155 protein-coding genes, 2 pseudogenes and 1 riboswitch are annotated in these 163712 nt (G+C 58.9%); of the genes and pseudogenes, 94 read left to right on the forward strand and 63 right to left on the reverse strand.

Translation table 11 applies throughout. The annotated features are described in order from the left end of the window. Positions 1-142 precede the first annotated feature (142 nt). Positions 143-1534, reverse strand: a complete 1392-nt coding sequence (locus ACN0WV_RS10500) for a FliI/YscN family ATPase (protein WP_417605600.1) — start codon at positions 1532-1534, stop codon at positions 143-145. An 85-nt stretch (positions 1535-1619) separates the two neighbouring features. Between ACN0WV_RS10500 and ACN0WV_RS10505 the strand changes: the two genes are divergently transcribed. The 10 genes from ACN0WV_RS10505 (at position 1620) to ACN0WV_RS10550 (ending at position 6475) form a co-directional block, all read left to right on the forward strand. Further along, positions 1620-2003, forward strand: coding sequence for a FlgB family protein (locus ACN0WV_RS10505; RefSeq protein ID WP_417605602.1), 384 nt, complete (start codon positions 1620-1622; stop codon positions 2001-2003). 17 nt (positions 2004-2020) lie between these two features. Beyond that, the gene (gene flgC / locus ACN0WV_RS10510; RefSeq protein ID WP_084351077.1) at positions 2021-2413 is read left to right on the forward strand and encodes a flagellar basal body rod protein FlgC; all 393 of its coding nucleotides are present in this window, start codon (positions 2021-2023) and stop codon (positions 2411-2413) included. Positions 2414-2431: 18 nt separating this feature from the next. Then, entirely contained in the window at positions 2432-2725 is a 294-nt protein-coding gene (gene fliE, locus ACN0WV_RS10515; RefSeq protein ID WP_417605604.1) for a flagellar hook-basal body complex protein FliE, read from the forward strand. A 9-nt stretch (positions 2726-2734) separates the two neighbouring features. After that, the gene (locus ACN0WV_RS10520) at positions 2735-3004 is read left to right on the forward strand and encodes a flagellar biosynthetic protein FliQ (RefSeq protein WP_417605606.1); all 270 of its coding nucleotides are present in this window, start codon (positions 2735-2737) and stop codon (positions 3002-3004) included. 1 nt (position 3005) lies between these two features. After that, positions 3006-3719, forward strand: a complete 714-nt coding sequence (locus ACN0WV_RS10525; protein WP_417605608.1) for a flagellar hook-basal body complex protein — start codon at positions 3006-3008, stop codon at positions 3717-3719. Positions 3720-3738: 19 nt separating this feature from the next. Then, entirely contained in the window at positions 3739-4524 is a 786-nt protein-coding gene (gene flgG, locus ACN0WV_RS10530; RefSeq protein WP_116597648.1) for a flagellar basal-body rod protein FlgG, read from the forward strand. Next, on the forward strand, positions 4524-4943 hold the full coding sequence (gene flgA / locus ACN0WV_RS10535) for a flagellar basal body P-ring formation chaperone FlgA (protein WP_417605610.1): 420 nt from the start codon (positions 4524-4526) through the stop codon (positions 4941-4943). Before flgG ends, flgA begins: the two co-directional genes overlap by 1 nt. Then, entirely contained in the window at positions 4940-5671 is a 732-nt protein-coding gene (gene flgH, locus ACN0WV_RS10540; RefSeq protein WP_417605612.1) for a flagellar basal body L-ring protein FlgH, read from the forward strand. The genes flgA and flgH overlap by 4 nt, the downstream gene beginning before the upstream one ends. Positions 5672-5679: 8 nt before the next feature. After that, the gene (locus tag ACN0WV_RS10545) at positions 5680-6183 is read left to right on the forward strand and encodes a flagellar basal body-associated protein FliL (RefSeq protein WP_417605614.1); all 504 of its coding nucleotides are present in this window, start codon (positions 5680-5682) and stop codon (positions 6181-6183) included. Between the two features lie 88 nt (positions 6184-6271). Continuing rightward, positions 6272-6475, forward strand: a complete 204-nt coding sequence (locus ACN0WV_RS10550; RefSeq protein ID WP_084351062.1) for a hypothetical protein — start codon at positions 6272-6274, stop codon at positions 6473-6475. 52 nt (positions 6476-6527) lie between these two features. On the opposite strand, the pseudogene ACN0WV_RS10555 reads toward ACN0WV_RS10550, so the two are convergent. The 11 genes and pseudogenes from ACN0WV_RS10555 to ACN0WV_RS10605 form a co-directional block, all read right to left on the reverse strand. Then, positions 6528-6767, reverse strand: a pseudogene (locus tag ACN0WV_RS10555) (integrase core domain-containing protein); the annotation flags it as partial. A 17-nt stretch (positions 6768-6784) separates the two neighbouring features. Then, a pseudogene (locus ACN0WV_RS19525) lies at positions 6785-6874 on the reverse strand (transposase); the annotation flags it as partial. Positions 6875-7064: 190 nt separating this feature from the next. Then, positions 7065-7478 (reverse strand): hypothetical protein, encoded by a 414-nt coding sequence (locus tag ACN0WV_RS10565; protein ID WP_417605615.1) that lies wholly within the window; start codon positions 7476-7478, stop codon positions 7065-7067. Further along, positions 7475-8563: an EscU/YscU/HrcU family type III secretion system export apparatus switch protein gene (locus tag ACN0WV_RS10570; RefSeq protein ID WP_417605617.1), complete on the reverse strand. Its 1089-nt coding sequence runs from the start codon at positions 8561-8563 to the stop codon at positions 7475-7477. Before ACN0WV_RS10570 ends, ACN0WV_RS10565 begins: the two co-directional genes overlap by 4 nt. 3 nt (positions 8564-8566) lie before the next feature. After that, on the reverse strand, positions 8567-9328 hold the full coding sequence (locus ACN0WV_RS10575) for a flagellar biosynthetic protein FliR (protein ID WP_417605619.1): 762 nt from the start codon (positions 9326-9328) through the stop codon (positions 8567-8569). Positions 9329-9333: 5 nt separating this feature from the next. Then, positions 9334-11361: a flagellar biosynthesis protein FlhA gene (gene flhA, locus ACN0WV_RS10580; RefSeq protein WP_417605813.1), complete on the reverse strand. Its 2028-nt coding sequence runs from the start codon at positions 11359-11361 to the stop codon at positions 9334-9336. Between the two features lie 200 nt (positions 11362-11561). Then, positions 11562-12659, reverse strand: a complete 1098-nt coding sequence (locus ACN0WV_RS10585; RefSeq protein WP_417605815.1) for a flagellar basal body P-ring protein FlgI — start codon at positions 12657-12659, stop codon at positions 11562-11564. Positions 12660-12667: 8 nt separating this feature from the next. Beyond that, a complete protein-coding gene (locus tag ACN0WV_RS10590) occupies positions 12668-13669 on the reverse strand; it encodes a flagellin (RefSeq protein ID WP_084351046.1) in 1002 nt (333 codons plus the stop codon). Positions 13670-13677: 8 nt separating this feature from the next. Further along, positions 13678-15129 carry a flagellar hook-associated protein FlgK gene (gene flgK, locus ACN0WV_RS10595; protein ID WP_417605620.1) on the reverse strand — a complete coding sequence of 484 codons (1452 nt, stop codon included), beginning with the start codon at positions 15127-15129 and terminating at the stop codon, positions 13678-13680. Positions 15130-15156: 27 nt separating this feature from the next. Next, positions 15157-16479, reverse strand: a complete 1323-nt coding sequence (locus ACN0WV_RS10600; protein ID WP_417605817.1) for a flagellar hook protein FlgE — start codon at positions 16477-16479, stop codon at positions 15157-15159. 88 nt (positions 16480-16567) lie between these two features. Further along, complete coding sequence (locus tag ACN0WV_RS10605) at positions 16568-17545, reverse strand: flagellar motor protein MotB (protein WP_417605622.1); 978 nt, start codon at positions 17543-17545, stop codon at positions 16568-16570. 169 nt (positions 17546-17714) lie between these two features. Here ACN0WV_RS10605 and ACN0WV_RS10610 point away from each other — a divergent pair, with 169 nt between their 5' ends. Further along, complete coding sequence (locus ACN0WV_RS10610; RefSeq protein WP_417605624.1) at positions 17715-19766, forward strand: YjbH domain-containing protein; 2052 nt, start codon at positions 17715-17717, stop codon at positions 19764-19766. 2 nt (positions 19767-19768) lie between these two features. Continuing rightward, positions 19769-20446 carry a YjbF family lipoprotein gene (locus tag ACN0WV_RS10615; RefSeq protein WP_417605626.1) on the forward strand — a complete coding sequence of 226 codons (678 nt, stop codon included), beginning with the start codon at positions 19769-19771 and terminating at the stop codon, positions 20444-20446. A 14-nt stretch (positions 20447-20460) separates the two neighbouring features. Here ACN0WV_RS10615 and ACN0WV_RS10620 read toward each other — a convergent pair whose 3' ends face one another. The 3 genes from ACN0WV_RS10620 to ACN0WV_RS10630 all read right to left on the reverse strand — a co-directional run bounded on the left by ACN0WV_RS10620 (position 20461) and on the right by ACN0WV_RS10630 (position 23429). Next, positions 20461-21072 (reverse strand): sugar transferase, encoded by a 612-nt coding sequence (locus ACN0WV_RS10620; RefSeq protein ID WP_417605628.1) that lies wholly within the window; start codon positions 21070-21072, stop codon positions 20461-20463. After that, positions 21072-21926, reverse strand: a complete 855-nt coding sequence (locus tag ACN0WV_RS10625) for an NAD-dependent epimerase/dehydratase family protein (RefSeq protein WP_417605630.1) — start codon at positions 21924-21926, stop codon at positions 21072-21074. The genes ACN0WV_RS10620 and ACN0WV_RS10625 overlap by 1 nt, the downstream gene beginning before the upstream one ends. 183 nt (positions 21927-22109) lie before the next feature. After that, entirely contained in the window at positions 22110-23429 is a 1320-nt protein-coding gene (locus ACN0WV_RS10630) for a UDP-glucose dehydrogenase family protein (RefSeq protein WP_084351032.1), read from the reverse strand. 268 nt (positions 23430-23697) lie between these two features. On the opposite strand from ACN0WV_RS10630, the gene ACN0WV_RS10635 reads away from it, so the two are divergent. Beyond that, on the forward strand, positions 23698-24921 hold the full coding sequence (locus tag ACN0WV_RS10635) for an MFS transporter (protein WP_417605631.1): 1224 nt from the start codon (positions 23698-23700) through the stop codon (positions 24919-24921). Here the strand turns inward: ACN0WV_RS10635 and ACN0WV_RS10640 are convergent. Genes ACN0WV_RS10640 through ACN0WV_RS10650 form a run of 3 tightly spaced genes read right to left on the reverse strand, consistent with a single transcriptional unit; the run spans position 24918 to position 27210 of the window. After that, positions 24918-25514, reverse strand: a complete 597-nt coding sequence (locus ACN0WV_RS10640; protein WP_417605633.1) for a Smr/MutS family protein — start codon at positions 25512-25514, stop codon at positions 24918-24920. The two genes, ACN0WV_RS10635 and ACN0WV_RS10640, sit on opposite strands and share 4 nt — an antisense overlap. Further along, entirely contained in the window at positions 25511-26554 is a 1044-nt protein-coding gene (mltA, locus tag ACN0WV_RS10645; protein ID WP_417605635.1) for a murein transglycosylase A, read from the reverse strand. The genes ACN0WV_RS10640 and mltA overlap by 4 nt, the downstream gene beginning before the upstream one ends. Continuing rightward, on the reverse strand, positions 26551-27210 hold the full coding sequence (locus ACN0WV_RS10650; RefSeq protein WP_417605819.1) for a Tim44/TimA family putative adaptor protein: 660 nt from the start codon (positions 27208-27210) through the stop codon (positions 26551-26553). Before ACN0WV_RS10650 ends, mltA begins: the two co-directional genes overlap by 4 nt. 104 nt (positions 27211-27314) lie before the next feature. Here ACN0WV_RS10650 and ACN0WV_RS10655 point away from each other — a divergent pair, with 104 nt between their 5' ends. Continuing rightward, positions 27315-27815, forward strand: coding sequence for an FxsA family protein (locus tag ACN0WV_RS10655; RefSeq protein ID WP_084351022.1), 501 nt, complete (start codon positions 27315-27317; stop codon positions 27813-27815). 75 nt (positions 27816-27890) lie between these two features. Next, complete coding sequence (secB, locus tag ACN0WV_RS10660) at positions 27891-28394, forward strand: protein-export chaperone SecB (RefSeq protein ID WP_084351021.1); 504 nt, start codon at positions 27891-27893, stop codon at positions 28392-28394. A 23-nt stretch (positions 28395-28417) separates the two neighbouring features. Here the strand turns inward: secB and dnaQ are convergent, their stop codons facing one another. The 3 genes from dnaQ to ACN0WV_RS10675 are packed head-to-tail and all read right to left on the reverse strand — an operon-like array spanning position 28418 to position 30309. Next, positions 28418-29104: a DNA polymerase III subunit epsilon gene (gene dnaQ / locus ACN0WV_RS10665; protein ID WP_417605637.1), complete on the reverse strand. Its 687-nt coding sequence runs from the start codon at positions 29102-29104 to the stop codon at positions 28418-28420. Then, positions 29097-29684 carry a dephospho-CoA kinase gene (gene coaE, locus ACN0WV_RS10670; RefSeq protein ID WP_084351017.1) on the reverse strand — a complete coding sequence of 196 codons (588 nt, stop codon included), beginning with the start codon at positions 29682-29684 and terminating at the stop codon, positions 29097-29099. The genes dnaQ and coaE overlap by 8 nt, the downstream gene beginning before the upstream one ends. Positions 29685-29709: 25 nt before the next feature. Then, entirely contained in the window at positions 29710-30309 is a 600-nt protein-coding gene (locus tag ACN0WV_RS10675; protein ID WP_417605639.1) for a Maf family protein, read from the reverse strand. Between the two features lie 420 nt (positions 30310-30729). On the opposite strand from ACN0WV_RS10675, the gene hemJ reads away from it, so the two are divergent. From hemJ to ACN0WV_RS10710, 7 genes are all read left to right on the forward strand, one after another. Continuing rightward, positions 30730-31179: a protoporphyrinogen oxidase HemJ gene (gene hemJ, locus ACN0WV_RS10680; RefSeq protein WP_417605641.1), complete on the forward strand. Its 450-nt coding sequence runs from the start codon at positions 30730-30732 to the stop codon at positions 31177-31179. Between the two features lie 120 nt (positions 31180-31299). Continuing rightward, positions 31300-32571 (forward strand): transcription termination factor Rho, encoded by a 1272-nt coding sequence (gene rho, locus ACN0WV_RS10685; RefSeq protein ID WP_084351011.1) that lies wholly within the window; start codon positions 31300-31302, stop codon positions 32569-32571. Between the two features lie 23 nt (positions 32572-32594). After that, positions 32595-33872 (forward strand): tRNA uridine-5-carboxymethylaminomethyl(34) synthesis GTPase MnmE, encoded by a 1278-nt coding sequence (mnmE, locus tag ACN0WV_RS10690; protein WP_417605643.1) that lies wholly within the window; start codon positions 32595-32597, stop codon positions 33870-33872. A 4-nt stretch (positions 33873-33876) separates the two neighbouring features. Further along, complete coding sequence (gene mnmG / locus ACN0WV_RS10695; protein ID WP_417605645.1) at positions 33877-35751, forward strand: tRNA uridine-5-carboxymethylaminomethyl(34) synthesis enzyme MnmG; 1875 nt, start codon at positions 33877-33879, stop codon at positions 35749-35751. Between the two features lie 5 nt (positions 35752-35756). Further along, positions 35757-36359 carry a 16S rRNA (guanine(527)-N(7))-methyltransferase RsmG gene (rsmG, locus tag ACN0WV_RS10700; protein WP_417605821.1) on the forward strand — a complete coding sequence of 201 codons (603 nt, stop codon included), beginning with the start codon at positions 35757-35759 and terminating at the stop codon, positions 36357-36359. Next, entirely contained in the window at positions 36352-37161 is an 810-nt protein-coding gene (locus tag ACN0WV_RS10705) for a ParA family protein (protein WP_417605647.1), read from the forward strand. The genes rsmG and ACN0WV_RS10705 overlap by 8 nt, the downstream gene beginning before the upstream one ends. A gap of 17 nt (positions 37162-37178) precedes the next feature. Further along, positions 37179-38084, forward strand: a complete 906-nt coding sequence (locus tag ACN0WV_RS10710; RefSeq protein ID WP_417605648.1) for a ParB/RepB/Spo0J family partition protein — start codon at positions 37179-37181, stop codon at positions 38082-38084. On the opposite strand, the gene hemW is transcribed toward ACN0WV_RS10710, so the two are convergent. Genes hemW through rph form a run of 3 tightly spaced genes read right to left on the reverse strand, consistent with a single transcriptional unit; the run spans position 38085 to position 40559 of the window. After that, the gene (hemW, locus tag ACN0WV_RS10715; protein ID WP_417605650.1) at positions 38085-39245 is read right to left on the reverse strand and encodes a radical SAM family heme chaperone HemW; all 1161 of its coding nucleotides are present in this window, start codon (positions 39243-39245) and stop codon (positions 38085-38087) included. After that, a complete protein-coding gene (gene rdgB, locus ACN0WV_RS10720; protein ID WP_417605652.1) occupies positions 39238-39849 on the reverse strand; it encodes an RdgB/HAM1 family non-canonical purine NTP pyrophosphatase in 612 nt (203 codons plus the stop codon). Before rdgB ends, hemW begins: the two co-directional genes overlap by 8 nt. Next, complete coding sequence (gene rph, locus ACN0WV_RS10725) at positions 39846-40559, reverse strand: ribonuclease PH (protein WP_084350995.1); 714 nt, start codon at positions 40557-40559, stop codon at positions 39846-39848. Before rph ends, rdgB begins: the two co-directional genes overlap by 4 nt. Before the next feature lie 116 nt (positions 40560-40675). Here rph and hrcA point away from each other — a divergent pair, with 116 nt between their 5' ends. Both hrcA and ACN0WV_RS10735 read left to right on the forward strand, forming a co-directional pair. Beyond that, positions 40676-41740, forward strand: a complete 1065-nt coding sequence (hrcA, locus tag ACN0WV_RS10730; RefSeq protein ID WP_084350993.1) for a heat-inducible transcriptional repressor HrcA — start codon at positions 40676-40678, stop codon at positions 41738-41740. A gap of 9 nt (positions 41741-41749) precedes the next feature. Then, entirely contained in the window at positions 41750-42307 is a 558-nt protein-coding gene (locus tag ACN0WV_RS10735) for a nucleotide exchange factor GrpE (protein WP_084350991.1), read from the forward strand. A 73-nt stretch (positions 42308-42380) separates the two neighbouring features. On the opposite strand, the gene mutS is transcribed toward ACN0WV_RS10735, so the two are convergent. After that, a complete protein-coding gene (mutS, locus tag ACN0WV_RS10740; RefSeq protein ID WP_417605655.1) occupies positions 42381-45017 on the reverse strand; it encodes a DNA mismatch repair protein MutS in 2637 nt (878 codons plus the stop codon). A 132-nt stretch (positions 45018-45149) separates the two neighbouring features. Here mutS and ACN0WV_RS10745 point away from each other — a divergent pair, with 132 nt between their 5' ends. Next, a complete protein-coding gene (locus ACN0WV_RS10745; RefSeq protein ID WP_417605657.1) occupies positions 45150-47405 on the forward strand; it encodes an NADP-dependent malic enzyme in 2256 nt (751 codons plus the stop codon). 40 nt (positions 47406-47445) lie between these two features. Beyond that, a complete protein-coding gene (locus ACN0WV_RS10750) occupies positions 47446-48321 on the forward strand; it encodes a ribokinase (protein ID WP_417605659.1) in 876 nt (291 codons plus the stop codon). Between the two features lie 3 nt (positions 48322-48324). Here the strand turns inward: ACN0WV_RS10750 and msrA are convergent, their stop codons facing one another. Continuing rightward, positions 48325-48984: a peptide-methionine (S)-S-oxide reductase MsrA gene (gene msrA / locus ACN0WV_RS10755; protein ID WP_417605661.1), complete on the reverse strand. Its 660-nt coding sequence runs from the start codon at positions 48982-48984 to the stop codon at positions 48325-48327. 155 nt (positions 48985-49139) lie between these two features. On the opposite strand from msrA, the gene ACN0WV_RS10760 reads away from it, so the two are divergent. Both ACN0WV_RS10760 and ACN0WV_RS10765 read left to right on the forward strand, forming a co-directional pair. Beyond that, positions 49140-49853: a sulfotransferase-like domain-containing protein gene (locus ACN0WV_RS10760; protein WP_417605663.1), complete on the forward strand. Its 714-nt coding sequence runs from the start codon at positions 49140-49142 to the stop codon at positions 49851-49853. 99 nt (positions 49854-49952) lie between these two features. Beyond that, a complete protein-coding gene (locus tag ACN0WV_RS10765; RefSeq protein WP_417605665.1) occupies positions 49953-50369 on the forward strand; it encodes a DUF7282 domain-containing protein in 417 nt (138 codons plus the stop codon). 100 nt (positions 50370-50469) lie between these two features. On the opposite strand, the gene ACN0WV_RS10770 is transcribed toward ACN0WV_RS10765, so the two are convergent. Further along, the gene (locus tag ACN0WV_RS10770) at positions 50470-51696 is read right to left on the reverse strand and encodes an argininosuccinate synthase (RefSeq protein WP_084350979.1); all 1227 of its coding nucleotides are present in this window, start codon (positions 51694-51696) and stop codon (positions 50470-50472) included. A 125-nt stretch (positions 51697-51821) separates the two neighbouring features. Here ACN0WV_RS10770 and ACN0WV_RS10775 point away from each other — a divergent pair, with 125 nt between their 5' ends. Together ACN0WV_RS10775 and ilvA are read left to right on the forward strand one after the other, a co-directional pair. Further along, positions 51822-52574, forward strand: coding sequence for a hypothetical protein (locus tag ACN0WV_RS10775; protein ID WP_417605666.1), 753 nt, complete (start codon positions 51822-51824; stop codon positions 52572-52574). A 37-nt stretch (positions 52575-52611) separates the two neighbouring features. Then, positions 52612-53838 carry a threonine ammonia-lyase IlvA gene (ilvA, locus tag ACN0WV_RS10780; protein WP_417605668.1) on the forward strand — a complete coding sequence of 409 codons (1227 nt, stop codon included), beginning with the start codon at positions 52612-52614 and terminating at the stop codon, positions 53836-53838. A gap of 62 nt (positions 53839-53900) precedes the next feature. On the opposite strand, the gene ACN0WV_RS10785 is transcribed toward ilvA, so the two are convergent. Continuing rightward, positions 53901-54218 carry an Hpt domain-containing protein gene (locus tag ACN0WV_RS10785; RefSeq protein WP_084350973.1) on the reverse strand — a complete coding sequence of 106 codons (318 nt, stop codon included), beginning with the start codon at positions 54216-54218 and terminating at the stop codon, positions 53901-53903. A 173-nt stretch (positions 54219-54391) separates the two neighbouring features. Here ACN0WV_RS10785 and ACN0WV_RS10790 point away from each other — a divergent pair, with 173 nt between their 5' ends. Then, on the forward strand, positions 54392-55657 hold the full coding sequence (locus tag ACN0WV_RS10790) for a PP2C family protein-serine/threonine phosphatase (protein ID WP_417605823.1): 1266 nt from the start codon (positions 54392-54394) through the stop codon (positions 55655-55657). Here ACN0WV_RS10790 and ACN0WV_RS10795 read toward each other — a convergent pair. Further along, a complete protein-coding gene (locus ACN0WV_RS10795; protein WP_417605670.1) occupies positions 55643-56086 on the reverse strand; it encodes an NUDIX hydrolase in 444 nt (147 codons plus the stop codon). The genes ACN0WV_RS10790 and ACN0WV_RS10795 overlap by 15 nt on opposite strands. A gap of 78 nt (positions 56087-56164) precedes the next feature. On the opposite strand from ACN0WV_RS10795, the gene hslO reads away from it, so the two are divergent. The 7 genes from hslO (at position 56165) to ACN0WV_RS10830 (ending at position 64526) form a co-directional block, all read left to right on the forward strand. Then, positions 56165-57160 carry an Hsp33 family molecular chaperone HslO gene (hslO, locus tag ACN0WV_RS10800; RefSeq protein ID WP_417605672.1) on the forward strand — a complete coding sequence of 332 codons (996 nt, stop codon included), beginning with the start codon at positions 56165-56167 and terminating at the stop codon, positions 57158-57160. Then, positions 57150-57749 (forward strand): CoA pyrophosphatase, encoded by a 600-nt coding sequence (locus ACN0WV_RS10805; protein WP_417605674.1) that lies wholly within the window; start codon positions 57150-57152, stop codon positions 57747-57749. The genes hslO and ACN0WV_RS10805 overlap by 11 nt, the downstream gene beginning before the upstream one ends. Beyond that, positions 57746-58900 (forward strand): CCA tRNA nucleotidyltransferase, encoded by a 1155-nt coding sequence (locus ACN0WV_RS10810; protein WP_417605676.1) that lies wholly within the window; start codon positions 57746-57748, stop codon positions 58898-58900. The genes ACN0WV_RS10805 and ACN0WV_RS10810 overlap by 4 nt, the downstream gene beginning before the upstream one ends. 80 nt (positions 58901-58980) lie before the next feature. After that, complete coding sequence (locus ACN0WV_RS10815) at positions 58981-60837, forward strand: ABC transporter ATP-binding protein (RefSeq protein WP_417605678.1); 1857 nt, start codon at positions 58981-58983, stop codon at positions 60835-60837. Continuing rightward, positions 60834-62666, forward strand: a complete 1833-nt coding sequence (locus ACN0WV_RS10820; RefSeq protein ID WP_417605680.1) for an ABC transporter ATP-binding protein — start codon at positions 60834-60836, stop codon at positions 62664-62666. The genes ACN0WV_RS10815 and ACN0WV_RS10820 overlap by 4 nt, the downstream gene beginning before the upstream one ends. 37 nt (positions 62667-62703) lie before the next feature. Next, the gene (locus ACN0WV_RS10825; protein ID WP_417605682.1) at positions 62704-63924 is read left to right on the forward strand and encodes a class I SAM-dependent RNA methyltransferase; all 1221 of its coding nucleotides are present in this window, start codon (positions 62704-62706) and stop codon (positions 63922-63924) included. Between the two features lie 107 nt (positions 63925-64031). Beyond that, a complete protein-coding gene (locus ACN0WV_RS10830) occupies positions 64032-64526 on the forward strand; it encodes a L,D-transpeptidase family protein (protein WP_084350959.1) in 495 nt (164 codons plus the stop codon). 55 nt (positions 64527-64581) lie between these two features. Here the strand turns inward: ACN0WV_RS10830 and dalA are convergent, their stop codons facing one another. Continuing rightward, entirely contained in the window at positions 64582-65100 is a 519-nt protein-coding gene (gene dalA / locus ACN0WV_RS10835; RefSeq protein WP_417605684.1) for a divisome-associated lipoprotein DalA, read from the reverse strand. A gap of 168 nt (positions 65101-65268) precedes the next feature. Here dalA and ACN0WV_RS10840 point away from each other — a divergent pair, with 168 nt between their 5' ends. Together ACN0WV_RS10840 and ACN0WV_RS10845 are read left to right on the forward strand one after the other, a co-directional pair. Then, positions 65269-65871, forward strand: a complete 603-nt coding sequence (locus ACN0WV_RS10840) for a L,D-transpeptidase (RefSeq protein ID WP_084350955.1) — start codon at positions 65269-65271, stop codon at positions 65869-65871. Positions 65872-66019: 148 nt separating this feature from the next. Further along, positions 66020-66211, forward strand: coding sequence for a ferrochelatase (locus ACN0WV_RS10845; RefSeq protein ID WP_084350953.1), 192 nt, complete (start codon positions 66020-66022; stop codon positions 66209-66211). Between the two features lie 80 nt (positions 66212-66291). On the opposite strand, the gene hemH is transcribed toward ACN0WV_RS10845, so the two are convergent. Both hemH and ACN0WV_RS10855 read right to left on the reverse strand, forming a co-directional pair. Further along, positions 66292-67353: a ferrochelatase gene (gene hemH, locus ACN0WV_RS10850; protein WP_417605685.1), complete on the reverse strand. Its 1062-nt coding sequence runs from the start codon at positions 67351-67353 to the stop codon at positions 66292-66294. Positions 67354-67408: 55 nt separating this feature from the next. Continuing rightward, on the reverse strand, positions 67409-68227 hold the full coding sequence (locus tag ACN0WV_RS10855) for a methyltransferase domain-containing protein (protein ID WP_417605687.1): 819 nt from the start codon (positions 68225-68227) through the stop codon (positions 67409-67411). On the opposite strand from ACN0WV_RS10855, the gene ACN0WV_RS10860 reads away from it, so the two are divergent. From ACN0WV_RS10860 to ACN0WV_RS10875, 4 genes are read left to right on the forward strand one after another with little or no spacing between them, the layout of a single operon-like run. Continuing rightward, positions 68226-68975, forward strand: coding sequence for a double zinc ribbon domain-containing protein (locus tag ACN0WV_RS10860; protein WP_417605689.1), 750 nt, complete (start codon positions 68226-68228; stop codon positions 68973-68975). The two genes, ACN0WV_RS10855 and ACN0WV_RS10860, sit on opposite strands and share 2 nt — an antisense overlap. Positions 68976-69011: 36 nt before the next feature. Beyond that, complete coding sequence (gene grxC / locus ACN0WV_RS10865; RefSeq protein ID WP_084350947.1) at positions 69012-69269, forward strand: glutaredoxin 3; 258 nt, start codon at positions 69012-69014, stop codon at positions 69267-69269. After that, on the forward strand, positions 69269-70099 hold the full coding sequence (locus tag ACN0WV_RS10870; protein WP_417605691.1) for a carbon-nitrogen hydrolase family protein: 831 nt from the start codon (positions 69269-69271) through the stop codon (positions 70097-70099). Before grxC ends, ACN0WV_RS10870 begins: the two co-directional genes overlap by 1 nt. After that, positions 70099-70542 (forward strand): MarR family winged helix-turn-helix transcriptional regulator, encoded by a 444-nt coding sequence (locus ACN0WV_RS10875; protein ID WP_084350943.1) that lies wholly within the window; start codon positions 70099-70101, stop codon positions 70540-70542. The genes ACN0WV_RS10870 and ACN0WV_RS10875 overlap by 1 nt, the downstream gene beginning before the upstream one ends. Before the next feature lie 111 nt (positions 70543-70653). Here ACN0WV_RS10875 and ACN0WV_RS10880 read toward each other — a convergent pair whose 3' ends face one another. Then, entirely contained in the window at positions 70654-72144 is a 1491-nt protein-coding gene (locus tag ACN0WV_RS10880) for an inorganic phosphate transporter (protein WP_417605693.1), read from the reverse strand. 272 nt (positions 72145-72416) lie between these two features. Between ACN0WV_RS10880 and ACN0WV_RS10885 the strand changes: the two genes are divergently transcribed. Then, positions 72417-73388 (forward strand): alpha/beta hydrolase family protein, encoded by a 972-nt coding sequence (locus tag ACN0WV_RS10885; RefSeq protein ID WP_417605695.1) that lies wholly within the window; start codon positions 72417-72419, stop codon positions 73386-73388. A 125-nt stretch (positions 73389-73513) separates the two neighbouring features. Here ACN0WV_RS10885 and ubiG read toward each other — a convergent pair whose 3' ends face one another. Then, positions 73514-74269 (reverse strand): bifunctional 2-polyprenyl-6-hydroxyphenol methylase/3-demethylubiquinol 3-O-methyltransferase UbiG, encoded by a 756-nt coding sequence (gene ubiG, locus ACN0WV_RS10890; RefSeq protein ID WP_417605697.1) that lies wholly within the window; start codon positions 74267-74269, stop codon positions 73514-73516. Positions 74270-74317: 48 nt separating this feature from the next. On the opposite strand from ubiG, the gene pip reads away from it, so the two are divergent. The 5 genes from pip (at position 74318) to ACN0WV_RS10915 (ending at position 80831) form a co-directional block, all read left to right on the forward strand. Continuing rightward, the gene (gene pip, locus ACN0WV_RS10895) at positions 74318-75289 is read left to right on the forward strand and encodes a prolyl aminopeptidase (RefSeq protein WP_417605699.1); all 972 of its coding nucleotides are present in this window, start codon (positions 74318-74320) and stop codon (positions 75287-75289) included. A gap of 93 nt (positions 75290-75382) precedes the next feature. After that, complete coding sequence (locus ACN0WV_RS10900) at positions 75383-76381, forward strand: ABC transporter permease (RefSeq protein ID WP_417605700.1); 999 nt, start codon at positions 75383-75385, stop codon at positions 76379-76381. Continuing rightward, positions 76378-77550 carry an ABC transporter permease gene (locus tag ACN0WV_RS10905; protein ID WP_417605701.1) on the forward strand — a complete coding sequence of 391 codons (1173 nt, stop codon included), beginning with the start codon at positions 76378-76380 and terminating at the stop codon, positions 77548-77550. Before ACN0WV_RS10900 ends, ACN0WV_RS10905 begins: the two co-directional genes overlap by 4 nt. 4 nt (positions 77551-77554) lie before the next feature. Further along, positions 77555-79204, forward strand: coding sequence for an ABC transporter ATP-binding protein (locus tag ACN0WV_RS10910; protein ID WP_417605702.1), 1650 nt, complete (start codon positions 77555-77557; stop codon positions 79202-79204). Positions 79205-79286: 82 nt separating this feature from the next. Then, a complete protein-coding gene (locus ACN0WV_RS10915) occupies positions 79287-80831 on the forward strand; it encodes an ABC transporter substrate-binding protein (protein WP_417605704.1) in 1545 nt (514 codons plus the stop codon). A 105-nt stretch (positions 80832-80936) separates the two neighbouring features. Here the strand turns inward: ACN0WV_RS10915 and hslU are convergent, their stop codons facing one another. From hslU to regB, 10 genes are all read right to left on the reverse strand, one after another. Further along, positions 80937-82244 carry an ATP-dependent protease ATPase subunit HslU gene (hslU, locus tag ACN0WV_RS10920; protein ID WP_417605706.1) on the reverse strand — a complete coding sequence of 436 codons (1308 nt, stop codon included), beginning with the start codon at positions 82242-82244 and terminating at the stop codon, positions 80937-80939. A 62-nt stretch (positions 82245-82306) separates the two neighbouring features. Beyond that, positions 82307-82876, reverse strand: coding sequence for an ATP-dependent protease subunit HslV (hslV, locus tag ACN0WV_RS10925; RefSeq protein WP_084350925.1), 570 nt, complete (start codon positions 82874-82876; stop codon positions 82307-82309). A 143-nt stretch (positions 82877-83019) separates the two neighbouring features. Continuing rightward, positions 83020-83340, reverse strand: coding sequence for a thioredoxin (gene trxA, locus ACN0WV_RS10930; RefSeq protein WP_084350923.1), 321 nt, complete (start codon positions 83338-83340; stop codon positions 83020-83022). 71 nt (positions 83341-83411) lie between these two features. Beyond that, on the reverse strand, positions 83412-86801 hold the full coding sequence (addA, locus tag ACN0WV_RS10935; protein WP_417605709.1) for a double-strand break repair helicase AddA: 3390 nt from the start codon (positions 86799-86801) through the stop codon (positions 83412-83414). Then, the gene (addB, locus tag ACN0WV_RS10940) at positions 86798-89728 is read right to left on the reverse strand and encodes a double-strand break repair protein AddB (protein ID WP_417605711.1); all 2931 of its coding nucleotides are present in this window, start codon (positions 89726-89728) and stop codon (positions 86798-86800) included. Before addB ends, addA begins: the two co-directional genes overlap by 4 nt. Beyond that, entirely contained in the window at positions 89721-90380 is a 660-nt protein-coding gene (locus tag ACN0WV_RS10945; RefSeq protein ID WP_417605824.1) for a nucleotidyltransferase family protein, read from the reverse strand. The genes addB and ACN0WV_RS10945 overlap by 8 nt, the downstream gene beginning before the upstream one ends. Next, positions 90380-91378, reverse strand: a complete 999-nt coding sequence (locus tag ACN0WV_RS10950) for an aminoglycoside phosphotransferase family protein (RefSeq protein ID WP_417605712.1) — start codon at positions 91376-91378, stop codon at positions 90380-90382. Before ACN0WV_RS10950 ends, ACN0WV_RS10945 begins: the two co-directional genes overlap by 1 nt. Then, positions 91375-91848 (reverse strand): tRNA (adenosine(37)-N6)-threonylcarbamoyltransferase complex ATPase subunit type 1 TsaE, encoded by a 474-nt coding sequence (tsaE, locus tag ACN0WV_RS10955; RefSeq protein WP_417605714.1) that lies wholly within the window; start codon positions 91846-91848, stop codon positions 91375-91377. The genes ACN0WV_RS10950 and tsaE overlap by 4 nt, the downstream gene beginning before the upstream one ends. A 41-nt stretch (positions 91849-91889) precedes the next feature. Then, positions 91890-93404, reverse strand: a complete 1515-nt coding sequence (locus ACN0WV_RS10960) for a PAS-domain containing protein (RefSeq protein WP_417605716.1) — start codon at positions 93402-93404, stop codon at positions 91890-91892. A gap of 81 nt (positions 93405-93485) precedes the next feature. Beyond that, entirely contained in the window at positions 93486-94883 is a 1398-nt protein-coding gene (gene regB, locus ACN0WV_RS10965) for a sensor histidine kinase RegB (protein ID WP_417605718.1), read from the reverse strand. A 107-nt stretch (positions 94884-94990) separates the two neighbouring features. On the opposite strand from regB, the gene ACN0WV_RS10970 reads away from it, so the two are divergent. Continuing rightward, positions 94991-95611 (forward strand): SCO family protein, encoded by a 621-nt coding sequence (locus ACN0WV_RS10970; RefSeq protein WP_417605719.1) that lies wholly within the window; start codon positions 94991-94993, stop codon positions 95609-95611. Between the two features lie 77 nt (positions 95612-95688). Further along, entirely contained in the window at positions 95689-96243 is a 555-nt protein-coding gene (locus ACN0WV_RS10975; protein WP_116597729.1) for an ActR/PrrA/RegA family redox response regulator transcription factor, read from the forward strand. Between the two features lie 39 nt (positions 96244-96282). Here ACN0WV_RS10975 and ACN0WV_RS10980 read toward each other — a convergent pair whose 3' ends face one another. The 3 genes from ACN0WV_RS10980 to ACN0WV_RS10990 all read right to left on the reverse strand — a co-directional run bounded on the left by ACN0WV_RS10980 (position 96283) and on the right by ACN0WV_RS10990 (position 98152). Then, entirely contained in the window at positions 96283-96750 is a 468-nt protein-coding gene (locus tag ACN0WV_RS10980) for a GNAT family N-acetyltransferase (RefSeq protein ID WP_417605720.1), read from the reverse strand. Continuing rightward, positions 96747-97343: an HD domain-containing protein gene (locus tag ACN0WV_RS10985; protein ID WP_417605722.1), complete on the reverse strand. Its 597-nt coding sequence runs from the start codon at positions 97341-97343 to the stop codon at positions 96747-96749. The genes ACN0WV_RS10980 and ACN0WV_RS10985 overlap by 4 nt, the downstream gene beginning before the upstream one ends. Before the next feature lie 101 nt (positions 97344-97444). After that, a complete protein-coding gene (locus ACN0WV_RS10990; protein ID WP_417605724.1) occupies positions 97445-98152 on the reverse strand; it encodes an FkbM family methyltransferase in 708 nt (235 codons plus the stop codon). A gap of 130 nt (positions 98153-98282) precedes the next feature. On the opposite strand from ACN0WV_RS10990, the gene ahcY reads away from it, so the two are divergent. The 6 genes from ahcY to ACN0WV_RS11020 all read left to right on the forward strand — a co-directional run bounded on the left by ahcY (position 98283) and on the right by ACN0WV_RS11020 (position 106025). Beyond that, positions 98283-99677, forward strand: coding sequence for an adenosylhomocysteinase (gene ahcY / locus ACN0WV_RS10995; protein ID WP_417605725.1), 1395 nt, complete (start codon positions 98283-98285; stop codon positions 99675-99677). 472 nt (positions 99678-100149) lie between these two features. Then, the gene (locus ACN0WV_RS11000) at positions 100150-100491 is read left to right on the forward strand and encodes a DUF2853 family protein (RefSeq protein WP_084350899.1); all 342 of its coding nucleotides are present in this window, start codon (positions 100150-100152) and stop codon (positions 100489-100491) included. A gap of 512 nt (positions 100492-101003) precedes the next feature. Next, the gene (locus tag ACN0WV_RS11005) at positions 101004-102344 is read left to right on the forward strand and encodes an aspartate aminotransferase family protein (protein WP_417605727.1); all 1341 of its coding nucleotides are present in this window, start codon (positions 101004-101006) and stop codon (positions 102342-102344) included. A gap of 461 nt (positions 102345-102805) precedes the next feature. Continuing rightward, complete coding sequence (locus tag ACN0WV_RS11010) at positions 102806-103810, forward strand: DctP family TRAP transporter solute-binding subunit (RefSeq protein WP_417605729.1); 1005 nt, start codon at positions 102806-102808, stop codon at positions 103808-103810. A gap of 143 nt (positions 103811-103953) precedes the next feature. Further along, entirely contained in the window at positions 103954-104643 is a 690-nt protein-coding gene (locus tag ACN0WV_RS11015) for a TRAP transporter small permease (RefSeq protein ID WP_417605731.1), read from the forward strand. Between the two features lie 5 nt (positions 104644-104648). Next, positions 104649-106025, forward strand: coding sequence for a TRAP transporter large permease (locus tag ACN0WV_RS11020; RefSeq protein ID WP_417605733.1), 1377 nt, complete (start codon positions 104649-104651; stop codon positions 106023-106025). Between the two features lie 211 nt (positions 106026-106236). Here the strand turns inward: ACN0WV_RS11020 and ACN0WV_RS11025 are convergent, their stop codons facing one another. Genes ACN0WV_RS11025 through ACN0WV_RS11050 form a run of 6 tightly spaced genes read right to left on the reverse strand, consistent with a single transcriptional unit; the run spans position 106237 to position 115765 of the window. Next, entirely contained in the window at positions 106237-110022 is a 3786-nt protein-coding gene (locus ACN0WV_RS11025; RefSeq protein ID WP_417605735.1) for an nSTAND1 domain-containing NTPase, read from the reverse strand. 51 nt (positions 110023-110073) lie between these two features. Further along, positions 110074-111138 carry an ABC transporter substrate-binding protein gene (locus tag ACN0WV_RS11030; protein WP_417605737.1) on the reverse strand — a complete coding sequence of 355 codons (1065 nt, stop codon included), beginning with the start codon at positions 111136-111138 and terminating at the stop codon, positions 110074-110076. After that, entirely contained in the window at positions 111138-112988 is a 1851-nt protein-coding gene (locus tag ACN0WV_RS11035; RefSeq protein ID WP_417605739.1) for an SLC13 family permease, read from the reverse strand. The genes ACN0WV_RS11030 and ACN0WV_RS11035 overlap by 1 nt, the downstream gene beginning before the upstream one ends. Before the next feature lie 3 nt (positions 112989-112991). After that, positions 112992-113678: a class I SAM-dependent methyltransferase gene (locus ACN0WV_RS11040; protein WP_417605741.1), complete on the reverse strand. Its 687-nt coding sequence runs from the start codon at positions 113676-113678 to the stop codon at positions 112992-112994. Beyond that, positions 113675-114646, reverse strand: coding sequence for a nucleoside/nucleotide kinase family protein (locus ACN0WV_RS11045; protein WP_417605743.1), 972 nt, complete (start codon positions 114644-114646; stop codon positions 113675-113677). Before ACN0WV_RS11045 ends, ACN0WV_RS11040 begins: the two co-directional genes overlap by 4 nt. Beyond that, positions 114647-115765: a type 2 periplasmic-binding domain-containing protein gene (locus ACN0WV_RS11050; RefSeq protein WP_417605745.1), complete on the reverse strand. Its 1119-nt coding sequence runs from the start codon at positions 115763-115765 to the stop codon at positions 114647-114649. 662 nt (positions 115766-116427) lie between these two features. On the opposite strand from ACN0WV_RS11050, the gene ACN0WV_RS11055 reads away from it, so the two are divergent. Further along, positions 116428-117735: an OmpP1/FadL family transporter gene (locus tag ACN0WV_RS11055; RefSeq protein WP_417605747.1), complete on the forward strand. Its 1308-nt coding sequence runs from the start codon at positions 116428-116430 to the stop codon at positions 117733-117735. An 18-nt stretch (positions 117736-117753) separates the two neighbouring features. Then, on the forward strand, positions 117754-118233 hold the full coding sequence (locus ACN0WV_RS11060; RefSeq protein WP_417605749.1) for a DUF4231 domain-containing protein: 480 nt from the start codon (positions 117754-117756) through the stop codon (positions 118231-118233). A 7-nt stretch (positions 118234-118240) separates the two neighbouring features. Here ACN0WV_RS11060 and ACN0WV_RS11065 read toward each other — a convergent pair whose 3' ends face one another. Continuing rightward, positions 118241-118816 (reverse strand): hypothetical protein, encoded by a 576-nt coding sequence (locus tag ACN0WV_RS11065; protein WP_417605751.1) that lies wholly within the window; start codon positions 118814-118816, stop codon positions 118241-118243. Positions 118817-119186: 370 nt separating this feature from the next. Between ACN0WV_RS11065 and ACN0WV_RS11070 the strand changes: the two genes are divergently transcribed. Together ACN0WV_RS11070 and ACN0WV_RS11075 are read left to right on the forward strand one after the other, a co-directional pair. Then, entirely contained in the window at positions 119187-120332 is a 1146-nt protein-coding gene (locus ACN0WV_RS11070; protein ID WP_084350870.1) for a patatin-like phospholipase family protein, read from the forward strand. Positions 120333-120359: 27 nt separating this feature from the next. Next, a complete protein-coding gene (locus ACN0WV_RS11075; RefSeq protein WP_417605753.1) occupies positions 120360-121931 on the forward strand; it encodes a tetratricopeptide repeat-containing protein in 1572 nt (523 codons plus the stop codon). 12 nt (positions 121932-121943) lie between these two features. Here the strand turns inward: ACN0WV_RS11075 and ACN0WV_RS11080 are convergent, their stop codons facing one another. The 7 genes from ACN0WV_RS11080 to ACN0WV_RS11110 all read right to left on the reverse strand — a co-directional run bounded on the left by ACN0WV_RS11080 (position 121944) and on the right by ACN0WV_RS11110 (position 131347). After that, positions 121944-123302: a cytochrome P450 gene (locus ACN0WV_RS11080; RefSeq protein WP_417605755.1), complete on the reverse strand. Its 1359-nt coding sequence runs from the start codon at positions 123300-123302 to the stop codon at positions 121944-121946. A 25-nt stretch (positions 123303-123327) separates the two neighbouring features. After that, on the reverse strand, positions 123328-125001 hold the full coding sequence (locus ACN0WV_RS11085) for a Dyp-type peroxidase (RefSeq protein WP_417605757.1): 1674 nt from the start codon (positions 124999-125001) through the stop codon (positions 123328-123330). A 15-nt stretch (positions 125002-125016) separates the two neighbouring features. Continuing rightward, positions 125017-126033, reverse strand: coding sequence for a hypothetical protein (locus tag ACN0WV_RS11090; protein WP_417605759.1), 1017 nt, complete (start codon positions 126031-126033; stop codon positions 125017-125019). 19 nt (positions 126034-126052) lie between these two features. Next, positions 126053-126811, reverse strand: coding sequence for a hypothetical protein (locus ACN0WV_RS11095; RefSeq protein ID WP_235866541.1), 759 nt, complete (start codon positions 126809-126811; stop codon positions 126053-126055). A gap of 109 nt (positions 126812-126920) precedes the next feature. Beyond that, a complete protein-coding gene (locus ACN0WV_RS11100) occupies positions 126921-127820 on the reverse strand; it encodes a DMT family transporter (RefSeq protein ID WP_417605761.1) in 900 nt (299 codons plus the stop codon). Continuing rightward, entirely contained in the window at positions 127817-130165 is a 2349-nt protein-coding gene (locus ACN0WV_RS11105; protein WP_417605763.1) for a PIG-L family deacetylase, read from the reverse strand. The genes ACN0WV_RS11100 and ACN0WV_RS11105 overlap by 4 nt, the downstream gene beginning before the upstream one ends. Positions 130166-130171: 6 nt before the next feature. After that, positions 130172-131347: an ROK family transcriptional regulator gene (locus ACN0WV_RS11110; protein ID WP_417605765.1), complete on the reverse strand. Its 1176-nt coding sequence runs from the start codon at positions 131345-131347 to the stop codon at positions 130172-130174. A 114-nt stretch (positions 131348-131461) separates the two neighbouring features. Between ACN0WV_RS11110 and ACN0WV_RS11115 the strand changes: the two genes are divergently transcribed. The 20 genes from ACN0WV_RS11115 (at position 131462) to ACN0WV_RS11210 (ending at position 151155) form a co-directional block, all read left to right on the forward strand. Next, positions 131462-132724, forward strand: coding sequence for an extracellular solute-binding protein (locus ACN0WV_RS11115; protein ID WP_417605766.1), 1263 nt, complete (start codon positions 131462-131464; stop codon positions 132722-132724). An 87-nt stretch (positions 132725-132811) separates the two neighbouring features. After that, the gene (locus ACN0WV_RS11120) at positions 132812-133699 is read left to right on the forward strand and encodes a carbohydrate ABC transporter permease (RefSeq protein WP_084350850.1); all 888 of its coding nucleotides are present in this window, start codon (positions 132812-132814) and stop codon (positions 133697-133699) included. Between the two features lie 71 nt (positions 133700-133770). Continuing rightward, entirely contained in the window at positions 133771-134649 is an 879-nt protein-coding gene (locus tag ACN0WV_RS11125) for a carbohydrate ABC transporter permease (RefSeq protein ID WP_417605768.1), read from the forward strand. Further along, the gene (gene argH, locus ACN0WV_RS11130; protein ID WP_417605770.1) at positions 134646-136130 is read left to right on the forward strand and encodes an argininosuccinate lyase; all 1485 of its coding nucleotides are present in this window, start codon (positions 134646-134648) and stop codon (positions 136128-136130) included. Before ACN0WV_RS11125 ends, argH begins: the two co-directional genes overlap by 4 nt. A 3-nt stretch (positions 136131-136133) precedes the next feature. Continuing rightward, positions 136134-137192 (forward strand): ABC transporter ATP-binding protein, encoded by a 1059-nt coding sequence (locus ACN0WV_RS11135; protein WP_417605772.1) that lies wholly within the window; start codon positions 136134-136136, stop codon positions 137190-137192. After that, positions 137189-138055, forward strand: coding sequence for a carbohydrate kinase family protein (locus tag ACN0WV_RS11140; protein WP_417605774.1), 867 nt, complete (start codon positions 137189-137191; stop codon positions 138053-138055). The genes ACN0WV_RS11135 and ACN0WV_RS11140 overlap by 4 nt, the downstream gene beginning before the upstream one ends. A gap of 187 nt (positions 138056-138242) precedes the next feature. Next, the gene (locus ACN0WV_RS11145) at positions 138243-139139 is read left to right on the forward strand and encodes a hypothetical protein (RefSeq protein WP_417605776.1); all 897 of its coding nucleotides are present in this window, start codon (positions 138243-138245) and stop codon (positions 139137-139139) included. 85 nt (positions 139140-139224) lie between these two features. After that, positions 139225-140181, forward strand: a complete 957-nt coding sequence (locus ACN0WV_RS11150) for an AAA family ATPase (RefSeq protein WP_417605777.1) — start codon at positions 139225-139227, stop codon at positions 140179-140181. After that, entirely contained in the window at positions 140178-141080 is a 903-nt protein-coding gene (locus ACN0WV_RS11155) for a DUF58 domain-containing protein (RefSeq protein ID WP_417605779.1), read from the forward strand. Before ACN0WV_RS11150 ends, ACN0WV_RS11155 begins: the two co-directional genes overlap by 4 nt. After that, a complete protein-coding gene (locus ACN0WV_RS11160; RefSeq protein WP_417605781.1) occupies positions 141077-141448 on the forward strand; it encodes a hypothetical protein in 372 nt (123 codons plus the stop codon). The genes ACN0WV_RS11155 and ACN0WV_RS11160 overlap by 4 nt, the downstream gene beginning before the upstream one ends. Next, positions 141441-142406 carry a VWA domain-containing protein gene (locus ACN0WV_RS11165; RefSeq protein WP_417605783.1) on the forward strand — a complete coding sequence of 322 codons (966 nt, stop codon included), beginning with the start codon at positions 141441-141443 and terminating at the stop codon, positions 142404-142406. The genes ACN0WV_RS11160 and ACN0WV_RS11165 overlap by 8 nt, the downstream gene beginning before the upstream one ends. Then, the gene (locus ACN0WV_RS11170) at positions 142385-143299 is read left to right on the forward strand and encodes a vWA domain-containing protein (protein ID WP_417605785.1); all 915 of its coding nucleotides are present in this window, start codon (positions 142385-142387) and stop codon (positions 143297-143299) included. Before ACN0WV_RS11165 ends, ACN0WV_RS11170 begins: the two co-directional genes overlap by 22 nt. Continuing rightward, complete coding sequence (locus ACN0WV_RS11175) at positions 143296-143970, forward strand: tetratricopeptide repeat protein (RefSeq protein WP_417605787.1); 675 nt, start codon at positions 143296-143298, stop codon at positions 143968-143970. The genes ACN0WV_RS11170 and ACN0WV_RS11175 overlap by 4 nt, the downstream gene beginning before the upstream one ends. Beyond that, the gene (locus ACN0WV_RS11180; protein WP_417605788.1) at positions 143967-145169 is read left to right on the forward strand and encodes a hypothetical protein; all 1203 of its coding nucleotides are present in this window, start codon (positions 143967-143969) and stop codon (positions 145167-145169) included. The genes ACN0WV_RS11175 and ACN0WV_RS11180 overlap by 4 nt, the downstream gene beginning before the upstream one ends. Before the next feature lie 79 nt (positions 145170-145248). Beyond that, positions 145249-145875: an S-(hydroxymethyl)glutathione synthase gene (gene gfa, locus ACN0WV_RS11185; protein WP_084350821.1), complete on the forward strand. Its 627-nt coding sequence runs from the start codon at positions 145249-145251 to the stop codon at positions 145873-145875. Positions 145876-145971: 96 nt separating this feature from the next. Further along, positions 145972-146697 carry a LuxR C-terminal-related transcriptional regulator gene (locus tag ACN0WV_RS11190; RefSeq protein WP_084350819.1) on the forward strand — a complete coding sequence of 242 codons (726 nt, stop codon included), beginning with the start codon at positions 145972-145974 and terminating at the stop codon, positions 146695-146697. Between the two features lie 10 nt (positions 146698-146707). Then, complete coding sequence (locus ACN0WV_RS11195; protein WP_417605790.1) at positions 146708-147877, forward strand: FIST N-terminal domain-containing protein; 1170 nt, start codon at positions 146708-146710, stop codon at positions 147875-147877. Further along, positions 147868-150129 (forward strand): ATP-binding response regulator, encoded by a 2262-nt coding sequence (locus ACN0WV_RS11200; RefSeq protein WP_417605791.1) that lies wholly within the window; start codon positions 147868-147870, stop codon positions 150127-150129. The genes ACN0WV_RS11195 and ACN0WV_RS11200 overlap by 10 nt, the downstream gene beginning before the upstream one ends. Before the next feature lie 13 nt (positions 150130-150142). Further along, the gene (locus tag ACN0WV_RS11205; protein ID WP_417605792.1) at positions 150143-150808 is read left to right on the forward strand and encodes a hypothetical protein; all 666 of its coding nucleotides are present in this window, start codon (positions 150143-150145) and stop codon (positions 150806-150808) included. Further along, positions 150805-151155 (forward strand): hypothetical protein, encoded by a 351-nt coding sequence (locus ACN0WV_RS11210; protein WP_084350813.1) that lies wholly within the window; start codon positions 150805-150807, stop codon positions 151153-151155. Before ACN0WV_RS11205 ends, ACN0WV_RS11210 begins: the two co-directional genes overlap by 4 nt. A 14-nt stretch (positions 151156-151169) precedes the next feature. Here the strand turns inward: ACN0WV_RS11210 and ACN0WV_RS11215 are convergent, their stop codons facing one another. After that, on the reverse strand, positions 151170-151979 hold the full coding sequence (locus tag ACN0WV_RS11215) for a quinoprotein dehydrogenase-associated SoxYZ-like carrier (RefSeq protein WP_084350811.1): 810 nt from the start codon (positions 151977-151979) through the stop codon (positions 151170-151172). Between the two features lie 125 nt (positions 151980-152104). Here ACN0WV_RS11215 and ACN0WV_RS11220 point away from each other — a divergent pair, with 125 nt between their 5' ends. After that, entirely contained in the window at positions 152105-153130 is a 1026-nt protein-coding gene (locus ACN0WV_RS11220) for a quinoprotein relay system zinc metallohydrolase 2 (protein WP_417605794.1), read from the forward strand. 3 nt (positions 153131-153133) lie between these two features. On the opposite strand, the gene ACN0WV_RS11225 is transcribed toward ACN0WV_RS11220, so the two are convergent. Next, positions 153134-153739, reverse strand: coding sequence for a hypothetical protein (locus tag ACN0WV_RS11225; protein WP_417605795.1), 606 nt, complete (start codon positions 153737-153739; stop codon positions 153134-153136). 165 nt (positions 153740-153904) lie between these two features. Here ACN0WV_RS11225 and ACN0WV_RS11230 point away from each other — a divergent pair, with 165 nt between their 5' ends. From ACN0WV_RS11230 to tenA, 11 genes are all read left to right on the forward strand, one after another. After that, positions 153905-155017 carry an S-(hydroxymethyl)glutathione dehydrogenase/class III alcohol dehydrogenase gene (locus tag ACN0WV_RS11230; protein ID WP_084350805.1) on the forward strand — a complete coding sequence of 371 codons (1113 nt, stop codon included), beginning with the start codon at positions 153905-153907 and terminating at the stop codon, positions 155015-155017. 6 nt (positions 155018-155023) lie between these two features. Continuing rightward, positions 155024-155857 (forward strand): S-formylglutathione hydrolase, encoded by an 834-nt coding sequence (gene fghA / locus ACN0WV_RS11235; RefSeq protein ID WP_417605797.1) that lies wholly within the window; start codon positions 155024-155026, stop codon positions 155855-155857. A gap of 14 nt (positions 155858-155871) precedes the next feature. After that, a complete protein-coding gene (locus tag ACN0WV_RS11240) occupies positions 155872-156294 on the forward strand; it encodes a c-type cytochrome (protein WP_417605799.1) in 423 nt (140 codons plus the stop codon). Positions 156295-156413: 119 nt separating this feature from the next. After that, on the forward strand, positions 156414-158216 hold the full coding sequence (locus ACN0WV_RS11245) for a methanol/ethanol family PQQ-dependent dehydrogenase (RefSeq protein ID WP_417605801.1): 1803 nt from the start codon (positions 156414-156416) through the stop codon (positions 158214-158216). An 85-nt stretch (positions 158217-158301) separates the two neighbouring features. Further along, positions 158302-158838, forward strand: coding sequence for a c-type cytochrome, methanol metabolism-related (locus tag ACN0WV_RS11250; protein WP_417605826.1), 537 nt, complete (start codon positions 158302-158304; stop codon positions 158836-158838). Further along, positions 158822-159667 carry a substrate-binding domain-containing protein gene (locus ACN0WV_RS11255; protein ID WP_417605803.1) on the forward strand — a complete coding sequence of 282 codons (846 nt, stop codon included), beginning with the start codon at positions 158822-158824 and terminating at the stop codon, positions 159665-159667. The genes ACN0WV_RS11250 and ACN0WV_RS11255 overlap by 17 nt, the downstream gene beginning before the upstream one ends. Next, complete coding sequence (locus tag ACN0WV_RS11260) at positions 159664-160212, forward strand: PQQ-dependent catabolism-associated CXXCW motif protein (protein WP_417605805.1); 549 nt, start codon at positions 159664-159666, stop codon at positions 160210-160212. The genes ACN0WV_RS11255 and ACN0WV_RS11260 overlap by 4 nt, the downstream gene beginning before the upstream one ends. Positions 160213-160315: 103 nt before the next feature. Continuing rightward, positions 160316-160404, forward strand: a riboswitch (TPP riboswitch). Between the two features lie 48 nt (positions 160405-160452). Beyond that, positions 160453-161229: a hydroxyethylthiazole kinase gene (thiM, locus tag ACN0WV_RS11265; protein WP_417605807.1), complete on the forward strand. Its 777-nt coding sequence runs from the start codon at positions 160453-160455 to the stop codon at positions 161227-161229. Continuing rightward, positions 161226-161861 (forward strand): thiamine phosphate synthase, encoded by a 636-nt coding sequence (thiE, locus tag ACN0WV_RS11270; RefSeq protein ID WP_417605809.1) that lies wholly within the window; start codon positions 161226-161228, stop codon positions 161859-161861. The genes thiM and thiE overlap by 4 nt, the downstream gene beginning before the upstream one ends. Then, positions 161858-162664, forward strand: a complete 807-nt coding sequence (thiD, locus tag ACN0WV_RS11275) for a bifunctional hydroxymethylpyrimidine kinase/phosphomethylpyrimidine kinase (protein WP_417605810.1) — start codon at positions 161858-161860, stop codon at positions 162662-162664. The genes thiE and thiD overlap by 4 nt, the downstream gene beginning before the upstream one ends. A gap of 37 nt (positions 162665-162701) precedes the next feature. Beyond that, a complete protein-coding gene (tenA, locus tag ACN0WV_RS11280) occupies positions 162702-163388 on the forward strand; it encodes a thiaminase II (RefSeq protein WP_417605812.1) in 687 nt (228 codons plus the stop codon). Positions 163389-163712: the final 324 nt, after the last annotated feature.

The raw sequence follows: 163712 nt of genomic DNA on the forward strand, positions 1-163712 counted from the left end.
GCGCCGAACCTGACCTTCGAGAAAACGCCGCTCGTCTTCGCTCAATTCAACCACATCCGCAACTCGGCCCACCATCGCATCATCTCCCGATATCCCGTTCAGTCTATGATACGAATTACAGTTCCGGGTGACTAGGCTCACGTCATCCCGAAACCTGACCCGGGACATGCGACGCCGCTGTGACCGAATTTGTTGCCACAGGAACAATCTGCACACCGGTTTTCCGCAGAATTAGACGCAGCCGCGAAAAGCTGTCTCGGGAACTGCCCGGCTCGGAAAGTGAAAGAAAGCCGTCCAGTTCCGGCCAAGCGCGAATAGCCTGGTCCAGTGCGGGATCTGTGCCGTCTTTATACAACCCCGCGCGAACCATCATTTCAGATTCTGAATATGTTCCCATTAACTTGCGTGCGGCAAGGAGCAATTGGTTCTCGTCTGCTCTGGCGCATCCGGGCAGGCTTCGTGAGACTGACCTCAGCAAATCTATTGCCGGATATCGTCCGCGTTCGGCAATTTTTCGGTCCATCACAACATGGCCATCAAGAACGCCACGCAAAATATCCGCGACCGGTTCTTCCATGTCTGATCCAGCGACAAGAACCGAGAAGATGGCCGTAATGTCACCTGCCGCGGCAGATCCCGGCCCCGCACGTTCGCAAAGCGACATAATCTGATGCGCTGTGGAGGGCGGATACCCGCGCAACGCTGGAAGCTCGCCAGCCGCGATTGCAACCTCCCGATGCGCTTCGGCAAATCGCGAGATTGAATCCACGAGTAATAAGACATGCGCGCCCTGATCCCGAAAATGTTCGGCAACTGCCATCGCAGCCAATGGACAGCGCCGTCGGACAAGTGGTGATCTATCAGACGTTGCGGCGACGACGACTGACCGCTTCATACCATCCTCACCAAGTGTGGTATCGACAAACTCCCGAAGCTCGCGGCCGCGTTCGCCAACAAGAGAAACAACAACAACACCGGCGTCGATCTGGCGTGCAAGGCTGGCCAGCAAGCTCGATTTGCCAACGCCCGATCCCGCAAAAAGCCCAAGCCGTTGACCGCGCGCAATCGGGAGGAACGTATTGAAAACAGCGTGCCCGGTTTCCAGGCGCGCGCCCAGGGGCCTCCGGCTTGCTGGATCCGGGGGATCACATCGCAATTCCCGTCTTCCGCTTCCGGCCGACAGCGGCAAACCATCCAGCGCCTTTCCGAACGGATCAATCACGCGCCCGATCCATTCATCTGAAGGTGCCAGAGTATTGCGGCCCAAGACTGCGACCCGGTCTTCCAAAGTCACGCCTTCTACGTTGCCCTCTGGCAACATCGCGACCATAGCGTTGCGGATCATCAAAGCCTCACCGCCAAGCGGCGCGTTATCCCGACGGAACAGGCTTAATCTGTCGCCGATCCGCGCGTCACCGGCGATGCCACGCACCCAGATCAGCGCACCCTCGACCTCAGCCACACGACCCACCGCCCGAACAGGTTCAAGACTGGTGATTTTTTCCCTCAGATCGGTAATCCCTCGATTTTGCATCGAACGCTCCTGAAATGTTCCACAAACCTTTTCTAAAGGAATCAGGGTTAAGCCTTGGTTGAAGCCAATCGAGGGAGAAACCCCGGTGTATCAAAACCTAGAAATTTTCCGTACCGCCATTTCGCTGGCGCAGCACGCAGGAACACGCCAAGCCGTGATTTCACAGAACATCGCGAATGCCGATACCCCGGACTATCTTGCGAGACAGGTCGGTGGTTTTGCCAGCTTCGCCAACCAAACCGGTGGAGTCCAAAAAGCAACCCGTGCCGGACACTTGAACGGGAACATCTCACCAGCCACGCCTGAGATCAGCGTCAAGGAAGGCGTGTCGGACAGCCTGAACGGCAACGGTGTTTCTGTCGAGATGGAAATGGTCAAGGCTGTCGAGGCGAAACGCAATCACGATCAGGCGCTCGCGGTCTACAAATCCAGCCTCAATATCTTGCGCGCCAGCCTTGGCCGGGGCTGACCCAGAAAGGACACCATATGAGTGCGTTTTCCGACTCGCTATTTGTCTCTGCCAGTGGACTACAAGCACAGGCCAAACGACTTCGGCTGGTTTCAGAGAATATAGCCAACGCAGATACGCCCGGCTATCGCCGCAAACTTGTCCCGTTCGAAACAGAAATGAACCGTGCGACCGGCGTCGGCAGTGTGGCGACGGGCCGGGTGACGCTCGACAGGACGGAACTCGATAAAATTCACGACCCTTCGCATCCGATGGCAGACCAAACCGGTCATTACGAAGCCTCCAATGTGGATTTGATTATCGAGATGGCAGACGCCCGTGAAGCCCAGCGCAGCTACGAGGCCAACCTGAAAATGTTCGATCAGGCCCGGCAAATGTCGAGCGGATTGCTTGAGCTACTAAGACGCTAATTTCAAACGGAGACCAGAATGGACATCCAATCGCTTTTCGCTGCCCAAAGCTACACCAGCAGCAAACCCGCCTTTCAGCCCGTACCGGAAACCACCCAAGGCGCGAAGGAAGCCTTCGTCAATGTGGCAGAAGACTTCGCCCAAACCGTTCAGGCCGGCGAGGAAACTGCAAAGGCCGCGATGGTCGGACAGGCCGATCCACACGCACTGGTTCAGGCACTGGCACAATCGGAACTGGCTGTCGAAACCGCCGTGACGGTCCGCAACAAGGTGGTCGAGGCATATCAGGAAATCCTTCGGATGCCGGTCTAGGGCGCGATCATGCTGAGTGACGCGGTTTTCTACGACACGTTGCGACAAGGGCTGTGGGTGGCAGTGATCACATCGGTCCCGATCCTGACGGTCGCCCTGATCGCTGGCGTCGGCGTTGGGTTGTTTCAGGCTCTGACCTCAGTTCAGGAAATGACCCTGACTTTCGTGCCAAAGATGATCGCGATCGTGGTCGTTTTCTGGCTCTCGATGAGCTTCATGACACAAACCTTGGTGGCCTTTTTTCATGACCACCTCATGCCTTTGATTATCGGAGGATAGAATGGAAAACGCAGGGTATACGACACTCACCCGCCAATCCGGCCTGAAGCGCGAAATGCAGGTCGTCGCCAACAATATCGCCAACGCGGCGACCACCGGCTTCAAGCAGGAAGGGCTGCTTTTCTCAGAGTACATCATACGTTCGAAAGGCGGAGACAGCCTGTCCATGGCGTCGGCCCGCGTTGCCGAAACCTCGCTCTCGCAAGGGGAGTTGACCAAGACCGGCAACGCATTTGACCTGGCGATCGAAGGCGATGGTTTCTTCATGGTTCAGACGCCGGATGGCAATCGGCTGACCCGCGCGGGCATGTTCACACCCGACGCGCAAGGCAATCTGGTCACCGCGGACGGGCATCCGGTACTGGATCTGGGCGAGGCGCCGGTATTCGTGCCCGCCGGTGACGGGCCTGTCAGCATCGCACCGGATGGCACGATCAGTGCCAATGGTCAGCCGCTGGGACAAATCGGTATCTTCGCACCCACGATCCCGCGCGAAATGATCCGCGAAGGCAGCGTGCTTTTCCGCAGCGAGGCCGGGGCAGAACCGGTTGAGGATGCGCGTGTCATCCAGGGGTTTCTTGAGGCGTCGAATGTCGATCCGATCAGTCAGCTTGCCCGCATGATCGAGGTACAGCGCGCCTACGAGATGGGCCAAAGCTTCATGGATGCCGAAGACGAACGCATCCGCACCGCGATGAAAACACTAATCAAATAGATCATTACAGGAGAGCAGAATGCGCGCCCTGAAAATTGCCGCCACCGGGATGAGCGCTCAGCAGATGCGGGTCGAGGTTATCTCGAACAACCTGTCGAACATGAGCACAACAGGCTATAATGCGCGTCGCGCGGAGTTTGCCGACCTGCACTACCAGCAGGTCAGCCGCGCCGGATCTATAAATGCCTCTGACGGCACCGTTTTGCCAACCGGCGTTCAGCTTGGACTGGGTGTCAGGCCCGCCGCCGTGTCGGTACAATTGCAACAAGGGGCGCTCTCGGCGACCGGTGGCGATCTGGATATCGCCATTGATGGTCAGGGCTATCTGGAGGTCACTCTGCCGTCAGGCCGGGCCGCCTATACCCGCGACGGCGGGCTGAAGCGCAGCGCCGACGGCTTGATCGTCACATCTGAAGGGTTTCCCGTCGCGCCGGATATCGTGATCCCATCCGATGCCCGCTCGATCTCGATAAACGGTGATGGAGAGGTCTACGCCTATTTCAACGACACCACGGAGGCACAGGTTCTGGGCCAGTTCAACCTTGCTGGCTTCACCAACCCAAAGGGATTGGAGGCGATGGGCAGCAATCTTTTTGTGGAGACCGAAGCCTCCGGTCCGGCGCTGACCGCGTCACCCGGCGAAGACGGGTTAGGCACCTTGCGGCAAGGATATCTTGAAGACAGTTCTGTCGATGCGGTTCGCGAAGTCACTGAATTGATCGAGGCACAACGAGGTTATGAGCTGAACGCCAAGGTCATTTCCGCCGCGGACCAGATGCTGGGCGCAACAACGCAGGTGAGGTGATGAGAACGCTCCTCGCCTCACTTTTCTGCCTGCTCGCGGTGCCCGCAGTTGCCGAGACGTTGATCGCCGCGCGCACGATCCGTGCACAATCTCTGTTATCCGCACAGGATCTGTTGGTCTCTGACGCGACAATCCCCGGCACTTTGACTGTCCTCGAAGACGCAATCGGGCAGGAAACACGGGAGACAATCTATTCCGGCAGGCCCATTCGGGCCGGCGATGTCGGGCCGCCGGCGATTGTCGATCGAAACGACATCGTCACGCTGATTTTCGAACAGGGCGGCCTGCGCATAACATCGGATGGCAGGTCATTGGGCCGGGGCGGCGAAGGCGATCGCATCCGTGTCATGAATCTCAACTCCCGAACCAGCGTGTTCGGGCAGATCGATCCTCAAGGGCAGGTGGTTGTATCACAATGAAAAAAACAACGCTTATCATCGCTGGCCTATGCGCCGGTCTCTCAGGTTGCGGCCGGATGGATCACATCGGAAAGGCACCGGATTTCACGCCGGCCAACCGGGGCCCGGAACATCAAGCCATGGTATTTGCCGGCTTGCCGGAAACCACCACGCGACTTGCGCCGCATGACGAAGCATCTTTGTGGAGCGGAAGTCGGCGTTCGTTGCTGGGCGACCGACGCGCCGAGAAGCGCGGTGATATCATGACCGTTGTAATCGAAATTGACGAAAAAGCCGAAATTTCAAACGCCACATCCAGATCACGAAGCGGGTCGGAAAGTCTTGGCCTGCCGCAACTGTTCGGCTTGCCGCAAAGGGTGAACGAGAAGATGCCCGAAGGCAGCAGCCTTGACGACGCCGTTTCGATCAGCAGTGCCAGTGATTCCAGTGGCGATGGTTCAGTGCGCCGAAATGAAAAGCTGACTTTGCGCGTTGCGGCGACAGTGACGGATGTCCTGCCCAATGGCGTCCTTTCCATCGAGGGCCTGCAAGAAGTTCGCGTAAACTACGAGATCCGCGAGTTGGTTGTTTCCGGCTATGTCCGCCCGGAGGACATCTCGCGGATGAATGAAATTACTTATGACAAAATTGCGTCGGCGCGCATCTCTTACGGTGGCCGCGGGCAGATCTCCGACATGCAACAACCCAGAGTCGGTCAACAAGTCCTGGATGCAGCTCTTCCTTTCTGAGGTACCACATGATCAAGCTCATAATTCCTCTCACTTTGGCAGCGATCGGAACCGGATCTGGTATCGCCGCGGCGATTTTTCTGGCACCACCAGCTGAAGAGACGAACACAGCGAACGTCGCCCCCTGTGGTCCTGATGCCGTGCAACACACAGCAAAGAGAAAAGAGCATGAGCGAAACACCGGCTCCGACTACGAATTCGTCAAGCTTAACAATCAGTTTGTGGTTCCGATCGTTCATGGCGAACGCGTAAAATCCCTGGTGGTGGTTTCGCTTGCGCTCGAAATTGCGCCCGAAAGTAAGGACTTGGTGTTCGCCAAAGAACCGAAGCTACGAGGCGTCTTTCTTCAATCCATGTTCGACCATGCGAATCTTGGTGGTTTTGACGGCAATTTCACGGGGTCAAATCAACTAAATATCCTGCGACAAGATCTTTATCAGGATGGTCGTGCAGTGCTGGGCCCCGCGCTGAAAAGTGTGCTTATTGTTGAAATTGCCAGACAGGACGCCTGAACAAACCAGTATCTCGATCTCAACTTTTTCAGATATCGTTGTTGGCGCATGCAGGCTTCAACAAATCACTGAGCCGGCTACATCATAGATGGTCGAAACCTATTTTGACGCGGTGGTCAGCTTTCTGAACGCTGTGCGGCAGCGCCAGTTTGGGGCAGGTTTCGCCGCCCTTGGGCTGTTCGGGCAATTGATGGCAACCTTGCTGGCACTCCCACTGTTCATGAACGCCGCCACGCAGATCGAGCCTGTCCTCTGTTCGACGCTATCCGGATGTGTGTCAAGCTGCTGCTGATCGCTCTGATCTTCCAAAACGTGCCACTATCGTTTGACCCGCCACTAGTTTTTCATCCAGCCGCGACCGGAGTACGCCGAGAGTTTACGCCAATCGGCGCAAGTTGAGCAATCGCCCGACGCGCGGGGCTTTCATCTTGCGCAGCGGGGCGGGCGATTGCGGTGGTCAGGGTCCGTGCGTAGTCGACCGGAGTTTGATAAGCTGCGGCCGGATGCGGGCGTTTGGTGTTATAGTCGTCTGCCCAACCGGCGATCGCCACGCGGGCATGGGCCAGGTTGTGGAATATGGCCTTCCTGTTGTAAAAGGCACCTTCCGACACAAATCCGCGCATTTCGCGCCGGCGTCATGCTCTGACAGGATGCCGATGATCTGCTCGTCTGTGAAGCGTCTTCGCCTCATCGTCCGTCCTCAAGTTGCTACGCACTCTAATCGACGCTGGCGGAAAAATCCCGTGGCAGGTCAGATCCATCGAAACTATGATCGATGGGAAAGAAATCTGGAAGGAAAAGTTCGTGAGCTGACAGACGTTTCCAAAAAAGCGACCGACTGTCAGATCACAGCTGAATCGCCACACCTTGCGTGACCATTGCTACCCCGATTTCATGATCACCAACTCCAACAACCTGTCTGCCTCGCGATCGACCCGCTCTCTGCCGTGTTGTTGCGTCGCGTTTGTCACCAGCCCCTCGGCAGCCTGATTTCGCGCAAAAGCCCGACGGACGTCTTCCAACTGTGTCAGCTTCCGCGCTGCCAACAAAGCCAATTGTCCATTAAGCTGGGTTTGCCGTTGTGTGGCCCAGCTTCGCCAAGCAGAATCCGCGCCCGCGATGGCCCGCGCCTGTAGCTCCGATGCGCCACTAAATCGGGACTTCCCAAGCGTTGTCAATTCCGACAATTCATTCCGGATCTGTTTCTGTTGCAGTTCAATTTTCTGGAGTTGAGACATCTGCTGTTTGAGTTGCATGTCCATAATCTCTGCAAGAGCCTTCAGCTTGCCGATCATCTTCTAAATCCTTTCGCGCGCTGCCGCATGTCTTCAGCAAATCTGATGGCAGCGGCAACAGGTTTGTAATGTTCCGGCGAGATCATCTGCCCGACCTCAGTGGATGCGAACAAAGCCCGTGTTGCCGGCGGGTCAGAATGCATGGGCACACCATTTTCTTGTGCAACTTCGCGAATGCGCCGAGCGATTTCATCCACGCCTTTTGCCACGCAAACCGGTGCTTCTCCGGCTGCGCGACTCCATTTCAAAGCCACCGCGTAATGCGTCGGGTTCACAAGAACAACATCGGCCTGAGCGACGTCAGAAACCATCTGTTTTCCGACGATTTCCTGCGCTTTGGCACGACGAGCCTGACGCATATATGGGTCGCCTTCTGACTCCTTGTGCTCGTCACGCATCTCTTTATGTGACATCCGGTTCTTGCGCATCAACTCTGCGTGTTGCCAGAAAAAATCCAGCGCCCCAATGACGGCCGAGATTATCACGACGATTATCAGGAACTGCATCGACAGCTTGGCGAGCAGCATAATCGCAGTTGCTGGATCCGACCGTACCGACCCCAAAATTTCGTCCATTCGGGCACGGATTAAAACCGCCAGGCAAATTGAATATATGAGAAGTTTCACAAAACTCTTGCCAAACTCAAAAAGCCCGTTGCGACCGAATTTGTTCTTGGCGTTTGCGATAAGGCAAATTCGGGAGAGTTTCGGTTGCAGTTTGGTTGGCGCAAAAACAAGGGCGCGTTGGGCAATCAGGCTTAGCACAACCAATACCGCCGGAAACACGAACAAAGGCATGATATTCGTCAAAATTCCACTGCTTAAGCCGACAACTGGCGTGGTGGCACCGGGCCTGAAAAAAATCTGCGCCAAATCGTCAGGTCGATCGAGAAATCCAACCAGCAACGACCCAAATCTAAACGCCGCCGTGGCTCCAACAGCATAGAATGCCAAAAGTAGCCCCAAATAGGACGCCCAAGTCGAGATGTCGGTCGATTTTGCAACCTCCCCCTTCTTGCGGGCCTGATCCAGTTTTCGCTGGGATGGTTCGTGACTTTTGTCACTGTCATCGTCACCCTGCGACATGCGTCAGGGGGCCAACGGCGCGGACAGAAACGCATCAAAGCCTTGAACCCAAACGGCGAGCAGCGTGGGTGCCAGAACGAACATCATCGCCAAGGCCCCCAGTGTTATGACCGGTGCCCCGACAAACGCGACCATGAGCTGCGGCATGGCTCGGTTAATGACGCCAAGAGTCAGGTTGTAAAGTACTGACAGAATTATAAAAGGTGCCGCAAGCGTAAAGGCCATGGCAAAAGCCTTAGCCGTACGGGCAATGCCCAACGAAGCCAGAGAACTTGGGTCGGGAAACGCACCAAACGGCAAAATCAGGTAGGAATTCGCCAAGAACAATACAATCTTGACCTGATATCCGGTGGCGAAAAGCAATGCGAGGCCACCGACCGTCAGCAGGTTTCCGATCGCAGGCATTGGCTCTGCTCCGGTATTGCCGGCGATCTGCGAAAGGGATGTCGACTGCGCCGCGATAGATCCCGCGATCTGAAGTCCCAGAATCAAAAGCCGCAAAAACAAGCCGATCGCCAGGCCGTTCGTGCTCTCGCTTGCTGCAAGCGGCGCAAAACCCGCCAGACCACCTTTCATTTCCGGCAGGTTCGGCCAGATGGCCGGCGCAACGGCAAGACTGAGCGCAACGGAGATTGCCAGCTTGATGCGAACGGGAATGCTCCGCTCGCCAACGCCCGGCAGAACAAGGATTGCGGTGCCGATCCTTAGAAACACCACGAAAAGCGCCCAGAGCCAGATCGAGCTTTGTGAAAGAAGGTTGTCCATTGCAGTCATGCTGCCACCACACCGACAAGCGCCGGCCGAGCTTCGATACCAATTTCTTCGAAAGACAGGACCGGCGTATTAATCCCCTTGGCCGCCAAAACGGTTCGGATGAACCTGCGGCGCCGGCCAGATGTAACGACGGCGGGGCTGACACCGCGCTCTCCGGCCTTGGAGATCTGCTCTGCCACGCGCGACGTCAATCGTTCAAAATCGTCCGGCGGCAGAGCGACATCCAGCCCGCCTTTGTCACTGTCGATCTGAAACCGGCTGAACGTGTTTTCCCATTCGGGTGCCAGCTGGATTAGCGGAATGGAACCGTCATCGCGCGAAACAGTTGAAACCAACTGGAACCCAAGCCTCTGCCGGACGTGCTCACAAATGCCGTCCGGGTTCGCGTGAAGGCGGCGCGCCTCAGCAATCGCTTCGAGGATCAACGGCATGTTTCGGATCGACACCTGTTCTTCCAGCAGCAGCCGCAGCACCGAATGTAGAAGGTCGACGGGCACACGATCAGGAATAAGTTCATCCAGCAATTTGCGGTTTGCATCTGCACGCGTTTCATTTGAAAGGGCGGTCATCTCATCAAGCAGACGCCTTAGGGCCTTCAACGTCAGCAGGCGCGAGAAGTTTCGCTTGATGGTTTCCAGAAGATGCGTGGCAAGGATCTCTGCCGGGGTTACAATAGTCGCTCCGGTCAGTGCAGCCTTTTCCTGATCCGCAGGTTTGATCCACCGCGCGGGCGCACCGTAAACAGGTTCGGTTACAGTCGCACCCGGCGGCAGATTGTCGGACGCGTCCCGGACCAGCGCAAGAACCATGTCGGGATTGAGTTCGGCTTTCGCGGTCTCGACTCCCTGGATCCTGATGACATAGGTGCCACTCGACAGGCTTGCATCGTCGGTCAACCGAATTTCCGGCATGATCAGACCATAAGCGCTCGCAATGTGGCTCCGCATGTTGGTGATCCGCACATCAAGCCCGGATCCGGGGTCGAGCACCATATTTACCAGATCCGGCGCGAATTGCACATGAATGTCGTCGAGATCAAGAACATCGCCGATCAAAGGCGCTTTGGGCATGATCTCTGTCTCAGCGTCGTCATTCGAATTTTTTTCTTCCTCGGACTGATTGCGAGAGACCATAAAGGCGGCACTGCCCAACCCAAGCGCGCCCAAAATGAACGGAATGAAAGGCAGTCCGGGAACAAGAGCGAACATCGCCATGAACACAGCTACCGTCCCCAAAGCCGTTGGGTGTTTTCCAATCTGCGTTATAAGGGCAACGTCTGTCGCGCCGATGGCACCACCGCGCGCCAACAGAAGTGCTGCTGCGACCGAGATGATGACGGCAGGGATCTGCGTCACCAACCCATCGCCAACTGTGAGAATTGCGTAGGTCTCAAACGCACTGCCCAAAGGCATCCCCTGCACGGCAACACCCATAATCAGGCCCATAACAAGGTTAAGCAGCGTTATCAGAAGACCTGCGACAGCATCACCCTTCACAAATTTTGACGCGCCATCCAATGATCCGAAAAAAGTTGTTTCCTGCTGTTCTTTTTCTCGACGCGCCCGCGCCTCTTCGTGGGTGATTGCGCCTGCGCTGAGATCGCTGTCAATTGCAAGTTGTTTGCCGGGCATTCCGTCCAGCGCAAATCGCGCACCAACTTCAGCCATCCGCGCGGCACCTTTGGTGATCACCATGAAGTTCACGATTAGAAGCACGCCAAAGACCACAAGCCCAAGAAAAACGCTGCCGCTCATCACGAAACTGGCAAAACTCTCAATAACATTGCCGGCTGCATGCGTCCCTTCATGCCCTTGACCAATAATCAGTTTGGTCGACGACACGTTAAGGGACAATCGCAGCATCAACGAGGCCAAAAGCACGGTCGGGAAGGCTGCAAAATCCAACGGTTTTTCGATAAAAAGCGTAAGCGTGAAGATTAACACGGCCAAGGCAAACGACGCCGCCAGGCCGACATCCAGCAGAAAGGCTGGCACCGGCAAGATCATCATCACAATCGTCGCCATCAGCGCGATCGTTAGAATGATCTTCGATTGCGAGAGCCCGCTGAACTGAAATGCCACGTCTCGACTCCAATAGGAAGCTACAGCGCCGGTTTGCTGGGCTGCGCTGAAACAGCCCTTCATGTGTTAAGCCCGATAGATTTCCGCAAAGTTAATCAAATTTGCCGGATCAGGGATTAAGGCAGACACAAAAGGCTGGACTGTCAGCGCACAACAAACTCGGCATGAAGCGCGCCGGCGGCTTTTATGCTCTTGAGAATATCAATCATGTCGCGTGGATTGACGCCAAGGGCGTTCAGGCCGGCAATGACTTCTGATAGGGATGTGCCGCCGGGAACTTCGGCAAGGCTGGGTCCAGGTTCCTCGGTAATTTCGGCCTGACTGCGCGGTACGACAACCGTTTCACCATCACTGAACGGGCTGGGTTGAACGGCAATCGGCTGTTCGGCAATCCGGAGTGTCAGATTGCCCTGAGACACCGCGACGCGAGAAATTCGCACATCCGAACCCATAACTATGGTGCCAGAACGCTGATCGACAACGACGCGGGCGCGGCGTTCGGGTTCGATCACCAAATTTTCCACTCGAACGAGCGCGTGGGCCGGCGACGACGCGCCGGTCCGTTCAATATTCAGTTCAACGGTGCCGGAATCCAGCATGCGCGCGACCGATCCGCGAAAATTGTTGTTCAGCGCCGTTTCTATCCGCGCCGCGGTTGTAAAGTCAGGCTCGCGCAATGCGAGTCGCAGCGTTGACAGCGAAGAAAAATCGAAGTCGACTTCGCGCTCGACACGAGCCCCGGACGGAATAACACCCGAAGTGGGCACGCCTTGAATCACAGATGCGGCCTCGCCTTCTGCGGACGCGCCGCCGGCAATCACCGTACCTTGGGCCACAGCGTAGATTTCGCCATCAGCAGCATTGAGTGGCGTCATCACCAATGTACCACCAAGCAGGCTTTTTGCGTCACCGATGGCCGACACTGTTACATCAACCTGCCCCCCCGCACGGGCGAAGGGCGGCAAGACGGACGTCACAAAGACCGCAGCCACATTTTTCGGCCTGAACTGTTCTCCCGAGACATTGACGCCAAGTCTTTCGAGGATATTGCTCATGATCTCTTCGGTGAAGGGCGCGTTTCGAAGGCCGTCTCCTGTTCCGTTCAAACCGACAACCAAGCCGTAGCCGACCAGATCATTGCCGCGCACACCGTCGAACTCGACCAGGTCTTTGATCCGAATGGATTGCGCCTGCGCGGGTAGCGAGATCAACAAGGAAATTCCCAATGCGACCCATTTCATCACAGTTTTCACCGGAGATACTCCAACAAGGACAGGCGAGCGGAACGCGCCGTCAGGGCATAAACCGTTTCCAACTGATACTGCACTTCTTCAAGTCGGCTGGCTGTTTCGTAGGGATCTGCCTCCAACAGTGAATTGCGGGCCTGTGAGAGACTGGAAACCTCGGCCGCATTGCGTATCGACGTCTCTTCAATCCGCGCCTCAAGGGTGCCGATCTTGGCGCGCAGATCGGTTATGTCGTCATTGACCGTCAGCAAGGCTGCGCCGGCATGGTTTTGCAAATCGACCTGAATACCCATTGGCAAACCGACGGATGCATCGGTCGCCAGCGCGGCAAGTGCAGTGTTCTTGAGGATATTTCGCAAGGTTTCATCGTCAGCGCGAAGCGCAATATCGGCAGTTTCCGTTTCGCCCAATCGAAGCGATGCAAGATCCTGGGTTCCGCCCTGATACATTACAGCGTCAAAACCGGCCGGCGCGGTGAACCAATTGTCAAGCGCGGTAATCACCCCTAAGGTTGTGGTCTGCCCTGAAATCGCGCCCCGAAGGGCCGTCATCAGGGTCGAAACATCTGCCAGCGGAGATTGGTCCGTTGAAGTCCCGGAAAGATAACTGCGACCGCCAGATTGCGTATTGAGCGCGCCGATCATCGCACCCAAACGATCGAGCGCTTCTGTCCCCAGCGCTTCACGCGTGGCCGGCAGAGTGTTCATTCCGACACCTGTCAACGGGGCTGCCAACGCCTGAGCCTCATCCTGAACCTTGCCAAGGATGGTTTGTAACGTACCGGCAATCTGGCTCGCTTCAGCTGTTGCGATGCTGTAACCTTCCAGCCTGGTCAGATTATGCTGAATACCCGCCAGCTGACGGAAATCACCGCCGACGCGCTCTGCCTTGTCGCGGACTTGCCCTGTCGCGATTTCAGAATTTAACTGGCCCATTTCGGATTTTATCCGGCTTTGGTGGAACCGCAGGGTCATACCCTGGGCAAGATCGCCAAGTGTCTGCATGGTCGCTCCTAAATGTTGAGAATGGCCTGTAGCATTTCATCCACGGTCTGAATGACACGAGCGTTCGCGGCATAACTGTTTTCGAACTCCATGAGCTTCTGAAGCTCGTAATCGGTGTCGACGCCCTGACCGCGCTCCAATTGTTTCAACGTGTTCTGGGCGCTGGAGGCATAGGCAAGCGTATCATCTGCCCCCAATCGCAAGGATGATGCCTGCGACAAGAGACCGGCTGCCAGGGTATCCGGGGTGGACAGGGCGCTTGGCAGCGCGGATGAAGACGGCAAAGTGTTGGTTGAAAGCGCTTGTTTCAGCCCGTTGAGCAGCCCTGAGTCCCCGACAACGCCTGGGGTCGTGGCACCGATACCTGCGCGCCATTTCCATAAACTGCCGCCGTCCTGCGCAAGAGATGAGTTTAGCTCCATCCGGCTGGCGAAGCCGGTTTCAAAGCTCGGGTCGAACGGTGATCCCCAATCGGTGAACATACTTGCGCTACCAGCCGTGATCGTACTATCGGCACTACCGGGCCCAAACCGTTCCGCAAGGTCGCGCGCCAACCCGTCGAGAGTCGCCTGCATGGCGGGTGCCGTTTCATCGCGGATCTGTAACTGGGCCCCCAACCTTCCGCCACGCAACGCGCCGCTGTCGGCAGATGTATCAACCGCACGTCCGTTCAATGTAAGGCCTGACAAATGACCGCCAGCCAACGTCATTTGTGGTTCGATCTTACCAGTCGTTGCAAAGCCGACTTCAATTGCCGTACCTTCCAGCAGGATTGCCCCGCCCGTCGAATAAATTGCAATCGCTCCGCGCTCTCGTGCGACCGTGTGAACCGGAATCATTTCGCTGATTTCATCAACAGCTTTTTGGCGAGCGTCGAGAAAACCTGACGTATCCTGCCCCTTGTGGATTGCGCTGGAAATTTTCTTGTTCAGATCAACCACTCTGTTCAATGACGTGTTGAGTTGATCAACCATTTCTCCGATTTTTGAATCGGCGTCTTCGCGAGCCCCGCTGATACCGTCAGATATTGTGTTGATCGTGTTGACCAGCGCCTCTGCGCTGCGCGCGACGGCTCCCAACCGTTCCTCTGAATCCGGCCGAGAGGCTGCGGTGACAAGCGCACTGTCAAAATCCGCAATTACCTGTGACAGGGACCCTGCTTCGCCGGGCAGGCCGATACCCGTCTCCATCCGCGCGGCAAAGCTCGCCAGATCACTTGCGTTGCCAAGCTCTGCGTCGGCCAATCGACGGTCCGCCAGAATCACCGGATCGACATGACGTAGGGTTCCGGTGATCGCGACGCCGCCATGACTGCCCGCTATCCGACTTTCGACGGTTAATTCGCGGCGTCCATATCCATCGGTCAGGGCGTTCGCGATATTGGATGACACGTTGATCGTGGCGCGGGCAGAGGCGTTCAGCCCGCTCAGCGCATTGGAGAGTGCTCCATTCAGGGTCATCGTCTTCTCCTTGGATCAACCTGCATTTCAGCGTTTGATGTTCGTGGTTTCCTGAAGCATTTCGTCGACGGTTTGGATAACCTTGGCGTTGGACGAATAGGCCCTTTGGGTTTGGATCATGTCCGTCAGTTCATTTGCCACGTCAGTCGTCGACTCCTCGCGTGCAAATGTGGCGATTTCGCCCGTAGGCCCGTCACCGGAGTTCCACAGAAAATACGCACCGCTTTCAGGCGAATGGCTGTAAGTTTGCTTGTCCATGGCCTTGAGCCCGTTCGGGTTGGGCACATCAACAAGCGGCACCTGATATATTGTGCGCGTGATACCAGTATCAAAATAGGCGTGAACCATGCCCGTTTCATCGACCTCCACCGACGTCATGTTGCCGACCGGCGAACCGTCCTTGGAAACATCCAGCGGCGCGAACGTGTCGCCTAGCTGGGTCAGCCCGTCATTCTGGTTGAGCCTTCCGATACTGATTTCCATGGGGCCGCCATCCACATTGACAATCGCGGTGCCGGTTGTGCCATCATAAATGCCGCCGGAGATCGTCGTCACGCTTGCGAGGTTGCCGCCAGAGCCGCGACTGTCGTCGAATGTCAGCGCATATTCGCCAATCACAGCGCCGCCCGACGCACTGTCACGCAGCACCATGGTCCACTCATTCGAAGTTCCCGAAGCCGGCACCGTAGGTGTAAAGCTTGCCTCTATATTCTCCGAACGGCCCATATTGTCGAAATACTCAACCGAGAGAGGCTGCGCGGTTCCTGGCGATCCCGCATCCGTCATGGTCGCTGGCAGATTGACACCCAATGACATCCGCGTTGTGGGTTCAGCGGAAAACTGATTCAGGTTGACGCGCACAGGTTCAAGCCCGTCGCTGGAATCGCGGGAAAAAGTTCCAATGCTGCCGTCCGAATTTGCCGGCCAGCCGAGCAGCATCAGATCATTCGTACTGCGCAGATACCCTTCTGAATCTGTCCGAAAAGACCCTGTCGTGGTCAGCAACATCTTTGGATTGCCGTTTCCTGCCTCCACATCCGTGGCCCGTGCCACCGGCAGAAACCCGCGATTTCGGACAGCCAAATCGTTGGCGTTGGAGGTCGAAATAAGCGGGCCGTCCTGGCCAATCAGTCGCTGTGTCGTCGCCCTGACTCCGCCCGCGGAATATGTACCACCGCCTGACGCGAGCACCATCGACTGGAAATCCGTTTCCACCCGCTTGTATCCGTAGGTGGAAGAGTTTGAGATGTTGTCGGAAATTGTACCAAGCCGTGTGGCATTGCTTGCAAGCCCGGCAACACCTGCATTTAGCGAACTGGAAATGGTCATTAGCGAGCCCTTCTGCTGCATCGAGTCGATCTCTGAGCAACAGATACGCTCGCTCGCTAAACAGCCCGCTAATGACCTTGAATTTCCTTCATCAAGTTTATTTTCATGTTCAGATATTGGTACGAAGAAAGATGACCTCGACACGGTTATTGCGTACGGACATCGGATTGAAGTTTGCCAGATCCCTATCAGCATGTCCCGTCAGTCTTTCAAAGCGTTCTGGCATAAGTCCTTCTGATTCAAGAAGCTTTCTGACAATATCAGCGCGCGCGGAGGACTGGTCCCACACTGGCCGGGATGTCATCACAACCGGGACGGACCGGACATGGCCCTCGATCGCTACCGGGTTGGTGACAATTTTAGACGCCTCGGCAAGAGCCGCAACAATCGACTCCAACATTGCTGTCGGCTCCATGTCATCCGTAAACAGAGGTGTTTCTTCAAGATCGTGCATCTCGATCACAAGCCCTTCATCCGTCACTTTGGTCACGATGTGCCGAAGCATCTCATCCGCCAGCATACTTTCGCCACTTCGACCCAAAAGCGCTTCTTCCACAGCGGCGAGCTGTTCATCCTGGGCGTCGTCCTTATCCTCGTCCGAGCCAGCATCCGACCATCCACGCGCTTGGTTGGATTCTGTCGGTCGCAGGCTGCTTGACCCGGTCCCGGTCTGCGGCAACGCATCTTCCGTGAAGATGCTGTTTCCACCGAAATTTCCATCCCCGCCACCGGCAATCCGACTGATCGCGATGGTCGGACTGAAATAATCCGCGATGCCCTGACGTTGTTTTTCCGTTGTCGCGTTCAGAAGCCACATCAACATGAAAAAGGCCATCATTGCGGTCACAAAGTCCGCATATGCAACCTTCCAGGCACCACCATGGTGTCCGTCGGCCGCAACAACCTTTTTCCGTTTGATGATGACAACCGGCGACGCATTTGTTTGCGCAACCATATCTACCACCTTTTTCTCACCCGACTTCAGACCTATCAAGGCAACCGTTACGCCCCCCTTAACAATTAAAAATGAGCAGTTAATTGCCGTCGCGGCCGTCAGATACGGCCAGACGTGCCGTTTATCCCACAAACATTTTGCTGTGAGCCTTCAGGCAATAGACTTGCGTGCGCCATTGGCTTAGCAAAAGAAAGATGCGCCTACACGACGAACGGATCCAGACATGACGCAAACCGGCCTGACAAGATACACTGGCTCTTGGCGTGGCCGAGCATTGTGCGCCGCGAGCATTCTTGCACTGATGACAGCGCTGCCGAGTACACTGGCGCTTGCGCAAGGCTTACCGGGGTACAACCTATATGGCAGCCCTGGTCTGATCGACATGCCAACCGCAGGCCCAGCCCCGGATGCAACGCTGGCAACCACCGTTTCGCGGTTTGGCGACACCACGCGCGCTACTTTGAATTTCCAGATCACGCCCCGCCTGTCCGGCAGCTTCCGCTACTCGGCAATCGAGAACTTTCCGGCACCGGGCAACGTCGATGGGCGATATTTCGACCGTAGTTTCGACCTGCGTTACGAACTTCTGACCGAAACGCAGACCCTTCCGGCGATCACCGTGGGGCTTCAGGATTTCATCGGGACCGGGCTTTACGGCGGCGAATACCTTGTCGCTACAAAAGAGCTGGTGCCGGGACTACGCGTCACCGGCGGTTTGGGCTGGGGTCGGTTGGGCAGCTATGGTGCCATCGGCGACACGGGTGACCGCCCGGCAGAGCTTTTGGGTCAGGGTGGCGTGCCGACCTACGATCGCTGGTTCCGGGGTGATGTTGCGCCTTTCGGCGGGGTCAGCTATTCGCCGAACAAGAACCTGACATTCAAGCTGGAATACTCTTCGGACGACTACGTTCAGGAAAGCACCACCGGACAGTTTGATCGGGAATCTCCGTGGAACTACGGGATTGACTATCGCTTTAACAATGGCAACCAGTTGTCCTTGTATCATGTATACGGGACCGAAGTCGGCGCACAGTTCACGCTCTTTACCAACCCCAAGCGCGCTCAGGTCCCCGGCGGCACCGAAACTGCACCGCTTCCGGTTGCAGTTCGAAGCCCGGCCGCGGTGCAGGACCTGGGGTGGACAACGGACTCTGCCGCGACATCGGCCAATGCAAAATCTGCCTTGAAATCATCCTTGGAACGCGAGGGCCTCGTTTTAGAAGCGCTGAAGCTTGAACCACGCCGCGCCACGATCCGGCTTCGCAATCCACGGTACGGTGCCGCGCCGCAAGCAATTGGTCGTACGGCACGGGCCATGAGCCGCGTCCTGCCGGCTTCGGTGGAAGAATTCGTCATCGTCCCCGTTGTCAACGGAATGGCCATGTCTGCCGTATCAATCCAGCGAAGCGATCTTGAGGCGCTTGAAAATGATGCCGCGACAGAAATGCTGGCGAAGACGCGCATTCTGGATGGCTATAACATGGCCCCTGCCCCCGAAGCCGGACTTTATCCGCGATTCACCTGGGCGTTCAATCCGTATATCGCGCTCAGCGCATTTGATCCGGACAACCCCGTGCGCGCCGACGCGGGCGTCCGCCTGAAAGCTGATTACCGGGTTTTGCCGAATCTCGTGCTGTCCGGCGCCGTGACCAAGAAAATCGGCGGCAATCTGGATGATGTAACGCGTAATGACCCATCAGGACTGCCCCGGGTGCGAACCGACTATGCGAAATATTCCAAAGAGGGCGATCCGGCGATCGAGCATCTGACGCTTGCCGCCTATGGACGTCCGGGCAAGAACCTCTACAGCCGCGTCACGTTGGGCTACCTTGAAGAGATGTATGCGGGTGCCTCGGGCGAGTTGCTGTGGAAGCAGGTCGGCAGTCCGCTGGCCTTGGGCGTCGAGCTGAACTTCGTCAAGCAGCGCGATTATGATCAGATGCTGGGCCTTCGGGACTATGAGGTTCTGACTGGCCACGCCTCGGCCTATTACGATTTCGGTAACGGTTTTCACGGACAGCTGGATGTGGGCCGCTATCTTGCAGGCGATTATGGTGCCACTGTCGCGCTGGACCGTGAATTTGCAAACGGCTGGCGTGTCGGGGCTTTTGCGACCTTTACTGATGTTTCTTATGACGATTTTGGCGAAGGCTCTTTCGACAAGGGCATTCGGCTGTCGATCCCGCTGGGCTGGGTGCTGGGACAGCCCTCTCGTCAGGCCAACAACGCCGAGATCAAGTCTCTGACCCGGGATGGCGGCGCACGGCTGAATGTTGATGGACGGTTGTACGAACAGGTCCGAGATTACCACCGGCCGGAATTGGCCAAGACCTGGGGAAAGTTCTGGAGATGATCATGCCACGCATTTCACGCGTCCTCCTCGCCCTTGCTGCACTGATCGGGCTGGCATCCTGTGGCAACGACACGGCCCAAGAGCAGCGCACGGAAGTGTTTAAACAGTTGGTGAACGGCACGGTGGCGAGATCGCGCAAGACGGAACCACCGCAGGTCACTGTCGCCCAGATCAATCAGGCTCTCGCGACAAAGGCCGGACCACTGGCGCTGGTAACGGTTGAATCCCGCAAGGCAAGTGCGCTGGTCATTCAGATCGCTCAAAACGGACACTACCGGACTTACGCAACCGAACAACGGCAAACGCTGACCTTCCGCGGCGGCATGATTACCTCGACACGCGGGCTTGGTGGCGATCTGATGTCATCCGAAGAAAACGCGTTGCTGTCCCTGGTCTCGCGCAAATCCGGCGGTTCAGCGCCCTACACGATGCGCTTTTTGACCGGCGAGGATGTCACGGCAACGTCACAATATACCTGCGCAGTCTCGCGTGACGGTACGGCACCGGTGAAACTGGGTGCGATCAACACCGTAGCCCAGAAAATGACAGCGCAATGCATCGGGCCGGACGGTTCGTTCAGCAATACCTACCTCGTGGATGGCGCCGGCGACATTGTCAGCACAAGGCAATGGCTTGGAACGTTCACAGGGTATGTTGCGGCGCAGCAGCTTCGGAAATAGCCGTGCCCGTGACCTTAATGGAGTGAGATACGCCGGAACACCGTCGCCAGCATCAGCTTTAGGTCGCCACACACCGTCCTGCGCTGCGCGTATATCAGATCCAAACGCGCCTTTCTGGGTACACAGCGTTTTGTATAGACGGCCTCGGTTTCCTCTGCCGTCTGGCAAGGTGCCAACAACTGCTCTTCAGTACGATGATAAGCCAAAGTCGCCATCCCGGTGATCCCGGGGCGCGACTTCAGAACTTCGCGGTAAATTTCCGGAAACTGCTCGACATAGCGCCGCAAAGGCGGGCGCGGTCCGACGAAACTGATATCACCACGCAGCACATTCCAAAGCTGCGGAATTTCGTCGAGCCTGTGCCGACGCAGGAATTGTCCCGCTGGCGTAATCCGCGACGACTTGTCCCCGCCCGACACGCCGCTATCGGCGGGGTCAACGCTCATGGTCCGAAACTTCCAAAGTTGAAACCCTTCATCCACAGATTTCATCCGCTCCGAAATGTAGAAGATCGGACGACCCTCCTTGATCAGCAAAACCGCAGCAATCAGTAGCCCAACGGGCAGCAGAACGACTGCCAGCAAGGCAGCGCAGATCAGATCGGTCAGGCGTTTTGCCGAAGTCATTACGTCTCCACCCTACTGCGCCAGGTCTCTAACAGCCTGTCGGGTTCCGCTGAAGACATGGGTAAAGGGGCAATCTTCTGCAAGCGCGTCGTGTCCAGTTCCACCAGGGCATTGGCATTCTCAGACGCTTCCTTCCAGGCAATATCGCAGCCGGCGGCTTCTGCAATCGCCTGCATCGACGTCGCTTTCGGTGCCGACATGTTGACCAGGAAAGGCGCGTCATCCAAGGGACACCGAAGCAGCCCGACAAGGGCATGCAGCAGATCTTGCGGAGCGATGTAGCTTCTGCGAGGCCCCTGCCCGTCTGCAAATCTATCCAGAGTGACATGTGGGCTGGCGCGCATCGTGGCAAACAGACTGTCCGCACCAGCAACATTGCCGATCCGCATCAGGCAAGGCTTCGGCCCGTGTGGATGCGCCGCATACCAGTCCGCAACCGCGTGCTCCATCTCCAGTTTGGCGCGCCCGTAATCATTCTGCGGATCGGCTGGCATGTCCTCTGACAGCGGACGTGGTGACGGCTTGTAGATTGCGGCGGACGAGCAATGCAGCACACGTTCTGCGTTTAGTTGATGAGCAAGGGTTTGAGCCTCGATCGCCAATATTCCATTGTCACTCAGATCGGCTCCCTGCCCCGGCGTTACGCCCCAAAGTGCAATCACCGCATGTACCGGACCGACTTGCAGAGGCCCGTCGCCCGGCTGCCACCGCACGCCACCTTCCGGAATGACAGGGTCGCGAAAAATTGAGACAAGCTCAAAGCCCAGCGGTGGCGCGTTTTCCCAGGCAGCCCGGAACATCGTCCCCAGCTTGCCACCTGCACCAAGAAGCAGCACCCGCTTTATTTGCGTCATTCCGGTCACACCTTCCAGAACCGACCCTCTCCATCTCGCCGACAAGCTGACAAGAAAGCATGCGCATCGCAGCTGCGCAGGTCTGACCATTTCAACCGAGCCGACCAAGACCGTTTGTCATGCGCGCCGCGTCCCAAAGCCCGTCGGGAAATATGTCCGATGTTGCACCGGACATATGATTGTTCAGCGCGTATAACCCTCGCGACCAATGCTTTCATACGCCACAAAGCCTGCGCGTTCTGCGTCCGTCGGTGAGTAGACGTTGCGCAGATCCGCCAAACGAGCTGTCGTCATGCTCTCCGCGATCCGCTTCAAATCCAGCGCGCGAAATTCGTTCCATTCGGTCAGAACCACAACCAGATCGGCCTTGTCAGCGGACTCATAGGGATCCTCGACCCAGGTCACGCCGGGCAAAAGCGCCTCTCCTTCGTGGCGTCCTTGCGGGTCACAAGCCTTAACCTTCGCCCCACCGCCAACAAGCGCGGGCACGATGGTCAGGGAAGGCGCGTCGCGCATATCATCGGTGTTGGGCTTGAATGTCACGCCCAGCACGGCGACCGTCTTGCCATTGAACGAACCGCCGCAGAGATCAAGCAGCTTGTCGATCATCCGGCGCTTGATCTCTTCATTGACCTTGATGACCGTTTCGGTGATCTGCATCGGGACCGCATGTTCTTGGCCTATCCGTGCCAACGCCTTGGTATCTTTAGGGAAACATGATCCACCATAGCCCGGACCTGCGTGCAGAAACTTGTTGCCGATCCGGTTGTCCATGCCGACGCCCTTTGACACCTGCTTTACATCCGCGCCGACTTTTTCGCACAAAGCGGCGATCTCGTTGATAAAGGTGATCTTGGTGGCGAGAAAGGCGTTCGCGGCATATTTGATCATCTCGGCGGATTCCAGATCGGTGGTCACGATCGGGAAGTCGCGCAGATACAGGGGCCGATAAATATCGGCCATCACTTCTGCCGCACGATCAGTCTGAACACCAACAACCACGCGGTCCGGCTTCATGAAATCGTCAATCGCCGCGCCTTCGCGCAGAAATTCGGGGTTCGAGGCAACATCGAAATCCAGTGACGGGTTGGCCTTTTTGACGACCTCGCCGACCTGACGGTTTGTCCCGACCGGGACGGTCGATTTGGTGACGATCACCACATATTCCTTGGCAACGCGCGCGATCTCTTCCGCGGCGGCCATCACATAGGTCAAATCCGCGTGACCATCACCGCGACGCGTGGGTGTCCCGACCGCGATGAAAACCGCATCGGCACCGGTCACTGCCTTCTCCAGGTCCATGGTAAAGGTCAGACGGCCGGCTTCGACGTTCTTGTTCATAAGTAGGTCAAGACCCGGCTCAAAAATCGGAACTTCACCGTTTTCCAGCCGCTCGATCTTGCGGGGATCCTTGTCCACACAAACTACTTCGTGACCGAAATCAGAGAAACAGACCCCTGAAACCAGCCCAACATAACCCGTCCCGATCATTGCGATCTTCATGGGAGCTTCCTTTCACATTCAATTGGCGGAGTTTTTGCGGTCTTTGCGGCCTTTCGTCAACAACCACGGTCGGCAGAGGGTAAATCTTGCAGAAATTCGTGTATTTGTGACGCAAGATACGACGCGCCCCAACTGAACGACCCTACTATACCGACCGTGAAAGATACCCACTCCTTCTGACCAAGGCTGAAGAGATGGGCTTCGCAAATGTTTGTCTTTATGCTGTTAACCTATAGCGGCGACACAAGAAACGTCACATAGTCACACCATGAATATTCCCCGTTTTGTCACACAAAATGCGCCCTGGTTGCTGGCTGGTGGGTTTCTGGCTTTCTTGTCGGGCTTTGGGCAAACTTACTTCATTTCGATCTTTGCCGGAGAAATCCGGACAGAGTTCAATCTGTCACATGGTCAATGGGGCGGGATCTATACACTCGGCACGTCGATCTCTGCGCTGGTCATGGTCTGGGCCGGCGGGTTGACCGATATTTTCCGGGCACGGTCACTGGGTTCGGTTGTTCTGATCATTCTGGCGCTGGCCTGTGTGAGCATGTCATTGGCACAGCACAGCTGGGTACTGGTTGGCGTCATTTTCTTTCTGCGTCTGCTTGGGCAGGGCATGCTAAGCCATATCGCCGTAGTGTCCGTGTCCCGTTGGTTCGTTGCGACGCGCGGTAAAGCCCTGATGTGCGTAGGCCTCGGGTTTTCAATCGGCGAAGCCACTCTACCCGTGACTTTTGTCGCGGCCATGAAGGTTCTGGGATGGCGAGAGCTTTGGCTGGTGGCCGCGGGCATCTCGATTCTGGCAATTCCCTTGCTTTGGACTTTGCTGAGAACCGAAAGAACACCGCAATCCATGGCCGATACGGGTGTGTCCTTGGGCATGGCGGGCCGCCATTGGAGCAGACCACAAGCGTTCAAACATTGGTTGTTCTGGTTCATGGTGCCCGCCCTTTTGGGTCCAGCCGCATTTTCCACCGCATTTTTCTTCAACCAGGTCTATTTCGCCAGCGTGAAAGGCATTGAACATATTCAATTGGTCGCGTTCTTTCCGCTGTTCACTGCGGTATCCGTGATTTCGATGATCATATCCGGCTGGTTGCTGGACAAATTGGGCACAGCACGGCTGATCCCATGGTTTCAACTGCCGATGGTGATCGCGTTTGGCTTGTTCGGAACCGGCCAATCGCCGCTCATGATTGCCTTGGGGCTGGTATTTATGGGGATGACAGCCGGCGCCAACACCACGTTGCCCAACGCGTTCTGGGCAGAGTTTTATGGCACCCGCAGCCTTGGGTCGATCAAGGCGATGGCCGCGGCTGTTATGGTGTTGGGATCGGCCTTGGGGCCGGGCCTGACGGGCGTCTTGATTGACCTCGATGTCGGAATTCAGACCCAATATCTTGGCGCGGCAGGATACTTTCTGTTTACCAGTGCGCTAATGGCGATTGGTGTCGGTCGCGCCCGTCCACTTCTTGCCATGAACATTTAACGGTTCTTTCGGAGGTAGACATAGTAAGCGCCAGTGCCGCCGTGACGGATATGTGCTTCAGAAATTTGCATCACCGCCTGACCCAGAGGTGCCATCCGCAACCACATGGGCACCTGTTGCTTCAGCACCCCACGCCTACGCGGCGCGGGATCGTGTGGATCATGCCGCGCGCCCTTGCCGGTGATGATCAGAACCAACCTATGCCCCCTGGATTGCGCCCGCAAGATAAAGCCTGTCAGCGCACCATGCGCCTGATCCAGAGTCATTCCATGCAGGTCCAGACGCGCATCAGGCAGAAGTTTGCCGCGCTTGAGTCGGGTAAAGGCCTTTTTGTCCATCTGGACCGGATCGGTGCTTAACCGATCCTTGATACTTGGGGGCAGGGTGGCCTGACTGTCTCGTTTACGGCTGCGTTCGCCGACCTCAAACCGGGTCAGTGGCTGCGGTGGGTTTGGTTCCGGCTGGACATCGGTTTTTTGTGCAGGTTTCGTCGGTTTCGGCTGGAAGACCTTGCGCACATCAAGCCGTTCCGTATTTTTTGTTACTTGCCGCCAGAGATCAAGCTCGTCAGGGCGCACGCGCCGCTTGCTCATTGGACAGCCTCGGGCAAGGTTTCGGAGACGTGCTGTATCGGCATCAACACGGCCATCCGCCCGGTATCTTTCAGCTTGCCGGCTGCCCGTCCTGCCTTATCGCCCGTTCCAAAAAAGATATCGGCCCGTTGCGCCCCTTTAATGGCGGATCCGGTATCCTGCGCGACCATAAGTCGGCGGATCGGATCTCTGCCATCTTTTTCAACCCAAACAGGCGCGCCCAGAGGTGTAAAAACCGGGTCCACAGCGATGGATCGTCCGGTTGTGACGGACCGGTTCATTGCGCCCAGAGGACCAAGATGCGCGGGAACCTCGCTAACCTCGCGGAAAAAAACGTAAGATGGGTTGTGATAAAGCAGATCTTCCCCTTCTCGCGGATTGCGCCGGATCCAGTTCTTGATGACCTGGGCGGACACTTGATGCGCATCATACACGCCGCGGCGCACCAGCTCTTTGCCAATGCTGCGATACGGGTGGCCATTGGCGCCGCCATACCCAACACGCAGGAACCCTCCGTCCGGTAGGCGAACCCTGCCAGAGCCTTGGACTTGCAGGAAAAAAAGCTCTACGGGATCATCCACCCACGCGATTTCCAATCCGCGATCCTGCAAATAGCCGCCACTTAGAATATCGCGTCGCGTCAACCAAGGCGACTCCTCGCGCGCCTCAGGCGGCAACGTGTAAATGGGAAAGCGATAGGTTTCGGTCTGAACCCGAGAACCATCCAACTCCGGCTCGAAATAGCCAGTGAACAGCGCGTCAGTGCCATCCTCGATCAACACAGGCCGAAAAAACAACTCGAAAAACGCCTTGGCATCAGTCTGGCCCGCAGCGAGCGTACCCAGCGTGCGCCAGGCGGGGTCTTTCATATCGCTGCATGTGGTAATAAACACATCAAGCGCAGCCTGATGATCATCAGTTTCCCATCCGTCAAGATGTTGAAAATCCAGTAACTTCTGGACCGGCTTGCTCTGCGCTGCGGTTTCGTTTCCGGACATCACCACCCCCGCAAACACTGTTGACCGCAGCGTTTCGATCATTCGCCGGTTGCGACCAGTTGCCAATTGGGGTCGTCTGCACCCATCGCGCGGGCAAAGGTCCACACATCTTTCTGACGTTTGATCTGGGTCGCGCTGCCCTCGATAATCTCGCCGGCCCGATCACGTACCACAGAGGTAAGTTCGCCCACGAACCTCACCGTGATTTCAGCCAGCCGGGTCTCGTCATGGAACTCAGCATCGCTAAGTGAAAGTTCGCGTACGCCGACAAAATCCGCTTCGATGGTCAAGCCCTGAGCCTCGCGCGATTCAACAACTTCGGCGAAAGACTGATAAACGTCATCGGCAAGGAATGGTTTGATCTCGGCCAAATCGCCACGCTCGAACCCCATAAGGATCATCTCATAGGCACCACGCGCACCTTGCAAGAAATCTGCGACACCAAATTCCGGTTCCGCAGCTTTCATTTTTGTCAATGCCTTGGCTGCCGACGAGCCATCGGGCACATGATCGATGATGTCACGATCCGGTCCACCTTCGATCACCGAAAGATCGGGCTTGCGCCGAGCCGAACTGGCCTTCGGAGTTTTTTGCGTCGGCTCAAAGCCATCACGGGTTCCAAGAACGCTCCTCAAGCGCAGAATCAGAAAAATCACGATGCCTGCAAGCACCAGAAGTTGTAAAATAGGAGAGCTCATTCGGTCCTCTTTTCTGGCACGCATGGAAACAGCCGATTAGGTTTCTTATGTAGGGGCTGAGGTGGAGCAAGTCCACCATGCCCGCCCTGAAAGGAGCATTGCAGATGTGGCTGTTTTTAGCATTCCTGTCGATCCCGTTGATCGAAATCGCATTATTCATCCAAGTCGGTGGACTGATCGGGCTTTGGCCGACACTCGCGATTGTGATCTTGACGGCGATCCTGGGCACATGGCTCGTACGGTCGCAAGGGGCATTGGCAATTGCCAACCTACGGGAATCATTCTCGGATTTGAGGGATCCAACTGAACATCTGGCACATGGGGCCATGATATTGTTCTCTGGTGCGCTGCTGTTGACGCCCGGTTTTTTCACGGACGCTGCGGGGTTTGCCCTGCTGGCACCACCGGTGCGACGCGCGGTCTACCGTTGGGCGCGCAAACGTGTAAAGGTTCAAAAGTTCGAAATGGGAGCGCAACCGGGGCGCCGTGCTCCTCCCAATTCCGGACGGGCAGGTCCAAATGACGTGATAGACGGCGAATTTACAGAGGTTGATCCGACCAAACGTCCGACGCATGAGCCACCGTCAGGCTGGACAAAGCACTGATCTGAGGATTGAGACCGCTGCCTGTACCTGCTAATCCGGTGAAGACAGCATTTATGCCATTGGGAGAGACGACGTATGGCCGAAGAGAATGGGGCCCAGGCCCCCGAAGCTGCCGCAGCAGCAGCGCAAAACATGAAAATGAACATCCTTGCGCAGTTTGTGCGCGATATGTCGTTTGAAAACATCCTTTCGCAGAAAGGTGCCACCGGCGAAGTGCAGCCTGACGTCACCGTGCAGGTTAACCTTGATGCGAAGAAGCGCAGCGCGGACAACCAGTACGAAGTCGTTCTGAAACTCAAGGTCGACAGCAAGGCCAAGGAAAGCGGCGAGCATCTGTTCCTGTTGGAGCTGGATTACGCCGGCGTTTTCCAGATCGAAGGTGTACCAGAAGAGCAGCTGCATCCTTTTCTGCTGATCGAATGCCCGCGGATGCTGTTTCCCTTCGTGCGCCGCATCGTATCAGATGTGACCCGCGACGGTGGATTCCCGCCGCTAAACCTCGAGAACATTGATTTCCTTCAGCTTTACCGTGCGGAAATTCAACGTCGTCAGGCCGAAAAGCCAAAGGCTGACGCCTGACATTCTGATGCGAGCCACGCGCGCTAGCCCTTAAGCCAAAGCGCGCCATCCCCCAGCTTTTCGACAAAGGCGGCATGTGCCGCCTTTTCTTTTTCTGTAAGATGCGAGGGCAGGGGCGTCTGCCTACGCGATGCGCGCCAATCGTCATTCTCGCCTCCGGACTTCGCATCGCGGATCGCCGCGAGCGCAAAATCCGGCTGCTTACCCCCGATGAGTTCCAGATAGACCTCTGCCAGGATCTCGCTATCCAGCAACGCGCCGTGAAGCGTACGGCTGGCATTGTCGATGCCAAACCGCCGACAAAGGGCATCCAGCGATGCCGGCGAGCCTGGAAACTTCTTTCGGGCAATCGCCAGCGTGTCTATCGCTTGCTCCCAAGGAAGCTGTGGCTTCTTGAGCCAGCGAAGCTCTGCGTTGAGAAACTTCATGTCAAAGCTGGCATTGTGGATCACCAGTTTGGAATCTCCGACAAATTCCAGAAATTCGTCTGCAATCTTCGCGAAAACCGGTTTGTCCCGCAAAAATTCGTCGCCAAGCCCATGCACTTCGAACGCGTCTTGCGGCATGCCCCGTTCGGGATTGATATACTGGTGATAGGTCCGTCCCGTTGGAACATGGTTCAACAACTCCACGCCGCCAATCTCGACAATGCGGTCGCCAGCTTCGGGATCGAAACCAGTGGTTTCGGTGTCCATCACGATTTCACGCATCACGCATCCGCCTTTTGATGTCAGTCACCACATGCTGCACGTCCGCGCGAGCCTGGTCCATGGTCGTCGTATCAATGACATAGTCTGCACGGGCAAGCTTGTCAGCGATCGGCAGCTGTTGCGCCAAGATCATCTCAAATTGGGTAACGCTCATTGTTTCTCTATCCAGCACACGTTGCCGCTGGATCTCTGGCGAAACAGACACACAAGCCACGGCGTCAAATTCCGCCTGGCTGTTCGTTTCAAAAAGTAGCGGTATATCGAACACGCAAATCGTTGCTTTCGTGTCGGTTACAAATTGTAATCGGTCCTCGCGTACAAGCGGATGGATGATGGATTCGATGCGTTTCAGCGCGGTGTTGTCGTCCGAGATAATCCGTTTCAACGCCTCTCGGCAAACTTCGCCGTTGATGATCGCATCAGGGAACTCTGCTTGCATCAAGGGGACGGCCGCACCGGAATAGAGACGATGTACGGCAGCGTCGGCATCCCATATATCACAGCCTTCCTCCGCGAACAGTCGCGCGGTGGTGGATTTACCCATCCCGATTGAGCCTGTCAGGCCGAGCCGAAAGGTCATGACCTGCCCGAAGTTTCACATGCCGTCATGCTTCCACAACCCCGCTGATCGTCAGATACCCCAACAGCTCCAGCAGCGGCAGCCCGAGGATCGTGAAATAGTCGCCCTCAACCCGCGCAAACAGACGTACCCCTTCTTCTTCCAACTTATATCCCCCTACGGAATGCTGAATGCTCTGCCAATTTCGGTCGATGTAACCATCAATATAGCTTTCGGAAAATGCGCGCATCGTCAGCCGGGCGGTCGATACATGACGCCATGTCGGCTTTCCGTCCTTATATATTACCGCCGCAGACAAAAGCTGATGCTTGCGATCCCGCAACAACATCAACTGGTCGTGCGCCTCCTGGGGCGTCGCAGGCTTGGCGATGATCTTCCGATCAACCGCCAGTACTTGATCACATCCCAGAACGAGGTGGTCAGGCGCTTTGCTACTGGCCTTCTTTGCCTTCATTTCTGCCAAGGTATCCGCAACATCGCGTGGTGGCGCGCCTTCCGCCTCCAAGGCGCGTCGTACGGAAATTTCATCAATTTTAGCTGGCGCCACACGTATCTGTACACCCGCGTTGCGTAAAAGCTGTGCCCGGATCGCAGAGCGTGACGCAAGAACCAGCTCGTTAGTCATGTGGATAAATCCGTGGGTTTGTTACGGGGTTTGTTAGGGAACAGTACTGGGGAAAATTGATCGGCATTGCAACCTGGGGAGATCTAGCAAGGTCTGGGAACCACCCAGCGCGGTTGCACACAGTGGAAAAGCATAATCTGTGCCTTGTGGACGTTCATGTCTGATAGAGCATACGCCACAACACTACCGGATTTATCCACTCCTTATACATTATTTAAGCCATTGAATAACAATGATTAATTACTAATAATTCGCGTTTTACCAACACTTGTTTGCTCTTATGACGACGGCAGTTATCCGCATGGGATAACTGCCGGCAAAGATCAATGATCCACAGCAAAACGTCACCCTACTTCTTAATCATCTTTTCTATATCTCTTTATTTAATTAAGAACTCTGCACCGTCCGAAGGAGATTGGGATGTCTGATATGCTCAGCTTCGCCTACCCATGGATCAAGGCCATTCATATCATGGCCGTGATCTCCTGGATGGCTGGTCTGTTCTACCTGCCCAGGTTGTTCGTCTATCACGCCGAGCGGACCAAGACAGGTGACGCGACAGATGCTACCTTTCAGATCATGGAAGTGAAGCTACTTCGCGCGATCATGTTGCCGTCAATGATCACGACATGGCTTTTTGGACTTGCATTGGCTCTGACGCCTGGAATCGTCGACTGGACACAGGTTTGGCCGTGGAGCAAAGCGGCTGCTGTGCTTGGGATGACGTGGTTTCATCATTGGCTGGGCGTGCGTCGCAAAAACTTTGTGCGCGGCGAGAATGTTGTATCCGGTCGACAATTTCGATTGATGAACGAGGTTCCGACGCTTTTGATGGTCGTGATTGTGTTCTCCGTCGTAGTGAAATTCTGACGGGAATTGACTTCGATGTCTAGTCTGCCTATGTAGCGTCAAACCGCCCCGTCCGGGGTGCGTATTCTCTGACACATTGCAGGATCGGTCGCTCGTTCGGGCGCGATCAAGGATATTCCCATGACCCAAGAATCACTGAACCTCGCGGATCTTAAAGCCAAGAGCCCCAAGGATCTTCTGGCGATGGCCGAGGAACTGGAGATCGAAAACGCCTCGACCATGCGGAAAGGTGAAATGATGTTCCAGATCCTGCGCGAGCGCGCGGATGAAGGGTGGGAAATCAGCGGTGATGGCGTCCTCGAAGTACTCCAGGACGGTTTTGGTTTCTTGCGCTCGCCGGAGGCGAACTATCTGCCCGGTCCGGACGACATCTATGTATCGCCAGATATGACCCGCAAGTTTTCTTTGCGTACGGGGGATACGATCGAAGGCACGATCAAGGCGCCCGAGGATTCCGAGCGTTACTTTGCGTTGATGGACGTCTTAAAAATAAACTTTCAAGATCCGGAGAAGGCGCGACATAAAATTGCGTTCGATAACCTCACACCGTTGTATCCTGATGAACGGATGAAGATGGAAGTTGAAGATCCGACCATCAAGGATAAATCTGCACGGATCATCGACCTTGTGGCGCCGATCGGAAAAGGACAGAGATCTCTCATTGTCGCGCCGCCGCGGACGGGTAAAACGGTTCTGTTGCAGAATATTGCCCGCTCGATCGAAGTGAATCATCCCGACGCTTACTTGATTGTTCTGCTGATCGACGAACGGCCCGAGGAAGTCACCGACATGCAGCGCTCGGTGAAAGGCGAGGTTATTTCGTCGACCTTTGATGAGCCTGCAACCCGGCACGTGGCTGTATCCGAAATGGTGATTGAAAAAGCCAAGCGTCTGGTCGAACATAAACGAGATGTTGTTATTCTTCTTGATTCGATCACAAGACTTGGTAGGGCGTTCAACACCGTGGTGCCGTCGTCTGGTAAAGTCCTGACAGGTGGTGTGGATGCAAACGCCTTGCAACGGCCTAAGCGTTTCTTTGGCGCCGCGCGTAATATTGAAGAGGGCGGCTCCTTGACGATTATCGCCACGGCCCTGATCGACACAGGAAGTCGAATGGACGAAGTGATTTTTGAGGAATTCAAAGGAACAGGGAATTCCGAGATTGTTCTTGATCGGAAAGTTGCTGACAAACGTGTTTTCCCATCTATGGATATCCTCAAGTCCGGAACCCGGAAAGAAGAGCTTCTGGTGGACAAGATTGATCTGCAAAAGACGTTTGTTCTTCGCCGCATCTTGAACCCGATGGGGACGACAGACGCCATTGAATTCCTGATTTCGAAGTTGAAGCAAACCAAGAGTAATTCAGAGTTCTTCGACTCCATGAACACCTGACGTGCCAGCTGAGAGGGTGTTTCATGGATACGATTTACGCTCTGGCCTCGGCTCAGGGAAAAGCGGGCGTCGCAGTTGTAAGAATTTCTGGTCCAGACGCATTTGATGCTGCCACAATCCTTTGCGGTAGTTTGCCAGCCCCACGACAGCACGCTGTTCGACGCATAAAGACCGCGTCCGGTGAATATCTCGACGAGGCGCTGGTTCTGGTGTTTCCTGAAGGCGCTAGCTTTACTGCTGAAGCTGTTGTTGAGCTTCATCTACATGGTAGTATTGCCGTGGTATCAGCGGTGTTGCGGGAACTGTCCGAACTTGGTGGGCTGCGTTTGGCCGAACCAGGTGAGTTCACGCGCCGAGCGTTGGAAAACGGTCGCTTGGATCTTGCTCAGGTCGAAGGACTTGCAGATCTGATCGAAGCGGAAACCGAGGCGCAACGCGTACAGGCGTTGAGGTCACTCTCGGGGGATCTCGGGCAAGTAGTTGGGAGTTGGAGAACAAAGCTTATCCGAGCTTCAGCACTACTCGAAGCTGTTATTGATTTTTCTGATGAAGACGTGCCCGAAGATGTTGGACCTGAAGTTCTAAGTTTAATAGCCGATATTACTCATTCACTTCAGATACAATTGGATGGCTTCAAATCAGCAGAACGCATTAGATCCGGTTTTGAGGTTGCGATTATTGGGGCGCCAAACGTCGGAAAATCGACGCTTCTGAATGCCCTTGCCGGTCGTGACGCTGCGATTACATCGGAAGTCGCAGGTACAACGCGTGATGTTATTGAAGTTAGCATGGAGCTCGACGGGCTGCCTGTGACGCTATTGGACACCGCTGGCTTGCGCGAAACTGATGACATTGTTGAAAGCTTGGGAATTGAGCGAGCAATTCAGAGGGCGAGCGCCGCAGATCTGCGCGTTCTTCTGTTCGAGGACAGTGAGCCTTCGGATATTGCCCTAAAAGACGATGATATTTCCGTGGCTTCTAAAGCTGACCACGATGGAGTTGGCGTTTCTGGTCTCACCGGACGTGGCGTTGACGCTCTTATCAAACGAATAACATCTGTTTTGACTTTGCGCTCTAAGAGTGCTGGACTTGCGACGCGGGAACGACATCGCGTGGCAATGCGAGAAACGCTTTCGGCTTTGAATTATGCCGAAACTCTGGTTAGCCAAAATAGTGAGCAATATGATATTGCAGCAGAAGAACTTCGTGTAGCGATTCGACATCTCGAAAAACTTATAGGTCGCGTTGATGTCGAAATGTTGTTAGACGAAATTTTCTCAAGTTTCTGCCTTGGTAAGTAGCGGAGTGTTTCACGTGAAACATCGAACCTTTGATGTTGTTGTCATCGGCGGCGGGCATGCCGGTACAGAAGCCGCGCATGCGTCAGCCCGGATGGGCGCGAAAACAGCACTCGTCACGTTGAAACGTGAGGGAATCGGGGTGATGTCCTGTAATCCTGCGATTGGAGGGCTTGGAAAAGGCCATCTTGTTCGTGAGATTGATGCCCTTGACGGCGTCATGGGGCGTGTTGCCGATAAAGCGGGGATCCAATTTAGGCTATTGAACAAACGTAAGGGACCCGCAGTTCAAGGCCCACGTGCACAAGCTGATCGTAAAGTCTACCGCCTTGCGATGCTTCAAGAAATGGAATTAGCCGAGAATCTTCAAATTATTGAAGGAGAGGCAACGGACTTTATCATGCGTTCCGGGGCAGTTCGTGGTGTCATTCTCGAGGACGGATCGGAACTTTCCGCGGCGGCTGTTGTTCTTACCACCGGCACGTTTTTGCGCGGCGTCATCCATATAGGAGATATTTCGCATCCCGGCGGCAGGATGGGTGATAAGCCTTCTGTACGACTTGCTGAACGCATTGATGAGTTTAATTTGCCGCTGGGGAGGTTGAAGACCGGAACCCCGCCACGGCTGGATGCGCGGAGCATAAATTGGGATATTTTGGACGCGCAGCCGGGGGATGAAGACCCGACGCTCTTTTCGTTTATGTCTAAATCCGCTTCGTTGCGGCAAGTGACATGTGGCATTACGCATACGAACGCTGAAACTCATGAGATTATCCGAAATAACCTTGATAAATCTGCAATGTACGGTGGGCGGATTGATGGCGTTGGTCCTCGCTATTGCCCTTCAATCGAAGACAAGATTGTACGATTCGCGGATAAAGAGTCTCATCAAATATTCCTTGAGCCAGAAGGCCTTGATTCTAATACCATATATCCAAACGGTATATCGACATCTATGCCGCAGAAGGTACAGACGAGATATGTGAACTCCATTGTCGGGCTTGAGGCTGCGGAAATCGTACAACCAGGTTACGCCATAGAATATGATTATGTAGATCCTAGATCTCTAAGCTCTACATTGCGGGTGAAAGTTGTATCTGGCTTGTATTTGGCAGGTCAGATCAATGGGACAACGGGGTATGAGGAAGCTGCTGCCCAAGGATTGGTAGCCGGACTTAACGCCGCTGCCGCTTGTCTGGGTCAAGATCCGGTACACTTCAGCCGGTCTGATAGTTATATTGGGGTAATGATTGATGATTTGACGTCGAAGGGCGTTCAAGAGCCTTATCGCATGTTCACATCACGCGCAGAGTTCCGGCTTTCTCTGCGGGCTGACAATGCGGACCAAAGATTAACACCGAAGGCGATCGATCTTGGGTGTGTTTCCGAAAAGCGAAAGCAGTTGTTTGGAGCCAAGTTAGATCGGCTAACAACCGCCCGGACATCGCTGTCGTCAAAAGCGTTTACAACGCGTGATGTTGAAGCAGTTGGCGTCACCATCAACCATGATGGTGCGCGGAGATCGGGTTATGATCTGCTCGCATTTGCGAATATAGATTTCGGAACGCTGATTAAACTTGCACCTGAATTTGCGGCAATTGACAGCGATTCCCGTGAACAGTTGGCGCGCGAGGCTCTATATGTGCACTACATTGAACGACAAAAGCGAGATGTGGAGATGGTTCGGCGTGATGAAGCTCAAGTTATTCCCGATGATTTTGTGTATGTAGGCGTAGATGGGCTTTCAAATGAACTGAAATCGAAACTGTCTGCGGCGCGGCCCAAAAATCTTTCTGAAGCTGCAAAGATCGAAAGCATGACGCCCGCCGCACTTGTTCTGCTTTTGGCGAAAATCCGGCAGTTGAAGCGGAGATCAGCTTGACTATGATGCGAAGCTTGAATGTTTCACGTGAAACATATGAAAAGCTGCAACGATATGTCGATCTCTTGTTAGCATGGACAGCAAAGATTAACCTGATTTCGAAAAAATCAGCATCGGATGTATGGCGTCGTCACATCATTGATTCCATTCAGGTTTTCCAATCAATTGAACACCCTAGCAAAACCTGGCTTGATCTGGGTAGCGGAGGCGGCCTTCCTGGTCTTGTCGTGGCTATTCTTGCTACTGAAGCGTCGCCTGAAATGAAGACAGTGCTTGTCGAATCTGATCTAAGAAAGGCCGCATTTCTCAGAAATGCCATCCGAGAGCTAGATCTGCATGCGATTGTGATGTCGGAGCGAATTGAAAATCTCGATCCTTTGAAGGCAAATATCGTCAGCGCGAGGGCTCTTGCCGACTTGGAGACGTTGCTGTCTTTCGCAAATTTGCATCTTGCATACGACGGAACGGCCATCTTTTCCAAAGGCGAAAAATGGCAAAAAGAGGTGGATAAGGCGCGCGAGTCATGGCGATTTGATTTGGATGTGATACAAAGCAAAACAGACCCTATGGCCGCTATACTAAAAATCGGAGGCATCTCTCGTGTCTGATCTTGCCAGACCCGCTGGTCCAAAAATCATAGCCGTCGCCAATCAGAAGGGCGGGGTAGGGAAGACCACCACCACGATCAATCTGGGTGCGGCTTTGGCAGAGCTTGGCTGTCGTGTGCTTGTAGTCGATCTCGACCCTCAGGGGAATGCGTCTACGGGGCTGGGAATAGAGCCCGAAGACCGTGATCTCACCACCTACGAATTGCTGCTGGACGATACAGAGCTTCATGCCGTCGTTCAGAAAACCAGTGTCGAGCGCTTGATGATCATACCTGCGACTGTAGATCTAAGTTCTGCTGATATCGAACTTATCGCTAACGAAAAGCGTAGCTATTTGCTGCATGACGCTCTTCGGCAAGCAGCGATGGACGATTTCGCGTTGGACTTTATCCTGATTGATTGCCCCCCCTCGTTGAATCTTCTTACCGTAAACGCGATGGTCGCATCGCATTCAGTCCTGGTGCCACTCCAAAGTGAATTTTTTGCGCTCGAAGGCCTAAGCCAATTAATGCTCACAATTCGTGAGGTTCGCCAGACGGCGAACCCACATCTGCGGATCGAAGGTGTGGTCATGACAATGTATGACGCGCGAAATAACCTCTCACAGCAGGTGGAAAGTGACGCACGGGACAATCTTGGTGAACTGGTGTTCAACGCGGTTATTCCGCGGAATGTTAGGGTCAGCGAAGCACCATCCTATGCTCTGCCGGTCCTGCAATATGATGGAAGCTCAAAAGGTGCTGTGGCCTATCGAGAGCTTGCGCGGGAACTATTACAAAAAAACGCAAAGATGGCTGCTTAAGCTATCGGAGGAATGAGATGACAGAGAGTAAAGAGCGTCGTCGCGGATTGGGCCGTGGCCTGACCGCGTTGATGGCAGATGTGGATCCAACAGGAGAGCAGGGCGCGGATACATCGCCTAGGGCGGACCGCTCTATCCCGATAGAGCGGATTGTCCCAAATCCTGACCAGCCACGGCGACATTTTACGCCGGAGCAATTGGACGAGTTGGCGGCGTCCATACGAACGCGCGGCGTTATCCAGCCTTTGATCGTTCGTCCAAAGCCCGGAGAGAGTAATCTATACGAGATCGTTGCGGGGGAGCGGCGTTGGCGGGCTGCACAAATGGCCCAACTGCACGAATTGCCGGTATTGGTGCGTGAGTTTTCCGACATCGAGGTGTTGGAAGTCGCGATTATCGAGAACATTCAACGCGCGGATCTCAATGCGATCGAAGAAGCTGCGGGATATAGGCAGCTGATGGACCGTTTTGGCCATACTCAGGAAAAGATGGCGGAGGCCCTTGGTAAAAGCCGCAGTCATATCGCCAACCTTCTCAGACTGCTGAATTTGCCCGACGATGTGCAGAAGATGGTTGTGGGTGGCGATCTTTCCGCGGGACATGCAAGAGCGCTTATTACCTCCGATAAATCACTGGAGTTGGCCAAGCAGGCTGTTTCGGCTGGATGGTCGGTTCGAGATATTGAAAAAGCCGTCAAGAAAGCTGCACAGACTGATCCTGCGGCCACTTCGGGTGCAAAGCCGAAGGGAGGTCGGGCGGAAAAGGACGCGGATACAAAAGCCCTTGAAGGTGATATTTCTGCTGCTCTGGGAATGTCGGTGAGTGTGGATCACAAGGCCGGCGGGGAATCCGGACAATTGGTTATCCGCTACACGAATCTGGAGCAGTTGGACGATTTGTGCCGGATTTTAAGCGGCAATTGATCAGCCCAGGGGCATCAGCTCTTCAATAACGGCATTCAGGACGAGGCACCCCCGCGCGGTGGCCCGCAACTTATGACCCCGGCGTTCAACCATGCCGAGGTCAACTAGCCCGTCGATTTTAGCGTGATCAACAAACGATCCACCAAATCTAGCCAACCGATCAATATCTATGCCTTCGGATATTCGTAGACCCAACAGAAGGTATTCTTGTGCCTGTTCGAGCGCAGGCAAAACTTCCTGCTCTTTTGTTCCGTTGTCTTGTTCCGCCGCCGAGAGCCACTTGTCTGGCATTGACCACGCAACTGTTGCGCGTCGGCGACCATCCAGCGTCACGCGGCCATGGGCTCCAGGGCCGATTCCAATATAGTCCCCGTATCTCCAGTAGATCAAATTGTGCCGTGATTCAGAACCTGGTCGTGCGTGGTTTGATACTTCGTAGGCGGACATGCCGTACTCGCCACAAACATCTTGAGTAATCTGGTACATATCCGCCGACAGGTCGTCATTGGGCAGCCCGCGCAGACCCCCTGCATTGAAGCGGTCGCCAAAAGCAGTCCCATTCTCGATGGTGAGTTGATAGAGCGACAAGTGGTCCACGCTCATATCCAGCGCTTCGCGTAATTCAGTCTTCCAAGCATTCAGCCCCTGATCTTGTCTTGCGTAGATCAGGTCAAAGCTAACGCGATCAAATTGATTTCGGGCGATATCGAAGGCCGCGCGGGCCTCTTTGACAGTGTGAATTCGGCCGAGCCGGCGCAGGTCCGTATCGTTCAGCGCCTGAATGCCCATCGAGACGCGGTTCACACCAGCCTGTGCATAGGCGCGAAAGTTCCCGGCATCGACAGAGCCGGGGTTCGCCTCCAGAGTAATTTCCGGATCATTCACCATCGGCCAGGTGGCGCGTACCCGGTCAAGGATTGCTGCGACGGTGTCCGGCGCCATCAGTGACGGTGTGCCGCCACCGAAGAACACCGTATTCAGGATGCGGCCTTGCGTCTGCGCACCGGCGCGGTCAATCTCTGACAGATAGGCGCGCGTCCAGCGCGCATGGTCGATCTGGCGCGAGACATGGCTGTTGAAGTCGCAATAGGGGCATTTGGCAGTGCAGAACGGCCAATGGATATAAAGGCCGAAGCCGCCGTTCTGCCAGTCTTCAGTCAAAGCAGGCCGTGACAAACTTCCGGAAGGCATCTGCACGATGGCTTATCCTGTTCTTTTCCCAGCGATCCATCTCGCCAAATGTTATGTCATAACCATCGGGCTGAAAAATCGGGTCATACCCATGGCCCTGATTCCCGCGCATCGGCCAGACGACCTGACCTAGCATTTCGCCGGGGAATACCTCGTCATGTCCGTCGGGCCAGGCAAGGACCAATGTGCAACAAAACCGAGCGGTGCGCGGGTAGGGCGCATTACGCGCCTCAAGCGCGTCGCGGGCCTTGGTCATGGCCATAACAAAGTCCCGCCCAGTCTCTGTTTCTGCCCAATCCGCAGTATAGACGCCGGGCGCGCCATCCAGTGCGTCAATCTCAATACCGCTGTCATCTGACAGGGCAGGCAGTCCGGTCGCCTTCGCGGCTGCGTGGGCTTTGATGCGGGCATTGCCTGCGAATGTCGTCTCAGTCTCTTCGGGTTCGGGCAGATCCATTTCGGCACCACCGACAACCTTGACGCCATAAGGCTCAAGAAGATTTTTGATCTCCTCAAGCTTGCCTGAGTTGTGGGTGGCGACCAGCAAAGTGTCGCCAGAGAATTTCCGTATCATGTGGTTGCGGCTTTTTGCGCTGCCATCAACTCTGCCGTGCCCTTTTCGGCAAGATCCATAAGTTGGTTCATCTGATCGCGCGAGAACGTGGCGCCTTCGGCTGACATCTGCACCTCGATGAGCCGACCATCGCCATGGATGATAAAGTTACCGTCCACGCCGGCCTCGCTATCCTCGGGGTAGTCCAGGTCAAGAACGGCCTGACCCGCATAGACGCCACATGAAACCGCCGCCACAGGATCAACCAGCGGGTCAGAGATGACGTCACCCGCTTTCATCAGCTTGTTGACAGCCAGACGCAGCGCAACCCAACCGCCAGTGATGGATGCGCAGCGGGTGCCGCCATCGGCCTGAATGACGTCGCAATCCACGGTGATCTGTCTTTCGCCCAGTGCGACGCGGTCCACGCCGGCGCGAAGGCTGCGTCCGATCAAACGCTGAATCTCGACCGTGCGGCCACCTTGCTTACCGGCAGTTGCTTCACGACGCATCCGCGTGTTGGTGGCGCGCGGCAGCATACCGTATTCGGCAGTGACCCAGCCCAACCCCGATCCTTTGATGAACGGCGGCACGCGGTCCTCGATGGTTGCGGTACACAACACATGGGTGTTGCCCATACGGATCAGGCAAGAACCCTCCGCGTGCATTGTGACGCCGGTTTCGATTGAAACTGCGCGCATTTCGCTTAGATCTCGTCCTGACGGTCGCATTCTGTATCCTTCCCAGATTTGCAGTCGGGATACAGGGCCAAAAGGGGCATGCGCAAGTCCGATTGACCTTTCCGCCCCAGCGTCTTTAATGGCCGTCCGCAGAATGGGTTCCGATCATGAATGACGGTCAGAAAATTCTAGGTGAGATGAACGACCGCTCGCGGGAGGTGTTCCGGCGGGTTGTCGAAGGCTATCTGGACAGCGGAGAGCCTGTCGGGTCGCGCACATTGACGCGCACGCTCAGCGAAAAGGTCAGCGCCGCCACAATCCGGAATGTCATGCAGGACCTCGAATTCCTTGGTCTTCTGGACAGTCCGCATGTCAGCGCCGGAAGAATCCCGACGCAGACGGGTCTCAGGATGTTCGTCGATGGTCTTTTGGAAGTCGGCGACCTTGGAGACGATGATCGTCAAAAACTAGACGCCACGCTCACCAGTAACACCGATGATGTATCGAACGCACTGGACCGCGTCAGCGCGGCCCTGTCTGGCGTAACGCGCGGCGCGTCGCTTGTTTTGACACCAAAACATGAAGCTCCGATCAAGCATATCGAGTTTGTCAGCCTTGGGCATGACCGCGCTTTGGTCGTTCTGGTGTTCGGCGATGGCCATGTTGAGAACCGTCTGTTCAGCCCGCCGCCGGGTCAGACACCAAGTTCGATGCGTGAGGCGGCGAATTTTCTTAACGCGCTGATCGAAGGCAGAACGCTGTCTGATTTGCAGCGTGAAATGAAAACCGAAATTGATGCCCGCAGGCAAGAGATTGATTCCCTTGCACGCGAAATGGTCGACAGTGGTATCGCCGTCTGGACCGGTGAAGGCCATCACCATGAACGCTTGATCGTCCGCGGACGATCAAACCTGTTGGGTGCCGAGGCTGACGAGGCTGAACTTGATCGCATCCGATCGCTTTTCGATGACCTGGAACGCAAGCGTGACATCGCAGAATTTCTGGAATTGACCGAAGCAGGCGACGGGGTGCGTATTTTTATTGGCTCAGAGAACAAACTTTTCTCACTTTCGGGTTCCTCTCTGGTGGTCTCTCCATATATGAACTCGGATCGAAAGATAATTGGTGCGGTTGGCGTCATTGGACCCACGCGCCTGAACTATGGACGGATTGTCCCGATTGTGGACTACACGGCACAACTGGTCGGGAAGTTGATCTCGGACCGGAGCTAGAGGTGAAGAATGGCAGACCCGAAGGAAGAAGACTTCCTGGATGACATCGATTCGACTGAAGAAGAAGAATATGCAGATGTGATGGCGGAAGATGATGACGAGGCAATAGAGCTGGACGCGTTGCGGGCCGAGCGCGATGAATTGCGCGATCGTTTCATGCGTGCGTTGGCCGATGCCGAAAATTCGCGGAAACGGTCTGAAAAGGACCGGCGCGAGGCAGAGCGATATGGCGGTTCGAAACTGGCCCGCGATTTGTTGCCGGTTTACGATAACCTTCAGCGGGCCCTGGGAACATCCGAAGATGCGGCCGAGAAAAACACCGCACTGATCGAAGGTGTTGAATTGACGCTCCGAGAACTTCGGAACGTGTTCAAGAAGCACGGAATAGAGGTTGTCTCGCCAGAGGTTGGCGAGAAATTCGATCCCAAACTGCATGAGGCGATGTTTGAGGCACCTCTGCCGGGCACAAAGTCCGGCGAGATCATTCAAGTCTCCGCAGAAGGGTTCCTTCTATACGATCGGCTCTTGCGGCCGGCCCAGGTCGGCGTGTCGTCCTTCGCTGGATAAAAAGAGCCATGTGATAAAAAATGCCCCCGGCAATCCGGGGGCATTTTTCGTTCGGTTGCACGACCGATATGATCTAGTCCCCCTCCAGAAGATCTCGAAGCTCGTAGAGAGCTTGCAGCGCATCTCGTGGGCTTAACTCGTCTGGCATGATCTCCGTCAAACGTGCCTCGACCGCAGAGGTTTTGGTAACTTGTCTGGGGGCGGGCGACGCGGCGGCAAATAGCGGAAGATCGTCGATCAACGCTTTGGGGGAACTGCGTTCCCGCTCGCCTTTTTCCAACGCATCAAGAACTGTCCGCGCCCGGTCGATCACTGCGCTCGGCAAGCCCGCAAGCTGTGCAACCTGCACGCCGTAAGATCTGTCAGCGGCGCCTTTGCGCACCTCGTGCAGGAAGATCACGTCGCCCTTCCATTCCCTAACGGCAACGGTCGTGTTTCCCACGCCGGGAAGTTTTCCCGCCAACGCCGTAAGCTCGTGGTAATGCGTTGCGAACAGGGCACGCACCCGGTTCACGTCATGCAGGTATTCCAGCGTCGCCCAGGCAATGGACAGCCCGTCATAGGTTGCGGTTCCGCGCCCGATCTCGTCGAGGATCACCAGCGCCCGGTCGTCAGCCTGATTAAGGATCGCGGCCGTTTCGACCATCTCGACCATAAAGGTTGACCGTCCGCGGGCCAGATCATCCGACGCGCCCACGCGGCTGAAGATCTGGCTGACGATGCCGATATGCGCCCGTTCCGCCGGAACATAGCTGCCCATCTGAGCGATAAGCGCGATCAGTGCATTTTGTCGTAGATAGGTGGATTTGCCCGCCATGTTGGGGCCGGTCAGCAATTGGATCGACGGCGCCTCTGCCTCTGCCAGAAGCGCGCAATCATTGGCGACGAATGTAGCGCCCTGCCGCGCAAGGGCTGCCTCTACCACCGGATGTCGGCCGCCTTCGATTTCAAACAGTCGCGAGTTGTCCACAGTTGGACGCGCCCAGTTCTGCGCGGATGCCAGATCAGCAAGTCCACAGGCAAGATCGAACTCTGCCAACGCCCGCGCGGTTGCGCTGATCTGTGTGGCTTGTTCAAGAATTGCCTGTTTCAGCGTTTCATAGAGCCGCTTTTCAATCTCGATCGCCTGCCCGCCAGCGTTCAGAATGCGTGTTTCCAACTCATTCAATTCGACTGTGGTGAAACGCACCTGATTTGCCGTGGTCTGACGATGGATGAACTTATCCGACAGCGGGGCGGATAGCATTTTTTCCGCATGCGTCGCGGGTGTTTCAATGAAATAGCCAAGCACGTTGTTATGCTTGATCTTCAGCGCAGCAATGCCGGTCTGGGCCGCGTATTCCTGTTGCATGGCGGCAATCACGCTGCGCCCTTCGTCGCGCAGGGTGCGCGCCTCGTCCAACTCTGGCGCATAACCTTCTGCGATGAATCCGCCGTCGCGAGACAGCAGCGGCGGCTCTGCGATCAATGCCTCATTAAGCAGTAGCAAAAGATCCTGATGGCCACCCAGATCACGCGCAGCATCGCTTAGAAGGTCAGGTAAACCGGTGGCCAAACTGCCTGCAATTGTGTCCGCTTGCGTAAGGCCGTTCCGAATTGCGGCCAGATCTCTTGGGCCACCACGATCCAGCGCAAGTCTTGATAGTGCACGGTCCAGATCCGGAACACTGCGAAGCGTATCCCGCAGGAACAGTCTCTGTTCGTCTGCATCGACTGCCCAATCAACAGCATCCAGCCGATTGTGGATCGACGTCAGATCGCGTGAGGGGCTGGAGATCCGCCGTTCCAGCAACCGCGCCCCCGCTGCGGTCACCGTGTGGTCCATCACCGACAGCAACGACCCGGCGCGTCCGCCAGACAGGGCATGTGTCAGTTCCAGATTGCGGCGCGTGGCGGCATCAATCTGCATGAGTCCCGACAAAGTCTCGCGTTGCGGTGGCCGGAGCAGCGGCAGCCGGCCCTTCTGGGTAATATCCAGATAATCGACCAGCGCCCCCATGGCAGACAGTTCCGCACGGTCGAAATTGCCATAGGATTCAAGTGTTTTCACACCGAACAGCGCGCAAAGACGGCTCTCGGCCCCGCCGCTGTCAAAACTGGCGCGCGAAAGCTCTGTCGCGGCAATCCCAAGATCTTCGTAGACCGACAGATCAGCGCCGTCGGCCACCAATACCTCCGACGGCAACAGGCGTGCCATTTCGGGACCGATGCGGCTCTGTTCCAGCGGCATCACGTTAAACGCACCGGTGGAAATGTCGGCCCAGGCCAACGCCGCGCTGTCGCGGATGATCGCCACGGATGCGAGGTAATTGTGCCGCCGTGCTTCCAACAGGCTTTCTTCGGTCAGCGTTCCGGGCGTCACCAATCGCACGACATCGCGTTTGACCACCGATTTATAGCCGCGCTTCTTTGCCTCTGCCGGGCTTTCCATCTGCTCGCAGACCGCAACGCGAAACCCCTTGCGGATCAGCGTCAGCAAATAGCCTTCGGCCGCATGGACCGGAACGCCGCACATGGGAATGTCGTCACCCGCGTGCTTGCCGCGTTTGGTCAACGCAATGTCCAACGCTTCGGCCGCCTGCTTGGCGTCCTCGAAAAACATCTCGTAAAAGTCGCCCATCCTGTAGAACAGCAGCGCATCGGGATATTGCGCCTTGATCTCCAGAAACTGTGCCATCATTGGCGTGACGGTGGCTTCGGCCGCATCCATGCGAACCCCCTTGATTTGAGACCGCGACCTTACAAAGCACGCCTTGCGGGTAAAAGCCGAAAACGAGGACAGTTGAGGCATGCTGCATGCTGCGTTAAGCACGAATAATCGTCCAGCAGGAGAGACAGGCGCATGGTCAAACAGAAATACACCCGCGAAGAGGCACTTGCGTTCCATCTGGAACCCACGCCCGGCAAGTTTGAGATCACCGCGACCGTGCCGATGACCACGCAACGCGACCTCAGCCTTGCCTATTCGCCGGGCGTCGCCGTTCCCTGTCTGGAAATCGCCGCGAACCCCGAAACCGCTTATGATTATACCAACAAAGGCAATCTGGTTGCCGTGATCTCCAATGGTACGGCGGTTCTGGGACTGGGCAATCTTGGCGCGCTTGGCTCCAAGCCGGTGATGGAAGGCAAGGCGGTCTTGTTTAAACGTTTCGCCGACGTGAATTCCATCGACATTGAACTGGATACAGAAGATCCCGATGCGTTCTGCAACGCTGTGCGGCTGATGGGGCCGACATTTGGCGGTATCAACCTTGAGGATATCAAGGCGCCAGAGTGTTTCATCATCGAGCAGCGCCTCAAGGAAGAAATGGACATCCCGGTCTTTCACGACGACCAACACGGGACGGCTGTGATCTGTGCGGCAGGCTTGATCAATGCGCTGCATATTTCCGGCAAGAAGATCGAAAACTGCAAGATCGTGCTGAACGGCGCCGGTGCGGCGGGGATCGCCTGCCTTGAGTTGGTCAAGTCGATGGGTGCCAAGCACGAAAACTGCATCATGTGCGACACCAAGGGCGTGATCTATCAGGGCCGCACCGAAGGCATGAACCAGTGGAAATCTGCCCACGCGGTCAAGACTGAGGCGCGGTCGCTGGAAGAGGCGATGAAGGGTGCGGATGTGTTTCTTGGTGTGTCCGCCAAAGGCGCGGTGACGCAGGATATGGTCGCCTCGATGGCTGATGATCCGGTGATCTTTGCGATGGCCAACCCAGATCCCGAGATTACCCCGGAAGAGGCGCATGAGGTGCGCGCCGATGCCATCGTGGCAACCGGCCGGTCGGACTATCCCAATCAGGTGAACAATGTTCTGGGCTTTCCGTATCTGTTTCGCGGTGCGCTCGACATCCATGCCCGCGCGATCAATGACGAGATGAAAATCGCCTGCGCCGAAGCTTTGGCAGAGCTTGCCCGCGAAGATGTGCCCGACGAGGTCGCGATGGCCTATGGGCGCAACCTGTCTTTCGGGCGGGACTATATCATTCCGACGCCCTTTGATCCCCGGTTGATTCACCGGATTCCGCCCGCGGTGGCGCGTGCCGGAATGGACACCGGTGCCGCGCGGCGCCCCATCATCGACATGGATGCCTACGAGGCGTCGTTGAAGGCGCGGATGGATCCGACCTCGAATATTCTGCGGGGCATCAACGCCCGCGCCCGTGCCGCTCAGGCCCGTATGATCTTTGCCGAAGGGGATGATCCACGGGTGCTGCGTGCTGCGGTCATGTATCAACGCAATGGGCTGGGCAAGGCGCTGGTCGTCGGTCGGCAAGATGACGTCAGGACCAAGCTGGAAGCCGCCGGAATGGGCGACGCGGTCCGCGAGTTGGAAATCGTCAACGCGGCGAACACGCGCCACCTGCCAGCCTACAAAGAGTTTCTTTACGACAGGCTGCAACGTAAAGGCCATGATCGGCAGGACATACACCGCCTTGCCACGCGCGACCGGCATGTCTTTGCCGCGCTGATGCTGGCGCATGGCCACGGTGACGGGCTGATCACCGGCGCGACCCGCAAGTCCGCGCATGTGATGGAATTGATCAACCACGTTTTTGACGCGGACGCACAGCACGGTGCGGTTGGCGTGACCGCGCTGCTTCACAAGGGTCGGATCGTGATGATCTCTGACACGTTGGTGCATGAATGGCCGGATGAAGAGGATCTTGCCACGATTGCAGAGCGCAGTGCCGATGTTGCACGGCATCTGGGGCTGGAACCACGCGTGGCTTTTGTCAGCTTCTCGACCTTTGGCTATCCGGTGTCCGAGCGTGCCGAAAAGATGCATAAGGCGCCCAAAGTGCTCGACCGGCGCGGCGTCAGCTTTGAATACGAAGGCGAGATGACCGTGGATGTGGCGCTTAATACCCGGTCGCAAGAGAATTACCCGTTCTCGCGGCTGACCGGCCCTGCCAATATTCTGGTTGTTCCGGCGCGGCACTCGGCGTCGATCTCGACAAAACTGATGCAGGAAATGGCGGGTGCCACTGTCATCGGGCCAATTCTGGCAGGGATCGGTGAGTCGATTCAGATCTGCTCGTCCGTTTCAACGGCCAACGATATTCTGAACATGGCCGTGCTGGCCGCTTGCAAGGTCGGGTGATCGGCGGCACTCTACATAGCAAGCGACAAGGAGCGGACCTGTGACGATCTTCAACTTGGGTTCTATCAACGCCGATATCGTCTACCGCGTACCGCATCTGCCCAGCCCCGGAGAGACGCTTTCCTGCGGCTCGATGAGCCGGGGTTTGGGTGGAAAAGGCACGAATATGTCGGTGGCTGCGGCCCGCGCGGCGGCCCATGTCGTGCATATCGGCGCTGTCGGTCAGGATGGTGTCTGGGCGCGGGACCGTTTGTTGGAATACGGCGTCGATACGCGCGGCATTTCTGTTCTGGATCGGGACGCCTCGGGCCACGCGATCATCTATGTCGATGATGATGGCGAGAACACGATCATTCTCTATGCGGGCACAAACCGACTGATTTCGACTCAGATGCTGGAAGACTCGCTGGCCAAGGCAGGCCCCGACGACACGCTGTTGATGCAGAATGAGACCAACGCCCAGGTAGAGGCCGCAAAACTTGCTGCGGCCAAGGGCATGAAGGTCGCCTATGCCGCAGCACCTTTTCAGGCGGACGCGGTCGAAGCAGTGCTGGGCTTCTGTGATTTCCTCATTCTCAACGAGGTGGAGGCCGCCCAATTGCAGGATGCCACCGGCCTTGCACCAGCAAGCCTACCCGTGCGCGATGTCATCGTCACCTTGGGGGCAAAGGGCAGCCGTTGGCACCAGACGGAAACAGGCGACTGCCGGGACTTTCCAGCGCTGCCCGTCGAGGTTGTCGATACAACAGGCGCTGGCGATACGTTTACCGGCTATGTTTTGGCGGGGCTTGATCGCGGCTTGCCGATGGCGCAGGCAATTTCACAAGCGACCCGCGCCGCCGCGCTTCAAGTCACAAGGCTTGGCGCGGCGGATGTTATTCCCGACCTGAAAGATATTCAGGACGACATATCTTAGCGGTTATCCTGCAAATGGTGCAGCATCGCCCCAAAGCTGTTTGACACGCTCATCGCGCCCGCACGCATCACGATAGCGCTTATATGCCTTGGCTTGGCTCAACGGACCAAAGCGGGTCAGAACCAGACTGGTCCCTTCGTAATAGCCCTGATGATAATCCTCGGCCTTGTAGAACGGCTTTGCATTCAGGATCGGCGTCACCACCTCCTTGCCAAGGGCTGCCTGTGCGTCTGTTTTCGCCTTCGTTGCAGCAGCGTTTTCGGCCTTGTCAGAGACGAAAATCGCGGTGCGATAGCTTTCGCCCCGGTCGCAGAACTGCCCGCCTGCATCGGTGGGATCGATGCTACGGAAAAACGCTGAAAGCAGACTATCCAGACTTACGCGACCCGCATCATAGGTGATCTGCACGGCCTCGTAATGGCCGGTGCCACCGCGTGTGACCTGCTTGTAGGTCGGGTTTTTGACAGTGCCGCCGGTATAGCCGGACACGGCAGAAATCACGCCGGGCACTTTTTCGAAATCGGCCTCGACACACCAGAAGCAACCGCCGGCGAGGGTTATGGTCTTGTTCGGGCCGGCCTGCGCTTCATGGGTTTGCAGTGTCAGTCCCGCAATGATCAGCACGGACAACAGCAAGGGCTTGAATTTTAAAAATAGGTTCATGGTAACGTACCTCCGTTGCGCATAACCGTGCCAGCAGGGCGCCCCCCACGTCCAGTCATTGTCATGGCTTGTCACGCATTGGTGACGCGACTTTACTGCCTTGGCTTTGCGTCCGCCCGGATCTAGCGTGGCCGTAAACAGCTGTTGGAGGTGCTATGAAAATCGCGATGTGGTCGGGGCCGCGCAATCTTTCGACGGCAATGATGTATGCGTTCGGGAACCGTTCGGACTTTGCGGCGGTGGACGAGCCATTTTATGCGGCCTATCTGGCGCAGACCGGTCTGGCCCATCCGATGCGCAGGGATATCATTGCGTCGCAATCTACAGATCCGGCGAAGGTCGTGCATGGCTTGCTTGGGCCGAACCCGGACAATGCCCCTCACGTCTATCATAAGCATATGGCCCAGCACATGATTGAAGGGGTGCCGCGTGACTGGCTGGGCAAGGTCGCCAACGTCTTTCTGATCCGCCATCCGGCACGCGTTGTTGCCAGTTTTGCCGCGAAATACGAAAATCCAACTCTGGATGACATCGGTTTTGTTCAGCAGGCAGACCTGTTCGACGAAATCACTGCCATTGGACATAAGCCGCTGGTCTTGGACAGTGCCGATATTCGGGACAATCCCGAGGGCATGTTGCGCAAGCTTTGCGCCGAACTGGGGCTGAGCTTTGACCCCGCGATGCTGGAATGGCCAGCCGGGGCAAAACCCTTTGACGGCGTCTGGGCGCCCGTTTGGTACGGCGCGGTACATGAATCAGTCGGTTTCGCGGGGCCCGAAGGGCCACTTCCAGAGGTCACAGACAGCTTGGCTGCTTTGGTGGAAGCCGCCTTGCCTGCCTATGAAAAGATGCGCCGATACGCTTTGTAGGGATTTTTCTTCAGCGGCGTGAAACTAATTAGGTGTTCTGTCCGTGACTAGGTCATACGCCGCAGCGCATTGCGGCGAAAACCAGACACGGAGTTAAAAATGAACAAGTTTCTGATCCTCGCCCCTGCCGCTATGCTTGCCGCCAGCACAGCCTTTGCCGCGTCGCATTCCATGGCACCAATGGTTGAAGCGTCTGACCAAAGCGTTGCCAACGGCATCGTAAGCGCCGATATGGTTCAGGCCGCCGAAAATGGATGGCTGGTTGTTCACCGCACAGATGCAGAAATGAAGCCCGGTCCGGTTGTGGGCTATGCGCCCCTGCGTGGCGGCGAGAATGTCGATGTGGCCGCGATCCTGACAGAGGAAGTCAAGTCGGGCGAGATGTTGATGCTTATGGTCCACTCCGAAGCGGGCGGCATGTCGACCGGCGTTTTTGAATACACCTTGGGCGCGACGGAAGACGGACCGATCAAGCCGGACGGAAACTTGGTAATGACGGTCGTCACGGCCGAATAAGCTAAATCGCGTTGATAACGAGTACACTTGGTAACCAGTACAAACGAAGATGGCCGGCCCCGAAAGGGCCGGCCATGCTCGTTTCAACATGCGGGATTTGTTAGCCCTTAAGTCGCTTGTTCCGCGCCGCGAGCAGTTTCAGGCGCAGCGCATTCAGTTGAATGAACCCGGCCGCGTCCTTCTGGTCGTAGGCACCTGCGTCATCCTCGAACGTCACATGTGCCTCGGAATACAGCGAGTGATCGGACCAGCGGCCAACTGTGCGCGCAAGACCTTTGTACAGCTTCAGCCGCACGGTGCCGGTGACATGTTCCTGGCTCTTGTCGATCAGCGCTTGCAGCATTTCGCGTTCGGGCGAGAACCAGAAGCCGTTATAGATGATCTCTGCATAGCGCGGCATCAGCTCGTCTTTCAGATGCGCTGCACCCCGGTCCAGCGTGATCTGCTCGATGCCGCGATGGGCCTCCAGCAGAATGGTGCCGCCGGGAGTTTCATAGATCCCGCGCGATTTCATGCCGACGAAACGACCCTCGACCAGATCAAGCCGACCGATCCCATGCTTGCCGCCATATTCGTTCAGCTTGGTCAGGATGGTGGCAGGCGACATCGCTTCGCCATTGATCGCAACGGGATCGCCCTTTTCGAAGGTGATCTCGATAAATTCGGGCGTGTTGGGCGCATCCTCTGGATTGACGGTGCGTTGGTAGACGTAATCGGGCGCGTCCTGCGCGGGATCTTCCAGCACCTTGCCCTCGGACGAGGTGTGCAGCAGGTTCGCATCGACAGAGAAGGGCGCCTCGCCGCGCTTGTCCTTGGCGATCGGGATCTGGTTTTCCTCTGCAAAGGCCAGCAGCTTGGTGCGCGAGCTGAGATCCCATTCCCGCCAGGGTGCGATCACCTTGATGTCGGGGTTCAGCGCATAGGCGCAAAGTTCAAACCGGACCTGATCGTTGCCCTTGCCCGTCGCACCATGGGCCACGGCATCGGCGCCGGTGGCTTCTGCAATCTCGACCAGACGCTTGGAAATCAGCGGCCGCGCAATCGACGTGCCCAGCAGGTACAGACCCTCATATACAGCGTTGGCGCGGAACATCGGGAAGACGAAATCGCGCACGAATTCCTCGCGCACATCTTCAATAAAGATGTTCTCGGGCTTGATGCCCATCATCTCGGCCTTCTTGCGGGCGGGTTCCAGCTCTTCGCCCTGACCCAGATCGGCGGTGAAGGTAACAACCTCGCAGCCATATTCGGTCTGCAACCATTTCAGGATGATCGAGGTATCGAGGCCACCGGAATAGGCCAGAACAACTTTCTTGGGCGCGGACATGGGCAGCACTTCCTTGTTCAGTATCGCGGGGCGGATAGCGGGTTTTGTTGCGCAGCACAAGATGGTGGCATTGGCGGCGGCGGGCTCGCGTGCTAGCACAAGCGCACATGGTGCAGGAGTTTTCGATGTTGGGTTGGCAGATTTTCGTCCATTCGGTTCGCTTGGTGTTCAACAACCTTGGCGCAGCGTTCCGAATTTCCATGGTTCTTTACCTCGTTTCGATCGCGGCCCAGGTGTATGGCTATCTCAATGCCGATATGGCCAGCGCGATCAACGACGGCACTTTCCCGACCGGGACGGGGCAATATGCCGTGATGACGATGGTCCTCAACATGCTCGGCCTCGTGGCAAGTCTTTGGATCGCTGTCGCCTGGCATCGTTTTGTTCTGGCAGAGGACTATCCCGAGGGGTATCTGCCCCGTATGCATGGCGGCAAGATGCTTGGCTATTTCGGGCGTTCGATATTGATCGGGATCATCGTCGCCGTCGGGGTTCTCATTGCCTCGATGCCACTTGCCATGATCGGTGCCATCGCGCCGCCATTGACGGTGCTGATCGTTCCGGTGGCCATTGGTCTTGCTTCGGTCCTGTTTTTCCGTTTCGGGTCGATCCTGCCGGCCTGCGCAATCGGCAAAAACCTGACCCTGGGCGAGGCATGGGCGGCGACACGGGATCAGGCCTCGACCTTCGTGGTTCTGGGAGTTGTCGTCAGCGTCGCAACGCTGATCGTGGTGCTGCCAAGCCTGCTGAACAGTGATCCGGGGTCGACCATCAATTTGATCTATATTCTGGTGGTGAACTGGTTTGTGACAATCATCGGTATCTCGCTGCTGACCACAGTCTACGGTCATTTCATCGAAGGCCGCAGCATCGACTAGGCTTGCCTCGTTTGCCATCATGGGACACTGATCGAAGATGACTGATTTCATCAAAAAGGCGCGTGACGCCACCAGCGCAATGCGCGACGTTTTTCCGCCAACCCCGTTGCTGCTGAACGCGCATCTGTCGGAAACCTACGGATGCGAAGTCTGGTTGAAACGCGAGGATCTGTCGCCTGTGCGCAGCTACAAGCTGCGCGGGGCGTTCAACGCGATGCGCAAGCAACCCGATGCGCCGGTTTTTGTCTGCGCCAGTGCCGGCAATCACGCGCAGGGTGTCGCGTTCATGTGTCGCCACTTTGGCAAGCGCGGTGTGATCTACATGCCGGTGACGACGCCGCAACAGAAGATCCAGAAGACACGGATGTTTGGTGGCAATAACATCGAGATCCAGCTGACCGGCGACTATTTCGACGACACGCTTCGTGCTGCGCAGACCTATTGCACGGAGACCAACGGACATTTCCTGTCGCCATTTGACGATGAGGACGTTATCGAAGGTCAGGCCTCTGTCGCGGTAGAGATTGAGGAGCAGTTAGGCGGCAAGCCCGATCATCTGATGCTGCCGGTTGGCGGCGGTGGTCTATCCTCCGGCGTGCTCAGCTATTTCGGGACGGATGTGCAATATACTTTTGTGGAGCCCGCAGGCGGGGCCTGTCTTCACGCGGCCTTGCAGATGGGTCAGCCGGTCAAGCTCGACTCCGTTAACACCTTTGCCGACGGGGCTGCTGTCGGGCAGATTGGCGAACGGACATTTGCCCGCCTCAAAGGTGTCGGTCTGGCCAACTCACTGACCATTCCGGAGGACCGGCTTTGCGTCACCATGTTGGAAATGCTGAACGTCGAGGGGATCGTTCTGGAACCCGCGGGCGCTTTGGCCGTCGATGCGCTGCGTGATCTGGGCCATGCAATCCGCGGGCGGCGCGTGGTGTGCGTCACTTCCGGCGGAAATTTCGATTTCGAGCGTCTGCCCGAGGTCAAAGAGCGGGCGCAGCGTTATCAGGGGCTGAAGAAATACTTCATCCTGCGAATGCCGCAGCGGCCCGGCGCGTTGAAAGAGTTTCTGAACTTCCTTGGTCCCGAAGATGACATTGCGCGGTTCGAGTATCTCAAGAAGTCTGCGCGGAACTTCGGCTCTGTTCTGATCGGCATCGAAACCCGCGACGCGTCGAGCTTTGGGGCTTTTCTTGCGAAGCTGGACGCCGCAGGCTTCACCTATACTGACATCACCAACGACGAGACATTGGCGCAATTCGTCATTTGACCCTGCGTTGAGCGGGCCGGATGGGAGGGCGAAGGCAGCAAGCGGGCAGAGGTCACAGCAGGTCAGGCCGTGATCTGTTGCAGAAAGGCGCTGCGCGAGGCGTCATATAGCTGTCTGATCGCATCGCGGTCTATCTCTTCCGGCCTGTCGGCGCGTGCTGCGGCTTCGCCTTCAAGACACCGGTTTGCAAAGGCCTGAAATCCAAGATTCAGCGCACTGCCCTTGAGCAGATGCAACATCGGCTCAAGCTGTGAGTTTTCGGCATTTGGCAAGGCTTCAAGCGTCTCCTCCACCTCTGCCAGAAACAGGTCAACCACCTCATCGAAATCGTCCGCGCCGATTTCGTCGCGAAGCTCTGATATGCGCTGCCAATCTATCATCGTGGCCTCCTGCCAGAACGGTATCGGACAAATACTAAGAAATTGTTGCGGGTTTTTAGGGGTGGGATTCACCAAAGTTTAATCAGCACTGCCCTAAACCCGAACGCATGAAATCGAACACGCAGATGAAGGGCGCTCCTGTGACCACGGCGGTGGATAATTCACTCAAGGCAATGGCGGGCAGCGCAACGCTGCGCATGGCTTTGGTGGTCGATGACAGCAGGCTTCAACGCAAAATTATCACCAGCATGTTGCGAAAATGGGGGCTGGAGGTGATCGAGGCCGCATCAGGGGATGAGGCAATCGTCCTGTGCGAGAGCCACCAGCCAGACCTTGTATTGTCCGACTGGATGATGCCCGGCATGGATGGGTTGGAATTTTGTCGTCGATTCAGACAGATGGCGCGCGACAGCTATGGATATTTCATCCTTCTGACATCCAAGGGCGAAAAGGATGAAATCGCGCGGGGGCTGGATGCCGGTGCCGACGACTTTCTGACCAAACCCGTGAATGCGGCAGAGCTGCGCGCCCGCATCACCGCCGGCGCGCGGATCATGCAGATGGAACGCGAGCTAAACCAGAAGAACCGCGTGATTTCGGAAACACTGGGGACGTTGCAGACCCTGTATGACGCCATCGACAAGGATCTGAAACAGGCTCGCAAGATCCAGGACTCATTGATGCCCGAAACGGTCCGCGATTTCGGGGCGTCCCGTGTCTCCCTTCTGCTCAAACCCTGTGGACATGTGGGCGGCGATCTTGTCGGCATGTTCAGCCCCGATGACATGCAATTGGGCTTCTACAGCATCGATGTGTCCGGTCACGGCATTACGTCTGCGATGATGACGGCGCGGGTGGCGGGCTATCTCAACAGTTCCTTTCCGGACCAGAACATCGCGATGGAGCGCGATACGGACGGCCGTCTCAAGCTGCGTCCGCCCGACGTTGTCGCCCGCATGCTGAACGACCGATTGAATGCCGATGCCGGGGTCGAGGAATATCTGACGCTTCTCTACGCCGTGGTCGATCTTCGCACAGGTGTCGCGAAACTTGTTCAGGCCGGACATCCGCACCCGTTGGTCATGCGGGCTGACGGCAGTGCCGAATTCATCGGATGCGGTGGTGTGCCCGTGGGGCTCGTAAACGACGTGATATATGACCAATCCGAGATCCGACTCGCCCCCGGTGATCGGCTATTGCTCTATTCTGATGGATTTCCGGAATGCGTGATGAAAAACGGGCGGATGCTGGAGGATGACGGGCTGCACCGGCTGGCAACTTCGACGCCCCACACCGGCAGGGGTGCCGACTATTTGCAGGATATGTTCTCGCGGCTTGCCGAAGATATGGCAGCGCCGGGTCAGTTGACTGACGACGTGTCAGCCGCATTGCTTGAATTCGGATGTCCGGAGGTCAATCAGATCTCAGCACAATCCTAGCATCCGGCGAACAAAATGCCGATCTCCGGCATTAGCCAGCTCGACCATTGCATCGCGTGGTTTCATCCAACAGGCCGTGTGATCCGGCTCTACAGGGTCCCCGCAACTGCGAACCGGGGTCGCGAGATAGACGGGACAAATCTTCTCTGCCCAAATATCGTAGTCAGGCATGAAGGTGAAACGCCGGAATACTCCCAGCCTGCGGGGCCGTGCAATCGTCCATCCGGTCTCTTCCCAAACCTCGCGATGCAGCGCGCGCAATGGCGATTCGCCCGGATCAATGCCGCCACCGGGCAGCTGAAACTCTGGTTCCGGTTGTGATTGATGGGTCAATAACAAGCCGCGCTTGCCGGGCAGGATGGCGTAGACTCCGGGCCGGGCTACATAGTTCTTGCCGGGCAGGGGGCTGTTGCCAAACCGTCTTGTCATTTGCCGCCCCCTTGGCCGATTGCTTGCCGTCCCTATATTGTCGCTGTATGCCAACACGCCACGGCCAAGGAAACCCCCATGACACTCGGTTCTAAACTCGCCTGGGACGATACCGTCCTGCCCTTTCAACTCGACCGTTCGGATATTCGCGGCCGGGTCACGCGGCTGGACGGCGTTCTGGACGGAATCCTGAAACAGCATGACTACCCGCCACAGGTCGAGGCGCTGGTGGCCGAGATGGCGTTGCTGACCGCTTTGATCGGCCAGACGATCAAGCTGCGATGGAAACTGTCGTTACAGGTTCAGTCCAAGGGCCCGGTGCGCATGATCGCGACCGACTTCTACGGCCCCACAAAAGAAGGCGAACCCGCCAAGATCCGCGCCTATGCCAGCTATGATGCCGACCGTCTGACCGACGGGCCGCCGCGCGACAACGTGGGCGAAGGCTATTTCGCGATCATGATCGATCAGGGCAAGGGCATGACGCCGTATCAGGGCATCACGCCGCTGACGGGTGCCACGCTTTCCAACTGCGCAGAGACGTATTTCGCTCAGTCAGAGCAGTTGCCGACCCGGTTCGCGCTCAGCTTCGGGCGGTCGACTGAACCTGGCGTGCCGGAACATTGGCGCGCTGGCGGGATCATGTTGCAGACGATGCCCAAGGCGTCCCCCGCAGCGGGTGGCGAAGGCGGGTCCGGCGAGGGTGGCCTGTTGGCGGCCGACGATATTCTGGATGACGACGCCAGCGAAAACTGGAACCGGGCCAATCTTCTGCTGGACACGGTCGAGGACATTGAACTGATCGGCCCCAGCCTGCCTGCGACCGATCTGCTGGTGCGGCTGTTCCACGAAGAAAATCCGCGCGTGTTCGATACACAGCCGGTCCGGTTCGGATGCACCTGCTCGGAGGATCGCGTGCGCCAAAGCCTGTCGATCTATTCCGCCAGGGATATCGAGAAAATGACCACCGATGAGGGGACGGTCACGGCGGACTGCCAGTTCTGTGGCGCGCATTATGTGCTCGACCCGTCGACGGTTGGTTTCGAAGCAAAGGGTGACGAGGGTGACAACTGACACCCTCAAACTGCTGCGTCGCGCGGTTGAACCGTCGGGATCCGCATCATCGGATTTTGACCTCAATCCCGGCGTCGTTCTGCCTGAGGGTCGAAGGCTGCGGCCTGCCGGCGTGCTTGTTCCGGTGCTTGAGGGGCCGGACGGGCCGGAAATCATCCTCACAAAGCGGTCCTCGGCGCTGAAGCATCATCCGGGTCAGATTTCCTTTCCCGGTGGCAAGCAGGATGACACCGATGCCGATGTTGTCGCCGCCGCCCTGCGCGAAGCGCACGAAGAGATCGGGCTGCCAACCGAATTGGTTGATGTGGTCGGGACATTGCCCACGCATGAGACGGTCACGTCCTTCACCATCACACCGGTCATCGGGATCATTTCCCAACCCTTCGATCTGATCCCGGAACCCGGCGAGGTCGCCGAAGTCTTTCGCGTGCCGTTGCACCACCTTTTGGTGCCGGAAAACTACACTATTCAGGGACGCCGCTGGCGCGGCCAGACGCGTCATTATTATATCGTGCCATTCGGACCCTATTACATCTGGGGGGCCACCGCGCGCATTCTTCGCGGTCTGGCAGAGCGGTTGTCGCGATGACCCGCGTGACCGGCACGTGGTTTCTTGCGCCCGAAACGCAGGCAGTCATGCAGATGCTGGAGGCCGGTGGCTATCTGGCCTATTTCGTAGGCGGCTGCGTACGCAATGACCTGCTGGGCGTGGCGGTCAGTGATATGGATATTTCCACCAATGCCCTGCCACAGCAGGTCATGGCCCTGGCCGAAGGCGCTGGGCTGAAGACCGTTGCCACCGGCATCGAGCATGGCACGGTTACGGTCATCTCGAACGGCGTCCCGCATGAGATCACCACGTTTCGGGCCGATGTAGAGACGGATGGCCGCCGCGCCGTGGTCGCCTTTTCGGGCGATATTGCCGAAGACGCCGTGCGCCGCGACCTGACGATGAACGCGCTGTATGCGGACCGGACCGGAGAAGTCATTGATCCGCTGGGCGGCCTGCCGGATCTACGCGCGCGCCGGGTACGGTTCATCCTGAATGCGACCGATCGGATCCGCGAGGATTATCTGCGGTCGCTGCGCTTCTTCCGCTTTGCAGCATGGTATGGCGACCCCGATCAGGGCTTTGATGCCGAGGCACTTTCGGCAATCGCGTCAAATCTCGACGGTCTGCAAACACTGTCTAAAGAGCGTGTCGGGTCGGAAATGCTCAAGTTGCTGGCGGCCCCGGACCCGGCCCCGGCGATTGCGGCCATGGAACACACCGGCGTTTTGCGGGTGATCATGCCCGGCGCGGTGTCAACGGCGCTGGCACCGCTTGTGCATCACGAAGGCAGTCTGAACATTCCAACCGATCCGCTGCGCCGCCTTGCCGCTTTGGGGTTTCGCGACGGCGAGTCCCTGCGCCTGTCAAAGGCACAACACAAGCAACTTGCGTTGCTGGGGGATCTGATCGGCAACATGGATAGCCCCGAGGCGCTGGGCTACCTTTATGGCACCGACACTGCCCTTTCGGTTCTGATCCTGCGGGCGGCGCTGTTCGACTCTGCCATTGACCCGCAATGGTTGCGCACCGTCCCCGATGCAGCCTCCCAAAAATTTCCCATCAAGGCCAAGGACTTGATGCCCGAATTGACCGGCCCTGCGCTGGGCGAAAAGCTGAAATCGCTTGAAATGAAATGGATCGCATCGGGCTTCACCCTTGACCGTGATGCGCTGCTTGGCGACACCTGACCCGCCACAGAACCCAAGGCATGGCCTTCGGGCGGAAAATCGGTGAAAGTGCGCCAACCCGATCAGATCAGAGCCCGCCCGTGTTTCGTTTTTTTGAACGCCTTGTAGATCCCTATTGCGACTATCCGCGTCAGGACAGGCCGCCCACGAAGCTGTGGCCGTTCCTGCGCGGCTATTCCGTGCCGTTCAAACGCGTCTTTGCACTGACCGCGCTGGCTTCGGTCGTCGTGGCCACGGTCGAAATCGCATTGATCTGGGCGATGGGCTGGATTGTCGATGTGCTGAACGGCGACCCCGCGCAGGTCTGGGCCGACCATGGCACAAAGTTCATCCTGCTCGCGCTGTTCATCCTGTTCCTGCGGCCCGTGTTGCAGATGCTGGATGTGTTGTTGCTGAACAATGCGATCATGCCGAATTTCGGGACGTTGATCCGCTGGCGCGCGCATGGGCATGTGCTGCGCCAGTCGGTCGGCTGGTTCGAAAATGACTTTGCCGGTCGCATCGCCAACAGGATCATGCAGACACCCCCGGCGGCGGGCGAGGCGGTGTTTCAGGTCTTTGACGCGATCACCTTTGCACTTGCCTATGTGGTCGGGGCGCTGGTCATGTTGGGGCAGGGCGATCTGCGCCTGATGATCCCGCTGGTGCTGTGGCTTGCGCTATATGCCGCGTTGATGCGGTGGACGATCAAGCGCGTCGGTCCGGCGTCAAAGGCAGCATCGGATGCGCGCAGCCTTGTCACAGGGCGCGTCGTGGACAGTTATTCGAACATCCATTCGGTCAAGATGTTTGCGCATCACGACCGCGAGCTGGAGTTTGCGCGCGAAGCAATTGAAAAAGCCCGCGAGACCTTTGCCGCCGAGATGCGGATCTTCACGATCATGGATGTGACGCTTGTGGCGCTGAATGGTCTGCTGATCGTCGGGGTCGTTGGCTGGGGTCTGCTGCTCTGGACGCAGGGGCAGGCCTCGGTTGGCGTCGTGGCGGCGGCGACCGCGCTGACCTTGCGGCTGAACGCGATGACCGGCTGGATCATGTGGGCGCTGACCAGCCTGTTCCGGGAACTTGGCGTCGTGGCCGAAGGGATGGAGACGATTGCCCAGCCGCTCGATCTGGTGGATGACAAGGACGCGCCACCCCTTGTGCTGACCGATGGCGCGATCACAATCCAGGATCTGTCGCATCATTACGGCCGCGACGCTGGCGGGTTGGACGGTGTCACGCTGAACATCCGGCCGGGTGAAAAGATCGGGCTGATCGGTCGCTCGGGTGCCGGCAAATCCACCTTGGTCAAGCTGCTTTTGCGGTTTTACGACGTCGAACAGGGCCGCATCCTGATCGACGGGCAGGACATCTGTGCCGTGACGCAGGACAGCCTGCGCAGTCAGATCGGGATGGTGCAACAGGACAGCGCCCTGCTGCACCGCTCGGTGCGCGACAACATCCTGTACGGGCGGCCCGACGCGACCGAGGCAGAGATGATCGCCGCCGCGAAGAAGGCCGAGGCGCATGAATTTATCCTCGATCTCAGGGATCCGCAGGGGCGCACGGGCTATGACGTGCAGGTCGGCGAACGCGGGGTGAAGCTGTCGGGCGGCCAGCGGCAGCGCGTCACATTGGCCCGGGTCATCCTGAAAGATGCGCCCATCCTGCTGCTGGACGAGGCGACAAGCGCCCTGGATTCCGAGGTCGAGGCCGCGATCCAGAAAACCCTCTATGGCATGATGGAAGGCAAAACCGTGATCGCCATCGCGCACCGCCTGTCCACCATCGCCCACATGGACCGCATTCTGGTGTTGGATCAGGGCCGGATTGTCGAGGAAGGCACCCATGACGCGCTTTTGGCGCAAGGTGGGCTATATGCCGGGTTCTGGGCGCGCCAATCCGGCGGCTTCCTGACAACCGACGAAGACGACGAAACCGAGGCCACCGCATGAAACTCGCCAACTGGATTAACCATTTCGCACCCGCCGATGGCCCGCCGCCACGCACCCTGCTGGCGTTCTTTCGCTGGGGCCTGCGCGGAACAGAGCGGGTCTTGGCCCTTGCTGGTGCCGTTTCGATCATCGCCGGGATAACCGAAGTGATCGCCGCGCTGCTTCTGGGCCGGGTGATTGACGCGGCGCTGTCGTCGGACGCGCAATCCGTCTTTGCCGACCAAAACGGCATTCTCATCTGGTCGCTGCTGTTCTTCATCCTGCTCCGCCCGGCGATTCTGGGCGTCGCGTCGGTCACGCAATCGGTGATGGTGCAGCCCAACGTGCTGAACCTGATCCTGTCGCGCCTGCACCGCTATACGCTGGGGCACGCCGTCACGTTCTTCGACAACGATTTTGCGGGCCGTATCGCGCAAAAGGAATGGCAGACCGCCCGCGCGATGAACGATTCCGTGGTCGAGATCCTGCATACGGTGCTGTTCGCGCTCGCCTCTGTCGTGGGCGCGGTGCTGATGCTGGGAACGGTCGATCTGCGCATCGCCGCCGGTCTGGTCGTGTGGATGCTGGGCTACGGCTTTCTGATCCGTCATTTCATGCCGCGCATCCGCCAACGGTCCAAGGCGCGGGCCGGCGCGCGGGCAATGACGACCGGCCAGATTGTCGATACCGTCACCAATATCAAGACCGTCAAGCTGTTCGCCCATGCTGATTACGAGGATCGCGCGGCGCTGGGCGCGATGCAGACCTATCGCGACCGTTCGGTGGAGTTTGGCTACATCTCGGTGGCCTTCCGGTTCTGGCTGATGGCACTTGCGGGCATTCTGCCGGTGCTTCTGGTGGGTGGTGCGCTATTTTACTGGAACCTTGGCCTTGTGACCGCGGGCGACATTGCCGCGACCGGCGCCGTGGCGCTGCGATTGGCGCAGATGACCGGTTGGGTCAGCTTCACGCTGATGGGGCTTTACGCAAATATCGGCGAGGTCGAGGACGGGATGCGCACCCTTACCCCGCCCCATACGCTGGTGGACAAGCCGGATGCGCAGGATCTGGTCGTGACGGGTGCGCAGGTCGATTTCAAGGATGTCAGCTTTGCCTACGGGCGGCGCACTGGCGGGATCGAGAACGTGTCGCTGACCATCCACCCGGATGAAAAGCTGGGCATTGTCGGTGCGTCCGGGGCCGGGAAGTCGACGCTCGTGGCGCTGCTTCTGCGGCTCTATGACACCGAAGGCGGGGCCATCCGGATTGACGGGCAGGACATCGGCGGCGTGACTCAGGAATCCTTGCGGCGGATGATCGGCATGGTCACGCAGGAAACCGCCATGTTCAACCGCTCGGCACTGGACAACATTCGCTATGGCCGGCCCGAAGCCACCAAGGAAGAGGTGATCGCCGCCGCCAAACAGGCAGAGGCGCATGAGTTCATCCTGAAGATGCAGGACCATATGGGCCGCGAAGGCTACGCGGCGCATCTGGGTGAGCGTGGCGTCAAACTGTCCGGCGGTCAGCGTCAGCGGATCGCCCTGGCGCGTGCCATACTGAAAGACGCGCCGATTTTGGTGCTGGATGAGGCGACAAGCGCGCTGGATTCCGAGGTCGAAGCCTCGATCCAAGAGGCGCTGGACCGGGTGATGCAGGGCAAGACCGTGCTGGCGATTGCGCACCGCCTGTCCACGATCTCCAGCATGGACCGGATCATCGTCATGGATGATGGCCGCATCGTCGAGATCGGCACGCATACGCAGCTTCTGGCGCGGGGTGGGCTTTATGCGCGCTACTGGGACCGGCAGTCGGGCGGCTTTATCGGATCGCAGGATGCCGCCGAATAGGCTGGATCGCGGCGCAGACAAGCGTTAGGGCGTGCCTATGACGACAGTGACCATAGAACGGCTGGGACATCACGGCGACGGCATTGCAGCCGGCCCGATTTATGTCCCACGCACCTTGCCCGGCGAAGTGGTCGAGGGCGATGTTGTGGGCGATGCCATGCCGCAGCCCAGGATCGTGACGTCCTCGCCTGACCGGGTAAAAGCGCCTTGTCGACATGCTGCCGCCTGTGGCGGGTGCCAGTTGCAGCATGTGTCAAACAGGTTTGTCACCGATTGGAAGCTGGGCATCGTGACACACGCGCTGGCTGCGCATGGGTTGGAGGTTCAGCCGCGCCGGATCCTGACCTCACCGCCCTCGACTCGCCGTCGTGCCGGGTTTTCCGCACGCCGCACCAAGAAGGGGGCGATGGCCGGGTTTCACAAGCGCGGCGCCGATGTGATCGTCGGGGTGCCGGATTGCCTATTGGTCGATCCCGCCATTGCCGCCGCCCTGCCGATGGTCGAGGCGCTGGCGATTGCCGGCACCAGCCGCAAGGCAGAGCTTTCGGTTATGGTCACCACCTCGCTTGGCGGGCTGGATGTCGCCGTGACGGGCGGCAAAGAGGCCGATCCGCAGCTGCAAATGCAGCTTGCCGCGATCGCGGAAAAATTCGATCTGGCGCGCCTGACCTGGGACGACGATCTTGCCCTGACCCGGCGCATGCCCGAGCAACAGTTCGGCCCTGCACGGGTGACGCCCCCCGCCGGTGCGTTCCTGCAAGCAACTCCCGAAGGCGAATCGGCGCTTTTGGCTGCCGTGACAGAAGCCGTCGGAGGTGCTGCCCGCATCGTGGACCTGTTTGCCGGATGCGGCACGTTTGCCTTGCCGCTTGCTCGGGCGGCGGCGGTGCATGCGGTCGAAGGGGATGCGGCGATGGTGCGCGCGCTGGATGCCGGGTGGCGCAAGGCACCGCTGCTGCACGCCGTCACCCATGCCACGCGCGACCTGTTCCGCGCGCCGCTGGACGCCTCTGACCTGAAGGGCTTTGACGCGGCCGTGATCGACCCGCCCCGTGCCGGCTCGCAGGCGCAGATCGCCGAGCTTGCCAAAAGCGGCATTCCGGTCATCGCACATGTGTCGTGCAATCCGGTGACATTCGCGCGGGATGCGAAGATGTTGGTCGATGCCGGATACCGGATCGACTGGATTGACGTGGTCGATCAGTTCCGCTGGTCGACGCATGTCGAACTGGTCGCGGGCTTCACGTTGAACGCCTAAGGCGGATCGCCGCCACAATCCGTGGTTTGAGTTGATAATCCCCCTACCTCCGACGCCCGAAAAAATGTACCCTGTCACCCGAGGCAAATACAAAAACAGGCAGAAAAATGCGAGTATTCAGGTTTCTTGCAGTCGTCATGCTGATGATCGGCGTGTCGGGCTGCGCGAGCAAGTTCAAGACATATAATGGCCCCGAAGTGACTCAGGTGGTCGTCAACAAGGGCGAGCGGCGGATGTATCTGCTGCACAATACCGAAGTGCTGGAGGCCTACAATATCGGGCTTGGCTTTGCGCCATCCGGCGACAAGAAGATCAGCGGCGATGGCCGCACGCCCGAGGGCAACTACCTGATAGACCGGCGCAATCCGAACAGCGAGTTCCACCTGTCCATCGGAATCGATTATCCCAATGAGGCCGATCTCGCCGAGGCGATCGCACTGGGCAAACCGCCCGGTGGCGACATCTTCATTCACGGCAGACCCAAGAAATACCGTGATGGAAAACGCGACTGGACGGCAGGCTGCATCGCCGTGACGGACCGCGAGATCGAACAGATCTACGCCATGGTGAAAAACGGGACACCGATTTCAATCCAGCCCTAGGCGTGGGCGCAAGGCCCCGGATCAAGTCCGGGGCAGTTTGTGTGGCGGGTCGGGCCTAGTTGCCCATCACCATGGTCCACCAGATCTTGCCATTGTTTTCCTGGTGCCAGGAAAAGCCCATGTTGCGGGCCTCGGCGCCGACGATCACGTTGCGCGTGGCGGGTGTTTCCATCCAGGCGGCCAGGGTTTCCAGCTCTGTCTCGTAGGTTTCCGAGATATTCTCGCCCACCAATTCACCCGAATAGCCGGCGCGGCGGACTCGATCCAGCGGCGAAGATCCGTCGGATCCGAAATGCCACGGACGGTTCTGCGCCGCCATATCGCGGGAATGCGTGGCCGCCGCTGCGGTAAGCTGCGCATTCAGTTGGACCGGGGACACACCTGCGGCCTGACGCAGCGCATTGACCGAGTCGAGCATTCTGAACTGGATGCGCGACTCAGAGCCTGCGCTGATTCGGTAGACCTTTGGCGCAGGCCTGCCATCTGCCAGAACCGGGGTTGAGACCACGGGTGCAGGGGCACATGCTGCAAGCACCAGCAGGGTCGAAATGGTCAAGAATATGGCACGCATCATGTGTCTGTCATCCGTTCATTGCACTGCTTCAGCCATAGCGGTGCTTACGTTGCTATTCAAACCCACATCCGCGTGAGTAGGCCCAATGACGCCGGTTTGAATTGCGACTGAGGCATTCCGGCAATAAATATGTTACCATAATGTCTGTTTTCCTTATGGAGTTCCAAGATGACAAAGCCGATACCTCGGATTTTTGACCGCCGCGGCTTTCTGGCTGCTGGCGCTGCGTTCGCTGCGACGCCGGCCTTGGCACAGAATGTCAACGGTGCCGACACGGTCGAGATAGAGCGTGAACTGTCGCAGGTTGTCCGCCGCAATATCTCCAGCTTTCGGGCGCTGGACTGGCAACCCTATTTCAGTTCGCTGAACAATGGCGCGGTTCTCGTGGACATCACTTCGCGGGCCTTGCACTATTGGTCAGAGGATGGAGCGACCTATAAGCTGTACCCGTCCTCCGTGCCTTTGACAGAGGATCTGACGCGTCGTGGCCGTACCAGCGTGATCCGCAAGGTCGAAGGGCCCAGCTGGGCACCGACGCCTGCGATGAAAAAGCGCAATCCGGAATGGCCGGACTTTGTTGGCCCGGGCCCGGACAACCCGCTTGGCACGCATGCGCTGTATCTCAGCTGGCAGTATTACCGCATCCACGGCACCCATGACACACGCAAGATCGGCCGTCGTTCTTCCAATGGTTGCATCGGCTTGTACAACGAGCACATCCAAGAGCTGTTCAGGCTGACGAAGGTCGGAACGCAAGTGTTGCTAATTTGACGACATTGGACAGGGGCTGCTTCGAAAGCGTCAAGGTTGCGTTTGCATTAGGCGAAAATAGCTGCTTAGAAAGAGTTACGAGGTAAGTCTTGGGTGCTTGCTGTTAGCCCTGCGTGGGAAACTGCAAGCGTATTACTGGAGGTATACAATGAAGAAACTCGCACTCGCCGCTGTCCTGACAGCCGCCGCTTCGACCGCAATGGCCGGTTCGTATGCAAAAGACGACGTAGTAATGGAGCCGGTTGTGGTTGTTGAAGAAGCAGCGACAAGCTCTTCTTCCGCTGGCCTGATCATTCCGCTGGTACTGCTGGCAGTTATCGCAGCAGCCGCGTCCAACTAATTCCCCTACGGGATTAGAGAATTCGAAAAGGGCGGTGCGAAAGCGCCGCCCTTTTTACATGCGCATTTGTCTGGCCGGGGTCAGACCCAGCCCTGAAGATTCTGATCAATGACGCCTGCCAGCGCTGTCACATGCGCCGGGTCGTCGTTCAGGCAGGGGATATAGGTGAACTGCTCGCCACCGGCCTCTTCAAAGCTTTCGCGGATCTCTTCGTTGATCTCTTCCAGCGTCTCGATGCAATCAGCGGAAAACGCGGGCGCAATCACCGCGATCTTCTTCTTGCCTTCTTCCTTTGCAAGTCGGGCCACCTCTTCCACCGTATAGGGTTTCAGCCATTCCTCGGGGCCAAAGACCGACTGGAACGTGGTGCGAATCTCTGTATCGGCCCAGCCCAGCCGCTCCTTCAGAAGCCGCGTCGTTTTCTGGCATTGGCAGTGATACGGATCGCCCTGCATCAGATAGCGTTGCGGCATACCGTGATAGGAACAGACCAGAATATCGGGCTTCTCGCTGAGCGCCGCATAGCCACGCTCCACCGATTGCGCCAGCGCCTCGATATATAGCGGCTGGTCGAAATAAGGGTCCGCGATGCGGGCGGTGGGTTGCCAGGTTTCCTTCATCAACGCGCGGAAGAACTGATCGTTCGCGGTGGCAGAGGTGGCCCCGGCGTAATGCGGATAAAGCGGAAAAAACAGGATCTTGCGACACCCGGCCTCGACCATCGCGCGGACCTTTGATTCGGTGGACGGGTTGCCATAGCGCATGCAGAAATCGACCATCACCTGATCGCCATGCCGCGCCTGCACCTCTGCCGCAATCGCCGCGGTCTGATCGCGGGTGATGGTCATCAGCGGGCTTTCGTCCCGCTCGGTATTCCAGATCGACCGATAGGCCGCCCCGGAGCTGAAGGGCCGTTTGGTCAGGATGATAAGTTGCAACAGCGGCTGCCACTTCCAGCGCGGGTAGTCGATCACCCGCTTGTCGGACAGGAATTCGTTCAGATAGCGCCGCATCGACCAGTAATCATGCCCGTCGGGCGTGCCCAGATTGGCCAGCAGCACGCCGATTTTCGGTTTGGCGACAACCGGATGGTCAGAAGGCGCATTTTCGGGACGGCTGGCAGAGTGAGTAGCATCAAGCATGGGCGGGCATCCGTTCAGTATGTTCAGGTCCGACATATCGTGAATGTCGCATTGGTCAATCTTTCAGCGGCGTTTCGTCGGTGCCAAGCGCGTCGGCAAGACGATGCGCCGCAGATCCGGGGCGCAAAGGCTTGGGCTGGCTGTCATGGGCCGCCCATCCGGTCAGAAAGATCATCTCGAATGTCGCGGGTATGCGGCCGTCTGGGGCGCCCCAGGTTTCGACATAGATCCGCGCGGCCTCTGCGATCACGTCGCGCCGGGTGAATCCGCGCAGGCGGCCATTCAATGCGTTGCCCTCGCCCATCGCCCGCAGGTCCTGCATCAGATGCAGCGGCGTGGCATAGCTGACCGTCAGGGGCAGGCTGTCCGCGACCGGCAGCGCAAACCCGGCCCGCTGCAACAGCGCCCCCAGATCGCGGATCTCGGCCATCGGCGCGACACGCGGCGACAGCCCGCCGGTGACGGTGCTTTCCGCCTGTGCAAGCGCGCTGCGCAACTGGTGCAGGGTCTGCCCGCCAAACGCCACAGACAGGTGCAGCCCGTCCGGGCGCAACGCATGGCGACACTGGATCAACTGCCCCGCCGGATCATTCGCCCAATGCAGCGCAAGCGCATGGATCACCAGATCATGCGCGCCCTCGTCCAGCGCCAGCACATCCGTATCGGCCACGATCTTCGCGCCCGGCAGGACATCTTGCCAGATTTCGGGGAAAGGCGTGACAATGGCGGGATTGGTAAACTGCCTGTTAACCATCGAGAGACGATCCTCGACCTCATCCCGTGCCGACTGGTGCAGGAACAGGGCAGGCGCACGGGTCGCACGGGCGCGGTTGCGGGCAAGCGCCGCAAGATCGGTCAGGGGCACGGCAGTCATGGGGCAGAGACATAAGGTGGCTTGGGCAGGTTTGCAAACGGCACTCCAGCTGATCTATCCGCCGCGATGCCTGACCTGCGGCGGCATGGTCGAAAGCGATTTCGGCCTTTGCGGCCCTTGCTGGCGCGACACGCCGTTTATCGGCGGTCTGGTTTGCGATCTCTGCGGCACACCGCTGCCGGGCGTGGATGACGGTGTGGCGGTGCATTGCGATGATTGCATGACCACCGAACGGCCGTGGCAACAGGGGCGCGCCGCGTTGCTGTATCGCGATGCCGGCCGCAGGCTGGTGCTGTCGCTCAAACATGGAGACCGGCATGATGTGGTCCGCCCCGCCGCAAAGTGGATGGCGCAGGCCGTCAGACCCTTGCTGCGCGAGGACACGCTGATCGCTCCGGTGCCGCTGCATTGGTCGCGCATGGCGCGGCGTCGCTTCAACCAATCTGCCCTGCTGGCCGCCGCTTTGGCCCGTGTAACGGGGCGCAAGACCTGCCCGGATCTGTTGCTGCGCACAACCCGGACCCGCTCGCTGGAGGGTTTGACCCGCGATGCACGCTTTGCCATGCTGACCGGCAGCATCCGCGCCCACCCCCAGCACGGCGCGTCGATCGAAGGGCGCTCGGTCCTGTTGGTCGATGACGTGATGACCTCTGGCGCGACTTTGGCGGCGGCGGCAGAGGCCTGCCACGCGTCGCGGGCGCGTGAAGTTTGTGTCATCGCACTGGCACGCGTTGCAAACCAGCCTTAAATCCCTGACAAACACGCCTGTCAGAAGGGACCAGACATGCAAGACGTTGAAATCTACACCTCGCCGCTTTGCGGCTTTTGTCACGCGGCCAAGCGGTTGCTGAACCAGAAAAATGTCAACTTCACCGAGATTGACGTGTTGGCCAACCCCGACCGCAAGCCGGAAATGATCCAGCGCGCCAGTGGCGGACGTACCGTGCCGCAGATCTTTGTCGGCGAAACCCATGTCGGCGGCTGTGACGAGCTTTATGCGTTGGAGCGCGCCGGCAAGCTGGACCCGCTTTTGGCCAGCTGATGCGCACTGCCCTGCTGCAACTGACCTCGTCGGACGATCCGGCGCAGAACCTGGGCCTTGTCCGGGGCCTTCTGCACGAGGCAGCCGCAGCAGGCGCTGGGTTCGCCCTGACGCCCGAGGTCACCAATTGCGTCTCGATGAGCAGGCCGCATCAGGCGCAGGTGCTGCGCAATGAGGCACAGGACGAAACCCTCGCGGGCCTGCGAGAAACCGCCGCTGAACTGGGCATCTGGCTGCTGATCGGCTCGCTTGCCGTCAAGTCCGATCCGCCGGAAGACCGCTTTGCCAACCGGTCCTTCCTGATCGCACCAGATGGCGAAATCCGCGCCCGCTATGACAAGATCCACATGTTCGACGTGGACGTGTCAGAGACGGAAAGTTACCGCGAATCCTCTGGCTACGCGCCCGGAACCCGCGCCGTCGTGGCGCAGACGCCCTTCGGCACGCTTGGTCTCAGCATCTGCTACGACATCCGCTTCCCGCATCTTTACCGCGCCTTGGCGCAGGCTGGCGCGCAAATCCTGACAGTGCCCTCGGCCTTTTCGCCTGTCACAGGTGCGGCGCATTGGGAAAGCCTGCTGCGCGCCCGCGCCATTGAAACCGGCGCCTGGGTCCTGGCCCCTGCGCAAACCGGCACGCATCCCGCCAGCACCGGCAAAAGCCGCAGCACATACGGGCATTCGATGGTGATTTCACCCTGGGGAGAGGTTATCGCAGATGCGGGCACCGAACCGGGGCTGACCCTTGTCGATCTTGACCTGAATGCCGTAACCAAAGCGCGGGCGCGGATTCCGTCCCTGACCCACACGCGCAGCTTTGAAGGCCCCTGATGTCGGATTCGATCAACGCCACTGCCGCCTTGCTGTTCAGTGAATTGCTGACTGCCGATCAGCTATTGCGCAACCGGTTGAACAAGGTGCTGCCGAACAAGATGGAGATTTCGCATTTCTCGGTGCTGAACCACCTTGCGCGATCATCTGACGAACGCACCCCGGCCCAGCTCGCCCGCGCGTTTCACCTGACACGCGGCGCGATGACGAACACGCTGACCAAGCTGGAGAATGCCGGCTACGTCCATATCCGTCCCGATTGGGAGGATGCCCGCCGCAAGATGGTTGCGATCAGCCCCGCAGGCCTCGCCGCGCGCAACGCCGCCGTTGCTGCCATCACGCCGATGATCGCCGACCTTGTTGCCGACCTCGGCGATACCCGCGTCAAATCCGTCCTGCCCGTCCTGCGCGAGTTGCGGCTGAAGCTGGAAACCGATCCTTAGCACAGGCCAAGGACGGCAGTTCGACACAAAGCAGCCATCCCGCCACGCGACACATGGCCGCTGACCCGCCCGTCGATGAAACGGACACGGCTTGGCCAGATTCGGATCGCGTCAGGACGCCCCCATGACCACCGTGATCAGGAACAGGATCGTTCCCGACAATATCGCGGCGGCTGGAACCGTGATGACCCAGGCCGCAATGATCGTCATGAAATGGGACCTGCGCACCAGCTTTCGGCGCCGCCGTTCGGCGGCCGGGTATGTGGGGCGGTCGGGCATGGTCAGGCGTGCCTTTTTTATGCGCCTTTCCGTATCCCATTCCCTGAAAAACCCAACGCCGAACACGCCGCCCACCGCGATATGGGTGGAACTGACCGGAATCCCCAGCCAGCTTGCCAGAATGACCGTGATGGCCGCGGACAGGGCGACGCAATAGGCCCGCATCGGGTTAAGCTTCGTGATCTGGCTGCCAACCATCCGGATCAGTTTTGGTCCGAACAGAAGCAACCCGAAGGAAATGCCGAACGCCCCCAGCACCATGACCCAGAACGGAATGCTGACGGCATCGGTGAAGTTGCCCGATTGCGAGGCTTGCACGATCGCGGCAAGGGGGCCAACGGCGTTGGCCACATCATTCGCACCATGCGCAAAACTTAGCAGCGCGGCCGACACGACAAGCGGGATGCCGAACAGGGTCTTCAGCGATTTGTTGCGGTTCTCAAGCCCTTCAGATTTTCGCCGGATCACCGGGATCATGATGATCCAGGACAGGACGCCCGCCACCGCACCGATCAGCAAGGTCGTTGTCAGATCAAACTGGATAACCTTCTTGAAGCCCTTCAATGCCAGATAGGCGGAAAAGGCACCGGCCATGATGCCCACAAGAACCGGCACCCATTTGCGCGCGGCCGCGATCTTGTCGTCCTGATAGATGATCTTGGATTTGATGAACCAGAGGAACAGCGCCGCGATTGCCCCACCGAGAATCGGGGAAATCACCCAGCTGGCCGCGATCTTGCTCATCGTGGACCAGTTCACCGCACCGAACCCGGCGGCGACGATGCCCGCGCCCATGACACCGCCCACGACCGAATGGGTCGTGGATACCGGCGCGCCGACCCATGTCGCCAGATTGACCCAAAGTGCGGCGGACAAAAGCGCGGCCATCATTGCCCAGATGAACATTTCCGCCGTGGCCATGCTTTCGGGTGCGATGATCCCCTTGGCAATGGTCGAGACGACATCCCCACCTGCAAGCAACGCGCCCGCGCTTTCGAAGACGACAGCGATGGCAATGGCACCGCCCATGCTCAGCGCGTTGGCCCCGACCGCCGGGCCCATGTTGTTGGCAACATCATTCGCGCCGATATTCAGCGCCATATAGGCCCCAAGACAGGCGGCCACGATCACGATCAGGGAGTTGTTGGTTTGTCCGAAGAAAAGCGCGGCGGTCAAACCCGCCAACACAACGAACACAAGCGAGACGGCAGGCCCGACCATGGGGCGCCCGACATAGGTGGTTGCGATCTCCAGACTGGAGAACCGCGCCAGATCGCGATCCAGAGTCTCAAGGTGGCGGGGATCGCCGTGCTCTTGTGTCATGTTGTTCCCTCGGGATATTTGTCCTTCTCTAGACTCCAACAGCGGGAAAGATCAATCGGGGCTTTGCTTTGCTTTGGGTTGGGGATCACGGCCCGTCATCTGCCAGAGGGACGCCCGTCGCAATGCTGCCCGACCCGTCGCGAGGCGGACGGGGCAAAGCGATTCACAGCGATGATCACAGAAGCGAAGGGTCGGCCAAGCAGACCTTGCTGTCATTGCCATAAAGGCGTGATACAGCGGCTTACAATGCAATCCGCACATGGAACCATGAAATGAGACTCGGTCTTTCCTTAGCTTTGTTCCTGGCCGCAGCGCCCTGTCTGGCACAGCCTGCGGCGGGTGTTGCGCATCTTTCCGAAACGACGGTAGCGGAACGCCCCCTGTCCCTGTCGATCTGGTATCCTTCGGAGGGTGAAGCATCGGAAACCGTTGGCGGAAATCCAGTATTTGAAGGGGTTCCAGCCGCCCCGGATGCCCGGTTTCCGGAAGGTGCGTTCCCACTGGTGGTGGTGTCACACGGCGGCTTGCGGTCCGCTGCTGATTCCGGTGCCTGGCTCAGTTCCGCCATAGCGCGAGCAGGTTATGTCGTGGTAGAGGTCAACGCACCGCGTCCGGAAAATGCAGTTGCCGCATTGGACGAGATCTGGCGCAGGCCGCAGGACATCCGCCGCGTGATTGATCTGATGCTGACGGACAAGGCCTGGGGTCAGCGGGTCGATGATCGCAGCATTTCAGTTGCAGGATTCGCGCTTGGCGCGACCGCCGCATTTTCCGTCGCCGGGGCAGAACTCGACGTTGCGCGTTACATGGGGTCCTGCGCCGCCGATAGTGAAATGGAAAATCCTGATTGTGGCTGGTATGCCAAGCAAGGCGTTGATCCGTCGCAAACCAGTCAGGAAAGCTTGGCGCAGTTGGTCAGAGATCCGCGCGTTAAGGCGGTGATCGGCGTGAACCCGGAATATCTGACCGCGCTTGGCGCGGTCCCGGCGGAGGTCAGCGCGCTGCGGATTTCTCTTGGTGATCCTGATGACGCATCCGACAACGACCAACTTGCAAAAGACGTTGTCATACCCAACGCGTCCGTGTTCGATGCGTTTGCGGTCTGCACCGACGCCGGCCCGGATATTCTCCAAGAGGAGGCGGGCGATCCATCCCTTTGCGGCGCTTCATCGGAAGCGCGCCGGGCCATCCAACAGAAAGTGTCCGACGCGGTCATATCCTTCCTCGCGGGTGTGAACGAATAAGCGCATCCGGCCCGGCAGTCCTGGGGCCGGACACCGAATGACGAACAGGAATCCCCGCAAGATGCCCCCATCTTGGCCCCAAGGGGCTTATGTACACAATTGCAGTACAAAAGCCCCAAAAGGCCTCAAGCAGAGCCGCCGGGTTTCAGGCTGGCGGTGACGTAATTCACGCTCAGGTCGCGGTCGGACAGGCGCCATTGCCAAGTGATCGGGTTGAAAACAAAACCCTTGCGATCCACCGGATCAAGCCCCGCCTTGCGCATCAGCTCGAACAGCTCTTCGGGTGTGATGAACTTGGCCCATTCATGCGTCCCTTTCGGCAGCCAGCGCATCACATATTCCGCACCGACAATCGCCATGGCAAAGCTTTTGGGGTTGCGGTTGATTGTCGAGCAGATGTGTAACCCGTTGGGTTTCAACAAGTCTTTGCAGGCCGTGAGATAGGCAAGCGGGTCGGCCACATGCTCGACCACTTCCATGTTCAGCACCACATCGAACTGTTCTTCGGCTGCTGCCATCGCCTCGGCTGTGGTGTGGCGATAGTCGATCTCCAGTCCCGATTGCTGCGCGTGAACCTGCGCGACGGGGATGTTACCTTCTGCCGCATCGGCACCGACCACCGTTGCGCCCAGTCGTGCCATCGGTTCGCACAAAAGCCCGCCGCCACAGCCGATGTCCAGAATACGCAGGCCTTCGAAAGGCCGCAAGGCATTGAGATCACGATCAAATTCTTCCGAGATCTGGCTGGTGATGTAATCCAGCCTGCACGGATTGAGCATGTGCAGCGGCTTGAATTTGCCGTTCGGATCCCACCATTCGGCGGCCATCGCTTCGAATTTGGCAATTTCCGACGGGTCGACCGTGGTCTGAGTTGCCTGCATCGCGAAGTTCCTGTGTTTTTTGTCAGCTTGTCCATATATAGATCGGTCATGGACAAATTCTCGGGCCAAAAGCGCGCAGTGCAGCATCTTTATCCACCCCTCGATCCGTTCGATCAACGCATGATGGAGGTCGGAGGCGGACACACGATCTATGTCGAGCAATGCGGCAATCCGGACGGGATTCCGGTTATCGTGCTGCATGGCGGCCCCGGCGGCGGGTGCAGCCCGACGATGCGGCGCTATTTCGATCCCAAGGTCTATCGTGTCGTGCTTTTCGATCAGCGCGGATGTGGCCGGTCACGGCCTCATGCCAGCGTCATCAACAACACGACATGGGATCTGGTCGCCGATATTGAACAGATCCGCGAGGATTTGGGGGTCGAAAAGTTCATCGTCTTCGGCGGCAGCTGGGGCGCGACGCTGGCGCTGATCTATGCCGAGACGCATCCCGAGCATGTCAGCAATCTGGTGCTGCGCGGCGTGTTCATGATGACCCAGGCGGAATTGGACTGGTTCTATGGTGGCGGGGCCGGGCTGTTCTGGCCCGAACCTTGGGCGCGCTTCTCTGACCTGATCCCGGAAGATGAGCGGCACGACATGATCGGTGCCTATCACAAGCGGCTGTTTTCGAATGATCTGCGGATCGAGACGCAATATGCAAAGGCTTGGTCTGCTTGGGAAAATGCGCTTGCCTCGGTCTATTCAAGCGGATCGGGCGGCGATGCGCCGGGGGATTACGCGCGGGCCTTTGCGCGGTTGGAAAACCACTATTTCACCAATGCGGGCTTTCTGGATTTTGACGGTCAGATCCTCGCCCATGTTGACCGGATCGCGCATATTCCCGGTGTCATCGTGCAGGGCCGCTACGATATGATCTGCCCGCCGGAACGCGCCTGGCAACTGGCGAAGGCCTGGCCAAATGCGGAACTGCGCATGATCCGCAACGCCGGTCACGCGCTGTCCGAACCCGGCATCAGCGCAGAGCTGGTCAAAATCATGGATCAACTGACCGGCCGCTAAAACCGGACGCAGCGTTCTTCGTCACAGGGGTTTACTTAGATCCGTCAGCGGTTACGCTTCACGCCATCAGCAGAAACAACTGAAAGAGGTCAGGTGTCATCAGTCTTTCGCATCATCTTGCAGCGCATTGCGCTGGGTGTGTTGACCCTGTTCATCGTATCAATTGTTATCTTCACGGCGGTAAACATGCTGCCCGGCGATTTTGCGCAGGCGATTCTGGGGCAGGCCGCCACACCAGAGGCGATCGCCGCGATCCGGCAGGACCTTGGATTGGATCAACCCCCGGTAAGCCGTTATTTCACTTGGCTTGCGGGCGCGGTGCAGGGGGATCTGGGGTCTTCGTTCGCGCAGGCAAACTTTGCCAGCTTCGTCGGCGCAGAGAGTGGCGGAACCGAAGTCACGGTCGCCACGCAGATCGCGCCACGATTTGCCAACACGATGTTCCTCGCGGGCGTCACGGCCTGCATTGCTGTGCCATTCTCGATCTTTCTGGGCGTTCTGGCAGCACTCTATCGCAATTCGGCGTTCGACAAGGCGGCAAATGTCTTCACGCTCAGTTCGATCTCCAGCCCCGAGTTTTTTCTGGCCTATGTGCTGATCCTGTTTCTGGCGGTGCTCAACCCGGTGCTGCCGTCCCTGTCGAATATCTATGACGGCATGGGCTTTGGCGAACGTCTGCAAAAGACGCTGTTGCCGGCGTTGACGCTGACATTGGTTGTCACGGCGCATATGATGCGGATGACGCGTGCGGCAATCATCAACCTGCTCGCCTCACCCTATATCGAGATGGCGCGGCTGAAGGGCATCTCGCCCCTGCGGGTGATCGTCAAGCATGCCCTTCCCAATGCGCTGGCGCCGATCATTAACGTTGTCGCGCTGAACCTTGCCTATCTCATCACCGGGGTGGTCGTGGTTGAAGTGGTCTTTGTCTATCCCGGCATTGGGCAGTTGTTCGTGGACGGGGTCAAGACCCGGGACATCCCGCTGGTGCAGGCCTGCTGTCTGATTTTCGCGGCGGCTTATATCCTGCTGAATCTGACGGCTGATATCATGTCGCTGCTGTCCAATCCGCGCCTGAGGCATCCCAAATGAGCATGATACTCTGGATCCTGCTGATGGTGCTGGCGCTTGGTCTTGCCGGGTGGGTGTTCCGTCTGGCGGGACAGAAACTCACACACAACAAGCCCTATTTCCGCGACATGCCGTTTGGCGTCGGCTTTGGCTATGCTCTGGCTGGCGGGGCGTTGCTTGGCGGGTTTTGGCTGTGGTTTCAGCCCGGCGCGGTGTTCTTTCGCTGGGCGGTTCAAGGCGTCGTAATCTTCGCAATCGTCGCCTGGATTTTCCGTCTTCTGGGCCGCGCGGTTGGGACGTCGGGTACGCGCAAGCTGTTCCGCGATATGCCTTTGACGGCCAGCTTCGGTATCCTCATCATCCTGATCTACGCGGTTCTTTCGATTTTTGCCGGGGCCATCGCGCCACATGGGCAGGAAGAGGTTTTTGCCCGCGTCAACGTCCTGCCCGGTGGCAATCTTGAAACCGGGGGGGATCCCGCCTTTCCGCTTGGCACCGACCAGATCGGGCGCGACCTGCTGAGCCGCCTGATCTACGGCGCGCAGAATACCGTGGGCATCGCGTTCGTCACGACCTGTCTTGCGTTCCTGCTTGGCGGTTCGCTGGGGTTTCTTGCCGCGACCTTGCAGGGTTGGTTGGATCAGGTTCTCAGCCGTGCGGTGGACGTTCTGATGGCGATCCCCTCGTTGATTTTCGCGCTGCTGTTGATGACCATCGCCAGTGCTTGGGCGGGGTCGGAAAAATGGCTGCTGACGGTCTATATGATCCTCATCATTGCAGTGATCGATTCCACCCGCGTGTTCCGTCTGGCCCGCGCTGTCGGGCTAAACATCGTTGTGATGGATTACATCGAGGCGGCGAAACTGCGCGGTGAAGGGCTGCCCTACCTGATCTTCAAGGAAATCCTGCCCAATGCCTATGCGCCCCTGCTGGCGGAATTCGGACTGCGGTTCTGTTTTGTGTTCCTGACCATCGCCTCGCTCAGCTTTCTGGGCGTCGGTATCCAGCCGCCTTTGGCCGATTGGGGCACGATGGTGCGTGATCTGTCGCAATTCATCAATTTCGCCGCCTTCTCACCGCTGACTGCCGCCCTGCCGCTTCTGGCGGCAGGCGTGATCGCGCTGCTGACGGTTGCGGTGAATTTTGTGGTGGACTGGATGCTGCACCGGACCTCCGGGCTGAAGGATTGAATCGATGAGCGATCTTCTGTTGAAAATCCGGGGTCTGAAGATCGAAGGCCGGTCGGACGAGACCTGGAACCCGATCATCAACGGCGTGGATCTGGACCTGCACAAGGGCGAGGTTCTGGGACTGATCGGCGAAAGCGGGGCGGGAAAATCCACCATTGGGCTGGCCGGAATGGGCTTTACGCGCGACGGCGTCCGCATTTCCGGTGGGTCGGTTGAGTTCGACGGCATTGATTTGATCGAGGCGTCGTCGGAGACCAAGCGCAAGCTGCTGGGCACCCGCATCGCCTATGTCGCGCAATCCGCCGCCGCCAGCTTTAACCCCGCGCATAAACTGATTGACCAGCATACCGAAGCGCCGGTTCAGCACGGCGTGATGTCGCGGACTGAAAGTGCGGCCGACGCGGTAGAGCTGTACCGCCGCCTGCGGTTGCCCAACCCCGAAGAGATCGGTTTTCGCTATCCGCATCAGGTGTCCGGCGGGCAGTTGCAGCGCGCGATGACGGCAATGGCAATGTCTTGCCGCCCGGATCTGATCATCTTCGACGAGCCGACGACGGCGCTGGATGTCACCACCCAGATCGAGGTTCTGGCTGCGATCCGAGATATCGTCGAGCAATTCGATACTGCCGCGATCTACATCACCCATGATCTGGCGGTGGTGGCGCAGATGGCCGACCGCATCAAGGTGCTGTTGCAGGGGGATGAGGTCGAAGAGGCCGAAACCCGCGAGATGCTGTCTCACCCGAAAGAGGACTATACCAAAAGCCTTTGGGCAGTGCGCGAATTCAAGCGCCCGCAAAAGCGTGCGGTGGCTTCCGGCGCGGTGCCGGTTGTTTCTGTCCGCAAGGTGACCGCCGCTTACGGGCCGGTAAAGGTACTGCGGAACGTCAGTTTCGACATCCATGAAGGGCGTACCGTGGCAGTTGTGGGCGAAAGCGGCTCTGGCAAATCCACGGCTGCGCGCTGCATCACTGGGCTACTGCCGCCGTTGGGCGGGTCGATCATGGTCGACGGGGTCGAGATGCCCGCCGATTACCGTAAACGCAGCAAGGACCAGCTGCGACAGGTGCAGATGATCTACCAGATGGCGGACACCGCGCTAAATCCCCGCAAGACGATTGGCGAGATCATCGGCCGGCCCGTGCAGTTCTACATGGGTCTGCGCGGGCGTGACCGCCGCCGCCGGGTTGAACAGTTGCTGGATGAAATCGAGCTGCCCGCCGATCAGTATTTCGACCGCCTGCCGTCAGAGCTTTCGGGCGGTCAGAAGCAGCGCATCGGCATTGCTCGTGCGCTCGCCGCTGAGCCGCGGTTCATTATTTGTGACGAGGTCACCAGCGCGCTGGATCAATTGGTCGCCGAAGGTATCCTCAAACTGCTGGCGCGCCTTCAGGACGAGTTGAAACTCAGCTATATGTTCATAACCCATGATCTTGCGACGGTGCGATCCATCGCCGATGAGGTTGTTGTGATGAAAGAGGGGCAGGTGATCGAACAGGGGCCAAAGGACGAGATGTTCCGCCCGCCCCATCACGCCTATACTGATCTGCTGCTCAGTTCCGTTCCGGAAATGGACCCGTATTGGTTGACAAACCTGCTTGCGGAACGCGGAGTTGATAACATCGGCGACGCCGCAGTTGATAAGATGGGATGAGAATCGTCAACGCTTCGGCAAGGGGCGGGGTCCAGGATTTGCGGAAGATCCGCGATAAACAAAAGTACAGGGAGACGAAAAAATGGTACAGATTAGCAGACGAAGCCTGCTGAAAACCGGTGCAGCCGCCAGCGTTCTTGCAGCGACGGGCCTGCCTTTGCGCGCCGAGGCCAAGCGTGGTGGAACACTGCGTCTGGGACTTGCGGGCGCCAACACATCCGACACCTGGGATGGCCGGACGCATTCAGATACCTACATGATCATGTGCGCCTACGGTGCCGTGTTTGATTGCATGACCGAAGTGTCGGCCAGTGGTGAATTGATCGGCGAATTGGCCGAAAGCTGGGAAGCGTCGGCAGATGCGAAAACCTGGACGTTCAAGCTGCGTCAGGGCGTGACGTTCCACAACGGCAAGGCCTTTGGTGCAGATGATGTGATTGAGTCGCTGAACATGCACACGGCAGAAGGGTCGAAATCAGCGGCCAAGCCGATTGTGTCGGCGATTTCGGAAATCAAGAAGGTCAGCGATCACGAGGTTGTCTTTACGCTTGAATCGGGCAATGCCGACTTCCCGTTCCTCTTGGCGGATTACCACCTGCTGATGTACCCGGCGGGCCAGATCGACGAAGCCATTGCCAAAGGCATTGGGACCGGCATGTATAAGGTCGAAGCGTTCGATCCCGGCGTGCGGACATTGCTGAGCCGCGTTGACAGCCATTACAAGGACGGCAAGGCGGGGTGGTTCGACCAGATCGAGGTTATTGCGATCAACGATGCGTCGGCCCGAATGAACGCGCTGATGACCGGTCAGGTCGATGCCGTCAACCGTGTCGATTACAAGACCGAAGCGCTGCTGAAGGCAAATCCCAACGTCAACATCTTCGAGGTGACGGGCAACCGGCACTTCACCTTCCCGATGCTGACGGCGCTGGATCCGTTCAGCAATCTCAAGGTGCGTCAGGCGCTGAAACACGCGATCAACCGAGAAGAGATGGTCCAGAAAATCCTGTTGGGTCACGGGTCTGTTGCGAATGACCACCCAATCGGTCCCGCGAACCAGTATTATGCAGCCGATCTGCCGCAGAACAGCTATGATCCGGACAAGGCGAAGGCGCTGTTGAAAGAGGCGGGTCTTGAGGGGCTGAGCGTTGACTTGTCGGCCTCCAGCGCGGCATTTGCCGGTGCGGTTGACGCTGCACAGCTTTATCAGGCGTCAGCCAAGGCGGCGGGCGTGAACATCAACGTGGTTCAGGAACCAGCGGATGGGTACTGGTCCAATGTCTGGCTGAAAAAACCGTGGTGCGCGTCCTATTGGTCGGGTCGTGCGACTGAGGACTGGATGTTCTCGTCGGCCTATGCGTCCGGCGCGCCGTGGAACGACACCGGCTGGGAAAATGCCCGTTTTCAGGAATTGCTTCTGTCCGCACGGGCAGAGTTGGACAGCAGCAAGCGTCGCGACATGTATACCGAGATGCAGATGCTGTGTTCGACGAATGGCGGCTCTGTCATTCCGATGTATGCCAACTATGTTGACGCACATTCCACCAAGCTGGCGAATTCGGGAACGATCGGCAATTCTTTCCAGATGGACGGCAGCCGCTTTATCGAACGGTGGTGGTTCGCGTAATCTTCATCATATCCAAACGACAAAAGCCCCGCAATTTGCGGGGCTTTTTATTGGCGGTAGCGCGGAGTTGTCTGCGCCCACAAGTCGTCCAAGTTTACCCGAGGGTCACAGGACGTAGCGGCTGAGATCGGTGGATTTCGTCAACTCGCCCAGATGCTTGTCAACAAATTCCGCATTGACGGTGACATCGCTGCCGGGCTGATCCGGCGCGTCGAAACTCAGGTCTTCGAAAACCCGTTCCATCACGGTGTAAAGACGCCGCGCCCCGATATTTTCAACCGATTGGTTCACGTCGGCGGCAATCTTTGCCAATGCGGCGATGCCGTCCTCGGTAAAGGTGACTTCGACCTTCTCGGTTGCCATCAGGGCCGTGTATTGCAGCGTCAGCGCATTGTCCGTCTCGGTGAGGATCCGCACGAAATCCGCCTCTGTCAGCGCGCGCAGGTTCACGCGGATCGGCAAGCGGCCCTGAAGTTCCGGCAACAGGTCCGATGGCTTGGCGATGTGAAACGCGCCGCTGGCGATAAACAGGATATGGTCGGTCTTCACCGGGCCATGTTTGGTGCTGACGGTCGTGCCTTCGATCAGTGGCAGCAAATCGCGCTGCACGCCTTCGCGGCTGACATCGCCGCCGCGCGCATCGCTGCGGGCACATACCTTGTCGATTTCGTCAAGGAACACGATGCCGTTCTGCTCCGCCGCCTCAATCGCCGCGGCCTTTACGGTTTCATCGTCCAGCAGCTTGTCCGCCTCTTCCGAGATCAGCGCCTCGTAGCTTTCGGCCACGGTCATGCGCTTGCGGGTCGTGCGGCCCTGAAAGGCCTTCCCGAACAGATCCCCCAGATTCATCATGCCCATATTCGCGCCCGGCTGTCCGGGAATGTCGAATGTCGGCATCGGGTTGGACGTGTCGGCCAGATCAAGTTCAATCTCTGTGCTGTCCAACTCTCCTGATTTCAGCTTCTTGCGGAACATCTCGCGTGTGCCTTCGCGGGCATCCTCGCCGGCGATGGCGGTGATCACGCGCTCCTCTGCCGCATGATGCGCGGCGGATTTCACGTCTTCGCGCATGTATTCGCGGGTCATTGCGATGGCAGCATCGACAAGGTCACGCACGATCTGTTCTACATCGCGACCAACATAGCCGACTTCGGTGAATTTCGTGGCTTCCACCTTGATGAACGGCGCGCGGGCAAGCTTGGCCAGACGCCGGCTGATTTCGGTCTTGCCGACACCTGTCGGGCCGATCATCAGGATGTTCTTTGGGTAAACCTCGTCGCGCAGGTCATCTGCCAACTGCTTGCGGCGCCAGCGGTTGCGAAGGGCAACGGCGACAGCACGTTTGGCATCTTTCTGGCCGATAATGAACCGGTCCAGTTCTGATACGATCTCGCGGGGGGTCAGGTCAGTCATAGCGGGTCCTTATGCAACGGTCACGTCGGGCGCACATCTTGAGGCAAAAGTTGGCAAGCCACTCAGGAAGCGTCTTTGCCGTCGATGGTTTCGACCGTGAGATTTCCATTGGTGTAGACGCAAATATCCGCAGCGATGGCCATCGCACGGCGCGCGACGCTTTCGGCGTCAAGTTCGGTATCCATCAGCGCCCGGCCAGCGGCGAGCGCGTAGTTGCCGCCAGAGCCGATTGCGGTCACGTCATGTTCGGGTTCCAGCACGTCGCCCGCGCCGGTGATCACATACAGATCCGTCCCGTCGGTGACGATCAGCATCGCTTCTAGTTTTTGCAGGTATTTGTCGGTGCGCCAGTCCTTGGCCAGCTCTACACTGGCGCGTTGTAGCTGACCGGGGGTTGCCTCAAGCTTGGTTTCCAGCCGTTCCAACAACGTAAAGGCGTCGGCGGTGGAGCCGGCAAACCCTGCAACAACATCGTAGCCACCCGGTGAAATCCGGCGCACCTTGCGGGCAGTGCCCTTGATCACTGTCTGGCCCAGGCTGACCTGTCCGTCGCCAGCGATCACCACGCGGCCGCCTTTGCGCACACCGATGATCGTGGTGCCGTGCCAGCCGGGAAAGTCGTTTTCTGCCATGTGGTGCCTCCGTTTCCTTCCCGGCGTATATGGCGGGCGGGGTGGCAGGGTGCAAGGGCAGGCGCGTTTGCGCAGCTTGCAACCCCCAGCAAAAAGGGCACCGCGAGAGGTGCCCTTTCGATGTCTGTAGGCCGGTCCGGCGCTTAGATCGATTCCTTGATCCAGCTTTCCAGCGCGGCTTTCGGCGCAGCGCCAGCGCGGTTGGACACCACCTGACCGTCCTTGAAAATGAACAGCGCTGGAATGCCGCGCACGCCCATTGCCGCTGCGGAATTGGGGTTCTGGTCAACATCGACCTTGGCCACCTTGATCTGTCCATCCATCTCGGCCGACAGCTCTTCAAGGGCTGGGCCGATCTGCTTGCAAGGACCGCACCATTCGGCCCAGAAATCCACCACAACGGGGATGTCGGAATTTTTTACTTCGGCGTCGAACGTGTCGTCGGTCACTGCCACGGTAGCCATTGGGGTTCTCCTAAAGAGATTCGAGGGGTTTTCATCTTGGGCATGAAACCTAGGAAGCCCGGCGCATGGCGTCAAGATGTGGCGGTCATGTACAGGGCAACACTCACCATATCGTTAGGTAAGGGCATGTATCGCGGCACCGCAGTCCATAAGATACCGGTTTCAATCTGGTGGTTCGGGTAGATCTCTTCAAGGGCAGCGGCATAGGCTCCCATCTGCCGCAGCAGGCCATCGGGGCAGTTTTCCGGGCTGTCGGGAACGGTGCGGTTGGTCTTGAAATCCACGGCGGTGATCTTTTGCGGGGTGATAATCAGCCTGTCGATGACTCCGTGGATGCGCCGACCGCCAAGCGCGTGCAGGGTTGCGGTGATCGGCACTTCGGCGAGCGTCCCCTCGCCGAAAAGATGCGCCAGTTCGGGGGTGTCCAGCAGGTACAGCGCCTCTTGCACCAACTGAGCGCGATGTTCGGGCAACAGGATTTCACCGGCGCGCGCCAGCAGCCTGTCGGCTCGGGCGGCACGAAGATCGCTGGTCACAATTGGCAAATGTTCCAGCAACAGATGCAAGGCGGACCCCAGCGCCTTGGCCGTTTCCTCGTCCAGCCCAGCCTCACCGGGCAGGGCCTTGGCACCCCCCAGATCAGATGGGCTAAGGGTTTCCGCGGGGGGGATGACAAGCGGGGCCGGCTGGGACATGAACGAAGGCAAAGCCGCCGCTTCACTGACCGAGGGCTCTGGCGAAATCTGCGGGGGGCTTTCCCAATCGCCGGTCTGCATGCGCAATCCCGGTCCGGAGCCCAGTTCGCCAAAATCGAACCCGTGTGGTTCGGCACCTGCATTCTCCATGCCGACGCGCACCCGGTCGTGCCACGCTTCGCCGTCCTTGCCCAGCTCGCCGGCCGCAGCGACGATCAGCCACTTTTCGGCGCGGGTCATGGCGACATAGAGCAACCGGTCGCGTTCGTTGCGTTGGGCGGCGCGCTCTGCCTCCTGCGCTTCGGATTGTAAGGCTGGGCTTTGTGCCGCGATGGCGGGCCAGATCACCGTATCGGCGCATTTCAACAGACCGCGGGACGCCCGCTGGATGCGCTGGCCGCTATCGGGCAGCATCACGATTGGGGCCTCCAGCCCTTTTGCGCCATGCACGGTCATCACCCGGATGCGCTTGCCCGCGCTGTCGGCCTGTCGTTTGATGACGAAGTCGTCCGTCTGCATCCATTGCAGAAACCCGGTCAGGCTGGGAATATCCGATTGCTCATAGCCAAGCGCCTGAGACAGCAGCGCGTTGATCCCGTCCTCGGCCTCTTCCCCCAGCCGGGCCAACAGTTTGCGGCGGCCGTCATGCCGGGTGAGGATACGCTCGATAAGGTCGTAGGGCCGCAGGAAATCGGTCTTGCCCATCAGGTCGTTCAGGACGGCCCAGACATTGGGGAATTCGTCACGACGCTTGCGCAATGCGGCCCACAAAAACGGGCCGTCGCGACGATGGGCCAGATCAAAGACCTGCTGTTCCGTCCAGCCGAACAGAGGGGATTTCAACGCTTCCGCGAGCGACAGGCTGTCCTCGGGCGTTGCCAGAACCTTGAGCACGGCCGCCAAATCGCGCACCGCCAATTCCGCCCCAACCTTGAGCCTGTCGGCACCGGCAATCGGCAACCCACCGGCCTTGCAGGCGCGGATGATCTCTTGGAACAACGGCCCGCGCCGCTGCACGAGGATCAGAAAATCACCGGCATGAATCTGGCGCGTCTGATATTGCCCGGTATTGCCGATCTCTTGCGCGATGGGCTGGCCGATCTGGTCGTGGATGAACCCGGCGATGCGCCCTGCCAGCGTTACGGTGTGGTGTCGTGTGCCGGGTCGGTCCAGCGGTTCATACCAAGGGGTTTCGTCTTTCTCACTGTTGCGTTCGACCACCGGCCACAGATCGACGCGCCCCGGCATGTTGGATTTGAAGGCCCGGTGCGCGGCCTCTTCGCCAAAGCCCGCGTCGTTGCGCCCCTCGAATGTCTTGTCCACAAGTTGCAGCACCGGCGTGGCAGAGCGGAACGAGTATTGCAGCGTCAGGCTTTGCAGCGGTGTGGGCGAGGCGGCAAGCCGTTGTTCGAACTCGTCCCGCATCCGGTCGAATTCACGCGGGTCAGCGCCCTGGAACGAATAGATGGATTGCTTGCGGTCCCCAACCACGAAAACGGTGCGGATGTGATCCGACCGCGCGCTGACGCCTGCGGTGAATTCCTGCGCCAATCGCTCGATGATCTGCCATTGCACCGGGCTGGTATCCTGCGCCTCGTCGACAAGGATATGGTCGATGCCGCCGTCCAGCTTGTACAGCACCCAAGCCGCTACTTTGGGGTCGTTCAAAAGGGCGCGGGCCTTGAAGATCAGATCATCGAAGTCGAGCCAGCCCTTGCGCTGCTTCGCGGCGTCGAATTTGGGCAGGAACAGTGCCGCAAACCGGTGCAATGCGTGCGTTTTCTCTGCTGCGAGCAGGGCAAGACGTTCTTCGCGGGCGCTTTCGACCCGGCGCATCAAATCCTCCAGCCGGGGCATTAGGTGGGGAATGGATTTTTGCAGCCCCTTGGTCGGAAAGGTGCCGATCTTCGCCGTGAAGGGGTCTTTCGCGCCAGCGCCTGTTAAAAACACGCCTTCCATCACCGGTAATGCATCGAAATCCGGAAGGCCGATCCCGCCCAGCGGCCCGACAGCCCGAAGATCCATCGCACTGCTGGAGCGGAGCGCAGACACCAGTTCCGCCAGCAATTCCGCCTCGCCGCCAAGGAAAACCGTTTGGGCGATACTGGCGCGCGACGTGTCGGGATCAAGGCCGTAAAGCGCCTTTATCTCGGGTTCGGCAAGGGGGCGCGACAGGGCGGTGCGGTGCTGCAAAATGTCCTTTGTCAGGCTTTCCAGATCGTCATCGGAGGAAAAGTGCCAGGCGGCGGCGGTGACTTCGGCAGGATGGGAAAGCGCCAGCGCATCGACCACTTCGGCCTGAAGCAAGATGGCGGCGCGGTCCTCCATTTCCTTGAATTGCGGGCTGATGCCCGCCTCCAGCGGGAACCGGCGCAAAAGCGCCGCGCAGAAGGAATGAATGGTCTGGATGCGCAGGCCGCCCGGCGTTTCGATCGCGCGGGCAAACAGGGTGCGCGCCTGTTGCAGAAACTCTTCGTCCAGCGCGGATTCGACACCAAGCTGATCCAGTTCTGAGCTGAGCGCCGCATCATCCAGCATCGCCCATTCACCCAGCCGCCGAAACAGCCGGTTCTGCATCTCGCTTGCGGCCGCTTTGGTGTAGGTCAGGCACAGAATATGCGAGGGCGACACCTTGTTCAGCAGCAGCCGTGCCACACGGTCGGTCAGCACACGGGTCTTGCCTGACCCTGCATTGGCTGACAGCCACGTTGATTCCGAAGGGTGCGCGGCGCGTACCTGCGCCTCTGTGGCGTCGTCGCGGATCATTCCAGCACCTCTTGGGTGGCATCGTCCGCGCCGTCCCATTCGCCGAACCGCGAAAGCTGATCATAGTCGGAAACGTGCTTGTCCTCCTGCATCGCGCGGCGGGCGGTAAACCCCTGATCGGCCTGTTGATAGGCGGCAATAAGCGCGGTGAACTCGTCCCAAACCTTTTCGGGCGGTTCCTTGCCCAGCGGAGCGGGAATCTCTTTGGGCGGGGCGGTCAGCCCGATATAGAGCGCCTGCGCGACCTCTGCGGGTGCCAGACCGTCGAACGCGCCCTGTGTGGCCATCGCCGCCTCCAGCAGCAGTTGCTTGTCGAATTTCGCCTGCTCGGATGGGCTGGGCGGCGTGCCAGTCTTATAATCGAAGATATGCAACCTGCCCTCGCTGTCGCGGTCGATGCGGTCGGCCATGGCCGTCAGGGTGAAACCCAGCATCGGGATCTCTGCGCGCCCTCGTGTCTCATGCACGACGGGCGTTGCGGCAGTTTGCCTTTGTGCCTCGTTCGCGACAAAACCACCTGCGGCCTTGTCAAGCCGCGCCTGCCAGATCCGTCTGGTCGAGGGCCACGGCACATCGCTGTCCAGCCGTTCCCGCGCAATGGCGGACAGGTGTTGGGGGGTCAGCAGCGACGGGTTCGCGGTGACGTCGCGCACGAAGTGTTCGATCACGCTATGCAGCAGGATGCCCCGCAGCAAAGCATCCGGCGCGCGTTGCAACGGATCAAGCGGTCGCAGCCGCAAGACATGACGGGCGTAGATCGCATAGGGATCGCGGATAAGCCGTTTGATCTCGGTGACGGACAGTTGTTTCGGACGCGCCTCTACCGGAGGACAGGGGGAGGGGCGCAGGGCCGGAGCAACGGGTTCCGTCGCCTCCAATGCGCGCGCATGGGCCAACCAGTCTGCGCCGCGAGCCTGCATCTGGCGCAGCGCTTTTGGCCCGTTGCGACCCGGCAGGCCGTTCATCAGGTTGGTCAGTCGGTTCAGCCATCGTCCGGCCACCGTTTCGGCGTCATCCGATCGCAAGGAGCGGGTCATCCAGACCTCGGGCGCGGCAACAGCCTGCTGGAAATCATGCGCCGCAAGGCCGATCCGCCGCTCAGGCAGCAACAGTCCCGCATCATGCCGCATCTTGCGGTTCAGCCAAGGATCAGCGCCGGGCAGTTCCGGCCAACTGCCTTCGTTCAGCCCGCCAAGGATCATCAGGTCCGTGCCCTGCACCCGTGCCTCCAGCGTGCCCCAGATCAGGATATGCGGGTGCGGCGCGTCGCGATCGCGCAACGGTTCCGCCGAAACCAGGACGCCCGAAACAAGGGAGTCGTAATCGGTGGCGTCCATTTCCCCGCCATGGGGCGCCTCGGCGGCGATCTGCTGCATGGCGGCTTTCGCAGAGCGGCCGGCCGCCTGATCCCACAGGATGCCGCTGCCGGTGGCGTTTGGCCCGGCCGAGATCGCCTCGGCCCGCGCGATATGGGTTTCTGCCCAGTCCGACAGGGGGCGCTTGCCCTTAAGCGGATCAACCATGAAACAGGCAGCCATCCAGGCAAGCCATTCCGCAGCGTCCTGTTTCTCCGCCCAGCCTTGCAATGCTTCTGACGTCGGGAAGGGGATGCCCTGCCGACGGATGTGAAGCTCCAACTCGCGGGTCAGGATAAGGTGCCGATTGCGGTCCTGCCCGGTATGGGTCAGCGGATGTTTCAGAAGGGTCAGCAGCGTCTCGGCGGTGCAGGGGCGCTGAAACAGATCCAGCACATGCCGCAGAAAGCGGCCCGGCGGGGTCAGTTGCAAAGGCGTGCCCGCGCTGTCATCCGACACGATGTCCCAGCGGTCCAGGGCCGAGGTTACCTGACGGGTCAGCATCCGGTCTGGCGTGATCAGCGCTGCGGTTTGACCCTCCTCTGCCGCTTGTCGCAGGCGCATCGCGATGGCGAGCGCTTCATCGCGGCGCGTCGGGGCCTCCAGCAAGGTCACATCTTTGGTCGCTATCGTAAGGTCCGGCAGGGTCGGCCCGTCCGTAAGCCATTGATCGGTGACCGGCGCAGGCCGCAGGGAAAGCGACACCAGTCGATTGCGATCTGCCGAGGGGGCTGGCGTGTCCGACCAGGGCGTGACCTGATCGGGGCGCAATTCCATTTGCTGCATCAACCGGGCAAAGCGATATTGCGGGTGATCCTCGCTTGTCATCCCGTCGGTCAGCGCATCCCAGACATGATCCGGCATGTCGTAATCAAAGCCGGGCAGAACCACCGCGCCCTGCGGCAGCCGCGCCACGGCCCGCATCAACAACGCCGTGGTGCCACGAGACCCGGTTGAGCCTGCAAGGATCACCGGGTGATCGGGCGGCGAGAGTTCCCAATCGCGGATCAGCCGAAGCGTCGCCAGCCGTTGCCATGCGGCGGTGTCCGGGGGCTCTGCATCCTTGTCGAAATAGCTTTGCACGATGCTGATGAAGGTTTGTGCGCGCTCCCAATGACCGCTGAGGTCAGACACGTCCAGCGCCGCGATGGCAGATGGCGGCACCCCCTCGCCCTGCATCTCGTCCATCAAGGCGGCAAGGCTGTCGGCAAGGTCGAACAAGGCCGTACGCGGGGCGAGATCGGGTTGCTGGTCCAGTAGCCGGGCGATGAGTTGTGACAGCTCCAGCCTGCGCCGCAAGGCTGGCACCGGATCCGGCAGGTCGGGCATGTCAGTGGCGTCCGCCAGCGATGTCAGAAGACGAACGCGCGGCAAGAGCCTAGGGGGTCCGGCGTCAAAAATATCGCGTATCCGGCGGGACATGCGGCGGGTGTTCACGATCAGCTCGACCTGCGCCCAAGCCTCTGGCGGGGTATCGGCCATCCGTTCGGTCAGCCCGTCGATCAGGGCGGCCGGGAAATCGACACCGGGTGCCAAGCCAAAAAGGCGCGGGGCGGGCGTATCGCTAAACATCCAGCATCGCCTCGGCCAGCGCGATGCCTTCGGGGTGGCCGACATCGCACCATTTACCATCATAGGGCAGGCCATAAAGTCGCCCGTTCTTCGCGATTTCATTCCAAAGTACGTTCAGCGAAAAGACCTGTTCGGGGATGGGGTGAAGCCCGTCCGTCCGGATAATCTGCACGCCGCTATAGACCAGCCCCGGACCGCGTTGCAGGCGGCCGTCCGGCAGGAGCGTGAAATCCCCGTCGCCATTGTGTCCAATGGCGTGCTGCAATGGCACACAGAGCAGAAGCGCATCCATATCGTCGGGCCGCCAGGCATTTGCCAACAACTGAAACGGATTGGGGCCGTGCCAGACTGCATCGGTATTCGTGGTGAATACCGGATTGGATTGCAGCAACGGCAGTGCCTGCCGCAACCCTCCGCCCGTGTCGAGGATCGCGGGGGTTTCGTCACTGAAGACTACGTCAGTCGATGCCAGATGCGCGCGCAGAAGGTCAGGCAGATAGTGCAGGTTGACGACACGGCGCAAATCCGGAAATGGCTTGGTCAGGTCCAGCGCATGGTCGATCAGAGGCCGCCCGGCGACCTTGATCAGCGGCTTCGGGCGGGTTCGGGTCAAGTCCTTCATGCGCGTGCCAAAGCCCGCGGCGAAGATCATCACGGCTTGCGGGTCGGACACTGCGATTTCAGCCTTTCCAGAACGGCGGTTTCAGGAGGCGGCAGAAGCGGCGCAAGATGCCGCGCCAGATCTGCAAGCACCGGATGCGCGAGGTTGGTTTGCAAGTGCCCCCAGACACGGGGGATCAGGTCGATGTAATGCGGCTTGCCCGCACCGATGCAAAGCCGGGTGAAGACCCCGAGAATACGCAGATTTCTTTGCGCACCCAGAACAGCGGCGGCGGCGGCGAATTGATCCGGGTCATGGCCGGTAAGTTTTAGGAAATAGGTTGTCGTGTCAGCGACGACAGAGGCAGGCACATCCCGGCGCGCGTCCTGCAAAAGCGACATGAGGTCATAGGGCGCGTGGCCCAGCATGGCGTCCTGAAAGTCCAGAAGGCCGGCGCGTGCGCTGCCGGTGCGGTCCGGCAACCAAAGCAGGTTTTCGGCGTGATAGTCCCGCAGGATCATCACCGAGGGCGCGCCTGCATGGGCCTGCAATGCATCCTGCATGGCATTGATCGCCGCAGATTTCGCATCAACCGCCACGGGTTGACCCGCATGTTCGGCATACCAATCGAAGGCGAGGTCGGTGGCCTGCGCCAGCATATCCGGCGTGGCGCGCGGCAGGTTGGCCGGAGGGGACAGGCGGTGGACTCGTGCCAAGACTTCGGCGGCGGTACGGTACAGCAGCGCCTCCTGCGACGGGTTCTCCTCTGCCAGACGCGCAAACAGCGCATCGCCGAGATCTTCCAGTAGAAGCAAGCCATTATCCGTGTCGGCGGCCACTATGCGCGGCGCGCTCAGACCATTTTCGACCAGATACTCCGAGAGCGTCTGAAACAGCTGCGTGTCGCCCGCCGGGTCAGTCATCAAGATAGCACTGCGCGTGCCATCCGTGAGACGCATATAGGTGCGCGACGAGGCGTCACCGGCCAGCAACGCGCGGTCAGCGTCAGTCCAGCCTGACCGTGACAGAAAATCATCCGGCGAAGTCATCCGACTATTCCCTCAAGCCGGGACTTCCACTTCGCGCCGTGCCAATTCAATGACAACTCGCGGGCGTCTTCCTGAGCGGTTTCGGAGAACCGAATGGTCAGCGCGTCTTCTGGCGTTAGCGAACCAAGCCTGTCGGGCCACTCAATCAGGCAAATCGCGCTTTCAAAAGCCTCTTCAAGACCAAGCTCGATACACTGCGCGGGGTCGGTAAGGCGGTACAGATCGCAGTGCCAGATTTCACCAGACGTGCTGTCATAGACCTGAACAAGCGTGAATGTAGGTGAGGGAACGTCTTCAGGCTCTGTCAGCAACGACTGGATCAGCTGTCGCGCGAAAAAGGTCTTGCCTGCGCCGATGCCGCCTTCCAGCAGTACACTGTCGCCGGGTTGCAGCCGGGTGCCAAGAGCCCGCGCAAAGGCACAGGTCGCCTGTTCAGAATTTATGTGAAAGGTCGTTGATCCGCGTGACATGGCGGCGACATTAACGCCCATGCCTGTGGCTGCAAGCGGGTTCAGACGCTCTGCGTGTCCAATTGCCGTATGGGCAGCGTTGGCGTTTCGCAAGCAAAGCTGACAAGCGTTGATCCGCCCGACACAGGGGTTATCTGGCAAAGAATCTGACTGCCGTTCCTGTGCGTCACTCGCATTTCCCAAGCCGCCCTGTCATGGCCCTGCACCACAAAATCGCGCAGCTCGCCCCACATGGGTGACGGATGGCACAGTTCCTGCCACTGCCGGGTGGCGTCAACGACGGTCATCTCGGCAAAACTGCTGTCCGGATCAGACTTCCACAGCGTGCGGTAGGCTGTATTGGAAAAGGACAGCACGCCGTTTTGTGAGAAGATCGCGATGGCGTCGTCCAGCGTGTCGATCACACATTGGCTTAGCTCTAGCTCTGACCGGAACCGGCGCGTCAACGAAATCTCAGCACTGATATCTTCAAACAAAAAGGCAATTGCGCCGTCAGGGTGCGGCCGGCCGGTGACTTTGTAGGTCAACCCCGAGGCAAGCGACCAGGTTTCGGAATAGCGGTCATCGCTGGCGGCTGCGACAAGGTCCGCCATCTGCTCGCGCCAACCGTGGTAGTTCTTGGGCTCGGGCATCATCCGGCCTTCGCGAAGCCGGTCGAAGAACGACAGCAGGTTTGGTCGGCCGGAAAGAAATTCGGCGGACAGCTGCGTCAGGTCGATCAGTGCCGGATTGAAAAGTGCAAGCTGACGATTGCGGTCAAAAATGGCCAGGCCGATGGGCAGGTAGGCAAAGGTCTTTGTCAGGGTCTGGACAAAGTTACGCTGCGCGATCTCTGCCCGCACAACAGCCGTTACGTCGATCCCGAAATGAAGCCATGACGCACCGTGTTGCGCGGATGTGATATCAAACCATCGTTGGGCGTCGCCGCGCGCCGATGTCAGGCAGGTGCGCCGGGTGCGCATATGCTCCAGCCCGTTGGATGGCACATCGAAAATAGGCGCTCCGGGCTGATAGCTCTCGACGCTCGCGGTCAGGGTGTCATAGGCATTGTTGCTCCAGTCCGTGCGATTTTTGCTGTCGCTTTTCCAAATTGGATTGGGTGCCTTTCCCAAGGCGACACGCAGCAGGTCCAGCTCGGACTGAGCGCTGCGTAATTGGTGCAGATCGGCTGAGCTGGCCGGTCGGTCGCACAGCGTCAGGCGCATCCGGCTGCCGACTTTATCAACCTCGATATAACCGTCATCGTCGGGCTTGGCTGAGGAAAAAAGCTGCCGTTCACGGGGTACATGATCGGGCAGCGAAGGAAAACGTGCGCGCAAACTGGCGACAAGATCGTGCCAGGTGATGTTTTTGCCCGCCATCAAGTCTCGTGTCTCGTCCGTTGCATCGACGATCATGTCGTCTTTGAGCAAGACCGAAATGGCCGGTTCAACATCCTGACGGGGATGGTGTCGGCCAGCCGGGCGATCGTTGCCGCGCGCCAATACGGATAGCAGAATGATCGCGGTAATCGCTGCGGCGGTGCAAACCACCAGGAAGTCATACGTTTCGATCATGCCGGTCCAGCTTTGCTGTCAGATTCGGATATGCCGACATTTCCTTAACAGCGTTAATAACCCCTTAATCGGAACAGTGCCCTAAACTTCGATCAAGGTGTTTTCGCCGATCGGGTGCCCTGACTTTCCCAGTTCCGTGACAATCATGTTGCGGGGCCAAACCACCTCGACGATGGCACCGCACCTTTCGGACGTCATTGATTTCGGTAAAAACCCATCTGACCCGTTGGCAAAATTCAACTGCGCGCCGGTACGCTCCAGCAGCGTCTTGGCGATGAACAAACCCAGCCCCATGCCTTCGTATTCCGGACGCGCGCTGCGGTCACGATCCGTCCGGCGGTTGCGCACAAAAGGGTCACCGATCCGCCCGAGTAGGTTCGGAGGATAACCGCGCCCGTCGTCGATGATCCGAATGGTGATTTTTGCTTCCGTCCATGTTGACTCGATCCAGACGGTGGTGCGGGAAAAATCCACGGCGTTCTGCACGAGGTTGCGCAGCCCGTGAATGATTTCCGGACGGCGCAGGATGTTGGGTTGTTCCGACTCGCCACCCGGTCCGGGGCCTTCCTCGACAATGATTTTCTTACCGCGGTTTTCATGCGGCTCTGCCGCTTCCATGATGACCTGCACCAGCGGTGCCTGGCGCATATGCAAGTCTTCTTTGCCAGCGCGCCCCATCGAACGAAGGATGTCGCGACAGCGATCGGCCTGCTCGCGGATCAGGCGCGCGTCTTCCTGCAAATCGGGTTGGTCATGCAGGTCTTCCATCAGCTCTGCCGAGGTCAGTTTTATCGTGGCCAGCGGTGTGCCAAGCTCATGCGCGGCTGCTGCGACCACGCCGCCAAGGTCGTTCAACTTCTGCGCGCGGGACAACGCCATCTGCGTCGCGGCCAAAGCGTCGTCCATGGAGTGCATTTCGTTTGCGATACGGCGGGAATAGATCGACAGAAACAGCAGCGCGATGGTGATTGCGACCCAGTTTCCGTACAGAAACGTGTCCGGGACGCGCAGGATGAAGCCTTCTTCGGTCCGCAGCGGCAGGTGAAACCGGATCAGCAGCGTCATCAGGACAAACGCGGTGATCCCCAGCAATGCAGTGGATCGCAGAGTCAGCACGGAGGCCGAAACCGTGATCGGCCCCAACACAAGCAGGGAGAACGGATTGTTCAGTCCGCCGGTCAGATACAGCAAAAAGGACAGTTGCAGCACATCAAACAGCACCATCAGAAAGTTCTCGGTCTCGCTGAGGCGCTTGTTTTCCGGAAAGACAAAAACCGCGATCAGGTTGCCGATAACAGAGACACCGACCGCCATAAGGCACAGGCCAAGCTCCAGCGTTAGATTGAACATGCGCTGGGCCACGAAGATCGCCACCAACTGCCCGACAATGGCAATCCAGCGGATCAGGATCATCGTGCGCAGACGGATCCAGTTGCCCCGGTTGCGGCCGCCGGCAAAAGAGGTTTCAGAGGTGCTCATCTGCGGCCATTCGTTCCCTTGCATTCAATAAGCCAATTGTTAGGTGTGACCGTGTTCCGGATCAACTGGGTTCGGCTTAAAGCACCTTAATCCCCGGAGTAAGTAAAATGAACAAGACCGCTGTTCTTGCCGCCACTGCCGTAGGCGTCTGTCTGATTGCTGGGGGTGTCTATTTCGCCACGTTGAGCGGCTCTGACGATCGCTTTGCGCAGTGCCGTGCCACCCAAGTCGCCGGCGGCGCAGGTCAGATCGGTGGCCCGTTCACTCTGGTCGATGACTCCGGTGCGACAGTCAGCGACAAGGATGTGATCACAGAGCCGTCCTTGCTGTATTTCGGGTATACATTCTGCCCGGATGTCTGCCCGCTGGATGTTGCGCGTAACGCCGATGCGGTGGATGTCCTGCAAGAGCGTGGCCAGTCTGTGACGCCGGTGTTCATCTCGATCGACCCCAAGCGCGATACGCCTGAAGTCGTTGGCGAGTTCGCGTCGAACATGCATGAGCGGATGATCGGGCTGACGGGGTCCGAGGAGCAGGTCAAAGCCGCAAGCCAAGCCTACCGCACTTACTACAAGGCGCATGAGGACGGCAGCGACTATTACCTCGTGGATCACTCCACCTTCAGCTACCTGGTCTTGCCGGAATATGGATTTGTCGAATATTTCCGCCGCGATCTTGGCCCCGAGGATATGGCGGACCGGATTGGCTGCTTTGTGAACAACGCTTAATTGCATATGGTTTGACCGCCCCTTGACCTCGGGATAGGTATGTTCGGACAACCTCATATCGTCCGAAGGAGAGTCGAGTGGCAGAACGCAAGCTACAGGATTTGGGAGAGGACAAAAGCCTCCTTCTTCTGGATGATGACGAGGCGTTTCTCAGGCGTCTGGCAAAGGCGATGGAAAAACGCGGGTTTGAGGTTGAGATCGCCGGTTCTGTAGCTGCGGGCAAGGCAATCGCAACTGCGCGCCCCCCCGCCTACGCCGTCTGTGATCTGCGGCTTGAGGATGGCAACGGGTTGGATGTGGTCGAGGTGCTGCGCGAGAAGCGGCCCGATTGCAAGGTCGTGGTCCTGACCGGCTATGGGGCGATTGCGACGGCGGTGGCCGCGGTGAAGATCGGGGCGACGGACTATCTGTCAAAGCCTGCCGATGCGACCGACATCACAAATGCACTGCTGGCCAATGACGACGATCTGCCGCCCCCACCGGAAAACCCGATGAGCGCGGATCGGGTGCGTTGGGAGCATATCCAGCGTGTCTATGAGCTGTGCGACCGAAATGTTTCTGAAACCGCGCGCCGGCTGAACATGCACCGCCGGACCTTGCAGCGGATCCTCGCGAAGCGGTCCCCGCGCTGAACCGGGTGTTGCCTGCCGCTTACGGTTACGGCGCGATGGTCAGAGCGCGAAACGCTTCATGACGCGCGGCGCGACAGGCGCGTCGTCCCAAGTTTTCCAGTCCTCGAAGCCGCGGCTGTCGTAATAGGCCAAGCCGCCAGTATTGTCGGCGCGGATGACCGCCGCGATATAGCGGTATCCCAGACCCCGCGCCGCGTGTTCGGTTGCGGAAAACAGCGCCGAACCGATGCCTGTGCCGCTCAGGCCTGTGCGAACAAAAGTGGCAATGTCGCAGGTGTCGGCCGGAAGCCCTGAATGCGGCTCGATCCATTGAAAGCCAAGCAGACCGGTGTCATCTTCTGCGACGTGCCATGCATTGCGCCCGATATGCCGCGACCGCCAGTCGCACAGATCGCGCGAGGTCACTTCGGTGGTCAAGGCCGTGCTGTCGCCCGCGTGGATCAAAGGGTTGAGAATGGCGACCATTCCGGCCTCGTCGCCGTCGCGGGCTGCGCGAACTAGCGTCATGTCATCGCCCCGAGCAACGCCGCATGGCGATGCGTGAACTCTGCACGCGTCACGGCCGGTGGGCGCAGCCGAATGGACAGATCGCGGATCAACCCCGGCTCAGGAGCGCCGAACAGGCGGTCTGCTTCGCTGCGCGAGAAACCGGCAATCTGAATTGCCTCCATCCACGCGCTGACCTTGTCGGCCTTCTTGATCAGCCTCTTGATCTTCACCGGGATCGTGGCGGGCAGGCCAAAGCGGATATGGATGGCCCCGGCCAAACGTTCGTCCAACGCACCGTAACCCGGCCCGACCGCAGCCTTTACCGGCGAGATCATGTCCCCGATCACATATTCCGGTGCATCGTGCAGCAGGGCGGCAAGCTGCCATTTCGCAGGCTCATCCGGGCAGATACGGGTGAACAGCGTCTCGACCAGCAGCGAATGTTCGGCAACCGAATAGGCATGGTCGCCACGCGTCTGGCCGTTCCAGCGGGCGACAAAGGCAAGCCCATGCGCGATGTCCTCGATCTCAATGTCGACGGGGGTGGGGTCCAACAAGTCGAGCCTGCGCCCCGATAGCATTCGTTGCCATGCGCGTGGTTGTTTGGCCATCTCGTCTTCCTGATAAATCTGTGGCCTTGAGTATGACGTTCAGTTTTCTGTGTAAATGCCGGGAACGTCGCGCAGGCCGTCGGAGTTTCCGGGTCCAGAGACTAATCCAGAGTGACCGGTGTTGTCGCGTAGACAAAATTGCCGTGCAACTTGCCGATCTGGGTATAGTTCAACCCACGAAACGTCCGATTGATCCACTGCGCCTGATCAAGATATTCAAGGATCAGGATCGGCTGCCAGCGGTGGATCAGGTGCCACGCGCCTTTCAGCGCCTGTTTCTCGTGGCCTTCGACATCCAGTTGCAGGATCGACAGCTTGCGGTCCAGCGGCACGACGTAATCCAGCATCACCGCCTTCACCGGTTCGACGCCGGGGCCGTCCTCGGTCACGAATTTGCTCAGGCCGCCCAATGAACGCCCCTCGGCATCGCGGGTTTGAAACAGCGCTTCGCCGTCGCAGTTGGACAGCGCGGCATTGGTCAGCGTGACATTCGACAAGCCGTGCAATGCGACGGTCCGGGTGGCGCAATGATGGTTGGCAGGGTTGGGTTCAAACGCCCACAGTCGCGCCTCTGGGGCCAGAGCGCTGGACAACGCCGGAATGAAGTCGCCGAAAAACGCGCCGGCATGGATGATGTCGCCATCACCTGCATGTTTGCGCATGAAGCGCAGCGTGTCGGGCTCATACACCCTGCCGGACAGGACGGCGCGCGATGCGGGGCGCTGTTCCAACCCGTCCGGGACGCAATAGCGGCCATATTCATTCTGCGGAATCCCGTTCTCGGATGCCGAAGCCTGATCGTTTGACATGTTTGAATTCCTGCCCTGACGTGGCCGCGTCACGCGGGCCTTGATCGTCGGAATCCTGATCTACGTTGCCCGAGAAATCAAGGGATGCTAGGGGCGTGGCAAATCTATTGGGAATTTCTGGAGAGCTGGCATGGCCACCGACTATATCGTCAAAGACATCAATCTTGCTGAATACGGGCGCAAGGAACTGAATATCGCCGAGACCGAGATGCCGGGCCTGATGGCGTTGCGCAAGGAATACGGCGAGTCCAAGCCGCTAAAAGGCGCGCGGATCGCGGGCAGCCTGCACATGACCATCCAGACCGCTGTTCTGATCGAAACGCTGGTGGCGCTGGGCGCGGATGTGCGCTGGGCGTCCTGCAACATCTTTTCGACACAGGATCATGCGGCGGCGGCAATTGCGCAAACCGGCACGCCGGTATTCGCCATCAAGGGCGAAACGCTGGAGGAATACTGGGACTATGCCGACCGGATCTTCATGTTCGAAGAGGGCGGCGCGAACCTCATCCTTGACGATGGCGGCGATGCGACGCTGTACATTCTGATCGGTGCGCGTGTCGAAGAAGGCGAAGAAGACCTGATCGCGACCCCGACATCCGAGGAAGAGGTCGCCCTGTTTGCCCAGATCCGCAAGCGGATCAAGGAAAGCCCCGGCTGGTTCGTCAAGCAGCGCCACATGCTCAAAGGCGTCAGCGAAGAGACCACGACCGGCGTGCATCGCCTGTACAAGATGATGGAAAAGGGTCACCTGCCTTTCCCGGCGATCAACGTCAATGACAGCGTCACCAAATCGAAATTCGACAACAAGTATGGCTGCAAGGAATCGCTGGTTGACGGTATCCGCCGCGCCACGGACACGATGATGGCCGGCAAGGTTGCGGTGGTTTGCGGCTACGGCGATGTGGGCAAAGGCTCTGCCGCAAGCCTGCGCGGCGCGGGTGCACGCGTGAAGGTGACAGAGGTCGATCCGATCTGCGCGCTTCAGGCCGCAATGGACGGGTTCGAGGTTGTGCTGCTGGAAGACGAAGTTGCCAAGGCCGATATTTTCATTACCACCACCGGCAACAAGGACGTGATCCGGATCGAGCATATGCGCGAGATGAAGGACATGGCCATCGTCGGCAATATCGGGCATTTCGACAACGAGATCCAGATTGCCAACCTGAAGAACCACAAATGGACCAACATCAAGGAGCAGGTCGATATGATCGAGATGCCTTCGGGCAACCGCATCATCCTGCTGTCCGAAGGCCGTTTGCTGAACCTTGGCAACGCCACCGGCCATCCGTCCTTCGTGATGTCGGCCAGCTTCACCAATCAGGTATTGGCGCAGATCGAGTTGTGGACCAAGGGCGACGACTACAAGAACGAAGTGTATGTCCTGCCCAAGCATCTGGACGAAAAGGTGGCGCGTCTGCATCTCGACCGGATCGGCGTGAAGTTGACAAAGCTGGATTCCGAGCAAGCCGCCTATATCGGCGTTGGTGCCGATGGTCCGTTCAAGCCGGATCATTACCGTTACTGATCCGGAGCCGCGATTTGTCGTAATTGGGGGACTGTCGCGCATTCGATTTGGGGAACAAGGGTTGCGGGCATTGCCCGAGGCATACGGTTTCAGGCCATCCACCCGGGTGGCCTGCTACTGTTATCCCTTAACAAGAATTCGGCTGGTCCGGCATCGCAGATCCTCCGGCGCGGCGTCGGGCGAAGCCTGTGGCAAGATCGTCTATCGCCGTTGCATGCTTGGTGGCCTCGTGCCTTTGAGCATCAGAGCGCTGAAACAAGCGTGTAAAGGCCCAAACCCGTAGCATATATCACCGGATCATCTGACGTGGACCCGTTTACCTGTGAGGTGACGTAAGGGTGACTTTCCGCTCAGGGGAAAATCCGCCCGGATTTGCCATTGTCATACCAACATTTCCCGTTAACCTGTCGCTTGTGCTGAAACTGGGACGAGTCAAGCCAGGCACGAGACCTGACATTATTGGGAGAATATTATGGGACGACGCGACGAATTGATCGAGAAATATGCTGACGATCTGAGGACCAAATGCGGCATGGATCCTGATATGGACCTGCTTCGCAAAGTGACCATTGCCTGCGGACCGGCCATTTACAACGCCGACGCGTCGACAGTGGCGGGAAGCCAGCCGGACGAGCTTGAGACCGTCAAGAAGAACTTTCTGATGAAGAAGCTGGGCTTGCCTGATGGCGCGGAACTGGACGATGCAATCAAGTCTGTGATCGAAACCTACGGGCAGTCCGAGCGCAATAAGTATCGCGCCGTGATCTATTACATGCTGACCAAACATTTCCGCAAGGAAGCCGTCTACGGCTAAGGCCGACTGGGGACATGGCACCATGTCTCCGACCGCGAAACATCACAAGTGAGCTAAATTGTAGCTACTAGACGTTTGCCCCGGGCATATGGTTGGGGTAGTCTCTACTTGTCTGGCTAGTATGGCTGGAACCTAATTCAGTTCGCGTGTGGTGTGTAGGGAGCACGTGGGGTGACGGAGGGTTCTGGCGCTATGTCCGGAACCCTCCGTTTTATTTGTGGTACATTTTTGGTGACCGTTGCCTGTTACATGTGGCATGGGAGTCACCACTTGCGCTGCGCGATCTAAAGTCGCGAAATGATCGTGTTGCATCCGCGCTGGGGGCCGTTGACGCCGAAGCGTCCGATACCCGATACCCGATGCCGGTGAACATTATTGCCACAGAGCGGCAGGGATCCCTCATGTGGCGACATGACATCTTTAAAATAGTCTCACAGGCGCTGGAAATATCCCTTATCCTGTTGCCGCGGCTTTGATCGCCGCGCGACGTTTTTCTTCAAAAGGCCCCTGTCATGAGCCAGACCCAAAGCCACGTCTTTCCCCGCCACTGTAACGCCAGCCTGCCCACGGCGGTGGGAGGTGACGGCTGCTATCTGATCGATGCTGACGGCAAGCGTTACTTTGACGGATCGGGGGGCGCAGCCGTGTCCTGCCTGGGTCATTCCAATGCGCGCGTCCGCGACGCGATCAAGGCGCAGGTCGATCAGCTGGCCTTTGCGCATACCGGCTTTTTCACCTCTGATCCGGCAGAGCAGCTGGCCGACTTGCTGATTGAAAATGCGCCGGGCGAGTTGGACCGGGTGTATTTCGTCTCGGGCGGTTCCGAGGCCGTGGAAAGTGCGATCAAGCTGGCCCGGCAGTACCATGTCGAGAATGGTGAACCTCAGCGGCGGCATCTGATTGCCCGGCGGCAAAGTTATCATGGCAACACCATCGGCGCATTGTCCGCAGGGGGCAACGCATGGCGGCGTCAGCAGTTTGCGCCACTGCTGCTAGACATGAGCCATATCGCGCCCTGCTATGAATATGCCGAAGCCGCCGAAGGCGAAACGCCCGAGGCTTACGGCCAGCGTGTCGCCAATGAACTTGAGGCCGAGATACAGCGGATTGGCGAAGACAGTGTCATCGCCTTCATCGCCGAACCTGTGGTCGGCGCGACACTGGGCGCGGTGCCGTCGGTGCCGGGCTACTTCAAGCGCGTGCGCGAGATTTGTGACCGCTACGGCGTCTTGCTGATCCTGGATGAGGTGATGTGCGGCATGGGCCGGACCGGGCATCTTTTTGCCTGTGATGCAGATGATGTTGCGCCCGATATTCTGTGTATCGCCAAAGGGCTGGGCGCGGGGTATCAGCCGATTGGCGCGATGCTGTGCTCTCGTGCGATCTACGACACGATCGCCCAAGGTACAGGGTTTTTCCAGCACGGACACACTTATATCGGCCATCCGGTCGCGGCAGCAGCCGGCCTTGCGGTCGTGTCGGAACTGCTGGAGCGTGATCTGGTTCCACAGGTTCAGGCGCGCGGTGCCTATCTGCACTCTGCGCTGACAGCACGGTTCGCCCAGCACGCCCATATTGGTGACATCCGGGGCCGTGGTCTGTTCCGGGGTCTGGAATTTGTCGCGGACCGACAGGCAAAGACACCCTTCGATCCGGCCTTGGGCCTTGCGGGCAAGCTCAAGAAAGCGGCCTTTGCCGAAGGATTGATCTGCTATCCGATGCCGGGTACGCGGGACGGACGCCATGGTGATCACGTCCTTCTTGCGCCTCCCTTCATCGCAACCGAGACCGAGTTGGACGAAATGGTGGACCGCCTGTCGCGTGCCGTAGACACCGTGATGACTGGCGTTTGACCCGTGATGATGCGGCGGTGGCGTGAGGTCAGCGCAGGGGACGACGCACGCCGCTCGGGCTGTCGCCCATCGCCCCGCCCGCCATCCCGCAAAAGGTCGTGCAGATTGAAGAATGCCATGAGGGGGCCGCTTTGGCCCAAGGCACTTTGGCCGGGTTGAGCTGAGTTTGAACGCCGAATCGTTCGAGCGTCCACCGACGCTCTGCGGTAGAAGGCATACCCGGTTTTACGTATTGTGCGCGCCGCAGGCTGTATGGGGGCGGTGTTGAGGAGATGAAGATCAAAACTCCGAATCCGTGGTTCTGGCTGCAAGCCGATGATACAAATAATAAAATTTATAAACCTCAGATGCTTGTCACGAAAACTTGAGTGCGATGCGCCGTTTCTATTGACTGGTGCCACCGCATCGCGTGGTTTTGTGAGGCAATAAAAAAGAAAATCAGGATCCCGGGAGGAGACCACATGAAAAGATTTCTGATGAGCGCGGCGATTGCGACCGCTTTGACAGCCACGGCGCAAACAGCGGTTGCAGCCTGTGATGATGGCGAGATTGCGATCAAGTTCAGCCATGTCACCAACTCTGACAAGCACCCCAAGGGGATCGCAGCCAGCCTGCTGATGGAACGTGTGAACAACGAGATGGACGGAAAGGCCTGCATGGAGGTCTTCCCGAACTCGACGCTTTATAATGATGATCAGGTCCTGGAAGCGATGCTGCAGGGCGACGTGCAGTTCGCCGCGCCTTCGCTTTCGAAGTTTGAGCAGTTCACAAAGGTGTTCCGGATTTTCGATCTGCCTTTCATGTTCAAGAACATCAATGCCGTGGATGAGTTCCAGAACTCTGAAACAGGGCAGGCAATGAAAGAATCGATGACTCGTCGTGGGTTGGTGGGTCTTGGATTCTGGCATAACGGCATGAAACAGATGTCTGCAAGCAAGCCTTTGATCTTGCCTGCGGATGCGGCCGGGCTGAAATTCCGCGTGCAGCAATCGGACGTGCTTAAGGCGCAATTCGAGGCGCTGGACGCCAGCCCGCAACCCATGGCGTTTTCCGAAGTGTATGGCGCGCTGCAAACCGGTGTGGTCGATGGGCAGGAAAACACCTGGTCGAATATCTATGGGCAGAAATTCTTTGAGGTGCAGGACGGCACGACCGAGACCAATCACGGCGTGCTTGACTATATGCTCGTGACCTCCATCGACTGGTGGGAAGGCCTGCCGGATGACGTCCGTGATCAGCTTGCGACCATCGTTGATGAGGTGACAACGGAACGGAACGCGGCCGTGAATGAAGTCGACATGGAGGCGCGTCAGGCCGTGCTTGATGCGGGCGGTGTCATCCGCGAGTTGGATGAGGATCAGCGCCAGGCCTGGGTTGATGCGATGAAGCCGGTCTGGGAGCAGTTCACGGCGGACGTTGGACAAGAGAACATCGACGCGGCGCAAGAAATCAACGCGAAGCATTGATCTAAATCTAAGTCCTGCCCCCCGCAACTGAATGCCGGGGGCAGGCATCATCAAACGATAGGGGCGGAAAGGGGCCTTTCCGGTCTGCGGCCCTTCGGGGTGGTGGAGCCCGACTCCAACCAGACATAGTTCGGAGGGGAAACATGTCCGCTCACTATCAACCGGAAACGGCGCTTGGCCGTTTCGTGAACGAGATCGAGGAGACCGCGATTGCGCTAATCCTTGGTGTCATGACCATCATCACATTTGTCAACGTCGTGCTGCGCTACGGGTTCAACACCGGGCTGGTCTGGGGGTTGGAGGCCGTGACGTTCCTGTTTGCATGGCTCGTGCTTTTCGGGGTCAGCTACGCCGTAAAGGTGACCGCCCATCTGGGCGTGGATGCGGTGATTAACCTGTTCTCGCCTGCCACCCGCGTTGTTCTGGCGCTGTTCGCCGGTGCGCTTTGTGTTATCTACGCTTCGCTGTTGATGAAAGGTGCCTGGGACTATTGGGCCAATTTCGCAAACCTGCCGCAGACCACGGGACGGTGGTTCCCGACCGGGCTGGAAGACATGAAGCGCACATCCTATCGCGGCTGGTACGAGGTGGTGGATATACGCTTTCCGGAATGGCTTCGCTGGATTGAACCGATCATGAACGAGGGCGAGCATTACGAAAAACTGCCCCGCTTTATCCCCTATGTCATGCTGCCCTTCGGCATGGCGCTGCTTTTGTTTCGGTACATACAAGCCACCATTCGTCTTGCCACGGGCCGCTCCAAAAGCCTGATCGTCAGCCATGAAGCCGAAGACGCCATCGACGACGTCGCGCACATGAATCGCGAGGGCTGATCGACATGGACGTTGTCTCACTATTCGTCATGGTTATCGGTCTGATGCTGATCGGTGTGCCGATCGCGGTCAGTCTGGGCCTGTCATCCATCGTCTTCCTGCTGGTGCTGAGCGATACATCGCTGGCATCTATCGCACAGACCTTCTTTCAGGCGATGGCCGGGCATTACACGTTGCTGGCGATCCCGTTCTTCATCCTCGCGTCCAGCTTCATGTCCACTGGCGGCGTGGCGAAGCGCATCATCCGGTTTTCCATTGCGATTGTGGGGCACCTGCCCGGCGGGTTGGCCATCGCGGGGGTTTTTGCCTGCATGCTTTTCGCAGCGCTGTCAGGGTCTTCGCCTGCCACTGTGGTCGCCATCGGCTCCATCGTGATCGCGGGCATGCGGCAGGTGGGCTATTCCAAGGATTTTGCCGCCGGTGTCATCGCTAATGCGGGCACGCTGGGCATCCTGATCCCGCCGTCCATCGTGATGGTGGTCTATGCGTCTGCCACTGACGTCTCGGTTGGGCGCATGTTTCTGGCCGGCGTCATTCCGGGGCTGATGGCGGGCTCGATGCTGATGCTGACGATTTTCATCATCGCGGTTGTCAGGAAATTGCCGAAAGGCGAATGGAAGGGCTGGGGAGAAGTGTTTCTTGCCGGGCGCGAAGCGGGGTGGGGTCTGTTCCTGATCGTCATCATCCTTGGCGGCATCTACGGCGGTATCTTCACCCCGACGGAGGCAGCGGCGGTGGCGGCCGTCTACGCCTTCTTCATCGCCAGCTTTGTCTACCGCGACATGGGGCCCCTGTCGCGCCCCGAAGGCCAGCGCAACCTGACCTTGCTGGACAAGCCGATAGCACTGATCACGGTGTTCTTTCATCGCGACACCCGCGATACGCTGTTCGAGGCCGGCAAACTGACAGTGACGTTGATGTTCATCATCGCCAACGCACTGATCCTGAAACACGTCCTGACGGACGAACAGATCCCCCAGCAGATCGCCGGCGCGATGCTGTCTGCGGGCTTCGGCGCGGTGATGTTTCTGGTGATCGTGAACGTGATCCTGCTGATCGGCGGCCAGTTCATGGAGCCGTCGGGCCTGATCGTCATCGTCGCACCTTTGGTCTTTCCCATTGCGATTCAACTGGGCATCGACCCGATCCATCTGGGCATCATCATGGTGGTGAACATGGAAATCGGGATGATCACGCCGCCCGTCGGCCTGAACCTGTTCGTCACATCCGGCGTCGCCGGAATGCCGATGATGCGGGTCGTGCGGGCCTCGCTTCCGTTTCTGGCAGTGCTGTTCGTGTTCCTGATCATGGTTACCTATATCCCGATCCTGTCGACATGGTTGCCGACAACCTTCATGGGGCCGGAGATCATCACCAACTAGATGCGACAAACCCGAACGCATCATTCGGTTTAAGGATCATATCGGCCTTCTGGCTTTTTGAGCCGAGAGGGCCGATTGGGGCCGGACGTCAACGCAGATATATCGTGTCAAAATAGGCTGATTTCATCGTCTGCTTGGACGAAACTTGCTTTGGAGTGCATGTTGAGCGGCGTGATGCTGAAAGTCTTCAACGGACTGACGGTTGCGCATCTCACTGGAAGGTAAGGATTCGAGTCAGAAAGGCGCGGCCCCTGGACCAGATACTGGCAATGTCCGAAGGCAGCGCCACCTGCGAACAAAGCTCTGCCATGGATTTCCCGGCTGCGTGCGTAGTGGGATCTTGCGCGATCATTTTGTCAGCGCATATCAACAATTCCTGCGGATCAAGGTAATACTCGAACAAAGTGTCCGCCGCGACCGCCAGCCTGCTGGATGTGCCGGCGCTGAACGCAACACCCTCGGCGTTGCCCGAATAGCCGGTCACTGATTGCCGGACCCCGCCTTCATGCGCGTCCTGAACCTGCACGCCGTTTTGGGTAATGACAGCGATCCATTTCTCATTGGTTGCGCCGCGGTTGAACTGCCGTACGTCCAGCCCGCTTTTCCAGTTATATTGGTCAGTCCGGTCGGTCAGCTTGGACAGCTTGATCGTGGAATCGTCGCTGGCGCTGGCAAGTCGGCTGGCATCCTCGTTGAAATTCAGGGCATTCACCGGCTGTTGGTGATGGGCCACGATCTTTGAGGCCGCAGTCGTTTTTGCGCTCTTGTCCAGCGTCCAGAGATAGACCCGGCCACTCCAATCACCCGTGGCAATACGAAGCCCGCCTGCCTCCGGCGCACTCGCCGATTTGGGCGCTACTGCAAGCGACACGACAGGAGCGCTGTGTTCCAGCGTGTGCAGCGCGCTTCCCATGGTGACGTCCCATAGCCGAACGGTCTTGTCCCAACTGGCGCTTGCCAAGATGTGAACGGCGTCGCTATCGGGCACAAATGCGAGGGCAGAGATTGCGGCATCATGTGCGTAGCGATGTATCAGCTTGCCCGACGATATGTCCCAGACCTTGACCATTTTATCCCAGCCACCGCTGGCCAGCATACCATCCTTGAACGCGAGCGCCGTGACGCCTTCGGCGTGGCTTTCAAGCCGGTGAAGCAGCGCACCAGTGGCGGCATCCCAAAGTGTAAGCTTGCCGTCCCAACCCGCCGTAGCAAGCACGCGGGCATCCTCGCTGAAAGCAAGATGAGTGACGTGAACATCTTGCCGCGGCAAGGCAATACCGTTTGTCGTCCAGGACTTATCGGAAATCGGTGTGACCACCACGGACCCGTCCCGGCCCGCAACCGCTGTGCGGCTGCCATCGGGGGCCACGGAAATGGCCGACACCTCGACCTGTTGTGGCATGACCGCAGACAGTTTCGGGCGGTCCGCAGGATTGGATATGTCATATAAGTCGACATTGCCGCCAGCCACCGCCGCGATGAAAAAGCCGCCGGACGGGCTGACTGCAAACTGCCGAACCCTGTCAGCAGCCAAGTTGGGTGCGGGTGTTGCGCTGCACTGACGGGCCGTGTCGTCGGGCACATTCCACGTCAGCACCGCGCGGTTTCGATCCAGCGAGATCATGCGCTGCACTGCGGTGCCGCCGTCGCCTGGCGGCGGGAGGAAGTGAACGTCGGTCACGGCATGTTTGTGACCTTTCAAGGTTTGCTGCCTCTGCGCAGCCTGCACCGCGCGGTTCAGCGCGCTCTGCGCGGCGGGCAGCACCAGCCCATCATGGGTTTGGGTCACGCAAACGGCCGAGCGCGCCGTGACCATGCTTTGCACCGGGTCCGTGCCCATCAGGCCAAGTGCAGTTAGCGCCTGCTGCCGTGCCCAGGACATGCGTTCGGACATCTTGGCCTCGTGTTCCTTGACCAAAGCATATCCCAGAAACCCCAGCAGCACCGCTGTGACTGCCATCACGATATTGCGGCGTCTGCGGCCTTGGCGTTTTCGCATCGCCTCGCTTGTCTGCACAAACGCCTTGCCGGTCTTGTGTTCCGGCGTTCGCCCGTCAAAACCGCCGCGTTTGAGAAGTTCGACCGCCTGTTCTAGCCGTGACCCGCGCCAGAGATGATCGGCGGGGCGTCCGGCCTTGTCCCATGCGACAGAGGCTTGCCTGACCTGTTGGCGAAGCAGGAATTCCGCCCGGTGATCCTCGATCCAACTGCGCAGCGGTTTCCAAGTCCGGAACAGCGACTCATGCGCCACTTCCAGCACCCGTGTGCCACCCTCGGCGCGCGAAACCAGCAGCCGCCGCTCGACAAAACTGTCAAGCAGGTCTTCCACGGGGCGCAATTCCGGCGCATCCCAAGGCACGGGCTGGCGCGCAAACTGGCCGTCATCCGCAAGCCGCACCATTTGCAGAAATGCGATACGCAGCGCGGGTTCCTTGTCGTTCTGGCGGGCGCGGGCAAGGATGGCGTCCGCCTCGCCCGCGATGGCACCATCCAGACCGCCCAAAACCTTATAGGCGTCCAGGGTCAGCAATCCGGCCTGATGACAATCGCGCCACATCAGCCAAAGGGTGAAGGACAGAAGCGGTAGCGCATCGGACGTGCTGGCATCCTCAAGCAGCCGATCGGCCAGTCCGGGCTCCAACTCTATCGCGCCCAGCTTGGCCGGCGCTTCGATCACCTGCCGCATGCCTTCGACCGCCATGGGGCCAAGCGACAGCGTCTCGAAATCCATGCCAAGCTGCGCGTTCGCGTGCTGAAAGGATTCCAGAAAATCCGACCGCATCGTGACAAAGACGGTGATCGGTGAATCTTCGACATCCAGCGACGCCGCCAGAAGGTTCAGGAAATGCGCAGTCTGGGCATTGGTCCCGAGTTGGCCAAGAAGTTCCTCAAACTGGTCGATAACCACCAGCAGCTGCGCTTCGGGCTGGCCGGCGCTGCGACGCAATTGATAAGCAAAATCGACAAGCGGGGTGGATCCGGGACGCATCGGCGCATCCTCGGGTTCTTGATTGCAGATCCGCCGGAGGTCATCGAGGCTCCAGTCCAGAAATTCAAGCAACGACGCGTTTGCGTCCGAGGGCGGTTCGTGGCGGAGGGCCTCAAGCCTTGCCAGAAGATTGTGAAGGCGTTCGTCTTCCTGTGGCTTTGTCTCTGCTGTCGGGGGATCTGGCTCCATTTGATGCGTCAGCAGCAGGGGCGGTGCTTTGTGCCATGTCTCCAGCCGCCGTTGGATGTTTTCGGGCTTGCGCGCGTCGGGTGTTGCGTTGGGGGCGTAGCGCCGCAACGAATTACTGAGCGATTGCGCCAGTTCCGCAAACGGGTCGCGACCGGGGCGAAACGGATCGACGATCACCCAGTGTTTCGGTTCGCGGCGCAGCCGGGGCAGAATACCGGCGCGCGCGAGCGAGGATTTGCCGCTGCCGGAAGCCCCCAGCACCATGATCAGCCCCGGTGCGCCACGGTCCAGAAATTCAACGCCTGCGCGCACCTCGTTTTCGCGGCCGAAAAACACCGGTGCGTGTTCTTCGTGATACGCGTTCAGACCAAGATAGGGCGATGACCTGGGGTCCCAATCGCCAACTGCGCCCAGCAGATCCAGTTCCGAAAGCCCGTGCCAGAGCCGCCTGTATCCGTCCTCGGGGTTCGCCCGCAGGTCTATGAACTGCTTTTCAGTGATGATCGAGGGCAGCTTGGCATCCGGTGCCAAAGGATCGGCCAGAAGCGCCATGATCGGCTTGCCCTCCATCCGGGCAAGGGCGATCTCGGCAAAGCACCAGTGTGATTGCAGATAGGATTCCGTGCAGATCGCAATCACAACCCGGCAGGCCCGCAATTTTCGGTAGAGCGTCCTTTCCCAACTGCGTCCCGCAACGATGCCCTTGGTCGGATCAAGATCAAGAAATACGCAGACATGGTTCTGCTGCCGCAGCCGTGCTTCAAGCTGCTTGGCCAGCGCGCTGTCGGCAGAACTGTGACTGATGAAGATCGTGCTCATAGGGCGTCTGTTTCAATTTGCCGCCAGCTGCGCTTTGCGGGGACGGCCACGTTAACAATCTCCCGTGTAGAAGTTGCCTGTGGCGCGGGCAAAGGCTTCGTGGATGAAGGGGACGATCAGGCCGCGCCGTTCCAGCGCCGGTTGACATATATGGACCAGAAACTGCTTTGACGTCATCGTGCCCATCGGCGCGGCCCCGTCTAGGACCGACAGGGCTTCGCGGGCTGCGACCTCGCCCTGTTCGTAGGGTGACGCCGATACGCTGAGCATCGCGCCATCCTGGCTGTTGGTCCAGCCCATGCCGACGATCGGTACGGTGGCGTTTGCCTCGGCCCATTTCATAACCTGACTGGCCGGACGAATGAAGGGTCCGTCCTCGCCGTCGCGGATCTGTTGATAGTTGGTCACAAGAATAAGGTCTGCATCCTGCCCGGCGCGCTGCACCGCCTGTTTCCATTCGTCGAACGTGTCCACTTGCACCGGGTCCAGCCACTCGAACGGAGCCCAGTCGATGCTGGTAAAATGCGGAATGTCGGCAGTGATGGATGCTGACCTGTCACCGATGAACACGACGCGGGGCTTGGCGATTGGTGCCACCCCCTCCGCGACCTGCACTTGAAGTAGCGTAAGCGAAATGTCGCGGATCACCTCCATCGGTTTGCGTTCGAGGATGCCGCTGACATTTTTGCTATCGCCGTAATAGGCGGCGGGATCACCATTGACCCCGCCAAACACTACTTTGATCGCTGGCTGCCCGTCTTCGCGGTCCTTGAAAAACTTCTGACCCACCAGCGTTTGCGCGGGGTCGTCGAACAGGATCAGCACGTCTGGCTGGGATTCCTCGACCACCCTGTTGGCCAGCTTTGCGGCTGTGCGCCGAAAATCCTCACCTGTATGGTTCTTCAGATCCATGTAATGATAGCGGACCAAGATGCCCGGATGATCCTCTATCGCGCGTTCGATGCCTTCGTTGATCGCCTCGACCCATGAGTAATCTGTATTGTAGCTGTGGATAATCAGGATCTGCTGAGCGCGGCTTTTCTGCCAGTAGACCAGCGCAAAAAACAGCCCCATGAAGACCAGCATGACAGCGATGCGCAGAGAGTTTCTGTTCATCAGATCAAATCCAGCTTTTGCCAGTACACCAGCGAGCCGTAAATTGCGCCGATCCGCAGGGCCAGCATGACAATATTCGCGGTGATGATGCGCGACTCGTCACAAACTTCGGCCATGCCGCGTGCTGCAAGATCGTTGCGAAGCTTCAGGAAATACGAGCTTTGATACGGAAAAATGAACGTATCGGCGACGGCAAGGATGACGAAGCCAATCAGCCACAGTGACGTGCCCTGCGCGATGGCCAGTGGGAACAGCGCGGTCGCGAACAGCACCACAGTGACACCAGTGGGCAGGGCCAGCCGCACCAGCAGGATCATGGCCGAAAGCATCAGGATGAAGAGCGGAAAGTCGCTGCGCATATACGCACCGAGCCACCCCAGATGGCTGACGATGAACGTGTCCAGCCCCGTGCTGGCGGCAATGGGCACCCAGCCGACGATTGCCCCGATATAGACCAGAACCGGCCAGTCGATCTGGTTGCGCAATGCTTCGCGCTGGAGCGAGCCGAACAGCATGAGCGTCACGAAAATGGCCAGCGCGACCCAGGGCACGTCAATGCCGTGTATGGCCTCTGTCAGAATCCCGAGGGTCATGGCGGTCACTGCCAGAATAGCGACCCATTCCAGCCGCGCGATGGGGCCGAGGATGCGGCGTTGTTCCAGGATGGTCTGCCGCGGGATAGAAAACTGTCGGGCACCGCGGAAAAGCACCACAGAGACTGCGAAGTAGGACACAAGCACAAGCAGGCCAAAGACCGAGGCCGCGTTGAACCACGACAGCCAGTCAAACGCGAATTGCGTTTGCGGATCAAGAAGCCCGTACACCACAAGGTTGGGCACAGATGCCGTCAGAAACAGCGGCACAAAAATCGACACACCCGCCGTCAGACTAAAGATCAGCCGATTGGCAAAAACGTCTTTGCGCCCGGCCTTGGAGATCTCGACCAGGTCCACGAGAAAGGGCGAGATGATGGTGATGCGGCCCACCACCGACGGAATGATCGGCGACAGCAGCGTCCCAAGGCCAAACAGGCTGAGGCTGTACCCAAGCGACGTAGAAGGGACGCGCGACAAGACCCACAGCGAGAACCGATAAGTCACCCCCGACGCAACCATCAACGCCCCGATGCCGAAGATGCTGAGGCAGATGAAGAAGCTTTCGGAACGAAAGCCGGACAGCGCCTGTTCGGGCGGGGCGACATCCAACAAGATCACCGCAAGCGCGGCAAATAGCGGCGGCACATATTCCGGCACCAAGCCGAACAGCCACATGCAGACAGTGACCGAGATTATGGCGAGGAAATCGGTCGCGGCGTCGCCTAGGCCGATGGCAGGGCCGATGAAATACACCGCAACCGGCCAGACGATGGCTTGAAGCCAACCGGCAATTGCGAGGAGTGTTGCATCGCCTGTTAGCGTCGCGGGGATCTGCGACGTGGCGGTATTGCCCGGATCATCGTAGCGGCTGGCGTAGGATTTGAAGAAAAGCTCACGCAGGGATCGGCTGATCTCGGCTATGCCCGCAAGGGCTACGGCCGGGATCGCCAGCACGTTGGAGTCTTCTACCGCGATGGCGGCATCCGTGTGGGTGTCGATGCCCAGCAAGGCCTCTTCGCCTGCATAGCCTTCATTCCGCGTGACAAAGCGGCCGCTCGGACATTCCAGGCGGATCGTGCCGCGCTGGATCAGATAGACGGTCCGGGCGGCGTCGCCCGTCTGGTACAGATATGCCCCCGCCGAAATCACGCGCGTCTCGATATGTGGCAAGAGTTTTGATAGCTGAATCGCTGATAATTGCCCGAGGATCGGGTCGGACAGCAGTCTGTCAGCAGAGAGGGCATTGGTTGCCATTGCTCAGGATGTCCCGCCGCCGTTTTTGCGCGAAACGCGGTACAGCGGGCGGGGAACTGGCCCGACATGAGTGGCGAAGTGGCCAATCAGCTGAATATCAAGCGCGCCACAGGTCTCGAAAATTGCCAACTCTTCGTCCGGCAGATAGGTGTCCCACGTATAGCCGGGGGGCGGGATTTCGGATTTCAGCGCCAATTCGACAAACAGAACCGGAATGCGCTCCGTCAGCATCTGCATCATGCCCTGAACATGCTTTAACCCCTTGTTCTGCACGATATGGTGGAGAATGCTGAAGAAAAACGCATAGTCGAAGTCTCCGGGCGCTATTTGTGCGCAGGTTTCAGCCGAAAGCTCTTCTTGCACGAATGTGGCGCTGCCGGGCGTGTAGCGCTGGATTTCCTGACACAGGCTGACATTGCGCGGGTCAATATCGCTGCCGCGCCCGATCATGCCGCGATCCACGAAATACAGCGTGTTATAGCCCAGTGAACAGCCCGCATCCCACAGCTTGCGTCCCTCTATATTGTCACCCATCGCCGCCTCGACCGCGCGGCAACGGTCCAAGCAGGGGCGCAGCGGCCCAATCGCGGGCTTGTGGGGGTAGTTGTAAAGCGGCTGATACACGTTTTTGCCTTGCCCCAGCAGGGCGTCTACGCGCGCCTGTTTATCTGCCTCGTTTGTCACGGTCATATAGTCTCTGCCTCTGTCTTGGCCTGCGATTGCGGCCGACGGACCCCCAGAAGATTTCTGTCAGGCCCGATTTCCAGCACCACATCGGCGATGTGTGCGTTTGGCATGACCCATTGGGTGATGCTGGGTTGCAAGGCTTCGTTCCAGAACGCTTGCATCTGCTCTTCGGTGAACCCGGCCTGCCCATGGGTTTGTTGGCGGATTTTGCGTTCTCGGCCAAAACGCCATTGCTGCAATTGGGCAATCGGAGCGTCGAGGTAGATGAAGAAATCGAACCGATCTGCCAGTGTGTCATAGCCGGGGCAGCGCGCGCCGACCATCGCCCCGTCGAAAATGCAGATGTCGGGCGTGTCCGGCAGAACCTCGTCCGCCGCTGGCGTGTCGCGGCCCAGATCGTAGCGTGGAACGGTCAACGTCTCGCCCCGGCGATCAAGTGACGAGACAAACGCGCAAAGCCGTGCGGTATCATGCGATCCGGGCAAGGTCCGCCACTTGTGTCCACGGCGCAGACGTTCTTCTTTCGGGAAATAGAAGTCGTCCAGCGAGAGGCTGAGACAGCGTTGCTTGGCAGACGCCATCATCGGCAGACAGGCGGACAGGATCTTGGATTGCGTCGTTTTGCCAACCCCCGGACCCCCGCCGATGCCAACCAGAAAGGTGCCGGACGCTTCGGTCGCGCGTTGGCTTAGATATTGCGTAAGCGGCACGATGATCTCGAACAGGAAAGTCGCGCTGGGATCAGAGATGCCAAAACCCGCCATCACTCGTTCATATTCCGGCGTCAGATCGCGGAACAGCCGCAAGCGGCGCTCGACGTGATCCCCGTTCCATTTACCACCGAACAAGGCAGTCTCCAGCGGGTTTCGGGACAGACGTTTCGCGATCAAGCGATACGCCTCTGTATCGCTTTGCAACGCGGCGCGAGCCAGCCGATCGACAGTCGGATCGTTCAATTCGGGCATCTCCATTCATCGAGTATTGTCAGGGCTCGCCGCGTCCAAACACTCTTTGAAATGGCTGATACTATCGAAAAAGAACGCTTCTGCCTGTTTTCTGGAGCAGTAGCTGCTGATGATGTCCGGGTTAGTATACAGGACATCCATATAGTGTGTGCGATTGAATTTCTGAAAATTCTCGGAGTTGAAGGCTTGCTGGAACAACCAGTCCAGAAATTGTCGTCGTTCGGGCGGTATGTTCTGCTGTACGAAAAAGCCCCGGAACCGGTAATAGGCATGGCATTGTTCCCGGTCAGGCGTAGCGAAAGACGTGGTCGGCCCAAGTCGCGCGGTCAGCGCCTGTGTAACGTCCTTCTTTGGCAGCAAGGTGAAGATCGGCTTCAGGAAACCACCTTCTATCAGCCGCGCAATGTCGCCGGGTTGCTCGATCAGGGCATCGGCGTAGCCGTCCTTGCTGTCCGTCTTGTTGAACAGCGAAAAGTACCTTTCGGACCCGCTTTCATAGGCTTGCGGCACAAAGGCGGGCGGGGTGGCTGGGTCGTTGGCCGTGGTCGGCACCTCTTCGATCACCGGCGTTTCGGCAGAGGTGTCGAGCGGGATCAGAAAAGCTTGCTCGAACTTTTCCAGCAGGAAATCCTCAAGCCCAAGGCCGGTATCATCGCCGCCGAAAATCGCGATTTTCAAGGTCGAGGTGTCACCCGCCGATGCGTGATCGACAAACCCGCCAAGATCCGAAAACCGGGTATCATCGGTGCGGATGTAGAGCTGACTGAAGGTGATCTGCGCGATGTTCAGGGGCGTCAGGAACACATCCTGATCGGGTGAGGTGGCAAGCAGGCTGGCATAGGTGTCGTTAAGCTGTATGACGTTATACCCGTTTGGAGGCAGTTCCGAAAAATACTCCAGCGCGACTTCCAGGTTGCCGCCGAACTTGAACAGAAGATTCACCTCTATGTTCAGATCGTTGCCATCGGCGTCCTTGAGATTGCGGATGGCCTTTGCGATCTCGTCACTCAGCGGCAGCGACCCGGATGCGGTGCTGCGCGGAATGAAGATATTGATTGGCTGGTCCGGGAAGCCGGCGGGCATCGGCACAGGGTCAACATCACAGGTCTGGGCCAATGCGGGCATTGTTGAAATGACAGCAATTACGGCCAGAAAAACCCATGCACGCAGACAACCAAAGACCGAACCCGCGGCGTGAAGAGTGGTTCTGGCCAAGTTGATGCGGTTCCTGCGGTTCGGTTTCATCAGGTTTTCGTCAGGGGCAAGCGTATTCCAGCAAACATCGTCCGGCCAATATCTGTTGCCCTGGATGCGCTGCCGTTAAAGATGTACGCATGTTTCCGTAATAGTTGTGCTACGTCAAGAGACATCGCCTTGTCAGACATGCGACGCAACCCTTGGTGTCGGGCAAGTTTACACTTATTTGCCATTGTCTTAGGGCTTATGCACATCAGGCTGATGTGGGGAATTGGTGTGTGTGACCGAAAATCCACATCTTATGATTTGCAAACTGGCGGTGCCAAGCAATGTTATCGGGGTTTACCTGATACAGTCTAAGGTTGCATAAGTAGGATATGTATAGGTGTACGCCGTGGCTGGCGCTGCTGTCTTTTTTCGGCAGTCATCCAAGCCATTCAGATTTGCCTTAGGTCGGGATCACATCCGGCCGGCGGTTTCCAGAGCGTAATTTTTTCAGTTCCCAGCAAAGCAAGGCCATAGGGGCGCTTGCGCACATTGCCGATGACCGATCATTAACGGGCCACGGCGTTTCGCAGAGGACAAGCGTCATGCTCTTGAAAAGACATTTATCAACGGTGACCGTGGCGGTGGCGCTGGCATTTCCGATTTCGGCGATGGCCAACGGCTACCAAAACCTGCATCAAAGCGCGATGGGGCTGGGAACAGCCTATGCCGCGAATGGTGCGGGCATTGACGACGTATCGGCGATGTTTTCCAACCCTGCATCGCTGAGCCGGTTTCCGGGATGGAATGCGTCTGCCGGTGTGACGCTGATCCTGCCAACCGACACGTTTGAAGGGCTGTCTGCTACCACATCCGGCGGCGTGCCGATCACGGATGGCGACCCGTCAGAGCCGTCGCAATTCCTCGACACGACCTTTTCCGGTTTCTGGTATGTGAGCAAGCAACTGTCGGACAAGCTGCATTTCGGGCTGGCGTTCAACGCACCCTGGGCGACGGAATCGGACTATACTGACACAGCCGCATCCCGATACACCGCGACGACAACAGAACTGACAGCCTACAACCTCAGCCCGATGCTGTCTTATCAGGTCAATGAACAGCTTAGCGTCGGTGCGGGACTCAACATCCAGTATTATACCTCGAAATTCGCGACCAACATTTCGACAACGCCTGCTGCTCCGGCGCGCGGGACTGATGCATTGGCGACGTTTGAGGGCGACAAGCTGGCATTCGGGGCCACGGTCGGTCTGGAATATCAGGCGACGGATCAATGGCGGTTCGGCGTCTCCTATCGGTCAGCGATCAACCATGAATTCGACGGCGACGTACAGATCGACGGATCGACGGCAGCATTGGCCGCGCTGCCCGGCTTTGGCATCTCGGACTCGGGGACGGCGAAATACGATATTGCTACGCCGTGGATGTTGCAGCTTGGTGCGCATGGTCAGATCAACGACAGGCTGGAGGTTTACGGATCGGCCACACTCACCGGTTGGAGCAAATTTAAAGACACGATTATCGAGACGTCGAATGGTTTGGGGACGCTCGAAGTCAAGAACGGCTGGCATGATGCGGTCTATGTCGCCGTCGGCGCAGGCTATCAGATAACCCCCAAGACCAAGATTTTCGGGGGTCTGGCCTATGACGAAACCCCCACACCGACCAAGGTCCGCAATCCGCGCGCACCCAACGCGCATCGCTACTATGTCGGTCTTGGGCTGTCGCATGCGTTTTCGCCGTCGCGGTCCATCAAGTTTGGCTATGCGCACACGTTCTTTGACGACGCACCGATCCGTCTGACCGAAGCGACAAATCCCGGACGCGGCTCGCTGAATGGCGACATCAAGATCGACGCGGATATTGTCATGGTTCAGTATGTGCACAGCTTTTGACGCTTGGGCCGCCATGCCATGACCAGCGCCGAAACCGACTATCTGAAGCAGCGTCTTGACGGGCAGATCGAGTGGTACGACCGCAAGAGCGTGTCCAATCAGGCCGCTTACAAGAAGCTGCGGCTGATCGAGATTATTGCCGCCGCGTCGATCCCGCTCTTGGCCGGATACATCGACAAACACGTCTATGTCGGCATGGTGATCGGTGCTTTGGGGCTGATTGTGGCAGTCCTCGCCGGGGTCATCGGGCTGTACCGGTTCCAAGAAAACTGGGGCGAATACCGTGCCGTGTCAGAGGCTTTGAAGCAGGAGAAATTCCTCTTTCTCGCGCGGGCGGCACCATATGACGGTGAAAAGCCCTTTGAGCTGTTGGTTACGCGGGTTGAGACCATGCTGCGAAAGGAAACATCGGGCTGGACCCAGTCGATACGAAAGGCAACCCAGTCCGAACAGGCAGAGCGCGCGGGAATGGAGAAATCCTCGCCAGAAGGCGGGTAGACCCGGATCAATGCAGTTTGGCTGGATCAATGATCGCCACCTTCGCCGCGATACACTCGACCCGATGCGCGACATCGGCGGTGCCGCCGTCGCCGTCACCGCCCTGTCCATTCCACAACAGCAGCAGATGAATCGGGCCGCCATCGGCACAGGTCTTTGCCGCAGCAATCATGCGGGTGTTGTTCCGCGCGAAAGGGTTGTCCGAGGCATCGGTGGCGCTGTCCGGATCCGGCCACACCGCCGTAGACCGTCCAAGGACATCTGCAAACCGGTCCTCCCAGCCAGAGTCGCAAGCGGGCGGGAGCCTGACCGACGCATCAAGAAATGCTTCTTTTTCCAACGGGAGGAACAACCGCACCTGTGCGCCCCGGTCAAGACCGTGTTCCGCGAAAAGAATGTCCCCCCCGCGTGCGCCGCCACAGATGCAAATGTCGTCCTTGCCGACCCGCCAGCCTTCAAGAATTGCCGCGATCCGCGCGCTTGCCGCATCTTCCATCGACGCCGGAAAGCGCGGTGTGTCCCGGTCCGGACTGTCGATCATATGGCCGCTGAACAAAATCACGCGTTGCATATCTTTACTCATCCTTCACAGATCAACGGCAAATAAGGATCATCCGCCTTCGTGTCAGTCAGCCCTCATCCCAAATGGGTATGATGCCAGCATCCTGCAAGCAGTGGAGAGCGACGAATTCGGCCTCTAGACCAGCGCGCAAGCCCGCGTGACTGTTGACTTTCAGATAGGGAAACGGCTCCAATAGACATGCGGTTCCGCAGCCTTCGCAATCAAAATGAAAACAAGCGTTTTTCCACTTGGCCCGTATCGGCTTTGGTCCACCAATCCACCGAAGTCGCGTGTCTGTCTCCTTTGTATCCTTCCGGACAGACCAATTTTTTCAAACACATGAATACATATCGGAGAGTTCCATCTCGCGATGCAAAGAAAGGTTAGCCAAATGTCAAAAGACCTGAACGCTCATTTGTTCGGACCAGGCCCAAAGCGAATTCTGGCACTGGACGGGGGCGGCATCCGCGGAATTCTGACCCTGCAAATGCTGGCCCGGATAGAAGAGATATTGCGCAAGCGTACCGGTGACGAAAACACGGTCTTATCGGATTATTTCGACCTGATCGGCGGCACTTCTACCGGTGCGATCATTGCGTCGGCGCTGGCACTTGGCTGGCCGGTCAGCCGGATCAACAAGCTTTACCTCGAATTTGGCAATGACATTTTCCAATCGTCGTTCTTTCGGATGGGGCTTTTGCGGCCGAAATTTTCCGCCAAGGCCGTGCGCGAAGGTCTGGAACGTGAATACGGCGATATCTGTCTTGGCGGGCCAGAGGTGAAAACCGGGCTGGGGATTGTCGTCAAACGCATCGACACCGGCAGCCCGTGGATTATCCACAACAACCCCAAGGGTATGTATTACAACGAGATCCCCGGCAGCGGGTCAACGCCCAACAAGGATTACCTGCTGCGCCAAGTGGTTCGGGCAAGCTCGGCTGCGCCGACGTATTTTGAACCCGAACTGATCAATGTGACATCTGACATGCAGGGCGCATTCGTCGATGGTGGGGTCAGTCCCTACAACAATCCGGCGCTGCAACTGTTGATGCTCGCGGCGCTGAAAAACCACGGGCTGAACTGGCCGGTGGGCAGCGACAAGATTCAAATCGTGTCATTGGGCACCGGGACCAAGACACTGGCGATGGAGCAGGAAAAGGTCATGAAAATGTCCGCCGCAGAACTGGGCGTGCGCGGTTTGTCCTCGCTGATGGACGATAATGCCGCGTTGAACGAACAGTTGCTGCAATGGATGTCGGACAGCCCGACGGCGCGATCGATTGACAGCGAGGTGGGCGATCTAAGCTCTGATATTCTGGGCGGCGGCACGCCACTGTTGACCTATCTGCGCTACAACGTCGAATTCGACACCGTATGGCTGAAAGACAACCTGAATGTCGACTACTCGATGGATCGGCTGGAGGCGATTGCGCAGATGGACAAACCCGAAAACATGGACGATCTGACCGATATAGGTAAGGCAGCTTGTATCCTGATAAAGGAAGAGCATTTCGGTAAACAGTTCGATATCGGGTGACGGATTCCACGGACGGAGGGACATATAATGCAGCAGGATGGAAACGAATCGTCTGATGCAAAGGGCGGATCAGAGCGGCAGCTGACATGCTTTGTGGTAACGGGGTTTGGCCACAAGACCGACTATGTGACGGGCCGCGTTCTGAACCTTGACCAGACCTTTAAGCAGTTGGTCCAGCCGGCCTGTGACAAGGTTAACGTCAATTGTTTTCGCGCCATTGATGCCAACCTGACCGGTCAGATTGATTCCATCATGTATCGCTGGCTGTTTGAGGCAGATTTGGTTATCGCGGATCTGTCGACTTTGAATGCCAACGTGTTTTACGAGTTGGGCGTAAGGCACGCGCAGCGCCCGAATACCACGGTGCTGATCGCCGAGGCGCTGTTGCTGGAACGCATTCCCTTCGATCTCAGTTCTTTCGTGATCCATCAATACGAGCATGGCGGCGAAGGCATCAGCGCCGACGAACAGGACCGATTTGTCGCGTATCTGTCCGATATTCTGGCCAAGATCATCGGGACCGAAAGGATCCGACAGGAAACTTCACCTGATGTGCCCGCAGAATCTGACAGTCCGGTTTATCGAAATCTGAAAAGTATGAGGCCGCCGGACTATACCCCTGAATCGTTCCTTGTGCCGCCCGCGTATATTGCGCCAGAGGCGCGGAACACTGCCCTGCCGGATGATGACGCATCGCTTGCGACCATGCTGCAAGCCGCCGAGGACGCGATGGCGTCGAAAGACTTCGAGACTGCCATAGATCTGCTGCGCCGAACCATGGACCTGCAAACCAAAGGGCGGCCCGACAGCAAGCCGGATGTGTATCTTGTGCAGAAGCTTGCACTCGCCACCTACAAAGCCGGTGAGAAACGCGACACGAACGGCAAGATTGACGCTGATCTGACAATGTCCGCGCTCTATCAGGCCGAAGACATATTAGAGAGGTATTGCGCGCCGGGTATCACCAACGATCCCGAAACGCTTGGTCTGGCGGGCGCGATCAACAAGCGCCTGTTCGATTTGACCGATGATGCGGAATATCTTGATCGGGCGATCCGGTTTTACGAACGGGGGTTTTACATTCGGCAGGATTATTACAACGGGATCAACGTCGCTTTCATGTACTCGCTGCGGGCGACGCGTCAGGAAACGCGGTTCGACGCGATTGTCAATTTCGGGCATGCCAACATGATCCGTGAGCAAGTTGCGCGGATTTGCGAGGATCTTATCAGTGACGAAGATAGCTTTGCCGGACGTGGTGACCGAGAGTGGATTTACCTGACATTGGCTGAGGCGTATCATGGTATCGGTCGCACAGCCGAGGCGGAGCGCGTGGAACGCAAGATCGACAGCCATGCCAGTGCCTTCGCAAAAAGCAGTTATAGCGAACAGAAAGCCAAACTGTCAGCCATCATTACTGCCTTTGAAAACGGCGCGGACGCCGACGAAGCGGTGCAATCGCGGCCCGTCCCACTGGCGAATTCACAGCAGTCACGGGCACAGATAGGAGCCGATGGGCAGATCACGTTTCGCCCGGATGTCGCGCCCGGCAGGAATGTTCGGTCTTTGGAGGTCACTTACCGCATTGAATACGACTAGACCCCGCCGAACTCAGGTGTCGAATTCAAGGTGGAAATGCTGCGGGTGGGGCGTTGGCCCGGTGTCGATCTGACCGGCAGGTCCGGGGGCACGTCGCAGGTTTTTCTGCGCCAGCAAAGGTTTCAGAATTGCCGGGATCACCGCCTTGTTGATCGCTGCGCCGAAACAGATATGCATCCCGTAACCCCAGATGATGTAGGTCTCGAACGGGCGATTGATGCGAAATTCCTGCGGTGCCTCCACGGCGTAGCGGTCAAACATCGCCGAAACGGTCGCGGCAAAGACCATCTGGCCTTTCTTCACGTTCACCTGCCGGAAGGACGACCGCGCGACAGTGGTATCGCGGGTTGCGCGGCGGTAGATGACGGGGTTGTGGGGATAGAAGCGCAACGCTTCCCAGATGTAGTACTCGTAGGACGCGTCGTTCGTCAAAGCCGCACGATGCGCGCGCTCAAGCTCCTCCGGACGGTTCAGCAATTCGTCCATCGCGTAGCAACATGCCTTTGAGATTGTCGGAATAGCGCCGATCAGAAGCCCCAGGATATTGTTGCGGATGCCAAGATCGCTCATCCCCGGCGTGTCAGCCCGCTGAAGGGCAAGGCAGCGGTTCAGAATATCCTCGCCATCGGTCGGGTTGGCCTTGCGGTCGGCAATGGCCGCGTCGAGATAGTCGCGCAGCCCGGCGGCACAGTTCATCGCCTTTGCGTCCAGTTCAGGATCGGCGGGCAGATCCTCGAACAGATACCAGAACAGGGTGCTGGTCCAGTCCTTCATGGTGGCCGCATCCGGCCCGCCCGTGCCGAAATAGGTGTTGGTCATATCCCAAGGCACTTGCAAGGAAAGCTGCGCGGGCAGGTCAATCTTGCCATGGCTGCGCTCGACAATATCGTTCGCCATCAACTGCGCGCGCGGCAGGACGATTTCAGCAACATCGGTATGGCGTGCCGTCAGTCGCATCGCAGAGGTGTCGCGGGTGTAGTCCCAGCCCGGCTGCATTCCCAGAAAGAAGTTGTCGCCATCGGTCAGCTTGCGCATCCGACTGCCATAGACGACTTCGAAATCCTCGTTGCGGGCCAGCACATCCAGACAATCGTTACTGCGGGTGATGATGACCGTGCCGGTATTGTCGTAGCTTTTCACCAGCTTTCGTTTGAGCGACAGATTGGGCAGGAAGGCGCGTAAAACCTCGAACACCTTGCGCTGGCCGGAAACTGTCTTCAACTCTGCGCCGATATTCTGCTTCAGGCCGCCTTCGGCGCGGGAAGCCTTGAAGGCGATTCCGGCCAACTGGGCAGCCGCGCGCAACCCTTCGCCCCAAACCATCAGGACGGCGAGAATGGTTCCGCCGATATTGCGAACCGCTGAAATCATTGCCTGTCCTTTCGGCATTGTTTGGTCATGTCGCGTCGACAGTGCCCATGGCCATCATCCGCAAGGCGGTCATCGAGGGTATGAAGAAGTAATCCCCGCCGCGGCATTCGACAAAGGTCTTTAGCTTGCTCATCACATAAGGGTTCTTGCCGGATTTCGGATCGGACGTGATCGTAAAGCGTTTGTGGCGGTCGTGATTGCCAAGCATGGGGCAGGTGTCGTTGCCCTGATGAAAATCCAGCCCGTATTGGATCCACTGTTGCTGCACGAACTCAAACTGACGCGACAGGCTGGCACACATGATGATCATGGTGACGCCCTGCTCGGTATCGTCGGTTTTGGCTTCGCCGACTCGCGGCCCGTAGGGCAAACCACGCCGCAGGATCCGGCGGCGTTTGTTAAGGGCCGAGGTTGCGCTTTCGTTCCTGTGCTGCTCGCCGGTCTCGGGGTCGATCCCGATCTTGTTGAGCGGATCAAGATAGTCGCGCGTGTTCATGCGCCGCAGATGCGATCCTACAGGGTTCTTGTAGCCAAGCATATCGTCGGCATAGACAAAATCCGACGAAGCAGGGGACCGAAGATAGGCTACCTGATTTTCCAGCGCTTTCACTGGGTCCGCGTCGTTGAACCCCATCTTGTCGCCAAACGCGATCCATTCCTCATACGTTGGCACCACTGAAATCGGCACGCCGTCCGACCAGCGCCCGCACATCTTGGCATGCAGGGTTTCGCGGGCTTCGATCTCCGAGACGCCTTGATGGGCGGCGAATGTCTTGGCCTCTTCGCGCATCACCTCATCGAAGGTGCCGACGTTCTCGTGCAGCTTGCGATATGCCATGAAGGTAGAGTTGCGCGTGAATTCCGGCGGGGCGGCGGCGGGGGGCAACTCCTGGCTTTCATCGGGGTGGCCCAGAATGAACTCGCCCGCCTCGATCGGTTCCCAGCCGGTTTCCGGGCTCATGCGTTTGCCGCGGCCGATCACGGCTGTCTTTTCAAGCTCCGGCGCGTACTGACCTTTGTAGACCGGATCGCCGATGCCATCGGAAAAGCCGAAATGTTCCTTGGGCGTGGGAAGTTTGACGCCGTTTTTTTCCTGAAACACGGCAGAGGATGCCTGATATTCCTGATCGCCGTTCTTGCCGTTATTGGTCAGGATGCGGACGCCCTGATCCAGATCCTTGCACAGATCCCTTAGCCATTGGGTCTGCTCTTCCAGTTCAGCGACGGGTTCATCCTGCCCCAAGGTGCGAAGCTGCGCATTCATTGAGATCCAGATATGGACGTTGTCGGTATCGTCGCCGTCGCCAACCCGGTTGCCCTGCCAGATCGGATCCCAGTGCTTGTCCCATCCGACCGATTCAGCCTCGGTTTTGGTCACATCGCGATCGCCAAGGATGAAAGCGCGGTTCTTCATGCCAGAGATGAAGTCTTCGGGCATGTCGCGCAGGGTCCGTTCTGGGATCTGCATTTTCAGAAGCCCCAGAAACGTAAAGCCGATATTCATCGTCACCGGCGGCTTGCCGCCTTCGGGCCAAGTGGCCCCGGTGGTCACCTTCTGGCGCACCGCCTCGATGAATTTCCGCCCTTTGCCGCAATCAGAAATGTTTAGAAAGAAATACCGTGCGAAAGGAAAGGAGTAGCGTCCATAGGCGCGGATCACATTGCCTTGTATGTCGTCCAGATTCAGGCTGCGTGTCATGGTTGAATTTCAATCCTAGCTTGAAAGGCCGCCCTCGGCCGTGATGGAGATCACGCCGGGATTCTGCGTCGGTGACATCTTGTCTGCAGGTTTGTGGGTTTCGAGAAAAGCCCCGAAATCCTCGTAAATCTTGTCCGCATCCGCGCCCTGATGGTCGATGGCGAAATCCGCAAAGGTCTGCTGGACGTAAAGCGCCTTCAGGACCGATGGCAGATCGTCATATTCGCCGGGCGGCAGGGGTTTGCTGCCGTTGCTCAGCGCGTATCTGGCACTTAGCACCGCAGCCACGGCGGCGATGATGACGCCAAGGACGAACAATAGCAGCGTGCTGATGCCCAACAGGCTGGACATGCCGAACAGCCAAAGCACCAGCGCGAGCAGCCCGATCCCGGCTGGCACCAGGATGGCTGCCAGAAGCTTGGGGACCGAAAGCTCGTTGAATTTGGGCAGTTTCAGGTAATAATCGTGGAAGGGCATCGTCGTTTCGACATGGCACCGGTCGAGGTATTCGGCAAACCCATCGGCCGAGTCGACGCCATCGAACCCCACGCAATTGCGATAGATTTCTTCCAGTTCCGGGCCCATCGTATCCCACAGCTTGCGGGCATAGGATTTGCGCACTTCGGTCTGTTCTTCGGCGGTCAGATTGTGCGGCAGCGGCGCGCCATCTTCGGTAACGGCATCAATATCGGCGCAAAACACCAGATAGGCCGCGTTCAGCTTGTCGATTTCCTGCGGCTCTACCGGGTTGATGCCCTTCGCCGTGGCCACGACCGGGTTCTGCGCGTTACGCCCGTTATAGATGACATCGCCCAGCACGAACATGCGCGCCAAATGCGTGCGTTTGTTGCGCGAAAACGGGCTGTTCAATCCGGTATTTTGCGTTGCGGGGGACTGCAATGCTGTGGGAAGCATTGCCAGCGTTGCCCTCACTATCTGCTCGCAGGAGGTGTTCGACCCGTCCCCGGCCTTTCCGGCCTTGATCGGTGCGAGGGTCGTCAGGAACAGATGACCTGTATCAAGATCCGGCATGAGGCAATCCTCAGTTTGTTTAGGTTCGTTCGCTGTCGAAGGTCTGCTGGGCATTCCTGACATAAGCGCCGCGATTGATGTCTGCGCGCTCTGTATCAAGGCTGGCAACGGGGCCGATCCCCGGATCGCCAAGGCAGCTTTGGACCCTGAACATCGTCTCTTTATACGCTTTGGCGAACTCTTCGGGCGACTGCGTTCCGTGCGACTTGGCCAGTTGCAGGACGGCATCATAGACGCGAAGGCTGGATTTGATGTCGCGTTGTGCCGAGCCAGGCGTCGCGTTGTAATAGTAATCCGTATTGACCTGATTATAGGTGATATATGTTTTGAACGTCGTCACCGGAATTGATTGCGGATACTTGGTGGCCGAGTACCAGAACAGGTTCAGGCCCTTCGGGATACCGTCTGAAAACGCATCAATATACTGGTCCCAGGTTCCGTTGAAATTGGAACAGAACAACATGTAGTCGTTCTTCACGGTTTGTTTTCCTTGACCAAGGTCGGGCCATTCGTTTGGCCGGATGATCACCCAGCGGGCAAAATGAATGATCGAAAGGCCAAGCAAGCCCATCAGGTTTTTTGGTAATCCACGAGATGCCATGAACAGCAGCCGATTGACCCAGGTAATTTTGGGATTGCTCGGCGTGACCACATTCATCGCATAGGCTTTGCCGCCTATGTTCGACATTAATGTTTCCTTTTCGCAACGAAACTGCACCAAAAAAGTGTAATCAGCAAATCGTAGGGCACCCCTGCGTTGTATTTGAACTGTCTGCACCCGTCAACGCTCATGCTGCGTCTTGTGACATAGTCGGACCTGGTTGTGGTTAAAATAAGGTTAAGCAGATCAGGGTCTTGGCGCGCGAACATAGTGTCGCGGGAGGTGCTTAACGGCCGGGTTGGCGCCCCGAATCGCCCGCGCCGCGCCCGCGCCGCCGTCCCCGAAGGCCAAGTGTAAGCGCCGCGACGACGACCAAAGTCGCCCCTGCGAAAAACCGTGGGCCGGGCACTTCGTCGAACAGCAGGTAGCCGACAGTGACCGAAACCAGCAGGCTCGCATATCCCAGCACCGACAATACACCTGCTTCGCCCAGAAAATGCGCCCTTAGGAAACACAGCTGTCCGGCCTGAGCGAACACTCCGATCAGCAGCAGAACCGGCAGTTCATCCGCAGGTACTGCGACCCAGTCGGTCAACGCGAAAGGCAGGGTACAGAGACCCAGCCCGACGGTGTAGAATGTCATCATCACGATCTCGGGCGTGCCGCGCAGCGCCCGTGTCACGATCACTGCGCCGGATCCGGTCAAGACCACCAATAACAGCGCGGCAAGCCCGGCCCCCAAGGGTGTCGCGGCGGGATCCGTCGCTATCACGATCCCGGTCATGGCGAGCGCCGCTGCCCCCCATTGGCGGGCCGTGATGCGTTCGCGAAGCACGACCGCGGCGAGCAGCATGACCACCATCGGACGGGTGAAGTTCATCGTCGTGTAAAGTGCAAGCGGCACCCGCGCGATGGCGAAATAGCTGGCGGTCAGCGTGACGGCTGACAGCGCCACGCGCAGCATTTGGAACCAGGGCTGCGGCACGTTGCGAAAGGCCGACCGTTTGCGCAGGATCAGCGGTGTCAGCAGCATAAGACCGACCGCTGCCCGCAGGAACACGATCTGCGCGGGCGGATAACCAAGGCCAAGCGCCTTGACGATGCTCAGCGCCCAGATGTTCAGCCCCATATCCGCGAACAGCCAGGCCGCGCCACGCAGATTGTCGCGCGGCGGCTGTTCTGTCATCGGGTAGCGGGGGCGGTCAGGTTCGCCATCAACCGGAATGCGCCCGGCACCAGTCGGGCCATCTGATGATGCAGGATAAGCGAGGAATGGCTGTGCCGACCCTTGCCGACCTCGGCGCTCAGCAATGCGCCTTTCAGCGGGGCCTCTTCCGGGTCGTTCATTTCCAGCGGGGTGGCATAGGCCGGATCCCAGCTTTTAGCGAAATACAGCCCCCTCTCCTTGTGCCAGCCGTTCCAATCCTCCGGGCCGATCTTGTTGGGGGATGACAAAAGCGGATGGTCCTGAACCTGCGTCACAGGGGCTGCCTCGTCCGTGACGCGCCAGCGCAGCGAAGGCTGTCCGATCTCCAGCCGAAGCGGGGGCGTGGTTTCGGGCGTCCAGTTGTCCCAAGGCCGATGATACAGCGTCACCAGATGCCCCCCCGCCCGCACCCAGGCGTGAAGACGCGGCATCGCTTCAAGCAAACCGGGGCGAAAACGCAGGGCGAAGATACCGATCACCACCGTATCAAAGGGCGCGAAGGCGGCATCACTGTCCAGATCGGCGTCAGACAGATCCGTTACATCGACGCCAAGCGCCCCCAGCCAATGCGCCACACGGTCGTGGCCGCTGCCGATATAGGCAACACGAGCAGGCGGCAGGTCGGCGTGCAGAACCCGGACCGATAGCGCGGCCGGGCGGCTTTGCATCGTGGGGTCGATATGCGGGTGGTCTATGCGGGTCTCGCTGGTTGCGGCTTGTCCGTCCAGAAGCAGCGGCAGGTGATAGAGGCCCTGTGCTGTGGTTTTCGGCAGGCGGAGTGTCAGGCCGGCATCGGTGCGCTCGGCCTGCCAGCCGGTTGGCAGGGCCAGCGATGGCTTGGCCTCCGATGGGTGCAAATCTGACAGGGACACCGCAATCTGACGCCGCTGTGTGGCAAGGTTGATCACCTCTGCATGCGGGGTCAGGGTGGCAGCACGCGTGCTCAGGATAACCGGCGGCCGCTCGAACGGGACACGGACGCTTGCCCCGCCAATGTCCAGATGCAGCGCCGGGACGGGCGGGTCGGCAGGATCATATGCGGCGCGATACCCATCACTTGGCCTTGCGGCCTCGTCGATGTGCAGGCTGTCGCCATCGACCTGCCACCCATCAGGCAGATCGGGCGTGACGGTCAGATCAGGCGCGTCGCCGGGCTCACACTCCACCTCCAGCGTCGTTTGCGCGCCGGGCCGCAGCCACATGTCGCTGATGCGCGCGCGTGCCTCGATCCCCAGGGCCAGACGCAGGACGTGGCCAAGCTGCACACGTTTGGCGGCAAGCCTGTGCGCGATCAGCGGGGCAGCTTCCGGCGGACAGGCATGTTCGGCCGCCACCACATGGTCATAGGCGGTGCGTGCCTGCACGGCGATTGTGGCAAAGTCCGGAAATCCGGCGACAGCCGCAGCAATCGCTTTCTGCGCAGTGTGCAGGTCTGGACCGATTGCAGGTGCCAGCGACGCCAGATCCGCCAGATTTTCCGGCAACCCGTCAGTGACAGCCAGATCAGGTCCAGAGACGTGGCTTTCCGCCAGATGCAGCGGCCAGTCCTGTCCGGCACCGGCAGGCACCCAGCGCCCCATCCCTTGTGTCCGGTGAAAGGCGCGGGACATCTGTCCAATCCGGGCATACGGCCAGCCGCTGACCGGATCACGCCCGGTCGCAGGCACTTCCAGCGTGGCGGGGGGCGGTGGTTCGTCATCGTCATAGGCCTGGCCTGCGCCGGACCAGGCTGGCAAATAAAGTTTGGAAATCTGCCACGGTGGCAAGTCGCAGGCGAATTCCGGATCGGCGGCGGCCTGCATCACCTGATGCGCGGCGGCGGTCATGGCGCGGTGGTGGCCGTGCTGACCGGGAATGTCGAGGAAGGTCGGGATCAGGATATCCGGTCGTTCGGTTCGCACGATCTGGACGAACCGCGCCCTCAGCGCGTCTTTGCCCCAGCGCCCTAGGGTTTCTTCGCCGCTTTTGGAGAACCCGAAATCGGTGATCGGATCATCGGCAGAGACTCCATGCCAATACATCCGCATATTGAGGATATCGCAGGCGCGCTCCATCTCCTTGGTGCGCAGCGCGCCGAGATCGGCCCCCGCTTCAATGCCGATGTCGTTCTGACCGCCTTCTCCCCGGGTCGAGCAGGCATAGGACAGGTTGACGCCGTCGCGCAGCCCAAGGGCCGCCAGCATCGAAGACGTCTCGTCATCGGGGTGGGCCCCGGAATTCATCAGCCGCACCACGCTGGTCAGCGGGCGCAGCGCGAACCACAGATCAAGGATGCGCGAATGCGCGCGTGCAGTATCAAGGCGGGTCTGGTCTGGTGTGGGCATGGGGGCCTACCGGCTTGCGGCGATCATCGGGGTGAACGCCTGGTTAAGAACAAGGGCCGCGGCACCCAGTGTGGCAGTCATGCGCCCCGACGTGCCGCGCATCAGCCGAGGCTGCCTGCGGTCGGCACGGTTGGACACGGACCGGTCGGGCAGGCGCACCGCGGCGATAAGATGGTCCAGCACCGCATCCGGCATGGCGCCGCCAAGGATCACGACCTGTGGATCGAAGAGGTTTTCGATAATGCCGATGGCGGCAGAAAAAGGCTGCACAGCGGTATCGAGCCATTCCAGCAAGGGCGGTGCGGATTGCGCGTAGAGCCGGCTCAGATCATCCATATCGCGCGCGTCGATCCCGTGGGCGGACAAATGTGCCTGCACCGACAGCCGGCTGACGCAGCTTTCCAATGCGACTGGTACGCCCTGCGCGATCACCGGGATATGGCCGATCTCGCCCGCATTACCAAACGCGCCAGAGACCAGCCTTCCGCCTTGCAGCAACCCCAGGCCCAGCCCCTGCCCGAAATAAAGGAAGGCGAAGGTCTCCAGCCCTTGCGCGACGCCGGAAATCCGTTCCGCCATGGCGCTGGCATTGGCGTCGTTTTCGACGAAAATCGGCAGGTGAAGCGCGTCCTCCAGCAAACCTTGCGGATCTATATCCTGCCAGCCCGGCAGGTCAGAGCCGCTGTTCTGGATACCGGTCGCGCCAAAGGGTCCGGGCATGACGACGCCCGCGCCCAATACCGATGTTTCGCGCACGCCCGTGTCATTCAAAGCGCGGAACTTGTGAGCCGCGACCTCTGCCAGCACGGTTTTCGGCTCATTGTTTGTAAGTTCTGTCCGGTGGCTGTGTTTGGTCGTTCCGGTCAGGTCAATCAGCGCCGAAAAGACAGCGTTGGGCCGGATCTCGATCCCCAGCCCGTACCCGCCAGAGGGGTTGATCGCATATTGCTGCACTGGCAGGCCGCGTCCGCCGGTGCGGCGGCCATGTTCGCGCAGCATTCCGTCCGCCAACATGTCCGCGATGATGTTTGACACTGCCTGTGTGGACAGGCCCGACGCGCGCGCAATCTCTGCCCGTCCAATCGCGCCAGCCGCGCGGACGCTGCCCAGCACCATCTGCCGGTTGTGACTGCGGGTGCGTTCGGCGTTGACACCCGGAATTTGGCGGTGAGATGCGCTCATGGAACTCGATTAACTCAATCTTCTTGAATACTCAAGCTGGTTGAGTTAAACGAAGCCAAGGTCCGGACCTACGCCAGACGCGGGTCACGGCCACGACAAAACAGGGAGACTCCGATGGCATTTCCGACATTGAAGGCTTGGGCCGTGGCAACTGCCGCCGGTGCCGCGTCGCTGACAACGACCCCCGCTCAGGCGGTCGAGATCGAATACTGGCAGTACTTTTTCGACGCCCGCGTCGCTGCAATGGACCAGCTGATCGAGAAGTTCGAGGCTGCCAACCCCGACATCACCGTCAAGATGACGCATTTCCCGTATGCAGATTACCGTACCAAGGTCGCCGCCGCCATTCCTGCCGGTGAAGGCCCGGATGTGGTGCAACTGTTCTATGGCTGGTTGAATGACTATGTCGGTGCCGACCTGATCCAGCCGCTGCCCGGAGATGCGTTCCCGGTAGAGGCTATCGACGCAGAGTTCTTCCCGATGGTGCAGGCGATGAAAGGCGATGGCCAGTACTGGGCGCTGCCGACCGCCGTCCGCAGCCTTGCGCTGTTCTACAACGAACGTCTGATGGAAGAGGCCGGTGTCGAGCCGCCCACCAATCTGGACGAGTTGATCGCCGCCGCGCAGGCCATGACCAAGGTCGACGGCGCTGGCAACATCACTCAGGTCGGGTTGACCGCAGGGATGACGGCGCAGGATCACCACTGGTGGCGCGAAGTGCTGGTGCGTCAGTTCGGCGGCGAGCCTTACCTTGATGACTACAAGACAGTGAATTACGACACCGAGGCCGGGCGCAAGGCGCTGGATTTCTATGTCGGTCTGGCAACGGATGAAAACCCTGTCACCGCGTTCAACTTCATGGATGAACCGCAGGCCGCGTTCAAGGCGGGCCGCGCAGGCATGCATATCGACGGATCGTTTCGCATCGGCGCGCTGGAAAGCACGCGGGGCCTGAAATGGGGCGTGACCGAACTGCCCGCCAATGCGGATGGGATGCGTTCCAACTATTCGTCCTATTGGGTCAACGCGATCACAACCAAGGCCGAGGGCGAAAAATACGATGCCGCGGTCAAGTTCATGCAATACGTCACTTCGGACGAGGCGATGCAGGTCTGGCTGGACGTGGTCGGAGAACTGCCCGCCAAGCCATCCGTCGGCATGACCGAGACCAATGCGAATGACCCGGTTTTTGGCCCGTTCATCCGTGGTCTGGAATATGCACACACCACGAAGTTTGCGGATGAAAGCGGCCAGCGGCAGGCGATGGTTGAAATGGTCGAACGCATCACGCTTGAAGGCATGGATCCGGGTGAAAGCCTGACAACTGCCGCCGAAGCCGAGCAAAAAATCCTCGACGATTACTATAGCGGGAACTGAGCCTGCGTCTTCGGTCCCGGCGTGCCCTTGCGCGCCGGGACCAACCCGCCCCGCAAATCCGGGGCGTAATTCCGGGGCCGTCCTGACATGTATCGAAACCTGACCATCAAGCAAAAACAGATCGTCTGGGCCTGGGCATTTCTGGCCCTGCCGGTGCTGTTCTATTCGGTCATCCGATTTTACCCGACCGGCAACGCGATGCTGATCAGCTTTCAGGACTGGAATCTGCTGGGTACGCGCACATGGACGGGGCTGGACAACTATACCACGCTGCTGTCCGATCCGGTCTTCTGGCAGGTGTTCCGCAACACCTTCATCTATCTACTGCTGGGCACGCCCGTCAGCCTGGTGGTGGCGTTTGGCATTGCCTACCATCTCGACAAGGTGCGGTTCATGCACGGCTTTCTGCGGATGCTGTATTTCCTGCCGTTTATGACCAGCGCCGTCGCTATGGCCTGGGTCTGGCGCTGGTTTTATCAGCCGGTCCCGGTAGGGCTGTTCAATAACGCGCTGGCCAGCATAGGTATCCCACAGATCAACTTCCTGAACTCGACGACCAATGCGCTGCCCGCGATCCTTGCCCCTGCTGTCTGGGCCGGTCTGGGCTTTCAGGTCATCATCTTCATGGCCGGCCTACGCGCCATTCCGCGCAGCTATTACGAGGCCGCGCGCATTGATGGCGTCTCGACCTGGACGGTTTTGTGGGAGATCACGCTGCCGCTCCTGAGGCCGACAATCGTGTTTCTGGTGGTTTTCTCGTCCATCGGTTTCCTGCGGATCTTCGATCATGTTTTCAACATGACCACGAACAACCCCGGCGGACCGCTAAACTCGACAAAGCCGCTGGTGCTGATGATCTATCAGACCGCATTCAGTTCCTTCGACATGGGCTATGCTGCGGCGCAGACCGTGGTGCTGTTCATCGTGCTGTTGCTGGTCAGCCTGTTTCAACTCTGGATCATGAGGGACCGCTGAGCATGGATACTCAATCAGCACTTTCCTCCGCGATCACGGTCGCTGTTCAAACCCGAAGGGACACGATCTAGATGGCCGTGACCGAAGAGATCCGCCCAAATGCAGATGCGCTGCTGCATGCCGCCCCTCCGCGGCGACCGGCCAATTTGGGCCAGATCCTGCGTTGGACGCTACTGTTTCTGGGCGGCATCGCGATGGTCATGCCGATCGCCTACATGATCTCGACCTCGCTGAAATGGCCGCATGAAGTTTACAATCTGCAACTGATCCCTGACGAGCCGCATCTGGAAAACTACACCTATGTGCTGGAGGATGGGCGGTTCTACGGCTGGTTTATCAACTCCATCGTCATCGCCGTGGTCACGACGGTGTCGAACGTGCTGTTTGACAGTCTTGTCGGCTACACGCTGTGCAAGTTCCGGTTTCCCGGCCGTTACATCGTGTTCATCGCGATCCTGTCGACGCTGATGATCCCGACAGAGATGCTGGTGATCCCGTGGTATCTGATGAGCCAGCAACTGGGCTGGCTGGACACTTATTGGGGCATCATGTTCCCCGGCCTGATGACCGCCTTCGGCAGCTTCCTGATGAAGCAATTCTTTGAAACCGTGCCGGATGATTTTATCGAGGCGGCGCGCATCGACGGGCTGAACGAGCTACAAATCTGGTGGACGGTGGCCATGCCGTTGGTGAAGCCGGCGCTGGCGGCGCTTGCGATCTTTGTGTTCCTCGGCAATTGGACCGCCTTCATCTGGCCGCTGATCGTGACCAATTCGGTCGAGATGTACACGCTGCCCGTTGGCCTTTCATCCTTCGGCGATGAGGCAGACGTCGCGTGGGAGTTGATCATGACCGGCGCTGCAATTTCTACCATTCCAACGCTGGTCGTGTTCCTGATCTTCCAACGCTACATCATCCAGGGCGTCGTCATGGCGGGGTTGAAGGGATGACGGATACCTCGCGTTTCCCTGATCCGGTCTATCGTGACACGGTGCTGGCACCGCTGTTTGAGGGAGTCAAAACCCATTATGCGGCCCATATGGGCGCGCTCAATCGGGCGCATCTGGTGATGTTGTCCGAAACCGGCATCCTGCCCCCTGCGGCGGCACGTTCCATCGCGCAGTCGCTGATCGACATTGAGGCCGAGACCGACATCGCTGCGCTTTGCTATACCGGAGAGCATGAGGACTACTTTTTCCTTGTCGAGTCCGAGTTACGCAAGCGGCTGGGCGATCTGGGCGGCGCGCTGCACACGGCACGGTCGCGCAATGATATGGACCACACGCTGTTCAAGCTGGCCCTGCGCAGCCGCACGGCGCATCTGATGCGACAGGCGCTGGATCTGACGGATGCGCTGATTGCCAAGGCCCAGGCCGAGGCCGCCACGCCGATTGTCGCCTATACCCACGGCCAGCCCGCCCAGCCCACGACCTTCGGCCATTACCTTGGCGCGGTGATCGAGGTCTTGAAGCGCGACATTGCCCGTCTGGATGCCGCCGCTGACGGGCTGGAGCATTGCCCGATGGGGGCGGCAGCAATTACCACCAGCGGGTTTCCGATTGACCGGCACAGGGTTGCCGAGCTTCTCGGTTTCGAAGGTCCGCTGCTGAATTCCTACGGCTGTATCGCGGCGGTGGACTATGTGACGGGGCTGTATTCCGCGATCCGGCTGATGTTTCTGCATCTGGGCCGCGTCATTCAGGACATGCAGTTCTGGACTGCCTTCGAGGTCGGGCAGCTCTACGTGCCCAACAGCCTTGTGCAGATCAGCTCTATCATGCCACAAAAACGCAACCCGGTCCCGATCGAACATCTGCGCCACCTGGCTAGCGTCACCTGCGGGCAGTGCGAGGCTGTCATCAGCACGATGCACAACACGCCCTTCACCGACATGAACGATTCCGAGGGCGAAGTGCAGGCCGCAGGCTATGCCGCCTTCGACCGGGGCGGTCGGGTGCTGTCGCTGCTGGGCGCGTTGATCCCGGCTGTGTCGGTCAATGCAGACCGGGTGCGCGCCACCACGGATGCCGCCTGCATCACCATCACCGAACTGGCCGATACGCTGGTGCGCGACGAAGGGCTGAGTTTCCGTCAAGCGCATGAGATCGCCGCCGCCACCGCGCGGGCCGTGATCGCTGCGGGTGTGCCGCTTGGGCAGGGGTTCGACGCCTTTTCCGACGCATTTGAACACGCCGCCGGACGAGCGCCGAAGCTGGACAAGGCTGCATTCGTCCATGCCGTATCGCCCGAAACCTTTATCGCGCGGCGCGACCGCCCCGGTGGTCCCGCACCGGCCGCGCTGGCCGCAGCGCTGGATGGCTACGGCCGGACGGCGACGTCGCAGCGTGCCGCGATGGACGCTCGCGCCACACGCCACAGAAATGCCAAGGCACGCCTTCAGGCCGCCTTCACGACGATCCTTGAGGGGTAAAGAATGGCCGATCTGTCGATCCGCGATCTGGTGAAACGCTATGACAAGACGCAAGTGCTGCACGGTATCAGCCTTGACGTGGAGGATGGCGAATTCGTGGTTTTTGTCGGGCCTTCGGGCTGTGGCAAGTCCACCACCTTGCGGATGATAGCGGGGCTGGAGGAAATCACTTCGGGGGAGGTGTCCATCGCCGGGCGCGTGGTAAACAATCTTGAACCCAAAGAGCGCGACATCGCCATGGTGTTCCAGAATTACGCGATCTATCCGCATATGACGGTGCGCAAGAATATCGGCTTCGGGCTTCGCACCGCCAAGATGCCGCGCGCCGACAAGGAGCGCCGGATCGACGAGGTTGCCGTGATCCTTGGCATGACCGACCTTCTGGACCGCAAGCCCAGCCAGTTGTCAGGCGGGCAGCGCCAGCGCGTCGCCATCGGGCGGGCCATGGTGCGCGACCCGGCGGTGTTCCTGTTTGACGAGCCGCTCAGCAATCTGGATGCGCAACTGCGCACGCAGATGCGGCTGGAGATCAAGAAACTGCACCAGCGGGTTGGCAATACGATTATCTTCGTTACCCACGATCAGGTCGAGGCGATGACCATGGCCGACCGGATCGTCATCATGAAGGACGGGCATATCCAACAGGTCGGCACGCCCTCTGATGTCTATCATCATCCGGCAAATACATTTGTCGCGCGTTTCATCGGCGCGCCGTCGATGAATATGCTGGCCGGTGTGGTCGGAGATGGCGGTAAAATCCGGTTGGAAAGCGGTTCAGAGGTTCGGTTGGACAAGGGTGCCACGCCGGGTCAGGCGGTGGTCGTCGGCGTACGCCCGGAGGATCTTTACCCCGGTGACGGCCCGGCGCTGGTGCGGGGGCCGGTGCTGGTCCGCGAACCGCTTGGGGCCGAAACGCTGATCTATGTCGGGCGCGAAGGCGAAGAAGTGATCGCAAAGGCGGATGGGCGCACCCCGCCCGAGGTGGGTGAAGAGGTTACGCTGACAGCGGCGCTGGAGAACCTGCATCTGTTCGACGCCGAAACCGGCGAGGCCCTGCGGTGAGCCTTGAAGGGGCCGTGGTCTGTGCGGGACGGTTGTATTGCGACCTGATCTTCACCGGCGTGCCGCGCCTGCCCAGCATGGGGACAGAAATCTACGCTGCTGGTCTGGGCCTTCACGCGGGCGGCGGAGCGTTCATAACAGCGGCGCATTTCGGGGCCTTGGGGCGGCACGCGGCGCTTGCGGCGACCTTGCCCGGCGCACCGTTTGACGCAGTCGTTTCCGGTGATCTGGCGCATGCCGGGTTGGACCTGAGCCTGTGCCGCGCAGCAACTGACGGCAATGATCCGCAAATTACCGTGGTGTTGACGGGTACGGACGACCGCGCCTTCGTCACCCGCCGGGCCGGTCCCGCCCTGCCGCGCCTGACGGCTGGCGATCTGCGCGGGTCCCGGCATATGCATATCGGAGAGTTGGCGACGCTGGTGGAATGCCCCTGGCTGATCGACGCCGCCCGCGATGCCGGGCTGACCCTGTCACTTGACTGCGCGTGGGACGAAACGCTGGACGCCAAAGGTGCAGCGCCGCTGATCGCACAGGTCGATGTTTTCCTGCCCAATGCTGTCGAGGCGCAACGCCTTGTCGCCGCAGGGCTGCCGCCGCCCTGGTCCAGCCTTGACGTGATTAAGCGCGGCGCTGAAGGTGCAAGCGCCGGGCATGGTGATACGGCAATGGCCGCGCCCGCCATCGCCGTGACGCCGGTTGACACGACCGGCGCGGGGGACGCGTTCAATGCAGGTTTTCTGAATGCCTGGCTTGATGGCGCGGGAGTCGAGGCATCGCTTCGGCAGGGCAACGACCGTGCAGCGCGGGCGATTTCCGGGCGGGGCGGGTTCAACCCCGCTGCAACAGAGGCAGCGACCTAACCTGCCTTGCGCCGATATTGCGCACCCTCACCCCGCCACCAATCGGCAGGCCTGACACGGGCGGGTGCCATCCACGACGCTTCGGGCAGTCAAGCGCAACATGACCCAGAGCCGCCTTCAGAGTGGAAGTTGGCCCCAATCCCGCTAAACTCTGCCCATGCGTGGCGGTTTGTTTCTTTGTGGTGTCGTGGCTTTGGTCCTTCTGGTCGCAGGGCAGGGGCGCGCTGCGGATCGGCAGAGCTTTCTTGAGCTGGCGCGCAGCGGCTGGAACTATCAGCTGCGTTCGACAATGCTGGGTCGGGATATGTCGATCCCGGTCCATATCAACGGGCGCGACCTGTCGGGCGCGGCGCTGTGCCTTATTGGTGATCCGCCGACCGCGCAATCGCTGGCGGTGCTGGACACGTTCCGCGCACTGGCCCGCCATGTCTTTGGAAAGCCGCTTCCGATGCGCTACGCAGGGCGGCACGCGCGGTCATGCGGATCAGGTCGGACCGCCATTCTGCGGCTTTATTCAGGTTTTCCCCCAAATCAGGCGCTGACGCAGGATCTTGACTGGATGAATGACGCCTACGGGCTGGGACTGCTGCCCGGACGATTTTACGCGGCAAATTCCCCGGCCATGGCGCAGACTTTCTTTGGCAGGCGCGGAGCCACGACGCATCTGATGGTCCAGCAGGCAGTGTCCCCGCCGGGGTCGCTGGAGGAGGCCTATTATCGGTCCATACTGATCGAAGAGTTGTTTCAAAGCTTCACCTTCGGGATGGATGTGCTGCTGATACGGCGCGACCCTGTTTTCCTGTCCAAACTACAGGAAGTGCCGCTGAATACGCATCGCCTGCCCTGGGGTTCCAAAGCGTTCATGTCGGCATTGCTCCGGTCCAACCCGTCAAGGCTGTGCGAATTTGACGTGTTTATGATGCACGCGGTTGCGGGTTCGGCCGTGGACCAGACAACAGAACCCGCTTTCATCGACTATATCGATACCGAATTCGACCGGTTGGCAGCACTGACAGAGGCTACGCGAGCCGATCCGCGGTTCTCACTCATTCTCGATCCGGACTGTCGCGCCGCCACGCAATGATGCGACTTACGACGGTATAGTGCTGTGTCAAACGATGCCCTAACATCTCCGCAAAATGGCGCCGAAAAGGCGACGAGGAGGATACATGGACGCATTGCCAGACAGCCCACCAGAGAACATGCGATCGCTGCTTGGCTATCTGTCGCAGGGCCTCGTTGGGCATGAGCGGCTGATCGAGCGGCTGATGATTTCGCTACTGACAGGCGGGCATCTATTGCTGGAAGGGCCGCCGGGGCTGGCCAAGACGCGGGCGGTCAAATGGCTGTCAAACGCGGTCGAGGGCAGCTTTGCCCGGATCCAGTGTACGCCCGATCTGATGCCCGCCGATCTGACCGGGACGCCGGTGTTTCGTCCGCAAACCGGCACGTTTGAATTTGTCCCCGGCCCGGTCTTTCACAATCTGGTGCTGGTGGACGAGATCAACCGCGCGCCGCCCAAGGTGCAATCCGCGTTGCTGGAGGCGATGGCCGAAGGGCAGGTGACCGCTGGCAATCAGACGCATGCTTTGCCGGACCCGTTTCTGGTTGTCGCGACGCAGAACCCGATTGAACATGACGGCACGTTTCCCCTGCCAGAGGCGCAGTTGGATCGGTTCCTGCTTTACGTCAATCTTGAGCTGCCCGATGCAAAGACCGAACGCCAGATCCTCGATCTGGTCGAAGCCGAAGCTGCCCAGCCGCCCGTTGCTGCGGCGCAGATGCCACTTGCCGCCCTGCAAGAGGCGCGGCGTCAGGCAATGGCGGTGCATCTGTCACCGGAGCTGCGCGATTATATTGTCCGGCTTGTGACCGCGACGCGCCAGGGGAACTTGTCCGCAGAGATCGAGCATGCCGTCTCGCCGCGCGGATCGCTGGCGTTGGCCTCGGCCTCCAAGGCGCGGGCCTATCTGCGCGGGCGGGATTATGCCCTGCCAGAGGATGTTGCCGATCTTGCCGGGGACACGATGGCGCACAGGATGGTTCTGTCTTGGCGCGCCGTCGCCGAAGGCCGCAGCCAGCGCGACGTGGTCGCCACCATCCTCGGCGCGGTCGAGGCGCTGTGACCGCCGCGCTGAAGGCGCCCGGTGTCACGCTGTCCGCGACAGAGCTGATCGCCTTGCGCCAAGTGGCGTTGCGCCCATTGGACGAGCCGGTGCTTGCGGCTTTGCCGGGCGGCTTTGCCATAAGGCGCAAGGGCCACGGCCAAGAAGTGGCCGATGTGCGCGAATATGTGGCGGGCGATGACATCCGGCATCTCGACAAAGGCACGACGGCGCGCACCGGCGAATTGCATGTCCGGCAATTCCACGAGGAACGCGACCGCGTCTCCCTGCTGGTGGCGGATTTCCGGCTCTCGATGCTGTGGGGCATTTCACGCGCCTTCCGGTCCGTCGCTGCGGCAGAGGCGCTGTGTCTGATCGGCTGGCGCATCGTGGCCGAAGGTGGGCGCGTCGGATTGCTTGCGCTGCTGCCGGATGGCCAGGTTGCCGTGGCACCGCGTGGCCGTGCGCGCGGCATGCTGGATGTGATTGGCGGTTTGGTGCGCGCGCATGATGCGGCCTTGCAATCGGTGATGAGCGGCCATGCCGACGACCGTTCGCTGGACGAGGCCCTGTCGCGGGCAGAGCGGCTTGTGCCCTTCGGGGCAGAGGTCCTGATCGCGTCCGGTTTCGACCATATGGGCGAAGGGCTGCCGGACAGGCTGTCGTCTCTGGCGCAGCGTCGTGTGCCGCGTCTGATCCGGGTGATCGACGAAGCCACCGACAACCTGCCAGCGGGGCGCTACCCGATCCGGCTGCCTGATGGTCGGCGGCTACGCGTTGCGATTCGGGGCGGGCCCGCGACCCGACCAGAGATAGAAACCATTGCCGGCCGCCCCGCGCTGATATTGAACGCAGGCGCAGGGATTGAAGAGACGGCCCGCAGGTTGGCGGCGTCCCTGCCATCGGATCGCGTACCATGAGCGAACGTGCACTGAGCGAAACCGCCTTGCAGGCCGGATTGCGTGACATCCGGCTTCCGGCAGATGCGGCGGGCGGAATGGGCGCAGAGCTTGCCGCCGCAATAGGGTTGGCGGCAGTTGCGGCCTTGGTGATTGGCCTCATTGCGCGGCAGTTTCTTGGCCGAAAGCCCCGCCCCGCCCGGCCGAGCCTTGACCGGAAGCTTGCCGAACTCGACGCGTTGCCCGACCCCGAGCGGCGCATTGCCTTGCTCCATTTGCTGAAACTATACGATCCGTCGCAGTTTGCCGCGCTTCGTGACAGCCTTTACCGCCCTGACGCGGGGCCGGACACTGCTGCCCTGCGTGCGGTGCTGGCGCGCCATGCTTGAGCTGGCAACCCCTTGGGCCTTGGCCTTGCTGCCAGTGCCTTTTCTTGCGGCGCGGTTTCTGCCGCCGATCCGTGCGGGTGGGACTGCTCTGGCCGTGCCTGAACGCATAGGGGCGGCAATGATCGGGCGGTCTCGTGGCGCGGGATCAGACATGCCCGCGAGATTGCAGCGCGTCTTGCCATGGCTGATCTGGGTGCTGACCGTGCTGGCACTCTGCGGCCCCCGGATGCCAGAGCCTGTAAATGCGCTGAAAGTGTCGGGCCGCGATCTGGCGATTGCGCTGGATCTGTCCGGGTCAATGGTGCGTGACGATTTCTATCTCGACGGCGCGCAAGTGAGCCGGCTGGAGGCCGTTACCGCCGTCGGGTCCGCTTTTGCCCGCCGCCGCGCCGGGGACCGGGTGGCGCTGATCGTTTTCGGCTCTGACGCGTATTACGCCACGCCGTTCACCTTTGATACCGAAGCGGTCGCCCGCCGGATCGAGGAGGCGACCATAGGCATTTCCGGCCGTGCGACCAATATTTCCGACGCATTGGGGCTGGCCCTGAAACGGCTGGAAGCGTCTGAGGCGGCCACGCGCGTGGTCATTCTGCTCTCGGACGGGGCCAATAATGCGGGCGCCACAAACCCGCAGGGTGTGGCGCAACTGGCCGCCGATATGGGCGTTCGGGTGCATACGATCGCGCTTGGCCCGAAGGATGAAACGACCGCAGAGGAAGGCGAGCGTGGCGTGGTCGATGCCACGACCCTGCGGGCCATTTCGGACGTGTCGGGCGGGCAGAGCTTTCGCGTGCGGACCACCGAAGACCTTGTCGCCGTCACCGAAGCGCTGGACCAGCTTGAAGCCACCGACAGCGACGGGCTGTCGGCAGAGGTCTATGCCGAATTCTGGATCTGGCCCGCAGCCTTGGCAATGCTGGGCTGCCTTGGCCTTGCATGGCGGGAACAATCAGCATGATCGGCGATCTGACAGTGCTGCGGCCGCTGTGGCTTTTGGCCTTGCCCGTTCTCGCAACATTCGCCGTGTGGCTTTACCGCCATCAGGGCGGCATTGGTGGGTGGGAACGGGCTGTCAGGCCAGAGCTTTTGCGGGCAATGGCAGCGCTCGGGCGGGTCGAGACGCGGCGTGACAGGGTGCCTTTGATTGCCGCAGTCGGGGCGGCTGCCATCGCGGTTCTGGCCCTGTCCGGTCCGGCGGTGGAAAGACGCGATGCGGTGTCCTTCCGAAATCTCGACGGTGTTGTTCTTGTCGTTGACGCCTCGCCCAGTGTGACGGAAAGCCCCCGCTGGCAGGATTTGGTCACGATGGGCCGGTTCGGGATTGCGTCGCTTGGCTCGCGTCCCGGCGGGATGGTGGTGTTTGCCGGTGATGCCTATGTCGCCACGGATCTGACGGCGGATCACAAACAGTTGGGCCAGACCCTGTCGCTGATCGGTCCCGAAACGGTGCCTGATCCCGGATCACGGCCGGAACGCGGGTTGGATCTTGCAGGTGTGATGCTGACCGAAGCAGAGGTGCTGGCCGGGGATGTGGTCCTGTTCACCGATGGCGCAGGGCTGGGCCCTGACAGTCTGACCGTGGCAGAGCGGATTGCGGCGCAGGGCGCGCGGCTGTCGATTGTCGCTTTCGGCCCGTTAACGCCCGAGATGGAGGCACATGCCGCGATTGGTGGCGGCACGCTGATGTCGCTGGACGCGCCGGACGACTTGTCCGATTGGTTGACGGGGCAGGCGCGTGACCGGCTGGAACAACAATCCTATCCGCTTTTGTTCTGGCGTGACATGGGGCGGGCGTTGTTGGCGTTGGCCCTGATCCCGATGCTGATGTTGTTTCGCAGGCAGATGACATGAAGGTGCTGGCATTGATAGCTGCCGCCGCAACCGCGTTGGCCCTGATCCTCGGCGGAACGTCCGGTTTCGGCCGGGTCCTGCTGTCGGCAGGAATGCCCGCATTGGCGACACCCCTATTCAAGGATGCGCAGTGGCGCGGGGTTGCGCTCTATCGCGCCCGGAAGCTGCCCGACGCGGCAGAGGCATTTGCCGAAGCGCAGGCCTATTACAATCTTGGAACGGCGCAGGCGCGGGATGGCAAATATTCGGCCGCGCTTGAGGCCTATGATCGTGTAATCCCCGGAGGAGACGGAGACGCGCGGGCAAATTTTGACCTGATCGCCGCCTATTATGCATCACTTGGGATCGACCCGGAGGTTCTTGGGCTGTTCGGAGAGCAAAAAGAAGGCGTAATTGAAGAATCGTTTGTCGCGCAGGGCAATGCACGCGCCGCCGGGACGGGGGATGAGGTCACCAATGCGTCGGCCATGCTTGGCAATGTCGAACTGCGCAGCAACGCATCCCAGAAGGTGCGGCGCGTGTTCGACGATCGTTTCATGGTGGCGGATGAACGCTGGCTACGGCAATTGGCAGATGTGCCGGGCGAATACCTCGCCGCGCGTATCTCGCAGGAACGTAAGCGGCGAAAGGCCCTGGGGCTGGAGCCACCCACGCCGGAGGATCCGCGATGAGGATGGTCTGTCTGCTGATTGCGATGTTTGTCGCGGGTCCAGCATTGGCACAATCGCGCGAGGTCGATCCCACGGACCTGCAACTGACCGTGACCGTGCTGGAACAGGACGCGCAGCCCTACGCGCGTGAGATGATCCCGATCCTGATCCGCGGGGTCTACCGTCGCCACATCACCCGCGAGCAATTGGAACAACCGCCGCTGGAGGGGTTCAACTGGACCCAGCTGGGCCCTGATAAATGGAGCGAGGAGCGTCTGAACGGCAAGACCGTCAAGGTGATGGAACGCCGGATGGCGCTATATCCCGAAGACGCGGGCACATTGACCATCGGGCCCTTCACGCATCATCTGACCCTGACCGATGAAGGCGATGACTGGTTCGCGCATGATATTACCTCGTCGCCGGTGACGGTAGAGGTTGCCGCCCCGCCGGATCTGCCGGAGGGCGGTTGGTGGTTCCCGGCCAAACGTGTCGAGATTTCCGACCAATGGTCGAACGCGCCGGACCGTTTGAAGGCGGGTGAGGGCGTGTTGCGGATCGTCCGCATCAAGGCCATCGGCGTGACTCCGGAAATGGTGCCGCCGATGCCAGAGCTTCATTCGCCGTCGGGCATGGTTTTCGCCCATCCCGAAAAGCGCCTGATAGAGCTTTCGCCGGAAGGACCGGTCACTTTTGTATTCTGGCGCTGGACGATCCGGCCGGGCAATGCCTATTCCACCATCGTGGAGCCGCTGCATCTGGAGTATTTCGACACCGACGCGCGGGTGATGCGCGATGTCACGATCTCGGCCCAGCGGGTAGCCTATGACGAAACTGCGCTGCCTCCGGTGCCACCGCCCGCGCGCCCGTCTGTCCTGCCCGGATGGCCGGTCGCCTTTGTCGCGCTGCTGATCTTCGGTGCCGGTCTGGGCTGGATGGTGTCCGGCAGACGCCCCGACGCCACGGCACTAAGGCGGCGGTTCAAGATCCTCGATCCGTTGGCACGACAGATGGCGCGGGCGGCGCGTGCGGGTGAGCCCGCTCAGGTCAGGCGCGCGGCATATGCCTTGATGGGCCGGGACGGGGCCGGGCCGGAGGACGGCCGCCTTTTGGACGGTCTCGACCGGGCGATATTCGCGCCGGATGCCAACACCCCGGACTTGCGCGGCTTTGTCCGGTCCTTCCTGCAATCGCATGCCAGAGTTAAGACTAAGCGCTGAATTGCCAGACACGCCCGACAGGCAGAGGCTTGCGCACAGCGTTCGACACTGGACGCACTGCCTAAGGGAGGACACGACCATGGGACTATTGGACAATCTGTTCGGGGGTGGAAGCAATGACACTGCCGACACCACGCCCAAATACACGCATGTGAAAATTCATCCACAAGTTGACAGTGGCATTCCGCCGGAAGACCCGAATTTCGGCGGCGGTACGCTGCGGTGCCAGTGCCAGACCAATCCGGTGGTGGTCGAAATCTCTGGCCAGACTGCGCATAACCACGTCTGCGGCTGCACCAAATGCTGGAAGCCCAAGGGTGCGATCTTCAGTCAGGTCGCCGTGACGCCGCGCAGCAATGTCAAAGTCACTGAAAATGCGGACAAACTGGGGATTGTTGACGAAAACGCCGCAATCCAGCGCCATGCCTGCCGCGATTGCGGAACGCACATGGTCGGCCGGATCGAGGATACCGGACACCCGTTTCATGGGTTGGATTTCGTGCATACCGAACTGTCCGCGCAAAAGGGGTGGGCGGCACCGACCTTCGCGGCGTTTGTCTCGTCAATCATTGAAGCCGGGGTGGACCCGTCCCGCATGGACGAGATCCGCGGACGCCTGACAGAGCTGGGGTTGACGCCCTATGATTGCCTGTCCCCGCCCCTGATGGATCTGATCGCGACCCATGTCGCGAAACAAAAGGCCTGATGGCTGCGGACATGGGCGGAAAGTGATCTTAGATGCGTTGAAACGGTTGCAAAAAATCGTCGCTAAGCTAGCTTCTTGAACTGGGAGGCTACTGCTATGCAACACTTTGACGTTGCGGTTCCGGAAGAGACAATCTCTTCGGTGCTGATTGTTGACGACCATCCGCTATACAGCGATGCGCTTGCGTCGGCCTTGGGCGGGGTCTTTGCGGACTGTCAGGTAGAAAAGGCCGGATCTTTGAAAGCGGCGCTCGCATTGCTGGAATCGGGGTTTCACCCGGATCTGGTGATGTTTGATCTGGTCTTGCCGGATGTGAATGGCATCTCGGGGTTCATTTCGTTGCGGGCGCATGTGCCGGATATTCCGATTTTGGTCATCTCTTCGATGACGTCGCATGTGCTTGTGACCTCGTTGATGAACGAGGGTGCCGCCGGTTTTTTGCCGAAGGACACGCCTGCGAACGTGATCCAGACCGTGCTGGCAGAGATCGCGGCGGGGCGCAAATATGTACCGAAGGATTATCGTCAGGCCCGGCCCGCCGAAACGCCCGAGGATTTGCTGGAGAACATACACCCCAAGCTGGCCGCGTTGACGCCGCAGCAGCAGAAGGTGATGAAGCTGATATGCGAAGGCAAGCCGAACAAGCAGATCGCCTACGAGCTTGATCTGGCCGAGGCGACGGTCAAGGCGCATATCACGGCGCTGCTGCGACGCCTTGGTGTCAGCAACCGGACGCAGGCCGCCCTGATGGTCGAGGCGGCCCATGCCCAGGCTTTGGAATCGGTCGAGGAGCCGGAGGCGCTTTCGTTCCTCTGCCGTTAGTAGGACGGATATGCGAGACACCAACCCCTGCTCTGGTCCGAAATTTGTGACGGTGGCGCAATCCACCGCCCCTGATGCCCGCGACGCGGTCGAGGAGGCCGCCACGGGTATCGACCTTGCGCAGACGTGTTTTGTGCTGGTGTTGGCACCGTCCGGATTGGACGCGGGCGTTCTGGCCGATGCTTTGGCTGACAGGCTGGACGGTGTGCCGGTGTTTGGCTGCACGACGGCGGGACAGATCACGCCTGCTGGCTACGAGACAGACGCGTTGCTTCTGATCGCGTTTCACAAAGAGAATTTCCGCTGTTCCTCGATCCTGTTCAAACCGCTGAAACCCCTGTCCATCGCGCCGATTATCAGCCAGGTCAAACGCCAGAACAGCCAGTTCCTGCGCACACCGGGCTGGAACCGGCTTGCCTTGGTTTTTGCCGACGGTCTGTCGAAACAAGAGGATCTGCTGGCCTCGGTTCTGGAAACCGTGCTGGAGGGCATTCCGGTCTTCGGCGGCTCTGCCGGGGATGGTCTGGCCTTTGGCGAAACCTTCATCCTGCATAACGGCGCGTTCCATGGCAACGCGGCATTGCTGCTGATGGTCGAGACGAACCTGCAATTCCAAGGCCTCAGCTTTGACCACTTCCTGCCAAACGGCAAGCAACTGGTCATCACCGATGCCAACACCGAAGAGCGTCTTGTCCACGAGATCAACGGTGCCCCGGCGGCAAAGGAATATGCGCGATTGGTCGGCTGCGCAGTCGAGGATCTGTCGCCGCAGGTTTTTGCCGAAAACCCGATGCTGGTCTGCCATAACGAAAACCACTATGTCCGCGCGATCTTTGCCCTGACGAATGGCCAGTCGCTGTCGTTTCTTGCCGCTATCGACGACGGCCTGGTAATGATGCTGGGCCGCGGCAAGAATATCATCGAGACATTGGAAGCAGAGCTGGATGTGCGCGACCCGGCGGGGCGGGCACCGGATTTCATCCTTGCCTTCGATTGCGTGTTGCGAAAGCTGGAATTCGAAGAAAAGCAGCTCGACAGGCACGTCTCCAAGATCTTTCGCCGGCATCGGGTTCTTGGCTTCAACACCTATGGCGAGCAGCATTGCGGGCTGCATATGAACCAGACCTTTGTCGGCGTCGCGTTCTTTGAAAGCGACGGGGGGCACGGGCAATGGACATGATAGACCCGACCGAGCCGCCGAATATTCAGGTCGCACGCCAATCCAAGATTATTGCGGCATTGGTCAGGCGGGCTACGCGGCAAAACGAGGTTGGCACGACAGCGTATAGCGCCTTTCAATCGGCCATCGAGTTGCAGGCGCAGGTCGCTGCAAAGACCCGTGATCTGGAACGGGCGGCGACCGAGTTGGAAAGCGTTCAATATGATCGAGAGCGCACCCGCCGCAATCTGGACGAGGCGCTGTCGGCGATGGGCGATGGGCTGGCGCTGTTCACCGGCAAGCAGCTCGATATTTGCAACGATCTTTTTCAGCACCTCTTGCAGGATGTCTCGGATCAGGTTGTTCCGGGGCTTAGCCTGACGGGATATTTCAGCCTTCTGACACAAAGCGCGCATGTCCTGTCACTGGACCGGCAAATTACGCAAGCGGATGTGGCCGCCCCGACGTTGTCGGTCGTGATCGAGATGACCGAGGACCGCTGGTACCGGCTGAACATGGAGCGGACCTCTGCCGGAACGCGCATCCTGTTGTTGACGGAAATCACGTCGATCGTGCGGCAGAACCGGACCGAGAAAGAGCGGCTGATCGACAGACAGGCCGACTACCTTCAGGCGGTGTTCGAGAACATGACCTCGGGCGTGTGTACCTTTTCGTCGACGGGCCGGGTGATGATGCATAACCTGCCGTTCCGGCAATTGCTGGGCCTGCCCTACGGTGCTGTGGCAAAGGGCATGTCGCTTCACAGCCTGCTGGCCTTTCTCACGCGACGCGGGGTGATCGAAGGTGCCACGATTTTGATGGTCGAACAATGGCAGGCGCGGTTGCTGCGCAGCGGGCGGTTTCGGCAGCGGGTGCGCAGTGTCACCGACAGGGTCTTTGATCTTCAGGCCAATATGCTGCCGGATGGCGGCTTTCTGGTCGAACTGAAGGATGTCACGCTGGAAGCGCGGGCAACCGAGATGCTGGAAAACCGGGTGCAGGAGCGCACAGCAGAACTGACCCATGCAAATGCGCGCCTTACGGAACAATATGACGAAAAGGCCCGCGTCGAGGAAGAGCTGCGCTTTGCCAAGGAGCGCGCCGAAGCAGCGGTGTCGTCCAAGACCCGTTTTCTGGCGGCGGCCAGCCATGACCTGTTGCAGCCCATCAATGCCGCCAAGCTGTTGATTGCGACATTGCAACAAAACACTATGGGGTCGCCGCACGCCCCCCTGACAGAGCGGTTGAAAGGGGCTTTCACGTCCATTGAGCAATTGTTGCATGCCCTGCTGGATATATCGCGGTTGGACAGCATCGAAGAGGATGCGGTGACGGCCCGCACGCTGAACCTCGGCACGATTTTGCAAGGTGTCTACGAGGATCAGACCCCGTTGGCCGAACAAAAGGGCGCGAAGCTTGTGATGGTGCCGTGCAATCATCATGTTCGGTCCGATCCGGTCTATCTGCTTCGGTCCATTCAGAACCTTGTGGTGAACGCGATCCAGTACACAGAGCCGGGCGGCAAGGTTCTGTTTGGGTGCAGGCGTCGCGGTGACAAGGTCGAATTGCAGGTCTGGGACACCGGCATCGGCATCGGCGAGGAAGATCAAAGCCGCATCTTCGAAGAATTCGCTCGTGCCGGAAATGTGCCCGTCGGTTCAGGTGTCGGGCTGGGCCTGTCGATTGTCGAACGGACGTGCCGCCATCTCGGGCACCGGCTTTGGATGTCGTCAGAACTGGGCGTTGGATCGGTCTTTTGTATCGAGATGGACCGCGTGGGCGATTCCATCGGCGAATCCGAACCCGTGAAGGCGGCATTGAGCTTTGGTGACGTGCCGTTGGATCATATCGCCTTGGTGGTAGAGAATGACGCGGATGTGCTGTTTGCCACGACACAGACCTTGCAGGGCTGGGGGGCAAGCGTATTGCCTGCGGCGTCCACCGAAGAAGCCGTGAACTTTGTTCGGGATATGGGAATGCCACCGGACATCATGCTGGTGGATTATCAATTGGACGGCGCGGATACCGGCCTGCGCACCATAGAGACCATCCGCCGGGAAACCGGCACGAATGTCCCGGCGATCATGATAACCGCCGATCGGCGGGAAAGCTTGTTGCGGGCCGGGAAGCGGATGGACTTCACAGTCATGACCAAACCTTTGCAGTTGTCGCGCCTGCGTCCGCTGATCGAATGGAAGGTCAAGGAGCACACCGCCGGAGTGCAGCCGAAAGTCGGGCATGACACTGCCGGACAGGGGAATACTCTCGGCTGAGGGAGGAATCTTGATGATGCTGAAACAACTGGCCTTTGCGATTGCACTATTGGCGGCACCAGCCGTCGCGAATTCGGCGGACGGGGCCAAGACCTATGACCTGCTGTTCCGCGATGGAACCTTGGACGAGATCAGCCGAGACAAAACGCTGTTCTATCACCGCGAGGTCACCAACGCCTTGAAACCAGAGGCGGGCGAGCGAGACACCGGAGACATCGCGCTGAACTTTTCGACCGACGAGGATGGGATGCTGAAAATCTCATTCCACAAAGAGGACAAGATGCGCGGTATGGGGCGTTTCCCGGCCAGCGTCGGCAATCCGATGATCATGGTCTTTTATGAATCGGTCATCCGCGACATGGCGGAATCGGCGGGCGGCAGTCCTTTTTACATCCGCAATCGGGTCAAGGACGCGCTGATCCAGACCTCGGAGGTGATCGAGGGCGAAGCAGAAGTTGACGGGCGCATGGTGGCCACCAAGACGGTCAGCCTGTTCCCGTTCAAGGACGACCCGAACCGCGACCGGATGCAAGGCTTCGGCGACTTGGAAATGCAGGTGGTGATGTCCGAGGACGTGCCCGGCTGGTATCTTAGCATGACGGCAGATGCGCCCGGTGCGGGCGACGGCCCGGTTTACCATTCGGAGATCACGTTTGATACGCTGGGGGAAACGAAATGAAAGGCCTGACCTGCGCGCTCATTCTGGCAGTTGCACCGCTGGCGGCCAGCGCGCAAAGCGTTGCACAGCAATATAACGACTACCCGACAGCCGCTCGCGCGGATTATGTCTTTGCCTGTATGGCCACGAACGGGCGCAGCCGCGAGGTGCTGCAACAATGCGCCTGCTCGATAGATGAGATTGCCACAATCCTGCCATACGAAAAATACTTGCAGGCGGAAACGGTCCTTTCGATGCGGCGCACGGGGGGCGAACGCATGGCCGTTTTCAACAGCGCCGTCGTGGCCGAGGCTTTGGTGGCCGACCTGCGCCGCGCGCAGGCCGAAGCAGAGATTATCTGTTTCTGAGGGTGTCGGGCCGATCAGCCCTGCGCCGCTTTGCTCAGATCATGCGCGAAGCTGTTGCCATCGGTATCCGTGGCTTTGACGGTCAGCATCTCGGCACCGTTATCGGTGTAGGAAAATCGAAAGACCGGGTTTTCGGAAATCGAGATGCCACCATCGACAGTGAAAAGCAGATCCTCACCCTGCCAGACCTCCATATGATCGATGAAATGCGCGGGAATGAACAGCTGTGTTACCTGATCGCGTTGCAGCCCGGAATAATTCGGGTGCCGGATCATGATCTGCGCCTCGCGACGCGGTGTAGACATGGCAGGCTCGCCAAACAGGCGCAGCTTCATCTTGCCAATGCCGGCCAGTGCCTGTTCGGGATCCTTGGTTGCGGGAGCGGAACAGCCGCCAGAGGCTTTGACATACCGGCCCGACATGGACAGGCCCTGATCTGTTTCTGCGATCACCCGGAGATTGGAATACTGGTCCACGCGCACGCGCAACTCGAAATCGAGCGGGGCCATTGCGTCGGAAAATTCCATGACAGCGGCCACGGGGGCCGGGTTCTCGTCAATGACCACAGTTGCTTTTTTGATCGGCAGCGATGGGTCAAGCTGGCGCAGCACCACTGGAACCGTCGCGGCATCATGCGCGCGGTAAGGCGCATCGACACTGATGATGGCGGCCCCATCGGCAAGCGGGGCGTCCCCCAGAATATCCGGGCGCAGGTCCTGCCAGGTTGCGCTTTCGGTTAACGGGTTCGTGATCGGGTCATCGGCGAAAGCGGGCGATGCGAACAACGCAACAACGACCGCCGTGATAATGGCTGGATTGGCCATGCCTCCTCCTCTTGCATGGGTACAAAGCGAATTATGACACAAATTCAGGTTTTCTGATATAGAGCGTTTGGTCGGTGCCGCACACGTTTCCGCGCGTGACCTGTGACCTGTTAGGAGGGAGGGCGATGTTCGAAGCTGTCGTGTTGATCTGTCTGAATGCAGGCGCGGGACCGTGCCGCGAGATGCTGCTGCCGGGATTTGAGGCCGACAATCAACAGGCCTGCGAGGCGGCGCTGGCAGAGGCCCCGCCGCAAACGCCTGCGGGAACGGCCGCTTTTTGCCAACCGAAGGGCGCTGCACTGGCGGTGGACGAGATTGCAGAGGGTGTCTTCGTCCATTCGGGTCTGATCGAGGAACCTGACGAGGTCAACCTAGGGGACGTGTCCAATCTGGGCTTTGTCATTGGCGACGCTTCGGTCGCGGTGATCGACAGCGGCTCTGCCCGCTGGATGGGCGAGGCGCTGTGGCGCAGCATCCGGCAGCGTACAGACAAGCCTGTAAGTCATGTGATCCTGACGCATATGCACCCGGACCATGTCTTCGGCGCGACGCTGTTCGCGGATGCAGGGGCAGAGTTGGTCGGTCACGAAAGGTTGCCACGCGCGCTTGCCGACCGGCAGGCGAACTACCTTGAAAGCCTGCACCGCCTGATTGGTGAAGAGGCGATGATCGGAACGGTTTCGCCGGACATCTCACACCGGATCGGTGCCGAGGATCAGATCGACCTCGGGAATCGGGTTTTGACCCTGACGGCCTGGCCCACAGCCCATACGCCCGCGGATCTCACGGTGTTCGATACAAAAAGCGGAACGCTATTCGCCGGCGATCTTGTGTTCGATCAGCACACGCCTGCGCTGGATGGCAGCGTTCTTGGCTGGCAGGACGTTATGGCGCGGATGAAAGCGCAAGCAGCCCTGCGAGTCGTGCCCGGACATGGCGCGGCGTCACTGCCTTGGCCAGCGGGCACCGCCGCTTTGGAACGCTACTTGCAAACGCTTGTCACGGACACCCGCGCCGCGATTGCCGACGGCACGCGGCTTGGCGACGCGGTAAAGACCATCGCGGCCGACGAGGCGGAGCATTGGCACCTGTTCGAGGCGTATAATCCGCGCAACGCCACCGTTGCCTTTACAGAGCTAGAATGGGAATAGGGTTCAGCTGTCCTTGACCTCTGCCTGAAGCATCTGGGCAATCCCGAACAGACGTTTTTCCAGCAGTGTCGGCGTTTCGCACAGATAGGTGATGTTCTTCTGCCTGTCCGAATAGATCAGCTGATCCCAGTCAAGTTGCTCTTCCAGCGCGTCCACCCTGTCAAAATCCGGGTCTTCGGTTGCCAGTTGCGTTGCCATCTCGCTGCGCGCGGCTTCGATCTTTTCGCTCAGCCCGATCTGGCTAAGCGAAAATTCCTCGATGCCGTGGATGATCCGGCCGCGCCGGCGGGACAAACGGTCGAACACTTGCTTGAACACCAGACCCAAAGCGTTAGGATCTCCCTCTACCTGCGCAGCAAAGGCGGCAATATCGGGGCGTAATGTCTCAAGCTCGATCCGCCTGACGGCCAATGTGTCGGCAAGCGTATTCACGTCGTCCTGTATCGCCTTCGGCACAGTGTCCGGGACCGGATGCGCCCACATCAGGCCAACGGACAATTGCCCCACCTTGCGCTGCACGCAGGGCCATGTCGGATCCGAAAAATCGGTGGCGAGGGCTGGGGTCGCAAGACACAACCCGGCGAGCACTAGAATTCTGGCGTGAACCATTTGAAAAATCCTCCCAGATAAAAGATGCCCGAGGGCGCAAGGCAAGTCTACGCTTCCCAATGCCCACCATAGTCTGCATTGTTTGGTATACTGCCCCCTACCATAATCCGTTAAAAGTGCGTGGTCGATAAAACTTGTCGGCGCGCAAAAGAAGGAAGAATACATATGCGAACTCGTGCTGCCGTGGCCGTTGAGGCAGGTAAACCACTGGAAATCATGGAAGTCGAACTGGACGGGCCCCGCAAGGGCGAAGTGCTGGTCGAGATCAAGGCCACGGGCCTGTGCCATACGGATGAATTTACCCGTTCCGGTGACGATCCCGAGGGCATCTTCCCGGCAATTCTTGGCCATGAGGGCGCAGGCGTTGTGATTGAGGTCGGCGAAGGTGTGACCACGCTGGAGGTGGGCGATCATGTGATCCCGCTTTACACGCCCGAATGCCGCGAATGCGAATACTGTCTGAACCCCAAGACCAACCTGTGCCAGAAGGTGCGTTCGACACAAGGTCAGGGTCTGCTGCCTGATGGTACGACGCGGTTCAAGATGCTGGATGGCACACCGATCCACCACTACATGGGCTGTTCGACCTTCGCCAACCACACGGTTGTGCCAGAGATCGCGCTGGCCAAGATCCGCAAGGACGCGCCGTTCGACAAGGTCTGCTATATCGGTTGCGGTGTCACCACGGGCATCGGCGCTGTCATCAACACTGCCAAGGTAGAGATTGGCAGCCGCGCGGTTGTCTTTGGTCTGGGCGGCATTGGCCTGAACGTCTTGCAGGGCCTGCGTCTGGCAGGTTGTGATCAGATCGTCGGTGTCGATCTGAATGACGACAAGATCGAAATGGCCGAGCATTTCGGCATGACCGATTTCGTGAACCCCTCGAAGGTCGAGGGCGATCTGGTGGCGCATCTGGTCGAGCTTACCAAGGGCGGCGCGGATTACACCTTTGACGCGACCGGCAATGTGAACGTGATGCGCACGGCGCTGGAATGCGCGCATAAGGGCTGGGGCGAATCAATCATCATCGGCGTGGCACCCGCGGGGGCTGAAATCAGCACGCGACCTTTCCAACTGGTGACGGGACGTGTCTGGCGCGGAACCGCGTTTGGCGGGGCCAAGGGCCGGACAGATGTGCCGAAAATCGTCGACTGGTACATGGATGGCAAAATCGAGATCGACCCGATGATCACGCACAAGCTGACGCTGGACGAGATCAATCACGGCTTTGACCTGATGCATGAAGGCAAGTCGATCCGCGCCGTGGTGGAGTTCTGATCCGGTATGGAAACCCTTTCTGAAAATCGTAGCTTCGAAGGCGTTCAGGGCGTTTACAAACACGCCTCGACCGCCTGCGGATGCGACATGACCTTCGCGGTCTATCTGCCGCCTCAGGCAAAGACCGGAAAGGTGCCGGTTCTGTGGTATCTGTCGGGTCTGACCTGCACGCATGAAAACGCGATGGTGAAAGCCGGGCTTCAGGAACATGCGGCCGAACACGGTCTTGCGCTCGTCTTTCCCGACACCTCGCCGCGCGGCGACGACGTGGCGGATGACGATGCCTATGATCTGGGGCAGGGTGCCGGGTTTTACGTCAATGCGACGCGCAACCCCTGGCGTCCGCATTTCCAGATGTATGACTACATCACCAGCGAATTGCGTGATCTGGTGCTGGCGAATTTCGCCATCCTCGACCGGCACGGGATAACCGGGCATTCGATGGGCGGGCACGGCGCGTTGACCATCGCGATGCGCAATCCTGATATGTACGATTCACTGTCCGCTTTCGCGCCGATTGCGAACCCCACCCAAAGCGATTGGGGTCGAAAGCAGCTAAGCGCCTATCTTGGAGATGACGAATCAAGCTGGTGCCAGCACGACTCCGTGCTACTTATGGACGACAAGGGATGGAAAGGCGACCTGCTGATCGATCAAGGTGGATCTGACCAGTTTCTGGACCTGCTCAAGCCGGAAACACTTGCCGAGGCCATGATGCGCAATCGGCAGCCAGGGGTGTTCCGGATGCAGGAAGGCTACGACCATTCGTATTTCTTTGTGAACTCCTTCGCAGGCGATCACATTGCCTGGCACGCAGATCGTTTGCTTCAAGACCAGTAAGATAGAGGCTTAAAATGTTCAAAACAGTAATCTGCACAGCTTTTGCGGCACTTCTTCCGCTTGCCGTCATGGCCGAAAGCCACTCGATGGCAGGTGATGCGGAAAAAGGCGAAAAAGTGTTCCGCAAATGCCAAGCTTGTCACGATGTGGGCGAGGACGCCAAAAGCAAGGTTGGGCCGGTCCTGAACAACATCATGGGGCGGCAGATCGCCAGTGTGGAAGACTTCAAATACTCCAAGGTTCTGGCGGAAATGGGCGAAGCCGGGGATGTCTGGACGCCCGAAGCACTGGCTGCCTTTCTGGAAAAACCGCGCGATTTCGCCAAGGGCACGAAGATGTCCTTTGCCGGGCTTCGTAAAGAAGAGGACCGCGCAGATGTGATTGCGTTTCTCGCGAGCCATTCTGACGAAACTGAGGCGACTGACGAAGGTTCGTGACATAAGAAATGTCTGCCCCGCCGGGAGGAGAGAGCTGGCGGGGCAGTACATAGCGGCAGATGGGCTATGCCCCGTTTTGCCATGAGGCGGCGAAAGCCGTGTATTTCGGGAGGACTGAAATGAAGACCCTTAGAATGTTAACCTCGGGCATCGCCCTTTGCTGCGCCAGTATGGCGATGGCGAATGACGATCTCATGACGCTGATGGACAACCCGGCACAATGGGCGATCCAGACGGGCGATTACAAAAACCAGAGATATTCCAAACTCGATCAGATCAACGCCGAAAACGTCGGCGACCTTCAGGTTGCATGGACATTCTCCACCGGCGTGCTGCGGGGCCACGAAGGCTCGCCGCTGGTGATCGACAACATGATGTATGTTCACACGCCGTTCCCGAACATCGTCTATGCGCTTGATCTGGCACAGGACGGCAAGATCGTCTGGAAATACGAACCAAAGCAGGACCCGGATGTCATCCCGGTGATGTGCTGCGATACCGTGAACCGCGGTGTTGCCTACGCCAATGGCAAGATCTTCCTTCATCAGGCCGACACGAAAGTGGTCGCGCTGGACGCCATGAGCGGCGAGGTGAAGTGGGAAGCACAGAACGGCGACGCGTCGATAGGCGAGACAAACACCGCGACGGTTCTTCCGGTGAAGGACAAGATCATTGTCGGTATCTCGGGCGGTGAATTCGGTGTTCAGGGCCATGTCACGGCCTACAACATGGAAACCGGCGAACTTGAGTGGCGCGCCTATTCTGTCGGCACCGACGATCAACTGTTGGTGGACCCGGAAAAGACAACCCATCTGGGCAAGCCGATCGGCGTGGACAGCTCCATCAAGACCTGGGAAGGCGATCAGTGGAAGATCGGCGGCGCCACGACGTGGGGATGGTATTCCTACGACGAGGAGCTTGACCTCTTCTATTACGGCTCTGCCAACCCTTCGACCTGGAACCCTGCGCAACGCCCGGGCGACAACCGTTGGTCGATGACCATCATGGCGCGTGACCCCGATGACGGCATGGCCAAGTGGTTCTACCAGATGACCCCGCATGACGAGTGGGATTATGACGGCGTCAATGAAATGATCCTTACAGAGCAGGAAATTGATGGTGAAGAACGCAAGCTGCTGACGCATTTCGACCGGAACGGTCTGGGATATACCCTGGATCGCGAAACCGGCGAATTGCTGGTGGCGGAAAAGTTCGATCCGGCTGTGAACTGGACGACCGGTGTCGATATGGACCCCGAATCCGAGACATACGGTCGTCCGGCCGTTGTCGCGCAGTACTCGACCGAGCAGAATGGCGAAGACGTCAACTCCACCGGTATTTGCCCGGCGGCGCTTGGGTCCAAGGACCAACAGCCTGCGGCCTATTCGCCGAAAACAGAGCTGATGTATGTCCCGACCAACCACGTCTGCATGGACTACGAACCGTTCCGCGTGGCCTACACCGCCGGTCAGCCCTATGTCGGCGCGACGCTGGCGATGTATCCGGCTCCCGACAGCCATGGCGGCATGGGTAACTTCATCGCCTGGGACAACACGGTGGGTGAGATCAAGTGGTCCATCCCCGAGCAGTTCTCGGTCTGGTCCGGTGCTTTGGCGACTGCCGGCGACGTGGTCTTCTATGGGACGCTTGAGGGATACCTGAAGGCGGTCGATGCGACGACGGGCGACGAACTATACCGCTTCAAGACCCCTTCGGGTATCATCGGTAACGTGATGACCTACGAGTTTGAAGGTAAGCAGTATATCGGCATCTTGTCTGGTATTGGCGGCTGGGCCGGGATCGGTCTTGCGGCTGGTCTGACGAACCCGAATGACGGTCTGGGTGCCGTGGGTGGCTATGCCGCCCTCAGCGACTACACCGCGTTGGGTGGTCAGCTGACCGTGTTCGCACTGCCGGATTAAGGCTCGATAACGCTTCAAAAGCTGGGTCCGGCGCATCCGTGTGCCGGACCTCCCCTAACGACTGTCCGAAAGGTGAACAGCCATGATGCGCACTGCATCCCGATTTTTCTTTGCCGCCGCCGTATCGACGCTGCTTCCCCTTGCAGCCTTTGCCCAAAGCTCGAGCGATCAGCCGGTAAAGCCCGAAGAACACGCTGATGAAGTCGCTGTCGCCTATGAGGACGATGGCATGTACTTCACCGAAGATGATATTCCTACCTACAAGGTGGCCGAGGATGGGACCGTCGATTGGATGACCTTCTCGGGTTTCCGTCGCTATCATTCAGAATGTCATGTCTGTCATGGTCCGGATGGCGAAGGGTCCACCTATGCACCGAAGATCAAGAATTCCGCCGTGCATCTGGACTATTACGATTTTTATGATGTCGTGGTGAATGGTCGTCAGAATGGCAACTCGGTCATGCCGCACTTTGGCGACAACCCGAACGTGATGTGCTATCTCAATGACATCTATGTTTACCTCAAAGCCCGTGGCATGGATGCGGTGCCGCGTGGTCGCCCGGCCAAGAAAGAAGCCAAGTCCGATCTGATCCGCGAGATGGAAAATGATTGCATGGGCTGATACGATGCGCCTTGTCGCGTCAGGGTTTTTGGGATTGTTGCTTTGCGCCGGTGTGGCGCAGGCGCAGACCTCTGATCTTGTCTCGACGCACGCATTGAGGGTTTGCGCAGATCCAGCCAATGCCCCGATGTCCATGCAAGACGGATCTGGCTATGAAAACGCGCTGGCAGAGCTGGTCGGCGAAAAGCTGGCTCTGCCCGTTCAATATACCTGGTATCCGATGGCGACCGGCTTTGTCCGCAACACGCTTAAGATCAAGAAATGCGACGTGATCATTGGTTATGCGCAGGGCCATGAGCTTGTGCTGAACACCAATCATTATCTGACATCGACATATGTGCTGATCGTTCCGAAGGACGGCCCGTTGACCGACGTCACCGTGCTGTCGGATGAACGCTTGCAGGGGTTGAAGATCGGGATCATCGCCGGAAGCCCGCCTGCTACCCATATGGCGCGCAACGGCTTGATAGGGAAGGCAAAGGCCTACCATCTGTTTGTTGACAGACGGTACGAAAGCCCTTCAGAGGACATGCTGGCCGACCTTGAAAGCGGAGAGATCGACGCCGCCATCATTTGGGGGCCGATCGGAGGTCCTTTGGTCAAACAATCCCATCCGGGTATGAAAGCCATTCCGCTGATCAAGGAAACCCTGCCGCCCAAACTTTACTACCGGATCACGATGGGCGTCCGACAGGGTGAAAAAGTTTGGCAGCGCAAGCTGAACTCGCTCATTCGACGCAATCAGGATGAAATCAACGCTCTGCTTGCTGATGCGGGCGTGCCGTTGGTCTCGGACCTTGGGGATACGGTTCTGGATCTGTCCCAATGATCCGGATGCTGGCGATCCTGCTTTTTGTGGGACTGCCAGTCAGTGTGGTGGCTGAAGACGAACCCGCGGATTACCGGATGGACCGCTACCGGGGGCCGGTCCCGTCTACCCTGTCGGGTGGCACGGTCGTCGGGCCGGAGGCGGCACATGACCTGTGGCAAGCGGGCCAGACCGCATTCATTGATGTTCTGCCGCAAGCCCCGAAACCCGCCAACCTGCCCGAAGGCACGATCTGGCGCGACAAACCGCGAGACTCCATCCCCGGCGCGATCTGGCTGCCCAATGTCGGCTACGGTGCCATTGCGGACGTCACAGAAGGGTATTTCCGACGCGGTTTGGCCAATGTCACGAAAAATGACAGCACGCATCCCGTCCTCTTCTTCTGCCTTGCAGATTGCTGGATGAGCTGGAACGCCGCCAAACGCGCAATCGAATGGGGGTATAGCAATGTCTACTGGCTGCCCGAAGGGACTGATGGATGGCAGTTCTGGGACTATCCGCTGGAACGGATCACTCCGGAAGAACCGCAGCCCGGCGTTGAATAATCAGACCGCCCTGAACCATAGAAAAGTTGAAAGCCCCGGTACAGTGATGTCCGGGCCAGAGTGTCCCATGGCGATTGACGCCGTATCAAGGCTTGCCTAATGTCTCTTTAGCCGGGGGCGCTGCCAAGCTGAGACGTACCCTTTGAACCTGAACCAGATAATGCTGGCGGAGGGAGGTCACAGTCGCTTTATATTTGCTGACAAAGTGCTCTTTTTCGCCAGAACCTGAAAGAGCCGCAATTGACTGTCACAGATATTCTGACTCCGCTTCGCGCGCAAAGCCCGCTTGTACACTGCATCACCAACTACGTGGCGATGAACATCGCCGCCAACGTTGTATTGGCTGCCGGCGCGTCGCCTGCCATGCTTCATGCCGTTGAAGAAATCACGGATTTCACGCCGATTTCCGGGGCGTTGACAATTAACATCGGAACATTGTCTGCCCCTTGGGTCGTGGGCATGATATCCGCAGCCGAGACGGCAAACACCCACAATATTCCGTGGGTCTTCGACCCGGTTGCGCATTTCGTCAGCAACTACCGCAAAGGGGTCGCGCAGGACATTCTGTCCTTGCGTCCGACGATCCTGCGGGGAAACGCCTCAGAGATCCTTGCCCTCGCTGGAGAGGCGGGATCCGGCAAGGGGGCCGACAGCGGCGATGCTGTCGAAGCGGCTGAAGCTGTGGGTGTAGCATTGGCACGGAAATTCGGCTCTGTTGTCGCGATCACCGGTCCTGTGGATCTTGTCACCGACGGCACGCGGACGGCACGGGTCGCAGGCGGGTCGGAGATCATGCCGCAGGTGACCGCTTTGGGCTGTTCGCTGACAGCATTGATGGGGGCGTACGCAGCCGTCGGACCGGCGTTTGACGCGGCCTTGGGCGCGTTGGCACATTTTAAAGTGGCCGGCGGCATGGCGGCCAGGCAGGCAAGTGGCCCCGGCAGCTTCCAAGTGCATTTCCTCGACGCGTTGGCGGCGGTACAGCCCGACGAACTGCACGAAGCGGTTGTCGCATGACGGCCCTGCGCAAAAGCCTGCGGCTTTACCTTGTCACCGATCCGCAGCTTTGCGCCTCGCGTGGGGTTATCGATACGGTGCGTTGCGCGGTATCGGGCGGTGTCAGCATGGTGCAGTTGCGTGACAAGTCCGCACAAACACACGAACGGGTAGAGCTGGCACGCGCGATCAAAAAGGCTCTTTCGGGCAGCGGCGTGCCTTTGGTGATCAACGATGACGTGGATGCCGCCGTCGCTGCCGATGTAGACGGGGCGCATATCGGACAGGGAGATCTGACGCCCGCGCAGGCCCGCGCGCGGCTTGGCCCGGACAAGATTCTGGGGCTGTCCTGCGAGACGGTGCAGACGGTGCAGGCGGCTGATCCCTCCATAGTCGACTATCTTGGTCTTGGCCCGGTTTTCGGCACGGCGACCAAAATCGACCATGCCGCACCTATCGGGTTTGATGGGTTGGCGCGTCTTGTCGCGCTCTCGTCGCTTCCTGCCGTCGCCATAGGTGGGCTGAAAGCGGAACACGCAAGTGCCGTGCTGAAAAGCGGTGCTGATGGTCTGGCTGTCGTGTCCGCCATTTGTGGGCAGCCCGATGTCGCGGCAGCGGCGCGTGCCTTTAGCTTTCAGGAGGGCCGGGCATGATCGCAAACGTGCTTAGCATTGCCGGGTCGGATCCATCAGGGGGCGCGGGCATACAGGCAGATATCAAGGCGATTTCGGCCAATGGGGCCTACGCCATGGCTGCGATCACGGCACTCACGGCGCAAAATACGCAAGGCGTCAGTGATATTCATCTGGTGCCGTCCGATTTCGTTCAAGCGCAGATCAAAGCGGTGTTCGAGGACATCAGAGTGGATGCGGTTAAAATTGGCATGATTGCCAATGCCGACATTGCCGCCGCTGTCGCCGAGGTGCTGCGAGACTGTACTGCTCCAATTGTGCTGGACCCCGTGATGATCGCCAAGGGCGGCGCACCCTTGTTACAGCCCGATGCTGTATCTGTGCTGCGGGCGCAGCTTTTACCACTGGCCAGGCTTCTGACGCCCAATCTGCCCGAAGCTGCGCATCTTCTGGGTGCTTCGATCGCTGCAGATCGGACCGCCATGCAAGAACAAGGCCGCGCGCTTATCGCCAAGGGGCCAGCTGCCGTCCTGATGAAGGGCGGGCATCTGGAGGCACCGGAAAGCCCGGACTGCCTTGTCACGCGGGATGGTGTGACCTGGTTTGAAGGGCAACGAACCAAGACCCGCAATACCCATGGCACGGGGTGTACACTGTCTGCCGCCCTGGCGGCACAGCTCGCGCAGGGATTGGACCTGCGCGACGCCGTCACCGCCGCCAAGGCTTATGTCGCGTCCGCTCTTGCCCATGCCGATGACCTGACGGTCGGAACGGGCCACGGCCCAACCCATCACTTTGCAAAATTCAAAGGACTGCACCCATGAGAACACTGTCAGACACCACCATCGACGTGACGGTCTAATGAGTGGATCGGAACATGGTCGCACCGTTGCCCTGTTGCGGGACGGATGCGCGGATGATTGGCGTAGCTATACGCATCACCCTTTTGTCGAAGGCCTGCGCGACGGCACGTTGCCTCGCGCGGCTTTCCTGCATTACCTGATACAGGACTACGTCTTTCTTGTGCATTTTTCGCGCGCCTGGTCCCTAGGGGTGGTCAAGGCCGAAACATTGGAAGAGATGAAAGTCTGCGCTGGTTCAGTCAATGGGTTCGTCAATCACGAAATGGCCCTGCATATTGAGACCTGTGCCGCAGAAGGCATTGACGAGGTCACCCTGTTCAACGCGGTGGAAGAGTTCGAGAACATCGCCTATACGCGCTACGTCATGGATGCAGGGTTACAGGGCGACTTTCTGGATCTGCTGGCGTCACTGGCACCGTGTTGCTTTGGTTACGCCGAAATCGGCACGCGGCTTGGTGTAGAGGCCGCGCCCGATACGCCCTATCGCGCATGGATCGACACCTATAACGGCAGTGAATACCAAACCGCGATGACGCGGCTTGGCCAGATGATCGACGGAGCGATGACGCGGCGACTGGGCCCCGCGCCCGAGACCTCTCCCCGGTGGTCGCAGTTGCAAAAACGGTTCACAACCGCAACACAACTGGAGGCCGCATTCTGGGGTATGGGGCTGCGCAAAGCGTAAAAACCTGACCTCTCGATATCACTGTTCAAGGGCACCACTTGGTAGAAGCGGCGTCCTTGTGCTTTTCTGATGCAAGATGTCAACACCACGTTCAGTTCCGTTGTGCTCGGGTTGCTGTTTGGTGTTTGCCGACTGCCAGCACACTCTATAACTGTTTGGTATGCCACCAAGAAGCTATGTCTGATTTGGCCGAGCCGATGGGAGGTGGTGATGGATTGGCCAATATTTAAGAAAAATCCATGTAAATTCTGACCTGCCATGGGATTTTTCCTCCACCGTCGATTAGAGTCCGACCCAACCTGAGGACGGACAATGAAGCGAACG

The sequence above is a fragment of the Primorskyibacter flagellatus genome, from assembly GCF_048268605.1.
GTDB classification, from domain to species: domain Bacteria; phylum Pseudomonadota; class Alphaproteobacteria; order Rhodobacterales; family Rhodobacteraceae; genus Primorskyibacter; species Primorskyibacter flagellatus.

Coding starts and splice junctions, on each gene's coding strand:
- ACN0WV_RS11120 (WP_084350850.1), top strand. CDS start 132,812: ATGTATCGAAACCTGACCATCAAGCAAAAACAGATCGTCTGGGCCTGG.
- ACN0WV_RS10875 (WP_084350943.1), top strand. CDS start 70,099: ATGTCGGATTCGATCAACGCCACTGCCGCCTTGCTGTTCAGTGAATTG.
- hrcA (WP_084350993.1), top strand. CDS start 40,676: ATGAATGACGGTCAGAAAATTCTAGGTGAGATGAACGACCGCTCGCGG.
- flgC (WP_084351077.1), top strand. CDS start 2,021: ATGAGTGCGTTTTCCGACTCGCTATTTGTCTCTGCCAGTGGACTACAA.
- mnmE (WP_417605643.1), top strand. CDS start 32,595: ATGGATACGATTTACGCTCTGGCCTCGGCTCAGGGAAAAGCGGGCGTC.
- pip (WP_417605699.1), top strand. CDS start 74,318: ATGGACAAATTCTCGGGCCAAAAGCGCGCAGTGCAGCATCTTTATCCA.
- rph (WP_084350995.1), bottom strand. CDS start 40,559: ATGCGACCGTCAGGACGAGATCTAAGCGAAATGCGCGCAGTTTCAATC.
- ACN0WV_RS11055 (WP_417605747.1), top strand. CDS start 116,428: ATGCTCTTGAAAAGACATTTATCAACGGTGACCGTGGCGGTGGCGCTG.
- hslO (WP_417605672.1), top strand. CDS start 56,165: ATGACACTCGGTTCTAAACTCGCCTGGGACGATACCGTCCTGCCCTTT.
- hslV (WP_084350925.1), bottom strand. CDS start 82,876: ATGGCAGAAAACGACTTTCCCGGCTGGCACGGCACCACGATCATCGGT.
- ACN0WV_RS11180 (WP_417605788.1), top strand. CDS start 143,967: ATGAGGATGGTCTGTCTGCTGATTGCGATGTTTGTCGCGGGTCCAGCA.
- coaE (WP_084351017.1), bottom strand. CDS start 29,684: ATGACCTTTCGGCTCGGCCTGACAGGCTCAATCGGGATGGGTAAATCC.
- ACN0WV_RS10770 (WP_084350979.1), bottom strand. CDS start 51,696: ATGTCCGCGCCCAAGAAAGTTGTTCTGGCCTATTCCGGTGGCCTCGAT.
- rho (WP_084351011.1), top strand. CDS start 31,300: ATGACCCAAGAATCACTGAACCTCGCGGATCTTAAAGCCAAGAGCCCC.
- dalA (WP_417605684.1), bottom strand. CDS start 65,100: ATGATGCGTGCCATATTCTTGACCATTTCGACCCTGCTGGTGCTTGCA.
- ACN0WV_RS10885 (WP_417605695.1), top strand. CDS start 72,417: ATGAGACTCGGTCTTTCCTTAGCTTTGTTCCTGGCCGCAGCGCCCTGT.
- flgG (WP_116597648.1), top strand. CDS start 3,739: ATGCGCGCCCTGAAAATTGCCGCCACCGGGATGAGCGCTCAGCAGATG.
- ACN0WV_RS10745 (WP_417605657.1), top strand. CDS start 45,150: ATGGTCAAACAGAAATACACCCGCGAAGAGGCACTTGCGTTCCATCTG.
- ACN0WV_RS11080 (WP_417605755.1), bottom strand. CDS start 123,302: ATGATTTCAGCGGTTCGCAATATCGGCGGAACCATTCTCGCCGTCCTG.
- ACN0WV_RS10570 (WP_417605617.1), bottom strand. CDS start 8,563: ATGTCGCAGGGTGACGATGACAGTGACAAAAGTCACGAACCATCCCAG.
- ACN0WV_RS10870 (WP_417605691.1), top strand. CDS start 69,269: ATGCGCACTGCCCTGCTGCAACTGACCTCGTCGGACGATCCGGCGCAG.
- ACN0WV_RS10855 (WP_417605687.1), bottom strand. CDS start 68,227: ATGACTGCCGTGCCCCTGACCGATCTTGCGGCGCTTGCCCGCAACCGC.
- ACN0WV_RS11040 (WP_417605741.1), bottom strand. CDS start 113,678: ATGACCGTGACAAACGAGGCAGATAAACAGGCGCGCGTAGACGCCCTG.
- ACN0WV_RS10635 (WP_417605631.1), top strand. CDS start 23,698: ATGAATATTCCCCGTTTTGTCACACAAAATGCGCCCTGGTTGCTGGCT.
- ACN0WV_RS11160 (WP_417605781.1), top strand. CDS start 141,077: ATGAGCGAACGTGCACTGAGCGAAACCGCCTTGCAGGCCGGATTGCGT.
- ACN0WV_RS11075 (WP_417605753.1), top strand. CDS start 120,360: ATGCAGCAGGATGGAAACGAATCGTCTGATGCAAAGGGCGGATCAGAG.
- ACN0WV_RS10980 (WP_417605720.1), bottom strand. CDS start 96,750: ATGACGCTAGTTCGCGCAGCCCGCGACGGCGACGAGGCCGGAATGGTC.
- ACN0WV_RS11035 (WP_417605739.1), bottom strand. CDS start 112,988: ATGGCAACCAATGCCCTCTCTGCTGACAGACTGCTGTCCGACCCGATC.
- ACN0WV_RS10830 (WP_084350959.1), top strand. CDS start 64,032: ATGCGAGTATTCAGGTTTCTTGCAGTCGTCATGCTGATGATCGGCGTG.
- ACN0WV_RS10765 (WP_417605665.1), top strand. CDS start 49,953: ATGAACAAGTTTCTGATCCTCGCCCCTGCCGCTATGCTTGCCGCCAGC.
- ACN0WV_RS11115 (WP_417605766.1), top strand. CDS start 131,462: ATGGCATTTCCGACATTGAAGGCTTGGGCCGTGGCAACTGCCGCCGGT.
- trxA (WP_084350923.1), bottom strand. CDS start 83,340: ATGGCTACCGTGGCAGTGACCGACGACACGTTCGACGCCGAAGTAAAA.
- ACN0WV_RS10590 (WP_084351046.1), bottom strand. CDS start 13,669: ATGCAGACACTTGGCGATCTTGCCCAGGGTATGACCCTGCGGTTCCAC.
- ACN0WV_RS11230 (WP_084350805.1), top strand. CDS start 153,905: ATGCGAACTCGTGCTGCCGTGGCCGTTGAGGCAGGTAAACCACTGGAA.
- ACN0WV_RS10735 (WP_084350991.1), top strand. CDS start 41,750: ATGGCAGACCCGAAGGAAGAAGACTTCCTGGATGACATCGATTCGACT.
- fghA (WP_417605797.1), top strand. CDS start 155,024: ATGGAAACCCTTTCTGAAAATCGTAGCTTCGAAGGCGTTCAGGGCGTT.
- tsaE (WP_417605714.1), bottom strand. CDS start 91,848: ATGTCACGCGGATCAACGACCTTTCACATAAATTCTGAACAGGCGACC.
- ACN0WV_RS11105 (WP_417605763.1), bottom strand. CDS start 130,165: ATGCCCACACCAGACCAGACCCGCCTTGATACTGCACGCGCGCATTCG.
- ACN0WV_RS10710 (WP_417605648.1), top strand. CDS start 37,179: ATGACAGAGAGTAAAGAGCGTCGTCGCGGATTGGGCCGTGGCCTGACC.
- ACN0WV_RS10760 (WP_417605663.1), top strand. CDS start 49,140: ATGAAAATCGCGATGTGGTCGGGGCCGCGCAATCTTTCGACGGCAATG.
- ACN0WV_RS10795 (WP_417605670.1), bottom strand. CDS start 56,086: ATGACAAGACGGTTTGGCAACAGCCCCCTGCCCGGCAAGAACTATGTA.
- ACN0WV_RS10775 (WP_417605666.1), top strand. CDS start 51,822: ATGTTGGGTTGGCAGATTTTCGTCCATTCGGTTCGCTTGGTGTTCAAC.
- dnaQ (WP_417605637.1), bottom strand. CDS start 29,104: ATGCGTGAAATCGTGATGGACACCGAAACCACTGGTTTCGATCCCGAA.
- msrA (WP_417605661.1), bottom strand. CDS start 48,984: ATGAACCTATTTTTAAAATTCAAGCCCTTGCTGTTGTCCGTGCTGATC.
- ACN0WV_RS10840 (WP_084350955.1), top strand. CDS start 65,269: ATGACAAAGCCGATACCTCGGATTTTTGACCGCCGCGGCTTTCTGGCT.
- ACN0WV_RS10545 (WP_417605614.1), top strand. CDS start 5,680: ATGATCAAGCTCATAATTCCTCTCACTTTGGCAGCGATCGGAACCGGA.
- ACN0WV_RS11240 (WP_417605799.1), top strand. CDS start 155,872: ATGTTCAAAACAGTAATCTGCACAGCTTTTGCGGCACTTCTTCCGCTT.
- ACN0WV_RS11050 (WP_417605745.1), bottom strand. CDS start 115,765: ATGCCCGCATTGGCCCAGACCTGTGATGTTGACCCTGTGCCGATGCCC.
- ubiG (WP_417605697.1), bottom strand. CDS start 74,269: ATGCAGGCAACTCAGACCACGGTCGACCCGTCGGAAATTGCCAAATTC.
- ACN0WV_RS11135 (WP_417605772.1), top strand. CDS start 136,134: ATGGCCGATCTGTCGATCCGCGATCTGGTGAAACGCTATGACAAGACG.
- flgA (WP_417605610.1), top strand. CDS start 4,524: ATGAGAACGCTCCTCGCCTCACTTTTCTGCCTGCTCGCGGTGCCCGCA.
- ACN0WV_RS11010 (WP_417605729.1), top strand. CDS start 102,806: ATGAAAAGATTTCTGATGAGCGCGGCGATTGCGACCGCTTTGACAGCC.
- ahcY (WP_417605725.1), top strand. CDS start 98,283: ATGGCCACCGACTATATCGTCAAAGACATCAATCTTGCTGAATACGGG.
- ACN0WV_RS11190 (WP_084350819.1), top strand. CDS start 145,972: ATGCAACACTTTGACGTTGCGGTTCCGGAAGAGACAATCTCTTCGGTG.
- ACN0WV_RS10950 (WP_417605712.1), bottom strand. CDS start 91,378: ATGACTTCGCCGGATGATTTTCTGTCACGGTCAGGCTGGACTGACGCT.
- ACN0WV_RS11195 (WP_417605790.1), top strand. CDS start 146,708: ATGCGAGACACCAACCCCTGCTCTGGTCCGAAATTTGTGACGGTGGCG.
- ACN0WV_RS10910 (WP_417605702.1), top strand. CDS start 77,555: ATGAGCGATCTTCTGTTGAAAATCCGGGGTCTGAAGATCGAAGGCCGG.
- ACN0WV_RS10880 (WP_417605693.1), bottom strand. CDS start 72,144: ATGACACAAGAGCACGGCGATCCCCGCCACCTTGAGACTCTGGATCGC.
- ACN0WV_RS11020 (WP_417605733.1), top strand. CDS start 104,649: ATGGACGTTGTCTCACTATTCGTCATGGTTATCGGTCTGATGCTGATC.
- ACN0WV_RS10525 (WP_417605608.1), top strand. CDS start 3,006: ATGGAAAACGCAGGGTATACGACACTCACCCGCCAATCCGGCCTGAAG.
- ACN0WV_RS10860 (WP_417605689.1), top strand. CDS start 68,226: ATGGGGCAGAGACATAAGGTGGCTTGGGCAGGTTTGCAAACGGCACTC.
- ACN0WV_RS10785 (WP_084350973.1), bottom strand. CDS start 54,218: ATGATAGATTGGCAGCGCATATCAGAGCTTCGCGACGAAATCGGCGCG.
- ACN0WV_RS11015 (WP_417605731.1), top strand. CDS start 103,954: ATGTCCGCTCACTATCAACCGGAAACGGCGCTTGGCCGTTTCGTGAAC.
- addB (WP_417605711.1), bottom strand. CDS start 89,728: ATGTTTAGCGATACGCCCGCCCCGCGCCTTTTTGGCTTGGCACCCGGT.
- fliE (WP_417605604.1), top strand. CDS start 2,432: ATGGACATCCAATCGCTTTTCGCTGCCCAAAGCTACACCAGCAGCAAA.
- flgK (WP_417605620.1), bottom strand. CDS start 15,129: ATGACCCTGAATGGAGCACTCTCCAATGCGCTGAGCGGGCTGAACGCC.
- flgH (WP_417605612.1), top strand. CDS start 4,940: ATGAAAAAAACAACGCTTATCATCGCTGGCCTATGCGCCGGTCTCTCA.
- ACN0WV_RS11000 (WP_084350899.1), top strand. CDS start 100,150: ATGGGACGACGCGACGAATTGATCGAGAAATATGCTGACGATCTGAGG.
- ACN0WV_RS10575 (WP_417605619.1), bottom strand. CDS start 9,328: ATGGACAACCTTCTTTCACAAAGCTCGATCTGGCTCTGGGCGCTTTTC.
- gfa (WP_084350821.1), top strand. CDS start 145,249: ATGGGACTATTGGACAATCTGTTCGGGGGTGGAAGCAATGACACTGCC.
- ACN0WV_RS10650 (WP_417605819.1), bottom strand. CDS start 27,210: ATGAGCTCTCCTATTTTACAACTTCTGGTGCTTGCAGGCATCGTGATT.
- ACN0WV_RS10640 (WP_417605633.1), bottom strand. CDS start 25,514: ATGAGCAAGCGGCGCGTGCGCCCTGACGAGCTTGATCTCTGGCGGCAA.
- ACN0WV_RS11200 (WP_417605791.1), top strand. CDS start 147,868: ATGGACATGATAGACCCGACCGAGCCGCCGAATATTCAGGTCGCACGC.
- ACN0WV_RS11025 (WP_417605735.1), bottom strand. CDS start 110,022: ATGAGCACGATCTTCATCAGTCACAGTTCTGCCGACAGCGCGCTGGCC.
- ACN0WV_RS11175 (WP_417605787.1), top strand. CDS start 143,296: ATGAAGGTGCTGGCATTGATAGCTGCCGCCGCAACCGCGTTGGCCCTG.
- ACN0WV_RS10615 (WP_417605626.1), top strand. CDS start 19,769: ATGCCACGCATTTCACGCGTCCTCCTCGCCCTTGCTGCACTGATCGGG.
- argH (WP_417605770.1), top strand. CDS start 134,646: ATGACGGATACCTCGCGTTTCCCTGATCCGGTCTATCGTGACACGGTG.
- ACN0WV_RS10960 (WP_417605716.1), bottom strand. CDS start 93,404: ATGATCGAAACGTATGACTTCCTGGTGGTTTGCACCGCCGCAGCGATT.
- ACN0WV_RS10915 (WP_417605704.1), top strand. CDS start 79,287: ATGGTACAGATTAGCAGACGAAGCCTGCTGAAAACCGGTGCAGCCGCC.
- ACN0WV_RS11245 (WP_417605801.1), top strand. CDS start 156,414: ATGAAGACCCTTAGAATGTTAACCTCGGGCATCGCCCTTTGCTGCGCC.
- ACN0WV_RS10630 (WP_084351032.1), bottom strand. CDS start 23,429: ATGAAGATCGCAATGATCGGGACGGGTTATGTTGGGCTGGTTTCAGGG.
- ACN0WV_RS11070 (WP_084350870.1), top strand. CDS start 119,187: ATGTCAAAAGACCTGAACGCTCATTTGTTCGGACCAGGCCCAAAGCGA.
- ACN0WV_RS10810 (WP_417605676.1), top strand. CDS start 57,746: ATGACCCGCGTGACCGGCACGTGGTTTCTTGCGCCCGAAACGCAGGCA.
- ACN0WV_RS11125 (WP_417605768.1), top strand. CDS start 133,771: ATGGCCGTGACCGAAGAGATCCGCCCAAATGCAGATGCGCTGCTGCAT.
- ACN0WV_RS10905 (WP_417605701.1), top strand. CDS start 76,378: ATGAGCATGATACTCTGGATCCTGCTGATGGTGCTGGCGCTTGGTCTT.
- ACN0WV_RS10985 (WP_417605722.1), bottom strand. CDS start 97,343: ATGGCCAAACAACCACGCGCATGGCAACGAATGCTATCGGGGCGCAGG.
- addA (WP_417605709.1), bottom strand. CDS start 86,801: ATGATCCGCGACGACGCCACAGAGGCGCAGGTACGCGCCGCGCACCCT.
- ACN0WV_RS10790 (WP_417605823.1), top strand. CDS start 54,392: ATGGCGGGCAGCGCAACGCTGCGCATGGCTTTGGTGGTCGATGACAGC.
- grxC (WP_084350947.1), top strand. CDS start 69,012: ATGCAAGACGTTGAAATCTACACCTCGCCGCTTTGCGGCTTTTGTCAC.
- ACN0WV_RS11225 (WP_417605795.1), bottom strand. CDS start 153,739: ATGGTTCACGCCAGAATTCTAGTGCTCGCCGGGTTGTGTCTTGCGACC.
- mltA (WP_417605635.1), bottom strand. CDS start 26,554: ATGATCGAAACGCTGCGGTCAACAGTGTTTGCGGGGGTGGTGATGTCC.
- ACN0WV_RS11045 (WP_417605743.1), bottom strand. CDS start 114,646: ATGGAGATGCCCGAATTGAACGATCCGACTGTCGATCGGCTGGCTCGC.
- ACN0WV_RS11110 (WP_417605765.1), bottom strand. CDS start 131,347: ATGAGCGCATCTCACCGCCAAATTCCGGGTGTCAACGCCGAACGCACC.
- ACN0WV_RS10990 (WP_417605724.1), bottom strand. CDS start 98,152: ATGTCAAACGATCAGGCTTCGGCATCCGAGAACGGGATTCCGCAGAAT.
- ACN0WV_RS10675 (WP_417605639.1), bottom strand. CDS start 30,309: ATGACTAACGAGCTGGTTCTTGCGTCACGCTCTGCGATCCGGGCACAG.
- ACN0WV_RS11215 (WP_084350811.1), bottom strand. CDS start 151,979: ATGGCCAATCCAGCCATTATCACGGCGGTCGTTGTTGCGTTGTTCGCA.
- regB (WP_417605718.1), bottom strand. CDS start 94,883: ATGAGCACCTCTGAAACCTCTTTTGCCGGCGGCCGCAACCGGGGCAAC.
- ACN0WV_RS11030 (WP_417605737.1), bottom strand. CDS start 111,138: ATGAACAGAAACTCTCTGCGCATCGCTGTCATGCTGGTCTTCATGGGG.
- ACN0WV_RS10585 (WP_417605815.1), bottom strand. CDS start 12,659: ATGAAATGGGTCGCATTGGGAATTTCCTTGTTGATCTCGCTACCCGCG.
- ACN0WV_RS11220 (WP_417605794.1), top strand. CDS start 152,105: ATGTTCGAAGCTGTCGTGTTGATCTGTCTGAATGCAGGCGCGGGACCG.
- ACN0WV_RS11150 (WP_417605777.1), top strand. CDS start 139,225: ATGGACGCATTGCCAGACAGCCCACCAGAGAACATGCGATCGCTGCTT.
- hslU (WP_417605706.1), bottom strand. CDS start 82,244: ATGACTGACCTGACCCCCCGCGAGATCGTATCAGAACTGGACCGGTTC.
- ACN0WV_RS11255 (WP_417605803.1), top strand. CDS start 158,822: ATGATTGCATGGGCTGATACGATGCGCCTTGTCGCGTCAGGGTTTTTG.
- ACN0WV_RS11060 (WP_417605749.1), top strand. CDS start 117,754: ATGACCAGCGCCGAAACCGACTATCTGAAGCAGCGTCTTGACGGGCAG.
- ACN0WV_RS10620 (WP_417605628.1), bottom strand. CDS start 21,072: ATGACTTCGGCAAAACGCCTGACCGATCTGATCTGCGCTGCCTTGCTG.
- ACN0WV_RS10845 (WP_084350953.1), top strand. CDS start 66,020: ATGAAGAAACTCGCACTCGCCGCTGTCCTGACAGCCGCCGCTTCGACC.
- rsmG (WP_417605821.1), top strand. CDS start 35,757: ATGCGAAGCTTGAATGTTTCACGTGAAACATATGAAAAGCTGCAACGA.
- ACN0WV_RS11205 (WP_417605792.1), top strand. CDS start 150,143: ATGATGCTGAAACAACTGGCCTTTGCGATTGCACTATTGGCGGCACCA.
- ACN0WV_RS10825 (WP_417605682.1), top strand. CDS start 62,704: ATGACGACAGTGACCATAGAACGGCTGGGACATCACGGCGACGGCATT.
- ACN0WV_RS11210 (WP_084350813.1), top strand. CDS start 150,805: ATGAAAGGCCTGACCTGCGCGCTCATTCTGGCAGTTGCACCGCTGGCG.
- ACN0WV_RS10500 (WP_417605600.1), bottom strand. CDS start 1,534: ATGCAAAATCGAGGGATTACCGATCTGAGGGAAAAAATCACCAGTCTT.
- ACN0WV_RS11260 (WP_417605805.1), top strand. CDS start 159,664: ATGATCCGGATGCTGGCGATCCTGCTTTTTGTGGGACTGCCAGTCAGT.
- ACN0WV_RS10550 (WP_084351062.1), top strand. CDS start 6,272: ATGGTCGAAACCTATTTTGACGCGGTGGTCAGCTTTCTGAACGCTGTG.
- thiE (WP_417605809.1), top strand. CDS start 161,226: ATGACGGCCCTGCGCAAAAGCCTGCGGCTTTACCTTGTCACCGATCCG.
- flhA (WP_417605813.1), bottom strand. CDS start 11,361: ATGGCGACGATTGTGATGATGATCTTGCCGGTGCCAGCCTTTCTGCTG.
- rdgB (WP_417605652.1), bottom strand. CDS start 39,849: ATGATACGGAAATTCTCTGGCGACACTTTGCTGGTCGCCACCCACAAC.
- ilvA (WP_417605668.1), top strand. CDS start 52,612: ATGACTGATTTCATCAAAAAGGCGCGTGACGCCACCAGCGCAATGCGC.
- secB (WP_084351021.1), top strand. CDS start 27,891: ATGGCCGAAGAGAATGGGGCCCAGGCCCCCGAAGCTGCCGCAGCAGCA.
- ACN0WV_RS11065 (WP_417605751.1), bottom strand. CDS start 118,816: ATGAGTAAAGATATGCAACGCGTGATTTTGTTCAGCGGCCATATGATC.
- ACN0WV_RS10625 (WP_417605630.1), bottom strand. CDS start 21,926: ATGACGCAAATAAAGCGGGTGCTGCTTCTTGGTGCAGGTGGCAAGCTG.
- ACN0WV_RS11085 (WP_417605757.1), bottom strand. CDS start 125,001: ATGACACGCAGCCTGAATCTGGACGACATACAAGGCAATGTGATCCGC.
- ACN0WV_RS10565 (WP_417605615.1), bottom strand. CDS start 7,478: ATGATCGGCAAGCTGAAGGCTCTTGCAGAGATTATGGACATGCAACTC.
- ACN0WV_RS10655 (WP_084351022.1), top strand. CDS start 27,315: ATGTGGCTGTTTTTAGCATTCCTGTCGATCCCGTTGATCGAAATCGCA.
- ACN0WV_RS10610 (WP_417605624.1), top strand. CDS start 17,715: ATGACAGCGCTGCCGAGTACACTGGCGCTTGCGCAAGGCTTACCGGGG.
- ACN0WV_RS10600 (WP_417605817.1), bottom strand. CDS start 16,479: ATGCAGCAGAAGGGCTCGCTAATGACCATTTCCAGTTCGCTAAATGCA.
- ACN0WV_RS10820 (WP_417605680.1), top strand. CDS start 60,834: ATGAAACTCGCCAACTGGATTAACCATTTCGCACCCGCCGATGGCCCG.
- ACN0WV_RS10970 (WP_417605719.1), top strand. CDS start 94,991: ATGAACAAGACCGCTGTTCTTGCCGCCACTGCCGTAGGCGTCTGTCTG.
- tenA (WP_417605812.1), top strand. CDS start 162,702: ATGAGTGGATCGGAACATGGTCGCACCGTTGCCCTGTTGCGGGACGGA.
- hemH (WP_417605685.1), bottom strand. CDS start 67,353: ATGCTTGATGCTACTCACTCTGCCAGCCGTCCCGAAAATGCGCCTTCT.
- ACN0WV_RS10945 (WP_417605824.1), bottom strand. CDS start 90,380: ATGATCTTCGCCGCGGGCTTTGGCACGCGCATGAAGGACTTGACCCGA.
- ACN0WV_RS11165 (WP_417605783.1), top strand. CDS start 141,441: ATGCTTGAGCTGGCAACCCCTTGGGCCTTGGCCTTGCTGCCAGTGCCT.
- thiD (WP_417605810.1), top strand. CDS start 161,858: ATGATCGCAAACGTGCTTAGCATTGCCGGGTCGGATCCATCAGGGGGC.
- ACN0WV_RS11090 (WP_417605759.1), bottom strand. CDS start 126,033: ATGCCGGATCTTGATACAGGTCATCTGTTCCTGACGACCCTCGCACCG.
- mutS (WP_417605655.1), bottom strand. CDS start 45,017: ATGGATGCGGCCGAAGCCACCGTCACGCCAATGATGGCACAGTTTCTG.
- hemJ (WP_417605641.1), top strand. CDS start 30,730: ATGTCTGATATGCTCAGCTTCGCCTACCCATGGATCAAGGCCATTCAT.
- ACN0WV_RS10520 (WP_417605606.1), top strand. CDS start 2,735: ATGCTGAGTGACGCGGTTTTCTACGACACGTTGCGACAAGGGCTGTGG.
- ACN0WV_RS11250 (WP_417605826.1), top strand. CDS start 158,302: ATGCGCACTGCATCCCGATTTTTCTTTGCCGCCGCCGTATCGACGCTG.
- ACN0WV_RS11100 (WP_417605761.1), bottom strand. CDS start 127,820: ATGACAGAACAGCCGCCGCGCGACAATCTGCGTGGCGCGGCCTGGCTG.
- ACN0WV_RS11005 (WP_417605727.1), top strand. CDS start 101,004: ATGAGCCAGACCCAAAGCCACGTCTTTCCCCGCCACTGTAACGCCAGC.
- ACN0WV_RS11170 (WP_417605785.1), top strand. CDS start 142,385: ATGGCGGGAACAATCAGCATGATCGGCGATCTGACAGTGCTGCGGCCG.